This window comes from Streptosporangium sp. 'caverna' (assembly GCF_003203775.1).
Lineage (GTDB): Bacteria > Actinomycetota > Actinomycetes > Streptosporangiales > Streptosporangiaceae > Streptosporangium > Streptosporangium subroseum.
The window spans coordinates 1,029,438-1,260,123 of record NZ_CP029711.1; the positions used below are offsets into that span (position 1 = coordinate 1,029,438).

Consider the following 230,686-nt stretch of genomic DNA (forward strand, 5'->3'; position numbering starts at 1 on the left):
ACGGGCCAGCCGGTAGATCGCCTCTCTGAGGTCTCGCGCCGCGATGAGCGCGGTCGGATCCACGGGGGGCGGCGCGTCGAGCAGACCGGCCGAGACCGTCCATCGGGCCAGATCGTCCGGCGACTCCAGCAGTTCCCACCGCTCGTGTCGCCGGTGCCCGACGGTCCCCGCGAGGTCGAGGCCCGGGTTGCCGCTGATGAAGGTGAAGTCCACGGTTCCCATCGTAACCGCCTTGACAGGTTATAGGCCGCATTGCCAAGGTGGGTAACCGCATTGAGGGGTTATTTACCTGGGGAGAGTCCGTGCCCGTTCACGCAGACCAGGCGCCGGGGATGTCGCGCCGGAGGCCACGCTTCGGGCCGAAGTATCGCTGGGTCATCCTCGGCGTCGGCGTGGCCGCGCAGGCGAGCTTCTCCGCGATGTTCTCCGGCATCCCGGTCACGGCGATCACGATGCGGGCCGACTACGGCCTGTCGACCGGCGAGCTGGGCCTGGTCCTGGGCTGCACCGCGCTGGGCGTCGCGGCGTCCGACATCGTGTGGGGACTGCTGACCGACCGGTTCGGTGACAGGCGGATCCTGCTGACCGGCCTGATCTCCACCGGCGCGCTGCTCGTGCTCATGGGTCTCGCCGTCGTCCCCACCGGTGACGGGCCGCCCCCGACGCCCCTGCTCGCGGTGGGGCTGCTGCTCGCCGGTGTCCTCGGAGGCAGCGTCAACGGGTCGTCCGGGCGCGCGGTCATGACCTGGTTCCGGGAGGGGCAGCGGGGCCTCGCGATGAGCATCCGCCAGACCGCGATCCCGGCGGGCGGCGCCGTGGGGGTCGCCCTGATGCCGTGGCTCGCCGCGAGCCACGGTTTCCGCGCGGTCTACACCGTGCTGGCCGCGTTCTGCCTGGTCACGGCGGTGGCGACCTGGCGGTGGCTCCACGAGCCCAACGACGCGACCCCAGCCGGAGGGGGAACGGCCGGCGGAGAAGCGGTGAGTGTGGGCGCGGCGGGCGAGCCGGTGCGGGAGCGTTCGCCGCTCCGTCGCTGGGAGGTCTGGCGCCTCGCGCTGGCGAGCGCCCTGCTGTCCGTCCCCCAGATGGCCATCCTCACCTTCGCCGTGATCTTCCTGCACGACGCGCAGCACGCCGGAGCCTTCGCCGGCTCCCTGGTCGTCCTGGTGGCGCAGCTCGGCGGCGCGGCGGCGCGTGTCTGGAGCGGCCGGTACACCGACAGACACGGCAACCGCCGAGGCTATTTCCGGGCGACCGGCGCGCTCTCGGGCGTCGCCATCGCCTGCGCGGCCGTTCTCACCCTCGCGGGCGCACCCGTCCTCCTCGTCGCCTCCGCCCTCGCCGTCGGGGGAGTGCTCGCCAACGCCTGGCACGGCGTCGCCTACACCGAGATCGCCACCATGGCGGGTGCCGGCCGGGCGGGTGCCGCACTCGGCCTGGAGGGCACGACGCTCTTCACCGTGGGCTTCGTCGTCCCCCTGGTCATTCCCGTCCTGCTCGACCGGTCCTCGTGGACCGTGGTGTGGGCCGTCGCCGCGGCGGCCCCCCTGCTCGGCGTCCCCCTGGCCCCGGGCCGCGCACCCCGGAGCCGGTGACCGACAGCCTTCTCGGTCCGCGGATTCCCCGCTTGTCCTGTGGCCGCGAACCGCTCGTCAGGCCGGGGGCCGACGCCTTCTCGGCAGGGCTGATCGGACTTCCGGTGCAGGGTCAGGGACGGCTCGGACGGTGGATCGTAACGCGGCAGGCGTCACTCCAGCAGGCGGTCCCGAGGGAGGGCGCATTTTTTACTGGAGACTACTTGCGTTCTCTGCGCCTGATTATCTATAACTGAAGCGACAGGTTTTCTAGAGGGCAGGCTTGAGGATACCTGCCCGGTTCAATGGAGGTGGTACCGATGCTGCTGACGTCGATCGATCCGTTCGTCCAGGAGTTCGACCGTCAGTTCGACCGGCTCGCTCGGCAGGCCCTCGGACGGGGAGGGGGAGACGACGGCGCGCGGGGGGCTATGGCGCTGGACGGTGTCCGCCGCAAGGACGACGTTCTCCTCAAGTTCGACCTTCCCGGGATCGACCCGGACTCCATCGAGGTGACCGTCGACCGCGGCGTGCTCTCGGTGAGCGGCAGCCGCGAGGAGGAGTACGGCGACGATGACCGCCTGTTCGTGCGCGAGCGCCCGATGGGCACCTTCACCCGCCGCGTCTACCTCTCCGAGCATCTCGACAGCGACAGGGTCGACGCCGCCTACTCCAACGGCGTCCTGGCCGTGCGCATCCCGGTGATCGAGAGGGCCAAGCCTCGCAAGGTCGAGATCCAGAAGACCGAGAACACGTTCGCCCAGAAGTCGATCAAGGGCTGAGCGGCCGGGATTCGAACGTCGAACCGCGACAGGGTGGGTGCCGGAGTCCGGCACCCACCCTGTCGCGGTTCAGACGTCAAGAAAGGAGCGGTGATGGTCCGGCTGCCGTTCGACGACGAGCACGCTCCGCTGTACTCGGTTGGCCAGGTGGCCGAGATGCTCCACGTCCAGCAGGCTTTCCTTCGCCGTCTCGACGAACACGACGTGGTGCGGCCGGCACGCTCGACCGGCGGTCAGCGCCGCTACACCCGCCATGAGATCGACGACCTCCAGGACGCCATCGAGCTCGTCGGCGAGGGTATTAGCCTCGTCGCCGTCCGCCGGATCTTCGAGCTGCGGCACCAGGTCGCCGAGCTGAAGGCGGAGCTGGCCGGGGAACGTGCCGTCCGCGAGAAGCGGCGATCCTCTGATGAACGCAGAACGCGGGCTTCCGGGGATGTCCCTCCGCACGCGAGATCCCGGGGTCGTTGACCTGTTCGCCGCGCTCTCCATCCAGCGGACACGCCGGGCCGCGCGCTCCTGGCACCTGTGCGGGCCTCCGTCCGCCGAAGAGGTCGTTCTTCCGTCAGCCCTTGATGGCGCCGATGATCACTCCCTTGGTGAGGTGCCGCTGGATGAACGGGTAGACGAACAGCACCGGGAGCAGCGCGACGACGACGATGGCCATCTGGATCGCGAGGCTGGGGGGCAGGGACTGGCCGGCGATCGTGGTGTCTCCCGACTGGCCGACGATCAGGGACTGCCCCTGCAGCACGTACTGCCGGAGCACGACCTGCAGGGGCCACTTGGCGTTGTCGTTCAGATAGAGGACGGCGTTGAAGAACGAGTTCCAGTAGCCGACCGCGTAGAACAGGCCGATGACCGCGGTGACGCCCTTGGACATCGGCAGCACGAGTTTCGTCAGGATGCGGAACTCGCTCGCGCCGTCGATGCGCGCGCTGTCGGTCACCTCGGCGGGGATGTTCATGAAGAACGCCCGCATCACCACGAGGTTGAACGCGGCGACCGCGCCGGGCAGGATCAGCGCCCAGTACGTGTCGATGAGCCCCAGCGAGCTGATCAGCAGATAGCTCGGGATCATCCCTGGGCCGAACAGGAACGTCAGCAGGACGAGGAAGAGCAGCGGCCGGTGCATCAGGGAGCCCGGCCGGGACAGGCCGTAGGCGGCCAGCACCGTGACGGTCAGGCTGATCGCCGTGCCGACGAGGGTCACGCCGAGGCTGACCATGACCGACCTGCTCACCACGCCGCCGGAGAAGAGCTCCTCGTAGGCGGCGAGGGAGAGATGGCCGGGCACCGTGACCAGGCCCCCGGCCTCGGTGACCGCCTCCTGCGTGGAGAAGCTGGTCAGCACGACGAGATAGATCGGGAACAGGACGCACACCGTGATGAGCGTGAGGATGAGGCCCTTGAGGAGTCCGCCGGCGCGGCTCGGCCGTTCGGCCCAGGGCGGGAGAGTCGTCATGATCGTTTATAGATCCCGTCCTCGCCGAATCGATGGGCGACCTTGTTGGCCACCAGAATCAGGATCAGCCCCACCAGGCCCTTGACCAGGCCCGCCGCCGCGCCGTAGCTCCACTCGCCGGTCAGCAGCGTGCGCCAGTACACGAAGGTGTCCAGCACCTCGGCGGCGTCCCTGCCGACCGCGTCGCGCTGCAGGAAGAACTGCTCGAAGCCGACGTTCAGCGCCTCTCCGAGACGGAGGATGAGCAGCAGGACGATGATCGGGCGCAGCCCCGGCAGGGTGATGTGCCACAGTCGCCGCCAGCGGCTCGCGCCGTCGACGGCGGCGGCCTCGTAGAGGTTCTGGTTGATGGCCGCCAGCGCGGCCAGGAAGATGATCGTTCCCCAGCCGGCGTCCTTCCAGACCGTCTCCGCCGTCACGAGCGCGATGAACGTGTCCGGGTTCGTCATGAGGTCGAAGCCGCTGTATCCCTGGTTCCGCAGCGTCTGCGAGAGAACGCCGGCGCCGCCGAACATCTGCTGGAACAGCGTCACGACCAGCACCCACGAGAAGAAGTGCGGCATGTAGACGATGCCCTGGACGAACAGGCGCAGGCGGGGCCGCACCACGCTGTCGAGGAGCACGGCCAGCATGATCGGAACGGGGAAGTAGAAGATCAGCTGGAAGGTCGTGATCGACAGCGTGTTGAGGGTCGCGTCCCAGAAGCTCTCGTCGAGCAGCAGCCACTGGAAGTTGGACAGGCCGACCCACGGGCTGTCCTTCATGCCGACGTAGGGCGAGTAGTCCTGGAAGGCGATGACATTGCCGAGCAGGGGAACGTAGTGGAAGACGACCAGCAGGGCGATCGCGGGAAACGTCATCAGCAGCAGTTGCCAGTCACGTTTCAACCGGGAACGCAGTGGTGGGCGCGTCCGGCTTGTCCTGGCGGCCTTCTTACCGACATCCTTGGAGGTGCCGGCGCCGGCGGGTGAGGTCAGGTCACCCGCCGGCCCGGTCCTTAAGCGGTCGCTAAGCACGGCCGTTGTCCCGCAGGACCTTCATGTAGAAGTCGCGGGCCTCGTCGCCGCCGTCCCGCCGCCACTCCGTGACGATCTGCTTGGTGTCGCTCACCGGCCGGCGGCCGCGCATGATGTCGGTGAACTTGTCCTCGGTGGGAATCTGCAGGCCGGACATCTTGGACGGCCGCTGGACCCGGATCCCGTCGAACGGGATCTTCTCGATGTATTTGAAGCTGGCGTTCTGCCACTCCACGTTGAGCTTGACCGCCTCGGGGAAGGGCCAGTCCACGTACAGCGGGCGCCCGCCGAGGAAGCCGTAGGTGTAGGCGACCTCCTTGCGGCCGAGGTCGTTGACCTCCGGGATGCCGTTCGCTCCCCGGGCGAAGTGCTTGCCCTCCACGCCGAAGTTGGCGAGCTCGTACTCCTTGGTGCCGTACGGCGCCGCCGTCCAGTTGAGGATGGAGAGGATCTCCTCCACCTTCTCCTTCGGGAGCCCCTTCTTGACGAAGGTGAAGATGCCCGCCGCGGTGTTGTGATACATGATCGGCGTGCCGCCGTCGTGGGCGAACAGCGGGAAGATGCCCAGCGCGAAGTCGGGGTTCTTGCCGGTGTGCTGCTGGAGCAGCTCCTTCCAGCCGCCGAGCCCGTCGCGGTAGACGAGGATCTGCCCGGACCCGATCAGGTCTTTCTCGTTGGCGCCCTTGCTGCCGACGACGTTCGGGTGGACCAGCTCCTCCTTGTAGATCTTCTGCATGAACTCCAGCATCAGCTCGAACTCGGGCGTCTCGTACTTGTAGACGAGCTTGCCGCCCTCGTAGCGCCACTCCTGAGGGATGCCGAAGGTCGGCCACATCATCTCGTGGATGCTGCCGAACGCCCAGCGCTTCGCCTTGGGGTCGGTGATCTCCTTGCCGAGCCGGTAGAGCTCGTCGGCGGTCTTGGGAGTCGCGTTCCAGCCGTTCTTCTCGAACAGGTCCTTGCGGTAGAGCAGCCCGTAGGGGTACGGCTCCGTGGGGAACGGCACCGCCATCAGCTTGTTGTTCCAGACCGACCACTGCCACGCGGCGGTCGGCAGGTTGGCCAGCAGGGGGTACGGCTTGACCTTGTCACCCTGCAGGTAGGGGGTGAGGTCCTCGAAGGCCTGATCGACGGCGGTGTTGAAGTCCGCCATCTTCTCGATCTCCCAGCTCGGGATGACCATGATCTCCGGGACGTCCCCCGCGGCGAGCCGGGCGATCGCCTTGTCGCCGTAGACGGTGCCGTCGGTGATCTGGAACTCCACGGTCGCGCCGATGTCGGCGTTGACGGCCTGGAAGTAGGAGTTGTCCGCGAGGCCGGGCGGCGGCGGGCCCCACAGCGGCGTCATGGCCTTGTAGGTGCCGCCCTTGCCCGCCTTCTGGGTGAGGGCGGCGGCGGGGGCGGCGGGGTAGGTGGTGAAACCGCCGCTGACGTCGGGCACTCCGGGAAGGTTGGAGACGGTGCCGGGGAGGTCGGGTTTGACGCCGGCGAAGGCGGTGTAGGCGGGGGTCAGGGACGTCAGCGTGTCCGCCGCCGCCGCGGTGGCGCCTCCACCGCCAGGTCGGGGGCCGCTCGGCGCGGAGCACGCGCCGAGCAGGCCGCCGCCGGCGACCATCGCCGCGCTGAGTCCTACCAGACCGAGGAATCCACGTCTGCTCGTCGTCACGCCTCGGGGGAGATCCTTCACGGGGCGCTCCCTTCGTTGGTTCGACACCTGTCAGGGGGTGTCGGCGGGGGGTGGCTGTTGGTAGAATTAGTTCGTCTTTCGACCAAACAAATTAGTCGAGGGTGACCTCCGCCACAAGGGACCGTCGATCGCGGACCGCCAGGGTGGTGGTCACAGATTGGTGAACGATGGGGCATGATGGGGCCAGCCTGGCCGAGCGGGAGCGGGACTGACCTTGATCACATCTACGACTGACCCGCAGCCGGCCGACTTCGCCGACGTCCGGGCCACCAACCTCGCCGTCGTGCTGAGATTCGTCCGCGAGCACGCGCCGTGCTCGCGAGCCGACATCGCGGCCTCCACCGGTCTCAACAAGGCGACCGTGTCGAGCCTGGTCGCCGACCTGATCGACCGCCGCCTGGTCAGGGAGACCGGGCTGACCGAGAATCGCGTCGGCCGCCCGGCCACGATGCTGGTGCTCGACGGCTCGCCGTACGCCGCGATCGGCATCGAGATCAACGTCGACTACGTCACCGCCGTCGCGGTGGACCTGTCGGGGGAGAGGCTGCTGTCGTGGCGGCGTTCCTTCGCCGGTGCGACCGTCACGGCCGGTCAGGCCATCGCGGGAGTCGCGGCGATCGTCCGCCGGGTGGTGAACCGGATGGCCAAGGAGGAGCGTCAGGTCCTCGGCCTGACCGTGGGCGTGCCGGGACTGGTCGGCACGGACGGCACCGTGCGCATCGCGCCCAACCTCGGCTGGCACGACGTCGATCTGAGCGGCGACCTCGCGAAGGCCCTGCGCGACCCGGGGTTCTCCGTTCAGGTCGACAACGACGCCAACCTCGCGGCCCTGGCCGAGCATCGTTTCGGCGCGCAGGCGGGGGCGGCCAACCTGGTCTACCTCACCGGCGAGATCGGGGTCGGCGCCGGGGTGATCCTCGACGGACGGCTCCGCCGCGGCGGTCAGGGATACGCCGGGGAGATCGGCCACATCCAGCTCGACCCGCTCGGCGCCGAGTGCCGCTGCGGGCGCCTGGGCTGCCTGGAGGCCGTCGCCGGGATCGGGGCGGTGCTGGAGCACGCCGCGCTCTCCCCGGCGGAGGTCGAGGTCGAGCTCGACGAGGTGGTACGGCTGGCCCGCGCGGGCGACTCCCGCACGCTCAACGTGCTGGGCACCGTGGGCCGCAACCTCGGCAAGGGGGTGGCCGTGATGGCCAACCTGCTCAACCCCGACGTGGTCATCCTGGGCGGCTACTACGTGCCGCTGGCGCCGTGGCTGCTGCCCGAGGTGGAGGCCGAGATGCGGGGGCGCACGATCGCGCCGGACGTCGGGGGCTGCCGGGTCGTGGCCTCCACCCTGGGATATGGCGCGGCGGCGCTGGGCGGTGCGGCCAGGGTCCTCGACTCGGTGGATTCGGGTCGGTTGCCCCGCATCTCTTGACCTGAGCCTCACAGGAGTGCACCCTTCAGGGAAGCTTCGTTCGAAACACGCGTGTAACGAACGGAGCTTTCCTGGACCGATTATCGAAGCGCTTCGACAGAGGCGCGTTTTCACGGGCGCTAGTCGAAGCGCTTCGACGCTCTCAAAGGGATGGTCCCCCCAGATGAACGAACCGTTCCGCGACCCGGAGCTCCCCCTCGCCCGGCGGATCGCAGACCTTCAGGCCAGGCTGACGCTGGAGGAGAAGGTCGGGCTGCTGCACCAGTACCACGCACCGGTCGAGCGGCTCGGCCTGGGCCGCTTCCGCACCGGCACCGAGGCGCTGCACGGACTGGCCTGGATGGGACCCGCGACGGTGTTCCCGCAGGCGGTCGGGCTGGCGAGCACCTGGGACCCGGAGCTGGTCAGGCGGGTCGGCGAGGCGACGAGCGACGAGGTCGTGGCCTTCCACCACAAGGACCCGGACGCGGCCGGGCTCAACGTCTGGGCGCCGGTGGTCAACCCGCTCCGAGACCCCCGCTGGGGCCGCAACGAGGAGGGCTACTCCGAGGACCCGTGGCTGACCGGTGTCATGGCCACGGCGTATGCCTCCGGCCTTCGTGGGAGCGATCCCACGGTGCTGAAGACCGCCCCCACGCTCAAGCACTTCCTCGGCTACAACAACGAGACCGACCGCTGCGTCACCTCCAGCAACCTGCCGCCGCGCGTGCTGCACGAGTACGAGCTGCCCGCCTACCGGCCCGCTCTGGCCCAGGGGGCGGCGGTCGCCGTGATGCCCTCCTACAACCTGGTCAACGGCCGCCCGGCCCACCTCAGCCCGCTGATCAACGAGGTGCTGCGGGACTGGGCGCCCGACGACGTCCTGGTGGTCAGCGACGCCTACGCGCCCGGCAACTTCACCGGCCTGCAGGCCTACTACGACGACGTCCCCGAGGCCTACGCCCACGCGATCAAGGCGGGGCTCGACAGTTTCACCCAGGACGACGACCGGACCGAGGCCACCCTCGGGCACATCCGCCGGGCGCTGGAGCGGGACCTGCTCACCGAGTCGGACCTCGACGTGGCGGTACGGCACGCGCTGTCCATCCGCTTCCGGCTGGGCGAGTTCGACCCCGCCACGCCGTACGACGACATCACCGAGGCGGTCGTCAACTGCCCCGAGCACCAGGCGCTGGCCCGCGAGGCGGCCCGGCGCTCGATCGTGCTGCTGCGCAACGACGGCATCCTCCCGCTGACCTCGGTCAGGACGATCGCGGTCATCGGCCAGCTCGGCGACACGCTGATGGAGGACTGGTACTCGGGCACGCTCCCGTACGCCGTCACCGCCCGCGCCGGGCTCTCCGAGCGGTGCGAGACCCTGTTCTGCGAGGCCGTGGACCGGATCACGCTGTCGGCCGAGGGCGGCTCCGTCATCGTCGACCTCGACGGCGGGCCGCTCGGGATCGGCACGGAGCCGGACACGTTCGACCTCTTCGACTGGGGCGGCGGATCATACGCGCTGCGGGCCACGGCGACCGGACGCTACCTGTCGGTGGACGACGGCGGCGTGCTGGTCAACGACCAGCCGGGCCCCAGCGGCTGGGAGGTGCGCCAGACCTTCCGGATGGAGGACCGGCCGCGTGGCGCGCTGGCGCTCCGGCACATTTCCACCGGCCGCTACGTCGCGCTGGAGGGCGAGGTGTTCCGCCTGGTCGACGACGCCGACGCGGCCGTCTGGCTGACCATGGAGCGGATCGTCAACGGCGCCGAGGCCGCCGCCGCCCTCGCCGCGACGGTGGACGTCGCCGTGGTGGTCGTCGGCGACCACCCGCTGGTCAACGGCAGGGAGACCGAGGACCGCCTCGACCTGGCACTGCCCGCCGCGCAGCAGGCCGTGGTCAGGGCCGTACGCGCGGCCAACCCCAGGACCGTCATGGTGATCAGCAGCGGTTACCCGGTCACCTGGGCCGACGAGGACCTGCCCGCGGTGCTGTGGTCCTCGCACGGGGGCCAGGAGTACGGTCACGCGCTGGCCGAGGTGCTGTTCGGCGACGCCGACCCCGAGGGGCGGCTCACCCAGACCTGGTACCGCTCGGCGCGCGAGCTGCCCGACCTGCTCGACTACGACATCATCGCCGCCGACGCGACCTACCAGTACTTCAGGGGCACCCCGCTCTACCCCTTCGGCCACGGACTCAGCTACACCACCTTCGACTACGGCGACCTGACCGTGTCGGTGCTGGACGGAGAGGTCACCGCCTCGGCCACCGTCACCAACACCGGCTCCCGCGCCGGGGTGGAGGTCGTCCAGATCTACACCCACCAGCAGCGCTCCCGGGTCAAGCAGGCCCTGCGACGCCTGCGCGGCTTCGTCAAGGTGCGGCTCGCCCCCGGGGAGAGCACCAGGGTCGGCTGGACCTTCGACGTCTGCGACCTGGCCTTCTGGGACGTCACCAGGAACCGGTTCGTCGTCGAGGACGCACCCCACAAGATCATGATTGGCAGCTCGGCCCGCGACTTCCGCCTGAGCGCCCGCTTCCACGTCGAGGGCGAGGACATCCCGCCCCGCGCCGTCCTCGACGGCCCCATCCCCGCGGTGGACCACGACGAGTACGACTCGGTGGCGTTCGTGGACGCGGCCAGGGTCTCCGGCGACGCCGTACGGTCCACGGCCGAGGGGGCGTGGATCCTGTTCCGCTCGGTGGACCTCGGGGCCGGAGCCGCCTCCTGCGCGGTCCGGGCGACCAGCACCGAAGGCGGTGTGATCACCCTGCGGCTGGACGACCCCCTCTACGGGCCGGTCATCGGCGACATCCCCGTCCCCCGCGCGGGCCGCTACGACCTCGCCGAGTTACGCACCGGCCTTGCGGACGCCCGTGGAGTGCACGATCTTTATGTGGTGCTCGAGAATACGGGAATCACCGTGGCCACCCTCACCTTCGGGAAGGCCGTATGAGCGGTCGGGGGGTGACGATCAGCGAGGTCGCCCGGCACGCCGGGGTCGCGGTGAGCACGGTGTCGTACGTGCTCAGCGGAAAGCGGGCGATCTCGACCGACACCCGCCGGCGGGTGCTGGACAGCGTGAGGGCGCTCGGCTACCACCCCAACGCCGGGGCCAGGGCGCTGGCCAGCAAGCGGGCCAACGTCATCGCGCTGGTCCTGCCGCTGCGGGCGGGGATGCACGTTCCGGTGCTGATGCAGTTCGCCACGTCGGTGGTCACCGCCGCGCGGCAGTACGACCACGATGTGCTGCTGCTGACCGCCGACGAGGGGTCCGACGGGCTCCGCAGGGCGGCGGCGAGCTCGCTGGTGGACGGCCTGGTGCTGATGGACGTGGAGCTCCACGACAGCAGGGTGCCGCTGCTCAAGGAGCTCGCCGAGCCCAGCGTGCTGATCGGCTTCCCCGCGGACTCGGCCGGACTGACCTGCGTCGACCTGGACTTCGCGCGGGCGGGCGCGCTCTGCGTGGAGCACCTGGCCGAACGCGGGCACCGGGAGATCGCGCTGCTCGGCGCCCCTTCGGTGGTCTACGAGCGCGGCACCGGCTTCGCCCGCCGGACGAGGGAGGGGTTCGCCGAGGCGGTGGCTCGGCACGGCCTGACCGGAGTCGCGCTGCCGTGCGAGGAGAACTTCGACCAGGTGTCCGCGGAGATCGGGGAGCTGCTCGACACGAGACCCGGCCTGTCGGGGCTGGTCGTGCACAACGAGGCCGCGGTCAACCACGTGCTCGGGGCACTGCGCCAGTACGGCAGGCGGGTGCCCGGCGACATCGCGGTGGTGGCGATCTGCCCCGACGACATCGCGGAACGGTCCAGCCCGGCCCTGACCTCGGTGCTGATCCCCGCCGAGGAGGTCGGCCGCCAGGCGGTGCGGCTGCTCATGGAGAAACTCGAAGGCCACACCGTGCCGGAGGACACCCTGCTCCAGCCCAGGCTGACCGTGCGGAACAGCACCTGACCGAGGGCGAGGATCACGGGCCCCGTTCTTTCGGAACGGGATAACCGGGATGGCCCGAGGGTTAGGTCTCCGAGCGGCCCGAGGGGAAGGTCTCCGAGGACCCGGTCGCTTCAGCGTCGAGGGGGCACCTGGGGTTCGGTCCTCCGGGGCCGAGAGGACGTCACATGACGACGGGCGCGTTCCCGAAGGGGAACGCGCCCGTCTATGGCTTTCAGGAGTGACCGTCAGCTGTCATTCAGCGTCGGCTACCAGTCTCCGCCGCCGAAGTCGCCTCCGCCGAAGTCGCCGCCTCCGCCGAAGTCACCCCAGCCGCCACCGCCACCGAAGTCGCCGCCACCGCCGAAGTCACCTCCGCTCTCCGCGCCGCCTCCGTAGCCGCCGCCGTATCCGAAGCCGCCACCCATCATGCTGCCGATCATCGTGCCGACGAGCATGCCGGTCATGACGTCGCCGAAGCCGCCGTAGTAGCCCTGGGCGTAGGGCTGGTAACCCGGGCCCGCGTCGTAGTAGGGGCGGCGCTGGCCGTTGACCATGACCTCGCGGGTCTGCGGCTCGTAGCCGCGGTCGATGGCCTCGGCGTCGGCCGCGCAGGCGGGCACGTCGCGCAGCGCGCCGCCGGGCGGTGCCCAGCGCACGTCACGGACCGAGGGACCGTGCTGCGGGTTGAAGAAGCAGGGGGACCGCCGCTCGGGGACCGGCTGGTGGTTGACGCGGGCCTTCACGCAGGCGAGGGCGTAGCGGCCCTCCTCCAGCGCGGTGGTCACGCCGCGGAGGTCGTCGGCGCGCTTGACCGCCACGAGCTCCACCTTGGCCCGCTCGTAGGAGTCGAGCGCACGCTGCCAGTCCTGCTGGTGGTCGGCGCCGTCGCCGAGCAGCTTGACGTCGGTGTCAAGATCGGTGATCTCCTCACCGAACTTGGTGACGTCCTCGTCCACGGTCTGCTTGACCGCGGCCAGCTCGGCGGCCTCGCGGACCTCGCGGTCCTTCTTCTTCTTGCGGGAGTAGAAGAAGATGCCGGCGCCGCCGGCCAGGGCGAGCACGAGGATGCCGATCAGCACGCCCCCGCCGGAACCGCTGGAGGACGAGCTGGAGCCGGGGCTGGTGCTGTCCGCGTCATCCGCCAGCTTGACGAAGTTGATCACGTTGTCCGTCGGGCTGGTGGCCGTCTTGGCGCGGCCGAGGAGCTCGTCGACGTCGACGCCCTTGATGTTGGAGACACCGAACGGGGTCGTGCCGCTCATCAGCAGGATGGTGGACTTGCCGCCGACGTCCTTGCGGACCGCGGTCAGCAGCGTCCTCGCCTGCGACTGGCTGGTGATCGAGCCTTGAGGAAGCAGCCCGACGTAGACCGAGTCGGTCTGCTCGACGGCGCTGCGCATGGCGTCGACGGCGTTGGCCGGCAGGCCCGCCGCGGGGTCGGCGAAGAAGCGATCTCCGTCTTTCAGACCCGAGGAGATCGCACCGGGATCGGGCGCCGCGGCGCTGGCCGCGGGCGCGATCATGAAGATGGCGAGGAGCCCGATGAACAAGGCGATGATCGCAGCACCGAATCGACCCGGCGCGGTTTTTGTGATGGTCACGGCAGAAAGCCTCCTTCGTCCTGAATAGACGAATGAGTGGACGTCAGAGTTCCCTACGACTTGACCGTATCCCCTCCCGAGCCGCCTGTGGTGTCGAGATCGTCGTCAGTCTTATGTACTGCTGGTATATCCATTCTAGACGTAGCGTCAACATCGATTCTTCACGTTGGTCGGAACATCTGCTGATCTTCCGGTCAACGTGGAGGAATCTTGTCGAGAAGGACCATGGAACGGCTTGCCGCCGTCTCGCCCCTGGTCGCTTCGGCGCTGGTCGCGGCATACATGTCGCCCATGTCGGCGTCACGGCGCCCACCCCGCCCAAGCCGCCCGCCCATCCCGCCCAAGCCACCCGCCAAGCCCAAGTCCGCCCGCGGCGCGCCTCGGCCGCCGCGACCGCGTCCCAAGGAGACAGCGACCGAGGCATCGGTCGATCCAGGCGTGACAAGAGGCCGGGGCACTGCCCGGAGGCCACCTCGCCGAAGCCGCCTGTCCCCAGATCTCCTCACCGGACTCCGCGTCCGGCACGTCTCACGGTCGCATCGGAGCACTCAGGCCGCGGTCAGGCGCCCTTGATGTCGCAGATGGTCGCGCCGGCGGTGACGATCTGGCCCGTGGCGGCCGCCAGGCCGGTGACGGTGCCGGCCTTGTGGGCGGTGAGGGGCTGTTCCATCTTCATCGCCTCCAGCACCACGATGACGTCGCCGGCGGCGACGGTGTCGCCCTCGGAGGCCACGACCTTGACGATGGTGCCCTGCATCGGGCTGATCAGGCTGTCGCCGTCGACGGCCTTCTTCCCGGCCGCGCCGCCGCCGCGCCTGGGGGGCCGGGCGCCGGTCTTGGCCGGGCCGGCGGTGGCGAATCCGGCCGGCAGCACGACCTCCAGCCGCTTGCCGCCCACCTCGACCGTCACCCGCTCGCGATCGCCGTGCTCCTCCGCGGAGCCGATCTCCCCGTCATAGGGCGGGATGGTGTTGTCGAACTCGGTCTCGATCCACCGGGTGTGCACGGAGAACGGCTCGCTCGCGAACGCGGGATCGACCACCACCGCCCGGTGGAAGGGCAGCACGGTGGGCATGCCGTCGATCTCGTACTCGGCCAGCGCGCGGGCGGCGCGCTGCAGGGCCTCGCGCCGGGTGGCGCCGGTGACGATCAGCTTGGCGACCAGCGAGTCGAAGGAGCCCGGCACGGTCATACCGGCCTCGTAGCCGGCGTCCAGGCGCACCCCCGGCCCGGACGGGGTGCGCATGGCGGTGATGGTGCCCGGGGCCGGCAGGAAGCCGCGCCCGGCGTCCTCGGCGTTGATCCGGAACTCGATCGAGTGGCCGCGCGGCACGGGGTCGCCGTACCCGAGCTCCTCGCCGTCGGCGATCCGGAACATCTCCCGCACCAGGTCGACGCCCGCCACCTCCTCGGTCACCGGGTGCTCGACCTGCAGGCGGGTGTTGACCTCCAGGAAGGAGATCGTGCCGTCCTGGCCCACGAGGAACTCGCACGTGCCCGCGCCGACGTAACCGGCCTCGCGCAGGATCGCCTTAGAGCTCGTGGAGAGCAGGTCGAGCTGCTCGGCGGAGAGGAACGGCGCCGGGGCCTCCTCGACCAGCTTCTGGTGGCGACGCTGGAGCGAGCAGTCACGGGTGCTGACGACGACCACGTTGCCGTGGCCGTCGGCCAGGCACTGGGTCTCCACGTGCCGGGGACGGTCCAGGTAGCGCTCGACGAAGCACTCGCCCCTGCCGAACGCGGTGACGGCCTCGCGGACCGCGCTGTCGTAGAGGTCGGGGATCTCCTCCAGCGTGCGGGCCACCTTCAGACCGCGCCCGCCGCCGCCGTACGCCGCCTTGATCGCGATCGGCAGCCCGTTCTCCTTGGCGAAGGCGACGATCTCCTCGGCCCCGGAGACCGGATCCTTGGTGCCCGCCACCAGCGGGGCGCCGACCTTCTGCGCGATGTGCCTGGCCTGCACCTTGTCGCCGAGCGCGGTGATCGCGGCGGGCGGCGGACCGATCCAGGTCAGGCCCGCGTCGATCACGGCCTGGGCGAAGCCGGCGTTCTCGGCCAGGAAGCCGTAGCCGGGGTGGACGGCGTCGGCCCCGGTGTCGGCGGCGATCCGCAGCAGCTTGCCGATGTCGAGATAGGTCTCGGCCGGAGTCTGGCCGCCGAGCGCGTGGGCCTCGTCGGCGACCCTGACGTGGAGCGCGTCCAGGTCCTGGTCGGCGTAGACCGCGACGCTGGCCAGCCCGGCGTCCTTGCACGCACGCGCGATCCGTACGGCGATCTCGCCACGATTGGCGATCATGACCTTCTGCACCGACGTCGTTCCCTTCAAGTACGTGCGAACAGGGGCCGGCGGGCCTCCAACGGAGTGTAAGCGTCCCGGCGGCGGCCGGACCCCGCTGGGTCCCGCCCGCTGAGACTCGCATCACCGTTCATGAGCGCGAGCATGTGCACGAGCCGCCGGGGGCGCGTGATGTCTCGGGGAGGTCGCGGTAATTACTTCTCGCATCGCGAAAATTCAAGATAAAGAGGCGTGTTAACTCGTCCGCGTCCACGGGAAAGTCCATAGCCGCTCGGTATAACGTCGAAATCATTGTGATCCACTCCTCTATCGTGATTTCGTTTGGTGACCCCTCGACACCGATCCCGAAGGAGACGGGCATGAGCCAGAACTTGCTCGGCGGCAATCCCGCGGAAATGCAGCAGATGGCCACCCAGTTCACCCAGCAGGCGGACCAGGTGAGGGCCACAATGGCCGCTCTCGACCGGGAGGCCGCAAAGGTCGGCACCGCCTGGACCGGCCCCGGGGCCCAGCGTTTCAGCGAGGCCTGGCAGAACTACCGCGCGGCTTTCCAGCGTATGTCCGAGGAGCTCGCCGAGGCTTCCCGGGTCATCAACACCTACCGAGGAAACATCGAGTCCGCCACGCGTTAGGCGCACGACCCGGTTCGTCCGAATAAAACGCCCCGGTCCCCGCGGACCGGGGCGTTTCGCCGTCCGGTGGAGGCCGGGGCGGGTATCCGCCGACCGGTGAGGACCTGGCGTCCGCCGGTCCGCAGGGACCGGAGACCGGCTCGGAGACCGGAGCCGCGCCCGTCAGGTGATGGCGGTCTGGATGGGGACCACCGAGCCCAGGGTGACCAGCAGGCCGCGGCCGGGTGGGCCGCCGACCGCGCCGCGCGGCAGGCGGACGGTGAACAGGTCGCCGTCGGCGGGGCTCTGGACCGACAGCAGCAGGCCCGTGCGCGCCTTGCGGGCCTCGGCGACGAAACCGCGGTAGGCGGTGGCGAGGTCGCCGGTGGTGCCGCCGACGATGAGGCCGTGCTCGCCGTCCCTGCCCGTGCGCAGCACCTGCTCCAGGGCCATGCCGAGAGGCGAGTCGGCGACGATCAGCTCGGCGTCGTCGACGATCACGACGTAGCGCTCCTGCCCGGCGACGGCCTCGTTCAGGTCGCCGCCCGCGTCGAGTACGGCCAGTACGCCCGGCACGTCCACCAGCGTGCACAGCGGGCTGCGCCGGGGGGTGACGAGCACCGTCGGGGTGCCGCGGGAGAGCAGGGACTGGGTGGCGGTCAGCAGGGCCGAGGAACGGCCGGATCTGGGCGGACCCGCGATGACCGCGCCGGGGCCGTGGGCGAGCAGGTCGACGCCGAGCGGGGCCAGCGAGTCGCCTCCGGCGCCGAGCAGCGCCCACAGCGGGGACGGCGGCTGGAAGGAGGGCGCCAGATCCAGCGTCTGGGCCACGGTGATGCGCATGGGCAGCGCGTCCACCCGCATCGGGGGCTCCGCGGTGATCTCCTTCGCCGCCCGGGCCAGCGCCTGGAGCGCGGCGACCTGGGCCGGTCCCGAGGGATCGTCGCAGAGCAGGGCGATCTGGTTCTCGGTGACGCCGTGCTCGCCGATGGACAGCGCGCGGCCGGGGGCCATCGTGGCGGGCAGGTCCTTGACGGGGAACCCGGCGAGGCCGTAGTCGGCGGGGTCGGCCAGCCGCAGGATCAGCCGGTCGTCGAAGACCGTGGAGATCTGCCCGATCAGCGCGGACCTGTCGCCGGTCACCACCGCCCGCAGCCCGACCGCCGGACCCTCCCTGAGCAGTTGCATGAGCGACTCGATCAGCCGCCCGTAGTCGTAGCCCTCGAACGCGGCGACGAACCCCTCCCACCGGTCGAGCATCAGCACCAGCCACGGCAGCCGCGGCCCTCCCCGGATGGCGCGCAGCTCCGCCAGCGACGCGTATCCGGCCTCGGCGAGGAGCTGCTGCCGACGCCCGATCTCGGCGCGGAGCCGCGCCAGCAGCCGCTCCACCCGGTCGAGCTGGTCGCGGGTCACCACCGCCCCGCAGTGCGGCATCGCCATCAGCGGCAGCAGGGCCCCCGAACCGCAGTCGATCGCGTGCACGTGCACGTCGTCGGGGGAGGCTCCGGCGGCGATCGCCCCCGCCAGCGTGCGCAGCGCGGTGGACCGCCCGCTCCGCGAGGCGCCCGCGAGGAGCAGGTGCCCCCCGTGGGCCAGGTCCAGCGCCAGCGCCCGCCGGTCCTGCGCCCACGGCAGGTCGGTGACCCCGAAGGCGAGCGGCGGCACCTCCTCGATCCCCGCGCGGTACGGCAGCGCGTCGCCGGACAGGCCCGGGAACGCGGGGGTGACGACGAGGTCGGCGAGCGGCGGAAGCCAGGGGCTCGGCTGCTCGGGGATCCCGGCGATGCGGGCGGCGTCGACCAGGGCGTCGGTGAGCACGGACAGGTCGGTGACGGGGGAGCCGTCGAGGGCCGTGTCGGGCGCGGCCAGCGGGCGCCCCAGAGCCCGCCAGCCGACCTCGGTCACGCGGACCCGGACCTCGCTGGAGGCGCCGGGGCTCCGCCCGCCGATCCTGGCGGTCTGCACGGCCGTCGCCCCGCCCGCGCCGGACTTCACGTAGCACCGGCCGGGGGTGGACTTGGAGATGTGCGCGGCGTCGGGGCGGTCGATGACGTCGGCGGACTCGGAGGACTCGGTGACCCGCAGCGCGATCCGCAGCGAGGTGTTGGCCTGGATGTCGGCGGTCACCACGCCGCCGGGTCGCTGGGTGGCGAGGATGAGGTGGATGCCGAGCGAGCGGCCGCGTCTGGCGATGTCGACCAGCCCGGTCATGAAGTCGGGCAGCTCGCTGACCATGGCCGCGAACTCGTCGATGACCAGCACCAGCCGGGGCAGCGCGGGCGGCGGCTCCGAACGCCCGCGCAGGGGCCGGGACGAGGCTCCGCCGCCGGCGACGAGCAGGTCGCGGGAGGCGCGGGCCGTCTGGGCGTCGCGGAGCTCGTGGTAGTCCTCGATGTCCTTCGCCCCGTGGGCCAGCAGCAGGCGCTCCCGGCGGCGGATCTCCGCGGCCAGGGAGGCCAGGGCTCGCTGCGTCAGGTGGCCGTCGAGGTCGCTGACCATGCCGACCGTGTGCGGGAGCCGTACGCACTCCTTGAACGCGGCCCCGCCCTTGTAGTCGATCAGCACGAACGTCATCTCGTCCGGCCGGTTGGTCACCGCCAGCGAGCAGATCAGGGTCTGCAGCAGCTCGGACTTGCCCGCGCCGGTGGTGCCCGCGATGAGCGCGTGCGGTCCGTCCCGGCTCAGGTCGACCGAGAACGTCCCCTCGGGGCCGACGCCCACCACGGCCTCGGTGCCGCGGCCCCAGCGTTCGGCGAGGGCCGTTCCCGAGACCGAGGGCAGCTCCAGCAGGTCGAGCAGCCGCGCGGACCCGGGCAGGGCCAGGCTCGAGTCGTCCCTGCTGACGTCGCGGATCGGGGCCAGGGAGCGGGCGAGCCGGTCGCACCAGGAGGCCGACACCTGGTCGGCCAGGATCTCGCCGAGGTCGTCCAGGCCGCCGCCGCGCAGCCGGACCGTGCCGTCCGAGGTCACCGCGGCCACGGTGGCGCACTCCTCGGGCAGCAGCCGCTGGTCGCCGTCGACGGCCAGGGTGTAGACGCCCGCCCGGGGACCCTGGCGGAGCACCTGCGGCATGCCGGGCAGCGCGCGCAGGACCTGGGCGCCGTCCAGGACGACCAGCACGTCGTACGGACGCTCGTCGTAGACGGGGGCGGCCAGCGGCTGCTCCGCGCCGCCGAGGTCGCCCCAGCCGGTCGGGATCCGGCCGAGCTTCATCGCCGAGCCGTCGTCCTCGTCGAGACGCTCCTCGATCAGCGTGGCCAGCTCGCTCACCCGGCGGGCCGCGGCCTCGGGGTCGGCGCCGACCAGGGCCAGGCAGTCCTCGCCACCGCGCGGGGCGCAGTGCGGGAGCCAGCGGACCCAGTTCCAGCGCTCCTCGCCGTCGCCGTGCGCGGAGAGCACGACGATCGCCAGGTCACGCGGGCTGTGCAGGGCGGCGGCCTGGCCGACCAGCCAGCGGGCCAGCCCGGCCGTCGTCTCCCGGGGCCCGGTCAGGCCGGCGACGCCCAGGCGGCGCATGGCCAGCGCCACGGGCACCGCGTGGCAGGTGGGAGGGTCGGGCATCGGGGTCTCGATCGGGGCGGTGCGTTCGGGGGCGAACTCCAGGTCGGCGGGGAGGTCGGCGAGGCCGACCCGCAGCCGCAGCGCGTCGGGGTCGTGGTCGCGCCGTTCCCACAGCCGCCGCCGGGGGCCGGTCGCGGTGAGCAGCACCTCGGCGGGATCGGGCGCCGCCGTACGGCGGGCGGCCTCGTCGTCGGCGCGGGCACGGTCCACGGTGGCCTCGAAGGCCTTCATCCGCTCCCTGTACTGCTTGATCTGCTGGCGGTACTGCTTGCGGCCGTGCCGCTTGTCGCTCCACCACTGGCCGAGCATGATCAATGGGGTCATCAGCGCGAACAGCAGGAAGTACCAGGTGTTGAGAGCCCAGGCCATGATCAGTCCCAGCCCGGCGGGCAGGAGCGCGGTCAGCAGTTGCAGCCGCATGGTCTCGGCGCGTTTGGGCTCGGCCGGGACCTCGAAGCGCCGCCCGCCGCCCGGCGGCCGGAACCTGGGCGGCCGGTTGTAGGCGAGACCGCCGTCGGGCTGGGCGTCCAGGTGCGCGTCGGGAGGCTCGACGGCCTTGAGGGTCAGCACGGTCGCGCCGCAGGTCAGCAGGGCGTGCTCGGGCCACGGCTCCGCGTTTTCCAGGGGGTCGCGGTCCAGGCGCGGCGCATGGTGGGCGGCTCCCGGGGCGGGCTCCACGGTGATGGCGTCGGGGGTGAGCCGCACCACGGCCGCCTCGCCGGGCAGCAGGGGGTCGGGAACGGACACCGCGCAGGCGGGGTCGGAGCCGATGGTGTGGACGCCGAGGCTGAGGCGGTGCACGGAACCGGCGGCGGGACCGCCGACGACCCGGATCTCCACGATGCCGCCGGGCTCCTCGGCGAGGGTGATCCCGGCGAGGGCGCGGTCGAGGGTGACGAGGTCGCCGTCACGGAGCAGGCCGAGCGCGGGGGCGGTGGGTGCCAGGGGGCGGCCGTCCAGCCAGAGGGTGGGGGGTTCGGCGCCGGGGGAGTCGCGGCTCAGCCCGTAGGGGGCCTTGCTGCGTGTCAGGCGGACCACGTTGGTCGCCCGCTCGCCCGTCTGCCCGGCGAGTGACTCCGCGAGCCGCGCCACCGTGGTCGTTTCGTCGCCCTCGACCACGACATCGCGGTCGGTGTGCTCGCTGAGCACGGTGAGCATGATCCGCATCGCCGCTCCTCGGGTCAGGCCCCCGATCCAAGGTACATAGTGTGGGCGGCTCTGGAGAGGCTGTTTGCGGCAATGCCGTAGGTCACCGTCTGGTATGTGGAAAACGTCCCTGCCTGTGGACAACTGTCGGGCGGCGTTGGGCAGTTATGCCGTTCTAGATGGGCATTTGCTGATTTTGGCGCTTCTGACCAGCGAGGGCTTCGCCGTACGAGGCTGTGGAAAACTCTCCCGGAGCTGTGGAGTTCCGCCGGGCCCGGCTCCTGGCCTGGAGCTCGTCGGTCTTCTCCTCCAGCAGCCCGGCGTACGCGCTGACCTCGGAGGTCACCTCTGCCAGCCCGGTCGCCGCGCGGTGCAGGCTCCCGAGGACCCTTCCCGTCGCGGGCGCGGCGGCGATGCGCTCGGCCCCCCTTGTGATCCATCCACGGAGCAGGCGTTCGGCCATCGCCGTGAGGAGCCCGATACGTCCCGTGCCCGGCGCCCGGCGCCTGAACGACTTGGCCATAACTCAAGGATGGCACGTCTGAACGCGTTCGAGGCGATGAGAGGCACATGGGAAGCGCATGAGAAGCACATGGGAAGCGTATGGGAAGTGCACACCCCGCAGGGGAGAGGCGAAGGGCTTGTAAATGATGCGCGTAAATGGTGTTACAGCTGTTACGAGAGTTAATAACAGTCCTTATCACCTAGATAAGTATCCTGTCATCTAGCCAAAACGCCATGTTCTTCTGAGCTGCCGTTGACAGACGTGTTCCTATCAAACGAGCATGGGTACTGGCTTTTGTCCGACAGCCCGTCGGCATGGTGCGCATAATGGCGTAAATTCGACCAGTAGTCCCCATATTTATGATCACTCTGGGAGTCCCCCTACCCATGAGGACCAGTGAGAAGCCAACGGGCCGTGTCCCGGTGAACGCCGACAGGCAAATGTCGGCGGGCACCCTTTCAGGGCCTGCGTCGCGAAAACTTCCCGTGCCCCCACGCGAGCGCAAACCCGCTCTCGCGGCTCTCGCCATCCTGCTCATTCTGGGCGGCGCCCTCGCCACCACCCTGCTGGTCCTGCGCAGCGGAGACCGTGTCTCCGCGATCGGAATCGTCCGGCAGATCGGTGCGGGCCAGCCCTTCACCGCGGCGGTGATGAAAGAGGTCCAGATCGCCGACACCGGCATCGGCTACGTGGCATGGGCCGACCGCGCCCGCGTCGCCGAGAATTTCGCACGCGTCACCATCATCCCGGGCACCCTGCTGACCCGGGAGATGGTGGTCTCCGCCAGCAGGGAGCTGGGCCCGGGGAAGGCGCAGGTGGGTCTGTCACTCAAACCCGGCCAGTCGCCGGGGACCCTGGAGAGGGGCGATCGGGTCCAGATCGTCTACGTGCCCAGCCGGGGTGGCAACTCGACCGCGCAGAGCAGGGTGCTGGCCGAGAGCGCTCTGGTCGATCAGGTCGGGACGCCGGGCAGCAGCGGATCGACCGGCCGGGTCACGGTGATCGTGGACACCTCGATCTCGCCGACCGTCGTCGCCTACGCCTCCAGCGGCGAGATCGCGCTGGCCGAGCTGCCGGGAGCGCGCTGACGTGGCGCTCATCGTGCTGGCCGCCGACAAGGGCGCGCCGGGCGTGACCACGGCGGCCACGGCGCTCGGCGCGGTCTGGCCGCGCCCGGTGCTGCTCGCCGAGTGCGACCCGGCGGGAGGAGACCTCGCCTACCGCCTCCCCGCCGCCGACGGCGGCGTGCTCAATCCCAGCAGGGGCCTGCTCACCCTGGGCGCCACGGCCCGCCGGGGCCTGCACCCCGACCAGATCTACGAGCACACCCAGAAGATCATCGGTGGCCTGGACATCCTGGCGGGGCTGACCCACGGCGAGCAGGCGGCCGGGCTGACCTGGCTCTGGAGCCCGCTCGGCAGGGCACTGGCCGCGCTGCCCCATGCGGACGTGCTGGCCGACTGCGGCCGCCTCGGCGGGCACCCGCAGACGGCCGAGCTGACGGCCGAGGCCGAGCTGGTGGTGCTGTTCACCAGGGCGAGCCTGGACCACGTCGCGCATCTGCGGGAACGCCTCCAGGTGATGCCGCGCGACCCCCAGATCGGAGTCGTGGTGATCGCCGACCCCCGGCAGTACCGCACGACGATCGACGAGGTCCGCCGGATCGTCACCGCCACCGGCAGGAACGTCGCCTTCGTGAGCGGGCTCGCCCACGACCCCAAGGGAGCGGAGCTGCTGCGCGGCCAGTGGGGCGGACGACTGGACCGCTCTCTGCTGATCCGTACCGCCCGCGAGCTGGCCGGCCGTCTCACGGCACAGGTCCGCGCCCCGGAGCCGGCCCAGTGAGCCCGCGCGGTGGGACTCGCCGTACGGACTCGCGCCCCGGAGCCGGCCCGATGGGCTTCCGTGCCGCGGTTCGCCTCGTGAGCCCGCGCCTCGGAGCCCGTCCCATGAGCCCGCGCGTCGGGCCGTCGAGCGGAGCGAGGCCGTGACCATCGACCACACGCTGGTGAAGCGTTTCCGGCAGGAGGTCGGCGACCGGCTGGCCCACCAGCGCCGCCTGGACCAGGCCAACGGTCTGGTCCCGATGACCGGCGAGGACGAGCGCCAGTTCGCCCGCGCGCTGATCGCGCAGGTGCTCGAGGAGTTCGCGCGCGGTGAGATCGGCATCGGCAGGACCCCTCCCACGGCGGAGGAGGAGGAGGCGCTCGCCGCCGGGATCCACGCCGCGCTGTTCGGCGTCGGACGCCTGCAGCCGCTGCTGGACGACCCCGAGGTCGAGAACATCGACATCAACGGCTGCGACCGGGTCTTCGTCGGCTACGCCGACGGCCAGGAGATCATGCGCGAGCCGGTGGCCGAGTCCGACGAGGAGCTGGTCGAGCTGATCCAGATCCTCGCCGCCTACAGCGGTCTGTCCAGCAGGCCGTTCGACACCGCCAACCCCCAGCTTGACCTGCGCCTCCCCGACGGCTCCCGGCTCTCGGCGGTCATGGACGTGACGGTCCGCCCGTCCATCTCCATCCGCCGTTCCCGGCTGGGCAAGGTGTTTCTCAGCGACCTCGTGGGAAACGGCACCCTCACCCCGGAGCTGGGCCGCTTCCTCTCGGCCGCCGTGGCGGCCAGGAAGAACATCATGATCTCCGGCTCGACCAACGCCGGGAAGACGACCCTGCTGCGCGCCCTGGCCAACGAGATCTCGCCGACCGAACGACTGATCACCGTGGAGCGCGCCCTGGAGCTCGGCCTCGACCAGTTCTCCGAGCTCCATCCCAACGTGGTGGCCTTCGAGCAGCGGCTCCCCAACTCCGAGGGCCAGGGCGAGATCAGCATGGCGGAGCTGGTCCGCCGCTCCCTGCGCATGAACCCGTCCCGGGTGATCGTCGGCGAGGTCCTCGGAGACGAGATCGTCACCATGCTCAACGCGATGACCCAGGGCAACGACGGCTCGCTGTCGACCATCCACGCCAACTCCTCGATGGAGGTCTTCAACCGCATCGCCACCTACGCGCTCCAGGCCAACGAACGCCTGCCGATCGAGGCCACCCACATGCTCATCGCGGGTGCGATCGACTTCGTGGTCTTCCTGGAGAAGCGCAACGAGTACGCGGAGGGCGGCACGCTGCGCCGATTCGTGTCGAGCGTGCGCGAGGTGGCCGGCGTGGACGGCAGGGTGCTCTCCTCGGAGGTGTTCGCCCTGTCACGTGACGGACAGCTCGTTCCGCACGCCCCCCTGTCCTGCCTGGAGGAGCTCGCCCGCCACGGCTACGACCCGGGAGGCTGGGCATGATCCCCATCCCGCCGGGACTGTTCGACCCGCTGGTGCTGCTCTCCGGGATCGCGGTGGGCGCCGGGCTGTTCCTGCTCATCATCGCCCTGTACGGCATGCGTCCCCGGCAGGCCACCCCCAACAAGAAGGCCGGCAGGCGCGAGTTCGTCCGGGCGCTGTCCACCCGCTCCGCCGTGGGCGCCATCGCCGGGGTGGCCGTGCTCGTGGTGACCGGATGGCCGGTCATGGCGGTGGGAGCCGTGCTCCTGGCGATCGGATGGCGGGGCCTCTCCGGCGGCGCGGCCTCCGAACGCACCGCGATGCGGCAGCTGGAGGGACTGGCCGCCTGGACCGAGTCGCTCCGCGACACCATCGCCGGAGCCGCCGGTCTGGAACAGGCGATCCCGTCCTCGATCCGGGCCGCGGCCCCCACGCTCCGCCCGCACCTGCTGGCGCTGGTCGACCGCCTGCGCACCCGGATGGCGCTGCCCGACGCGCTCCGGCTGTTCGCCGACGAGCTCGACGACCCCTCGGCGGACCTGGTCGTGGCCGCCCTGATCCTCAACTCCAAACTGCGCGGCCCCGGCCTGCGCGACGTGCTCGGGGCGCTGGCCGTATCGGCCCGCGAGGAGCTCGACATGCGCCGCCGGGTCGAGGCGGAGCGTCGCTCCACCCGGCGCAGCGCGCAGATCGTGGTCGGTACGGCCGTCGCCTTCGCCGCCCTGCTGGTCGTGTTCAACCCCTCCTACGTCGAGGAGTACGACAACACCCTCGGACAGGCCGTGCTCGTGGTGGTCGCCGCGTTCTTCGGCGCCGGGTTCGCCTGGATGCGCCGCCTGGCCCGCTTCGACAAGCCCGCCCGCCTGCTGGGCCTGCCCTCCGGAGGTGAGGTGCGCGATGACTGAGGAACTGCTCGCCGGATCGGTGCTCGGACTGGGCCTCTTCCTGCTGATACGGGCGCTGTTCCCGGCCCGGCCCGGGCTGGTGACGCGGCTGCTGGCGCTGGACGCGGCCAGGGAGGGGACAAACGCCTCCATCACGCGGCTCATCCTGCCCGACGAGGAGGTCAGCGCGTTCCGGCGGAATCTGGGCGTACGGCTGGCCCGCTTCTACGCGGCCAGGGGCTGGGAGGTCCGTTCGGCCAGGGCGGATCTGGCGCTGCTCGGCAAGTCGTTCGAGGGCTTCCTGGCGACGAAGGTGCTGCTGGCCGTGTCCGGGCTGCTGGCCTTCCCGCTGCTGATCGGCTGGCTGGTGCTGATGGAGTGGGGCGTCTCGCTCACCATCCCGCTGTGGGCCGCGCTCATCGTCGCCGGACTCTTCTTCGTCCTGCCCGACCTGCAGATCAAACGGGACGCCGCCCGGATGCGCCGCGACTTCCGGCACGTCGTCGGATCCTTCCTGGACCTGGTGGCGATGAACCTCGCGGGCGGGCGCGGCGTGCCCGAGGCGCTGATGATGGCGGTCTCCGTGGGCAGTCCCGGGCCCGACGACGAGGGGGCCAACTGGGCGATGTCCCGGATCCGCGAGGCGCTCGGCAACGCCAGGATCGTCGGCATCACCCCCTGGCAGGCGCTCGGCCAGCTCGGCGACGAGATCAACGTCGACGAGCTGCGCGACCTGTCCGCCGCACTCGGGCTGGTCGCCGACGACGGCGCCAAGGTCCGTTCGTCCCTGACCGCCCGCGCCGCGACCATGCGGCGGCGCGAGCTCGCCGAGGTGGAGGGGAAGGCGGGCGAGCGATCCCAGTCGATGCTCGTCGCCCAGCTCCTGCTCTGCGCGGGCTTCGTGATCTTTCTGAGTTTCCCGGCCGCTATGAAGATGTTGGGGTCCTGACCATGCTGAGCCATCCATGGATCGTCTATACGGTCGCCTTCCTGAACGTACGGATCGAGAAGGCCCGCAACGCCCCCACCCGGGGAGCCTCCGCCGTCGAGTGGGTCATCATCACGGCCATCATCGCCGGCGTGGCGCTCGGTCTCGCCACCCTCATCAAGACCCTGGTCGAGGGGAAACAGGGCGAGATCGAGAACCAGTTCGGCAACGGCGGCGGCGGTGGTGGTGGTGACGGCGGCGGTGAAGTCGGCGACCAGGGGTAACGACCGGGAGCGCGGCGCGACCGTCGTCGAGCTGGCGATCATCATGCCGATCGTGCTGGCCGTCATCCTGCTCATCGTGCAGTCGGCCCTGTGGTTCCACGGCCGGCAGGTGGCCGACGCCGCGGCCAGGGAAGGGGCACGGCTCGCCCGGATCGACTCGGAGAGCTGGGAGACCGACGCGAAGGAGCGGGCCGACGAGATCCTCCAGGCGATCGGTCCGAAGCTTCTCGACGGCGCCACGGTCGAGACGTGGCAGGAGGGTGACCGGCGAGGCGTCGAGATCACCGCCACGGCGGTTCAGGTCGTCCCGCTGCTGCCCTCCACGACGTTCACCATCACCTCCCGCTTCGGCGGTCCCATCGAGTGCTTCCGTCCCGACGAGGACGACGGCGGTGAGGAATGCCCGTGATCCTCCGAGCTCTCTCCCGTCGCGCCCTTGTTCACGGACGTGATCACGACTCCGAAGGGACACGTGATCACGGATGTGATCGGGCGCGCGACCGGGATCACGACTACGGGCACGGACGCGGCCGGAGGCGCGATCACGGACATGAACGGGATCGTGACCGCAGACACGGGCGGGGGCGCGGACAGGGGCGTGGACGCCTGCGGCGTGACGGCGAACGCGGGTCGCTGAGCGCGGAGACGGTGCTGCTCGCCCCGGTCTTCCTGCTGTTCCTGCTCTTCCTGGTCGGTGCGGGAAGGATGGTGGAGGCTCAGGGCGAGGTCAACGGAGCGGCCAGGGACGCCGCCAGGGCCGCCTCCGTGGAACGCACGCGGTCCGACGCCGAGACCGCAGCCGATGAGGCCGCCAAGGAAGCGCTGTCGGGCGAGTGCGAGCCGGAGGTCAGCCTGGACGGTTCGGTATGGGAGGAGGGCGGCCGGGTCAGGGCTCAGGTGACCTGCTCGCTGGACCTGGCATTCCTCGGCTTCGGCGCGGCCAAGGAGATGACGGGCGACTCGGTGGTCCCGCTCGAGGTGTACCGGAGGATCGAGAATTGAATCTCCCCGAAGGCAGAACGCTGCCGCGTGCTTCCGGTGGACCCGCATGTCCGAAGGGGCGTGTCGACCCGGGGGAGACGCCGTCGCGGGCCTTCGGCGGATCCACAGGGTTGGGAGAGCGGGCCGAAACGGGGAAAGCGCTGCCGCGTGTTTCCGGCACGCCCGAGCGGGTGGGCGCCGGGGGGAGTCGCCGCGGTGACCGGGGGTCCATGTCGATCTTCACGGTGGTCTTCTCGGTGGTGGTCTTCCTGCTGGCGGGGCTTCTGGTGGACGGCGGAGCGGCCATCAACGCCCGGCTGCGCGCCGCCGACGTCGCCGAGCAGGCCGCCAGGGCCGCCGCCGACCAGATCGACGTCGAGTATCTCCGTGACACCGGCCAGGCCCGGCTGCTGGAGGACGGCGCGGTCTGCGACAAGGCCGAAGAGATCGTCTCCGCCCACGACGGCGACGACGTCCAGCCTCCCGAGTGCACGGTCAACCAAGGGGGGGCCCAGGTCACGGTGACCGTCTCCGTCAGCTGGAAGGCGTTCTTCCTGGCCGCCTTCGGCTTCCCCGGCGCGGAGATGGAGGCCACGGCCACCGCCGGTCCGGATACCGGGGAAGACCAATTGCCGTGAACCGCTGGCTCACCGGATGACCGGCCACGAATCTGGACAGGGAGGGAGAGAGATGCCCACGCGACAGCCCATGCGTATCAAGCCCAAGCGCACCCTGGGCGACCTGATGGCCGGACTCGGCGCGCTGGTCGTCCTGGCCGCACTCATCGCCGGAGTCCCCTACGCGCTGCTCCGGCTGGCCGGGCCGCCGCTCCCGCCCGAGTTGCTCAACCTCGACCTGCTGACCAGCCAGGTGGGCACGAGCACGATCACCGCGATCCTCGTGCTGCTGGTCTGGCTCGCGTGGGCGCAGCTGGTCGTCTGCGTGATCGTCGAGATCTACGCCGGGCTGCGCCGGGTCGGCATGCCGGCCAGGGTGCCGCTCTCCGGGGGCACCCAGCTGCTCGCCAACCGATTGGTCTCGGCCGCCCTGCTGCTGTTCACCGTGTCGGCGGTGGTCGTCCCGATCGCGAAGCTGACCGGCCCGCCCGCCCGCCCCGCCACCGTCTCGGCCGCCCTGTACGCGATGTCCGCGCCGGTCGGCGAGGAGCGGGCGCCGCTGGTGTCGGTGGAGAAGGCCAAGAAGGTCTACGTGGTGCAGCCGCCGCACGGACGTCACCACGAGAGCCTGTGGGAGATCGCGGAGAAGTGCCTCGGCGACGGGCGGCGCTATCCGGAGATCTACCAGCTCAACCAGCACAAGGAGCAGCCCGACGGCAGCCGTCTCCACATGGCCGACCTGATCAGGCCCGGCTGGGTGCTGGACATGCCGGACGACGCCAGGAACATCCACGTCGTCCCGGCGTCCCAGCCTCGTGACGACACCCTCAAGGACCACCGCACGAAACCCGCCGAACTGGACGGCCGCACCCAGACCTTCACCCCCGGCCGCTCGGCCTTTCCTGCGGAGTCCCCGCCCGAGGTCTCCGTCTCCCCGGACACCTCCGTCATCCCCGAGGGCGGATCCGGAGGCAAGGAGAGCGCTCCCGCCGAGCGCCGGGACCCGGGAAAGCCGGGAGAGGCGGCCGACCCCGGACCCACCGGACAGAACGCCGGGCAGAACACAGGACAGGGCATCGAGCTGGGGATGCTCGACTACCTGGCGGGCGCCTCGCTGGCGGCGGCGGGGCTGCTGGCGGCGCTCGGCCGCAGGCGCAGGGAGCAGCTCTGGCATCGGGCCTTCGGGCACCGCATCACCCGGCCGAGGGACGACGCCGCCCAGGCCGAGGTCGCGCTCCGGCTCGGCGCCGACGCCCCGGGCAGCCGGATGCTGGACATCGGGCTCCGGCTTCTCGGCAGGTCCCTCGCGGCCGAGAACCGGATTCCGCCCACGATCTACGCCGCCCACCTGTCCTCGCAGACCCTCGACCTGTGGATTCACCCGCCCGACCCCGAGGCCCCCGCGCCCTGGACCGCCCACGACGGCGGCCAGGTGTGGCGGCTCCCGGCGCACGAGGGCCGGATGCTCGACGAGCAGGCGCTCGCCGACGCGCCCGCGCCGTATCCGGGCCTGGTCTCGCTGGGCTCCAACGGTGAGGGCAGGGTGCTCGTCGATCTGGAGGCCGCCCACGGGCTGATCAGCATCAAGGGCCCCCAGTCCACCGCCGCCCTCGCCGCGCTCGCGGTGGAGCTGGCCACCAACCGCTGGTCGGACCGGATGCTCGTCACGCTCGTCGGCTTCGGTGAGGAGCTGACCGTGATCGCCCCCGAAAGGATCAGATGCGTGGGAAGCCTGGCCGAGATCCTGCCCGAGTTGGAGGCCAAGGCCGGTGATCGCGGCTCCGGCGGCGAGGTGCTGACCGGCCGGATTCACGGACGCGCCACCGACCCGGCCTGGCCGCCGCACTACCTGCTGTCCGCGATCGCCCCGAACGCCGAGGAGGGCCACCGCCTGGCGATGCTCGGCAGGAAGGGCACCCGCACGGCCGCCGGATACGTGATCGCGGGCGACGTTCCGCACGCCACCTGGAACTGGAAGATCGGCGAGGACGACCGGGCCGCGGTGGACGTGCTCGGGTTCGAGGTGGACGCGCAACTGCTGCCCCGCCGCCAGTACCAGGCACTGATCGACCTGTTCACGACGGCCGGGCGATTCGAGGGGGAGCCCCTGCTCGACGAGCCGGAACCGGTCACCCAGACGCCCTCGGTCGAGGTCCGGATCCTGGGCTCGATCGAGATCACCGGCCCGCCGCCCCTGGAGGAGGGCCGGGCGGTGCTCGCCATCGAGACGGTCGTCTACCTGGCGACCCATCCCGGCGGCGTCCACCCCGTCGTGCTCGGCGGCATCCTCTGGCCGCGGGGGGTGCAGTCCGTGGTCAGGGACGCCACGATCGCCAGGGTCGTCGCCTGGCTGGGCACCGACAGCGAGGGGCGGCCCAACCTCTACGCCGACGAGTCCGGGCGGCTCCGGCTGGGCCCCGAGGTGAGGACCGACTGGATGCTCTTCCGCGACCTCGTCCGCAGGTCGCACAGCGACCCCACCGGCCGCGCCCGGCTCCTGGACGAGGCCCTGAGCCTGGTACGGGGCCCGCTGCTGAACGGCCGCCCGCGCGGTCGCTACACCTGGCTGGCCGCCGACGACCTGGAGTACAACGTGATCGCGGGCGTCGCGGACGCCGCACATCGACTCTGCGAGGTACGGCTGGCCCACGGCGAGGCCGATGAGGCCGTGGCGGCGGTGCGGGCGGGGCTGCTGCTGGCCGCCGACGACGAGGGCCTCTGGCGGGACCTGCTGCGGGCCACCCATCTGACCTCCGATCCCGGCAGGCTGGCAGCGGTGGCCGACGCCCTGCACCGGCGGGCCGCCTCCCATCCGTACGGCGGCGGGATGGCTCCCGAGACCGAGGCCCTCATCGACGAGCTCCTGCCCTCGTGGCGGATGCGCTCGGCGCCGACGGCATGACCGGGCGAACGGGCCGGGGGTCCGAGACGGAGACCGACGACCGGACGGGGATCTCGCACGACGCCGTGCCGGATCGCCGGTTGGGCGACGCGTATGAGGTCGTGACGGGTCGCCGGACGAGCGACGTGTATGAGGTCGTGACGGGTCATCGGGCGAGGGGTGTGCGTGTGGCCATGCCGATTCGTGCATATCGGTGGTTCCGTACGGAGCGCGCTTTTAGCGTGATCGGTGTGCGTGCTGTGACCGCGCTGACCCTGGTCATGCTGACGGGCTGCTCCCCGTCGGCCGCTCAGCCGTTCACCCCGATCGATCTCCCGGCCGACGCCGGTGCCCAGGCGTCTCCCCAGCCGTCCTCGCAACAGGCCGTACCCACGCCGAGGGTGGAGACGGTCCAGGTCGCGCCCGGGGTGCGGATGGTGGTCGAATGGCCCGCCGCCCCCGACCAGGACGCCACCGAAATGATCAACGCCTTCCGCGACCTTCAGGGAGGGATGTTCAAGGCCGTCGTCACCGGCGGCCGGGACGTCGCCTATCTCGCGATCGTCGAGGACAAGGCGGTCAAGGACGTGAACTCGTGGGTGCAGGCGTTTCTGGACCAGCGGCGATCGGTGCGCGGGACCGTCCGGCTGTACGCGCTGGACGTCGGCCCGGTCAACGGCTCCGGGGCGGAGCTGAAGGTGTGCATGGATGAGTCCGGGATGCGCCTGCTGTACTCCGTGACGGGCAAGGCGGTCCCCAGTCAGCCGGTGTGGACTCGGAAGCCCTTCTTCCAGTCCGCGGGAATGCGGCGGGGCGACGACGGGGTGTGGCGGATCGCGCTGCTCCGGAATGCCGAACTTCCCAATGAACGCGCGAAGGGATGTCTTCGATGATCGGAAACGTGCTCGTTGCGGGGATGCTGCTGCTCGCCCCGATCCCCCCGGGAGGGACATCGGGCACCGGCTACCAGAAGGGCAGGGAAGCCGGGGTCATCCTGCGGGACTCCCAGATCATCGTCAGCGGAGACGGAGCCGGCGGCACGAGCGACGGCTACCGGGTCAAACGACCGTGCTGGTACGAGCCCGGTCTGAATGCCGACGACATGCTGAAGACACAGCGGGAGTCGAAGCCCTCCTGGATTCCCGCGACGGAGTGGGAGCGGCATCTGGAGTCCCTCAAGCAGTTCGAGGCCGAGGCCGGCAAGGAGGGACGCTGGTGGAAGCAGGCCTACAACGAGGCCGATCCTGACGCGGCCGCCTGCCTGATGGCGATGGAACCCTACGTGTTCGTGCCACCCGGAACGACCCCGCCCGGCGGGATCACCCTCGCGGAACTCGTCGACATCGCCCGGGCGGCGCTGACCGTGCCCAAGCCGAATGTCCGGCTCAACCCCGATGCCAAGAGCTACGTCAACCTGGGCACCTGGGTCTGGCTGGACAACGGCGGCGAGAACACCAGGTCCGTGACCGCGACGCTCCCGGGGGTCATGAGCGCGACCGTGGTCGCCACCCAGAGGAACATCACGATCGACCCGGGGACGAAGGACGATAAGCGTGCCGAGGTCAAGGAGGAATGCGGCCCGACCGGCACGCCGTACTTCAAGGGGGCGACGGAGGATGACCTCAAATGCGGCGTCGTTTATCTCCGCGCCTCGGTCGACCTACCCCGCGAGGTCTACGAGCTCACGGTGACATCCGCTTGGGACGTCGCGGTTCAGGACGACGTGGTGCCCTTCGCCTACGACCCCATCGAGGCGAGCGCCACCCGCGACGTTCCCGTGGGCGAGGTGCAGAGCACCGTCAGGAAGGGAACGCCGTAGGCGTCACCACCGTCCTTGCCCGTGCTCCGATCAGTGGGTGACGTCTCCCGCCTGCGGGTGAGGACACCCGGCCGGGGGACGTGGATCAGCGTGGGAGGTTCGCGTCGGTGCGAACGCGCGAATCGGGCCCGGCGGGGTGGGTGTCCCGCCGGGCCCGATTCTCAGGCGTTCGGTTGAGCCGGGGGCTCAGCCGGTGATGAGGTCCGAGCCCGGGTGGGGCTCAGCCGGTGATGAGGTCGAACTGCTCCCAGGGGCCGATGGCGTCGCGGTTGGCGATCAGCGGCTGGGCGCCGCCGCCGTCGGCGCATACGAGCTTGCTGTTGATCTGGGCCCTGAGGCTGACGGTGCCGCCCGAGTTGCTGATGAGCTGGAAGGTCTCCCAGGAACCCGCGGCGGCGGCGTTGGCGATCAGCGGCTGGGCGCCGGCTCCGGCGGCGCTCACGTACTGGTTGTTGATCTTCGCTCGCAGTGCGATGTTGCCGTTGCCCAGGTCGACGCGCTCGAACTGCTCGCCCGTCCCGATGGTGGTCTTGCTGGCGATCAGCGGTGAGCCGGCGGCCGCGCTGACGTAGAGGTTGTTGGCCTTGGAGCGCAGGCTGACGGTCGAGGTGGTGGACGGCTGCGTGAGGATCCGCAGGGCGTCGACCATGCCGACCGCGGTGGACTTGTTGACGATCCTGATCGTGTGCTGGCCGCTGGACAGGCCCGTCTTGCTGTAGACGACCTGCTGGGCCTGCCGGGCACCGGAGATGTTGAGGTTCACATTGGTCTGGAGGACGTTGTCGATGTAGACGTCCACGTTGCCCATGTCACCGTTGCGCTCCGAGAGATACTCGACGCCGGTCCCGGTGAAGGTGTACTGGGCGACCGCGCCCACGGTGTTGCTGTGGTGGGTGTCGTCGTTGTAGTCGCCGTAGCCCCTGCTGCTGGTGGCGTGCCAGTTGGCGTCGTAGGTGAGCTCGGTGTCGTTCACCAGGGCGTTCGACGTCGTCTGTCCGGTGCCCAGGGCGGAGCTGGTGTTGCTCAGCGTCTTGGCGCCCTGGTTGGCGGTGCCGGTCAGCCGCGCCGAGCTGTATCCGCTCAGCGGCTTGGCGGTCCGCTCCAGGACGTACACGGCGTTCGCCGCGGTGGCGAAGGAGACCTCGGCGCTCGTGCTGGTGGCGAGGATGGCGTTGTCGGAGGTGCGGCGCACCCGGACCTGCTGGGTGCCCCAGGGGTTGACCACCGTGGCCTGCTTGCCGTACAGGCTCTTGAGCCCGACGTACTTGATCTCGCCGGCCTCGCGCTCGGAGCTGACCTGGAAGCCGTCCTTGGCCAGGAGGGTGAACTTCCCGACGAAGGAGGAGTCGGTCGGCACCGCGGGGAACACCCGGATCTTGTCGTTGTAGCTCTGCATGAGCGACTCGTTCATGGCCGACAGGTGCACGCCGAGATACTCGAAGACGCCGTTGGTGTTGCTGGTCATGCCGTTGGTGTAGTTCTGGTACTTCTGCAGCATGGTCTTCATGCCCTGGTAGGCCTGGTCGCCCAGACCGAGGCGGGCCGCCTGGACCGCGTCGTTGGACCAGACGTTGCCGTAGGGGAACGGCCGCTGGTTCCAGGTGTTCACCGCGGTCTGGTAGTCGGGGTAGCCGATGCCGGTGACGTTGTACGGCCAGATCAGCTCGGAGGCGACGTTCTCGTTGTTCCTGGTCTGCGAGATCGGCGGCTGGTGCGGCTGGTAGGCACCGTTGACCACGGTGTAGGCGGTGATGTTGTTCAGGATGTTCTGCCAGTCGGCGCGCAGGCCGGCGTCGAGGCCGAGCTGCGTGCTGACCTGGATCGTCAGCGGGAAGATGCTGCGCACCGCGGCCAGGTCGGTGATCGCGTTGCGGACGTTCCAGTACGTCTCGTGGGAGTTGGAGTTGGCCATGTAGTACTTGCCGGTCGGCCCGTCGAAGGACAGCAGGCCCTTGTAGAGCTTCACGGTCTCCCGCATGTACGGGTACGCCACGTCACGCAGGTAGGTCGCGTCGTTGGTGTAGCGGTACTGGAGATACATGTTGTGGGCGGCCTGGTAGCCCGTCGTCAGGATGTTCTTGGTGTAGTCGCTGCCGACCGTGCCGCGCGCGTTGCCGTCCCAGCCCATGGTCTCCGGTACCCAGAGGGCGTCCACCCCGTACCGCGTCTGCGTGTACGACTTCAGCGCGTTGTAGTTGCGACTGTAGAGCTTGTTGAAGGTGCCCATCAGTTCGGTGTGGTTGGAGGCCAGGAAGGAGTTGTAGACGTCTCGCTGGTTCCAGTACCAGTAGGCGTTGCTCCACTTGGAGTTGTCCTGCGTGGCGCGGAACACCCCGTTGATGAAGTGGACCGGGTAGTTGCCGTAGCCGCCCGCGGCGATCATGTAGGTGCTGAGGTAGTAGACGTTCTCCATGTAGTCCGCGTCGCCGGAGGCGTTGGAGTACTGGACGAACGACTTGGCCCAGAAGGCGTGCCACCAGTTGCGGTAGTTGTTGAGCGTGTTGGTGTAGCCGGTGCTCTTGACCGAGGTGAGCTGGTTGCGGGCCTGCGTGACCGAGTCACGGTTGGGGGCGTTGATCCGGCTGGCGGCGGTGAACCAGATCGTGTAGCTGGAGGTGGGCGTGATGTTCAGCCGCACGTTCCTGCCGTTCACGACCTGGGTGGTGAAGTTCGCGCCCTCGACGGTGGCGGCCATGGTGTAGCCGAAGCCGTTCGCGTCGGTCTGGCCCCTGCTGAACCCGGCCACGTTGGCGTCGGAGAAGGTGGAGATCGTCCGCCAGGTGTTCAGGTCGGGCACGTCCGCGATGTTCTGGACGGTGGCCGGGTCCCACATGCTGAGGTCGAACGCCACGTTGGAGACGCCGGTGCGGCCGTCCTCGACGTGGATGCCCATGACCTCGGAGTTCGGCGACCCCATCACGGTCACGGTCCGGTTGGTGTCGTACTTGGTGGTGAGGGTCCCGTCGTACAGCGACAGCCGCTGCTGGAATTTCGAGTATCCGGTGTCCATGCTCGGGCTGGTGCTGAGGTTGGCCAGGCCGGCCGCGTAGGTCGACTGCTCCGAGAGGTCCACCCCCGACACCTGCATCGTCAGGCCGTTCTGGTTCCACGCCATGGCCCCGGTGCGGCCGTTGCCCACGGTCAGCCCGTAGAGGGGGTTGGTGTTGGGCCGGTTGTAGACGACGTCGTGCTTGGACATGTATGCCGGATAGTCCACGTTGAGCGCCCCGGCCGCCTGGTCGAAGGCCGCGTCGGTCGTCGAGGCCAGGGTCGGCGTCGCCTCGCCGGCGGCCACCAGACCGACGGCGAGAATTAACGGAGGCAGGGAACGTAACAGCCTCTTCAACATGGTTTTCCTCTCCTGCGGCCGGTCACCCCTCGCCGCGCCGCGGCCGTGGCCGCACGGAGCGGACGTCCTGGTCATCGCTCGGTCGCGCCGACGAGGGGTTCATACATTGGGGGGTGGTCGTGCGGTGCTTGGACTGCTGAGCGGGAAACAGCGATGGGGGTTGCGAAGAGGTCCGCGAGACCACACCTGGCCGGCAATCGGCGACCGGCGTCAGGCACGCTTTCGCGGACCTCTCCGCGCGGCGCAGACCCGATGCGGAAGCGGCGGCAGCCCCTGGATCGAGACGCCGCACAGTTCCGTTTTCAGACTGTCAGGCGCAGTTAACATTGGATGTCTTCAAACGTCAATAGTCCACAACGAGTCAGTGAATCACCAAAATCCCCCATAATGTCCCAAGAACAGGCGGTAAACAGGGCGTTCTTGCTGTCTACCTGCGGGTGCCGCCCCCTCGACCGGCCTCAACACCTCCGATGTATCGACTTTGCGGGAGTGAGGATGCTCGCGCCGGAGGTGCGGAGGGGCGCTCTGCCCTGCTGGGCGGTTATCAGGAGCCGCTCGGGCGATCGGCGGTGAGGCCCGCCGCGACGATGACACTCTCGCGGGAGAGCGGCGCCCGCGAGCCGGTCGGGGCGGGGATCCGCGTCTCGACCACTCGGAACGCCGGCGGTGCGACACGGCGTCCGCCGGGGTTCGATGAGATCATTCGGAACGCCGGCGGTGCGACACGGCGTCCGCCAGGGTTCGATGAGATCATTCGGAACTCCAGAGGTGCAGTGCGGCGTAGGCCCGCCAGGGCCGCCACCGTTCGATGTGGCTGTCGGGGATGCCCAGGCAGGCCATGGCCCGCCGCAGCCCGAGATCTCCGCAGGGCCACGCGTCCGGATCCCGCAGCGCCCGCAGCGTGATGTAACCGGCCGTCCACGGCCCGATCCCGGGGACCTCCAGCAGCCCGGCCGTGACCTCTCCCGGCTCCTGAGCCCCGTCCAGATCGATCTCCTCACCCGCCACCTTCGCGGCCAGGGCCTTCAACGTGGTCACCCGCCGACCGGTCAGCCCCAGCCCGCCGAGATCGGCGTCCAGGAGCTCCGGGGCGGTGGGAAACAGGTGGCTCAGCCCCTCCACGCCGGTGGGGCGACCGGCCCGGCCGGTGATGCGGCCGAGGAGGGTGCGGGCGCCGGCGACCGAGATCTGCTGGCCGACCACGGCGCGCACGGCCACCTCGAAGCCATCCCAGGCGCCCGGGACCCGCAGGCCGGGCCGGGCGGCGACGAGCGGGGCCAGGGAGGTCTCCCCCAGGGCGCCGGTGATGGACTCCGGATCGGCGTCAAGGTCGAGCAGGCGCCGGCAGCGGGCGACGATGCGGGCCAGATGGCGGGTGTCGTCGAGGCTCACGTCCAGCCTGACGTGACCGGGCGCCGGGGTGAGGGTGATCGTGCCACCCGGGACGGCGCGGCTGTAGGAGCTCTCGCCGACGTGCTCCAGCCCGGGAACGGCCCGTCCCCCCAGGAACCGCATCAGGGGCTCGGCGTCGTACGGCTCGCGCCGGTGCAGCCGGAGCGTCAGCGACCTGTCGGCGACGCTCCGGCCCGACGCGATCCGCAGCTCGCCGGGGGTGAAACCGTAGGTCTCCTTCATGGTCGCGTTGAACTGCCGCACGCTCCCGAACCCCGACGCGAACGCCACGTCGGTGATCGACAGCCCGGTCTCGGTCAGCAGCTGCTTGGCCAGCAGCAGGCGCTTGGTCCTGGCCACGGCCAGCGGTCCCACGCCGAGCTCGCCGGTGAACAGCCGGTGCAGGTGCCGTTCGGTGATGTGCAGCCGCCCGGCCAGCCGCGCGATCCCGCCGTCGTCGGCCACGCCCTCCTCGATCAGCCGGAGCGCCCGGCCGACCAGGTCACCCCGGTGGTCCCAGCCGGGATCGCCGGGGCTGAGCTCGGGACGGCACCGCTTGCAGGGCCGGAATCCGGCCGCCTCCGCGGAGGCGGCGTGGCGGTAGAACCGAACGTTGCGGGACGAGGGTGTGCGCGCCGGGCAGATCGGCCGGCAGTAGATGTGGGTGGAGGTGACCGCCGTGTAGAACCGCCCGTCGAACCGGGCATCCCTCGCGGCCACCGCGCGGTAACAGGAGTTGAAGTCGAGCTCTTTCACGGACACGTCGACGACGCTATCCGCAGCCCAGGTCCCATGACCGGCGGAAATCGGACCTGGCCCTCGGGCGGGGAGGGCGTCGGCTCCAGGCCGTCACCTCGGGGAGAGGTCGCCGTCGAGCCTCGCGGGAATCGGACCCGGTCACCGCGGGGAGAAGGCGTCGGCTCCGAGCCGTCGTCTCGGGAGGACACGGAGTCCGAGCCGTCACTTGGAGGAGACGCCGACTCCGATCTCGAACTCGCGGTAGACGCGGGCCCAGAAACCGTCGCGGAGCCAGACCCGGGCCTCGGGATACGGCCGCAGGGAGTGGCCGAGCTCCTTCTCCGCCTCGATGAGGAGCTCGGTGTCGATGACCGTGGGAAGGATCGGGCCGGGGAGCAGGTCGCGGATGTTGTCGCGGCCACGGGTGAGGATCCACTTCTGGGCCACGTGCTCGCCGACCTCCTCGACGCGCGGGCGGCTCGGGCCGAGCTTGGTGACCTGGCCCGCGGGGGCCTTGGGCTTGGCGGTGGCGGGGGTGCGACCGGCGAAGACCTGGGCGGGCGAGGGCGCGATCGGGGTGCTCGGGACCGGCACGGGCGCGGGGGCGCGGCTGAAGAAGGAGCGGAGGAAGTCGGCGCTGATGATCTCGACGGTGTCGGACTCCCAGACGAGGCGCTCGGCCTGGTTGGTGCCGTAGGGCGGCTCGACGCCCCACAGGTGGATCCGCACGCCGTACGCCTGGGCGGCCTCGACGGCCGGGACCATGTCCTCGTCGCCGGCGAGCAGGATCGTGTCGCTCACCGCGTGGTGCCTGGCCAGGGCCTCCAGATCGCTCCTGATCTGAGCGTCCACGCCCTTCTGCTGGCCCCGGGCGTTGAGGTTGCCCAGGCGCACCTTGACCCAGGGAAGCTGGGCGATGACCCGCTGGTCCACGGTCGGCACCCGGTCGCGGGCGGCGTCGTACCAATAAATTCTCAGCAGTTCACCGTGAATACGTGCTTCTGCATGCTTCTGCAAGGCCTGAATCAGCTCGTCGGCCGCAACCCGATACTCCTTGCGCTCCTTGGCGCCCAGAAGCACTTCACCTGCTGCGGCATACAGATACCCGACATCTACCAAGACGGCGTACTTCGCAGCAATGGGATGGGACGTGAGGTCCAGGATGGTCATGTCGTCCTCCAGGCCTCGGAACTAGCTGATCGGCTGACTATATGCGCCCATTTCTTAGATGGTCCCAACTCTCGCGTAAGTTGACACCCCGTTCTGGGATCTATCTCGGCAGGCCGCTTGATCTCCATGCGCCTTGTCCAGTCGGAAGAGGCTTTCGCATCTGGTGTGCTGGATTGCGCCAGGATTCCGTTTTCTGTACGGCTTTCGCCATCGGGGTCGCCCGTGATGCGAGCGCGATCACCAGCGCGGCGATCTCCTCTTCGCTCGCATCCCCTCGGATGATCTTCAAATGTCTCATAGTGGGATGTTCCCATGCTTCTTCGGCGGCAGAGTCGCGCGCTTGTTGCGTAGTGCACGCAATGCCTTCACGATCTGGAGCCGGGTTTCGGAAGGACGGATCACCGCGTCTACATACCCGCGTTCGGCGGCAAGATACGGGTTGGCGAGAGTGTCCTCGTACTCGGCGACGAACCGGGCCCGCTGGGCGTCCGGATCGTCGGCGGAGGCGAGTTCGCGCCGGTAGAGGATGTTGACCGCGCCCTGCGCGCCCATCACCGCGATCTGCGCGGTGGGCCAGGCGAGGTTGATGTCCGCGCCCAGGTGCTTGGAGCCCATGACGTCGTAGGCGCCGCCGTACGCCTTGCGGGTGATCACCGTGACCAGCGGCACCGTCGCCTCCGCATAGGCGTAGAGCAGCTTGGCCCCGCGGCGGATGATCCCGTTCCATTCCTGGTCGGTGCCGGGAAGGAATCCAGGAACATCGACAAATGTCAGAACCGGAATGTTAAAGGCATCACATGTTCGGACGAATCTCGCGGCTTTCTCCGATGCCGAGATGTCCAGCGTGCCCGCGAAACTCATCGGCTGGTTGGCGACGATCCCCACGGAACGCCCTTCGACCCGGCCGAAGCCCACGAGGATGTTAGGCGCGAATTGCGCGTGCACCTCCAGGAATTCGCCGTCGTCCAGGACGTGCTCGATGACCGTGTGCATCTCGTAGGGCTGGTTCGCGGAATCGGGGATCAGCGTGTCGAGTTCGAGGTCGTCATCGGTGGTTTCCAGGACCGGATAGGCGTCGAAGACCGGAGCCCCGTCCATGTTGTTGGACGGCAGGTAGGACAGCAGCGCCCTGGCGAACTCCAGGCAGTCGGCCTCGTCGGAGGCCTCGTAGTGGGCGACGCCCGACCGGGAGCTGTGCGTGTGCGCGCCGCCGAGCTCCTCGAACGTCACCTCCTCGCCGGTGACCGTCTTGATGACGTCCGGGCCGGTGATGAACATGTGCGACTTCTCCGACACCATCAGGACGAAGTCGGTGAGCGCGGGAGAGTAGACCGCGCCGCCCGCGCACGGGCCCATGATCAGCGAGATCTGCGGGATCACTCCCGAGGCGTGAACGTTCCGCTTGAAGATCTCGGCGTACAGGCCCAGGGAGACGACGCCCTCCTGGATGCGAGCCCCGCCGGAGTCGTTGATGCCGACCACCGGGCAACCGGTCTTCAGCGCGTGGTCCATGACCTTGACGATCTTCTCCCCGAAGACCTCGCCGAGTGACCCGCCGAACACGGTGAAATCCTGGGCGAACACCGCCACCGGGCGGTCGTCCACCGTGCCGTACCCGGTCACCACGCCGTCGCCGTACGGCCGCTCGTGCTCCATGCCGAAACTTGTCGAGCGATGCCTGGCCAGCTCGTCGAACTCCACGAAGCTGCCGTCGTCCAGAAACGCGAGGACCCGCTCCCTGGCGGTCATCTTGCCCCGGGCGTGCTGCTTCTCGACGGCACGGGACGGGCCGGCGTGGGCGGCCTCGTCCAGGCGGCGCTCCAGGTCGGCGAGCTTTCCTGCCGTCGTGCGAATATCAGGTTCGGCGTCTGCAGGCTCAGCGCTTATCGGGTCGTTCATCCAAGCAGGGTAACCGTCTGCTGACATGGAGAACTATCAGGGGAGGCCGTTCGTTTCGCCGGGGGGACATCTCATCAGTAACGGGCGATTCTGGAGAGTAGAGGCCATGGCGGACATCGTCGAAGCCGTACGCACGCAGGGACTGTTCAAGAGATTCGGGCAGCAGACGGCCGTCGGAGGTGTCGATCTCATCGTGCCGCAGGGCAGTTTCGCCGGGCTGGTCGGCCCGAACGGCGCGGGCAAGACCACCACGCTCAGCATGGTCACCGGCCTCCTCCGTCCCGACGGCGGCCTCATCCACATCGACGGCGTCGACGTCTGGCGCGACCAGGTCGTGATCAAGAGTCGCATCGGCGTGCTCCCCGAGGGCCTGCGCCTCTTCGAGCGGCTGTCGGGCAGGGAACTGCTGTCCTACAACGGCCAGCTCCGGGGCATCCCCAGGGCAGAGGTGGAGCAGCGGGCCGAGGGGCTGCTGAAGATCATGGATCTGACGGAGTCGGCCGACAAGCTCGTCATCGACTACTCCACCGGCATGCGCAAGAAGATCGGCCTGGCCGCCGCGCTGCTGCACAACCCCAAGGTGCTCTTCCTGGACGAGCCGTTCGAAGGGGTCGACCCGGTCAGCGCCAACACACTGGTCGAGGTGCTCCAGCGCTACACCGCCTCCGGATCGACCGTCGTCTTCTCCAGCCACGTCATGGAGCTCGTCGAGCGTCTGTGCGACTGGGTCTCGGTGATGAACCGGGGTCAGATCGTCGCCCAGGGCCCGCTGGAGACGGTCCGGGCGGGCCGAAGCCTCAACGAGGCCTTCCTCGGCCTGGTCGGGGTGCGCGACGGCGGCGGCGGAGAGGAGGGCCTGTCATGGCTGGGCGCGACCTCGAAGTGAACGCGGCGGGGCAGGACGGAGACGAGCGTGACGAGAGCGCGGCGGGACGGGGCGGAATGAGCGCGGGGTCATCGGCCGGCGGGAGTACGGCGGAGCCGGAGGACGGAGGTGCCGCGAGGCCGGCCGGCGGGGGTACGGCGGAGCCGGGCGGCGGAGGCGCGACAGGACCGGTCGGCGGGAGTACGGCGGGGCCGGGCGGCGGTGGGAGCGCGACCGTACGGGTGGGCCCCTCGGTGTTCGTCCGGCTCAAGCTCCGCCTCATCGCCGGGAACCTGCGGGGCAGCACCTCCCGCGTGCTCGGGTTCGTCTTCACCCTCGTCGCCGCGATCGCCGTGGCGGCCCTGGGATTCTTCCTGATGGCGTCGCTCCGCCTGGCGCCGGAGGACATCGCCCTCGACGTCGGGATCGTGCTGTTCACCGTTTTCCTGGTGGGCTGGACGGTCACCCCGTTGCTGGCGTTCGGCCTGGACGACACGCTCGACCCGTCGAGGCTGTCGCTGTTCCCGCTGCGGACCGGCCAGCTCGCGGTGGGCATGTTCGCCACGTCGATCACCGGTGTCTGGCCGATCGCCACGCTGATCATCATGATCGGGGCCATCGCCGGCCTGGCCACCGGCATCGGCGGCGTGCTGCTGGGCGTCGTCGCGGTGCTGCTGCTGTTCGCGCTCTGCATCGTCACCTCCCGGCTGGTCACCACGGCACTGTCCGGAATCCTGCGCACCCGCAGGGGCAGGGACGTGCTCGCCGTCTCGGTGGTCTTCTTCGTCCTGGCGGCCCAGCTTCCCAACCTGCTGCTCAACGGCGGCGCGTCGGGTGACCCGGTGGCACTGCTGCACGGCGGTGCCTCGTTGCTGCGCTGGACCCCGCCGGGCATGGCAGCGCACGCCATCGCCGACGGCGGTGTCACGGCGGTCGTCGAACTGGCCGTCCTGGCCGTCCTGGTCGCCGTGATCGGCCGGCTCTGGATCATGGCGCTCCGCAGGGCCCTGGTCTCGGCGGACGCCTCCACCGAGGGCGCCTCGGTCAGGAACTCCAAGGGACTGCTGGCCCGGGTGCTTCCCGACGGCCCGCTCGCCGCGGTCGTCACCAAGGAGCTCAAGTACGCCCGCCGCGACCCCCGTGGCCGGGTCGGCTGGTTCGCCGCCATCGCGGTCACCGGTGTCATGGCCTTCTCTCTGACCCGCGACCAGAACGGAACCGGAAGCATCGCCCTGGCGATCGCCCCGGCGTGCATCGGCGGGGTGCTGATCGGCCTGCAGTCGGTCAACTCGTTCGGCATCGACGGCCGCTCGCTGTGGATGAACTCCGTGGTCTACGGCACCGAGCGGGACTGGCGGACCGACCTCGCCGGGCGGCACCTGGCCGTCGCGACGATCGCGGCCCCGCTGCTCGCCCTGATCGCCGTGGTCGCCGCCCTCCTGGCCGGCGACCTCCTGTGGGCCGTTCCCGGTGCCCTCTCGGCCTGGGGCATCCTCGGCGTCGGGCTCGGTACGGGCGCACTGACCAGCGTGTTCCTGCCGTACACCGTGCCCGAGCGGCTCAACGCCTTCACCGGCGCGGCGCCGGGGCAGGGCGGCATCGCCTTCCTGGCGTCGTTCGGCGCGTTGTTCGGCGGCGCTCTGGTGGCGTTGCCGATCGCGCTGCCCGTACTGCTCGGTCTTCCCTGGGTCAGCGTGCTGGCGGTGCCGTACGGTCTGCTGATCTCCTGGGGCGGTCGCCGGATCGCCGGAAACGCGGCGTTCAGGCGGTATCCCCAGATCCTGGGGGCCATCGCGCACTCGGGCTGAATGGTCTAGTCCAATGGGTGAGACCGGTCTCCGCCGGAGAAAACGGACTAGGTACGCTGACGGGCATGGCCGCCACCGTGTCCCGCCAGGAGCGTTCCTCCGCTGTCACCGAGATGCCCGACGAGTTGCGCGCCGATGTGCGGCTGCTCGGAGGGCTGCTGGGGCAGGTCATCGCCGAGTACGGCGGTGATGACCTCCTCGCCGATGTAGAACGTCTGCGCAAGGCCGTTATCGGAGCCCGTCGCAGGGAGGTGTCGGTCGACGAGATCACCGCGATGGTGGCCGAGTGGCCGATCGACAGGGCGGTGCAGATCGCCCGGGCCTTCACCTGCTACTTCCACCTGGCGAACCTCGCCGAGGAGCACTTCCGGATCCGCACGCTCCGGGTCCGGGACACCGGCGAGGAACCGCTGCCGGAGTCCATCGCGCAGGCCGTACAGGAGCTCGGCGGCGAGAAGGTCGCCGAGCTGGTCGAGGGGCTGCGCCTGCACCCCGTGCTGACCGCGCACCCCACCGAGGCCCGCAGGCGCGCGGTGGTCACCGCGATCCAGCGGATCAGCGGCCAGCTCACCACCTACAACAGCTCCGACCGGGGCGCGGCCGAGCGGGCCGAGACCCGCCGGCGGCTGGTGGAGGAGATCGACCTGCTCTGGCGGACCTCCCAGCTCAGGTCCACCAAGCTCGACCCGCTGGACGAGGTCCGCACCGCGATGGCGGCCTTCGACGAGACGCTCTTCCGCGTGGTGCCGCTGGTCTACCGCTCGCTGGACGCCGCGCTCGGCGGAGGCGACGGCACCCGCAAGCCCAGGGCCCGTGCCTTCATCCGCTACGGCAGCTGGATCGGCGGCGACCGCGACGGCAACCCCAACGTCACCGCCAAGGTGACCAGGGACGCCGTGCTCATCCAGGCCGAGCACGTGCTGATCGCCCTGGAGAACGCCGCGCTCAGGATCGGCCGGTCCCTCACCCTGACCGCCGGCTACACCCCGGCCTCGCGGGAGCTGAGGACCGCGCTGGCCGGCGCCGTGAACGACCACCCGGACCTGGTCTCGGAGATGGCCACCCGCTCCCCGCAGGAGCCGCACCGGCAGTGGCTGATGTTCGTCGCCGCCCGCATCGGGGCCACCCGGCAGCGAGGCCTCGACATGGCCTACCGCTCACCCGAGCAGCTCCTGAACGACCTGCGGATCGCCCAGACGTCCCTGGTCGAGGCCGGCGCGAACCGGCAGGCGTACGGCGAGCTGCAGCACCTGATCTGGCAGGTGGAGACGTTCGGCTTCCACCTGGCGGAGCTGGAGGTCCGCCAGCACTCGCAGGTCCACGCCGACGTGCTGGCCGAGCTGGAGGCCGGACGGACCTCCGAGCGGACCGAGGAGGTCCTGGCCACGATCCGGACGATCGCCTGGATCCAGGAGCGGTTCGGCGTGACCGCCTGCTCCCGCTACGTGGTCTCCTTCACCCGTTCCGCCGACGACATCGCCGCGGTCTACGCGCTGGCCGAGCACGCGCTCGGCGGCCGGGCGCCGCAGCTGGACGTGGTGCCGCTGTTCGAGTCGGGCGCCGACCTCGCGGCGGCCCCCGACGTGCTGTCGGGCATGCTGAAGATCCCGGGCATCCAGGCCAGGCTGGCCGCCGACCGGCGCCTGGAGGTCATGCTCGGCTACTCCGACTCCGCCAAGGAGCTCGGCCCGGCCGCCGCGACCCTGAAGCTGTACGAGGCCCAGGAGGCGCTGACCGCGTGGTCGGACGAGCACGGCGTGCCGCTGACGCTGTTCCACGGCCGGGGCGGCGCCCTGGGCCGGGGCGGCGGCCCGGCCAACCGGGCCGTGCTCGCCCAGGCTCCGGGTTCGGTGGGCGGCAGGTTCAAGGTCACCGAGCAGGGTGAGGTCATCTTCGCCCGCTACGGCCACGACGCCATCGCCCGCCGCCACATGGAGCAGGTCACCTCTGCGGTGCTGCTCACCTCCACCCCGTCCATCGGCACCCGCACGGCCGAGGCCGCGGGGCGCTTCCGCGGCGTGGCCGAGCAGGTCGCCTCCGCCTCGGAGAAGGCCTACCGGCTGCTGACCGAGGCCCCCGGCTTCCCCGAGTGGTTCTCCCTGGTCAGCCCGCTGGAGGAGATCGGATCACTCCGCCTCGGCTCCCGCCCCGCCCGGCGCGGCCTCGGGGCGCCCCGGTCCCTCGACGACCTGAGGGCCATCCCGTGGGTGTTCGCCTGGGCCCAGACCCGGGTCAACCTTCCCGGCTGGTACGGCCTGGGCAGCGGCCTGGACGCCGTGATCTCCGAGTCCGGCCTGGACGAGCTGCGCGCCGCCTACCGCGAGTGGCCGCTGTTCGCCTCGCTGCTGGACAACGTGGAGATGTCGCTGGCCAAGACCGACCGGGACATCGCCGCCCGCTACCTCGCGCTCGGCGCCAGGGACGACTTCGTCGAGCAGGTCCTGACGGAGTACGACCTGACCCGCCGCCTGGTCCTGGAGGTCACCGGCCACAGCCGCCTGCTGGAGGACCGCAGGGTCCTGTCCCGCGCGGTCCAGCTCCGCGACCCCTACGTGGACGCGCTCTCCCACCTCCAGCTCCGCGCGCTGTCCACCCTCCGCGCCGACGACAACCTGTCGGAGGAGGAGCGTGAGCGCCTGTCCACGCTGCTGCTCCTGTCGGTCAACGGCGTCGCCGCCGGCCTGCAGAACACCGGCTGATCTCGGCCGGCTGACGGATGCCGTCCGGTGACCCGCGACCGCGAAACCCGGTGCTCCACGGGCCGGCGGTGGCGGGGTCGCCGGGTGGCCGCAAGAGCACGGGGGTGATCGGATGACGACGGAGGGCCGGGTGACCGGAGAATCCCGGATGATCCGCCTCGCCGTTCCCGGCGACAGGCCCGTCGTCGAGAGGATCGTCGAGGCGGCCTACCGGCCGTGGGCGGAGCTGATCGGCGTCCGGCCCAAGCCGATGGACGACGACTACGCCGCGCGGATCGCGGCCGGTCACGTCCACCTGCTGGAGGAGGAGGGCGTCGCCGGGCTCATCGTGCTGGTCCCCGAGGACGGCGTGCTGCTGGTGGACAACGTCGCCGTGGCCCCCGACCGCCACGGTCAGGGGCTGGGCAGGGCGCTCATGGCTTTCGCCGAGGCCCAGGCCCGTGCGGCGGGCCTGGGGGCGCTGCGGCTGTACACCAACGCTCTGATGGAGCCGAACATCGCGCTGTACGGACGCCTCGGCTACGAGATCACCGAACGCCGCCGGTCCGGGCCGCGTGACGTGGTCTTCATGAAGAAGCGGCTCGACGGCTGAGTTTTCATGACGAAGCGGCTCGACGGCTGAAACCACGCTCCCGGCGCTCTCCGGAGCCGGGCGGACGGCTCAGGTGGTGATCCGCTCCGGGGACGAGTAGATGTTGAAGCGCTCGTCCCGCAGGAAGCCGACCAGCGTCATCCCGAAATCCCTGGCCAGATCCACGGCCAGGGAGGAGGGCGCGGAGACCGCGCAGACGATCGGCAGGCCCGCGGTGAGGGCCTTCTGCATGATCTCGTAGCTGCTCCGCCCGCTCACCATCAGGATGTGCCCGCCCAGCGGCAGCCTCTCGCCCATCAGGGCCCAGCCGACCAGCTTGTCCACCGCGTTGTGCCGTCCCACGTCCTCGCGGAGCGCCAGGAGCTCGCCGTCCGGGGTGAACAGCCCCGCCGCGTGCAGGCCCCCCGTCTTGCCGAACACCCCCTGGCCCTCCCTGAGCCGCCGCGGCAGGCCGTACAGGATCTCGGGGGAGACGCGCAGGCCCTCCTGGGGCGGCAGCGGGGAGCAGCGGTCGTGCAGGGCCTCGAGGCTGGCCGTGCCGCAGACCCCGCAGGCGCTCGACGTCATGAAGTGCCTGTCGAGGGCGGGCAGGTCGGGCAGCTCCCCGTGCAGCCGCACCGTCACGATGTTGTAGCGCGCCTCGGGCGTGACGTCCTCGTCGGTGCAGTAGCCGATCCTGGCGATGCCGCCGGGCGTGACCATGCCCTCGCCGTACAGGAAACCGGCCGCCAGCTCGAAGTCGTGACCGGGGGTCCGCATGGTGATCGCGACCGTCTGCCGGGCCTCGCCCGCCTGGATGCGGATCTCCAGCGGCTCCTCGGTCGCCAGGTCGTCACGGCGTTCCCTGACCGCTCCTGGGGTCACCTCCGTGACCCGGGTCCGGGTGGTGGCCCCCGGCCTCGGAGGACCGGCCCGCTCGACGGGCCCGGCCCGCTCGACCAGTTTGAGCAGCTCGTCCATCTCGTCCATCTCGAACGGTTCGGCGAGCTCGTTCTGCGTGACGGGCACGTCCAGCTCGTCCAGCTCGAACGGTCCGGCGGGTCCGGCCCGCTTGACGGACCCGGTCCGCTCGGCCGGCTCGGCGGGCTTCCAGCCGGCCCGGTCACGTGGGTCAAGGCGTTCGCTCATGGTGTCCATCTTCCCGATCGGCCGATCACCCGGATAGGTCTTGGTTTCCTTCCCAACCTCTCAGCGGTCCGAAAAGTCCGGCTCTGTCTGTGATCTCCAACTACGGTCACAGTATTCCCTGGTCATTGCCTTAATTCGGTAACAGGGGGTCGTTAAGGGAGGCAAGATGGCTAAGTGCTCGACTCGCCCTTTACTGATCTTGATCGCCCGCCGCTGTCGCAGGCCGCTCTCACCCGTGCCCTGGTCCACCCGGGAAGCCTCTGGTCGGGCATCACCGTCGTCGGCCGGACCGGCTCGACGAACGCGGACCTCGCGCAGGCCGTCCGCGACGGCGCCCGGCAGGGAGCCGTCGTCATCGCGGAGGCCCAGTTCGCCGGTCGCGGCAGGCTCGGCCGGGTCTGGAGCGCCCCGCCGCGCTCGGGCCTGACCTTCTCCGTGCTCCTGCGCCCGGACCCGCCCCCGCTCAAGCAGGGCTGGCTGCCGCTGCTCGTCGGCCTGGCCGTCGCGTCGGCCGTGCGCAACGTCGCCGAGGTGGACGTCCGGCTGAAGTGGCCGAACGACCTGCTCATCGGGGAGCGCAAGCTCGCGGGGGTGCTCGCCGAGCGGGTGGACAGCGCGGTGATCGTGGGCGTCGGGCTCAACGTGAGCCTCCGCACCGAGGAGCTGCCGGTGGAGACCGCCACCTCGCTGGTCATCGAGAACGCCGCCTGCGTCGACCGCGACCCGCTCATCCGGGCCGTGCTGCGGGAGATCGAGACCCACTACCGCGACTGGTCGGAGGCGCACGGCGACGCCGACGCGTGCGGCCTGAGGGCCGCCTACCTCGCGATCAGCGCGACGATCGGCCGTGAGGTCCGGGTGGAGCTGCCGGGGGAGCGGGTGCTCACCGGGCTGGCCACGGGCATCGACCACTCCGGTCGCCTGCTGGTCGAGTCCAAGGGGGAAGAGCACACGCTGAGCGCGGGTGACGTCGTGCACGTCCGCCCTCACACCCCTTGACGTCCTCCCCGGTTTTGAAAACCGGGGATTCCAGCACCCGGCCTTCCGGCCGGGTCTGTCGGTTCGCGGTTCATCGGCCCGGGCAACCCCAAAGCCTCCCCGCGCAGACACGGCAACGCCCTGCCGCGTTCAAACACGCACATCCCGCTTGGCTATCGCGGAACGCCCCAACCCTACCGAGCCCGACCCACAACCAAGAGAAAACACAAGAAGCGCTTCCTCTCCGCCCTGAAGGACGGGCATCCAGGAAAGAATTCGGCGAAACGGTTACCCACGAGATGGAGGCAGTCGTGACGTGGGGCGCGCAGGCATGCCACGCTTTGCCCCATGAGTCTCCCTGATCGCCACATGACAGAGGGGGAGCGACGAATCCGGTCGTTCCACCCTCACTGGAAACGCCTCATCGTGCCCGTCCTCGCGCTGGTTCTCATCATCATCGCGTCCAGTGCCGTAATCTTCTTCATGCCCGCCTTCGAATATGACTTCTACGCGAACATCGCGGTGTTCGTGATCGCCGTGGGACTGCTGACCGTGTGGTCGTTCGTTCCGTACCTGCGGTGGAAGAACACCTCGTACGTGCTCACCTCGCACCGGTTCACGATCAGCACGGGCGTGCTGAACAAGTCCATCGACGACATCCCGATGACCAAGGTCAACACGGTCAGCGCCGACCAGAGTCTGATGGAGCGGATGCTCGGCTGCGGCACGCTCACCGTCGAGTCGGCGGCCGAGCAGGGCCAGATCATCCTGCGGGACATCCCCCAGATCCAGGACGTACGGGCCGAGCTCTTCCGCGCTCTCGACGACGCGACGGACGGCGAGCCCTCGGAGCGAGGCGGGCGATAATCGATGCGGCCTGACCTCCAGGGCCGGGGGAGAAGGAGAAGATGGGCCCAGAGGCATTGACGGGACGTCCGACGGCGGAGCAGATCGAACGCCTCTTCGTCGGCTCTCCACCCCTCTACACCCGGCTCCAGGTGGCCCAGCTCGCCGAGGTCTCGCAGGATCTCGCCGAGCGGATCTGGCGTGCCCTCGGGTTCGCCACCCTGCCCGATGACGCCGTGGCCTTCACCGACGCCGACGTGGCCGCGCTCAAGCGGGTCCGGGCGATGATGGACGGCGGGTTGCTGAACGACCAGACGATCATCCGGATGACGAGGGCGCTCGGTCAGACGACGGCCAGGCTCGCGCAGTGGCAGGCCGAAATCATGATCGGCGCCATGCTCGATCCCGGCCGGCCGCCCAACGACGCGGACCTGACGGCGATCATGGAGACCTCGCGGCGGCTGCTCCCCGACTTCGAGCAGCTGCTGGTCCATGTATGGCGGGCACAGCTGGCCGCCGCCGGGATCCGCCTGCTGGCCAACACCGACATCACCCAGGAGATCGTGCCCACCAGGCTCACCCTCGCGGTGGGCTTCGCCGACCTGGTCTCCTTCACCAGGGTCTCCCGCGAGCTGGATGAGCGGGGCCTGGCCGAGCTGGTCGAGGGGTTCGAGTCCCGGGCCTCGGACGTAGTCGCCAAGCACGGGGGACGGCTGGTCAAGACGCTCGGCGACGAGGTGTTGTTCACCGCCTCCGACCCGCGGGCGGCCGCGATGATCGCGCTGGGCCTCGTCGCCGCGAGCAGGAGGGAAGGCCCGGAGGTGCGGATCGGACTGGCCTACGGTCCGGTGCTGCCGATCATGGGCGACGTCTTCGGGACCACGGTCAACCTGGCGGCCCGGCTGACGGCCATCGCCCGCCCGGGCACGATCATCGTCGACGGCGAGCTGGCCGACGGTCTCGTGGACGTGCCGGACGTCGAGGTGGGCCGCCTGCGCAGGCGGCCGGCCCGCGGCATCGGATTCGTGCAGCCCTACGTGCTCCGCGCCGCCGGCAAGCCTTGAGGCGGGCTGTGCGTTGAGGCAGGGTTGTGCATTGAGACAGTGCGCGCCCCGGAGGGACAAACCCCCACAATCTAATGAGCGACATCTGTGGAAGCAGGGCATTCCGAAGATGGGGCATGATCTGAAACTGTTCGACCGGTAACCGAGCTCAAACGTTAGATGAGGTGCAGGACATGCCGTACACCGTGCAAGGCGTGATCGCACGTGGCAAGGGTGAGCCCGTCTCCCTGGAGACGATTCACGTGCCGGATCCCGGTCCCGGCGAGGCGGTGGTGAACGTTCAGGCCTGCGGCGTCTGCCACACGGACCTGCACTACCGCGAGGGCGGGATCAACGACGACTTCCCCTTCCTGCTCGGTCACGAGGCCGCAGGCGTGGTCGAGGCCGTCGGTGAGGGCGTCACGGAGGTGGCCCCGGGCGACTACGTGATCCTGAACTGGCGGGCGGTCTGCGGCGACTGCCGCGCCTGCCGGCGCGGGCGTCCGTGGTACTGCTTCAACACCCACAACGCCACCCAGAAGATGACCCTGGAGGACGGAACGCCGCTCTCCCCGGCCCTCGGCATCGGCGCCTTCGCCGAGAAGACCCTGGTCGCGGCCGGTCAGTGCACCAAGGTGGACCCGGCGGCCCCCGCGACGGTGGCGGGCCTGCTCGGCTGCGGCGTGATGGCGGGCATCGGCGCGGCCATCAACACCGGCGGCGTGACCCGGGGCGACAGCGTGGCCGTCATCGGCTGCGGCGGCGTCGGTGACGCGGCCATCCACGGCTCCTGGCTGGCGGGCGCCTCGAAGATCATCGCGGTGGACGTGGACGACCGGAAGCTCGCCTGGGCCAAGGAGTTCGGCGCCACCCACACGATCAACTCCCGCACCTCCGACGCGGTGGAAGCGATCAAGGAGCTCACCGGCGGCAACGGCGCGGACGTGGTGATCGAGGCGGTCGGCCGCCCGGAGACCTACAAGCAGGCCTTCTACGCCCGCGACCTGGCCGGAACCGTGGTCCTGGTCGGGGTGCCCACCCCGGAGATGACGCTGGAGCTGCCGCTGCTGGACGTCTTCGGCCGCGGTGGCTCGCTGAAGTCCTCCTGGTACGGCGACTGCCTGCCCAGCCGTGACTTCCCCATGCTCATCGACCTCTACCTCCAGGGGCGGCTGGACCTGGACCGCTTCGTCTCCGAGACGATCGGCCTGGGCGACATCGAGGCGGCCTTCACCAAGATGCACGCCGGCGAGGTCCTCCGTTCGGTGGTGGTCCTGTGATCGACAAGGTCGTCACCTCGGGAACGTTCTCGCTGGACGGCGGGACCTGGGACGTCGAGAACAACGTCTGGCTCGTCGGCTCCGCGCGCGAGGTCATCGTCATCGACGCGGCGCACGACGTCGAGGCCATCGCCGACCGGGTCGGTGACCGTGTGGTCAAGGCGATCGTCTGCACCCACGCGCACAACGACCACATCAACGCGGCGGCCGAGCTCGCCGAGCGGGTGGACGCGCCGATCCTGCTCCACCCGGCCGACCAGGTCCTGTGGGACATGGTCTACCCCGACCGGCCGTACACCCCGCTGAAGGACGGCCAGGTGCTCTCGGTGGGCGGGGTCGAGCTGACCGTGCTGCACACGCCCGGCCACGCTCCGGGCGCCGTCTGCCTGTACTCCCACGGGATCGGAGCGGTCTTCGGCGGCGACACCCTGTTCAAGGGTGGTCCCGGCGCGACCGGCAGGTCCTTCTCCTCCTTCGAGACGATCATCGACTCGATCCGGGAGCGGTTGCTGACCCTGCCGGGGGAGACGGCCGTGCACACGGGACACGGGGACTCCACCCTGATCGCCGAGGAGGCCAAGCACCTGGAGGAATGGCTGGCCAGAGGGCACTGATATCCGGCGGGGAAGCGCGGAGGGTGTGAGCGCGTCGAGGTTGTGTGGCACAGCACACATAGGCAAGCCTTACCAAATGCGTTACATTAGGCGTGCCTAACCTACATACGCTTCCCCTGAAGGGCCGCTTCCCCGCCATGTATGCATGCGTCTGCCGCGCGGTGACCGAAAACGAGGTTCATGACTGCATCGCCGCAGGTGCGAAGAGCGCACGGCAGATCCGGGACGCCACGGGCGCCGGTGGGGACTGCGCTTCTTGTGTGCGGAAGATCTGTGCGATCCTGAAGCGGTCTGAAGATTTGGTGCCGACCGCATAGCACGAGGAGCCCGCCATGCAGGGCGACAAAAAGATCATCGAATTGCTCAATGAGCAGCTTACGGCTGAGCTGACAGCGATCAACCAGTATTTCCTGCACGCCAAGATGCAGGAGAACTGGGGATATACCAGGCTTGCGAAGTACACCCGCGAAGAGTCCATCGACGAGATGCGCCACGCGGAGAAGCTCACTGATCGCATCCTTTTCCTCGAAGGCCTGCCTAACTATCAGAAGCTGGGCATCCTGCACATTGGCCAGACGGTCAAGGAGCAGCTCCGCGCGGACCTGGATGTCGAGCTCGAGGTTGTCACGCGCCTGCGGCCCGCGATCATCCTGATGCGCGAGAAGGGCGACCACACCTCGGCTCGCCTCTTTGAGGAGATCCTCGAAGACGAGGAGCGCCACATCGACTATCTGGAGACCGAGTTGGGGCTCATCGGCAGTCTGGGGGAGCAGCTCTACCTGGCTCGCTACGCCGAGCCGCCGTCGGCTTCGTGAGCCAATTGCCAGATCGCTCCAGTTTTGCCCCGAACGCGCCCTCCGGATCCCCATCTGGTAGGGCGTGTTCTGCTTTGTCAGCGAAATATTTGGCGAGCCTGTGCTTTCCAGGGACTTCCGAGGCGGGAGCGGTACTGCGCGGCCCTCAACCCTTGCGGGATGACTATCCGGGATTTATCAGTGTTTGCCCAGGTCAATGGATAGGTCAACGACGAGTCAAACCGCGCGCTGTACCCGGGAAACGATCCTCTAAGGTCCTACGATCGCAACATGACCTGTGTACTACTCGCCGAGGATGACACCTCGATCTCCGAGCCACTGGCGCGTGCTCTGCGCCGCGAGGGCTACCAAGTTGAGGTCAGCCCCGACGGCCCGCAAGCCCTAGAGCGGGCTCTGTCGGGTGGCATCGACCTGATAGTTCTTGACCTTGGCCTGCCCGAGATGGACGGCCTGGAAGTGGCCAGACGAATTCGCGCCGAAGGGCACGGCACGCCCGTGCTCATTCTCACTGCCCGTGTTGACGAGGTGGACACCGTTGTGGGCCTCGACGCCGGAGCAGATGACTATGTCACCAAACCGTTCCGCCTCGCGGAGCTCCTGGCAAGGGTCCGGGCTCTCCTGCGGCGCGGCACGTCCGAGACGCCCGTTGTACAGGGCGTGCGCATCGACGCCGACTCCCGTCGCGCGTGGATGGGAGAGAAGGAACTACACCTGACGACCAAGGAGTTCGACCTGCTCCGCGTCCTGGTCCGCGACGCCGGCAAGGTGGTCACCCGCGAGCAGATCATGCGCGAGGTGTGGGACACCAATTGGTGGGGCTCCACCAAGACACTGGACATGCATATCTCATGGCTACGCCGCAAGCTGGGTGACGATGCCGCCAAGCCCCGCTACATCACGACGGTTCGAGGAGTCGGCTTCCGGTTCGAACGCGAGTAGGGATGCGCCGCCGCCTGCTTGCTTCCACCCTCCTCGTCGCGGTCATCGGGGTGTTGCTGCTTGGCATCCCACTTGGCGTGGCCGTCAACCGGCTGATTGAGGAGGAGGCGACCCAGGAACTTTCCTCCCAGGCCAAAAGCCTTCTGGGGGAGGTGGAGTATGCCCGTATTCAGGACCAGCCCGTCGATCCCGAACAGCTGAGACGCAAATATTCCGATCGATACATCCAGATTTACGCGAAGGGGACGCCGCCTCAGGTGACGACGGTGGGCACCGAGCCCGTCGAAAGTCAGAAGATGACCGAGGACGCCCAGTCGGAGAACGGCGTGTACGTCGCGGTCAGCCGCGACAAGACGGAGGTGGAGCATGAGGTGCGGGCATGGCTTCTGCTCATCCTCGGGCTTGCCGCGGCTGCTCTCGCGGTCGCGGTGGGGCTCGCCATCGTGCAGTCACGCCGTCTGACGCTTCCGCTCAGTGACCTGGCGATGATCGCTGAGCGGCTTGGTTCAGGTGACGCCAGGCCGAGCAAGCACCGTTACGGCATCCAGGAGCTGGACCGGGTGGCCGAGGTGCTCGACCGCAGCGCGACCCGCATCTCCGACCTGCTGGCCAGGGAGCGCGAGTTCGCGACCGACGCCTCGCACCAGCTCCGCACTCCGCTGACCGGCCTCACCATGCGGTTGGAGGAGATCGTGGCGGCCGCGGACGAGCCGGGAATCGTCAAGGAGGAAGGCGAGGCCGCCATCGTGCAGGCCGAGCGGCTCACCGCGGTGATCGACGAACTGCTGGCCGCGGCCAGACGGCAGCGGCACTCGCAGGCCGAGGTGATCGAGCTTGACGCGCTGCTGGACCAGCAGCTCATCGAGTGGGGCCCGGCATTCCGCCGGGCCGGACGGAAACTGAAGCTGTCCGGCACCCGTGAGCTCCAGGCGCTGGGCACCAGCGGCGGCATCAGTCAGGTGATCTCGACCCTCCTGGAGAACTCGCTGGAACACGGTGACGGCACGGTGACGGTGACCACCAGCGACAAGGACAAGTCCGTCGTGATCGAAGTGGCGGACCAGGGCAGCGGCATCACCGACGACCTGGCCCCCCGGGTCTTCGAACGAAACGTGAGCGGGGGCGGCGGGACCGGTCTGGGCCTGCCCCTCGCACGGGCACTGGCCGCCGCCGACGGCGGCCGGCTGGAGCTCGTACGGCACCGCCCGGCGGCGTTCGCGTTCTTCCTGCGCCAGGTCGGCGACACCGGCAGGACCAGGGTGGTCAGCGGGCCCGCCTGACTCCCGCCCCACGTGGTCGTCTCACCCCGAAGGCCGGCGGGTCCGCCCGATCCCATTCCGTGTGGTCAGCGGACCTGCCCGGCCTCGCTTCGCGTGGTCATCTGATCCGAAGGCCGGCGGAGCCGTCCGATTCGGGTCAGGAGACCCGCCTGGCCTCGTGGGGAAGCTCCTTCGGCGGCTCCTCGGTGGCGGCGAGGAAGACCCACTTCTTGTAGGACCAGAACCTGAACAGCGTCGCGAGGGCGGTGCCGACCAGCAGGGCGATGTTGTAGCTCAGGGGGTCGTGGAGGCCCAGGGTGTAGGTGACAAAACCGATCACCAGGAGCGAGATCAGCAGACCCACGCCGTTGAGCAGGAAGAACAGGAAGTATTCGCGGGCGAGCCCGCTCTGCTCCCGATCCCGGAATGTCCAGTAGCGGTTGCCGAGGTAGGCGAGGGTGGCGGCGATGACCGTGGCCAGGACCTTCGAGGTCAGCGGACCCCAGCCGAAGCCGAACCGGAACAGGTTGGTGCCACCGGTGTCGATCACGAAGGCGATCGCCCCGATGGTCCCGAACTTCGCCAGTTCACGTGTCAGGCCGGCGAGCCGACCGTAGGCCTGTCGAAGGAACTCCACGTCTCCTGCACGGTCCTTTCCAGGTCGGCCGCCGATCCGCCCGGCGGGAGGACCTGAATCACTTTCCAGCCAGGCTACCGGTGCTCCGGGTCGATCTGTACGGGGTTGACCGGCTGTTGTGCATAACGGTCACTAAGAACATTTAGATGAATGTCACACAGTGACGGATAAATCCTGGTCTAGGACGTTACGCTGAGCCAACAGACCGCAGGGAGTCTCCGAGCGAGGCTCACCTCCTGCGATCGGTCCAGACGGATCGCCGCATGTGACGGCCACGAACCACGGGACCAACCCTTGCGCCGCCGACTGTTCGTTTTGATCTTTGTTCTGTCAGTGATGGCCGGTTGCGGTGTGCAAACCGATGGTCAGGTCACGATCCCCGAGACCGAGCCGTCATCGAAGACCTCCGCCCGTGTGGAGCTCGCCGAGGCGATGGACGCCTTCGGGGTGCTGAAGCAGCTTGACGACGCCTGGCAGAAGCGGGACTGCGCGGCGGTCGAGAGGCTGACCACCTGGGCGGAAAGTACGCTGGGCGGTCGTGCCTGCAAGGCAACCCGGAACGGCCGCCCAGCTCCCGCACGGAAGAGGTACACCGAGGCGGAGTTCTTCCTGCCCAACGCCGCCGACGAGGACCGATGGTTCGTCGCCCTGGCCCGCAAGCCCGATCCGGCCTACTTCCTGTTCGTCAACGAGGGTGACAACTGGAGGATCGGCGCGGGTCCCATTCTCGTGACAGGCAAATCACGCGAGCCGATCGAGGGCGCCGTGCCCACCGACGATCCCAGCACCGGGGTCAAGGCCCGCCTGGCCCCGCAGCGCTACCTGGCCTACCTGACCGACCCCGCAGGGGTGAGCGGGGTGACCTTCCCCAAGGGGGACGCCATCCGTGGGCTGTTCGACGAGCTGGTCCAGAGGGCGGAGAATGTGCGGCCCGACCGCCTCACCACGGATGTCCGCCTGCTCGACGGTCCGCAGCGGGCGCTGAAGCTGCCCGACGGGGGCGCCCTGGTCATCCACGCCCTGGAGATCGAATACCGGCAGAAGGCCGGGCCGGGCCGTTCCTCGCTGGCTCGCCCGCTCTACGGCAAGGGCGACCTGCGCGGGTTCACCGGCAAGGCCAAGCCCGCCGGGCTGACCGGCACCGAGGTCGTGCTCGTCGCCACCGAGATCACCGGTGGCACCAAGATGTCCACGATCGCCCTGCGCCGAGGGCTCGCCACCCTCACGGCCGACTGACCTCGCCGCCTGCGATCACGCCCCGTCTTCCGCGGGCGCTGTCAGGCCGGTCGCCCGGATCTCACCCCCGCCCGTTCCCGTCTTCCGCGGGCTCTGTCACGACCGGTCGCCCCGATTTCGCCCCCGCCGGGCGGGCCTGTGGCCGCCGTACGTCCTCGCCCGGCCTGACGTCGTACGGGGGCCGGTAAACTTGACCGTCGTGAGCAGCCCTTCTTTGGCCAGTCCCGTTGGACCCGTCGTCGGCATGATCGGAGCGGGCCAGCTGGCTCGGATGACCCAGCAGGCGGCGATCGCCCTGGGAATCGAGCTGCGGGTCCTGGCGAACTCGCCGGACGAGAGCGCCGCGCGAGTGATCGCCGATGTCCGGCTGGGCGACTACCAGGTCCTTGCGGACCTGCGCGACTTCGCCAAGGGATGTGACGTGCTCACCTTCGACCACGAACACGTGCCCACCGAGCACATCCGGGCGCTGGCCGAGGACGGCTTCGCCGTACGTCCCGGTGCCGACGCGCTCGTGCACGCCCAGGACAAGGCCGTCATGCGCGAGCGGCTGACCGCGATCGGCGTTCCGTGCCCGGCCTGGCGGCGGGTCGAGACGGCCTCCGACATCGAGGAGTTCGCCGGGGCGAACGGCTGGCCGGTCGTGCTCAAGGCGATACGCGGCGGTTATGACGGGCGTGGCGTCTGGGTCTGCGAGTCCGCCGAGGACGCGAGCGAGGTCCTGGCCAGCGGGGTGCCGCTGATGGCCGAGGCGTTCGTGCCCTTTGAGCGGGAGCTGGCCGTGCTGGTCGCCCGGTCGCCGCACGGGCAGGGCGTCAGCTACCCCGTCGTGGAGACCGTCCAGCGCGACGGCATCTGCGTCGAGGTGCTCGCCCCCGCGCCCGGGCTCGACCCCGAGCAGGCCGCGGTGGCCCAGCGGATCGCCCTGAAGATCGCCAAGGAGCTGGACGTGACCGGGCTGCTGGCCGTGGAGATGTTCGCCACCGCCTCCGGCCTGCTGGTCAACGAGCTGGCCATGCGCCCGCACAACAGCGGCCACTGGACGATCGACGGAGCCCGCACCTCCCAGTTCGAGCAGCACCTGCGTGCCGTGCTCGACCTTCCGCTCGGCTCGCCCTCGCTGTCCGCCCCCGTCGTGGTGATGGCCAACCTCCTGGGCGGGGACGACCCCGACGTCTTCTCCCGCTACGAGCACGTGATGGCCCACGATCCGGGGATCAAGATCCACTTCTACGGCAAGGAAGTGCGTCCGGGCCGCAAGATCGGCCACGTCACGGCCTTCGGCACCGACCTGGACGAGGTCCGGGCGCGGGCCCAGCACGCCGCCGTCTATCTTTCCGAGGGAAGATACACGTAAGCGAGCGACGGGCCGGAACGCCCCAGGACCGGGCGGATCGGCCGGAACCCCGTCAAGGTCGAGAGGGCCGGACAGGCGCGTCGTCGAGGCCCGGCGGGCATGTCGTCACGGTCGGGCGGGCCGGCTGACACACCATCATGGCGAACGCGGTTCGAGAGCCGCGGAGCGAGGAGATCGTATGAACACCGTCGGCATCGTCATGGGCAGTGACTCCGACTGGCCCGTGATGAAGCTCGCCGCCGAGGCGCTGGCCGAGTTCGGGGTGGAGTTCGAGGCCGACGTGGTCTCCGCGCACCGGATGCCCGAGGAGATGATCGCGTACGGCGCGCAGGCCGCCGGGCGCGGCCTGAAGGTGATCATCGCGGGCGCCGGGGGAGCCGCCCACCTGCCCGGCATGCTCGCCGCGGTGACCCCGCTGCCGGTGATCGGTGTCCCGGTCCCGCTGAAATACCTCGACGGCATGGACTCGCTGCTCTCCATCGTCCAGATGCCCGCGGGGGTCCCGGTCGCCACCGTCGCCATCGGCGGCGCGCGTAACGCGGGCCTGCTGGCCGTACGGATCCTCGCCACCGCGGACAAGGAACTGCGGGTGAAGATGGAGGAGTTCCAGGTCGCGCTCAAGGAGCAGGCCCATGCCAAGGGCGCCAGGCTCCGCGCCGAGGCCGCCGAGCTCAGGGCCTGAGATCTCTCCGCGCCCCGGCCCCCTGACCGAGGTCAGGGGACGGCAGGCGCTCGGCTACGTGGTTCTCCCCGATCTGGCGCAGGTCGGCTTCGATGGGAAATGTAACGGGTAGGTAAGGCTCAATAGGGAAGGAGGGCGATCTTCACGATTTTTGGAGGTTTGTCATGAGAAATGCGATACGCGCTGTCCTTGGACTCATGCTGGCCGTACTGGCCGTGCTGGGGAGTCTGGGGCCCAACGATGATCCCCGACCCGCCGAGGTCGAAGTGAGCTCCGGATCGTCCCGCTGACGCCCGGCGTGCAGGCACGCACATGCATGAAGATCGCCGCGATGGCGGCAGCGGTAACACGAGAGCACGCCACCGAAGCCGATCATTGAATCCGCTCAGAGCGGTGAGGCACTGATGATCAATTACTCGGGCCAGGCGGAGTTCTCGATGATCTCGACGAAGTTCGGGCGGACGAAGCCCGGGACGAACCGTTCCAGGACGTCCGCATTCACGTTGCCGAAGGTCGTCTCGGGCCGGTAGGCGTTGCCCTCGGTGAAGGCGCCCAGAATGCGGCGCTTGAAGTCGGGGCGGGGGTGGGCCGCGACGATCTCCGCACGGGCCTCTGCCGGGATCTCGTCCAGGGCGATGCCCAGGACGTCGGCCTCGACTCCGGTGGTGACCAGGGCGATCTCCGGAGCCATGTGGTACGGAACCTCCGGCGTGGTGTGCAGAGCGATCGCCTCCCACACGATGCGGGCGCTGTCCTCCGGCACGCCGTGCTCCGTCAGGAAACGCCGCGCCTCGTCCGCGCTGTCGATCTCGAAGCGCTGGCCGGTGGTCCGGTAGGTCTCGGTCAGGCCGAGGTCGTGGAACATCGCGCCGACGTACAGAAGCTCGGGATCGTAGGAGAGCCCCCGCCGTACACCGGCCAGCGAGCCGAACAGGAACACCCGCCGGGAGTGGTCGAACAGGAGCGGCGAGGCCGCTTTCCTGACCAGGTCGGTGGCGGCCTTCGCCAGGGCGCTGTCGGGAATTTCGATATCCGCAATACGATCGGGCATTTTCCGACTCCTCCGTGTGAGCTTGCGAGATGCCTCGCGAACGTGCAGCAACTCTTCGATGCTCTCGAAGTGCCGGTATGGCGGGCCATGTCTATCTGGACCAATACCCCATAGATTCGGTCATTAGGATAAAAACATGAGCATCGTGATGCTTGCCTATGACCGCGTGCGGCTCCTCGACGTCACCGGCCCCCTGGAGGTGTTCGCCACCTCCGGAATCCCCGTGATCCTGTGCTCGCCGGACGGGCGCGACGTCGTGACCTCGAGCGGGCTGAGAATCGGGGTGAACGCCGCGGTATCCGAGATCACCGGTGCCCACACCGTGATCGTCCCCGGCAGTGACGATCTGCCTGGCGGGGCCTTTCCTCCGGGGTCGCTCGACGGGGTGGCCACCCTGGCCCGCGACGCGCGCAGGATCGCCTCCGTGTGCACCGGCGCGTTCGCGCTCGCCGAGGTGGGGCTGCTCGACGGTCTGCGCGCGACCACCCACTGGCGGCACACGACCACGTTCGCCAGGCGCTACCCGCGCGTCGAGGTCGAGCCGGACGCGATCTACGTCCGTGACGGCCGGATGCTCACCTCCGCCGGCGTCAGCGCCGGAATCGACCTGGCCCTCGCGATGGTCGAGGAGGACGGCGGAGCCGACCTGGCACGGGAGGTGGCCAGGGACATGGTCGTCTTCCTGCAGCGCCCCGGCGGCCAGTCCCAGTTCTCGGTGGCGGCCCGTACGCCGAGAGCTCGCCACGACGGGCTGCGCCGGCTCCTCGACGCGGTGGTCGCCGACCCGGCGGCCGACCATTCCCTCCCCGCTCTGGCGGTCCGCGGCGGCTTCAGCGTCCGCCACCTGACCCGTCTCTTCCGCGAGCAGATCGGCGGCACTCCGGCCGCCTACGTGGAGTCGGTACGGCTTGAGGCCGCCCGAGCCCTCCTGGAGGCCGGGGAGACGGTGACCGCCGCGGCGGATCGTACCGGACTGGGCAGCGAGGAGTCACTGCGCCGTATCTTCCACCGCCACCTGGGAGTGGCGCCGTCCTCCTACCGCGCTCGCTTCCGCAGCGCCAAGCGGTAGGGGGACCTCTTTCACGGGGAGGACGTCCCGCAGCTCCAGGCGGTGGGGTCCTCCTTCGCGGGCGAGACGTCCCGCGGCCGGGAGCCCGGGGCGCCGCCTGCTGCTCGGCGCCGAACCGCCGAGGGGGATGTCACATTGCGTGATAACGGAGTGGATCACCCTGTCTCTGATTTCCGGCTAATCTTTCCCCTCTGGGAGGAGCGCATCCACCTCCTGGGCGAACAGGTTCTTCCGAGAGCGCGTCACGCCTGACATGGCCTGCATACTTCGGTGTACACATGGAGGCGCGTGCGCCGCCGCCTGCAAAGGGACACAAATGGCCGTTCGAGTTCCTCCCTCGGCTGCACCGGCCGACGACCGCCGGCCCTCGCCGTACGAGCGGCTGAAACAGGCGATTCTCGCGGGTGAGCTGGCCCCGGGCCAGCAGCTCGTCGAGACCCCCCTGGCGCAGTGGTGCCAGGTGAGCCGCACCCCCGTCCGGGAGGCGCTCACGCGGCTGGAGCAGGACGGGCTCGTGCTGCGCACCGACCGCGGGCTGGTGGTCCGCGAGCGGAGCCCTGAGGAGATCCTCGACCTCTACGAGACGAGGATCGTGCTCGAGGCCGCGGCCGCACGGGCGGCGGCGGCCCGCCGTTCCCCGATCGACGTCATCACCATGCGACGCGTCGCCGACCGTCTGGAGCGCCTCGACACCGGAGACGGGACGGAGATGGCGGCGGCCAATCGTGATCTTCATCGGGCTCTGTGGCGGGCCACGCACAACGAGTCGCTGATCGACCTGCTCACGCGGATCGACCTCCACCTCGCGCGCCACCCGGCGACGACCCTGTCGCAGCCGGGACGGTGGCACGAGGCGAACGGCGAGCATCGGGCGATCATCGATGCCATCGACGCGCAGGACCTCGACCTCGCCGAGAAGCTTGCCACGAAGCATTTCACCAAGGCTCGCGACCTGCGGCTCGCCCTGTGGGCCGCCGACTCGCAGACCTGACCTCGCCGGAGCGGGCCAGGACTTACATGATCTTGGGTGCGGCCCGCATGCTGCGGCATCGGGCTCGCCTGTCCCGGGCCGAACGCGATCCGGCAGCCGGCAGCGCGTTCAGTACGGCAGCCGCTTCCCCGACGGAGTTCGCAGGTCCAGGGAGACCTTGACAGGGCGCCTCGGGCGCTTGCGGATCTGGATCTGAGGCATCTTGCGGGACTCCTGTTGCGCGCTCGTACGGGCCGGACTTGCCGATTCCTGTCGTGGGGGGCCGTTTCGCCGCGGCGGATCATTCATGGGCGCTGGGTTCCGGGGGGTCTGGGAGGTGGGGGAGGACCGCAGAGGGCTCGTCCTCCGCTCCCTGGGGCGTCGCGGCGGTCCACCTCGGTTGCCGCGAGACGTCAAGGGGCGCGTGTACGGGCAGCTCGAACCAGATGACCTTTCCCGCGGGCGTACGGACGCTGCCCCAGCGCTGGGACAGCAGGTCGAGCAGGTGCATCCCGCGTCCTCCTTCGTCGTCCCGGGAGGCGTCGCGCATGTGGGGCAGGGCGGGGTTCGCGTCCTGGACCTCACAGCGCACGATCCCGTCCCGGAGACGGAGGGCGAGCCGGATCGGTCCCCAGGCGTGGCGCAGCGTGTTGGTGACCAGTTCGCTGACGAGCAGTTCGACGATCTCGCCCTGCTCGTCGGCTGCCCAGAAGGCCAGCTGGTTACGGACCAGATGCCGCGCCCGGGGCACAGAGGAGGAAACGGGAGAGAGCGACCATGAGATCTTCCGGATTCCGGGCTCCTCGACGGGGCCGGTGAAGTCCCTGAGGCTGCGGACAGCGATTTCACCGAGGTGACGTACGGTGGTTTCGAACTGGTGGCAGGCATGCGCGTAGCCGCCCCTGAGCGTGAGTGCGGCAGACCGAGGTGGCCTGGCGCTCCCCCGCCGGGCGGTGGGAACGATGAACGGATGTCCGTAAGATCGATGGTTCGGCATGTCCTGCCTCCGGCCGCTCGGTTACCCGTCGCGGTGATTTCCCGGTCGAGTTCACCGGCCCGATTCGACGGGTGACGGATCTCTCAACTGCTTCACCTTCCACGATCTCGCTCCGGACGCTCGCCGTCTTCGCGGGCAGCACCCATTGCGAACCCATGCCAGTGCAACTCCCGGCATTCCTGCTAGCTGCAATGCACGGCCGACTTCTCGCTGCGATCCTGGGAGTGTGGCCCTACGATGTCTCATCGTCGATGACAACGATCACTTTCTCGAGGTAGCCCGCGGACTGCTCGAACGAGAGGGGATCGCGGTCGTCGGCGTCGCGTCGACGAAGGCCGACGCCCTCCGGCTGGCCGAAGAGTGCCGGCCGGACGTCACGCTCATCGACATCGGCCTCGGAGAGGAATGCGGCTTCGATCTCGCCCGGCGGCTCGCGAGAGTGGGATACACGGAGCGGTCGAGCGTGATCCTGATCTCGGCCTACGCGGAGAGGGACTTCGCGGACATGATCGCGGCCAGTCCCGCCGTCGCATTCCTGCCCAAGCCTGATATCTCGGGAAAGGCGATCCGCGAGATCCTCGGGGTCGCGGGCACGGAGAGCGTGTCGGTCGGTGAGATTTCGCCGGACCCCGGCCGGGTCGTCTCCGAGGATGGGCCCAGATCCCCACTGTGAGGACTCGTGCGTGGGGTCGCCGGCCCTGCATTCGGCACGTGACCCCGATCGACCTGGGGTGATCACCCGCAGCGTCGGATCAGATATGGCTTCTGACCTGCAACGATGTGGTACGTGCGGAAAACGGGACTAGCGCGCTTCGAGGAAGGCGAGGACCGCGAGGACGCGTCGATGATCGTCTTCGGTCTCCGGTAGCCGCATCCTGGAGAGGATGCTGCGCACGTGTTTCTCGACGGTGCCCTCGGTGATCCAGAGCTGGTGGGCGATACCGGCGTTCGAGCGCCCCTCCGCCATCAGGCCGAGGACCTCGCGCTCACGCTCCGTGAGAAGTTCCAGCGGGTCGTCCCTGCGGCGGGCCGAGATGAGCTCCTGCACGAGGGCGGGGTCGACGACCGAACCGCCCTGGACGATTCGCCGGACCGTCTCGAGGAAGTCGGTCACGTCGGTTACCCGGCTCTTGAGCAGGTAACCGATCCTTTGCCCGGTGGCGAGCAACTCCATCGCCTGGTCGACCTCGATGTGAGCCGACAGCAGGAGAATTCCGATCTCGGGAAACTCCTGACGGATCAGGTAGGCCGCGTCGACGCCCTCCGTCGTGTGGGCCGGGGGCATCCGGATGTCGACGATGACAAGCTCGGGCTCGCGATCCCGTACGAGGGAGAGCAGCTCCGACGCGTCTCCGGCCTGGCCGACGATTTCGAACCCCAGCCGCTCGAACAGGCTCGCGAGTCCCTCGCGAAGCAGGACGTCGTCGTCCGCCAGCGCTATCCGTGTCCGGCTACCTTCCACCGCTCTCCCTCACCACAGATGTAGTATTGGGTGTTTTAACCATTATCGTCCGATTCTCCCCAGGCGATAGTTGACGGGGCCGACCATGAGGGAACGCACACCGGACGGACAGCCGAAGATGGGCGCGGGAGTGAGACTGACACGCCGTACGGCCATCGCGAGCGGCCTGCTCACGCTGCTGACCGGCCTGGTCTTCGCCGCGCTGCTGTGGGCGATCTCCGGCCTGCAGCAGGCGGTGGACGAGAGGAGATATACCCGGACGGCGCTCGTTGAGGCAGGCCAGCTGGAGAATCTCGTCAGCGACCTCGACACGGGGCAGCGCGGCTTTGTCATCACCCGGCAGGAGAGCTTCCTCCAGCCGTGGGAAGCCGCCCGGGCGGCCTTTTCCGGCCAGGCACGGGAGTTCGCGCGCTTCTCCTCCGATTCCGGGGACGGACGCCTGGCCCAGCAGATCATCCAGGCCGGTGAGTCCTTCATCCGCGACTACTCGATCCCGCTGGTCGAGGCGGCACGGCGAGGCGATCCCTACGCGTGGAGTCTGGAGGCGACGCAGGAGGGGGAGCGGCGTATCGACGCGCTGAGAGCCCAGTTCGACCGCTACGAGAAGGCCACGCGCTCCGTTCTCGGGACGCGCGAGGACGTCGCCAAAACCCGCGCTCAGCAGGTGATCGCCGGAACGTTGATCGGGCTCGCGGGTTCGATCCTCCTCATCGTCGCCTTCGCGGGATACCTGACGCGGGCGATCGTCCAGCCGGTTCGCAGGGCGGCCGTCGTCGCGGGCCGGCTCGCCGGCGGGGATCTCACCGCACGCATGCCCGAGACGGGTGTGGGCGAGATCGGCGAGCTTGAGGTCGCGTTCAACACCATGGGAAGCGCGCTGGAGGAGAGCCGCGACGAGCTCCGTCGAATCGTGCAGGAACAGGCCGCGCTGCGGCGCGTCGCGACGCTCGTCGCGTGCGAGGTGTCGCCGCCCGAGATCTTCAACGCGGTCGCCACCGAGATGGGCCAGATCCTGAAAACGGAATATGTCTCGGTGATCCGCTACGAGGCCGACGGCATGGGGAACGTGATCGGCAATTGGGCCGATCACGGCAGCCCTGAATGCGGACCGCCCGTCGGCTCGCGCTGGCCGCTCGATGAGGAGAGCGTCGCGGGGCTGGTGCTGCAGACCGGGAAGCCGGGGCGGATCACCTACGACACCAACGGCAAGATCGCCACATGGATGCGTGAGCGGGGGGTCAGCTCCGCGGTCGGCTGTCCCATCGTGGTCGAGGGGCGGATGTGGGGCGCTCTGGTCGCTTTCTCGACCGGGTCCGGGCCACAGCCCGAAGGTAGGGAGGAGCGCATGGCGGAGTTCACGGAACTCGTCGCGACGGCGATAGCCAACGCCGAGAGCCGGGCTCAGCTCACCGCCTCCCGTGCCCGCGTGGTCGAGGCCGCCGACGAGACCCGCCGCCGCATCGAGCGCGACCTGCACGACGGAACCCAGCAGCGTCTCGTCACGCTCGGGCTCGAACTACGCGCGGCGGAGGCCACCGCGCCACCCGAACTGGAGAAACTCAGGCAACAGCTCTCCCATACGGCCCAGGGCCTGGCGGGGGCCGTCGAGGACCTGCAGGAGATCTCGCGGGGAATCCATCCTGCGGTCCTGTCCAGGGGCGGCATCGGGCCCGCCCTCAAGACGCTCGCGCGCCGCTCCGCCGTCCCGGTCGAGCTCACCGTGAACACCGACCGGCGCCTGGCGGAACGTGTCGAGGTGGCTGCCTACTACGTCGTGTCCGAGGCGTTGACGAACGCGGCCAAGCACGCACAGGCATCCGTGGTGTACGTCGACCTCGCGATGGAGAACGGGATCGTCCGGATCTCGATTCGCGACGACGGGGTCGGGGGAGCGGATCCCGGCCACGGTTCGGGCCTCATCGGGCTCAGGGACCGCGTCGAGGCCCTCGGCGGCAGCATCGAGATCGTGAGCCCCGCGGAAGACGGTACGACGCTGTCCGTTCAGATCCCCGCCGAGAACGACTGACCGCAGCCCGCCCAAGCCAGGCCTCCATGCGTTTCCGCAGGCTGAGCGGAAACCCGATCACCTGCTACCGAGGGCACGATGGTGTTCACCCGGCGTGCCAAGCTCTGGCCTCGAGGGCGTTCAGAGTCGCCTCCGGCGATTGGCGGCGGGCTCAGAAAGTCTCAACGCAAAGGCATATCTCCATGTACATTTGATTCAGAGGTATGCATATATGGGAGGTGGCTTGTGAGCCGGACGATGATTGATCTGGATGACGACCTGCTGGCTGAAGCGGCCAAAGCACTGGGGACAGGCACGAAGAAGGAGACGGTCAACACCGCTCTGCGTGAAGTACTGGAGAACCGGCGACGAGCGCTGGCGCTCGCCCGGCTGCGTGGCGCTGCCGCCGAGGGCGCTTTCGATCTGGACGTTTTCGAGGAGAAGAGGAACTACCGAAGGTGAACGCCTCGCAGTTCCTGATAGACACCAGCGCGTTGGCTCGGCTCATGCACGGTGGGGCCGAGACCTACGGCTGGGACCAGGCTGTTACGGCAGGGCTGGTCGCGGTATGCCCCATCACCGAACTCGAGTATTTCTACAGTGCGCGGTCGCAGTCCGACCGTGCGCGGGGGATCGAGGATATGCGTCAGCTGTTCGGATGGGTTCCTGTCGATGATCGTGCGTATGACCGGGCATGGCAGGTCCAGGACCTGCTTACGGCGAAGGGGCAGCATCGTAGTGCGGGGCCGGTGGATCTGGTGGTGGCCGCGACCGCGGAGCTGCGAGGGCTCACATTGCTGCATCGTGATCATGACTTCGACCGCATCGCCGCGGTCACCGGTCAGGCACTCCAGTGGTACGGCCCCGAAGCAGGAAAGTAGTGCGAAGCGGCATGGGCGGCCGGGGGCGCGGCGGATACTGTGTAAGTGGACTACGCCGCCGAAGGACACATCACCGATCGCCCCCGGGACGTGGCGGAGATCTGCACCCGTTTCGAAGAACTCCGAGCGGAGATCCTGCCTCCGCGAGCGAGTATCGACCTCACGACGAAGGTGATGGCGACATGGACGCAGACCTGAGCAAGGCCGTCTGGCACAAGGCATCTCTCAGCAGCGGCAACGGCGGCGAGTGCGTCGAGGTGGCCGTGGTGGACGCCCTCGACACCGGGCACAAGGCGGACCTCGGATCCCTCTACGTGTTACGCGACTCCAAGAATCCCGACGGCCCGAAGCTGTTCTTCACCCGGTCGGAGTGGGACGCCTTCGTCGGCGGCGTGAAACTCGGCGAGTTCGACAACTGACGAAGACGGGGTGCCGGGGGTGGGGGAAGAGCTCCGGGCGGAGTGGGGGCCTCAGCGACTCGCTACGGGCGTCCGAGGGCGCGATAGTGCCAGCCGGCGGCGCGCCAGGTTTCGGAGTCGAGGGCGTTGCGGCCGTCAACGATCTTGCGGGTGGCGACGACGGCCCCGAGCTGCTCGGGGTCGAGGTCGATGAACTCCTGCCATTCGGTCAGCAGCAGCACGACGTGAGCGCCCTGGGCCGCCTCCAGGGCGGAGGCGCCGTAGGAGAGCTCGGGGTGGGCCCGGCGGGCGTTCTCCTGGGCGACGGGATCGTAGACCGTGACCTGGCCACCCTGCTGACTGATCTTGACGGCGACGTCGAGGGCGGGGGAGTCGCGGATGTCGTCGGAGTTGGGCTTGAACGCGGCGCCGAGCACGGTGACGGTGCACCCCTGGAAGGAGCCGCCGGCCAGCTCGCGGGCCAGGTCGACCATGCGGGCCCGGCGGCGCATGTTGATCGCGTCGACCTCGCGCAGGAAGGTCAGCGCCTGGTCGGCGCCGAGCTCTCCGGCGCGGGCCATGAAGGCGCGGATGTCCTTGGGCAGGCAGCCGCCGCCGAAGCCCAGGCCGGGGTTGAGGAACTTGCCGCCGATGCGGTCGTCGAACGAGAGCGCCAGGGACAGCTGCTTGACGTCGGCGTGGGCGGCCTCGCAGACCTCTGCCATCGCGTTGATGAAAGAGATCTTGGTGGCGAGGAACGCGTTGGCGGCGACCTTGACCAGCTCGGCGGTCGGGTAGTCCGTGATCACCATCGGGGTGCCCGCCTCGAGCATCGAGGCGTAGACCTCACGCATGATCTTCTCGGCCCTGTCGGAGGCCACGCCCAGCACGATCCGGTCGGGGTGCAGGGTGTCCTTCACGGCGAAGCCCTCGCGGAGGAACTCGGGGTTCCATGCCAGCTCGGCGCCCGAACCGATGGGTGCCAGCCTGGCCAGCTTGTCGGCCAGGTGCTGAGCGGTGCCGACCGGGACCGTGGACTTGCCGACGATCAGGCACTCGCGGTTCAGATACGGGGCCAGCGACTCGATCGCGGACTCCAGGTAGGAGACGTCCGCGGCGTACTCGCCCGGTTTCTGCGGGGTGCCCAGGCACAGGAAGTGCACGTCACCGAACGCGGCCGCCTCCTCGTAGGAGGTGGTGAAGCGCAGTCGCCCGTTGGCGAGGTTGCGCCTGAGGATCTCTTCCAGACCCGGTTCGTATATGGGCAGATCCCCGGCCTGGAGTCGACTGATCTTCTCCGCGTCCACGTCGAGGCTGAGGACTTCGAAGCCCAGCTCGGCCATGCATGCGGACGTCGTCGCACCGAGGTATCCGGTTCCCACCATCGTCAGGCGGTAGGCCACTGGTGCTCCCTTCGGTTCTGCCCAATTCTTTGCCGACAGAGTACCGGCATCTGACACTTGCCCTGCGCCACCTGCGCAAACAGGAGCAACACATATCACATTGGGTGGAGCGATCCATACATGGTTGGACGTCCTAATATTTGCCCATGAGCTTCCCCCTCTATGCGCTGCCCGAAGAGCACCAGATGCTCAGGGAGACCGTCCGTGACCTCGCCGACGCGAAGATCGCTCCTCGTGCCGCCGAGGCGGATGAGACAGGAGAGTTCTCCTGGGACGTCTACAAGGCACTCGTCGCGGCCGACCTGCACGCCGTACACGTCCCCGAGGAGTACGGCGGTGCCGGGGCCGACGCCCTCGCAACCGTCATCGTCATCGAGGAGGTGGCACGGGCATGTGCCTCGTCCTCGCTGATCCCCGCGGTCAACAAGCTCGGAACGGTCCCGCTGCTGCTGTCGGCCTCCGAGGAGGTCAAGCAACGCTACCTCGCCCCGGTCGCGCGAGGCGAGGCGATGTTCTCCTACGCGTTGTCCGAGGCGGAGGCGGGCAGTGACGCCGCCGCCATGAAGACCCGTGCCGTGGCCGACGGCGACCACTACGTGCTCAACGGCGCCAAGATGTGGATCACCAATGCCGGGGTGTCGGAGTACTACACGGTGATGGCCGTGACCGAGCCGGGCGTCGGCGCCAGAGGCATCTCCGCGTTTGTCGTGGAGAAGGGCGACGAGGGTGTCAGCTTCGGTGCCAAGGAGAGGAAGCTCGGCATCAAGGGCTCCCCGACCCGCCAGGTCATCCTGGAGAACGTACGGATCCCGGCCTCCCGGATGATCGGCGAACCCGGCACCGGCTTCAAGACCGCCCTGGCCACCCTGGACCACACCCGCATCACCATCGCCGCCCAGGCGCTCGGCATCGCCCAGGGCGCGCTGGACTACGCGGTGGGCTACATCAAGGAACGCAAGCAGTTCGGCAAGGCCATCGCGGAGTTCCAGGGCGTCCAGTTCATGATCGCCGACATGGCGATGAAGCTGGAGGCGGCCCGCCAGCTCACCTACGCCGCCGCCGCCAAGTCGGAGCTGGCCATGCACGGTGAGCCGCAGAAGGACCTCACGTTCTTCTCCAGCGCCGCCAAGTGCGCCGCCTCCGACGCCGCCATGGAGATCACCACCGACGCCGTCCAGCTCCTCGGCGGATACGGCTACACCAGCGACTACCCGGTCGAGCGCATGATGCGCGACGCCAAGATCACCCAGATCTACGAGGGCACCAACCAGATCCAGCGCATGGTCATGGCCCGCCAGCTCCTGAAGTAGGGCTTGAGCTGGGAGAGCTTTGATTTTCGAGGGAGAACCGCCCGGCTGCGAAAGCCGGGCGGTGATCCTTAAAAACGACTCTGTTCCGTCGCTGTTCCGTCAGAGACGGAACAGGTTTTATCGTCCGGGGTCATCGCCTCACATCCGGCATCATTCTTCATGAGCGAGACGGGGAACGGCGGCGTCCGGGAGTCGCGCGCTTTCGCCCAGGGCAGTTCGAACAACCATCCGGCTCGCATCTTCACCAGCGCCCGGTACAGCAACCGGCACAGCCACACCACGACCGCGCTCAGGATCACCGGTTCGACGACGGCGAGCACCAGCCGTAGCCTGCCGTCCATGTCGACGGAGAGCAGCGGGACCAGGGCCCGGTGCAGCAGCGCGAGCAGCGGCATGTGCATGACGTAGATGGGAAGGGTGCCGCGGCCGAGTGCCGCGAGGCGGTTCCCCAGCCAGACCCAACGGCTGACCAGGACCGCGGCCGTCACTCCGAGCACCGCCGCGAGGACGCAGGCCAGCGGCCATACGCCCGGCCAGGTGTCCGCGCCGGTGACCGCCATCGCCGCCAGAATCCCGATGTAGGACACGCCGAGCACCGCCAGGCGTGGCCGGTTTGCGACGGCGGCGAGCCGTTCCACGATCGGCCGGAAGTACATCCCGGCCAGGAAGAACACCAGGTTCTTGTACACGCCGCCTCGGTCGCCCGGCATTTCCAGCAGCCCTGCTGAGGCCGCCGCCGACAGGATGAAGGCCGCCCCGACTACCAGGCCCGCCGGAAGACGGCGCACGACCTTGGCGATGGCGAAATACAGGGCGAGCGCGTACAGGTACCACAGGTTGGACGGGGTGATCGTCAGCTGGGCCAGCAGGCCGAGGGGGCCGTCGGCGCGGGCGGTGTCGAAGTCCGGGACGAGCGCCAGCAGCACGGTGTGGATCAACAGCCACAGCACGTAGAGGTAGAGGAACCCGGCCACCTTCGAGCGGCCGAGAACCCGCCAGGGCCGGTTTACCGCACCGATGGCGAACATGCCGGAGATGGTGAAGAAGAGCGGCATGCGCAGCGGGAGCAACTGCTCGGTCACCGTGCCCCAAGCGCCGGGGACCGGGATCGGCAGGTGCCAGTCGATCTGCAGGTAGTGCTTCATGATGACGTGCCAGAGCACGACGAGCAGGATGCATGCGCCCTTGGCGACGTCGGGCCACGTCATCCGCTCCAGGGCTTCGCCGTCTGCGGGCCCTCGCGAGTTCGGGTCCGGCTCGATGGGTGGGCGGACAGCGAACACAGAAATACCTCCGGGGGGTTTAGATGTGCGGAGACAGCGCGCCCGGGCCACTGCGTGTGGTGGAGGAGTCTGTGCCGTCGAGGCCATGTATCGGTGGCCGTTCGGCGCCATCTCGATCGGCTTGTAGATCACCTCGTCGTCCTCGACGAGCGGCACCGTGATGGGAGCCGATGATCTTCCGCCCACTCAGGGGCGGAAATTTCCCTTACCTCGCGTGAACTAGGGAAAGGAGCCCTATCGCGGGGTGTTCCGTACTGTTACTGCGGGGTGTCCAGTACCGTTCACCGGTCCGGCGAGTCGTGATGACCGGGGTCGATGCGCCGCCTGGAGAGGGCGGAGGTTCGTGAAAACCGTCTGGTGCCGCATTCCTCAGTGAGGGTCGCGAACGCGCGGTCGAGAACCCGAAGCTGCCAGAGCGGCCTTTCCAGCCCTCGGCGCCCCGGGTCGGTGGGAACCTGTACTTCCGATGAGGAACGTTGCACCAGTGAGCCCGGTCCGCCGCCGGACCGGCGCGAGGGTGGAGATCCGGTTCTTCACTCGTGGGTGGAGAACCTGGCCTCAGGCGTCCCGTACGTCAGCCCGCCTCGCCGTAGAGGACGTCTGCTCGGCAATCGCCGGGGGACGAGACGGCGTTCCTGACCGCTTGCATCGCACGGCTCGTCGTCCTTCGGCGACACAGCGAGCCGGCGACACAGCGGGCCGGCGATGCGGCGGGCGGGCACCACGGCGGGTCGGCGCACGGCGGGCGCGTTCGGCCGGCTGCCCTCGGTGCGGGTGATGCTCATCGGCGCCTGTTCCGGTAGTGGTCGTTGATCAGAGCGGCGATGCCGGCGAGCGCGATCAGGCCGAAGGCGTTGGAGACGAGGATGCTGCCGATGGTGACCGAGGTGACCACGTTGACGACGGAGCTGATCACCACCACCAGCCACAGAACGGGACGCGCCTTGCCGCCGGGGATTTTGACGGCCTGCGGCGCCTGAGTGGTTTCCCGGGTGTAGATGCCGGCCATGGTGTGCTCCTTGTTCGATGCGATCGACAGGTCGTTTGCGATGCATCGAAATTTACGGATGATCACCACTGGCAGCGATCCCGTCAACGGGACAAACGGGGTACAGCCTGCTATACCCTCGGTCAGCGATCTACGACGATCTGGGCCGGGACCGGCAGGGTGGAGCCGGTCGCAATGTCTTTTCGCGAGGTCGGCAGCGCGACCGTGCGGCTCTGGTCCTCGGGAGGCCCGACGGGGAAAATGATCAACTCGGTCGCTCCGGCGTCGGCGAAGCGGCCTGTCGTTTCTTCGACCGCCGCCTCGTCGCCGGCGACTTGGGCCCCGCACCGTGCGCTCAGGCGCTCGTCGACGCTTCCGCTGAGGTGAAACCCGGTCCGGACGAAGTCTCCGGGCCGGGTTCACCTGTGCCGGATGGATCCCAGAAGAGGCATGCCGGGGTCGGTGCGGGCCTCGCCGCTTCAGTAGGGCAGTTGCTGCAGGGTCCAGCCGTTGCCGTCCGGGTCCTTGAAGGCCGCGTAGGAGACCGTCGGCTTCCCGGGCGCGCTCATGTCCTCGACCTCTCCGATCTCCACCCCCCGCTTGACGAGCTCCGCCCGCGCGGCGCGGATGTCCGAGACGACCAGGTGCAGGCCCTGGACCGAGCCCGGCGCCGTGTCGACGATCCCGACGCCGATGCAGATGGAGCAGGCCGACCCGGGGGGCGTCAGCTGCACGACGCGGAACGTCTCGCCGAATCTCTGGTCAAGGTCGGCGTTGAAGCCGAGCTGTTCGGTGTAGAAGGCCTTCGCGCGGTCCACGTCCGAGACGGGAATCGGCACCAGCTCAAGCTTCATGTCCATGGCAGAGGTCCCTTCGTGCGATCGATGCGTTCCCTTTCTACTGACGCGCGGGCCTGAGGGGGCCCGGATCGACGCGGCCGACCTGATTTTTCAGGAGATTTCCTGATCATCGAATCTGCCACGAGAAGTACGGAGTGAGCACTCACTCCTTATTGACGGAGTGAGTGCTCACTCCGTACCCTGGAAGCATGACAAACACCCCCACCCGGCGGCGAGCGCCGGGAATGAGCCCCGAACAGCGCAGAGCGATGATCGTCGCGGCGGCCCTGCCGCTGGTCGCCGAGTACGGCGCCGCGATCACCACGAGTCAGATCGCACGGGCCGCGGGCATCGGCGAGGCCACCATCTTCCGGGCCTTCACCGACAAGGAGGAGGTGCTCGCCGCGTGCCTGGCCGAGGCGCTGAGCCCCGCCCACGTGCTGAACGAACTGGCCTCCATCTCCCTCGACGAGCCGCTCGCGGTGCGACTGGCCGAGGCGGCCGAGGCCATGCGAGCCCACCTGGAGCGCATGGGCACCGTGATCGGAACACTGCACGCCTTCGGCCACCGTCGCCAGACCACCGATGAGCGGCCGGTGTCGAGCGGCCGGGGGGCCTTGATGAACGAGCTGCGCGACGGCGTGGCCGAACTGATCGAACCCGACCAGGCCACCCTGCGCCTGGATCCGGAAAAGCTCTCCTCGATCTTCCTGAGCATGCTCTTCACCCAGCGTCGCCGACTCGCAGACGATGAAGCCCCGGAGCTGACCCCGCAGGAAATCGTCGACGTCCTCCTGCACGGCGCCCTCAACGAACCCGGGACTCCGCGATGACCATCACCCTGAACCGGGCCGAGCGCGGCCCGGCCGGTCAGCCGCCGGAGGCCAGGGCCTCGGTCGAGTAACCGGCGATCTCCTTGTACCGCTGGGAGATCCGCGCCAGCTCCTCGGTCTTGATCACATCCTCGATCGACGTGAACGGCCGGTCGCCGGTCCGCTGCCACACCTCGTGAATGATGAGGTCGGGCGGCGTGCTCCGGTTGGCCAGCACGACCCGGGTCGTCGCCGGAAGCCGTTCCGCCTCATACGCGTGAAGCGCCGTCACCGCGTCCGGCGAGTCCGTCAGATGGCGGCGGAGCGCCCGCGCGTCGAGGATCGCCTGACCCGCTCCGTTGGAGCCGCGCGGCACCATCGGGTGGGCGGCGTCGCCCAGCAGCGTCACCCGGCCGAAGGTCCACCGGTCCAGCGGGTCCTGGTCGACCATCGGATACTCGAAAACGGTCTCCGCGGCGCGCATCATCGCGGGTACGTCCAGCCAGTCGAAGTGCCAGTCCTCGAACGCCCCGATGAAGTCCTCCAGGCGGCCCCGCCGGGTCCAGTCGCGCCGCTCGTCGGCGGGCGTCCTGATCTCGGCCACCCAGTTGAGGAGCTGGGTGCCGTCGGCGAAGTTCCTGATGGGGTAGGCGACGAGCTTGCCCTGGTCGATCCAGCCGGCCCGCACCATGCTCGCGCCGGACAGGAAGGGCCGGCCCCGGGTCACACCCCGCCACATGTTGATGCCGGAGTAGCGGGGCTCGCCCTCGCCCGGATGGAGCTGCCTGCGGATCGCGGAATGGATCCCGTCGCAGGCGATCACCATCCGGGCGCGGACGGCAGGCAGTTCGAGCTCGTCGCCGCTGGAGCGGAAGTAGGCGGTCGCGGCGTTCTCGTCCTGCTCGACGCGGACGCACCGGTGGTCCAGCAGCACCGCATCCTCCCCGAGCCGTTCCCGCACCGCCCCCAGCAGGACGTCGTGCAGGTCCCCCCGATGGATGGAGTACTGCGGATACTCGTAGCCGGCCTGCCGGCCCGAAGGCTCGCGGTAGATGAGCTGGCCGAACCGGTTGAAGAACACCGACTCCTCGGTGAGGACGCCGGCCCCGCCCAGCTCGTCGGCGAGGCCGAGCCGGTGGAGGACCCGCGTGGCGTGCGGCAGCAGGTTGATGCCCACCCCGGCCGCACCGATCTCGGGTACGGCCTCGTAGACGCGGCAGCCGATTCCCGCGTCGTGCAGTTCGAGCGCGAGCACCAGACCGGCGATGCCGGCGCCGACGATCAGGACCTCATCCTCGATCGAAGGGTGTGGAAAGGAACGTCGCGGCATGAAGACTCCTCGGCTCCTGCGCGGGCCTCGCCGCCGGACGGCTGGACGGGCCGATCCCGGCCGGACGGCGCTCGGCCGAGCACCGTGCACCTCGCGCCATGCGGACATACCCGCGATGTTTTTTCTGCTCCACGGAACACATGTCGGCCTCACCTCCACCGTACGCCCCTGGACCGGCCGACTCGGCGGCGCGCATCCCGCTGTGGATCAGAGCCAGCTCGGCAGGGCCGGCGGCCCTGCCGCGACGCTTTCGAGCCGGCCGGGCACGGGCCGTCCGAGCAGGTAGGCGGTGAGGTCCGCCAGCCTCCCGGAGACCGCCACGGGGGCGTCGCCGGACGCGCCGATCTCCCTCCGCACCTCCACGTCGGTCGCGTCAAGAACCACGCGGGGCGGGTCCGGGCGCCCGGAGAACGCGGGGGCGGCGTCGTCGATCAGCGCGACGAGAAGGGGCGCGGGGAAGTCGGCGAAACCGGTGCCCGCGAGGAAATCGACCGCGTGCACCCACACCTCCCGGACCCGCATCCAGGGCACCTGGGAGGCGGGGACGGTACGGCCGCGGGCGGTCCGCACCTGAGCGTCCCAGACGTCCTCGGGCATCTCCGCGAGCGCCCGGTCGAGCCGGGCGTTCGCGGCGGCCAGCTTCTCGCGCAGCTCGCCGGCGGACAGCCCGGCCCCCTTCTCGATGTCGTCCGCGCGCTGCTCGGGCGAGGCGTACATCGGCGTCGGCACCCCGGTGCGGGCCCAGGTCAGCAGGTTGACCAGGGCGTCCGCATTGCTCGCCACATGCGCGGCGACGTGGGTGCGCCGCCAGCCCGGCAGCGCGGAGGCCGCGTTCAGGTCCTCGTCGCCGATCCCCGCCATGGTCCGCTCGAAGAGCTCGGTGCCCTCGCGGACCCATGCGACCAGGGGGGCCACGGCCGTCATCGCACCTCCTGCCGGCAGGTGTTGCGGCACTCCCCGATCCCGGCGATCCGAGTGGTGAGCACCGAGCCGTCGGCCAGGTAGCGCGCGGGTTTGCGGGCGTGCCCGACCCCGCCGGGGGTCCCGGTGGCGATCACGTCGCCGGGCACCAGGGTGACGATCTGCGAGATGTAGGAGACCAGCTCGGCCGGGCCGAAGACGAGGTCGCCGACGTCGGCTCGCTGCACCGTCTCGCCGTCGAGCTCACAGGACAGCTCGGCGCTTCCGGCCGAGGCCCCGCCGCCGGTGCCGCCGGTGTCGTCGGTGACCAGCCAGGGCCCGATCGGGGTGGTCGCCTCGAAGGTCTTGCCCTGCAGCCACTGCAGGGTGCGGTACTGCCAGTCGCGGGCGGTCACGTCGTTGAGCACCGTGTAGCCGCCGATCGCGGCCCTCGCCTCGTCGGGGCTCGCGTTCCTGACCGGTGCCCCGATCACCACGGCCAGCTCGGCCTCCCAGTCCATCTCCTGCGAGGCCGCCGGAAGCACGATGTCGTCGTACGCGCCGATCAGCGCCCGGCTGAACTTCGCGAAGAGCGTCGGATGCTCGGGGAGCGTGCGGCCCATCTCCAGGATGTGACCGCGGTAGTTGAGCCCGACGCAGAAGATCTTCTCCGGCGCGAGCACGAGCGGGGCGTAGTCCAGCGTGCCGAGCGGATGCGAGGGACCGTCGGCCTCACGCGCCGAGGTACGCCAGTCGGGCCGCCGGAGCACCTCGACCAGGTCGGCCGCGCCGAGCTCGATCGCGGTGTCGTCGTCGAGACGCACCGCGCGCGTCGTGTCGCCGACGCGGATGGTGGCGAGCCTCATCGGGCCTCCCGCCCTTCGACTGCCTGCCGGGCCAGCCTGGTGAGGCCGAGCGCGTCATACACCGGCTCGTCGCTGAACCGGAAGAGGTCCGCCTGCGTGGAGGCCTCGATGGAGTGCTCGCACCAGGACGGCACGGCGAACAGGTCGCCCTTTTTCACGGTGAACCGCTCCTCGCCCAGGGTGACGGTCGCCTCGCCGTCGAACACCTGCCAGACGGCCGAGCCGACGATCCGCCGCGGCGCGGTACGGACGCCCGCCCGCAGCCGGTGGAACTCTGTGCGCATGGTCACCAGGGCGTCCCCGCCGGTGGTCGGGTTGCTGTAGCGCACCCCGGCGTGGCCGGGTTCGAGCGTCGTCGGGTGTCCCTCGTCGGCCAGTTCGAGCTGCGCGGTCAGCGCCGCGTCGGTGTGCGCCCAGCGGTACGCCATCAGGGGCGAGCTGGGCTGGTCCGCCGCGCCGATCGGACGGAGCCCGGGATGGCCCCAGAGCCGTTCGTTGCGGGATCGGTCCGGGGTCGCCGTGGTGCCCAGCTTGTCGGGCCCGAACTCGAAGAACCCGGCGTCGAGCTGCTGGACGAGGGGGATGTCCAGTCCGTCGATCCAGGCCATCGGCTGGTCGGAGGTGTTCTGGTGCTCGTGGAACGCCCAGCTCGGGGTGAGCAGCAGGTCGCCCCTGCGCATCGCCACCGGATCTCCCTCGACGTTGGTCCAGACCCCCTCGCCGTCGATGACGAACCGGAACGCGGTCTGGGTGTGATGATGCGAGGGAGCGGTTTCGCGCGGGCCGAGATACTGGATGGCGGCCCAGAGGGTGGGGGTCGCGTAGGGCTGGCCGGGGAGCCCCGGGTTGGCCAGGGCGATGGCCCGGCGCTCGCCTCCCCGTCCCACCGGCACAAGATCACCTGAACGCTGCGCAAGCGGGTACAGCTCCGACCAGCGCCACACGTACGGGACGGCGGCGGGTCGGGGACTGAGCGGCATCAGGTCGCTGCGCGTGGTCCACAGGGGGATGAGGTTGGCGGCGGAGAAGTCGCGGTAGAGCTCGTCCAGTGCCGTCTGATCTTGTTCAAGGGTCGTCACAGTGTCTCCCGTCAGGTCAACCGGCCCGGACGCGGCCCGTGTCGGCGTTTTGACCGTATACATACCGATCTCAGGGCGGAACTTTAGATCGCTAGAATTCCAAGATGCAGAATCGGCCGATGTATCCGCTCAAAGCGGTGGAGAACGCGCTGGTGACGATCAAGTTCCTGCAGGAGCGCGGCGAGGTCAGGGTGGCCGACGTCGCCGATCACCTGGCGGTGGCCAGGTCCACCGCACATCGGGTGCTGGCGATGCTGGTCTTCCATGACTTCGCGATCCAGGACGCGCGCAGGATCTACCGGCCGGGACCGGCGCTGCGGTCGATCCGGGAGACGGAGGTGAGCCGGCCCGATCTGGTCACGGCGGCCCATCCGCATCTGCGGGAGCTCGGCCGGCTGATCGCGGAGACCGTCCATCTGATGGTGCTGCAGGGCAACGGCGTCCGGTTCGTGGACGGTGTGGAGGGGCCGCAGGCGTTGCATGTGGGCAGCCGGATCGGGATGCTGCTGCCCGCGCACGCCACCTCCGGAGGCAAGGCGCTTCTGGCCGAGTTGCCGGAGGAGGAACTGCGCGCCCTGTATCCCCGCGGTGTGTCGACCGAGGCCTCGGCCATCGGTGATCTCGCCGCGCTCCGTCGTGAGCTGGACGGTGTCCGGCGTCGCGGATACGCCGTCAACAGCGAGGAGAGCGAGCGGGGCGTGCGCGCGGTGGGAGTCTGCGTGCGTGACGGCGCGGGCCGGGCGGTGGCCGCCGCGGCGATCGCCGTACCGAGCGTGCGCTGGCCGAAGCGCCGCCTGACCGAACTGGCCGTCCCGCTCATCGCCTCCGCCGCGCGGATCAGCGCGGCCCTGGCGGGTTGAGCCCACTCGGCCGAACACCCGCATGCCGCCGGTGACCGGCGGCATGCGGGTGCGAGGTCGACGAGGCCCACGCCGGACGCGACGGGGGCCTCTCTTCGGGTCTTCGGGCGGGCTTCACCGTCCCCTACAGCGACGAAGCCCGCGGACCCACGGGGCGGTTCTCGCGGTGGAAGGAACCGCGCGCCCCGTCGTCGACCCTGGTCGTCAGCTGGCGCGCAGCGGCGCGAGCGCGTTGCTCCACGCCACGACCTGGTCCAGGGTGGTGTGCAGCAGCTGGGCGTGGAAGTCAGCGGGCTTGAAGACGCTGTAGTTCTCGAAGTCGGTGGCCAGCGAGAACATCACCTGGGCGCGCACGTCGGCCATCATCAGCTCGCCCGCGATGAGGCGCAGGTGCTCCACGGCGCGAGCGCCGCCGACCGAGCCGTAGCTGACGAATCCGACGGCCTTGTTGTTCCACTCGGCGAACAGGAAGTCGATGGCGTTCTTCAGCGCACCGGACGTGGAGTGGTTGTACTCGGGCGTCACCATCACGAAGCCGTCGAAGGACCCGATCTTGGCGGCCCATGCCTGGGTGTGCGGCTGGGTGTACTGGCCCATCGACGGCGGCACCGCCTCGTCGAGGTGCGGAAGCTTGTAGTCGAGGAGGTCGACAAGCTCGAACTCCGCGTCGGTGCGCTGCGAAGCGATCTCGTAGGCCCACTTGGCCACGGCCTCGCCGTTACGTCCGGGACGCGTGCTACCGAGAATGATGCCGATCTTGGTCATTGCTGGTCTATCTCCTCTTACGGGATTACCGAGTCAGGCTGAGAAGCTTGCTTGCCGTAGCAATTAATCAGACTGACATTTGCTTTGTCAAACAAGTATCATGGTCCCATGACTTCTCCGACGCCAACACAGCGACCCCTCGCCAGGGATGAAGAAGCGGTCGTGAGGGCGCTGAGCCGGGTGATAACGGTCATACCTCGCGTGATGGACGCCGACCTGATGCGTGAGCAGCGTCTCCCGCTCAGCGAGTACATGGCTCTGATGTGGCTCTCGGAGGCCCCTCATCGTCGGATGCGGATGAGCGAGCTCGCGGCGGCGTGCGACCTGTCGCTGAGCGGGATGACGCGTGTCGTCACCCGGTTGGAGGCCCAGGGCCTCGTCAAGCGGGTCAAGTGCGCAGAGGACGCCCGCGGACTGAACGCGGTGCTCACCGACGCCGGTCTGGCCCGCCTCGAGCAGGCCTGGCCCACGCACCTGGATAGCGTGCGGCGCCACATCATCGACCATCTCGACGGGCTGGACCTCGTTCGGCTCGCCCGCGCGCTGGAGCGCTTCGGGACCGCTGTCGAAGACCCGCGAGAGCCGGGCACCGCGGGCGACGCCTCGGAGTAGCCGGGTCGGTGCCGGTGCGGCAGTGGGTATGGGCCGTGTCGTTCGGTGTCGTCCATGAACGGACGTCGGCCGCTTCGGGATGCTTCAGGCCTGGACGGGCGCTCCGGTCCGTGCGGGTTCGGCCTGCGGGCAGCGGAGGCCTCCCGCGTGAGAGATCACGGTGAAGGAGTCTTCCAGATCGGTGAGCTTGATGAGCCTCAGGACAACGGGCGGCGCATCGGCCAGCAGCAACGGTGTGCCCAGGTCGCGGGCATGGCGTCTGAGGACGATCAGGGCACTCAGGCCGCTGGCGTCGATGAAGGTGATCCCGGCTAGGTCGATGATGACCGCATCGGCGTGAATGTTGAGAATGTGGTGGACGTAGTCGCACAGGTCCGGTCTGGTGGCGAGATCGAGCTCACCCGCGACTGTGATCACTACGGAACCGTTCGCATACTCACTCGCGAGCTGTAGTGCTTTCATCGCCCACTTCCCCTGCAGGCATCACAGAGATCCGTGCCCGGCTGGGGCGCTCGAAGGCTTGATTTCAGCTCGCGGCGTCCCCTGCCACATCGCATCGACGCCGCGCGGTCCGAACGGCTTGAGGTCGCGATGCTCGCGCTACTTCCCGGTGGTGCAATTTGTCGCTTTCCGTAATGCTGTGACTTCGAAGCGAAGTGTAAGTGCCAAGCCGGATATCTGCTAGTCATTCATGGAAATGCGGCTGACACCGGATTCGATGCCTCCTTCCCCGGCTGCCCCGGAGCGGGGAGGAAACGCTCGTGACCTGCGGAGATGAAGCCGCATCGGCGGCCGGTGAAGCGGTCATGGCTCCCGTGGAGACCGGCTCGCCGACCCCTGAAGCCCGCTTGAGCTCGGGGAGCCCGTGGAGGCGGCCGGGACCGTGGAGAGGGGTCGGAAAGGCGATGGCCGCTTGAGTCCATGGAGCCCGCATGAGCCCGTAGAGGCGGCCGGGTCCTTGGAAGGGCGGGGCGGCTCAGGCGACGGCGTTGAGGGCCTCGCTCAGGCTGCCGCACGTCTCGAAGTGCCGGTCGAGATTGGTGATCGTCAGCAGATGGGTGATCATGCCGGGGCCGACCACCAGGATGAGACGCCCGCCCGCCTCCCTGACCCGGGTGAGCGTGCCCACCAGAATGCCCAGGCCCACCGAGTCGCAGAACGGCACCCCGGTCAGGTCCACCACCAGGGATGGGTGACCGGAATTTTCGAGGGCGCGGTCGATTCCCGCACGGAGTCGTGGAGCGACCGACATGTCCAGCTCACCCGTCGCCTGCACGACGGTGCTGGGACCATCACGCCACGTCTGAACATCGAACGTTGAAATCACGATCACCACCTCCGTGCGGGCTTACCTGCCCTGACGGAAGCCTGTTATGCGCCTGGCTCACTTTTTGCAGAACGCGAGGTAGAGAACGCCGCGACCTCGGTGGGGCGCTCCCGTCGATCTCTCCAGGGCACTCGCGATTTCCGCCGGACCTGATCAGGGCGCCCCAGAGCATTGGAGTCTCCGCCGGACCTGTCAGGGCACGGTCAACCGCCTCCGAGCATGCCGCGGCACGGATCGCGGCAGACCGTACGGCCCTGGTCGCGCGCTCTCGGCCGACTAACCCCGGCTGCCGCCGCGGGCGATTGGTTCGCGCTCTCCCATGTTCGTCACCTTGCTCGCCGGAGGCGCCTTGACGGTCACCCGGCTTCCCCACCCGGTGTAACGGGTCTCAACGCTGACCTGCCTGTCCTCCGCCACCGCCGCACTGACGTGGGTGCTCCCCGGATAAACGGTGACCAGTCGCTGAGGGAGCCCGTTGGCGCCCAGGGTGAGCCTGAAGCGCAGCACCGCGGCCCTGTCGTTCGTGGACACCCCGGCCACGCCGGCGCTCCGCATCCAGGGGGAGATCTTCTCCAGCGCGCCGAAGCTGATCGTGCCCGAGTAGGTGCGCCCCGTTCGCTTCCCCTTCGTGATCAGGGTCTTCAGGGTCGCCGGCTCGGCCACGTTCACCAGCTGGCCGTACCAGCCGCTGAAGCCGGCGTTCATGCCGTGCGGGTGCTTGACCCAGGTCTTGCCCTTCGGCGGCGTCCAGGGGCCGCCGGAGTAGTAGCTGGTGGTGCCGATCCTGATCGTCCGCTCCGGCTTGTCCGGACTCCATTGGAAGACGCCGGGTATCCCGGACATCTCATCGGTGGTGAACTTCGCGCTGACGTCGGAGGCGACGATCCCGGCCCTGCCGAACTGGAAGGAGCCGGTGCGCTTGAGGAGGGTCGAGTTCCCGGTGAACTCGACCAGGGTGGCGACGTCGGTGAACTTCACCCCCTTGCCCGCGACGAACTGGCTCTTCAACGTCTTGACCGGATCCGCGGTGGCCGCCTGGACAGGTGTGGCGGCCACGGACATGGTGACCATGGCCGCGGCGATGCCCGCGATCACTCGCTTCACGGCGACTTCCTCTCAGTCCGGTACGGGAAATGGAATCCTGCCGAACCTTGATCACAAACGCGTCTCAGAACGTGTCGGACCTGCGGAGCGGACACGCCGGTTCCGTCGCGGACGGCCAGTCGCCTGAGCTCATGCCGCGACCTCCCCGCCGGGCGGCAACGAGGAGTGCGATGGCGCTGGCCGCGTAGGCGATGGGCGCCAGCGCCCAGAGCCCTCCGTACGGGAGCGTGCCGAAGTAGTGGTCCGGCTGGCTGCCGGCGAGCATGTCCGCGGTGGCGTCCGCCGGCGGAAGGGTTATCGGCAGCGCTCCCAGCACGGGCACCAGATGGAGCAGGGCCAGGACGCCGCAGACTCCGCTGATGGCGCCGATCAGCGTACGAGATCTTGCCACGGCAAAGATGCTTATCAGAAGCGGCAAGACGCCGATGACGAAGACGTCCAGGCCTATGAGATCCCGCGCCGAGATCCCGACGAAGGAGCCGGCGATCACCGCCAAAGGCAAGCGAGGCGAGGCCCATCCGCCCTCCATCGTGGCGAGCAACGCCCACGGCACCAGCGAAGCGCCCACCGCCACCACGAACCACGCCCACGAACGACGGCCCGCCGGCACGTTCTTCCGCGTCAGCACCGGAAGAGCGTATAAGACACTTTCTGAAGTTGCCCCGGTATGGCTACGCCTGCCAGGCAAGGAGATGACCACAACGCTGGGTAGTTCGCGCGGATCAGGAAGGCTGCCTGGTCACTTCTTGCAGATGTTCTGGGTGGCGGTCTTGGCCGTGGGAGAGGCCGTGGGAGAGGCGCTCGGAGTGGGGACGGCGGTCTCTTTCACGGTGACCTTCTTGGCCGTCGGATGTTTCTGGCCGACGACCACTTCGATCCGGTCGCCGAGGGTCTCCATCAGGCGCAGGTCCGCCCCGGGGAGTGCGGCGGCCACGGTCCGTGCCGAGTCCTCGCGGCCGGGGCCGTACCGGACGACCGTCTCCTTGAAATCCTTCACCGGGGTGTTGCCGGGGGTCTCGGGGACGAGGAATCCGACCCTCTGCAGGTCGGCTCTCGTCTGTGCGCCCAGGCCGGTGATCATGGTGCCGTTGAGAACCCGGACGGCGATCCGCGCGGGCGGCACGGTCAGCGGGGTGGTCGAGGGGGAGGCCGCCGGGGTCGGAGTCGGGGTGGGCGTCGGCGCGGCGGGCTTGGTGAGCGTCTCGTCGGCGGTGATCCGGCGGAACAGCTCCTTGGCCCCCGCCTTGTCCCAGAGCACGGCGGACTCGCCGGTCGGCGTCTTGTAGTCGACGTCGGCGAGCGGGACGGTGGCGAAGGCCACGTCGTCGGTGGAGACGTTCTTGAGCTGGTCGGCGAGGCCGAGCAGGTCCTTGCGGAGCATGTCGTCCACCTGGAGCGTGCCGAGGGTGGTGTTGACGAAGGAGGCGAGCTTGACCGGGTTGGCCAGCGTGCCGCCGCTCAGAGCCTGGTTCAGCAGGGCTGAGATGACCTGCTGCTGGCGGTCGATGCGGTCCAGGTCGGAGCGCGCGGTGGCCCGGGTGCGGGCGTAGGCGAGGGCCCTGACGCCGTTGAGGGAGTAGGTGCCGGGCTGGAGCATGAGCGCGGTCTTGGGGTCGTTGATCGCTACCGGAGTGCAGACCGAGACGCCGCCGAGCGAGTCGACCACTCCGATGAAGCCGAGCACGTTGACCTCGACGTAGTGGTGGACGGTCAGCCCGGTGGCGTCCTGCACGGCCTGCACGGTGAGCTTCGGGCCGCCGAGCTGGTAGGCGGCGTTGAGCTTGTGCAGGCCCTGGCCGGGAATCGTCGTCCAGGTGTCGCGGGGGAGGCTGACCACGGTGACCTTGGTGTGGTCCTCCGACAGGTGGAGCACCATCATGGTGTCGGTCCGCTGGCCGACCTCGCGGCCCAGCTTGAGCTCGTTCTGCTGGCGGCGGGTGAGGTCGTCACGCTTGTCCACACCGACGACCAGGATGTTCATGGCGCCGGTGGACTGCGACCCCGCCACGCCCGCGTCGACCGACTTGATCGTGGTCGTCACGTAGTTGGTCAACGCCCATGACACTCCGGAACCACCCAGAACCGCGCACGAGAGCGCACCGGCGAGGAACAGCCCACGTCGCCGGGAACGCGCTCCCCTGACGGATCTGCGCTCACGCCTCGGGCTCACCCGGACGGCACCGTAGGCGTCGCCGCCCACCTGCACACCCGAGTCCTCCTCTTCCGGGTCGCGCATGCGTGGCCCCCTAGGCTCCAGCGGTCGATGAGGTACCCGTTCGTACAGTAGCGTGAGCGACGCCATGAAGCAGTTCCCCGACTCGCCCGCGCCGGCGTCGTCTCCCGAGACATCTCCCGAGGCACGTGTCTGGCCCCCCATTTCCATCGTCATCCCGGTGCTGAACGAGGAGCGCCATCTACGGGAGGCGGTGCGACAGGTCCTGTCGCAGCGTTACTCAGGCCCGATCGAGGTCGTGCTCGCGATCGGACCCTCCCGGGATCGCACCCAGGAGGTCGCCGACGCGATCGCCGCCGAGGATCCCCGCGTGGTCGTGGTCCCCAACCCGACCGGACGCACTCCCAACGCCCTCAACGCCGCCATCGGTGCGTCCCGCAACGGGATCATCGCCAGGGTGGACGGCCACGCCATGCTTCCCGAGGACTATCTCCAGATCGCGGTGGAGACCCTCGCGGAGACCGGCGCCGACAACGTCGGCGGTGTCATGGCCGCCGAGGGCGTCACGCCGTTCGAGCAGGCCGTGGCCCGCGCCATGACCTCCAAGATCGGTGTCGGCGGTGCCCGGTTCCACACCGGAGGCACCGCGGGTCCGGCGGACACGGTCTATCTCGGCGTGTTCCGCCGCGAGGCGCTGGAGCGGGTCGGCGGCTACGACGAGCACTTCCAGCGAGCCCAGGACTGGGAGATGAACCACCGCATCCGCGAGACGGGAGGCCTGGTCTGGTTCCAGCCCCGGATGCGTGTCTCCTACCGGCCGAGGCCCAGCGTCAAGGCCCTCGCCAAGCAGTATTTCCACTACGGCCGCTGGCGGAGGGTCGTCGCCCGCACCCACGAGGGCACGATCAACCTGCGCTATCTCGCGCCCCCCGTGGCCGTGCTGGCCATGCTCGCCGGTCTGCTCGTCTCCCCGTTCTTCTGGCCCGGCCTGCTGATCCCCGGCGGCTACGTGGCGGCGATCCTGGCCGGCTCCGCGGTGACCGGCAGCGGCCTGCCCACCGCCGCGCTCCTGCGGCTGCCGCTGGTGTACGCCACCATGCACCTGTCGTGGGGCTGGGGCTTCCTGACGAGCCCGAAGAAGCTCGGCAAGCCCTCCAAGGCGGCCGGCTGACGCGCGGTCGGGGGCCGTGGGGAATGCGGGGTTCACCGGATTCAGCGGCCTCGGGCCGAGGCGCGGTTGTAGGTGTCGTTCACGGCGTTGTTGAAGCGGGTCATGGCGTCCGGGTGGTCCGGGCCGAGCAGGTAGGTCTTCAGCTTGCGCCGGGTGCTCGCCAGGACGTCCTCGGCTCCGTGCTCCAGAGCCTGAAGTACGGCGGGCAGCTCGGCCAGGTCCTCGCCCAGAAGGTAACCGGCCTCCGAGCTCGGATACCGCTCGCGGAAGAGCCGTTCCGGCATTCCCGACACGTTGGTCACCATGTACGGCTTGCCGCTGGCGATGAAGTCCGCCACCACGCTGGAGATGTCGGTGATCATCAGATCGGCCTGGTTGAAGCAGTCGTAAAGGGGCGGCTCCTGCCCGGTGACGACCTGGTGCCTGATCGGCTGCGACCAGGCGGCGTCGGCGGAGTGCCCCATGGGCCGAGCCGTTCCGGCGGAGTTCCTGGCCATCGCCAGGGCGGTGCCCGCGGGGTGCCGGGCCATTGACCGGGACAGCTCCCGTTTTTCCAGCAGCGCGTGGATCTTCTGGTGTGCGCGGCGCGCGGCCAGGTTGCGATAGCCGGTCAGCGGGTGCGGCTTGTAGATCACCCGGAGCTCGGGGGAGTGGGCGAGCAGCATGCGGACGATCCCCGGGCCCATGGTGATGATCGAGGTGTGGAACAGGTCGTCGGTCCATCCCTCCCAGGTGGGCGCGTAGAGGACGGTGCGGTAGGGCAGGTCGGGTCCGCCGGTGCGGACGCCGCTGAGCTGGGGCCGTCCCACCTCGTACACGTTCTCGTCGCGCACACCCACCTGGGCGCGGATGTACCGGTCCCGGCCCGCCTGCCCCGCCACCCAGACCTCGTCGTAGACCTTGGTGAACGGGTTGAACGACGCCTCCTTGTCGCTGTCGCCGTGACCGACGAAGACGCCGCACAATCCCCGGATGCGGAGCATGTGGATGTTCTTGCCGACATTCGCCGGATACAGGCACACCCGCGCGGTGTCGAGCGCCGCGAAGCCCATCAGATCGGCCGCGGACGGGATGCAGACCACCGGCAGCGAGGTCTCCCCCAGCATCCGGAGCATGTCCCGCTCCCGCAGCACCACCAGCGCCCGCCGGTCGATCCGCTCCAGCGGGCGCAGCCACATGGTGGCCTGGTAGGCCGAGTCGTTCGGCCCGGAGAAGTAGAGGACCACCTCGGGCCGGTACTTCGAGAGGTGTTCGTCGACCGCCCGCAGCACGCCGGGCGTGTCCCTGAGCGGCCGGACCCTGCGCAGGTGGGGCAGGAGGGCGAGAGCGCCCATGAGTTCCAGGCCCAGCGCGATCGCCGCTCCGGCCGCGCCCTGGTAGCCGGTGCCGAGCGTCGCGCCCAGGGCGGCCCCGCCGACCGGCAGCACGTCGAGGTAGAGGAACCGCAGACCCTGGTAGTTGACGAGGATGTCCCTGGGCGGAGCCGGTATCTTCACCGCGTCGATGTTGCGGGTCAGCGCCGGCAGCCGGCTGAGGGTGCGGTTGTAGGAGATCGCCAGCCAGGTCTGCACGGCCCGCACGCCGTGCATGAGGAACAGCCCGACGGTCAGGGCCATGAACCAGGGTGAGTCGGTGCCCTCCGTCCGGGCGACGAGGAGGATCGCGGTCATCTCGCGGATCACGAACCGCAGCGTGACACCCAGGTGCGCCTGGCTCAGCAGGTCGACCAGCTGCCGGGCTCCGCGCCTGGCGGCGATCTCCGCCGCGTAGGACATCACGCAGAACACCAGGAACAGCCAGGGCTGGGGCCACAGGGCGGCAGCGACGAGCAGCGGGTAGGAGCCGAGCACGGCGGCGCCGACCAACCGGGTGCGAAGGTCACGCGTCATCTTCCGACGGTATCCCGTGTGCCGGTGTTTGCCCTGGTAGGCGCGCTGTGTCGGGTTGAACCGAGGTAGATGTTGATCAGTTGAAGTGTTGGGTTACGTCGGGGTGGACGTTGGATCGGCTGAAGTGTCGGGATACGTCGGATGGCCGCCGGCGAATCGACGTGTCAGCCCGCGTCAGGTGCCGACCGGTCGACACGGCAGGTCGTGTCGGGCGTCGACCGGTTGACGCGTCGGGTCGCGTCGGGTGCTGATCGGCCGGGGCGCCGGGCCGAGGCGAATGTCGATCGGCCGGGACGTCAGGTCGCGTCGAGGCGAACGTCGATCACCTGTCCGGTCAGGTCGGAGATGAGCACGTCCAGTGAGGTCTGGGCGACGGCGCGCGGTGAGAGAAGGGTGTGCGCCGGTTCTTCCCCGAAGGCGCGGGATCGCATCGGGGTGCTGGTCCGTTCCGGGTTGACGCAGTTGACCCGCACGCCGTACTCGGCCCACTCGTCGGCGAGGGCCTGGGTCAGGTTGACCACGGCGGCCTTCGTCGAGGAGTAGAGGCTGTAGTCGGCCCGGCCCCGCGTGTAGGAGGAGGAGGTGTAGAGCAGCAGGTGGCCCCGCGTCTCGCGGAGGTGGGGGATGGCGGCCCTGGCGATGTTGACGGGGCCGAGGTAGTTCACGCCCACGGTCTCGGCGATCGTGACGTCGTCGACCTTGCCGAGCTTGCCCATGTGCAGCACGCCCGCGGTGTTGACCACGTAGTCGATCCGCCCGGTCTCCTTGGCCGTGCCGTCGAGCGCGTCCTTCACCGCCTGGGCGTCCTCGACGCGCACCCCGTTCAGCGACCGGGAGAACGAGAACACCTGGGCGCCGTGGCGCTCGGCCAGGTCCACCACGTCGGCGCCGATGCCGTAGCTGCCGCCGAAGACCACCATGGTCCTGCCCTCCATAGCCCGGCGGAGGGCGAGGGGGGAGTGCGCGGGGGCGCTGCCCGCGGCGAGCTGGAAGAGCTTGTCGGCGATGAACACGTCCACCGGGTGGGTGACCTTCATGTTGTGCTCGCTGCCCGGCACGATGTAGATCGGTACGTCGGGCAGGTAGCGCAGCACCACGCCGCAGTCGTCGGTGGGAGGCCGCTTGTCGAAGTCGGGGTCGGCGAAGGCCCGCTCGTAGGCCTCACGGATCACCGAGAGCCGGAAGCACTGCGGGGTCTGGCCCCGGCGAAGCCTGGACCGCTCGGGGATGTCCCTGACGATCTCTCCGCGTGGTCCGGGGGCGGCCACCACGACCGTGTCGGAGCTCGGGATCGCCACGTCGACGGCCGAGTAGACCTTCAGGGCCTCCACGCACTCGGTGATGATCCGGGGCTCCAGCAGCGGGCGTACGGCGTCGTGCAGAAGCACGTCGCACTCCTGAGCACCCAGTGCCTTCAGCGCCCGCCAGGTGGTGTCGGGGCGGCTCGCGCCGCCTTCCAGGATCTTGCTGACCTTCCCGAAGCCGTTGCGGGCGACGATCCGCTCCACCTCCTCGGTGAAGCCGGGCGTCATCAGCACGATGATCTCGTCGATCTCCGGGGCGCCGTTGAACAGGGCGAGCGTGTGCTCGATGATCGCCTTCCCGGCGATCTTGATGAGCTGTTTGGGGGTGTTCAGGCCGACACGCTGGCCGACGCCGCCGGCCAGGACGACACCGACGGTCCGACGACGTGGTTCAAGAGCGGCCAATGTCAGCTTCCTTTGACGGTCTGGATACGGCGAGCGTAATGGTTCGGTACCCGATCGCCGGGCGCGCTCCCGTGCTATCCAGTCAAGATCTCGCTACGCTGAGTGCGCACTCCCCGATTCGTACGGTGATCCCGTCGGATACGAAGGAGCCCAGTTTGCACGATTCCCACGTCCTCCCGTCGTCCGAGACCTCCCAAACGACGGCCGTCGTGTTCGCCACCACCGGGGCGGCCGGTCTGCGCTGCGCCGACGGCACACTGCTCGACAGGCTGACGGACCAGCTCGCCACGCTCCCCGTCCAGGACGTGCACGTGATCACCCGGTCCGGCGACGTCACCCACGTGCCCGGCGGCACCCACATGATCGGGGCTGAGGAGCCGGCCGAGGGGTCACGGGGAATCGCCGACGACCTGCGCAGGATCGCCAAGGTGGCCACCGCGTCCACCGGCCCCGTGGCCCTGATCGCGGGCGACCTGGTGGCCCACACCGAGGCGCTGGCCACGCTCCTGGAACATCCCGCACGTGACACCGGCGCGCTGGTGACCGCCGACGGCGAGGGCGCCGGGTCGCTGTGCCCGCCGGTCAGGATCGAGGGCGGCCGGGTGGTGGCCGCGAGCACCTCCTTCCACGACGTCGAAGAGCCCAACGGCACCTTCAGGGGCGCGCTCCATGTCGGCGTGGCCGATCTCGGGCATCTCGCCGAGACCGCGGCGGTGCTGGCCGACCTGGCCGAGGCCGGCACGTTCGGCTCGATGGGCGACACCGAGGTCGGCGACCTGCTCCTGGTCGGGCTGGTCCGCTCGGGAGTCCCCGTGCGTGCGGCCGGGCTCGGGCGGCTGCACTGCGAGCGGATGGCCGAGCAGGCGGGTGCCGACTCGGCCGTACGGCGGCTGGGCGAGGTGGACGAGATCGCCGCCCGGTTGGATGCCGCGGTCAAGGGCAACGACGGCTTCTTCACCACATACTTCGTGAGCTCCTGGTCCAAACACCTGGTCAGGCTGGCCGCCCAGTCGCGGCTGACGCCCAACGCCGTCACCGGGATCTCCGTGGGCCTGGCCGTGCTCGCCGCGGTCTGGTTCTCGGTGGGCACGCGCCCGACCCAGGTCGCCGGGGCGATCCTGCTCTACCTGTCGTTCGTGCTCGACTGCGTGGACGGACAGCTCGCCCGCTACACCCGCGCGTTCTCCCCGCTCGGCGCGTGGCTCGACGCCACCTTCGACCGGGTCAAGGAGTACGCCGCCTACGTGGGACTCGCCCTCGGCTACGCGGCGGGGCTGGACGGCTACGGCGCCGGCGGCCCGGACGGCATCTGGATGCTGGCGGTGTCCGCGATGATCCTGCAGGCGCTCCGCCACATGATCGACTTCTCCTACGCGGGGGCCCGCGCCGACGCGAACCGGGTGGGGGCCGCCTGGGCCAGGACCTCCAGCTCGCTGTCCGCCGCGGCGGACACGGCCAGGCGGCTGCTGCCGATGCAACCGTCGCCGGGGCGGCGGCCCGTGGACGCCGGATACGCGGGAAACACGACCGGGATGCGCAAGGCCGGGCTGAGCGTGGGCGGCATGGTCGTGGGGCTCTCGCGATGGCTGGAGCAGATCTCCTTCACCCGCTGGCTCAAGAAGATCATCGTGCTGCCCATCGGGGAGCGGATGGCCCTGATCGCGGTGACCGCCGCGTTCTTCAACGCGCGGGTGACCTTCATCGCGCTGCTGAGCTGGGGCGGAGTCGCCGCACTCTACACACTCGCCGGCAGGGTGGGCAGGTCGCTCAGCGAATGATCGGAAACGGTGGGTCTCACAGTCCGCGGACCGGCGGGTTCCGCGGTGATCGGAAACGGCGGGCCCCGCGGCGAGCGGGGTGGAGGGCGGAGCGCGGCGAGCATTTCGCGAAGCGAGCGAGGAGACACATGCGATCATGACTTCCGTGCATATGACGCCGGTGCCGCGCGGCACCGTGGTTGCCTATCGGGACGACGGGGTGCTGTCCCGGGCGATGGGCACGCTGGTGGCGGGGCAGCTCGCGCCGCTGCCGCCCGCGCTCGTCGGGATCTTCGTGACCGGGGTGCTGCTGCTGGTCGGCGTGGCCGGCACCGACGGCCTGGCGGTGTTCGCCCCCGCCGTGGCGCTGCTGCTCGCCGGTCCCGGCAGCTCCCACCCGCACGACGGCCGGCTCGACTGGCTGGTCCCGCCGATCCTGCGCCTCACCGAGTACGGGTTCGTGGCCTCGGTGGGCTTCGCGCACGACGTGCCGCCGGGATTGATCTTCCTGTTACTCGGCGCGATGGCCTTCCACCACTACGACATCGTCTACCGGGTGAGGCAGCGCGTTTATCCGCCGCCCTGGCTGTCCACATTCGGTTTCGGCTGGGACGGCCGGATGCTGCTGGTCGCGCTGGGCGGCCTCGCCGGGCAGGTCACATTGATGTTCGCCCTGCTCTCGCTCTATCTGTGGTGCCTCTTCGCCTGGGAGAGCGTCACCTGCTGGCTGGCCGCTCCGCGCTTCGGGGTGGACGCGGCGGATCTGGGAGCACACGATTAAGAACATCCGGCAAACCCCCGATTACACGATCAGGGCCTAAAGGCAACTAACCTTTGGGGCCAGGAGTGCCCGTTGGGGGCTCACTTGGATGAGGAGTGCACGTTGCTGGGAATGGTGCTGGCCGCCGGGGCCGGACGACGCCTGCGGCCGTACACCGACACGCTGCCCAAGGCACTCGTGCCGGTCGACGGCGACACCACGATCATGGACATCTCACTGCGGAACCTCGCAGCGGCGGATCTTCGCGACGTCGTGGTCATCGTCGGCTACCAGGCGCAGGCCGTACACGAGCGTAAGGCCGAGTTGGAGCGGCGACACGGCGTGAAGCTCACCCTTGTGCACAACGACAAGGCCGAGGAGTGGAACAACGCCTACTCCCTCTGGTGCGCGCGTGACTACTTCGACCAGGGCGTGCTCCTGGTCAACGGCGACACCGTGCACCCCGTCTCGGTGGAGGAGACGCTGCTCTCCGCCCCGGTGACGAGCGACATCCTGCTCGCGGTGGACGACGTCAAGAAGCTCGCCGAGGAGGAGATGAAGGTAACCCTCGACGGGGATCGCCACCTCAAGCTGATCACCAAGCTGATGGACCCGGCCGACGCGGCCGGCGAGTACATCGGCGCCACGCTGATCCGCTCCGGCGTCGGCGAGCGCCTCGCCGACGCCCTCCAGGCCACTTTCGAGCGCGACCCGCAGCTCTACTACGAGGACGGCTACCAGGAGCTGGTCGCCCGCGGCGAGAAGATCGCCGTTGCCCCGATCGGCGATGTCCCGTGGGTCGAGGTCGACAACCACGACGACCTCGCGAAGGCGCGGGAGATCGCGTGCCGATACTAGCCAGGATGCTGCCGGCCCCCCTGACCGTCGAGGTAAGGCGGGGCGCGATCGCCCAGCTCGGCTCGCTGCTCGCCGACAGCCGGGTGGCGACCTCCGGGCGCGTGGCGGTGGCCGTGGGCACGGGCCAGGGAGACCGGATCGCCTCGGTGATCGCTCCCTCGCTCGGCGAGGCCAAGGTCTTCCGGGTGCCCGACGGTTCGGTGGACGCGGCGGTCTCGCTGGGTGCCGACCTGCGTAAGGGCGCCTACGAGGCGGTCGTCGGCATCGGCGGCGGCAAGACCATCGACGCGACCAAATACGCCGCGTCGCTCGCCGGGATCCCGATGGTGGCGGTGGCCACCAACCTGTCGCACGACGGGATCTGCTCGCCGGTGGCGTCGCTGACGCACGAGAGCGGCAAGGGCACTTTCGGTGTGCCCATGCCGCTGGCCATCATGGTGGATCTCGATTTCGTCCACGACGCGCCGCCGTCACTGGTCCGTTCCGGGGTCGGCGACGTGGTGAGCAACCTGTCGGCGATCGAGGACTGGCAGCTCGGCAACACCGAGCGCGGAGAGCCGATCGACGGCCTGGCCTGCGCGATGGCCCGCACCGCGGCGGAGGCCTTGATCGGGAGACTCGACTCGATCGAGTCCGACGCCTTTCTCACCGTGCTGGCCGAGGCGCTCATCCTTTCGGGGATGTCGATGGTGATCGCCGGGTCGTCCCGTCCTTCGAGTGGCGGAGACCATGAGATCCTGCATGCCGTGGATCAGCTTTTTCCCGGCACCTCCAATCACGGCGAGCTCGCCGGGATCGGAGCGGCCTTCTGTTTTTTCCTCCGCGAGGACTCTCGGAGGCTCGCCCAGGTCGTTGACTGCTTACGCGGACACGAGCTACCGGTCACCCCCCACGACGTGGGGCTGACCACTGACCAGTTCACCGAGGCGGTTATGCTCGCGCCCTCCACCCGTCCCGGCAGGTACACCATCCTTGAGCACCTGCGCCTGTCCGAGCCGGAGATTCGCGATCGGGTAGGGGATTATGTCCGGGCCATCGGTCGCTGAGCTCCGTGCGGTGGCCCAGCCGCACTCCACCATGGATCGCAACAGCGGCGAACACTGGGCCGGCGCGCTCTACATGCGCAAGCTGTCGATCTACGTCACCTGGGTTCTCGCCAAGACGCCGATCACGCCCAACCAGACCACCTGGCTGATGATCCTGTGCGGGCTGCTGGCCGGCGTGGTCCTCGCGCTGCCCGGTCTCTGGGCCGCGGTCGGCGCGGCGGTGTTGATCCAGATCTACCTGCTGCTCGACTGCTCCGACGGCGAGCTGGCGCGCTGGACCAACCGGACCTCCATCACCGGTGTCTACCTCGACCGGGTCGGACACTACTTCGCCGAGGCCGCCCTGCTCATCGGGCTGGGCTTCCGGGCGTCGGAGATCCTGCCCGACTGGTACACCGTGATCGGCGTCGCCGCCGCGCTCGGCGCGATCCTGATCAAGGCGGAGACCGACCTGGTCGACGTGGCCCGCGCCCGGGCGGGGCTGGTCGCCGCGACCGAGACGTCGGCCGAGCAGTTCCAGTCGCGCGGTCTGGGCCTGGCCCGCAAGGCCGCCGCGGCGCTGAAGTTCCACCGGGTCGTCCAGGCGGTGGAGCTGTCCGTCCTCGTCGTGATCGCCGCGCTCTGGGACGCCTTCAGCGGGGGCATGGCCGCGACGCGGGTGCTCGTGGTGGCCTGCCTGGTGATCGCCGCGCTGCAGATGATCCTGCACCTGATCAGCATCCTGATGTCCAGGCGGCTTTCATGAGGAACCGGATCGCGTGCCGGAACGTCGTAAGTGCTAACACCTTGCTGTTTGGTGGGTGTTTGTTGGCGATTCCGATACGCTTGTCCTCCGGTATAGCAGTAGGTGCTAGCTCCATCAGAACTGTCCGCCCCAGCAGACTCGGTGATCATGAAAGTATGCTCCGCACGTGCTCTCGACGCGTCAGGTCGATGACCCGTTGAAGATCTCGTGCGTCATCCTCACCATGGGTAACCGAGTCCCGGAGCTGGATCGGGCCGTCGAGTCCGCGCTGAACCAGGTCGACGGCGACGTCGAGGTGGTCATCGTCGGCAACGGCGCGGACGTCCCGGAGCTGTCGGTCAGCGTGCCCTCGGGCTCGTCGGCCTCGATCAAGACCGTGCGGCTGGACCACAACGCGGGCATCCCCGCCGGCCGTAACCGTGGCGTCGAGGAGTGCTCGGGCGACGTGGTGCTCTTCCTCGACGACGACGGCTGGTACGGCGAGACGAACCTGGTCTCCCACCTGCGTGAGCGCTTCTCCACCGAGCACGATCTCGCGGTCGTCTCGTTCCGGGTGAGGGACCCCGACGGCGGCATCGGCCAGCGCCGTCACGTCCCTCGCCTGCGTGCGGGCGACCCCGAGCGGTCCTCCCCGGTCACCACCTTCCTGGGCGGCGCCTGCGCCATCCGCCGTTCGGCCTTCCTCCAGGTCGGCGGGCTCCCCGAGCGTTTCTTCTACGCTCACGAGGAGACCGACCTGGCCTGGAGGCTGCTCGGCGAGGGCTACCGCATCGAATACGACGCCCAGACGGTCATGTACCACCCGCAGGTTCCCCCGACCCGCCACACCGACTTCTACCGCCTCAACGCGCGTAACCGCGTCTGGCTGGCCCGCCGTAATCTCCCCTGGCCCCTGGCCGGGCTCTACCTCCTCAACTGGGTCGCCCTCACCCTGCTTCGCGAGCGCTCGGGTCCCGCCCTGCGCGCCTGGTTCAAGGGTTTCACCGAAGGCCTGCGCGAGCCCGCGGGAGAGCGTCGTCCGATGGGCTGGAACACCGCCTGGCGCATGCTCCGCCTCGGCCGCCCGCCGATCGTCTGATCCCGTACGGACCGTACGGTCTGGCCGGTCGGAAGTGATCTCGTACGGTCCCGCAGGACCGGAGACGGGAACCCGAGTGGCCGGTTGGTTTCTGCCTCGGGGTTGTCGCTAGAGTTCGGTTTTCTGGCCCTTTGGGAGCGATGGCACCCGGGGCCGGAGTCCGAACGGCTGTTCATCGGCGTCGCCCGGCGCCCCGAAAGGTTCCGACGTGGACGTCTACACCCTCGGCGAGGCCTTCGGCGTCGTCACCAGCGGCCGGGTCCGTCACGAGCACGAGGCCAGGCTGGACGTGGCCGGGGCCGAGTTCACCGTCGCGGTCGGGCTGGCCCGGCTGGGGCACGAGGTGGGGTGGCTGGGCAAGGTCGGCGGTGACGACCTCGGCGCGCGGATCCTCACGGTGCTGCGCGGCGAGGGCGTGGACATCTCGGACGCGCGGGTGGACGAGGGGTCGCCCACCGGGATCCTCCTGAAGGAGTCGAGGCTGGGCCAGACGGCCAGGGTCACCTACTACCGCACCGGGGCCCGGCTCGCGCAGGGGAACGTTCCCGTGGACCGGATCGCGGCCTCCCGCATCTTGCACGTCAGCGGGATCACCGCCGCCCTGAACGCGCGCGACGCCATGCACGCCGCGGTCCGGGCCGCGCGGACCGCCAGGGTCCTCGTCTCGGTGGCGGTCGACTACCGGGACCAGCTCTGGCCCGATCTCCGGGAGGCCGAGGAGATCCTCAGCGTGCTGGCCTGCTCGGCCGACGTGTTGTTCGTCCGGCAGAGCGAGCTGGACCTGGTCAAGCCGGCGCTCAACGGCGACCGGGAGGTCATCGTGATGCGCGGCGCCCGAGGGGCGAGCGTCCGGGTGGACGGTGTCCGCCACGACGCCGCCAGCCCGTCCACACCCGTGGTCGACCCCAACGGCTCCGGGGACGCCTTCGTCGCGGGCTATCTCAGCGCGCTGCTGGAGCACCTGCACCCGGCCGACAGGCTGCGCAGGGGCGGCCTGCTGGCGGCCTTCGCGGCCTCCGGTCCCAGCGACTGGCAGGGTCTGCCCATGAGGGCCGAACTACCGCTGCTGGAGCTCGAAGCCTAGGGCTCCCTGAGAGTCAGCTGCCGCTGGAGCTCGAAGCACAGGGGCTCTCCGAGAGTCGAGCTGCCGCCGCTGGAGCTCGAAGCCCAGGGCTGTGAGGGCCGAGGCGCCACCGTTGGACCTTGAGGTCCAAGGCTCCCGGCTAGGGCTCCTTCGCCTCGCCGAGGGTCATGGAGAGATGGGAGACCGTGCTGGTCATCAGGGCGCGCTTGGGCAGGCCGAGCTCGCTCAGCTCCTTGGCGACGGAGTGGTTGCCCAGGCGGATCAGCGCGCCTCCGGGGCGCATGCGAACCCCGCGAGAGGATATCGACCAGGGAATGCGGCGGGTGACGCCGTCCTGATGGCTGTAGGCGTCGAGGACGGACGCCATGCCGTTGCCGGGCACCGGGGTGCCGGGTTTGATCAGCAGGTCCAGCACCAGCCGGCCGTCCTTGCGGACGATGCACCGTTTGTAGGGCGACGACAGGCGCAGGTTGATGTCGGCGAGCTCCTTGGGCAGGCCCCAGATCGTACGGCCCGCCTCCATGGTGAAGCCCTGGTCGACCGGGAGCCAGTGGATGAACGCTCCGGCGCCGAGCCTGTGCAGCTCCCACAGGCTCGCGCGCAGGCCCTTGCGGGGCGCCGGATCAGCACCGGGCGGCCGGATCAGGAAGGCGACGCCGAACTCGTGGTAGGTGCCCAGGTCGCCGTCGGTGTAGTCGGCGAACACCAGCGTGCACAGGGCCTTGCCGGGCAGCACCTCGGCGGTGTCCAGCCTCGAATAGGCGATCACGGCCCGTGCCGCGTCGGCCCGGACCAGGTAGGAGGCACTGCAGACCGCGGCGTCCCTGATGCGCACCGGCATGTCGATCTCGCGCCCCTGGATCAGATGGCGTGCCATGTCTCCAGTACACCAATCTCCGGTCTCCACGTCACTGGTGCGGAAGCAATCCTTCCCGGACCGAACGGACGGGAGGGGTCAGACCACCAGGGCACGGCGATGGGCGCGCGCGGGGGCGGCGCTCGCCGTCGCCCACTCCTCCAGTCGCCCGACGAACGCGCCCGAGTGGTCAGGCCAGTTGTAGTGGGACAGGGCTTCCGCGTAACCGCGGGCCCCCATCGCCGAGGCCTCTTCCGGGTCGTCCCGCAGCGCCAGTACGGCCTGCAGCGTCGCGTCCACGTCCCCGAAGGGTACGACGGTCCCGCAGCGGGCCCGGTCGATCATCGAGGCGGCCGTGGGGAGAGGCGTGGTGATCACGGGGATCCCCCGGGCCATGTATTCGATGACCTTGGTCGGCATCGACTGCCGGTAGTTGGGCACATCGTGCAGAAGAGACAGTCCGGCGATCGCCTTCTCGGCCATCCGCAGCGCGTGCTTGTTGGGCACGTAGCCGTACCAGTCGAGCAGGCCCTCCCGCTGCGCGTCCCTCAGCAGCGGCCGGATCTCCGCGTCGGCGGCGCCGATCAGGTCCAGCCTGATCCCGTGCGGGGCCAGGCGCCTGGCCAGCTCGATCAGCTCGATCGCGCCCCTGGCCTGGGAGAGGTGGCCCACGTAGACCACCCGGTTCCGGCCGGACGGCGAAGGCAGCCGAGGGGGCACGTAGGTGGTGTTGAGCACGACCGGATGGGTCTGGGCGAACCGCTCCTGGTAGGCCTCCTCGGCCAGGATCAGGTGCAGGCGGCGCTCCGCGCGGGCCTCGATCCGGCGGACCAGCGACGGCAGGATCCGGCGGAGGTACTCGGGGAGGTACGGCTTGGCCTCCAGCGCGGCGGCCGTGTCCTCGTGCACGTCCCACACCGTGGCGGGACGGCGCCTGGGGAGCCGGAACAGCAGCTCGATGTCATGGACGATCAGCAGGTCGGCACCCTCCACCCCGCGCTTGAGAGCCTTGCGGGCGGCCTTCAGCGCGCGCCGACGGCGACGGCCGACGGCACGGGGAACGTCGATCGGCCGGATCCGGGGATCGGGCGTGACGTTGCAGTCGGTGAAGGGCGCTACATAGGTGATCTCGTGTCCCGCCTCGAGGAGCGACCGGATCTGCCGATGCATGATCCGGGCGTCTTCGGGGTGATGGACAATTGTGCCGACACATACCCGCATACACCGATGCTGCGCGTCTCTTCCGTCATCACCGGATGTGTTGCGTTAATTACCGGGTAACTGAGGCTGAACTCTCCCTGGCGGCGGGCTCGTCCGGCGGCTTGGGGACGGCCTCCGCCGACGCCGACGGCCGGCGGTAGAGCCAGACCAGGCGGGGTTCGAGCAGCCACTTGAAGAGCGTGCGGGTCTCCGGCAGGCACAGGACGATGACCAGGGCCAGCGCGCTCGACGCGATCGCCATCACGCCCAGCGGGCCGTGCAGCCAGGGGAAGCTCAGCCAGTGCTGGTCCTTGGCGATGAGCACGATGACGCCGTGGAGCAGGTAGGCGTAGAGCGTGCGGGTGCCGAGGTCGGAGAACCAGGTCTCCCTCCGGGGAATCACCGCGAGCACGGCGAACGTCATGATCATCCCCGCGACCAGCATGGCGCCGCGTACGCCGAGACCCATCCACCAGGACATGTCCATGCCCTTGAAGCTGTAGCGGTAGTAAACCGGGGCGAGCTTGACGTGAGGCGCGATGAAGATCGCCACCCCCGCCGCCCCGACGAGGACGACCCCGCCCAGGATCCTGACCCAGATCGGCTTGAGCAGGTCGAAGTGTTCCGGCCTGAGAAGCAGGCCGAGCACGTAGAACGGGAGCAGGCCGAAGAAGCGGTCGATGCTGAAGTCGCCGCCGATCTCCGAGAAGCCCGCCATCATGTAGATGATCACCGCGATCAGCAGCGGCTGCCGCATCCGGGTCCAGATGGGCGTGGAGATCCGCCAGAGGACCAGGGCCAGCAGATACCAGTTCAGCCAGGCCGGGTCGATGATCGTCAGGGTCCACTTCTGACCCAGTCCGTAGCGGAGCAGCGCGTAGCCGATCTCGACGACCGCGTACGGGATCAGCAGGGTGTCGACCAGCTTGTTGATCTTGGCGTTGGAGTTCCAGAAGTTACGGCCGAGATAGCCGCTGACCAGCACGAACGCCGGCATGTGGAACATGTAGATGAATATGTATGCCGACTTCGCCGAGTGCGCGCTCAGGGTGGGCACCAGCGAGTGCCCGGTCGCGACCAGGGCGATCAGCACGAACTTCACGTTGTCGAGATACGGGTCGCGCTTCTTCTTGACCGGGGGAGCGGGGGGCTCCTCCGCCTGCTCCCGCTCCCGCTCGGCCCGCCACTCCCGCATCGCCTCGCGCTCGGGATCGGAGGACCGGTTCCAGAACGAGGGCTCGGCGTTCTGCCGGCCGCTGCTCTCCCAGTAGGAGAAGGGCCGGTCCGCCGGGGCCGGCGGCGCCTCCAGAGGAGGCAGCAGGGCCTCCCGGGGCTGCGGGAGGGGCGACCGCCGGGACGGCGGCGCCTCGGGGGAGACGCGAGGCGAAGGGGGCGCGCCCTCCGGGGCGCCTTCCTCGCGCCACGGGGACTCCCGCCGGTTCGGCCCGGTCGACTCGGGAGCCCACGCGGTTTCGTGGGTGCCCTGGGAGTCTCGCGACTCCGGGGGCTCCCGCCACGCCAGGGGCTCCAGGGGCGCGGAGGCGCGGAGCGGATCCGGGGAGCCGTAGGGGCGGCCCCGCTGGGGCTCGTGCGCCTGGTCCTGCCGTGGTCCGCGGGAGGCGTCCGGCGCGTCCGGCGGCTCCTGGTACGCGGGATAGCCCCACGCGGTGACCTCGCCGGGATCCTCTTCATCCGGCGCGTGCCCGCGCTCCTGCCGTCCGGAGGCGTACGGCAGAGCCGGCGGCTCCGGCCAGGAGGGCTGGGACGCCGGAGGCTGCCACGAGTGCTCGGGCATCGGCTGCGGGGCGGGGGTCCGGCCCTGCCCGCCGGTCGGCCTACCGGTGTCGGCGTCGGGGGCGCCGTCGTCCTGAGGGGCCGGTGTCGGGAAAGAAGGGCGGATGTCACTCACGGGGGAAACGCTCAGCCATCTGTCGGAGACCGGGAAGGAGTCGGCACGCTAGCGCGAAGGCGGCGGGGGATGGGGGCGAGTATGGGCTCGCCTCGCCGACCTGACCACCCTAAACCGATGATGAGCTCTCTGTCGCACGAGTACGCCGAGTTTCAAGGGGTTCTCGGTGAATCGTGACTGTCGGGAATCTGTCGAAGTCATGGCGCGGGTCGTCGAACTGCGAGGGCGCCGGGATCGGACGGCGAGGTTCGCCACCTGATCCCGGCGCCCTCGCCGCTCGATCGGCCGTCGTCGCCAGGGCCTACTGGCAGGGGTCGGTCTTGTTGTCGACGACCTGGTCCTTGAGAGAGTCCGGAATCTTGGTGGGGACCCGGACGCCCGGCCAGTCGGCGCCGATGACCAGCTGGAGGATCGGGCCGGTGGTGGGCGGCTTGGCGACCGGCGTGGGCGGCACGTAGGCCTCCGTGCTGATCGGCTTCACCTTGCCGGCGACCGGGGTGCGCTTCTCACCGGAGAGCCTGGCGGCCAGGGTGTCTCCGTAGGCGGCGCCCTCGGTGTCCTTCTTGGCGTACCGGAGCGTGGTGGTGGGCACGTTGCCGGCCACCGGGCGAGCGTTGCCGACGTTGGTCACCACGAAACCCTGGGCGGTCAGCTTGTCGGCCACCTCCTTGGCCCTGCCCGGCGTGTCGGTGCCGTTGAAGACCTGGACCCGGACCTGCTCGTTCTTGACGGTCGGCTTGGCGGGCCCGGCGGGGGCGGCGGTGGGGAGCACCTCGGTGTCGCTGCGGATCGCCTCGAACAGCTCGTTCGCGGCGGGCTGCCTCCAGACGACCCGGTTCTTGTCGTCGGGGTCCGCGCCCCACGGGACGGTGATGAACTTGACGCCGCTCGCGGTCAGGGCCTTGGCGCTCTGCGCGATCCGGACCAGGGTCTGGGTGTCGTCGGCCAGAGCCTTGTCCATCCGGACCGACTTCGAGGCGGCTCCGATGAAGGAGAAGAGCTTGCCGGGGTCGGTGAGCAGCGCGCTGCTGGTCGCCTTGTCCACCACCTTGCTGAGGAAGACCTGCTGGCGCTTGATCCGCTGGATGTCGCTGCCGTCGCCGTAGTCGCGCAGCCGTACGTATCCGAGGGCCTCTTCACCCTTGAGGTTGTGCCAGCCGGCGGAGAGCGTGAGCTTGGCCTTCTTGCTGTTCACCGGCTCCTTCAGGCAGATCCGGACGCCGTCGAGGGCGTCCACGATGTTCTTGAAGCCGGTGAAGTCGACCTCGACGAAGTGGTCGATGGGGATCTGGGTGAGGGACTCGAGCGTGTCGATCGTGCAGGTGATGCCGCCCTCGTTGTAGGCGGCGTTGATCATCTCGTGCCTCGCGGCGACCGGGACGCCGGTCTCGCCCTTGCACGCGGGCATGTCCACCACGGAGTCGCGGGGGAAGCTGATGAGCGTCGCCTTGTCGCGGTTCGGCGAGATGTGCATGAGGATGATCGTGTCGGTCCGCTTGCCCGCATTGATCATCTTCTGGCCGTACTGCAGGTTGTCGCCCTCGCGGGTGTCGGAGCCGACCAGCAGCACGTTGATCGCCCCGGTCTCGTTCACCGGGCGGTTCGCGCTGAGCTTGCCGCTGAGGTCGATCGTGTTGAAGCCGGAGAGGGTGTTCCGGTAGAGCGTGTAGCCGCCGAGGGTGCCGAGCACCATGACGCCGGTCACCGCGATGCTGACCCAGCCGCCCACTCCCAGCCCGCTCTTGCGGCCCCGCGGTGGCCCGCCGTTCGGAGGGAGATTCTCCGGAGGCGGTCCTCCGTCATCGCCCGCACGCCGGGAAGCCCGGCGGCCCGGTTCGGCCCCGCGGTCCTTTGCTCCGGCATGCCGGTGGTCGCTCATGCGATCCCCTCGCTTCGCGGCAACGTCCGGCGCTGTTCCAGGTCCTTCATCGCGCCCAAAGAGTAGGTCACGAGACGCGCGCCGACAGCTGCCATGACATGAATTTGCTCAAGACCGTCCCCTGACCGCCGCCATGCTGAACTGGCGGCCAGCATACTCAAATACGGACATTTCTTGGAATATTACGGAAATTAGGTTTACCTGCAACCAAGGCCGCAGCCAGGCACGCGGCCGGCACGGCGGGCAGGACGTATCGGTAGTCGAACTCCGCGACCGCGGGAGGCATCACCAGCAGCACCACCGCCGTCGTCCACGGCAGCACCCACGCCGTGGACTCCGGGCGGAACCGCCGGACGGCCGCGGCGATCGGCGGGATGAGCAGGATCACCAGCACCGCCGTTCCGGGTAGCCGAACGATGTCCTGATAGGTACGCATCCAGCCCGCGTAGGGTTCGACGATCCGGGTGGTGATCGGACCCCGCTCGTAGCGCCGGGCGGACTCGGCGCCTTCCGTGGCCGGGTAGCGGCCCGGCGGGGCCGGTGGTCTGTCCGGGAACTCGTAGTAGTCGTAGACCTCCTGGTCCGGATAGACCGGGCGGCCCCAGGTGAACGACCGGACCAGTTCCGAGGCGACCGAGCCCAGATAGTCCAGCGGCTGGCTCTGGATGGCCAGCGACGCGAACTGCCCGGCCATGGTGTCGGTCGTCCCGGTGAAGGTGATGCCGGGCAGCTTGACCAGCGGCGAGTCCTGGCTCCAGACGTACTCCTGCGCGGGAGGCCGCACGCGCGGGGGCCGGGGGTCGCAGAGCACGGCCAGGTCCGGCGGCGGCTTCATCACCGAGCAGTCGGCGAAGGTCATCGTCTTGGAGTAGAGGAAGACGCCGTTGGCGCCCACGATGCCGATCCGCTGGTAGGTCGCGTAGAACCAGGCCCCGTATCCCAGGATCGGCAGCGTCGCCGCGACCAGCATCACCCCGGCGGGCATCAGCACCCTGGCCGTGAACACCCGGCCCCGCTCCCGGTAGAGCATCCAGGCCGCGAAGAGCGCGATCATCGGCAGCCCGACGGTCCTGGTCAGGGTCGCCGCCGCGAGCAGCAGCCCGATCCCGCACGTCGTACGCCACCCGAGGGTCTGCCGCACGCCCAGGCAGACCGCCGACATGACCAGAACGGCGAACAGGGTGTCGGAGACCAGCAGATGCTCCAGCTCGATCTGGTAGGCGTCCAGCAAGGGGGGAACGGACGCTCCCACCGCGGCCCAGCCGGGGGCGCCCAGCCGCCGGGCGGTGAGGTAGACGAGCACGCCGACCATCAGCCCCAGCAGGTGCTGGACCAGCGTGACGAGGGCGAAACTGTGAAACGGTTCGAGGAGCCGCAGGAACATCGAGTATCCGGCCGGGCGGACCAGGTCGGGGCGGGGCCTCAGCGCGGTGACGATGTAGGTGTAGGAGTCGGGAAACCAGAGCGCGGGCCGGTATCCGAGCATGGTGATCACCCGCAGGGCGGCTCCGAGGCCCAGAACACCCAGGAAAAAACGGTGCCGCCGCACCCACCCCACCAATCTCCGCCCCCTTCGAATGCTGCGCGTACGCTACCGGGTTTCGCCACGCCGCCGCGCAGCCGCGTGCGTGTGCCACCGTCGCCCCGGCCTGCCACTACGCTCGGGGCACGCCATGAGGACCGGTCGGCTGGATCACACGCGCAGACCTTCGGCGGGCACGGTGCTCGCCGTGGTCTCGGTCGTGCCCGCACTCGGGCTGGCGGGCTGGCTGCTGGCGGGGCTGCCGCTGCTGCTGCTCGGCTGGTTCCGGCCGATCGCCGTGATCCCGCTGGGCCTGCTGGTCGCCGCGCTCCTTTGCCGGTACGGCCTGCGCCGCCTGCCGAGGACCGTCGAGGCGACCGCCCGGCAGACGGCGGCGGTGATCGCCGTGGCCCTGGCCTCGGGCATCTTCAACGGCCTGTTCCACAGCGAGCAACTGATCATCCGCCGCGACCCCTCCACGTACGCCCAGTACGCCCTCTGGCTGGCCGGCCACGGCTCGCTGCCGATCCCCTTCCAGGAGGCGGCCTTCGGCGGCGGCGATCTGGCGTTGCACTTCGACAGCATGGGCCTGTACGACTTCGGCGGCGCGATCGTGCCGCAGTTCATGCCGGGGTCACCCATGATCGACGCGGTGGGCGTCTGGCTGGGCGGCGTCCCGGGGCTCGTGCTGGTGCCACCGCTGCTGGGGGCGCTGGCCGTGCTCGTCTTCGCGGGGGTCGTCGCCCGCCTGGTCGGCGCGCGCTGGGCCCCTCTGGCCGCGCTGGTCTTCGCGGTCAGCCTCCCGATCCTCTACACCTCGCGGACCACCTTCAGCGAGATCCCGTCCCTGATCCTGCTCTTCGGCGGCCTGGCCCTGCTGCTCGACGCCGAGGCCAGGCTCCGTTCCGGCGTCACGGTCCTCGGCTCCCCGCCGATCCGTCCCCCGGGAGCGGAACCGATCGGTCTTTCCGGAGTGGAACCGATCGGTCTTTCCGGAGTGGAACCGACCGGTTCCTCCGGAGCTGAACCGACCGGCCTCTCGGGAACGGAACCGATCGGTTCCCCGGGAGCGGAGTCGACCGGCCACTCCGGAGTCGAACTGATCGATCCCTCCGGCGCGGAACCGGCCGGCCTCTCGGGAGAGGAGCCGGGCGGGATCCGTCCGGCACGGTCCGATGCCGTGGTCGGCGCGGTGCTGGCGGGTCTGGTGTTCGGGCTGGCCGTCCTGGTCAGGATCGACGGGCTGCGCGACGTGCTTCCCGTGTTCGTCTACGCCGGGCTGCTGATCGCCCTGCGCCGGATCGGCGCCCGAGACGAGGGGCGTCTCGGCGCTCCGCTGCTCTGCGGGCTGGCCGCGGGGACCGCTCTGGGGTTCGCGGCCGCCTACCTGCTCTCCAGGCCGTACCTGGACTATCTGTCGGGCTCCCTCAAGCCGCTGCTGGCGATCTGCGGCGCGGTCCTGCTCCTCACCCTGGTCGCCGCGGTCCTCGCGCCGCGAATCGCCGTGGTCCTCCGGCGGGTCGCCGGGATCCGGCGGCTGCCCGAGATCGCCGGCGGCCTGGTCGTGCTGGTCATGGTGGCCTTCGCGGTCCGGCCGTGGCTGCAGACCGTCACCCGGCAGCCCACCACGCCGGAGGACCGGCTGAACTACGAGTTCATCGAGAAGACCCAGCAGGTGAACGGGCTGCCGATGAACGGCGCCCGGCTGTACTACGAGGAGTCCCTCTCCTGGGTGATCTGGTACGTCGGGATCCCCGTGGTGATCCTGGCCACGCTGGCGGCGGCCGTGCTCACGCGCAGGCTGGTCAGGGGGGGCGAGTTCGGCTGGCTGCTGCCGCTGGCCATCATCGGCTGGACCACCTTCACCACGCTCTACCGCCCGGCGATCACCCCCGACCAGCCGTGGGCCTCCCGGCGCCTGGTCCCGATCGTCATCCCCGGCCTGATCCTGCTCGCCGTCTGGGGCCTGCGCTGGGCGCGGGACAAGGCGCGCAGATCGGGATACGGCCTGACCCCCCAGAAGGGCATCGTCGCCTTCGGCGCGGCGCTGCTTCTGATCCCCACGGCGCTCACCTCCGGCGGGACGGCGTTCACCCCGATCGAGCGCGGCGAGCGCGCGGCGGTCGAGGGGATGTGCGCGGCCCTTCCGGCCCGGGCCTCGGTGCTGATCGTGGAGCGGGTCACGGGTGACCGGCTCACCCAGGTCGTCCGGGGCACCTGCGGCGTTCCCACCGCCCGGTCCTCCATCCCCCTAAAGTCCGACGTCTCCCTCAAGCCCACCGTCGACCGCCTGATCGAGCGCATCCGCACCACCGGCCGCGTCCCGGTCCTGCTCGCCGCCAAGGCCGACCAGCTCTCCGCCTACGGCAGACCCGTCCAGATCATGGCTCTCAGCACCCGCCAGGACGAGCGCTCCCTCGTCGACCCGCCCAACGGCACCTGGTCCCTGGGCGTCAACGTCTGGATGGTCGTCCTGTAGAGGATGGCCATGCGCGCCGTGGGTTATGCGACGAGCGGGGATCCCATGTGGGTGCCCCGTGCGGACGAGAACTTCGGCGGGTTCGGCGAACTCGTGGACATCGGTGCTACTCGGCAACGGATTGACCGAAGGTCGGAAAGATCGACATAGTCGGGTCCATGCGCTTAAACCCCGAGATTTCCGAAGTAGAAGATCTGTCCTCTGGGGACTCGGGACTGCGGCCCCGGAGCCGGACATGGGCTGGGGTTCGTCGCGCGCTGCCGCCCGGCGTGATGGTCGTCGCGGTGGCACTCGGAGCGGCCGGGGCCGCGACGGCCGATGCCGAAGGTCGCCATGGCAGTCGGGGCCTCATTCAGGTGTCCCCGCCTCCGGCCGGTCCCTGGCCCCAAGACGGAGTGTTCGACATCTTTCTGTGCATGGACGGCAACACTCTGAACAGCTGCCGCAAGCGGGCGATCACACCGAAGCAGAAACGAACCATTGAGGCGAGGCTGCGGGCGATGCCCAAGGTGGCGGAGGTGAGGTTCGAATCCCGAAAGGAGGCGTATGCGAACTTCCGAAAGCAGAACGCCGACAACAAGATCCTACTCTCGGCCATCCAGGTTGAAGACATGCCGGAGTCGTTCAAGGGCAGGCTTTACCGGCGGGCCGACATCGTGCCGATCCGCTCCACCTTCGAGAAGATGGCCGGTGTTTCCAATGTCTTCACCTTGGGCGGTTCCTTCTGGAAGGGCAAAGCCGACGTCGAGATCGCGCTGTGCGGGCCGGCGGAGGCGTCCGGCACCTGTGATGGGCACGATGGCGCCGCTCCGTGGGACAAGGAGAGAATCGAGGCCAGGTTGGGAACGGTGGAGGGGGTCGAAAAGGTTTACTTCGAGGATTCCGAGCATGCCGCGAAGGTGTTCTCGTTCTGGTGGATGCGCAAGGCATCTGACCCTCAGGGGTTCTCCGAGTCCTACTACGTCAAGCTCGCCGATCCGGGTGATGCCCAGGTGCTGATCGACACGGTCAAAGTGATGTCGGGCGTCAGCTCTGCCAGGACTGTGGGCGAAGGTTGGTAGGTGCGGGACCTGCTCGGGGAGGTGAAGTGCGTTCGGCCTCCGGCTGGGCAGAGTATCCTCGCCCGACGTGAGCATGCCCGAGACGCCCGAGAGTGGATCAGCTGTGGACGCAACACCGTACGTGACCATCGTCCTGCCGTGTTACAACGAGCAGGACCACGTCATCGCCGAGGTCGAGCGCATCTGCGAGGCCATGGACCACAGCGGATACACCTACGAGCTCGTGGCGGTCGACGACTTCTCCACCGACCAGACCCTGGCCAAGCTGCAGGAGGCCGAGCCGCGGTTCCCGAACATGCGGGTCCGGGCGTTCCACCGCAACGGCGGGTCCGGAACGGTGCGCAGGATCGGCACGCAGGAGGCGCGCGGCGAGATCGTCGTGTGGACCGACGCCGACATGACGTATCCGAACGAGCGCATCCCCGAACTCATCCAGATCCTGGAGAAGGACCCGGCGATCGACCAGGTCGTGGGCGCGCGGACCACCGAGGAGGGCTCGCACAAGCTCCTCCGGGTGCCGGCGAAGTGGTTCATCCGCAAGGTGGCCGAGCGGCTGGCCGGGCAGAAGATCCCCGACCTCAACAGCGGGCTGCGGGCGTTCCGCAAGTCGGTCGCCAAGCCGTACCTGCGGCTGCTGCCGCCCGGTTTCTCCTGCGTCACGACGATCACGCTGTCGTTCCTGTCGAACCAGCACGACGTCTACTACCTGCCGATCGGCTACAGCAAGCGGGCGGGCACGTCGAAGTTCAGCTTCATCTCCGACGCCTACCGTTACATCCTGCAGGTGCTGCGGATGGTCATGTACTTCAACCCGCTCAAGGTCCTCATGCCGCCCGCGCTCTGGCTGGTCGGCATCGGCCTGGTCAAGGGTGTCGTCGACATCTTCCGCTACGGGTTCTACCTGACCAGCAACACCATCGTGATCTTCCTGTCCGGCCTGCTCATCGGCTCGCTGGCGCTGCTGGCCGACCTCATCGTGCGGTCCAGGAGCGAGTAGATGCGGATCGTGGTCGTCGGGCCGACCTACCCCTACAAGGGTGGCGGCGCCGCGCACACCACCGAGCTGGCGCACCGTCTGCGGGCCGCCGGGCACGACGTGGTGATCGAGTCGTGGCGGGCGCAGTACCCCTCCTTTCTCTATCCAGGGCAGCAGACCGTCGACACCCCCGACGGCGAGCCGTTCCCGCATGTCCGGCGCGACCTCGACTGGCGTCGCCCGGACGGCTGGGTCCGCTGCGGCCGGCGGCTCAGGAACGCCGATCTGGTGATCTTCGCGGTGCTCAGCCCGGTGCAGGTCCCGCCCTACCTGGGCATCCTGTACGGCCTGCGCCGCCGGACCAAGGTCGTGGCGCTCTGCCACAACGTCCTGCCGCACGAGTCCAAGCCGTACGACGCGCCGCTGATGAAGGCGCTGCTGCGCCGGGCGGATGTGGTGCTCGTCCACTCCGAGCGGCAGGCCGTGCTGGCCCGCGAGCTGACGCCCGCTCCCGTGCGGATCGCGGAGATGGCGCCGCACCTCCCGCCCCGTTCCGCAGAACGCGGGCCGGGGGAACCTGAGTCCGGGGAACGTCGTTCCGAGGAACGCGAGCCGTTGGGGCCTGGGCCTGGGGAACGTCGTGCCGGGGAGCTCGAGCCCAAGGAGGATGGCTTCGGGGGGCGCGGCCCCGTGCACGACCGGCTGCTGTTCTTCGGCCTCGTCCGGCCGTACAAGGGGCTGGACCTGCTGATCCGCGCGCTGCCCGAGGGCGTGGCGCTGCGGGTGGCGGGGGAGTTCTGGGGTGGCCTGGACGAGACGAAGGCGCTGATCGCCGAGCTCGGCCTGACCGATCGGGTGGAGCTGCGACCAGGCTACGTGGCCGCGGCGGACGTGCCGGGGCTGTTCGCGGACGTGGACGCGCTGGTCCTGCCCTACAGGAGCGGGACGGCCAGCCAGCAGGTGTGGTTCGGCCACGAGCACGGGGTGCCGGTGATCGCCACCCGGGTCGGCACGCTCGGCGACCACGTCACCGACGGGGTGGACGGGCTGCTGGTCGAGCCCGGCTCGGTGGAGGCGCTGCGCGCGGCGCTGGACGGGTTCTACCGTCCCGGCGAGCCCGAGCGGCTCCGCGCCGGGGTCAAGGCCGTCGACCCCGAGCCCTACTGGGCCTCCTACATCGAGGCGCTGGTCTCACCCTGATGCCCGGCTGCGGTCGGCCGGGCATCTGCTCCGGGAGACCGGGCGCCTCCTCCGTTGAGGCGGGAATCCGCGAAGGGGCCGGACAGGGTGTCCGCCCGGCTGAGCTGGGCGTCTGCCGGGATGCTGGGCGTTATCCGGCGGCGGGGTCCCGGGTCACCGGTATTCTTGGGCGTCGCAGCGTGTCAGACGCGTTAGGGCGCGTCAGAGGGCAGTGAGCGACATCGTGGTGCATCGACACGCGGTAAGTGACGTCGTGGCGGCGCGGGAAGCAGTGGGCGACCGAGGAGCGGTGGGCGACCGATGAGCACCGAACGGGTGGCGCAGCTTGAATACTCCGAGTTCCAGGCGGCGATGCTCGACGAGGAGAAACGCCGCCGCAAGGCCGCGAAGATCGTGGCGGTGCTCGGTCACTTCCTCGGCCGGGACAAGGACGTCCTCGCCGGGCTGACGGTCGCCGACATCGGGTGCTCGGCGGGGTTCATCGCCGACGAGCTCGCCGCGGCGGGCGCGAGCCGGACGTTCGGCGTCGACATCGACGTGCCGGGCCTGCGCAAGGCGGCCCAGCGGTTCGGTGAGCGGGTCGAGTTCGTGTGTGCCGACGGCACCGCCCTGCCCTTCCCCGACGGGTCCATCGATGTCCTGGTCTTCAACCACATCTACGAGCACGTGGTCGACCCGGACGCGATCATGGCCGAGATGCGCCGGGTGCTCACCGACGACGGCCTCCTCTACCTGGGACTGGGCAACCGGCTCGGGGTGATGGAGCCGCACTACAAGCTGCCGTTCCTGTCCTACCTGCCGCCCGCGCTGGCCGACCGCTACGTCCGGCTGTCCGGCAGGGCCGACAGCTACTATGAGCGCTACCGGACGCGTCGCGGCCTGCGCAGGATGGCGCGCGGCCTGCGTGTGTGGGACTACACCTTCCCGGTGCTCGCCACCCCGGCGGCGTTCGCCGGGTCCGAGCTGTTTCCCGGGGTGATCGGCCGTGTGGCCGGGGGCGTGCTCTCCCGGATGCCGCGGCCGGTCCTGCGCGCGCTGCTGCCGGTGGTGCCGACCTACCTGTGGGTGGCGACCAAGAGCGACCGCCGCCCCGCCGGAGTGTCCCTGCCGCAGCCGCCCGACCCGGTTCGCCCACTGTGAGCTCACGGTGAAACGTCTGGTCCGCGTCGCCCTGGCCTCCCGACCCGGTTCGCTCCCTGTGAGCTCACGGTGAAGCGCCTGGTCCGCGTCGCCTTCCTGCTTCTCGCGCTCGGGTTCGGCGCGTGGGCGGTGGCGAGCAAGTGGGACGAGATCCAGACCGGGTTCGCCCGGCTGTCGTGGCAGTCGCTCGTGCTGTCGCTGGTCGCGGTGATCGCGGCCCTGTGCGGCGGGATGATGACGTGGCGGGCGCTGCTGGCCGACCTCGGCTCGCCGCTGCCGTTCCGCGCGGGAGCGAAGGTCTTTTTTGTCGGTCAGCTGGGCAAATACATCCCCGGCTCGCTCTGGCCGGTGATCGCCCAGATGGAGATGGGGCGCGAGCTGGGCGTTCCCAGGTCACGCAGCGCCGCCGCCTTCTTCCTGACGCTGCCGGTGCAGCTCGCCAGCGGCCTGCTGATCTCGGCGGTGACGCTGCTGACCGCCCTGCCGGGCTCCGTCGCGCCGTACGCCTGGGTGTTCCTGCTGATCCCGGTGCTCGCGGTGGTGTTCGAGCCGCGGGTGATCAACGCGGTCGTCGGGTTCGGGCTGCGGAAGCTGAAGCGCGAGCCGCTGGAGCGCCCGCTCACCCGCAGGGGCATGCTCACCGCGCTGGGCTGGGCGCTGCTCGGCTGGACCGCGTACGGCCTGCACCTGGCGGCGATCATCCATGAGCTCGGGCTCTCGGGCGTGTCGATGGTCCTGTTCTCCGTCGGCGCGTTCGCGCTGTCCTGGTGCCTGGGAATCATGACGTTCGTGGTCCCCGCGGGAGCGGGGGTGCGCGAGGTGGCCATGGTGGCCGTCCTGGCGCCGGTTCTGGACCAGGGATCGGCGATCGCGGCGGCGCTCTGCTCCAGAATTGTGATCGTCCTCGGCGATCTCATCTGCGCCGGGATCGCAGGTCTGGCGGCACGACGTTCCGTTGACTCCCAGAGTGATTCCGTTCAGGGAAAAGCCGTGTGATTTCCCCCACGTTTTCAGAGACTCTGGCAATAGAGTTAATGGAAGAAGGGGACGGCTGTCCCGAGTGGATTTTGAGGGGAGCGATCCTTCTTGACGCCTCGAGTGCTCGTCGACGCGGCTGCGGTTCCGGCCGATCGCGGTGCGCTGATCAGGTACGTCGATGGACTTGTCGCCGCCCTGGACAGGGCGGGCGCCGATCTCGCGGTCGTCTGCCAGCGTGCCGACGCCGAGCGGTACGCCGGGCTCGCACCTTCTGCCCGGATCGTGCCCGGACCTCATGGGATCACCAACCGGGCCGCCCGGCTGGCCTGGGAGCAGACCGGCCTCCCGCTCCTCGCCCGGCAGGCCGGCGCACAGGTGATCCACGCCCCTTACTACTCGATCCCGCTCGGCTCGGGCCTGCCGACCGTGGCGACCGTGCACGACCTCACCTGGTTCACCGAGTCCACGCAGCACAACGCGGTCAAGGCGTCTTTCTTCCGCTCGGCGACCCGCACGGCCGTGCGGCACGCGTCGAGGGTGATCGTGCCCTCCAAGGCGACCCGCGACGAGTTGATCCGGGTGCTCGCCGCCGATCCCACGCGGATCGACGTCGCCTACCACGGGGTGGACCCGGTGCTGTTCCACCGGCCGTCCGAGCGCGAGATCAAGCGCGCCTCCGACCGGCTCGGCCTGCACGGCACCCCCTACGTGGCCTTCCTCGGCCCCCTGGAGCCCCGTAAGAACGTGCCAAACCTGATCCGCGGCTTCGTGCGCGCCGTTCAGGACCTTTCCGATCCGCCCGCCCTGGTGCTGGCCGGGAGCATCCGTGACGCCGACGTGGACGCCGCGGTGAGCGAGGTCCCGTCGACCGTGCGAGTGCTCCGTCCGGGCTTTCTCGCCTTTACCGACCTGTCGGGTTTTCTCGGCGGCGCGCTCGTGGCGGCCTTCCCCTCACGGGGCGAGGGCTTCGGGCTCCCGGTCCTGGAGGCCATGGCCTGCGGCGCGCCGGTGCTCACCACGCACCGCACCTCGCTGCCGGAGGTGGGCGGCGACGCGGTCGCCTACACCGAGCCCGACGACGTGAGCATCGCCGACGCGTTGCGGGCGCTGCTGTCCTCGTCGGAGCGCAGGCAGGCCCTGTCCACGGCGGGAATGACCCGGGCCAGGGAATTCACTTGGGAGGCGTCGGCGGAGGCCCATCTGCTCTCCTACCAACGCGCTGCCGAGTAGTGAGCTAGCCTCGCGGAATGATGGAGACCCCTTTGCCGGAGCTCGAGGCGATTCTCCTCGTCGGAGGACAGGGGACGCGCCTGCGTCCGTTGACGCTTGGCACGCCCAAACCGCTGCTGCCGACGGCGGGGGTGCCCTTTCTCGCCCACCAGCTCGCGCGGGCCAGGGCGTCCGGCGTGCGGCGCATCGTGTTCGCCACCTCCTACCGGGCGGAGATGTTCTGCGAGGCCTTCGGAGACGGCGCGGCGTTCGGGCTCTCCCTGGAATACATGACCGAGGAGACCCCGCTCGGCACCGGCGGCGCCATCCGCAACGCCGCCGAGGCGCTGAGCTCGGACCCGGACGCGCCGGTGCTGGTGCTCAACGGCGACATCCTGTCCGGCCACGACATTCGTGAGCAGGTCGGCATGCACGTCGCCCGGGGGGCCGCCGTCACCCTGCACCTGACCGAGGTGGAAGACCCCTCGCGGTTCGGCTGCGTGCCGACCGACGACGACGGCCGGGTGACCGCCTTCCTCGAGAAGACCCCGAACCCGGTCACCAACCGGATCAACGCCGGATGCTACGTCTTCACCCGTTCGGTGATCGACTCGATTCCGGCGGACGAGGTCGTCTCGGTCGAGCGGGAGACGTTCCCCAACCTGATCGAGAGCGGTGCCCTGGTGCTCGGTTACGCCGACGCGTCCTACTGGCTCGACGTGGGCACGCCCGCAGCTTTCGTCCAGGGCTCCCGTGACCTCGTCCTCGGCCGTCTCGCCTCGCCGGCCCTGCCCGGTCCCACCGGAGACTTCCTCGCCCTGCCCGGCGCCATGATCTCGCCCGAGGCCAAGGTCGGCGGAGGTTCGGTGATCGGGGCCCGCGCGACGGTGGAGTCCGGCGCGCAGGTCTCCGGCAGCGTGCTCGGCGACGACTGCGTGATCCAGTCGGGCGCGGTCGTGGTCGACTCGGTGGTCGGCATCGGCGCCCGCGTCGACTCTGGAGCGGTCCTGCGCGAGGTGGTGGTCGGTGACCGCGCGGTCGTCGGCCCGGGCAACGAGCTGCTGGCCGGTAGCCGCATCTGGCCCGGCATCGTGCTTCCCGAGTGCGCGATCCGCTTCTCCAGCGACGCCTGATCCCGTACGAAGATCATGAGAGAGCGTGAGTGGCGCTCCACGATGCCGCTCGACCTTGAGCTGACGCTGGGGCCGCACCGGCACGGGAACGGCGATCCCACCTGGAGAAGGACGCCCGACGGGAGCGTCTGGCGGACCTCGCGCACGCCCGACGGTCCCGGCACGCTGCGGGTGTCCGCCCGGGGCGGGCAGGTCGCCGCCACCGCCTGGGGGCCGGGAGCGGGGTGGCTGCTGGAGACGCTCCCCGCGCTGCTCGGCGTGGAGGACGATCTCTCGGGGTTCGTTCCCGAGCACGACGTCGTCAAGAACGCGGCCAGGCGCTACGTGGGGCTCAGGATCGGGAGGACGTCACGGGTGCTGGAGGCTCTTGTGCCCGCGGTGCTCGAACAGAAGGTCGTGAGCCTTGAGGCGTGGCGGGCGTGGCGATGGCTGCTCGGCCGGTACGGCGAGCCCGCGCCGGGGCCGGCGCCCGAGGGGATGCGGGTCTTCCCCGAGCCCGAGGTGTGGCGGGCCATCCCCTCGTGGGACTGGCATCGGGCGGGGGCCGAGGCCGTACGGGCGCGCACGATCGTGAACGCGGCGCGGCACGCCGTGAAGCTGGAAGCGGCCGGGGGCAGCGCCGACGCGGATCGGCTGCTGCGGGCGCTGCCCGGGATAGGGGTGTGGACGTCGGCGGAGGTGCGGCAGAGGTCGCACGGTGACGCGGACGCGGTCTCGGTGGGCGACTTCCATCTGCCGTCGCTGGTGGGCTGGTCGCTGAGCGGCCGGCGGGCCGACGACGCGGAGATGTTGCGGCTGCTGGCTCCCTACCGGGGGCACCGGCACCGGGTCAGCAGGTTGCTGGGGCTGGGCGGTGTGCGGCCACCCGCTCGGGGGCCGCGGATGCCCGCGCGAGACTACCGGTCGTTCTGAGGCCGTTCTCTTCCGAGGCCCCAGAGGGGGCGGCGGGCTGCCAGTCGCGCCCGTCGCGGGTGTCGGCTCCGATCAGTGGGGCAAGGACGGCGACGGCGGCGAGGGCGAGGAGAAACCAGATCATTTTCGGCTCCTGAGGCGGGTTCCGGTGCGATGCCTCTAATGTATGTATACGCAAGCATTTACGTCTATCGAGACTTGCTTGTGTGCACCGTTTAGCAGAACTGCATCGTCACGGGCTCTATTCCGGCTCTGTCCCCTATAACCCCCCGACCCGCCGCTCGATCGGTGGGCGCTCCGTCGTACTGTGCGGGAATGAGCGTGAACCCCACCGATAACGCGATGCGCCGGGCCCTGGCCAGGGCCCGCGACGGCAAAGCTCTCGACGTGACCGAAGCCACCGTCCTGCTCCACGCCAGGGACGAACACCTTGAGACCCTGCTCGGGCATGCCGGCCGAGTCAGGGACGCGGGACTGGAGGCCGTGGGGCGACAGGGAATCATCACCTACAGCCGCAAGGTCTTCATCCCGCTGACCCGGCTCTGCCGGGACCGCTGCGGTTACTGCACGTTCGCCACCGCCCCGCACAAACTGGAGAGCATGTTCCTCAGCCCCGACGAGGTGCTGGAGATCGCCAGGCAGGGCGCGGCCATGGGGTGCAAGGAGGCGCTGTTCACCCTGGGCGACCGGCCCGAGGACCGCTGGCACCAGGCCCGCGAGTGGCTGGACGCGCACGGCTACGACGACACGCTGTCCTACGTCCGCGCGATGGCCATTCGGGTGCTGGAGGAGACCGGGCTGCTGCCCCACCTGAACCCGGGCGTCATGACCTGGAAGGACCTGCAGCGTCTCAAGCCGGTCGCGCCGTCCATGGGCATGATGCTGGAGACGACCTCGCGACGGCTGTTCGAGGAGAAGGGACAGGCGCACCACGGCTCACCGGACAAGGACCCCGCGGTACGGCTGCGCGTGCTGGAGGACGCGGGGCGGACGAACGTGCCGTTCACCAGCGGGATCCTCATCGGCATCGGCGAGACGATCGAGGACCGCGCCGAGTCGGTGTTCGCGCTGCGCAAGGTGGCGCGCGAGTACGGCGGGATCCAGGAGATCATCGTCCAGAACTTCCGCGCCAAGCCGGACACCGCGATGCGCGGCATGCCGGACGCCGACCTGCAGGAGCTGGCCGCCACGATCGCGGTGACCCGGCTGGTGCTGGGGCCCAAGGTCCGGGTGCAGGCGCCGCCGAACCTGGTCGACTCCGAGTACGAGCTGATGATCAGGGCGGGCATCGACGACTGGGGCGGCGTCTCCCCGCTGACGCCCGACCACGTCAACCCCGAGCGCCCGTGGCCCCAGATCGAGGACCTCGCCGCCCGCACGGCCGCCACCGGGTTTACCCTGCGCGAGCGGCTGACCATCTACCCCGAGTACGTGCTGGCCGGGGAGCCCTGGCTCGACCCCCGTCTCAACGCCCACGTGGCCGCCCTCGCCGACCCCGAGACCGGCCTCGCCCGCGAGGACGCGGTCCTCGTCGGCCGCCCCTGGCAGGAGCCGGACGGAGGTTTCGTCTCCCTGGGACGGACCGACCTGCACACGGCCGTCGACACCGAGGGCCGGACCAATGACCGCCGCGACGACTTCGACAACGTCTACGGCGACTGGGAGGCGCTCAAGGAGCGTCTCCCCGCCGCCTCCTCGGTGGTCAGGGGCGACGTGCGGCAGGCGCTGCGGCAGGCCGAGAGCGATCCCACCCGGCTCACCGACGCGCAGGCGCTCGTCCTGCTCGACGTCGCGGGCGATCCCGACGGCATCGGGGCGGACGACGCGGCGCTGGAGGAGCTGTGCCGGATCGCCGACGGTCTCCGTAAGGAGGCGGTCGGCGACGACGTCACCTACGTGGTGAACCGGAACATCAACTTCACCAACGTCTGCTACACCGGCTGCCGCTTCTGCGCCTTCGCGCAGCGCCGTACCGACGCGGACGCCTACACCCTGTCGCTGGAGCAGGTCGCGGACCGGGCCTGGGAGGGATGGGAGGCCGGGGCGACCGAGGTGTGCATGCAGGGCGGCATCCATCCGGACATGCCGGGCAGCGCCTACTTCGACATCGCCAGGGCGGTCAAGGCCCGGGTGCCGGAGATGCACGTTCACGCCTTCTCGCCCATGGAGGTCATCAACGGCGCGAGCCGTACCAACCTGTCCATCGAGGACTGGCTGACCGCGGCCAGGGAGGCGGGTGTCGACTCGCTCCCCGGCACCGCGGCCGAGATCCTCGACGACGACGTCCGCTGGGTGCTCACCAAGGGCAAGCTGCCGACCAAGGAGTGGGTCGAGGTCATCTCCACCGCCCACAGGGTCGGCATCCCGACGACGTCCACGATGATGTACGGCCACGTGGACAACCACGCGCACTGGGTCCAGCACATCCGGCTGATCCGCCGCATCCAGGAGGAGACCGGCGGGTTCTCCGAGTTCGTGCTGCTGCCGTTCGTTCACCACAGCTCGCCCATCTACCTGGCGGGGATCGCCCGGCCCGGGCCGACCGCGCGGGAGAACAGGGCCGTGCACGCGCTGGCCCGGATCCTCCTGCACGGCGTGATCAAGAACATCCAGTGCTCCTGGGTGAAGCTCCAGGACGGACTGTGCCGAGAGGTGCTGCAGGGCGGGGTCAACGACCTCGGCGGCACGCTGATGGAGGAGACGATCAGCCGGATGGCGGGATCGGAGAACGGCTCCTTCAAGACGATCACCGACCTGGCGGCCATGGTGGCCCCGACAGGACGGAGGATCCGGCAGCGGACCACCTCCTACGGCGTGCCGGACGCGGACCGGGTGGCCGCCGCGGCGGCGAGCGACGGCGTCTGCCGTAGCGTGCGCACCCTCCTGCCGCTTGAGCGGTTGTAGCGGGATTCGTTCACGGTGAACTTCAGGCCCGTTGGAGTTCAATGAAAATCTAATGGGGGTCCGGTTGCGCGGCATGGGAGTGGTCCCAGGCTTCTCCCAGGCTTTATGGCCGGACCCACCGCCCTCGATCCCACCGGGAAAGGGTCGGCAGCCGTCGGGAGATAAAGCCTTCCGCATGGCGATGATCTACCAGGGCATTGTGGTCCGTTCCCGGTGGCAAGCCCTTGAGGTGCGGGCTTTCGGCGGAATGGCGCGGTCGAATGCGGTCGGACTCTCTCCTCTGATTCCCATTGGTTATCGGGGCGTCATCCGGTGTGCCCAAGGCTTTGAGCCTTTCTGGGCGGTCAATGAAGTTCCCTCCAATACCGTGGGATTCAGGTTCTGCGCCGCGTCGGTGTCGTCTCCGTCGTTTCCGTTCTCTTCATTGTTTTCGACACCGATTCGGCGTCCCGTCAGCCCGGGTATCGCCCAGGCGTGAACTGGTTTGACATGGAGTGATCCATCATGATCAAAGTCAGGAACGCTCTCGCAGCTGGAACGATGGTGGCGTCCGCTCTCATCGCACCCGTGACGATGCCGGCCCAGTTCGCCAGCGCCGACACCGTGGCCCGGACCACCTCCACGACCTCGACCTTCACCGCCCTCCAGAAGCCCTGCCGCAAGCACAAGAACCCCGACAGGTGCCGCCTCCGCCGCGGCGCCGGCCACGGTCTCGGCGGTGGCGGCGGCACGGGAACGGGCACGGGAACGGGCACCGGCAGGGCCGGCGGCATCGGCATCACCGACGACACCAGTCCCGCCAGCGGCGGGTCGGGCGGCAGCGGCGCCGGCGTCAACAACTGAGCGGCGGTATCAACGACCGACCCGTGGGCGGCGGCTCTCCGAGTCGCCGCCCACGCCGCGTCACCGCGCGTCCGTGAATTCCGCCGGACCGTTCGCCGTTTGACGGCCGGCGACGTGTGCGCCGGATCGGCCACCGTCGAATGCGGCGAACGCAGCCGAATACAGCGAACACGGCGAACGGCCCGGCGACCACAAGCCCGATGTCCTCAACAAGACGAGGAAAAGCATTCTCCGGTCGTTTGAGTAGTCAATGCCATACTCTTAGTCACGAAATCCTGCTTCCCCCTAGGTAGGAGCGTGTCGATGGACGGCTCGGACGGCCGGATCGTGGTTCTCGTGGTGATCGCGGTGATCCTTTTCGCTGTCGGGCGGCGCTTCCAGCGGACGATGGACACGTGGGCGGGATGGGGAAAGGCCGTCAAGGCGGCGGCGGACGCGGCGGAGAAGATCCCGGGGGCGAGATCGGCGGCGTGGGCGGCGGTCCGGAGCATGATCGTGGTCGGCCTGGGGGCGCTGATCCTGTTCGCGGTGGTCGCGAACGCGATCCGGTTCGGATGAGACCCCGGCCACGGGACGGCTCTCAGCGGACGACGAAGAAGTCGGCCGCCTGTCTCGGCGCGCGGTCCCGGGGCGGGGCGGCCGGATGGCCGATCGCCACGGCTCCCATCGGGTCCCAGTCGAGGGGCAGGTCGAGGACCTCCCTGACCACGTCGCGGCAGAACATGGTGGACGACACCCAGGCGGAGCCCAGGCCCTCCATCGCGAGCTGAACCAGGAAGTTCTGCACCCCGGCGCCCATCGCGACCACGAACATCTCCCGCTCGCTCGTGTTGCGCCGGTCGTCGCGGTAGGTGTGCGAGCCGTCCATGACCAGGCAGGGCACCGCGAGGTACGGCGCCGCGCGCAGTACGTCGCCACGCCTGATCCGCTTGGCGATCGACTCCTCGGAGAAGCCGTCGCCGCGCAGGTCGGTGATCCACGCCTCGCGCATGGCGTCGAGCAGCTTCTCGCGGACCCCCGCCGACTCCAGCAGGACGAACCGCCACGGGGTCGTGTGGTGCGGGGCGGGCGCGGCGATCGCGGCGTCCACCGCCCGGCGGACCCCGGCGCCGTCCACGGGCCGGTCGGAGAACTCGCGGATGGTCCTGCGGGCGAAGAGCACGTCGCGGGAGCCGTACCGGAACATGTCGTCCTCGGACGGGCGGACCAGTTCGCGGACGCCCGGCCCGTGCTCCTCGGTGGTGTACTCCGCCATGCCCCTGATCACGGCCACCGGGGTCTGCGCGAGCTTGCCCTTGACCAGGTCCCCGGCCGCGGCGAACTCGTCGGCGACGGCGGTCAGGGTGACCTCCAGCGCGTTGCCGTGGTCGTCGGACAGGCCCCGGTAGTCGAGTGCGGGGGTCACCCCCGCGATGCCGACGGCCATGTCGGTCTGGCCGTTGCGCCAGGTGCGGCCGAACGTGTCGGAGATGATCACGCCGACCGACACGCCGAGCCGTTCCCGGATGCCGGTGCGGATGGCCGCGGCGGAGGCGTCCGGGTCGACGGGCAGCAGCACGACGGTGCCGGGCTCGGTGTTGGAGGCGTCAACCCCGGCCGCGGCCATGACAAATCCGTGCGTGGTCTGCGCGATCACCGTCTCACCCCGGCGGGCGACCACCCGCGTGGTCTCGCCGGCGATCGCCTCGTTGCGGCTGACGCCCCGGAGGGTCCGGCCCTCGGCCTTGCTGGAGATCTTGGAGGTGACCACGAGGATGTCGCCGTCGCGCAGACCCGGCATCGCCGCGGCGATCAGCTCGCCGACGTCGTCGCCCTCCCGGACCTCGGGAATCCCGGGAATCGGGAAGATCTCCACCCTGATGTCGGAGGGGCCTTCCTTCCCGCGTCTGATCCTGCTCACCGGGCGTCCTCACCCTGCGGCGCGGTGCCTCGCCGGGCGGCGATCTCCGTGGCCAGGTCGAGGGCGGCCTGGGCGATGGCCCCGGCGGACTCGACGTCGTGCATGATCAGGGGGCGGGCCTCGACGAGGACACCGTCGAGGGCGGTCCCGGCGTCCTCCTCGGCGACCAGCCAGCCGTCCATCAGCGGCGAGCCGTACAGCTCCAGGACCGCCTGGGCGGTGGTGTCCACGCCGATCGCGGTGAGGCAGGCGTCGGCCATGCCCCGGACGGGAGCGCCGCCGATGATGGGGGAGACCCCGACGACGGTTTTGGCCTCGAGAGCCTCGCGAATGCCCTTGATCTGCAGGATCGTGCCGATGCTGACGACGGGGTTGGACGGGGGCAGGATCACCACGTCGGCGTCGGCGATGGCCTGGAGCACCCCGGGGGCGGGCTTGGCCTCGTCCGCGCCGACCAGGATGATCTGCTCGGCCGGGACCGAGGCGCGCAGCCGTACCCACCACTCCTGGAAGTGGACGGCCCGGCGGCCCTGCTCGTCGGAGATGACCACGTGGGTCTCGGTCCGGTCGTCGCTCATCGGGATCAGCCGCACGCCCGGCTCCCAGCGTGCGCACAGCGCCTCGGTGACCGCCGAGAGCGGGTATCCGGCGTCGATCATCTGGGTGCGCACGATGTGGGTGGCGAAGTCGCGGTCGCCCAGGCCGAACCACTGCGGCTCGACGCCGTAGGCGGCCAGCTCCTCCTTGACGACGTACGACTCCTTCTGCCGTCCCCAGCCCTGCTCCTCGTTGATGCCGCCACCCAGGGTGTACATCACGGTGTCCAGGTCGGGGCAGACCCGCAGACCGTAGAGGCTGATGTCGTCACCGGTGTTGCCGATGACGGTGATCTCTGAACTGGGAGTTACGGCGAGGAGGCCACGGAGGAAACGGGCTCCTCCGATTCCGCCCGCGAGGGCCACAATGCGCATGTCGTCCAGTCTTCCATTTGGTGGGCCTGGCCGTTCTAGGGGGCGTCCAGGGGAGTGTGGGACAGTCTTTTCATGATCGTTATGATCATCGTCCGCGCTGGCGAGGCCGCCTGGCCCAATGTCCGAAATATGGGGCAATAGGGTTCAATGTAGTACTTATGAGATTGGTGGGCTTCTTGAGACCACCGACACCAAAGTCGGCCATGTGCAAAACTGGCCCGGGTTTACCTAAAGACCCTATGGGGGTAGTTGTGATCAATGTCGAGGCAGGCCGGCTTCGAGAAGCGGCTGCATGGCTCATGGTCGCCGTCGCGTCTATGGGCGTTCTCGTCGGCATCGAACGGCTGCTGTTCGGCGGGTTGCCTTTCGCCCTTCGTGCGGTGGGATACGTGGGTGATCTCACTTCGCCGGTGGTCACGGCGCTGCTTGTCGGCGCGGTGCTGCTGGCCAGTCACCTGGGCCCGGTGATCACGCGGTTCAACCTCATGGTCTACGCGGCCGTGGGCACCCTTGGGCTCTCCGCGCTGTTCGGCCTGGTCGGACTGTTCGGCGGAGTTTTCAGCGGTGCGACGGACCTCATGCAGAAGATCGAGTTTCTTCTCCCCAGTCTTCCCGCACTCGGGTTGACCGTGGTCGCTCTGCTCTACCTGCTGCCGAAGGCGACTTCGGCCCGCGCCCCGGCAGGCGGCAACCGCTCCGAGGCGGCCTTCGGCCGTCCCCAGGAGCAGTACGCCTACGCCCAGGGGCAGGCTCCCGCGCATGGATACGCGCCTCCCGGACAGGCCCCCTCCCAGGGACAGCCACCCGCTCAGGGGTACGCGCCCTCCGCGGGACAGCCCTCCCAGGGCCAGGCTCCCGCTCAGGGGCACGCCCCTCCCGTGATGGGTCAGGCGCCCTCTCACGCACCCGCCCCGCAGGGCGGGCACGGGCATGTTCAGGGACAGCCACCCCAGCAGGGCTTCCAGCCGCAGGATCAGGCACCGCAAGGTGGGCACGCCTATGCGCAGGAGGCTCCGCCCGCTCCGGCTCCGGCACCCCACGTTCCGTACAGCCCGCCGGCGCTCCCGCCCGGGCCCAGCGCCGCCAACGCCTCCGAGACGTACGGTCAGCCCGCGGAGGGATACGGCCAGCCGCAGGGAGGCGCCTACACCCCGCCGGCGAACGACGGATACTCCCAGGCCGCCTACGCGCAGCCGTCTCCGGAGAGCCAGCAGTACGGCACCCAGCCGGGCGCCTACGCTCAGCCTCCCTCGGAGGGCCAGCAGTACGGCGCCCAGACCGGCGGCTACGCGCAGCCTCCTGCGGAGGGTCAGCAGTACGGGGCTCAGCCCGGCGCCTACGCGCAGCCTCCCTCGGAGGGCCAGCAGTACGGCACCCAGCCGGGTACCTACGCGCAGCCGGCTTCGGAGGGGCAGCCGTACGGCGCTCAGCCCGGCGCCTACGCGCAGCCTCCTGCGGAGAGTCAGCAGTACGGCGCCCAGCCGGGCGCCCACGCTCAGCCTCCCTCGGAGGGCCAGCAGTACGGCGCCCAGACCGGCGCCTACGTGCAGGCTCCGCAGCAGCCCGCCCCGCAGGCTCCGCCCGCTCTCCCGACCCCGCCGGCCGAGGTCTACACCCCGAGCCCGTACGTCGCGGCGGACGTCCAGCCGCCGGCCCCGCCCAAGCCCTACGAGCCGCCCGCGGCCTACGACCCGCTGAACTACTCCGCTCCCCTGGAGCAGTCGTCGGCCCCGGCCTACACGGACTCGCAGCTTCCGAGCTACGGACAGCACTCCGAGACCCAGCCGGGCTACACCCAGCAGCCCGATTCCCAGCGTCAGGGTTACGGGCAGCAGGAGCCTCAGGTTCCGGGTTACGGGCAGCAGGACTCGCAGAACTACGCCCAGCAGCCGAACGCCCAGCCTTCGGGTTACGGGCAGCAGCCCGAGACGCAGCAGATCCCCGGCTACGGACAGCAGCAGGACTCGCAGAGCTACACCCAGCAGCCCGACTCCCAGCGTCCGGGTTACGGGCAGCAGGAGCCTCAGGTTCCGGGCTACGGACAGCAGGACTCGCAGAACTACGCCCAGCAGCCGGATCCCCAGCTCTCGGGCTACGGGCAGCAGCCCGAGGCGCAGGCACCGCCGTCGTACGCACCGGCGGAGAGCCGCCCCAACCTGTCCTTCGAGAGCCAGTCGCAGTCGTCCTTCCCGCAGCCGCCGGAGAACTACGGCCAGCCGTTCCCCGGATACTCCGGCACGGAGTTCGGCCGGCCGGCCGAACAGAACCCGCAGTATCCGGCGCCGGCCCCCGATCCGGTGGACCTCCGCTCCCAGCAGATCGCCCAGGCATACCAGCAGGCGGAGAGCTACCAGCAGCAGGCGCAGGGCACCGAACCGCAGTTGCGGGTCCCGGATTACCCCGAACACACGGCCTACCCGGAACAGGCCGCCCCCCCGAGCAGCGGGAGCTACGACGACCCGTTCGGTCACCCGCAGACCCCGCAGACCTCCCAAACCCCACCGGCCGCGCAGCCATACCAGCCGCAGACCAGCCACCAGTGGGACTCCTCGGCCGAGGCGACACTCCGTTTCGACCCGAATGCCTACCAGGCGGACCCGCTCGGCGCGCCCGGCCCCGCATCCAGATCTTGGGACTCCCAGCCCATAGACCCCACGGCGATCTACAAGCCAGAGCGATCGGCCCAGGTCACGGAAGAGGAAACCCCCGATAGAGAGAGGGTGGGCCCCGGTCAGGATCAGAACATGTCCTGGTACGGTTCCGACCGCCGAGAGCACTGAAGGGCCAGGCGATCGTCACGATCGCATGGGGCGATCACCGTCGTGGCGAGCACACGACCCAGCACCGGGGAGAGCAGGTCTTTCCCCGGATACCGGCATGCCGCTTGACGCCACACGGGGCGCGCGCGTGTAATTACACACGTGTTGTTACGCCTTTCCTCTGGGTGGGTAAGAGGGAGGCGTTCATATGGGGGGCTCCATTTGCGGGCGTGCGGCAGGGAGGTGTGCAGTGACCGACCTGGTCATCGCACAGGACAGCATCGCTGAAGAGCAGCTTGGCTGGCAGGAACGCGCCTTGTGTGCGCAGACCGACCCCGAGGCGTTCTTCCCGGAGAAGGGAGGCTCCACTCGGGAGGCCAAGAAGGTATGCCGCTCCTGTGAAGTGCGTGCCGAGTGCCTTGAGTACGCACTTGAGCATGATGAGCGGTTTGGCATATGGGGTGGGCTCTCCGAGCGGGAACGCCGCCGGATCAAGCGTGAGGCAGTCTGACAGGCAGTGCGTGGCGTCCGTTGAGGACGCTTGACGAATATCTCCAGGGGTCACGTGGCCGGCCGGTCGCGTGACCCCTTTTTTGGATACGACTGTGTATATGACCAGGCATAAGACGTAGAGGGACATAGGGTGCCGTATCGTTGTCGCCGATCAGCACCCCCCTCTGAACCGCGGGACGTATGTCCATCACCGACCCCCCACGCACCCACCACACCGTCACCGCGATCGTCGTGTCCCACGACGGCGCCCGCTGGCTGGGGGAGACCCTTGAGGCACTGCTCAAGCAGACCCGGCCCGTGGACCGGGTCGTCGGGGTGGACAACGGCAGCAGGGACGGCAGCGCCGCACTGCTGACCGGTTCCCTCGGCCCGAACGCCGTGCTCACCCTCCCCCGCTCGACCGGCTTCGGCCAGGCCGTCGCCGAGGTGCTCGACCGCCTGGGACCCGGCGGGGGGCAGGAGTGGATCTGGCTGCTGCACGACGACTGCGCGCCGGACGCCCGAGCCCTGCAGACCCTGCTCTGGGCCGCGGACCAGGATCCCAAGGCCGGAGTGCTCGGCCCGAAACTCCGCGACTGGATGGACCGGCGGCTCCTGCTGGAGGTCGGCGTCACCGTCGACCGTACGGGCCGCAGGGACACCGGGCTGGAGGCCCGCGAGTTCGACCAGGGACAGTACGACGACGGCATCAAGGACGTGCTCTCGGTCTCCAGCGCGGGGATGCTGATCCGCAGGGACGTCTGGGACGAGGTGGGCGGGCTCGACCCCGCCCTGCCGCTGTTCCGTGACGACCTCGACCTGTGCTGGCGGGTCAGGGCCGCCGGGCACCGCGTGCAGAACGTCCCCTCGGCGGTCGCCTGGCACGCCGAGGCCGCCACCCGCCGCCGGCGTCGCATCACCGCCAGCGGTGACCACCCCCGCCGCCTGGACCGTCGTAACGCCATCTTCGTGGTCATGGCGAACCTGCCGTTCCGGCCCCTGCTGTGGGCGCTGATCCGCAACCTGTTCGGCTCGATCTTCCGTACGGTGCTGTTCCTGGTGGCCAAGCAGCCCGCCAACGCGATGGACGAGTTCGCCGCGTTCGGCTCGGTGTTCGGTCATCCCACCCGGATCATCAGAGCCAGGCGCGCCCGGGCCAAGGGGCGCAAGCAGAGCTACGCGGCGATCAGCCGGCTGCTGACCCCGCCGGGCGCGGGCTACCGGCGGCTCGCGGACCGGGCCCAGAGCTACCTCGCCGGGGCCGGTTTCGTGGAGTCGGCGGGCAGGCACCATCTCGTGGCCCCCACGCAGCTGGAGGAGGAGGGAGAGGAGCTGCTCGCCGATGCCGGGGTGCTGCAGCGAACCTTCAGCAATCCGGGCGTCCTGCTCTTCCTGGCACTGGCCCTGGTCACACTGGTCGCGGAGCGTGCCCTGCTCGGCGGCGCCAGGATGGGAGGCGGCGCGCTCGTCCCGGTGGTCGGCGGGGCCTCCGACCTGTGGAACCTCTATACCGAGGGATACCACCAGACGGGTCTGGGCAGCGACGGGTGGGCTCCGCCGTACGTCGCGGTGCTGGCCGCGCTGTCCACGGTGCTGCTCGGCAAGACCTGGCTCGCGGTCTCCCTGCTCCTGCTCGGCTGCGTGCCGCTGGCCGGGTTCTCCGCCTACGCGGCGACCCGGTCGTTGATCTCCGGACGGTGGACCCGCGTCTGGCTGGCCTCCTCCTACGCGCTCCTGCCCGTGGCCACCGGCACGATCTCCGCCGGACGGCTCGGCACCGCCGTGGTCTTCGTGCTGCTGCCCGTCTACGCGGCGCTGGCCACCACCGTGCTCGCGGGAGAGCGCCGCCGCGCCCGCCGCGCCGCCTGGGGCCTCGGTCTCCTCCTGGCCGTCGGTACGGCCTTCGCCCCGCTGGTCTACCCCCTCACCGCGATCCTCGGCGCGCTGGCCGCATTGGCCTTCCCGCGCAGGGGCGTCGTCGTCTCGGTGGTCATCGCGTTCGGGGTCCCGCTGCTACTGCTGTTCCCCTGGCTGGCCCAGATGGCCAGGAACCCGGGGCAGCTCCTGCTGGAGGCCGGGCTGCACCAGCCCGGCCTGGTCGACCCCCGGCTGCCCGCCGAGTCGCTGCTGCTGCTCAGCCCCGGCGGTCCCGGAATGCCACCGCTGTGGGTGACGGGAGGCCTCATCGCCGCCTGCCTGGGCGCGCTGCTGATGCGCCGCAACCGGATGATCATCGCGGTCGGCTGGGGCGTCGCGCTCTTCGGCGTTCTGGTGGCGATCCTGGTCAGCAGGACCCCGGTCACCTCCCTGAACGGCGATGCCCAGGCGCCCGCCTGGCCGGGAGTGCCGCTGGCCTTCGCCGCCACGGGCATGCTCATCGTGGCCGCCCTCACCGCCCACCGGATCGTCGAGTTCCACGCGGCGGGCGGGACGCGCAGGATCGCCGCACTGGCCGTCGTGCTCGTCGCGTTCTCCACACCGCTGCTCGCGGCGGGCATGTGGATCACCAAGGGCGTGGAGGGGCCGATCAGCGGAACCGTGCGCGAGGTGGTCCCCGCGCTGGCGGCGGTCAACTCCGCCGGCGGTGAGCGGACCCTGATCCTCCGCGCCAAGCAGGGCGCGCTGACCTTCACCGTGCTGCGTGGCCGGACCCCGGTGGTCGGCGAGGCCGACATCCCCGTGCCCGACGGCCCCCGCGAGCAGGTCCGCATCGCCGTGGCCGGGCTGGTGTCGGGCAGGGGCGGCGACGACGCCCGCGTGCTGACGACCCACGGCGTGCAGTACGTCGTGATGACCGCGCCGGTGGATCCGGAGATCAGCCACTCGCTGGACTCCCAGCCCGCCCTGGCCAGGATGAGCCTGTCCCGCACGGTCGGCGTGTGGCGGCTGGTCCAGCCCGCCACCCTTCCCCCTGCCCCGCCCGACGACCCCTGGCACAGTCGCTGGCTCTGGGCACAGGCCCTGATGGTGCTGGTCGTCTCGGTCCTGGCGGCGCCCGGCTCACGGACCGAGACCGACGAGCAGGTCCCGCAGGACAGGTCCGAGCCCGTGAGAGAGCTGGCAGCCCGGTGAAATCCCTGATCGAGAACAGGTTCGGCCTCCTGGTCCTCGTCCTGGTGGCCCTGCTCGCCCTGTACGGCGTGGCCTTCGCGACCCAGCCGAAGGCCGTCGCCACGCCCGTGCCCAAGGCTCAGAAGGTGCCCGTCGCCTCCGTGACGGCCGTCTGCCCCGATCCCGGCGAGACCGACGTCGGCGTGGTCACCCCGCCGGGCGGCCAGGGTCCGGGAGCCACGACGCTCGACGCGAAGGGCAAGACCCTCGCCACCCTGGACACCCCCGGCAACCTCTGGCACGAGAAGATCCCCGCGAAGTCTCCGCCCCTCGTCGTGACGGCCACCGGGAGCATGGCCGCGGGCCTGGAGGCGGCGCAGACCCGCGAGGAGACGGGGGGCGCGCAGCGGGGGCTGGCCGGAGTGCGCTGCGCCGAGCCGGTGGCGAGCACCTGGCTGATCGGGCCGGGACCGTCCGCGGCCGACGTCACGCTCCACCTCACCAACGCCGACCTCGCCCCGGCCATCGTGGAGATCATGGTCTACTCCGGCGAGGGCCCGGTGGTCGGCGACTCCGGCGGCGCGTTCACGATCAAGCCGGGCGAGAGCCGTACGATCGACGTCAGGGACCTGGCGTCCTCACCCCTGGTGATGGCCGTCGAGGTGCGCACCAGCTCCGGCAGGGTCACCGCCGCGGCCCGGGCGGTCATGAACAACGGGCGGGGCGTCGACTGGCTGCCGGTGTCCGCCGCTCCCGCGACCCGCGTCGTGGTGCCGGGCATCCCGGGCGGCGGCGGCAAGCGCGAGCTGCTCGTCGCCTCCATATCCGAGGCCGACACCCTGGTCGAGGTCAAGGCGCTCACTCCCGACGGCACCTACGCCCTCAAGGGCCGCGAGCTGGTCGAGGTGCCCGCGGGCTCCGTCGCCACCCTCGACCTGTCCAGCGGGATCGGCGGTCAGCCCTCCGCGCTCGTGCTCACCTCGGACACGCCGATCGTGGCCGGGGTGATCGTCACCGGAACCGGCGCGAGGAGCGAGGTGGCCTTCACCGCCGGGGCGACCCCGATCGACCTGGGCAGCGTGGTCGCCGACAACCGCACGGGCGGCAAGAAGAGCTCCCGGCTCCTGCTGACCGCGCCGGGGGCGGCGGGGAAGGTGAGCGTGCAGGTGGTGCCGCGCAAGGGCGAGGCGCCCCCGCCGTCCGAGGTGAACATCGCGGCGTCACGGACCAGGGAGATCAAGCTGCCCAAGATGGGCGACGCCTTCTCGGTGGTCGTGCTGCCGCTGCCGGGGTCGGGGCCGGTGTACGGCGGGCGGGTGATGGACGAGCCGGTCAAGGGCGGCCTCGTGCTGACCGCACAGCCGCTGGCCCCCGCCCGCCTGTGGGCGCTGGTTCCCCCGATCACCGAGTCGGTGGCGACGGTGCTGCCCTGAAGCCTTGAGGCGCTGAACCTCGGGGTGCCGGAGCTCAGGGGGCCCGGAGCGCCGGGGCCGGAGATCAGTCGTCGTCTTCGAAGCCGGGGTCGATCGACTCCGGGGACAGCCCCAGGAGCCCGGCGATCTGCTCGACCACCGCGTCGTGGACCATCGCGCCGAGGTGGTCGCGGTCACGGGCGCGGCCCTCCAGGGGGCGCCGGTAAATGATCACGACGGCCGGGCGGCTCCCCGCGGCGGGCTCGGACCGGCCGAACGGGATCGGCTCGCCGCTGAGAAGCTCGGGGCCGTCGCCCAGGTCGCTGATCGGCGGCACCTCCTCGACCGCGAACTCCACCGACGCCAGCTGCTTGGCCCAGCGGGGTTTGAGCCGATCCACGGCGTCCAGGACGAGGTCGTCGAAGCGTTCGCTGCGGGCCTTGGCGATCGGCACGTGGGAGGGCGCGAGCGGACCGCGCAGGCCGCGGCCGTGTCGGTCGCGTCTGCGGGGAGGGCGGGGACTACCGGGTGCCGAACTCACGGCCCAAGCTTAGACGTGCCTGGAGCGGGCGCGGGAAGAAGTCGCGGCGGGGAAAGTTCAATCAGGGGGCGTAAGCCGTACAGGCGGGTGGAAGCCGGGACACGTGTCCGAATTGTGGCGACACGCTCGTTAAGAGCGCTCAGATAGTGGCGCCTCGGACGCTTACCGGATACGGTCCCACCGTGAGCCCCGTCCGCCGCTGTTCCCGCACCGCGTGCAGTCAGCCTGCCGTTTTCACGCTCACGTACGTCTACGCCGATTCGACCGCTGTTCTCGGGCCCTTGGCGACGTACGCCGAGCCGCACTGTTACGACCTGTGTGCCGAGCACGCCGAGCGGCTGACCGCGCCCCGCGGCTGGGAGGTGGTCCGCCTGCCCACAGACGGAGCACCGCCGAGCACGGACGATCTCGAGGCCCTCGCCAACGCGGTCCGCGAGGCCGCCAGGCCCGCTCCGACCGACGGCACCGAACCGGTCGGCCAGGGGGTCGAGGTCGGGCGGCGAGGCCATCTGCGAGTGCTCCGTTCGGCTCAGCCCCAGCGCGACCGTTGACCCTACTAGTCTGGGATCAGCAGACACGACGTAAAGGGCGGAGCTGGAGTGGGCGACCTCGCCAAGATCTTCAAGGCGTATGACGTTCGAGGCGTCGTGCCGGACGAGTTCGACGAGGAGACGGCGGAGGCGGTCGGTGCGGCCTTCGTGGAGGTGACCGGCGCGCGGACCGCCGTCGTGGCCCACGACATGCGCGCCTCGTCGGGACCTCTGGCCGAGGCCTTCACCCGCGGGGCGACCTCGCGGGGAGCCGACGTCGTCAACACGGGTCTGGGCTCCACCGACCTGCTCTACTACGCGAGCGGCAGTCTCGCCCTGCCCGGTGTGATGTTCACCGCCAGCCACAATCCGGCCCGCTACAACGGCATGAAGATGTGCAGGGCGGGCGCCGTGCCGATCGGGAGCGACACCGGGCTCACCCAGATCCGCGACCGGGCCGCCGAGATCCTGAAGGCGGGCGACGTCGACGGCAACGGCCCCGTCGGGACCGTGTCCACGCGGGACCTGCTGCGAGGTTATGCCGACCACCTGCGCGCGCTGGTGGACCTGTCGGGCATCCGGCGCCTGCGGGTCGTGGTCGACGCGGGCAACGGGATGGGCGGTCACACCGTCCCGGTGGTGTTCGAGGGGCTGCCCGTCGAGCTGACCGCCCTCTACTTCGAGCTGGACGGCGACTTCCCCAACCACGAGGCCAACCCGATCGAGCCGGAGAACCTGCGCGACCTGCAGAAGGCCGTGCTCGACGTCGGCGCCGACATCGGCCTGGCCTTCGACGGCGACGCCGACCGCTGCTGGGTGATCGACGAGCGCGGCGAGTCGGTCTCCCCGTCCACGATCACCGCGCTGGTCGCGGCGCGCGAGCTCGCCAAGCATCCGGGCGCCACGATCATCCACAACCTGATCACCTCGCGGGGCGTTCCGGAGATCGTCGCCGAGCACGGCGGCAGGCCGGTCCGCACCCGGGTGGGCCATTCGTTCATCAAGGCCGAGATGGCCAGGACCGATGCGGTCTTCGGCGGCGAGCACTCCGCGCACTACTACTTCAAGGACTTCTGGTTCGCCGACTCCGGCATGCTGGCCGCGATGCACGTGCTGGCCGCACTGGGCGAGCAGGACCGGTCACTGTCGGAGATCCTCGCCGACTACACTCGTTACGCGGCCTCCGGGGAAATCAACAGCACGGTCGCCGACCAGGTGGGAGCGACCGAGCGGGTCCGTGAGACGTTCGCCGCCCGAGACGATGTCACCCTCGACGAGCTGGACGGTCTGACCGTCTCCGGCCCCGGATGGTGGTTCAACCTTCGTCCGTCCAATACAGAGCCGTTGCTCAGGCTGAACGCCGAGGCGGCCGACGAGATTCAGATGGCAGCGATCAGGGACGAAGTCCTCGCTGTCGTGAGGAGCTGAACGAGTGAAGATCGACGACTGGCTGCTGGAGATCCTGGCCTGCCCCAACTGCAAATCCCCCTTGCGCGCCGAACTCGAGACGGACGAGCTGTTCTGCACCTCCGCCGACTGCGGCCTGGTCTATCCGGTCCGGGACGACATCCCGGTGCTGCTGGTGGACGAGGCGCGAAAGTCGTGAACTGGGAGCCGGATCGGCTCGACGATCAGAAGCAGCTGACCGAGGGCGACCCGGCGGGCATGTTACGGGCGGTGGCCACCTCGGCGGCACAGGTCCGCACCTCCCGCCGCGCCGCACGCGAGGCGGATCTGTCGGCGCTGGCCAGGGATGGCCGGCCCCGTGCCATCGTGGTCGTGGGGATGGGCGGGTCGGGCCTCGCCGGTGACATCCTCAACGTGGTGTGCGGCCCCGGGGCCCCTCTGCAGATCGTGACCGTGCGGTCCTACCGGCTGCCCGGCTGGGTCGGCGCGACCGACCTGGTGATCGCGGTTTCATATTCGGGCAGGACCGAGGAGACGCTGGCGGCGGCGACCGAGGCCGTCCGCCGAGGATGCCGCCTGCTCGCCCTGGGCGCGCCCGACTCGCCGCTGCATGCGATCGCCCGCCAGGCGGGCGCGCCGTTCATACCCGTCGAGGGCGGCGGGCAGCCCCGCGCCGCCGTGTGGGCGCTGACGACCCCGCTGGTCGTCGCCGCCGCCGAGCTCGGCCTGATCGAGGCCGGCGAGGAGGTGTTCGAGGGCGTGGCCAAGCGTCTGGAGGACATCGCCCATCGCTGCCGCCCGGCGAGCGAGTCATTCATCAACCCGGGCAAGTCGCTGGCCATGGAGATCGCCGAGACGGTGCCGATGATCTGGGGGTCCTCGCCGCTGGCCGCCATCGCGGCCTACCGGTGGTCCTGCCAGCTCAACGAGAACGGCAAATATCCCGCGGTCTGGGGTGAGATCCCCGAGGTCAACCACAACCAGATGGCCGTCTTCGACGGTCCGCTGGCCGGGCGGGACATCTTCGCCGACGAGAGCGGGCGGTCGCTACGGCTGTTCGTGCTGCGTGACGTGGAGGAGCATCCGCGGGTCGCGAAGCGCCGCGAGACGTCCGTACGGCTGGCGCAGGATCGGGACGTTCCGGTCACCCAGATCCTCGCCGAGGGGACCCATCCGCTGGAGCGGCTCGCGACATTGATCGAATTGGGTGACTACGCGAGTACATACCTCGCTCTGGGGTACGGGATCGACCCGAACCCCGTGTCGGCGATCACAGAACTCAAGGCGAGAATTTCCCAATAGGATCCTGTCTCGACCTTTTCGGGACAACGTAAGTGGAGGTTCCCGTGAGTGCGGGCGGCGGTACTAGGGCGATCATCGCGGCACTGGCTGCGAACCTTGCGATCGCGGCGGCCAAGTTTGTGGCGTTCCTCTTCACGGGTTCGTCGTCCATGATCGCCGAGTCGGTGCACTCGGTGGCAGACTCGGGTAACCAGGCGCTGCTGCTCCTCGGAGGCAAGCGCGCGCAGCGGGCGCGTACCTCCGAACATCCCTTCGGGTACGGCCGGGAGCGATACTTCTACGCCTTCGTGGTGGCGGTCGTGCTGTTCACGATCGGCTCGGTGTTCTCGCTCTACGAAGGCTGGCACAAGATCAATGGCCCGCATGAGGAGCTTACGTCTCCGGTGTGGGCCTTCAGCGTGCTGATTTTTGCGATCATCGCGGAGGGCTTCTCGTTTCGGACCGCGATCAAGGAGTCCAACGCGGTCCGGGGCAACCAGTCCTGGGTGCAGTTCATCCGCCGCTCCAAGTCGCCCGAACTGCCGGTCATCGTGCTGGAGGACCTGGGCGCGCTGGTCGGCCTGGTTCTCGCGCTGTTCGGTGTGACGATGGCGGTGATCACCAAGAATGTTGTCTGGGACGGCATCGGCACCCTCGCCATCGGCATCCTGCTCGGGGTCATCGCGATCGTTCTGGCGGTCGAGACCAAGTCGCTGCTGATCGGCGAGGGCGCGGGCCCGGAGATCGAGAAGCAGATCCTCGGCGCGCTGGAGAGCACGCCCGAGGTCTCCCGGGTCATTCACATGCGCACGCTCCACCTGGGTCCCGAGGAGATCCTGGTCGCCGCCAAGATCGCGGTGGACCACGACGACACGGCCACCGAGGTGGCCCGCGGGATCAACGAGGCCGAGCGGCGCATTCGCGAAGCCGTCCCGATAGCCCGCGTCATCTACCTTGAGCCCGACCTCGACAGAGCCAAGATCAACGGCACCGTCTGACCCCGGCGCCTCACCCCGCCGGGGCGAGGACGCCCGGCTATCTCGAACGCGGAGGGGCTCCGACACCATGGTGTCGGAGCCCCTCCGCGTTCGTCCGGGTCCGCCCCGTGCGGCGTCTGAATCCCCATGCCCGGCCGGGCCTGGACGGCTCGAGTACGCGGCGGGTGCGAGGCGGCTCAGTCGCGCGGGATGACCAGGCCAGACTCGTAGGCGTGGATGACGGCCTGGGTCCGGTCGCGCAGGCCGAGTTTGGCCAGCAGCCGGGCCACGTGGGTCTTGACGGTGTGTTCGGTGACCACGAGACCGGCCGCTATCTCGGCGTTGGAGAGGCCCCGGGCGATCAGCCGCAGGACCTCGGTCTCACGCGGCGTCAGCGGGCTGCCGGCCGGAGGCGGCCGCCGCTGCCGGGAGAACTCGGCGATCAGCCGCCTGGTGATCCTCGGGGCGAGCAGCGCGTCGCCGCGGGCCACCGTCCTGACGGCCTCGGCCAGGTCGTTCGCCGGGACGTCCTTGAGCAGGAACCCGCTCGCCCCCGCGGTGAGCGCGTCGTACACGTAGTCGTCCAGATCGAACGTGGTGATCATGATGACCCTGGTGGTCTCGGTCTCCAGGATCCGGCGGGCCGCCTCGATCCCGTCCATCACCGGCATCCGGATGTCGAGGAGCGCGACGTCGGGACGGGTCTCCCGCGCCAGCCGTACGGCCTGCGCCCCGTCGGGGGCGGTACCCACGACGGTGAGGTCGGGCTGGGCCCGGAGCACCGCCGCGAACCCTCGCAGCACGACCGGCTGATCGTCGGCGATCAGCACGCTGGTCCGGTCGTCCGCCGGTGCCGTGCCGGGAAGACCGGCGTGATCGCCCGGGGACGTCGGGCCCGAGGGGGACCGGTGGCGGTCGGGGGAGGTCATTCCAGGGGGAGTCCCGCCTGGATGAGGAAGCCTCCGGCGGGACCGGGACCGGCTCTGAACCAGCCGCCCAGGGCCAGGGCGCGCTCGCGCATGCCGACCAGGCCGTGCCCGTCCGAGGTGCTTCCGGCCGGGCCGGGGCCGTCGTCGGCGATGCGCAGCACCAGCATCGCCGGGCGGTAGGTGAGCTCGATCGAGACGCGGGCGCCCGGAGCGTGGACGCGGGCGTTGGTCAGCGCCTCCTGGACGATCCGGTAGGCCGAGACGTCCACGGCCCGGGGCACGGGTATCCGCTCGCCGACCAGGTCCAGGTCCACCTGGCCGTCGTGCCGGTCGAGGAGCTCGGGGAGCCGGGACAGCCCCGGTTGCGGTGCGGTCTCCGGGGTCGCGGGGATGTCGGCGCGGAGCACCCCGAGCAGGCGGCGCATCTCGGTGAGCGTGGTGCGGGCAGAGGCGGCGATCTCCGAGAATTCCTGCTTCGTCCGGTCATCGAGGTTTTCGAGCGTGTAGGGCGCGGTCTCCGCCTGGACGGCGATCATCGAGACCGAGTGGGCCACGATGTCGTGCATCTCCCGCGCGATCCTGGCCCGTTCGGTCATCGCGGCCCACTCTCTGAGCGTTTCCAGGCTGTCGGTGCGGATCTCCTCGATCTCCGTGTGGCTCAGGTGCAGGTTGGCGAGCAGGGTCATGGCGCCGATCAGGGCCGCTCCGAGGAGAACGAAGGGATCCGTGAAGCCGGCGCCGGTGAGCCAGCTTGCCGCCAGGAACAGGACGACGGCCGATCCGCCGAGGTGCCACGTGGCGCGGCGGCCCAGCTGCCTGACGAGCGTGTAGAAGGTCAGCAGCCCGGACGCGAGCAGGGCGCCGGATACGGCGCCGGGCGCGACGCCGCTGAGGAGCAGGCCCAGGCCGCCGGCCAGGGTGAGCGCGACCACCGACCGTGGCGCGATCCTGCGGGCCATGTGCGGCACCGTCGCCAGGACGCCCATGACGGCCTGAACCGCCGAGGTGTCCTCGAAGGAGAGCCCGGTGAACAGGAAGACACAGAGGACGCCACCCGCCACGATGTCCAGAAACAGGAGCGAGGCGGGGACGGGTGGCTTCAGCTCCTCTACGGAGCGTTCTTCGGGAGACAGCGGAACGGCTGCGTTCATGCAATGAATTGTCGTGATCCGCAGGGTCCGCGTCGTCACTCCTAGGAGCGACGTTGGAGGAGGCGCAGCGCCTTCTCCTTCTCGAAGTCCAGGGCCCGTCGCGGGGCCTGGACGCGGCCGATCCGCAGTCCCAGCTCCCGTACGGCCTGCGCCACCGTGGGCTCGCTCAGCATCCGCAGCGCGAATGCCAGCTCGGCGGGGGAGATGTCGAACCTCTTCTCCAGCTCCAGGCTCTGGGCCACGGCCGCGAGCTCCTCGGGGCCGAACCGGCGGTGCGCGCCCTGGTTCCTGACCGGGGGGAGCAGGCCGAGCGCCTCGCGGTAGCGGAGCATCCGGGGGGACATGCCCAGCCGTTTCGCGGCCTCGGTGATGCGCATCGTCGAGCCCTTTCCAGGAAACCTTACATTCTTGTGTCAGGTTACCCCTCCAAAAGATGCGCGGAGCGGTATCACCCGCCTAAACTTGCACCGTCGACGTTTCCGGTGGAGCGGCGAGCCCGGCCCGAGATCGAAGCGAGATCGCGAGAACAACGCGATCGGCGAGGGTGCGAGGCGAGCGCGACCATCAATCAGAGGGGTAATACATGGACTTCAAGGTCGCCGACCTTTCCCTTGCGGCCTTCGGGCGCAAGGAGATCCAGCTCGCCGAGCACGAGATGCCGGGCCTGATGAGCATCCGTGCGGAGTACGCCGAGGCCCAGCCGCTGGCCGGTGCGAAGATCATGGGCTCGCTGCACATGACCATTCAGACCGCCGTGCTCATCGAGACCCTGGTCGCGCTCGGCGCCGAGGTCCGCTGGGTCAGCTGCAACATCTTCTCCACCCAGGACCACGCGGCCGCCGCGGCCGTCGTCGGCCCGAACGGCACTCCCGAGGACCCGCAGGGCGTCCCGGTCTTCGCCTGGAAGGGCGAGACCCTGGAGGAGTACTGGTGGTGCACCGAGCAGGCCCTCTCGTGGCCCGGCGGCGGCGGCCCCAACATGATCCTCGACGACGGTGGCGACGCCACCATGCTCGTCCACAAGGGCACCGAGTACGAGAAGGCCGGCGCCGTTCCCAGCGCGGTCGAGGACGACCCGGAGGAGTGGAAGATCGTTCTCGATCTGCTCAGCCGTACGGTCTCCAGTGAGAACCGGTGGACCCAGGTCGCCTCGGGCATCAAGGGCGTCACCGAGGAGACCACCACCGGTGTCCACCGTCTCTACGAGATGTTCAAGACCGGCTCGCTGCTCTTCCCGGCGATCAACGTCAACGACTCGGTGACCAAGTCGAAGTTCGACAACAAGTACGGCTGCCGCCACTCGGTCATCGACGGTCTCAACCGCGCCACCGACGTGCTGATCGGCGGCAAGGTCGCCCTCGTGGCCGGCTACGGCGACGTCGGCAAGGGCTGCGCCGAGGCGCTCAAGGGTCAGGGCGCCCGCGTCATCGTCACCGAGATCGACCCGATCTGCGCGCTCCAGGCGGCCATGGACGGCTTCCAGGTCACCACGCTGGACGAGGTCGTCGATATCGTCGACATCTTCGTCACCACGACCGGCAACTTCAACATCATCACGGCCGACCACATGGGCCGGATGAAGCACAACGCCATCGTGTCCAACATCGGTCACTTCGACAACGAGATCGACATGGCCGGACTGGCCAAGATCCCGGGCATCGAGAAGACCGAGATCAAGCCGCAGGTCCACACCTGGCGCTTCCCCGACGGCCGTCAGATCCTCGTGCTCGCCGAGGGCCGCCTGATGAACCTGGGCTGCGCCACCGGCCACCCCTCGTTCGTCATGTCCAACTCCTTCACCAACCAGGTGATCGCCCAGATCGAGCTGTTCACCAAGACCGACGCCTACCCCGTCGGCGTCTACGTGCTGCCCAAGCACCTGGACGAGAAGGTCGCCCGCCTCCACCTGGACGCCCTGGGCGTGAAGCTCACCACGCTCACCAAGACCCAGGCCGAGTACATCGGCGTGGACGTCGAGGGCCCCTACAAGTCGGACCACTACCGCTACTGATCGACTGTTCCACAAGGCCCCCGCAGCTCTGCGGGGGCCTTCGGGCGATATAGGGAGAAACGTGGACAGCGCGCTGGTTGCGGCGGGGGAGCGGCGGATCGGATGGGCGGCGCGGGCGATGCCGGTGCTCACCGCCGTCGGGGAGCGGTTCGCGGCCGAGCGGCCCCTCGAAGGTCTGCGGATCGCCGCGTGCCTGCACGTGACCGCCGAGACCGCCGTGCTCATGGGCGCGCTGAAGGCGGGCGGAGCCGAGATCGCGCTGGCCGCGTCGAACCCCCTGTCCACCCAGGACGACGTCGCCGAGGCGCTCCGCGACTACGGGGTCACCGTGCACGCGCAGGCCGGGGTGACCATGGAGACCTACTACCGCCACATCCACCAGGCGCTCGACATCCTCCCGGACATCGTCCTCGACGACGGCTGCGACCTGGTCAACATCCTGCACACCGAGCGCACCGAGCTGCTGGAGACGGTCTCCGGAGGCTGCGAGGAGACCACGACCGGGATCATCCGGCTCCGGCAGATGGCCGCCGAGCAGGCGCTGAGGTTCCCCGTGGTGGCGGTCAACGACACCCGGACCAAGCGGATGTTCGACAACCGGTACGGCACCGGCCAGTCCACCCTCGACGGCATCATGCGCGCCACCAACACCCTGCTCGCGGGCAAGACCGTGGTGGTCGCCGGGTTCGGCTACTGCGGGCGGGGCGTGGCCGAGCGGGCCAGGGGCCTGGGCGCCCGGGTGGTGGTCACCGAGATCGACCCGGTCAAGGCGCTGGACGCCTCCCTGCAGGGTTACGACGTGCGATCGATGGCGAGCGCCGCCCGCGCCGGAGACGTGTTCGTCACGGTCACCGGCAACCGCGACGTGATCAGGGGCGAGCACCTGGCGGTGATGAAGGACGGCGCGATCCTGGCCAACGCCGGCCACTTCGACGTCGAGATCGACGTCCGGGCCCTGGACGACCTGGCGCAGGCCGTGCACCGGGGCGTACGCCCCAACACCGACGAGTACGTCCTCGCCGACGGTCGCAGGCTCCTGCTGCTCGCCGAGGGCCGCCTGGTGAACCTGACGGCCGCCGAGGGGCATCCGGCCGCCGTCATGGACATGTCCTTCTCCGCCCAGGCGCTCGCCATCGCGTGGCTGGCCCGCGAGCGCGAGCGGCTGGCGCCGGGCGTCTACGACGTGCCGGAGGAGATCGACGTGGAGGTGGCACGGCTGAAGCTGGCCGCGGCCGGGATCGAGGTGGACGAGCTGACCTCGGACCAGCGGGACTATCTCCACTCGTGGCGGATCGGCTCGTAGCCCGCTCATGGCCTCGCGGTCCGCAGGCCGTTCGAGGTCGTTCAGCGGGCGGTTCCGTGACCGGGAGCCCTCGGGGCCCTTCATCGGTGTTCCGCGGGCCGTTCCGTCAGCTGTTCGGCGACCGGGAGCCCTCGGAGGCCTTCAGCCCCGCAGCGTCGCTCACAGTGAGGCCCCCATCTCCAGCATCCTGCGGATCTCGGCGCTCTGGGTGGCGGTGACGTCGTTGGCGAGCTCCTCGATCTTCGGATGTGAGCCGCCGATCAGGACCTGCTCGGACATCGTGACCGCGCCCTGGTGATGGGCGGTCATCAGCTGGAGGAAGAGCCGGTCGAAATCCTTGCCGGAGGCGGCCGTGAGAGCCTCGATCTGCTCGGGGGTGGCCATTCCCGGCATGCCCGCGTGGCCGGCGTGGTGGTCCGGCACCTTCTGGCCCTCCTGCTGCAACCAGGAGGTCATGTACTGGATCTCCGGCCCCTGGGCGTCCTTGATGCGCGAGGCCAGACCCTTCAACGCGGTGGAGTCGGCCCGGGTCGGGGCGAGGGACGCCATGTCGATGGCCTGCCGATGATGAGTGATCATGTTCTGGACGTACGTCACGTCCACCGCGTTGGGGGTGGGCGCGGGCACGGCCACGGCGGCCTCGCTCGGGCTGAGCGTCTTGGCGGGCTCGCCCGGCCGGCCGGGCGCGATGATCGGTGCCGTGGACAGCGCGGTGGCCGGTTTCTCAGCGGAGCTGCACGCGCTGAGAGACAAGGTGACGGCGACCATGGCGATAAGCGCGACGCGCACCCGACCTCCTTCTTGAAACTGCTGCGACGGAAGACCGTAACCTTTTTTGGGCCGATGAGTAAAGACGGCATGTCGGAAGCAACTACTGACACAGTGATGGCTTGCGTCACCGGTAGGACAGGATGAACTATTTAGGCATTTATGCGCACCTTATAGCGCATGTGTCGAGGAGGTTCACGAGTGTTCACCCCCCTCAGGAAGGGCCTGACCGGCCGATTCCTGGTCGCGAGCGGAGTCATCGTCGCGATGGCTCTGTCAACCGGCCCCGCACAGGCAGCGGACATCCCTGCGCCTGGCCAGATCGTCATGAGCTCGAACATCCAGCACGTCCTCAATGTGCCCAAGCCGGCAGAACTGACGAACATCCACACCGACATGGCGTTCCAGGGCAACTACGCCTTCGTCGGCAACTACAACGGCTTCTCGATCTACGACATCAAGAAGCCGGAGAAGACCTCGCTCGTCAGCTCGGTGATCTGCCCGGGCTCCCAGATGGACGTGATCGTCTCCGGGAACCTGCTCTTCGGCGCGGTCGACTCCTCCCGTAACGACGACTCCTGCAGCAGTGTCGGGCAGGCGGCGTCGGTCAAGGAGTCGTGGGAGGGCGTCCGGATCTTCGACATCAGCGACAAGAAGAACCCGAAGTACATCAAGTCGGTCGAGACCAACTGCGGCGCGCACACCATCACCATGGTTCCCGGCAAGGGCAGGGACCGTCGCAACGTCTACCTGTACGCCTCCTCCTACAGCCCCTCGGCGAGCTTCCCCGACTGCCAGCCGCCGCACGACAAGATCTCGGTCATCAAGGTGCCGCTGCAGAATCCGGCGGAGGCGGCGGTCGTCAACACCCCCGTCCTCTTCCCGGACGGCGGCAACCCCGGTGACCCGTCGACCGTGGTCTACCCCTTCCGCACCTCCGCGACGACCGGTTGCCACGACATCACCGCCTACCCGGAGAAGAACATCGCGGCCGGAGCCTGCATGGGCGAGGGCGTGCTCTTCGACATCTCCGACCCGGTCAACCCGAAGGTCACCGCGACGGTCCGCGACGACGAGAACTTCGCGTTCTGGCACTCGGCGACGTTCAACAACGAAGGCACCAAGGTCATCTTCACCGACGAGCTCGGTGGCGGCGGCGCGGCCACCTGCAACGAGGCGATCGGCCCGAACCGCGGCGCCAACGGCTACTACGACATCAAGCGCGGCCAGATGGTGTTCAAGGGCTACTTCAAGATCCCGCGTCACCAGGCCGACACGGAGAACTGTGTCGCGCACAACGGCTCGCTGATCCCGGTCAAGGGCAAGGACATCATGGTCCAGGCCTGGTACCAGGGCGGCCTGTCGGTCGTGGACTTCACCGACTCCTCCAAGGCCAAGGAGATCGCGTTCTTCGAGCGCGGCCCCGACAGCACCGCCTCCCCGCTGAGCGGTGGCTTCTGGTCGGCCTACTACTACAACGGTTACATCTACGCCAGCGACTTCAACCTCGGCCTCGACGTCATCAAGATCAACGATCGACGTACGGACGACGCCAAGAAGGTCAAGTACGACGGCCTCAACACGCAGACCCAGGCCTCCTACCGTGAGGGTGGTCGCGACGACCACGACGGTCACGGCGACGACGACCACAACGGTCACGGCGACGACGACCACGGTGACCACGGCGGTCACGGTGGCGGCCACGGCGGCCACTAGCAGTCCTTTGGGGCGGCGGGGACCTTGGTCCCCGCCGCCCCAAAAACCGTAAACTGTAAACTTTTCTGACACCTTAGTAAAGGTGTCAAAATATGCACTTCTTATGGCATGGCGGGTCTAGTGCACCTGACTGTCAGGACGGACAATCTGCATATTTGAATATGCAGACTGTCCCCCAGGAGGTGCCCGAGTGTTCGCTTCCCGAAGGATCGGCCGGACGTTGGTCGTGGTGGCAGCCGCCGTCGCGACGCTGATGTCCACGACGTCCGCCCAGGCCGTCGACATCCCGCCGCCCGGTGAGATCGTCACCAGTCCGAACGTCTCGCACGTGACGAACGTTCCCAAGCCCGCCGGGCTGGAGACCACGATCAACACCGACATCGCCTTCCAGGGTGACTATGCCTACGTGGGCAACTACGGTGGTTTCTCGATCTACGACATCAGGGACCCGAAGCGGACCAAGGTCGTCAGCAGCGTCGTCTGCCCCGGCTCCCAGATGGACGTGGCCGTCTACGAAGACCTTCTGTTCACCGCGGTCGACAACTCCCGAAGTGACGACTCCTGCAACAGCGTCGCCCAGCCCGCGACGGTCAAGGAGTCATGGGAAGGCGTCCGGATCTTCGACGTCAGTGACAAGAAGAATCCGAAGTACATCAAGTCGGTCGAGACCAACTGCGGCTCGCACACCCTGACCATGGTCCCGGGCAAGGGCAAGGACCGGCGCAACGTCTACCTCTACGTCTCCTCCTACAACCCGAACGTCACGTTCCCCGACTGCCTGCCGCCGCACGACAAGATCTCGGTCATCAAGGTGCCGCTGCGCGAGCCGACGGAGGCGGCGGTCGTCAGCGCCCCGGTCGTCTTCCCCGACGGGGGCAACGAGACCCAGCCGGGCCTGCTGCTGCCGACCAGCGGCTGCCACGACATCACCGTCTACGCGGAGAAGGACATCGCGGCCGGAGCCTGCATGGGTGACGGCGTGCTCTTCGACATCTCCGACCGGGAGAACCCCGTGATCACCGCGCGGGTCACGGACCCGAACTTCGCGTTCTGGCACTCGGCGACGTTCAACAACGAGGGCACCAAGGTCATCTTCACCGACGAGCTCGGTGGCGGCGGCGCGGCCACCTGCAACGAGGCCACCGGTCCGAACCGCGGCGCCGACGCCATCTACGACCTCAGGCGCGGCCGGTTCGTGTTCAAGAGCTACTTCAAGATCCCCCGCTACCAGGCCGACACGGAGAACTGCGTCGCGCACAACGGCTCGCTGGTCCCGGTCAAGGGCAGGGACATCCTGGTCCAGGCGTGGTACCAGGGCGGCGTCTCGGTCGTGGACTTCACCGACTCCGCACACCCGAAGGAGATCGGCTTCTTCGAGCGCGGACCGGAGCCCAACGGCGGCGGGGGCGGCATCTGGTCGGCTTACTACTACAACGGTTACGTCTACGGCAGCGACTTCCACAACGGATTCGACGTCATCAAGATCAATGACAGGCGTACGGATCCGGCCAGGAGCGTCCGCCTGGACCGGCTGAACGTGCAGACCCAGGCCTCCTACGGAGGGCACGGCCACTGATCACCGGCGAAGGGGTGGCGGGTCGTCCCGCCACCCCTTTTTCATGTCCGTACGGCGTGTGCTCTATCCGAGGAGTCCGTGTCCGTACGCCGTGCGCTCCATCTGAGGAGTCCGTGTCCGTGCGGTGCGCCTGTCTCGGGTATCCGTGACGTGCGGTGTGGCGCTGTCTCGGGCATCCGTGTCCGTACGGCGTGCGCCTTGTCTCAGGCCGGAGGGACGAAGCCGCCGGAGGTGGGGCCGGGCGCCGGCTCGGACGGCCGCGGCGCGGGTGGCGGGGCCGCGGGACCGGGCATCGGGCGGGCGGCGGCGGGGGGCGATGGGTGAGAAGGCGGTCGCTGCGGCGCGGGTGGCTGGAACTGCGGCCGCTGGGAGTTCGAATAGGGCTGGAGCGCATGGGGCTGAGACGACGGGTACGGCTGGGGCGCGTAGGGCTGGGACGACGGGTAGGTCTGGGGCGCGTAGGGCTGGGACGGGTAACCCTGGGGCGCGTAGGGCGGCTGCTGCGCCGGCCACTGCGGGGAGGGCCGACGCGCACCGGCCTGCTGCGCCAGCCGTACCTCATCCCGGCGGCGGCGCTCGGCCAGGACGGCGGTCAGGTAGGCGAAGGGCGGCACGCCCGGCGGTGGGGGCGGAGACACGAAGGCCGACATCTCGGTGGCGATGCGCACGCCCATCTCGTGCTGGACGGCGGGAGCCAGGTCGTGCCAGCGCATGAGATATTGCCTCGCGGTGTCCGCGATCCCCTCGGGCAGCCGCGACAGCTCCAGCGTCGCCGCCCACGTGGCGAGCTGCGGCGGCATGTCCAGTATCGGACCGTAGTTCCGGGGCGCGCGCTCGGAGATCACCATGGTGCCCGCGAAGATGTCGCCGAGCCGCTTGCCCTTCTCCGAGATCAGCGAGCTGATCAGGGCGGGGGCGCCGCCGAGCGTCCAGAACTCCAGGATTCCCGCCAGCCCGCGGAACAGGGCCTGCCGGAACCGCTCAGGGCTGCCGTCGTCGCTGACGACCCGGAGTCCGAGGGCGAGTTTGCCCAGGCTGCGGCCGCGCGAGAGCGTTTCGAAGGCCACCGGATAGCCGACGATCACGAGCACGGTGAGCACGAGATAGATCACCGCTGTCAGGGCCGGATCGGAGGTGAAGGACACGACGCCGACCAGGTAGGACGCGCCGAACAGCGTCACGAGCTGGACCACAATGTCGATCAGCAGCGCCGCGGTCCTGCTGGCCAGCTGAGCGACCCGGACTTCGACGATTACGGCTTCGCCGGTTACGACATCGGACACACTTAGCACCTTACCCATTCGGGACAGATTCCCGTCCTGGCCGCCCGCCTCGCCCACCTGTGCGGAACCGCCTGTGCCGCCGTCTATCCGTGCGGAGCCGCCCGTGCCGCCGTCCCGTGTGGAGCTGCTCGCGTTGCCTGTCCGTACGGGCTTTCGGCTCGATGGCCGGAGCCGCCCGCGCCGCCCATCCGTGCGGTCTCCCGTCGAGGCCCGCAGCGGATGACGTCGCCCACCCGTCGTGGGCCCCTGTCGCGATGCAGTGGATACGCTTTCCGCGTGGACATCGACGCTTTTGTCAGCGCGCACCGCCCGGTCTGGGACCGCCTTGAGGACTTGATCCGGCGGCGCAGGTCGCTGGACGGCGCCGAGGTCGACGAGTTGGTGGACCTCTATCAGCGGGTCGCCACGCACCTGTCCCAGGTGCGCTCCGCGTCCGCCGATCCGATCCTGGTGGGCCGCCTGTCGGCGCTGGTCGCCCGTGCCCGTTCGGCGGTGACGGGAGCGCACACCCCGGCCTGGCGGGAGTTCATCCGCTTCTTCACGGTCTCCTTCCCGGTGGTCGCCTACCGGGCCCGCTGGTGGTGGCTCGGTACCACCGCCGCGTTCATCCTGGTCTCCACCGTCGTCGCCGTCTGGGTGGCGAGAGATCCCGGCGTTCAGGCGTCGATCGCCACCCCGGCGGAGATCGACCAGCTCGTCAACCATGACTTCGCCGACTACTACTCGGAGCATCCGGCGGCCTCGTTCGCCGGTCAGGTCTGGACCAACAACGCCTGGATCGCGATGCAGATGATCATCATGGCCATCCTGCTCGGCCTGCCGATCCCATACATCCTCTGGCAGAACGCGCTCAACGTCGCCGCCTCCGCCGGGCTGATGGCCTCGCACGGCAAGCTCGACGTCTTCTTCGGCCTGATCACGCCGCACGGCCTGCTGGAGCTGACCGCGGTGTTCCTCGCCGGGGCCGTCGGCATGCGCCTCGGCTGGACGGTCGTCGACCCCGGTACGCGCAAGCGCGGCGAGGCCCTCGCCGAGCAGGGCAGGGCCGTGATGAGCGTGGCCCTCGGCCTGGTCGTGGTGCTGTTCGTCTCCGGCCTGATCGAGGGGCTGGTCACCCCTTCGGGCCTGCCCACCTGGGCCCGCATCGGCATCGGAGTGATCGCCGAGGTCGGCTTCCTCGCCTACGTGATCTTCTTCGGCCGCCGGGCCGTGGCCGCCCAGGAGACCGGGGACCTGGAGCGGGCTCCCGACCTCGCCCCGACCGCCGGTTAGGGCGCGTCCCGGCTCCGGGATCCGCCGGATACGGGGCGAGGGCGTGTTCGCGGTCGATCCCCATGCGGCCGGAGCGTGTCGCCGAAGAACCGGAGCGCGTTCCCAGAAGAAAACGGGTTCCCGGCGGAAAGGGGTGCCTCCGGCCGGAGCCGAGCCGTGCCTCCGGCCGAGGCCGTGCCCCCGGCCGGAGTCGTCCCCCGGCCGAGGGCATCGGGGTCAGAGGCGGCCCGCGGCCTTCAGGGCCAGGTAGGCGTCGGCCAGGGCGGGGGCGATCCGCTCGGGAGAGGCGTCCACGACCTCCACGCCCTGGCGGCGCAGCCGGGTGGTGATCCTGCGCCGGTCGGCGTTCTGGTGCTCGGCCGCCGCGGCGTTGTAGACCAGCTCGGAGGTGCCGCGCCCGGCCGCCATCGCGGCCACCTGCGGGTCGGAGACGGCGGCCAGGAGCACCAGGTGCCGTGAGGACAGCTGGGGAAGCACCGGCAGCAGCCCCTCCTCCAGCGACGCCGAGTTGAGATCGGTCAGCACGACGACCAGGCAGCGCCGCCTGGCACGGGTCATGACGGCCGCGACCATGCCGGCCGGGTCCGCCTCGATCAGCTCGGCCTCGATCGGGGCCATGCTGTTGACCAGCGACGACAGCAGTTCCGTACGGCCGGCGCCGGGGAGCCAGGCGCGCACCGTACGGTCGTAGGCCAGGAAGTCGACCCGGTCGCCGGCGCGGGAGGCCAGCGCGGCCAGCAGCAGCGCCGCGTCCATCGACCAGTCCAGGCGGGGCCAGCCGGGCACGATCGCCGCTCCGCCGTACGGGCCGGAGCGCCGGGGCGTCTCGCCGGCGAGGGGGATCGGGGCCGTGCCCACCCGGCCGGCCGAGGTGCGGCCGGTGTCCAGGACGATCAGCACCCGCCGGTCGCGCTCGGGCCGCCAGGTGCGGACCACGACGTCGTTGCGGCGCGCGGTGGCCCGCCAGTCGATCGAGCGGACGTCGTCGCCGACCACGTACTCGCGCAGCGAGTCGAACTCGGTGCCCTGTCCCCGGACCATCGAGGGATGCTGTCCTTCGAGCTCTCTGAGCCGGGACAGTTTGGCGGGCAGGTGCTTGCGGCTGAGGAAGGGCGGCAGCACCCGGACCGACCACGGCACGCTGTGCGAGCCCTGGCGGGCCGCGATGCCCATCGGACCCAGCGTGCGCACCGTGACCGTGACCGCCTCGCGGTCGCCCCTGCGGGTGGGGGACAGCGTCGTGACGAGGCGGCGGCGCTCTCCCGGGGGCACGTCCAGCGGCAGATGCCGTGGCGTGGCCCCGGCGGAGGGCGGCCAGGAGTCCCTGAGCACGCCCCGGGCCCGGCGGGATCCGGGATTCTCCACGATCAGCTCGACCGTGGCCGACTCGCCGAGCCGTACCAGCCGGTCGCCCGAGCGGGTGAACCGCAGCGGTCGCACGCTCCCCGCCAGCAGCAGGTCGACCGTGACCAGCGCCACGATCAGCAGCGCCACCCCGGCCACGGCCAGTCCCGGCCGGGGGGCGAACAGCACGACCAGGGTGCCCAGCAGGGCCAGCAGCGCGGCCCGTCCTGTCAGCGCCATGGGTCAGCGGGGGACGGGGACGGAGGCGAGGATGGCGTCGATGAGGCCGTCGGCGGTCGCGCCCTCCAGCTCGGCCTCGGGGCGGAGCTGGATCCGGTGCCTCATGGAGGGCCTGGCCAGTGCCTTGACGTCGTCGGGGGTCACGTAGGAGCGGCCGGACAGCCAGGCCCAGGCGCGGGCCCCGGCCAGCAGCGCGGTGGCGCCACGGGGCGAGACGCCGAGCTGGAGCGAGGGCGAGTGGCGGGTGGCCCTGGCGATGTCCACGATGTAGCCGAGCACCTCGGGGCCGACGTGCACCTGGCTGACCGCCGCACGGCCCGCCGCGAGGTCGTCGATGGTCGCCACGGCCTTGATGTGGGACAGGTCGCGCGGGTCGAATCCCAGCGCGTGCCGTTCGAGCACCGTGATCTCCTGGTCGCGGGGCGGCAGCGGCACCGTCAGCTTGAGCAGGAACCGGTCGAGCTGAGCCTCGGGAAGCTGGTAGGTGCCCTCGTACTCGATCGGGTTCTGGGTGGCGGCCACGATGAACGGGTCGGGCAGGCCGTGCGGCGTGCCGTCCACGCTGACCTGACGCTCCTCCATCGCCTCCAGCAGCGCGGCCTGCGTCTTGGGAGGGGTGCGGTTGATCTCGTCGGCGAGCAGCAGGTTGGTGAAGACCGGCCCCTTGCGGAACTCGAACTCCGACGTCTTCGCGTCGTAGATCAGTGAGCCGGTGATGTCACCCGGCATCAGGTCGGGCGTGAACTGCACCCGCTTGAAGTCCAGCGAGAGAGCGGCGGCCAGGGTCCTGACGAGCAGGGTCTTGGCGACGCCGGGCACGCCTTCGAGCAGCACGTGGCCCCGGCAGAGCAGTGCGATCACCATCCCGGTGATCACGGCGTCCTGACCGACGACCGCCTTGGAGACCTCGGCGCGCAGAGCTCCCAGCGCCTCCCGCGCACCGTTCGCGCCGGTCGCGCCGGCCTCGGCTCTGCCGGCGGAGGTCGTCCCCGCGAGCTCGCCGTTCTCCGGTGGTGTGGTCATGAGGTCTCCTTCCCCTGCCCCGGGACCGGAGTGGTTCCGAGGGATCCGCGGATGCTGTGAATTCCGGGGAGTCCGGGGGGCCCGGCTCGCTCGCTCACGACTCTCCAACCTGTCTTTCCAACATGTCCAGAAATGCGGCCAGGGCGACCAGCCCGGCCTCGTCGGCCGGCGGCGGGCCGTACAGGGCCGTGCCCACACGAGCGGCCGCCTGGCCGGTCCTCTCGGCGATCGCGTTGACCGTCGCGTCCGGCCCGGCCGCCGAGGGCAGCCCGAGCCGGGGGGTGATCCGGTCGGCGAAACCTCCGCGAAGGGCGGCGGCGGCCCGGTCACGGGCTCGCCTCGCACGGTAGAGCCTGGCACGGCCCTCGACCGTCTCGGCCGCCCTGACCACGACCGGCAGCCGTTCGGCCACCACCGGGCCGAGCCTGCGGCCTCTCCAGAGCGCCAGCAGGAACACCGCGACGCCTACCTGCACCACGGCCCATTTGACCCCGTTGGGGATCAGGTCGTAGAGACTCGCCTCGCCCGCGGCCTGCGGGACGGACTCGGGGGCCATCAGCCAGATCAGCGTCGGGCGGGCTCCGGCCAGGTTCATCGCCAGCGCGGCGTTGCCGTCCTCGGCGAGCCGCAGGTTGGTCATGAACTCGCCGTCGCCCACGACCGTGACCGTCCGCTCGCCGTCTCGCACGCTGACCAGGGTGGACCCCCCGTCGGCGGGGTAGCAGCCGATCGCCCCTGGGGGCCCGGTGAGGGCCACGCCGCCCATGTAGGCGCTGCCCGCCCTGGTCGCGGCCGGGAGCGCGCACTCGGGTTCGCGGGAACGCGACCGCGCCGACTCTTTGACGGTCACGCCCGGTGCGAGCACGTCCAGATGATTCGCCTCGCCGACCAGGAGCCGGTCGGCGGGCAGCGTGGTGAGCTGCCGGGCCTCGTCCTCGGTGAGGAAGGAGGTGTCGCCGAGCAGCAGCGTGGCGGCCGTGGGACCGCCGGTGGCCACGGGGACGGCCGTACGCGCCTCGGCGACGGAGGTGACCCGCACGACGCGCACGTCCCGCGCTCGCAGCAGCTGGGCCAGGCCCCTGGACCCCGACAGCGAGGTGCCGTCGGGGTCCAGGGGCTTGCCGCCCTGCTGCGAGCCGCTGAACAGCACGGTGACGACGGCGCCGGCGATCACGAGGAGGGCGATCAGCAGGATGCCCCGGCCGCCGCGCCAGAGGCGTCGCGCGGTCGGCGAGACGGAGGTCGACCCCGACTGCGGGGGTGCGGCGAGGCTCAAGACGGGACCGCCTTCGTGGCCGGGCCGAGCGTCGGCCGGGCCGTACGCAGGCGGTCGTCGAGGTCGCGCAGTATCGCGTAGGCCTCGGCGGTGCCCGGCACCTCGCCGTAGGTCACGTCGTCGAACACCCGGGCCGCGGCGGTGAGCTCGGCGGCGAGGCCGGGCAGGGCGCGCCCCGCCTCGGCGGCGAGCTCACCGGCGGTACGGCCGGGCGTGGAGTCGACGATGACGCGGTCTTCCAGGTCGCGGGCGACGGCACGGAGCCGCTCGCGGATCGCCTCGGCCCACCGGCCCTCCGCGGCCAGCCGTTCGGCGGCCTCGCGGTGCTCGGAGGCGGTGCGGCGGTGCTCCCCGAAGATCCCCGTCTGGCGTGCGGTACCTCCTCGGGTGGCCCTGAGCGCGATCATGACCACCGCGACGATCATCGCGATCACGAGCGCGATGAGGATGGCCCGCGCCACCACGCTGCCGGCCACGCCCACGGACGCCTGGTCCAGCAGGTCGTCCAGAAACTGGTTCACGGTACGGGTGACCCGGTCGACCAGCGACTCCTTGGCGTACTCGGACTTGAGCAGCTCCTGGATCGCCGCGCGCCGGGCCTCGCCGCGACCGATGTCGACGGGGTCGAGGAGGGAGATCAGGAGGGAGACCACGGCGATCCCTGACCGGGGTGCCCCGGCTGGACGGGGCCGCCGGGCGTGACGGACGGGTCCCACAGGTCGTCGGCCGTCGCGTGGACCCAGCCCTGGCGCTGCTGCTCGATCGCCGCCGTCTGAAGCACCAGGTCGAACGCCTCGGCGCGCATCCGCCGGTCGGCGTAGAGCAGGCCGTTGACCGCGGCCTGGAACGGGTAGGTGATCATCGCGCCCACGGTGCCGCCGATGGCGAGCAGGACCGCCGTGATGACCTGCGAGCCGGTGGAACCCTGGCCGAAGATGCCGATGAAGCTGGCGGTCAGGGTGAAGGGCAGGGAGATCACCAGGGAGACCAGCCCCGTGATGATCACTGTGAGTATCAGGATGCCGAAGGTCCGCCAGGAACCGCCGGTGACCAGGCGCCAGGACCTGCGCAGGGAGTCGATGACGCCGCGCCGCTCCAGCACCGCGACGGACGCCGAGAGGGCCAGGCGGGTGGTGACGAAGGCGGCGTAGGCGAAGAAGCCCACCATCGCCAGCACACCGACGACCGCCACCGCGAGAACGTCCGCCCCGGACAGGCTCAGCGCGACGAACAGCGCGACGAGCAGGCCCAGCGGCACCAGGAAGAGCAGGGCGCTGATGGCCACCAGCCCGAACAGCGTGGGCACCCGGCTCCGGGTCAGCCGCCAGGCCTCACCGACCGTGATCTTGCCGCCGAAGACCGCGCGGCCCAGTATCCGGGTCAGCACGCCGCTCAGCAGGGTCACCGCGACGAACTGCACGGCGTAGGAGATCAGGCTGCCGCCGTAGTCGGCGAAGCCCACCTCGGGGACGGTCCCGGCCTGCGACGGGTCCCTCAGGGGCGAGGCGGCCGAGCCCAGCACGATGGCCTGGCCGATCGCCACGGGGATCGCACCCAGCACGGCGGCGATCGCGGACAGGCCCAGGACGGCCTTCGGGTTGGAGCGGATCAGCTTGATCGCGCCGTCGAGGATGTCGCCCACGCCGAGCGGGCGCAGCGGGATGATCCCCGGTCGCATCGCGGGGGGCTGCCAGCGTCCGCCGTACTGCTGGCCGTACTGCTGCTGGCCATATTGCTGGCCGTACTGCTGGCCGGGCTGCTCGTACGGCGGGCCCTGCTGGTTGTACGGCTGCTGCGGGGGCGGGCCCTGCTGTCCGGGCTGTCCGGGCTGCCCGGGCTGCCCGGAAGGCGGCCCGGCGGGCGGTGGCGCGCCGGGGCTCTCACCCGGCGCGGTCCACGGCGATCCCGGGGCGTCGCCGTACGGCGGAGGTTGGTTGGGCGCCCAGCCGGAAGGCGTACCGGGAGTCGAGCCGTGACCATCTGACATATCCCAATCCTGGCATGTGGACACACCGATCGTGGTGATCGGGAGATCACGTAGAGATTTCACCCCCCTGGAGATCGACGGGAGATGCCAGAGGGATGGCCGAGAGACCACCGTTTACCGCAGACTGGGGATGTGACCACCTTCGCTTGGCGTCCGCAGTCGCTGAGACCGGAGATGGCTGTACGGGGGCACCACAACACGCTTTACGTTGCATGCACCTAAAATTCGTCATTTGGATGTCCGGTCGTCGGACGGTGTCATCCAGTAGTCGGACAAGGGTAATCTTCGACGACCGAGCGGTTTATCCCAAAAACTCCCAAACTGCGTAAACCGAATGAGGGGCCATGAAAGGACGCGTGCTGGTCGTCGACGACGACGCCGCTCTCGCCGAGATGCTCGGTATCGTGCTGCGCGGAGAGGGTTTCGAGCCTTCCTTCGTCTCCGACGGGGACAAGGCGCTTGACGCCTTCCGTGATACCCGGCCGGATTTGGTCCTGCTTGACCTGATGCTGCCCGGCGCGGACGGCATCGACGTGTGCCGTCGCATCCGGGCCGAGTCCGGTGTGCCCATCGTCATGCTGACCGCCAAGAGCGACACGATCGACGTGGTGCTCGGACTGGAGTCCGGGGCCGACGACTACATCGTCAAACCGTTCAAGCCCAAGGAGCTCGTCGCCCGGGTCCGCGCGCGGTTGCGCCGCACCGACGAGCCCACGCCGGAGATCCTGCAGATCGGCGACATCACCATCGACGTCGCCGGGCACTCGGTCAAGCGGGAGGAGGAGACCATCAACCTCACCCCGCTCGAGTTCGACCTGCTGGTCGCCCTCGCCCGCAAACCGCGTCAGGTCTTCACCCGTGAGGTCCTGCTGGAGCAGGTATGGGGCTACCGCCACGCGGCCGACACCCGCCTGGTCAACGTGCACGTCCAGCGGCTCCGCGCCAAGATCGAGAAGGATCCCGAGCATCCCGAGATCGTCGTGACGGTCCGCGGAGTGGGCTACAAGGCCGGTCCGGCCTAGGCCGGCGCGACCCGTCTCGGACCCGGGATGTCCTCTCCGCCGAAGAAACGCCGACGTCGCACCCTGCGCCAAGTGGCGCGGGGTGTGCGTCGGCGGACGCGCCGTGCCGCAGGAAGCGTGCGCAGGGTCTGGCGGCGCTCCCTGCAACTCCGGGTGGTCACCAGCACGATGGTCATCTCCATCGCGGTGGTCGCCGTGCTCGGCGTCTTCCTCATGCAGCAGATCATCTCGACCACGCTGGAGGCCAAGGAACAGGCGGCGAAGAGCGAGGCGCAGTCCGACAGGAACGCGGTGCTCGGATACCTGAGCCGGCCCGACGCCGACCCTGCCAACCAGCCCGCCGACTCCGGTGAGGCGCTCCAGCAGGGCGGCGGAACCCCCCTCAGCCAGGCGCTCGACGCGCTCGCGCAGCGGGCCGGATCCCGATACTCGGTGATCATCCGTAACGAGAACCGGCCGGGTGAGTCCATCGGCACCACGAACATCGACGAGGCCAGCATCCCGCCGAAGCAGCGCGACGAGATGTTCAAGAAAGCGGTCGGCGAGGACAGCATCTGGTACACCAGGCTCTTCTACAAGGGGCAGGAACCGGTGCAGGGCATGATCATCGGCACTCGCCTCGACACCAGCGGGACCGGCCTCGACGGCGCCTACGAGATCTACCACCTCGTTCCGCTGGACAAGGAGGAGCAGACCCTCTCCTCCGTTCAGCAGAAACTCATCGCCGTCGGCGCGAGCCTGGTGCTGCTGCTGGCCGCGATCGCCTCGCTGGTCACGCGTCAGGTGGTCACACCGGTACGGCTGGCACGGCAGGCCGCCGAGCGGCTGGCCGCCGGACGCCTGGACGAGCGGCTGAAGGTCCGCGGCGAGGACGACCTGGCACGCCTGGCCACCTCCTTCAACGAGATGGCCGCCAACCTGGCATTGAAGATCCACCAGCTTGAGGAGCTCTCCCAGGTCCAGCGGCAGTTCGTCTCGGACGTGTCACACGAGCTGCGCACCCCCCTGACGACCGTGCGCATGGCGGCCGACCTGCTCTACGACGCCCGCGAGGACTTCGACCCGATGGCCTCGCGGTCCGCCGAGCTGATGCAGAACCAGCTGAACCGCTTCGAGTCTATGCTCGCCGACCTGCTGGAGATCAGCCGCTACGACGCGGGCGCGGCCGACCTGGACGTCGACTCCGTGGACGTCAGAGACGTGGTGCTCCGCGCGGTCGCCGACTCCGAGGCGCTGGCCGAGCGTCACTCCACCCGCTTCGACCTGCGTCTGCCGGGCGAGCCCTGCATGGCGGAGATGGACAGCCGCAGGGTCGAGCGCATCCTTCGCAACCTGCTGTTCAACGCGATAGAGCACGGAGAGGGCCGAGAGGTCATCGTCTCGGTCGGCGCGGACAGGGACGCGGTGGCGGTGGCCGTACGGGATCACGGGGTGGGGCTGAAGCCGGGCGAGGAGAACATGGTCTTCGACCGGTTCTGGCGGGCCGATCCGTCCCGCGCGCGGACCATCGGCGGCACCGGGCTGGGGCTGGCGATCTCCCGCGAGGACGCGATCCTGCACGGCGGCTGGCTGCAGGCATGGGGAGTGCAGGGGGAGGGGTCGCAGTTCCGCCTCTCGCTGCCCCGGGTGTCCGGAACCGCGCTGAGAGGCTCACCGCTGCCGCTGGTCCCGCCGGAGGTGGAGATGCGGCGGACATGGCGGGGGCACATGACGCCGATGCTGTTGCCGGCGCTGGCCGACGGGGGACGCGATGTGGACTAGGCCTGGGCACCGAGTGGGAGCGGTGAGCCTGATCATCGTGCTGACCTGGGCGGGAACGGCCTGCTCCGTCATTCCCACGGGAAACAAGCCCATCACCGTCGCGGACGCGCGCAAGGGCAACCCGCTGGGTGATCCGTACGCGCGGGTCATCGCCATGCCGCCGAAGGGCGACTGGTCGCCGGAGAAGGTCGTCACCGGATTCCGGGCCGCGATGGCGAGCCCGGACGATCCCGAGCGTGAGGTCGCGCGCCAGTATCTCACCGACGACTTCGCCAAGCAGTGGAACCCGAAGGGCGATGTGCTGGTCTACGAGCACGGTGAGTACGAGAAGTTCTCGTCCGTGTCCGTGGGGGAGGACAAGGCCAGGGTCACCCTTAAAGGCGACATTACGGCGTATATCGGCCAAGATGGCCGGTATAAACCCAGTGGCGGGCCGCTGAACATGCCCTTCAGCCTTGTCAAGGGGCCGAACGGATGGAGGATCAGCGGAGGGCCCGAAGGGCTGGTGCTGTCGGAGTCCGACGTCGATCACGGCTATCGCCCCGTGGACCTGTACTTCCTGGACTCCGAGTGGAAGGGCCTGGTGATCGACCAGGTCCGGGTGCCGATCGACCCCACCGCGAACTCCGCCAAGACGGCGGTCGAGCGGTTGCTCCAGGGGCCGAGCAGCCTGCTCAAGGGCGCGGTGAAGACGGCCTTCGAGCCGGACACCAAGCTCATCGACGTCACCACCGAGGACAACCGCGTCATCATCAACCTGAACAAGCATGTGGCCTCCGACCTCATCGGTCCGATGGCCGCCCAGCTCGCCGGGACGCTCTCCACGCTCACCAAGGGGGGCTGGGGCTTCAGGGTGGAGGTGAACGGCGAGTCCTACTACTCCGACTCCTCGCTCCAGATCGAGGCACAGGAGCAGTCGGCCTTCGACCACTGGATGACCCCCCGTGACATCGCCCCGTTCTACCTGTCCGACGGGGGCCTGAGACTGCTGACCAGTGAGAAGGTCGGGCAGCCGGTGCCGGGCAGGGCGGGTGAGAAGGATGAGACCCGTACCCATCCGGCGATCAGCGACGAGAAACCCGCGCGGGTGGCGGCGCTCTCGAAGGACGGCAAGAGCATCTCGGTGGCGTCGATCTCCGCGGGAGGCGAGTGGCAGGAATGGGCCACGGGGGAGTCCCTCACGCCGCCCTCCTGGGACCGCTACGACACCCTGTGGACGGTGAACCGGCCCAATGACCACACCTCGGTGGTGATCCGGCACGACCGCTACAACAGGCAGCAGTATCGGGTGGCGGCCCCCGAGCTGGACACGGTCAACGTCAAGTTGCTCAAGATCGCACGGGACGGCGTGCACGTCGCGGTGGTCGTCAACGACGGGGCGGAAGAGCGGGTGTTGATCGGCACGGTCATCGGCCAGGGGAGCGCGACGCGTATCGACAACCTCCAGCCCGTGGTGCAGGGCAAGGCGATCAGGGATATCGCCTGGAACGACGGCAAGAGCCTCTACGTGCTCACCGAGAAGTCCGAGCTGCTGGAGGCCTCGGTCGCCGCGGAGGCCAAGCCGCTGCCCCCCGACCCCCGGATCGACAGCATCACCGCGCTGGACGGCTCGCTGCTGGCCGGCGCGGAGGACAACGGCAAACTGCAGATCCTCTACCGGACCTCCGCCAAGTGGGAGGAGCTGGTCAAGGACGAGGCCGGAAAGCCGGACTTCGTCGAGAACGGTCCAACCTCCCCGGTCTATCCCCTGGGCTGAGGGGGTTTCTCCGGAACGCGGGCCGGCCGTTCGCCCGGGCCGGGACCTTCTCGGAGTTCCCAGGGAATTTCCGTAGAATTCCCGCGGCCCCGGTGGGCCGGCTCCCCGGACCGGGCCGTCCCTTCCGGGGCGTCGGTGGGCCGAGCGCCCCTCTCCGGGCCGCGGAGCCGGGTTTTCTGGCCGGGTTTTCTGTCGGTGGGGCCTGACATCGTGAATGCGTGCCGACCGCTCTGCTCGACCTGCTCCTGCCGCCTCGTTGCGCCGGATGCGACGCACCTGGCGCCCTCGTCTGCTCCCGCTGTGCGGCGGAGCTGCACGGGGAGCCCGCGCACCGCATGCCCGTGCCCTCCCCGCCCGGCCTCCCCGAGTGCTGGTCGGCGGCCGAATACACGGGCGCCGCACGCCGGGCGATCATCGCCTACAAGGAGCGCGGCCGTACGGCCCTCGCCCATCCGCTGGCCGGGGCCCTGGCCCTGACGATCGCCACCGCGGTGGGCGAGCGCCCGGTCACGCTCGTGCCGGTGCCGAGCGCCCGCTCGGCCCTGCGCCGCCGCGGTCACGATCCGGTGACCCGGCTCGCGGACCTGGCGGCCGGATATCTTCGCGCGGCCGGTTGGCCGGTGTCCGTGGAGAAGATCCTCACCCAGCGCCGCCGCATCGCCGACCAGGCGGGGCTGAGCTCGCTCCAGCGGGCCGCGAACCTGTCCTGGGCGTTCACGGTGGCGCCCGGCCGCAACGTGTCTCTGTCGGATCACAGGGGCGTCTTGGGGCCGATCGTGCTGGTCGACGACATCGTCACCACCGGTGCGACGCTCGTCGAGGCCGCCAGAGCGCTACGGGAGACGGGCGTGCCGGTTCCGCTCGCCGCGACCGTCGCTGCGACACGCCGGAGAGATCAAAATAAGCGATCGTGACGGAGGGTGATCGACAAGTAGGTAAACGGCCTCACCGTCAGGACACAAGTCCCTGTCTCGATCATGGTCTTGCGGCTGTTCAACGGATGCGAGCAGCTCTCGGATATGGGGTGTGGGCTTCCAAAGTATCTACCTCCACCCTTCGAAGACCTCGCTGAGAATTACGCAAAGTGATCCTTTGGCCGCTCTCCAGGCTGACATTCGGCCTGGATACGGATAGCGTCTGAGCCATGGCACCCGCTCGGGTCCGTGGTTGCGCCGGACCGACTCCCGTAAGGGGGCCGGCCTGGCTAGCCGATGCCAGCCGCAGGCCAAACGGTCCACGTAAGACGACTTTTTGTCGCTCGATCACGGTGCGGCTTAGAGGTAAGTCCTGCCTTCCCGGGGAGCCAGATGTTCCTCGCCAGAAGAGAAGGGCATGTAGTGGCAAAGAGCTGCGAAACCCTCAGCAGGCGGATGTGGGGACGAAGACCAGGTCGGCCGAGCGGGTGTCGTAGTACCACCGTCGAGATTCGAAGGGGGGCTGTGCATGGAGATCATCGTCAAGGGTCGGCACACCGGAGTGAGTGACCGATTCCGAGACCACGTGAACACCAAGCTGGCCAGGATCGAGCGTTTGGACCATAAGCTCATTCGCGTTGACGTGGAGGTATCCAAAGAAAGCAATCCGCGCATCGTCGACCAGCGTGAACGGGTCGAACTCACCATCCACTCACGAGGGCCCGCCGTGCGGGCCGAGGCCTCGGCGGACGATCGTTTCGCCGCTCTTGACATAGCGCTCGGAAAGCTGGAAGGCAGACTTCGCCGTCTCGCCGACCGGCGGAAGATCCACCATGGCAACCACTGCCCCCCGTCGGTCGCCGAACTGACGGCCACCGCGCTGGCGGAGTCCTTCGAGGCCTCCGCCCCCCTGCCTCGCACCGCGCCTCAGGCGGATCAGGAGGTCGATCACGACCTTCCGGAAGACAAGACGATCATCCCGATCCAGATGGACGGCGACGGGCCGTTGATGATCAGGGAAAAATTCCATGAAGCCGACCCGATAACCATCGACCAGGCGCTCCTCGAAATGGAGCTTGTCGGGCACGACTTCTACTTGTTCCGTGACAAGGAGAGCGGGCAGCCCAGTGTCGTATATCTACGACAAGGCTACAGCTATGGCGTATTGCGACTCGTCGAACCTTGACGGAAGCGTTCGAAGATCCTCTCCGACCAACCCGCGGACCATGAAACCCGTGTAATCATGGCGGTCCAACGGCTCTGGCCCCCCGAGGAGGAGGCGTGACGGAACCCGACGATGCAACCAGCCCCACCGGACGCGGTGACCCCATCCGCGTGTTGATCGTTGACGATCATGCGCTGATCCGCCGCAGCCTGGAAATGGCGCTGGCAGCGGAGGCGGACATCGAGGTGGTCGGTGAGGCGAGCGACGGTCAGGAGGCGGTCGAGCTCGCCGATCGCCTCACCCCCGATGTCATGCTCATGGACGTCCGGATGCCCCGCAGGAGCGGTATCGAGGCCACACGCGCGATCAAGGCCTCGGTGCCGAGCACGCGGATCATCATGCTGACGGTGAGCGACGAGGAGGAGGACCTCTTCGAGGCGATCAAGGCGGGTGCCACCGGTTACCTGCTGAAGAACGTTCAGCTCGACGAGGTCCCCCAGGCCGTGCGCGGCGTTCACGAAGGGCAGTCGCTGATCAACCCGGCGATGGCCGCCAAGCTCATCACCGAGTTCGCGAACATGAGCCGCAAGGAGGCCGAGCGGCCTCCGCAGCTTCCCGTCCCCCGCTTGACAGAGCGGGAGATGGAAGTGCTCCGCCTGGTTGCCAAGGGAATGAACAACCGAGAGATCGCCAAGCAGTTGTTCATCTCCGAGAACACCGTGAAGAACCACGTCCGCAACATCCTGGACAAGCTTCAGCTCCACTCCCGGATGGAAGCGGTCGTCTACGCGGTCCGCGAGCGGATGCTCGAGATCACCTGACAGGCCCGGTGCGGTGACCCTTTTCCGGTCACCGCACCCGGGGCCTGAGGATCAGCGGGCCAGAGCCTGCTGCAGCGACACCGACAGCTGAGGATCCACCCGGTCCACGCGGACGCTGTCACAGCCGACCCAGGCGGCGGCCTCCCAGAGGGCGTCGGCCAGTGACTCGGCGCCCTTGCGCTGGTTGACGCCGGCCTCGAGGCTGACCTGGCGGCCGACGAGGGTGGAGCCCTCGCGGGCCGGATCGACCCTGCCGATCAGCCGGCCCCCGGCCAGGACCGGCATGGTGAAGTAACCGTGGACACGCTTCTCCTTGGGGACGTACGCCTCAAGACGGTGGTTGAACCCGAACACGCGGGCGGTGCGGGCGCGGTCCCAGACCAGGGAGTCGAACGGGGAGAGCAGGGTCGTGCGGTGACGGCCCCGGGGCTCGGTCTCCAGCGCGACGGGGTCGGCCCAGGCAGTGGCTCCGGCGGCTCCGGCGGCTCCGGCGGCTCCGGCGGCTCCGGCGGCCCCGCGGTCGGGCCATCCGGAGACCTGGACAGGGACGAGCCCGCCGGTGCCCTCGAGCAGGCACTGGTCGAGCAGGAGCGCCTGGGGAGCCTTCAGCCGGAGGAAGTCGACGAGGTCGGCGCGGGTGGCCACGCCGAGGGCGCGCCCGGCGATCCGGATCAGGCGGATGACGCACTCGGCGTCGGAGAGCTCTTCGGCCAGGAGATGCTCGGGGACCGCGCGCTCGGCCAGGTCGTAGACGCGGCGCCAGCCGACGCGGCGGGTGCAGACGACGTCACCGGTGTCCAGCAGCCACTCGATGGCGATCTTCGCGTCGGACCAGTCCCACCAGGGACCGCCCTTCTTGGCGCCGCCGAGGTCGGCGGTGGTGATGGGGCCGCTCTCGCGGACCTGCTCCAGGATCTTGTCGACGCTGTCGGGCAGCTCGTGCCAGCGGTATTTCCTGTCGCGGAAATGCCTGCGCCTGAAGGCGTACAGGGGCCAGTCGTCGATCGGCAGGATGCAGGCGGCGTGACACCAGTATTCGAAGGCGGCGGCCGGGTCGTCCCAATATGCCCGCTCGATCTTCTCCCTGCCGACGGCGCCGAGGCGGGCGTACGCGACGAGCTCGTGGGAGCGAGCCAGGACGGAGATCGTGTCGAGCTGGACGGCGCCCAGGCGGCGCAGGGTCGCGGGCGCACCGCCGCGGCGGGCCTCGGCGCCCAGAAACCCCTGGGCGCGCAGGACGATGCGGCGGGCCTCGTCGGCGGAGAGGGTGAGCGTCATGACCGCCTCGGGAGGAAACAGAACATCTGCATGACGCCGAGGCTAACGCGCCACACCGACAAAAACGCTATGCAGGTGTGTGGGTGCCGGGTCTCTGCTGCCCAGATGAGGTAAATATCACGATTCGTCACTCTTCCTGGCTATTGGTCGAGTATGCCTCCATGGCTCTTGCTGTACGGCGTTCGGGGGGCGTCGAGAACGACATCATGGAAGACCCGGAAGGTCAGAAGGAGGATCCCGCCCAGGGCGCAGACGATCGCGCCCATCCAGAACAGGAACCAGTTGGGGCCCAGGCAGAGGGCGACCCCTCCGATGGCGAAGCCCATCAGGATCACGGTCACCGCCAGCCAGGACGAGGCCCTGCCCCCGTGTCCGGCCTGCTGTGTGTCGTCGTAAGTGTCGTCGGCCACGACGGCGTCTCCTCTTCGGCACAGCGACACGCCCGCGTGTCGATTTCATCGCGGGCGTGATAAAGGAGTCATACCCCCTGAATCTGCCCGTACTCTCTCAAAGAAGAGGGCAAGGAACTCTATGGACGGCAAGAGCGTCTTTCAGGGTGGCTGTGTCTGGTGGCGGAACCGCCTACGATGGCAGCGGAGAACCATGTCTCGTCCTCAACCGGGCCCGTCCGGCCGTGGAAGACCTGCGAGGAGCTTTACCTAAAGTGCCAGCCTTTCTCGATAAGATTCTTCGCGCAGGCGAAGGCAAGCTTCTGCGTAAGCTCAAGCGGATCGCCGACCAGGTCAACTCCATTGAAGACGACTTCACGAGCCTGACCGACGCCGAGCTCCGCGCGCTCACCGCCGAATACAAGCAGCGTTACGCCGACGGCGAGTCCCTCGACGACCTGCTTCCCGAGGCCTTCGCCACCGTTCGCGAGGCCTCCCGGCGCGTGCTGAGCAAGCGCCCCTACGACGTGCAGATCATGGGTGGGGCCAACCTGCACATGGGCAACATCGCCGAGATGCGCACCGGTGAGGGCAAGACCCTCACGTGTACGTTGCCCACCTACCTCAACGCCCTCGCCGGCAAGGGCGTCCATGTCATCACGACAAACGACTACCTCGCCAAGCGTGACGGCGACGACATGGGCCGGATCCACCGCTTCCTCGGTCTCGAGGTCGGCGTGATCCTGGCGAACATGCCGCCCGACGAGCGCCGCAAGCAGTACAACGCGGACATCACCTACGGCACGAACAACGAGTTCGGCTTCGACTACCTGCGCGACAACATGGCCTGGTCGCTGGAGGAGTGCGTCCAGCGCGGCCACCACTTCGCCGTCGTCGACGAGGTCGACTCGATCCTCATCGACGAGGCCAGGACGCCGCTGATCATCTCCGGTCCCGGAGAGCAGTCCGGCAAGTGGTACGCCGAGTTCGCCAAGATCGTCCCCCGTCTCCGCAAGGGCACCGAGGGCAAGGACGGCGAGGAGAACACCGGCGACTACGTCGTCGACGAGAAGAAGCGCACCGTCGGCATCTTCGAGTCGGGCGTGGAGAAGGTCGAGGACTGGCTCGGCATCGACAACCTCTACAAGCCCGAGCACACCCACCTGGTCGGCTATCTCAACAACGCGTTGAAGGCCAAGGAGCTCTACAAGAAGGACAAGGACTACATCGTCGTCGACGGTGAGGTCCTGATCGTCGACGAGTTCACCGGTCGAGTCCTGCACGGGCGCCGTTACAACGAGGGCATGCACCAGGCCATCGAGGCGAAGGAAGCCGTCAAGATCAAGGACGAGAACCAGACTCTCGCCACGATCACGCTCCAGAACTACTTCCGTCTCTACGAGACGCTCTCCGGCATGACCGGTACGGCGGCCACCGAGGCCAACGAGTTCCACCAGACCTACAAGCTGGGCGTCGTCCCGATCCCGACCAACATGCCGATGATCCGCAAGGACCAGGCCGATGTGGTCTACAAGAGCGAGGACGCCAAGTTCCAGGCGGTCGCCGAGGACATCAAGGAGCGCTACGACCGGGGCCAGCCGGTCCTGATCGGCACCACGAGCGTGGCGAAGTCCGAGCGCCTGTCCAAGGAGCTCAAGCGCAGGGGCATCCAGCACGAGGTCCTCAACGCCAAGAACCACGCGCGTGAGGCGGCGATCATCGCCGAGGCGGGCCGTAAGCACGCGGTCACCGTGGCCACCAACATGGCCGGTCGAGGCACCGACATCATGCTCGGCGGCAACCCCGACTTCCGTGCCGACCTGGAGCTGCGCAGTCGCGGCCTCGATCCGGCCGAGACTCCGGAGGAGTACGACAAGGCCTGGGGCGAGGCGCTCGAGAAGGCCCGTACGGCGGTGCAGGCCGAGCACGACGAGGTCACCGAGCTCGGCGGCCTCTACGTCCTGGGCACCGAGCGGCACGAGTCGCGGCGCATCGACAACCAGCTCCGCGGCCGGTCCGGACGCCAGGGTGACCCGGGCGAGTCGCGTTTCTACCTCTCGCTCGAAGACGACCTCATGCGCCTGTTCAACTCGGCCAGGGTCGAGATGATCATGACGCGCCTGAACATCCCGGATGACGTCCCGATCGAGTCGGGCATCGTCTCCAAGGCCATCGCCTCCGCCCAGCACCAGGTCGAGCAGCAGAACTTCGAGATCCGCAAGAACGTTCTGAAGTACGACGAGGTCATGAACCGCCAGCGCAAGGTGATCTACGCCGAGCGTCACCAGGTGCTGGAGGGCGCGGACCTGCACGAGCAGATCCGCGGCTTCATCAACGACGTGATCGACGAATACGTCGCGGGTGCCACGGCCGAGGGCTTCGCCGAGGAGTGGGATCTCGACAAGCTGTGGAAGGCGCTCGGCCTGCTCTACCCGATCACCCTCACCGTCGGCGGGCTCATCGAGGAGGCCGGCGGTCGCGAGGACCTCACCGCCGAGATGCTCGGCGAGCGGGTGAAGGCCGACGCGATGGCCGCCTACGACCATCGCGAGGAGGAGCTCGGCGCCGAGGCCATGCGCGAGCTGGAGCGCAGGGTCATCCTGTCGGTCCTGGACCGCAAGTGGCGCGAGCACCTCTACGAGATGGACTATCTCCAGGAGGGCATCGGCCTGCGCGCGATGGCGCAGCGCGACCCGCTGATCGAATATCAGCGCGAGGGCTTCGAGATGTTCGCCCAGATGCTCGAGGGCATCAAGGAGGAGTCGGTCGGTTACCTGTTCAACCTCGAGGTCGAGGTACAGAGCAACCCGATCGTCGAGGAGCACGACCACGCCCACGATCACGCCGATGAGGACGCGTCGATCGCGGAGACCCGTTCGATCATCGCCCGCGGTCTGCGCGGCCCGGATCGTCCCGCCGAGCTGCAGTACACCGCACCTGGTGAGAGCGGCGAGGTGGAGCACACCCGGGTGAGCACCAAGGCCGAGCGCGACGCGTACGGCAACGTCGAGCGCAACGCCCCGTGCCCCTGCGGCTCGGGTAAGAAGTACAAGCGCTGCCACGGCGACCCCAAGCACGTCGAGGTCTGATCGCTGACCGGAGGGCCCGCACAATGTGCGGGCCCTCCGGCTTTTCACGATGGTCCCCATCCGGCGGCCGATCCGGTCTTCGCCCGGCATGGCGTCCGCCTGGCGCGCTCCGGCACGGCGTCCGCCCGGTACGGTCCGGCATCGGGGCCGGTGCGATTCGATCCGGTGCGAGGTCGGGCGCGGATCCGGCCCGATGTGTGGTCCGGCGCGGTCCGGCACTGTGCGCGGTCAGGGCCGGCGCGGCGTGCGGTCGGGCGTCGTCTCGAAGTCGGTGCACAGCCACTGCACGCCCCGGCGCTCCAGCCTCAGCGCCAGCACCCTCGACCGGTCGTCGCCGTGCACCAGGACGCACATCTCCACCACTCCGTCCTCGGGCTGCGACACGTGGAGCCTGCCTGCCCGCAGCGGGTGCACGGAGTTGATGATCTTCCCGCTCCGTACCAGCTCGGCGTGGGCTCGGTTGGTCATGTGGCAGGAGACGCTCGAAGGCGGGCGCCTGCCGGACAGGATCTCGGCGACGGCCTGCGCGAGGGCCCGTAGCCGCCGCTCGTCGGGGACCGCGCCCGGCGGTCCCCAGATCAACGGGCGCTGGACCTGGGGCTCGCTCGGCTCAGGCTCGAAGGCGAGGGCGAGCGCCCCCTGGATGTACGGCGGGGCGGCGGGGACGTCCCTGGCCGGACGGTCGTCGTCGTAGGGCGGCTCGGCCGAGGGGAACGGCGCGATCCGGGGGAGCGGTAACGGCCGTGGAAGGGGCGACATGGCAACTCCGATGGTGGTCGGCGAAATCTGACACCTCTAGGAGTTTCCGGCTCCCTGTCCAGATACGTCGCCCGCCAACTTCCTCGAATTTCCGGCCGCTTCGCCCGGTTGGGAAGAGAAAGTGACCTCGGGTTGGAGCGGTTCGCATCCGTGGGGGAACGGATTCCGGCCTAAGTCGTGGTCTCCGGCGGACAGCCGAAATATCGCTCCGGAGCCGGGCGGCCCGCTGCCGGGAGCATGTTCGGGAATCGGGCGGCCCGATGACCTGATCGTCTTCAGGGGCCAGGCGAGGCGTGCTCGGGGGTCAGGTAGCCCGATGCCCGAATTGTGCTCAGGAGCCGGACGGCCCGGTGTCCGGGCCGTTTCCCCTCCCGTTTCCTAATCCTTCGGATCCCCTCTGCGGACCGGTGGGCGGTCCGCCGGCGCCGGCCGTGCCGGACGAGGCGTCGGTCTCCCCGGGCTCGCGACCGGGGGTGGCGAGGTTCAGCTTCCTGATCAAAATCGTGAAGACCAGGTAGTAGACGACGAAGTAGACCAGTCCGAAGCCGATGATCAGGCCGAGTCTGTGGGTGTTGGATTTGCCCGCGTTGAGCAGCATGTCGATGGCACCCCCGGAGAAGGTGAACCCGAGCCGGGCTCCCAGCTCTGCCATCAGGGCCATCGACAGCCCGGTGAGCAGGGCGTGCACCGCCAGCAGCGCGGGTGCCACGAAGATGAAGGCGAACTCGATCGGCTCGGTGATGCCGGTGACGAAGGAGGTGAGACCGGCCGAGAGCATGAGGCCGCCGACGGTCGTGCGCCTGTGGGGCGGGGCGGCCCGCCAGATCGCGAGGGCGGCCCCGACCAGGCCGAACATCATCACGGGGAAGAAGCCGGTCATGAAGATGCCGGCGCCGTCCTGACCCGCGAAGTAGCAGTTCAGGTCACCCGTGGCGTCTCTGGTGGCACCGTCGACACCGGCCCTGCACGCGGGGAGGGTGAACCAGACGATCGTGTTCAGGAAGTGGTGCAGGCCGATCGGGATGAGCAGGCGGTTGGCCACGCCGTAGACGCCCGCGCCGACGGTGCCGTGGAGGGACAGCCAGTCGCCCATCGTGACCAGCCAGTCTCCGATCGGCCGCCAGACCAGGCCGAAGACCACGCCGAGGAGCAGCGCGACGACGGCGGTGATGATCGGGACGAACCTGCGGCCGCCGAAGAAGGCGAGCCAGGAGGGAAGCCTGATCCGGTGGTACCGCCCCCAGAGCAGGGCGGTGACGATGCCGATGACGATGCCACCCAGGACCCCCGTGGGGTTCTGCGTGCCGAGGTCGAGGTAGGGGGTGGGTTGCCCGCCGGGACCCACGACGGTCAGCGCGACCTTCTTGTAGACCGCGGAACCGGCCGGGGCGGCGAAGAACAGGGTCCTGGCGACCCGGTCGAAGACGAGGTAGCCGACCAGCGCGGCGAGCGCGGTGGAGCCGTCGGACCTGCGGGCGAACCCGATCGCGACGCCGATCGCGAACAGCAGCGGCAGGTTGTCGAACAGGGCGCCGCCCGCGGCGGCGAAGACGCTCGCCACCTGGTCGAGGAAGGCGTTGTCGGTCCGGCCGAGCAGATCCTCCTGGCCGACTCTGAGCAGGAGCCCGGCGGCGGGCAGCACCGCGATCGGCATCGTCAGGGAGCGCCCGACCCGCTGGAGAACCCCGAAGACCGACGACCACGCGGACGGCCCGCGCCCTACCGCTGCCGTGCTCATCCCGGGGCCCCCGCTTGTCGTCAGGCGCGGGGGATGGATGGGTGTCTATCACCCGGCGTGACGGATGCACAAGCACAGGGGAACGGCGGCGAGGCGGCCTCCTGCCGCGCGAGCCGTTCAGGCCGGCGTGACGGGCGGAGCGGTGGCCGGCGTGGCAGGCGGAGGGGCGTGCGGTGTGACAGGTGGTGCGGCGGGCGGAGCGGTGGCCGGCGTGGCGGGCGGAGGGGAGTCCGGTGCGGCGGGCGGAGGGGTGGCCGACGTGCCGGACTCGACGTCGGGCTCGGGTTCCCGGCCGGGGGTCATGATGTTCAGCTTCCTGATCAGGAAGCTGAATCCGGCGTAGTAGATCACCGAGTAGATCAGGCCCATCACGATGATGATCGGAACGCCCTGGGCGTTGGGGGCGGTGCCGTACAGGACGAGGTCGATCAGTCCCGAGGAGAAGCTGAAGGCGAGTTTGGCGCCCAGGGCGGAGGCGATCGCGAGGGAGATGCCGGTCAGGACGATGTGGACCACGAACAGCATCGGGGCCACGAAGATGAAGGCGAACTCGATCGGCTCGGTGATCCCGGTGAGGAACGCGGTGAGCGCGGCGGAGATCATGATCGAGCCGACCGCGGTACGGCGGTGCGGCGGTGCGGCCCGCCAGATGGCGATGGCCGCGGCGGGCAGGCCGAACATGAGGACCGGGTACAGCCCGGCCTCGAAACCCCCGTAGCCCATGGCGCCGTGGTTGAAGCAGACCAGGTCGCCGGCGAGCTGCTTGCCGTCGACCACGCACTCGGGCACCTGGGTCCAGATCACGTTGTTGACGATGTGATGCAGGCCCAGCGGGAGCAGCGCGCGGTTGACCATGCCGTAGATCCCGGCGCCGACGACGCTGTTCTCGGCGAGCCAGGTGCCGAAGGCGCGGAGCCATCCACCGATGATCGGCCAGATGAAGCCGAAGACCACGCCGAGGACCAGCCCGGTGAAGGCGGTGAGGATCGGCACGAGGCGGCGGCCGCTGAAGAAGGCCAGCCAGGTCGGCAGTTTGGTGCGGTAGAACCGCTGCCAGAGCATCGCGGAGACGAGGCCCATGACGATGCCGCCGAGCACCCGCGTCGGATTCTGCGCCCCGAGGTTGAGCACCACGTCGGGGACGCCGGGGTGAGCCGCGTTGAACACCTCCGTGGTGATCGACTTCTTCAGCTTGTCGTCGAACAGGTTGAAGAACATGGTCATGCTGACGGCGTGGAAGACCAGGTAACCGGCGAGCGCGGCGAGCGCGGTGGAGCCGTCGGCCTTGCGGGCGAACCCGATCGCCACCCCGATCGCGAACAGGATGGGGAGGTTGTCGAAGAGCGTTCCCCCCGCGGTGCCGAGGACGTGGGCCACGTTGTCGAGCAGGGCGTTGTCGGTCCGGCCCACGAGGTCGTCCTGGCCGAGCCGGAGTAGCAGGCCCGCGGCGGGCAGGACCGCGATCGGCAGCATGAGGGAGCGTCCCAGGCGCTGGAGCACGCTCATCACGGCGAATCCAGGCGGGGACGCGGCGGGAAGACCCGCGTCCGCTGAGGGGGGACTCATCGGACTTTCCTCCAGTGGGTGGGGGAGGGAGGAGGTCAGGTGCCTTCGAAGGTGGGAGAAGGATAGGCCAGGAGCCCTCGGGGGAGCGAGGCCAGGTGCCTTCTGAGGACGAGAAGGTCCGATCGGGGGCGGGGGCCCATGCCTTCGAGGGCGGAAGGCCCGGTTGGGGCGGGGGCCGAGGCACTGGAGGAGCGGAAAGGTCCGGTTGAGGGGCGAGGGAGCCGATGCCTTCGAGGGCGGGAGAGAAGGGAGCCGATGCCTTCGAGGGGTGGGAAGGTCCGGCCGGGGGTTCGATGCTTTCGGCGGCGGTGGGGGAGGGATCAGGTGCGGCGGGTCGGTATCTCCAGGATCGTACGGAGCTGATAGCGGTCGGCGCGGTAGGTGGAGACCCCGAGTTCCGCGCAGACGCCTCCGGCGAAGGAACGCCGCTGGAGCAGCAGCACCGCTCCGCCACGCGACAGCTTCAGCAGGTCGGCGTCGCCGGGATCGGCGATGCCGCCGTCGATGGTGAGCTCACCCGCGTCGAGCACCAGGCCGTAGCGGGTCTCGAGCAGGGCGTAGAGGGAACGGCCCGTCAGGTCGTGGGTGTCGAGGTCGGGCGCGAGGGAGACGGGGATGTGGGCCCGCTCGATGCACATGGGCTCGTCGGCCGCGGTCCGCAGCCGTTCGATGAAGTGCACCTCGTCTCCGGGCTGGATGCCGAGCTCCCTGGCGAGGTGCGCGCTGGCCCTGACCACCCGGCGGTCCAGGTCGCGGGAGCCGGGCTCCATGCCCCGGGCACGCATCTCGTCGCTGAAGGAGGTCAGCCGCAGGGCCATCTCTATCTTGGGGCGGGCCACGAAGGTGCCCTTGCCCGCGACACGCTGCAGCCTGCCCTCGGAGACCAGGTGGTCGACCGCCTGCCGTACCGTCATACGGGACAGGCCGAAGCGCTGGCAGAGTTCGCGCTCAGACGGGATCGCGGTGCCGATCGTCAGCTCGTTGCTCTCGATGAGGTCGAGCAGGATCTCCCGAAGCTGGAAGTACTTCGGCACCGGACTGTCCGGATCGATCTGGGCCACGGGATCCTCTCCTCTCGATCTGAGATGTACTGATGAGTTATGGTTCGTACTGGTCTAGTCCGGACTAGACCACAGGCCGGAAAAGAGTGTCAATGTACGGACCGGCGACGGATGGATAACGGCCCGGTCTCGTCCGTTCGAACCAAAGGATGAGCCCAGATGACGACCAAGATGCGCAGCGAGATCGCCGAGCAGCCTGCTGCGTTGCGAGCCACGCTGGACGCCCTTCTTCCCAGGGTCGGGGAGGTGGAGCGGCTCGCGGGGCAGACTCGTCAGCTGTTGTTCATCGCCCGTGGCACCTCTGACAACGCCGCAGTCTACGGCCGCTACCTGGCTGAGGCCCACACGGGCCGCCTGTCCACCCTCGCCGCCCCCTCCATCGCCACGACGTACAAGCGCAGGCTGGACCTCGACGGCGTGCTGGCCGTCGCGCTCTCCCAGTCGGGCAGGACCGAGGAGATCGTCGAGACCCTCGCCTGGGCCAAGGACTGCGGGGCCAGGACCGTGGCCATCACCAACGGCGGCGAGCAGAGCCCTCTGGCGCAGGTCGCGGACCTCGCCCTGTGCACGCTCGCGGGGGAGGAGAAGGCCGTTCCGGCCACCAAGACCTACACCACCCAGCTCGCCGCGCTGGCCGTGCTCGGCCTCGGCCTGGGCGCGGACGTCAACGCCGACGACCTGCAGCGCGTGCCGGACGCCGTCGAGAAGCTGATCACGGACCCGGGCGACCTGGAGGCGATCGTCGAGGGGCTGGCGGACAAGCCGGGCGTCGTGGTCTCCGGCCGCGGCCTGGCCTTCTCCACCGCGCTCGAAGTCGCGCTCAAGCTCAAGGAGGCGTGCTACCTGCACGCCATGGGCCTGTCCTACGCAGACCTCCTGCACGGCCCGATCGCCGTGGTCGACGCCGACACCCCGGCCATCCTGGTCGCGGCCGGCGAGGGCCCGACCCTGGCCGGCACCGTGGCGCTCGCCGAGCGGGTCACCGGTGCGGGCGCCTCAGCCTTCACCGTCGGCGGCGGCCCCGCTCTCTCCAGGGTCTCCACCGCCGCGCTGAACGGCCCCGACCTCCCCGAATGGGTCGCCCCGCTGGGGCTCATCGTCCCCGGGCAGCTGCTGACCGAGGCCCTCGCCCGCAGGCTGGGCATCGACCCCGACGCGCCCCGAGGTCTCAACAAGGTGACTCAGACCGACTGATCGTCCGGAGTCGTTTAGCCTGGTCGTGGCTCTGCGAACATGACCGATTACGACTGGAGGCCGACATGGCGGCTGATGCTGACGCGATCATCGCTGGACTCGGTGGTGCGAGCAACATCATCGAGATCGAACCGTGCATCACCCGGCTCCGCACCGAGGTGCGCGACGCCTCCAAGGTCGATCAGGCGGCGCTCAAGGCAGCCGGTGCGCACGGGGTGATGGCCGCGGGCAACGTCGTCCAGGTGGTGGTCGGCCCCGAGGCGGACACGATCGCCAGCGACATCGAGGACATCATCGGCTGAGCCGGCCACGGCCGTCCCCGTCCACCCGGATGGGGACGGCCGTGGGACGAAGACGGCCAGGGGGCGAGGACATGCCAAGGGGGTGCGATGACCACAGTTCTGGCCCCGGTGGCGGGGGCGGCCATGGGGCTCAGGTCGGTGCCCGACCCGGTGTTCTCGGAAGGTCTGGTCGGGCCCGGAATGGCGATCGAACCGGACAGGGAGCCGGGCCGGGTGATCTCTCCCATCGCGGGCACGATCGTCAAGCTGCATCCGCACGCGTTTGTCGTCGTCGGCGATGACGGCAGGGGAGTCCTCGTCCACCTGGGTATCGACACGGTGCAGCTCAGGGGCGAGGGCTTCGAGTTGCTGGCGGCCGAGGGGGACCGGGTGAGCGCGGGCCAGCCCGTGGTGGCCTGGGATCCCGCGGGGATCGAGGCGGGCGGACGCTCCCCGGTCTGCCCGGTCGTGGCGCTGGACGCGGTCGCCGGAGCGGTGGTCGGGGTCGCCGAGGGCGCGGTGAAGGCGGGGGACGAGCTTTTCGAGTGGGCATGATTTTCGGGCGGGCATTTCCAGCGGGTGTTTCGAGTTGGAAGGGGCGCGGGACGCGACCGGGCCCGGAAGACAGCCCGCCGGACCGGCGGGATTTTCGGGGCGAGTACGGTGTGTGACGCCGAGGCGAGCACCGGATCCGACGGTGAGGCCCGGTGAGGGCGCCGGGGCACGGCGGGACGGACGGGACGTGACGTGAGCGGCGAGGACCTGGAATCGGGCGCGACCATGAAGGCGGCGCTTTTCGATCTCGACGGGACGCTGATCAACAGTGAGCGGCGGAGCCTGGCCATGTGGGCGATGCTGCTCGACAACCACGGGGTCGCCCACGACGATGTCGTGCTGCGCGGGTTCATGGGGCGGCGCGGGCGGGACGTTCTGGCCGAGAGGGCCCACCTCTTTCCCGGTAAGCAGATCTCCGACCTGATCACCGAGGTCTTCTCCTTCCAGGATCATCCCGGCCTGCCCGACATCGTGCCGGTGCCGGGCGCCGCCGACCTGGTCCGCAGGGTCGCGGCGTACGGCTCGCCGATAGCGGTCGTCACCTCCGCCTCCCGGGACTGGGCGGAGGAACGCCTCGCCCAGGTCGGGATCCGCGACCTGATCAGGACGGTGGTGTCCGCCGAGGACGTGACCGTGGGAAAGCCGGACCCGGAGGGGTTCCTGCTGGCCGCGGCCCGTTTTCTGCTCGATCCGGCGCACTGTGTGGTTTTTGAAGATTCGATCGCCGGGATCACGGCGGCCAAGGCGGCCGGTATGGCGTGCGTAGGTGTGGCAACCACCCACGCGGGCACCGAGCTGACTGAGGCCGATCTCGTGGTCGCGGACCTGACGGGGGTCGAGTGGCCCCCGTTGACCAGCAAATGAGCCCGGCGGTCTAGACCGCCGGGTCGATTTCTCGCAGGAGGAACACGTGGCCGAGCGCCAAGTAATCGTCAAGGCCGAAGTCGGTCTGCACGCCCGCCCCGCGGCGACGTTCGTACAGACCGCGGCCAAGGCGTCGCTGGACGTCACCATCGCGAAGGGCAGCGGCCAGCCGGTGAACGGCAAGAGCATTCTCGCGGTCCTGGCACTCGACGTCCGGCAGGGCGACAGCGTGGTGATCAGGGCCGAGGGCGAGGGGGCCGACGAACTTCTGGACCAGCTCGCCGGCATCGCATCCGCTCCGTGAACACGCTTACGGGGGTAGGTGTGAGCCCGGGGATCGGTTTCGGCCCCGCCTATGTCCTCGCCGTCCCGGAGAACCTCGTTCCCGCGCCGGACGCCCGCCACGGCGGGGACGCCGGGGCGGAGCGGGACAGGGCGACGCGGGCGCTGGAGCAGGTCGCCGCCGACCTGGAAGCACGGGGGATCCGGGCGGGCGGCGAGGCCAGGGAGATCCTGAACGCCCAGGCCATGATGGCGCGCGATCCCGGCCTGGCCGTCGAGGTGGCCGTACTGATCGACGACGCGGGCGCCACCGCCGCCCGCGCGGTCTACGAGGCGTTCGGCAGGTATCGGGAGCTGCTCGCCGGGGCCGGGGGATATCTCGGCGAGCGCGTCGCCGACCTGGACGACGTCAGGGACCGGGCCGTCGCGGTGCTCGAAGGCCTGCGGATGCCGGGCGTGCCCGACCACGCCGATCACGCCGACCACACAGCGCGGCCGTACGTTCTCATCGCCCGCGACCTGGCGCCCGCCGACACCGCGATGCTGTCCAGAGACGTGGTGGCGGCCTTTGTCATCGAGCAGGGCGGGCCGACCAGCCACACCGCGATCCTCGCCCGTGCGATGGGGGTGCCGGCCGTCGTCGCCTGCCCGGGGGCCACCTCGATCGAGCCGGGCACGCCGGTGCTGGTGGACGGGTCCTCCGGCCTCGTACGGCCCGCACCCTCGGATGCCGAAGTGGCCGAGGTGACAAACGCCGCCGCGGCGAGGAAGGCCGTCCTGGCGGCCGCCAGTGGCCCGGGAGCGACCTCCGACGGGCACGCGGTGCCGCTGCTGGCCAACATCGGCGGGCCGGGTGACGTGGCCTCCGCGCTCGAACACGGGGCGGAGGGGATCGGGCTCTACCGGACCGAGTTCCTCTTCCTCGACCGGGCCACGGCGCCTTCCGGACAGGAGCAGGAGAGCGCCTACCTGGAGGTGCTGAACGCCTTCCCCGGCGGCCGGGTGATCGTGCGGACCCTCGACGCGGGAGCGGACAAGCCGCTCGCCTTCCTGCCGTCGAGGGGGGAGGAGCCGAACCCTGCACTGGGCGAACGCGGATTGCGACTTTTCAAATTAAATCCGGAAATCATGAACGAGCAGCTCGGCGCCCTGGCCAGGGCCGCGGCGCAGTCGTCGGCCAGGCTCCAGGTGATGGCGCCGATGGTGGCCACCGCAGAGGAGGCCGCCTGGTTCGTGGCCGCGTGCGGTGACGCGGGGCTGCCGTCGGCGGGCGTGATGATCGAGATCCCGTCGGCCGCCCTGCGCGCCTCCGACCTGGCCGCCGAGGCGGACTTCTTCTCCATCGGCACCAACGACCTGGCTCAGTACACCTTCGCCGCCGACCGCCAGCTGGGAGCGCTGACCATGCTGCAGGACGCCTGGCAGCCGGCCCTGCTCGACCTGATCGCGCTGGCCGCGGCGGGGGCGGGCGGGCGCGGCAAGCCCTGCGGGGTGTGCGGCGAGGCCGCGGGCGACCCGGTCCTCGCCTGCGTGCTGGTCGGGCTCGGTGTCACCTCGCTGTCGATGGCCCCTCCCGCGCTGCCCGCCGTACGGGCCGCGCTGTCGCGTCACGACCGCGAGCAGTGCGTGCTCGCCGCCCAGGCCGCACGGGCCGCGACCTCCCCGCAGGAGGCACGCACCGCGGCGCGTTCGCACCTGCCCGGCCTGGCGGGTCTGGCTCTCTGAGACCGGCGCCCCGGTCGCCGTCATGGTGAGGGTCGGACCTGGCGGGTCCGGTTCTGGGCGGTCGTGGCATCGGTCACGGCCATGATGAGGGTCGGACCTGCCAGGTTCGGTTCTGCGCGGTCGTGGTTTTGGTCGCTGTCATGGTGAGGGTCAGGCCTGGCGGGTTCGGTTCTGCGTGGTCGTGGTTTTGGTCACCGTCACGGTGAGGATCGGACCCGTCCGGCCTGGCGGGGCCGGTTCTCCGCGGTCGTGGCGATGGTCACCGTCACGGTGAGGATCGGATCCGTCGGACCCGATGGGTCCGGCCCACCGGGTCCGAGTTCCCGTCGTTCCCGGTCACTGTCGCGAGAAGATCGCAGCATCGGGTCCGTCGCGCGGATAGCGTTAGGGCCATGGCTCGGTGCATGCGTACGACTGGTCTCGCAGTGATCGTGGTGGCAGCATCGGTGGCGGCCGGTTGCGCCGGGCCGGGGGTGGCGGCCCCCGCCCCCCTCTCGCCCGCCGGAGGCCAGGCCGGCGCCCCCGCTAGCGCCGCCCCGGACGCGCCCGCGGCGGACGCGGCGCCCGCGACCTCCAAGCCCTCCGGGGTCAAGGGGGCCGTGGAGGGGGCGCTCGCGGGGCTGAGCATGGAGGAGAAGGTCGGGCAGCTCTTCATGCCCGTGCTGTACGGCCCGGCGTCCGACACGGTGTCGGGGGAGAACCAGGCGCGGTACGGCGTGGGCACGCCGGCCAAGATGATCGCGAAATACCGGCCGGGCGGGGTGATCCTGTTCCCCTGGGCGGACAACGTCAAAAACGTCAAGCAGATCGTCGCTCTGACCAACGGGCTGCAGAAGGCGTCGCCGGAGATTCCGCTCCTGATCGGCGCCGACCAGGAGAACGGTCAGGTCTCCCGGCTCGCGCCACTGGTCACCAAGCTTCCCGGAGCCTCGACCATCGGTTCCACCGGCGACATCTCGCTGGCCCGGAAGGCCGCCAAGGTGACGGGCACCGAGCTGCTCGCCCTCGGCATCAACCTCGACTTCGCCCCGGTCGCCGACGTGAACATCAACCCGCGCAACCCGGTGATCGGGCCCCGGGCGTACGGCTCGGACCCGCAGAAGGTCGCCTCGATGGTCGCCGCCGCGGTCAGCGGCTTCCACGACGCCGGGATCACCGCCACGGCCAAGCACTTCCCCGGCCACGGCGACACCAACGTGGACAGCCACACCGGCCTGCCGGTGATCCAGCACTCCCGGTCCCAGTGGAACAAGCTGGACGCGCCGCCGTTCGCCGCGGCCATCGACAAGGGCGTAGACGCGATCATGAGCGCGCACGTCGTCATGCCCAAGCTCGACCCGTCGGGTGACCCGGCCACGCTCTCCAAGCCGATCCTGACCGGGCTGCTCCGCGACAAGCTCGGATTCGACGGGGTCGTCTCGACCGACGCGCTGGACATGGCGGGTGTGCGCAAGAAGTACAGCGACGGGGAGATCGCCGTGCGGGCCATCCAGGCCGGGGTGGACCTGCTGCTGATGCCGCCGGACTATCCCGAGGCGTACCAGGCGGTGCTGGCCGCGGTGAAGTCAGGGAAGATCTCCGACGAGCGGCTCGACCAGTCCGTCCGGCGGCTGCTGAAGCTGAAGGCCGACCGAGGTCTGCTGGAGAAGACCCCGGTCGCCGACCCGGCCGAGGCCACGCGGGTGCTGCGCTCGGCCGAGCACCAAAAGGTCGCCCAGCTCATCACCGCGCGAGCCCGCTGAGTTCGGTACGGCCGCCGTCCGAGCATTGCCCGGCTCATCACCGCGTGAGGATGCTGAGTTCCATACGGTTGCCGCCCGTACGAGCCGGGACGATTGCCCGGCTCGCCACCGCGCGAGCACCCTGAGTTCGGTACGGCCGCCGCCCGGGCAGGCGGCGGCCGTACGGACTGGGACGATCGCCCAGCTCATCCCCGTAGAGGCTCGTTGAGTCCGTGCCCCTTTTCGGCTGTTCGTCGGCTACGCCTAACCTGGAACGGGTTTCGGCGGGAGACAGACGGTTCGGGGCCTGGAAGCGGGTTCGGGCGAGGAGACGAGATGCTCAAGGGTGTGCTCATCGACTGGGGTGGCGTGCTCACCACCGGTCTGTCCGATGCGATCGCGGAGTGGGTCGTGGCCGAACGGCTCGACGCCGACCACTACCGGGCCGTGATGCGGGATCTCATCATGCAGGCCTACGAGGGTTCCGCGAACGGCGAGAACGCGATCCACGCGCTGGAGCGGGGAGAGATCTCCGGGTTCGACTTCGAGCGGAGCCTGGCCGCCCGGCTGGTCACGACGGACGGGGTGCCGCCGGTCGCCGAGGGGCTGCTGACCAGGATGTTCGCCGGGTTCCAGCGGGTCGAGCCGATGTACGCCATGCTCCGCGAGGCCCGCGCCGCCGGGCTGCGGACCTGCCTGCTCTCCAACTCCTGGGCGAACGAGTATCCCCGGCAGGACTGGGAGGACTTCTTCGACGAGGTCGTCATCTCCGGGGAGATCGGCATGCGGAAGCCGGAGCCGAGAATCTTCGAGCACGCGCTCGGCAAGATCGGCCTGGCCGGGCAGGAGTGCGTGTTCATCGACGACATCGAGGCCAACATCACGGCCGCCCGCGAGCTCGGCATCGTCGGCCTGCACCACAGGGACCCCGAGCTGACCATCGCCGAGCTGGAGAAGCTCTTCGGCGTCTCCCTGCGCTGACGACCGCCCGTGAAGATCTCCTCCCGCTGAGGGTCGCCCCCGTGCCGAGGGTCACTTCCGGGGGCACCGGCATCCCACGGCGCGGTGAGCTCCAGAAGCCGGTCGAGGGCCGCTCCTGGGTCGAGGGCTGCCCACTCTGGCGGTCGTACTCGGACCGGCTCGCGGGGCTTCGTGCCTCCAAGCTCGCGACCAGGTCTCCGGGACTGGCACACTCGATGCGTGATCGGCGCCGAACCGGCGCCGATGTGGAAGAGATAGATCGAGGCATGGATGCGCGTCTACCTGCCGTGTACGCTCCCGGCGCTGGCCCGTGTGGTCACCGTGGGGGAGCTCGGCCCGGCCCCGCTGACCGGCTACGCGGTGACCCCCGCCCTGACCGAGTGGTACGCCTCGGGTGACACCGAGGAGCTGGAGTACGTCGCCCTGACCGAGGCGGCCAGAGCGTCCCTGCGGATGCTCGCCGCCGACCGCGCGGACGGGCTGGACGTGGCCGCGCGCCGGGTGGTCATCGCCGTCGACGTGCCGGAGGGCGATGTGAGCATGGGCGCCGACCTGGAAGAGCGCGCCCGGGTACGGCTCGCGGCGGCCATCCCGCTGGCGGAGATCGCCGCGGCTCACGTGGACGATCTGTCGGCGGTGGAGGACGTCGAGGCGGCCATCGCCGCGCTGCCGGCGGCCGACGGCGGTGACGACGACGCCCGCTTCGTCGTGGACGGCGCCGAGGCGAACGATCTCCTGTGGTACGCCACCCAGGAGATTCCCGAACTGGTCGCCTGAGAGATCCCCCGGAGGACCCACCCGCTCTCCCTGGCCCCCGCCCCTCGCCTGAGTGCCCATATCCCCTTTGCGGCGATTCTCTGCGTTTGGCTACCCTTGGAGGCAATATGAGACACATTATTTGGGACTGGAACGGCACACTTTTTCACGACATCGACGCCGTTGTCGGCGCGACGAACGCGGTGTTCGAGCCCTACGGGCTGGGCTCCTATGACGCGGACGGCTTCCGCGCGGTCTACACACGCCCGATCTGGAAGGCCTACGAGCGCATGCTCGGCCGCTCCCTCTTCGAGGGTGAGTGGGAGAAGCTCGACCTCGGTTTCCACGAGAACTACCACCGGCTGATGCTGGAGTGCGGTCTCGCGGCGGACGCGCTCTCCACGCTGCAGAGCTGGGAGAGAGCGGGCGGCAGGCAGTCGCTGCTGTCCATGTGGATGCACGACCGGCTGGTGGTCAAGATCGCCGAGCTCGGCATCGACCGGCACTTCACCCGGATCGACGGGCTGCGCGCCGTGCTCGACGGACAGCCCGCCCCCTCAGGCGGGCACAAGGCCGAGTCGATGGTGGCCCACATCGCGGCGCTCGGCGTGGACCCGGCCGACATCCTCGTGATCGGCGACAGCGTGGACGACGCGCTCGCCGCCCAGCACGTCGGGGCGCGGGCCGTGCTCTACACCGGTGGCATGACCAGCCGGGTCGACCTGGAGGCGTTCGGCGTCCCGGTCGTCGACACCCTCGCGAACGCGATCGACCACGCCTGAGAGCGCCGTCCGGAGGCCGGCCGAAGGGCGACCGGAGAGCCGGCGGATCGGTCGGAGGGCGACAGGAAGGTCAGCGGGTCGGAAGGGCTGGAAAGTCGGCAGGTCGGCTGAAGGGTCACCGGAGAACCGGCGGATCGGTCGGAAGGAGACCGGGAGGTCGGCGGGCCGGTTGAAGGGCCACCGGAGAGCAGGCTCGACCGGCGGCCCTTTCACGATCAGGATTCGAGCTGAGCCTCACCTCCCTCGGGAGGCTCGGGCTCCGGGCGTCCGATCAACAGTGTGAGGACCTTGAGCGCTCGTTCGCCGTGGATCTCCGAGAACGTCGCCACGCAGGCGATGACCGCGGTCAGGACCACCAGCACGGCGGTGACGCCGAGGGCGATCGCGATGATCGGTGTTGTGAGCGTCTGGGTGGCCAGCACTGCCGAGCTGACACCAGCCGCCACGCCCGTGGTGGGCATCCCCCACCTCAGGCTCACAGAACCATGATCGTGCTCCTCCGATCTGGCGCTCCTCTGTGCGTCCCTTGACGCGCATCACCCCGGGATCGCCGGTCTTACCTCCTGTATAACCCGCCGAGGGCGTGCCTGCGAGGCCCCAACCGCGTCGGAAGCCCGGAGGGGGCGGCCAAACCGTCCCGGCCTTCGGGATATCCGGGACCCGCCGGGGCAGGATGCCGGACAGGTCCCCTGGCGGCTCCCGTCCTTCCACGCCGCCCTGGGCTGTGCGTATCGGCGTGAGCCTGTTCCGCTCTGACGGATACCTGGTTCTGTACCGATCCCGCATACAACAACAACCAAGACAATTTGAGCCCTAACCTGGGCATCCGCACCCATTCCGGGAGGCCACAATTAGCCGCCTCGTTCTCTGGAACATCGATCTCACCCTGGTCGACGTGTCCATCGTCGCCCGTGAGGCGTACGCGGAGGCCTTTCACAAGGTGACCGGACGGCCCCTGGTGAAACTGAGCCAGCACAACGGCCGCCCGGACTCCGAGATCGTCTACGAGATGCTCGCCATCAACGGGATCGTCGCCGACGACGACCACCTCCCGAGGTTCCTGGACGCGCTGGCCGAGGCCTTCGCCGCCCGGCGCAGGCGATTGTCCAAGGACGGGCGCATGATGGCCGGGGCCCGGGACGCGTTGAAGGCCGTGGCGAGACTCGACGGCGTGGTCCAGTCGGTGCTCACCGGCACGATCAGGAGCAACGCCGTACACAAGCTGACGGCCTTCGGCCTGGACAAGCACGTGGACTTCGAGATCGGTGGCTACGGCGAGGAGGTCTACCCCAAGGCCACCCTTCTCCAGGTCGCGCAGGGCCGGGCCCGGCAGAAGTACGGCGGGATCTTCGACGGCGGCAACACCGTGATGATCGGTGACTCGGCCAGAGACGTCCAGGCCGCCAGGATCGCCGGGGCCGCGATGATCGGAGTCGCCTCCGGGCGCTCCCTCCCGGCCGAGCTTCACGAGGCCGGTGCCGACGTGGTCCTGCCCGACCTGTCCAACGCGTCGGAGGTCGTCGCCGCAGTGGCCGGGCTCACCTCCCCGGCGCGCAAGGCCGGCTGATGATCAGAGGCCTCCGGTAGCCGGCCCTTCTCAACGTCACCGAGGCGCGAGAAAAGGGCTATTTATGTGTCATAGTGCGCACTAGGGCTTATATGTGACTTTGTACGCAGAAAAGGACATTTAACCCATCTAGCTTGAGGATGCGCGTTGAGAACAGCGCGCACCACTCAAGGGGGAAATGACATGAAGATCACACGAAGCCTGGCGACGGCGGCCGCGACTCTGGCGATCGCCGGTGGCATCATCGCCTCCACCGGCGGAGCCGCCTCGGCCGCCACCGCGACCACCGCGAGCACCGCGGCCGTCTCGGCCGCCACGGTCAGCGCGAGCCAGACCGTGGCCGTGAGCACATCCAACCGCGGCGAGCGCTACCGCTTCGACGGGCACCGCTTCTACCGGTGGTTCGACGGTGGCTGGAGGGCCGTGTCCTTCGATTACGCCCGCTCCCACCACTACGACCGCAACCACCGCGACCGCGACTACGACCGCGACCACGACCGCCGCGACCACGACCGCCGCGACCACGACCGCCGTGACCACAACCGCGGCGACAGGCACTGAGAATTGTCGCGACAGGCATCAAGGATCAAGGGCGGGCCCGGTGTTACCACCGGGCCCGCCCTCACGTTGTCCGGCAGCGGATGCGGTGCTACCGCCCACCCTCACGTTGTCCGGCAGTGAGTGCGGTGTTACCACCGGGCTCGCCCTCACGTTCTCCGGCAGTGAGTGCGGCGATCGCTCGAACGGGCCTTGGAGCAAGACCCGGCTCCGATGTTCCTGATTCGCGGACTCCTGCCAGAGTCCTCGTCGGCAAGGACCTGCGAAGCCCTCCGCATCGACATACAGATCCTCTTCCGCGACCTCGGCATCACCGTCGACGTCGTTGCGGTGTGGACGACCTTCTGCCGATCCGGATTCTCAAGTTTCTAGGCGAGACGTGCGTAGACGATGACGTTGTTCGTGTAGTGGCCGCGCTGTTGGTCGAACGCACCACCGCAGGTCACCAGGCGAAGGCCCGCATGGTCGAGCGGTCCGTACACGCGCTGGGAGGGAAAGCTGCTCTTGGCCACCGACTCGACCGACTCGACCACGAACGTGGCGACCGAGCCGTCCGCGCGGCCGACGGAGATGGTGTCCCCGCCGCGCATCCGTCCGAGATCGTAGAAGACGCCCCTGCGCCCCCCGCCGTCGACGTGCCCGAGGATCACCGCCGCTCCACGCTCTCCGGGAGTCACCCCGCGCGAGTACCAGCCTGCCTGTTCGGGCCGCTCGACCGGAGGAACCTGCACCGTGCCGTCCGTGTTGAGGCCGAGCCGGCCGAGGGGCACGTGGACACCGATCTTCGATATGTCCAGGTGAAGCGGCTCGGACCGTACGAGAGCGGGGCCGGTCGAGGAGACATGGGACCGAGCGGTGTCAGTCGGATCGGACCGTGCCGAAGAGGAGCGAGCCGAAGGAGAACGGGTCGAAGAGGAACGTGCCGAAGGGGAACGGGTCGCCGGGGGAGAGTTCGTCCGCGCGGCCTCCGCCATGCCTTGCGCGGCAGCGGGCGGCGGAGCCGGTGGGCCTTCCCGGGGCAGGAGCCCACAGCCCACGAACACCGCGCCGGTCAGAGCGGCGGCGGCCGCCACGCCCAGAGCGTGGCGGCCGCCGAGTCGTACTCCGGACATGTCAGGCTCGGGTGCCCGCACGGCGGCGCAGCACCAGAGCGCCCATCCCGGCCCCCGTGGCGAGAAGGGCTCCGCCCAACGGAACCAGAGGGCTCCCGCCGGGACCTCCACCGGTCTCCGGAGCGCCCCTGGGGATGTCCTGGGCCGGTGCCGGGCCGGCCTCGGCGGGAACCGGAGCCGGAGCCGGGCGGCTGGACTGGGCGGGGGCCGGCACCGGACTGGGCTTGGCGGTGGCCGACACCTGTCGGGGCGCGGCGGCGGGCTTCGTGTCGTCGGCCATGGCCGGTCCGGCCATGGTGAGCACGGCGACGCCGAGCGCCGTCACGGTCAGGGCGGTACGGATGAACCGCATGCATTCTCCTCAGTGGCGGCATCGCGGAGACGGTCCGGCGATGCGCGCCGGGCACAGAAGTCGTCGGTTGGGAACGGCCTCGACGCTCCCAGGGCAATGTCCGCTGGTCATGACCGGAATGTCATGAGCGTGTAATGAATATCCGGATCGTAGGGAAGTGGTCTGGCCACAGCGGATACTCGAACGGTGGCCAGAGTGATGCTGATCGAGGACGATCCGTCCGTACGGGAAGGATTGCGCCTGTCGCTCAGCAGGCACGGGCACGAGGTCGACGTCGCGCGGACGGGTGAGGACGGGCTGAGGCAGCTGCTCGCCGCTCCCGCGGACATCGTCGTGCTCGACCTGATGCTTCCCGGAATCGACGGGTTCGAGGTGTGCCGCCGGATCCGGGCCGGCGGACCCACACCCATCGTCATGCTCACCGCCCGCGGCGACGATCTCGACGTCGTCAGCGGTCTTGAGGCGGGGGCGGACGACTACGTGATCAAGCCGGTACGGCCACGCGTGCTGGAGGCGCGGATCCGCGCGGTGCTGCGGCGCGGAGGCCCGGCGACCGAGGCCGGGACCGAGACCGAGATGGGGCCCGCGAGCGGGCAGGAGATCCACGGCGACCTGACGATCGATCGCGGCGCCCTCACCGTGTCCAAGGGCGACGTCCCGATCACCCTGCCGCCGATGGAGCTGCGGCTGCTGCTGGAGCTGTCGGCGGCCTACCGCCAGGTGTTCAGCCGCCAGCAGCTCCTGGAGTCGGTCTGGGAGCTCGACTTCCTGGGTGACTCCCGGCTGGTGGACGCGTGCGTGCAACGGTTGCGGACGAAGATCGAGGATGTCCCGTCCAAGCCCCGGTACATACAGACCGTGCGCGGGTTCGGATACCGGTTCGGACCTCTGTGAACCGTTCGCGGTGCGAGACGACGTGATGCACGGTGATCGAATGATCCCGGGCGATGCCGGCGGAGGGCGGCCCGGAACCTACGGAGGGTGGTCCACGACCGGCGGTGAGTCGCCCGGAACCGGAGGCGGGCGGTCCAGAAGACGGAGGCTGCGACTTCCGATCTGGGTGCGCGGATTGAGGGCCCGGTTGGTGATCGTCTGCGTGCTCCTCGCCGGACTCAGCGCCCTGACCGCCGCCGGGTTGATCTACCGTCAGGCGCGCGACCTCATGCTGACGCGTACGGAGGGGTCGGTCGTCAACGAGTTCCGGCTCCGTGTCGCGACCCTCACCGAGAACATGCAGCACCCTCCGGACCGTGCGGCGCTGCAGCAGCTGGCCAACGGTGTCGCGCCCTCGTTCCTGGAGGCGACCGGCGCCGCCGCCTACCGCGACTCGGGGCTGATCGCCTCGGGGGACGACACCGGCCCGATCACCTCCGCGCTGCGCCGTACCGTCGTCGAGCGGAACCGCCTGTTCTACCAGCGCGTCATCAGGTCCGGAGCCCCGTACCTCGTGGTCGGCACGCCGGTGATGCTGGGCAAGCAGGCGGCTCCGTCGGGTGTGGAGGTCTATCTGGTGACCCCGCTCAGCAAGGAGGAGGGAGACGAGGCCGCGCTGGTGACGGCGGCCCAGAACGGGGCGATCCCCGTCGTGCTGCTGGCCGTGGTGCTCGCCCTCGTGGCGGCGAGGGGCGTGCTGCGCCCGGTGCGCGACCTCGACCGGGCCGCCCGCAGGCTCGGCACGGGTGAGCTGGACACGCGCCTGAAGGTGAGCGGCGGTGACGAACTGGCCAGGCTGGTGAAGACCTTCAACGCCACGGCCGCCGCCCTGGAGACCAACGTGTCCGAGCTGCGCGGCATGGAGGTCAAGGCCCGCCGATTCGTCGCCGACGTGTCCCATGAGCTGCGCACTCCCCTGGCGTCCATCCTGGTGATGGCCGACATGTTCGAGGAGGAGGCCGGTCGCCTCGAAAGCGATCTGGGAAAGGCGGCCCGTCTGATGAACCTCGAGGTGGGCAGGCTGGTGAGGCTCGTCGAGGACCTCATGGAGATCTCACGGTTCGACGCCGGAGCGGCGACGCTCATCCTGGACGAGGTCGACGCGGCGGACGCGGTCCGCGCCTGCCTGCGCACCCGGGGCTGGACCGGCCGTGTCGACCTGGATCTTCCCCCGGGCATCCGAATCCTCCTGGACCCGCGCCGCTTCGACGTGATCGTGGCCAACCTCGTGGGCAACGCGCTCGACCACGGCGCGCCCCCGGTCACCGTACGGCTGCGCGCGGACGGTCCGGACGGAGCGGGTGACGTCGTCATCGAGGTCCAGGACGCGGGCAAAGGGGTGGACCCGCGGATCCTTCCGCACGTCTTCGACCGGTTCTCCAAGGCGGACGCGGCACGGGTGAGGTCGGAGGGGAGCGGCCTCGGCCTGGCCATCGCCCTTGAGAACGCGCGTCTGCACGGTGGCTCGATCGAGGTGGCCAATCGGGTGGGCGGAGGAGCCGTGTTCACGCTCTTCCTGCCGCGTCGCGCGGAGGCCGGCGGATCGTCGCGAGACGTGGTGGCCGGTGGGTCGTTACGAGGTATGGAGGCAGGTGAGCCGCCTCGGGACGTGGCGGACGGTGGACCGTCTCGGGACTCGGTGGCCGGTGGGTCGTTACGAGGTATGGAGGCAGGTGAGCCGCCTCGGGACGTGGCGGCCGGTAGATCGTCTCGGGGCTTGGAGGCCGGTGGGTCGTCGCGAGGTATGGACGCGGGTGAACCGTCTCCGGACACGGCGGCCAACGGGCCGTCTCGGGGCGCGGAGGCCGGTGGGCCGGCTCGGGGCTTGGAGACAGGTGGACCCTCGCGGGAGGTGGAGGACAGATGACGATCGCTCGCGCGTGCCGAGCGCCGGTGGTCCTCGCGCTGATGCTCGCGTCGCTGGCGGCCGGTTGCGGGATCACCCCGACCGGCGTCAGGGACGGAGGCGCCCCCGCTGTCGGGTTCCGCCCCAGCACCCGGCTCTACTTCGTGTCGGGCGCCCGGTTGCAGGCCGTGATCCGCCCCATTCCGTGGCCCCCGCTGAAGGAGACGCTCAATCTGTTGATGGACGGACCCAGCGCCGCCGAGCGCGGGCGAGGGCTCCGCAGCGAGCTCCGGCCCGGCGCGGAGACGCCGATCAAGGTCACCTCGGGCCAGGCGAAGGTCCGCATCTCGCTGCCCCGGCCAGAGCCGGCGGAGATTTCGGGGCCCGCACCCGTGCCTGCACCGGGGCCGGCCCGGCCGGTCCCGATGCAGGCATCGCCCGTACCTCGTTCGACACTGTGGATGGGCCAGCTCACCTGTACGGCCGCGAGCGCCCTGGCCGCGCGGACGAACATCGACCCCGACGCCGTCACCGTCACCATCCAGCAGGCGGGCGTCGCCCGGACCGAGTCCTTCCGGTGTTCGGAGTTCCCGCGCGGTTCGGAGTGACGCCCGCCCCCATGCGGGGGCTGTCCGCTCCGGTCAGGGCCGGTGAAGCCGGAGGGATGCTCGTCTCCGCGCCACCTCTGTCCGGTCAGGGCGGTGAAGCCGGAGGGATGCTCGCTTTCGTGCGGGGCTGTCCGCTCCGGTCAAAGGTGGTGAGGTCGGAGGGAAGCTCGCTCCCGCGCCGGGGTCTCCGCTCCGGTCAAGGGTTGGCGAGGGCGGTGAGGAACCGGCTCGCTACGGGCGCGGCCGCCTTGGCGCCCGCGCCGCCGCCCTCCACGATGACCGAGAACGCCAGGTCGCCCCGGTAGCCGATGAACCAGGAGTGCGACGGCGGCTGCTTGCCCGAGCCGAATTCGGCGGTTCCGGTCTTGCCCGCCGTACCGGAGGGGAAGGCGACCTCGCTCGCGGTGCCCTCCACCACCACCGCGGGCATCAGCGTGCGCAGCGCCCGCACCACCGCGGGCTCCAGTTTCCTCGGCTGGGCCGGCGGCAGCAGGGCCGCGTCCACCAGCCGGGGCGGGCGCCAGGAGCCGTCGGCGATCGCCGCGGCGACGGTGGCCATGTTCAACGGGCTCGTCAGGACGCGCCCCTGCCCGATCGAGGCCGACGCGAGGTCGGTGTCGTCCTCGGTGTCGGGAAACTGCGCCCGTACGGCGGGCACGCCGGGGTCCACCGGACCCCCGAACCCGAAGTCGGCGGCCACGGAGGCCAGCCGCCTGCCGCCGAGCCGGTCCACGCTCAGCTTCCCGAACGTGGTGTTGCACGAGTGCGCGAACGCCTCCCGCAACGGGATGGTGCCGTAGTCCTCGAACCCGGCGTTGTGGAAGGCGAAGCCGCCGATGTTCTGCTCGGCCGGGCAGGGCACGCTCTCGCCGGCGGTCATGCCGTCGGCGACCAGGGCCGACGCCGTGACCACCTTGAAGGTGGAGCCCGGAGGGTAGTGGCCCAGCAGGGCCCGGTTGAACCCGCCGGGTTTGTTGACCACGGCCAGGATCTCGCCGGTCGAGGGCCGGAGCGCGACCAGGGAGGCGGGCTTGTCCACCGCGTCCAGGGCCGCCGCCGCGGCGCGGTGGACCCGCAGGTCGATGGTGGTCCGCAGTTCCCTGCCCGCCTTCGCGCCGCCGGTGGCGAGCGTCGCGACCCGCTCGGTCCCCTGGAGAAGGTCCACCCGTGCCGAGGAGGTGCCGGTGAGGCGGGAGCCGTACCTCTCCTTGAGCCCTTCGACGAGCTGCTGCACCGAGCCCGGCGCGTCCGCGGTGTCGATCCGGGTCCCGTCGGCGGCCAGGATCGGCGCCTGCTCGGCCTTGACCAGCACGGTTTTGATCCTCAGGCCCGGCTTGAGCCGGGGGTGGACGGCCGCGGGGCTCCATTTCACCCGCCAGGCCCGATCGTGCTCGACCAGTGTCAGCGAGCCGTCGTAGGCCCAGTTCACCGGCCCGTCCAGCGTCGCGTGGAAGGCGACCTTTGAATCCGTGCTCCCGGTCACCTCGAAGCCGGCCCCTGACAGTTTCAGGTCGGTCCGGAAGCGCGTGTACCAACGGTCGAAGTCGCCCGGTGGCTCGACCGTGAGCGCCCGCATCGCCGGGTAGTCCTGCCGGGTCCAGGCGGCCAGGAAGTCGCGGGCCGTCTCCTCGGCCGATCCCGGGGTGTGCAGCGCCCACATACCCGCGCCGACCGCCGCGACCGGCACCAGCACCGCCACCACTGCCAGGTGTCTGCGTTTCATGAGTCGTCCCCCTTGTCGTCTCGCGGTCGAGAAGACCAGAAGGGTGGCATTTATGTCCAATATTGATATCTAAAAGAGGTTGATATCCGAATTGATATAGTCGCTGCTCATGGACCTGGTACGGCATCTGCGCTACTTCACCGTCGTCGCCGAGGAGCTTCATTTCGGCAACGCGGCGATCCGGCTCGGCATGGCCCAGCCACCGCTCAGCCAGCGCATCCGGCGATTGGAGGAGGAGCTCGGCGTACGGCTGTTCGACCGCTCCAGCCGTCACGTCCGGCTCACCGAGGCCGGGAGGCTGCTGCTGACCGAGGCCCGCGAGATCGTCGTGAGGGTGGACCGGCTGCGTGACCTGGCCGGGCGCGGGGAGAGCGCGGTGCTGCGGGTGGGGATCCCGCCCGACCTGGGATCCTCGGTGATCGCGGCGCTGATCGCCGGGTTCCGAGAACGCATGCCCGAGGTACGGCCGGCGCCGGCCGAGATGTGGAGCGCGGACCAGGTCGTCGCGCTCACCGGCGGCGCCCTGGACGTGGGCGTGGTACGCCACCCGGTGGCCGCCCCCGGGTTGAGCTTCGGCCCGGTGCTCGTCCAGCGCCCCGGCGTGGTGCTGGCCGAGGCCGACCCGCTCGCGGCGCTGTCGTCGGTGCATCTCGCCGACCTGGCCGGGCGGCAGCTCGTGCTCTTCCCCCGGGAGCCGGGGCTGCACGAGGAGACACTCGCCGAGTGCCGCCGCCACGGGTTCGTCCCGGACGAGGTGCACGAGGCGCAGACCCTCGGACTGGTCCTGGCCGGTACGGCCGTCGCCTTCGGGCCCCGGGTCGACCTGCCGGGACTGTCCTGGCGGCCGCTGCTGGGAAGCCCGCTCGCCTGGCGGGTGTCGACCGCCTGGCGGGGAGAGGCCGGGGACGCTGCCGTAACCTTCGGGGCGGTGGCCGTACGAGTGCTGAGGGAGAACGCGGGGATGACCGACGACGAGGCGGTTCCGCCGCGGAGGGTGCGGGCCAGACCGGCCTCCGGATTCCTCGCATGACCGCCATCGAGGGTCTGTTCCGCACGGCCGGGGTGACCGGGTCCCTGCACGTGGTGGACATCGACACCGGTGCCGAGGTCGCCCACGACGCCGACGAGTCCGTGGTCGTCGCCTCGGTGTTCAAGGTGGCGCTGCTGGTGGAGCTCTTCCGGCAGGCGGACCGGGGAGTGCTGGATCCGGCCGAGCGGGTCACGGTTATGGCGGACCGCCACACTGCCGGGCCCACCGGAGTGTCGGTCATGGCCGACGACGTGACGATGTCGCTGCGCGACCTGGCCTACCTGATGATCGCGGTGAGTGACAACACCGCCGCCGACGCCGTGATCGACAGGGTCGGCCTGCCCGCGGTCAACACCATGCTGGCCGCCTTCGGGCTGGACCGCACGTGGATCGAGCACGACTGCCGGGAGCTGTTCTCCAGCATGGTCGAGGACGCCGGGCAGGAGGAGATGTCCACCGACCCCGCCCTGATCTCCCGGCTCCGGGCGCTCGACCCGGCGCGCACGAACCGGAGCACCCCGCGCGACATGACCCGGCTGCTCGGCATGATCTGGCGCGACGAGGCGGCCTCCCCGGGGTCGTGCGCCTCGATGCGCAGGCTGCTCGGCCTCCAGGTCTGGCCGCACCGGCTCGCCGCCGGATTCCCCTACGACGACGTCGCGGTCAGCGGCAAGACCGGCACGCTGCCCACGATCCGCAACGAGATCGGCGTGGTGGAGTACCCCGACGGCGGGCGTTACGCCGTCGCCGTCTTCACCCGCTCGTACGGCACCGCCCAGAACCAGCCCCGCGCCGACGCGGTGATCGGCACCGCCGCGCGGGCCGCCGTGGAACGGTTACGCGGCTGATCCGTACGGCGTGTCCCCCCGATGACCGACACGCCGCGCGGACCCGCTGTGGAGCGGCCACGTGACTGATCCACAGCGTGTGCTTCCGCGGTGATCGGAGCGTCGGGTGGACCCGCTGCGGAGCGGCCACATGCCTGATCCATATCGTGTGCTCACGCGGTGGTCGGCACGCCGCGCGGACTCGCCGTGGAGCGGGTGTGCGGGTGTGCCCCAGGCGGTCGGCGGCGGTTACGTGGCCGGGCCACATCGTGTGCCCCGAGGGTATGTGAACCCCCGGGGATGACATTCCGCCCGCTCGCCGAGAGGATGGGGCCATGGTTGAGGAAGGTGCGCTGCTCTGGGAACCCACCCCGGAGGTCGTGAGGGACGCCAAGGTCACCCGTTACATGGAGTGGCTCGGCCGTCCCGGTGACTACGAGTCCCTGTGGCGGTGGTCGGTGGATGCCCCGGCCGAGTTCTGGACGTCGGTCTGGGACTACTTCGAGGTCGTGGGCGAGCGGGGTGACGGGCCCGTCATCTCCGGCACGATGCCCGGCGTCGAGTGGTTCGCGGGGTCGACGCTGAACTACGCGGCCAACGCGCTGCGCAGGGCCGCCGCCGAGCCCGACCGGCCGGCCGTGGTGTTCCGCGACGAGGCGGGCGGGCGGCGGACGCTCACCCTGGGAGAGCTGGCCGAGGAGGTCGCGCGGGTGCGCACCGGCCTGGCCGCGCTGGGCGTCGGCCGGGGGGACCGGGTCGCGGCGTACGCGCCGAACATCCCCGAGACGCTGGTGGCCTTCCTCGCCACCGCCTCCCTGGGCGCCATCTGGTCCTCGTGCTCCCCGGACTTCGGCGCGCCGAGCGTGATCGACCGCTTCACGCAGATCGAGCCGAAGGTGCTCATCGCGGTGGACGGCTACGACTACAACGGCAGGCGGTTCGACCGCTCCCAGGTCGTTTCCGACATCGCGGCCAAGCTGCCGACCCTGGTCGCGCGAGTACGGATATCCGCGACGGGCGCGGAAGAGACCTCGCAGGCGAAGAGGACCCCGGGCGCGAACGAGACCTCGGGCGGGAACGAGACCTCGGGCGGGGCGCCTGGCGCGGAGAGGCCGGGCACGAACGAGACGTCAGGTACGGAGGCGCCGGGCACAAGCGAGACGCCGGGCGAAGGCGATCCGGCCGCCGGAGACGGCAGCCGTACCCTGAGCTGGGCGGACCTCCGCGCCTCCGCCGGACCGCTGTCCTTCGAGCCGGTGCCGTTCGACCACCCGCTCTGGATCGTCTACTCCTCCGGCACCACCGGGCTGCCCAAGCCGATCGTGCACGGTCACGGCGGCATCGTGCTGGAGCACCTCAAGGCGCTCTCCTTCCACCAGGACCTGGGCGAGGACGACACCTTCTTCTGGTACACCACCACCGGCTGGATGATGTGGAACTACCTCATCGGCGGCCTGCTCGTCGGCTCGACGGTGCTGCTCTACGACGGGTCGGCCACCTACCCGGAGACCGGCGCGCTGTGGCGGCTGTCCGCCGAGGAGGGGGTCACCTACTTCGGCACCGGCGCGCCGTACGTGATCGCGTCCATGAAGGCGGACCTGGCGCCCGAGGGGCTGGAGAGGCTGCGGGGCCTCGGCTCCACCGGTTCGCCGTTGCCGCCCGAGGGGTTCGCCTGGGTGCACGAGGCGCTGCCGGACGTGCAACTCGGCTCGTTCTCCGGTGGCACCGACGTGTGCACCGGCTTCGTCGGCGCGGTCCCGCTGCTCCCGGTCCGCGCGGGCGTGATCCCCTGCTCCTGCCTGGGGGCGAAGGTGGAGTCCTTCGACCCGTCGGGTGCGCCGGTGATCGGTGAGGTCGGCGAGCTGGTGGTGACCCAGCCGATGCCGTCGATGCCGGTGATGTTCTGGAACGACCCCGACGGATCGCGCTACCGGGAGAGCTACTTCGCCGACTACCCCGGCGTCTGGCGGCACGGCGACTGGATCAAGATCCTCCCCGACGGAGGATGCGTGATCTACGGTCGATCCGACTCCACCCTGAACCGGGGCGGCGTCCGGATGGGCACCAGCGAGTTCTACCGCGTGGTCGAGCGCTTCGAGGAGATCGCCGACAGCCTGGTGATCGACACCGGTCAGCTCGGGCAGGAGGGCCGCCTGCTGCTCTACGTCGCCATGATCGAGGGCTCGACCCTGAGCGATGACCTGATCGCGCGCCTGCGCGGGGACCTCAGGGAGGCGCTCTCTCCCCGCCACGTGCCGAACGAGATCATCGAGGTCCCCGGCATCCCCCGGACCCTCAGCGGCAAGAAGCTGGAGGTCCCCATCCGCAAGATCCTCCTCGGCGTCCCCCCGGAGAAGGCCGCCAACCTCGACGCCATGGCCAACCCCGAGGTCCTGCGGCACTTCATCCCGGTCGTCTGACCTGGCCCAGTGGTTCGACCGCGCATTGCCGCGCCACAGTGAGGACCGAGAGACCCGCGCTGCGCGGGTCTCTCTTCTCGCTCATGCCGATTCAATCGGCGATGCTCGCCGACACGGAGTGAAATGGTTCGCCGTCCCCGTGGTCAGTGCCGTCGAGCCGCGCTGCTTCGGATGAGGCAGAACGGGTGCCCAGCCGGGTCGAGCATGACCACTAGATGAGGATCGTCCGGGTCCTGGTGCTGCGCCAGGCTGGCTCCCAGCAGCAACAACTGCTGGGCGACGGCGTCGGGATCCTCGACGACATACTCGAAGTGCGAGTGCAGCGGCACCTCGGGCGAGGGCCACGTCGGAGGTTTGTAGTCCGGCGCGGCCCGAAAGTTGAGCAACCGGCCCGCAGCGTCCACATTTGCCCCATCAGAGGTCTGACGGGTGACCTTTCCGCCGAGCAGGGTGGCGTAGAACTGCGCCATGACGTTCGGTTCCGGGCAGTCGATCGTCAGTGCCATCCACTCGACCAGCCCTCGCCGTTGCGCTTGACCCTCAGTCATGGCGGCCATCCTGACATAGCCGGAGATTGCGGACGTGATGGCACAGGAGGTGGGCTCTCCGTTCATGAACGGAGAGCCGCTTTCTCACTGATCAAGCTAGGTGCGCACGCTGGTGGCAACCGCTGCTCTCTAGGTGGTTTCTAATAGGAGACGTTCACTGTCGCGGTGGCTTTGCAGCTTCGGTTACCTGGGGTGTTATCGCGGTAGACGTCATAGCGCAGCGTGTCCGCGATCGGTGGCCTGTGGGTGAAGGTGAACGTGCCGTCCGCGTTTGTTGTGACGTTCGGCAGCACCGTGGTGGTGCCGTCCCACTGGCGGAAGGCGACGGTGAGCGGCTGAACGCCGGGTGCGGAGCCGTCATGCTCGGTGAGTTGGCCGGTGAAGGTGGTGATCCGGAGTCGCCGTGCTTGCTCCGGCCCGGTCACGACGATCTTGCACGATGGGAGTCTGGCGCCATGCAGTCGCCACAGGTGGAAACTGCTGTCGATCGTTTTCTCGACGACGGCGAACAGATCTGATCCGGAGAAGGCGAGGCCATGAGCCCATATGAGGGACTGGTCGAATAGTTGAGCCTTCGCCCCCGTGTCCACATCAAACAGCACCAGCGGCTCGTCATTCACGTTGTTTGTGTCTCGAAAGGCGGCCATCTGTGTACCGTCCGGGCTGACAGTGATGTTCCCGTAGCCGAGAACGCCCTCTTCTTTGCCGTAGGAGCGGGCCTTGGTGAGAGTGGTCAAGTCCCAGGAGTTGAGGTCGTTGGCCGATCCGGGGGTATATGCCGTCAAGCCGTCCGGGGCGAGAGCAACCTCGCCCCAGCCGTCCCACAAAGCGTAGTCATAGGAATCGATGGCGCCGCGCAGCGTGAGGGCGCCGTCCTGGAGGTCGTACACCTGCAGGTCCCAGAAGTCTGCCACCACCAGTGTGTTCGCTGCGGCGACGATCTGCGGCGGCTCGACGAGGCTGTCGGTCGGGATGGGGACAGGTTGCGGTACGGCGGTGGACAGGTCGAGGCCGAGGGCGCCGGCGGAACTGGCCGCGGGGCAACCGTGGGAGACCCACAGCCAGTTCCCGGACAGCGCGAGCCGGTCCGGACACGGGTACGCGGTCAGGTCGATCCGCCGGGTGATGGCGAGGTCGGCGGTGTTGATTTCGGTCACTTCGTGCGACCCTCTGACGGCTGCGTACAGGCGGGTGCCGTCCGGTGTGGTGACCAGGTCCCGGACTTCCGACAGGCCGGTGATGGCACCGGTAAGGGTGCCTTCGGTGTCTGCGACGACAATCCGGTCATCCGTGGCAACGAAGATTTTGCCGCCGCCGATGGCGATATCGCCTATGCCTGTGACGTCACCCAGGGAGGTGAGGGAGTCGGCGGCTGTGGCGACGGTCGCCTGGGTAACGATCAGGCCGGTCACCAGGGCAAGACCGCCGCATAACGCTGTGAGGCGCCGTGTGATTTGGATGAGCTTTCGTCTTCCTGATGTGCTGCTGGTCATTGGCCGCGATTGCGACATGAAGCCTCCTAGATTGTCACTGATGGGAACATTTGTTCGATATTGGTCTGATGCATTTACATGATCCAATAGGTGTCGGGCGCCGGATGATCACGAGAAAGGTCAGCCCGAGCCGTCACCTCCGGCGAGCTGCTCGCGCTCGGAGGCCGCCGCATCCCGAAGACTCCCGGGTGCCGACCGTCCACCCCCACCCGATGCCGCCCACGCCCCGGACGTCACTCCACAAGCGTCGGCTGCTATTCGTCCGGCGCGAGCTACAGGTCTTCGAAGACGGAGGTCAGATCCCCTGGGGGAGGCGGAACAGGCGGCCGGGGTCTCGGGCGGCCTTGATCTGGGAGAGGCGGGCGGCGTTCGCGCCGTAGTAGGCCGTGCGCCAGCCGCTGAGTCCGGAGTCGATGTAGTTCACGTAGGCGTGGTCGCCGAAGTGGGGGCGCATCGCGGTGTGCGCCTTCTTGGCCCAGGTCGCGGCTCCGGCGCGGTGGGCGTAGTACTGGACGCTGTAGAGGGCGGCCCGGTGCGGGAAGGCCGTGGCCTCGGGGCGGACCCGGCCGACGGCGCCGCCCAGGGCGTCCAGGAGCACGGTGTGGTTGCCGGGGCGGGCGACCTCGGCGACCAGGGCCTTGGCGCCGGCCTCGGAGAGCGGGCGGTAGGCCATGTGCGACTTGGCGCGGGAGTCGTCTCTGGACAGCTTGCCGCCGCGGGCCTGTCCGGGCAGGGATCCGGGCTGGTGGCACTGGGCGACCGAGAGCGTGGAGCAGCCGGCCATGACCATCATCGCGTGGCTGTAGGAGGTCTGCCGCACGGAGGAGGAAGAGGTCGCGCCGATCGCGTCCGCCAGCCGGTCGAGCAGCCGCTCGCAGGCGGCCCTGCCACCGAGGTAGAGCCCGACGATCTCCACGTCCAGCCCGTTCTCACGGCTCAGGTGCATGCCGGACCACATCGCGTCCGGAGTCGTGGGCGACCACGCCTGCCAGGCACGCAGGGCCTTGGCGGCCTTCGCCCACGGCCAGTGCAGGAAGAAGGTCGTGACCTCCCGCGTGGGGTGGGTCCGGAAGCCGAAGGAGACCGCCACACCGAGGTTGCCCCCGCCGCCGCCGCGCGAGGCCCAGTACAGGTCGGGGTTGTGGTCGGCGTCGCAGGTCAGCAGCCGGCCGTCGGCCGTGACCATCTGGACCGACTCCATCACGTCGCAGGTCAGACCGTACTTCCTGGACACCACGCCGATCCCGCCGCCCAGCGCCAGCCCGCTCATTCCCACCGTGGCACAGGTCCCGGCGGGGATGCTGACCCCGCTCGCGGCCAGCCTGTCGTAGACGTCGACGAGCTTGGCGCCGGCCCCGACGGTCGCCCGGCCCGAGGCGTGGCTCACCTTGCTCATCCGGGAGACGTCGACGACCAGGCCGGTCCCGGTGGACCAGCCCGCGTAGGAGTGCCCGCCGGAGCGTACGGCCAGCGGCACGTTCATCCGGCGGGCGAAGTTCACGCACTCGGCCACGTCGGAGGGATTGGCGCAGTAGGCCACACCCGCGGGGCGCACTCCGTCGAAGGCGGGGTTGAACAGCCGGCGGGCGCTGTCGTAGGCGGCGTCGCCCGGACGGATGAGCTTGCCGTCCAGCCCTCGTCCCAGCGCGTTCCAGTCCGGTGCGCCGGGGGCGGTCGTGGCGCCCAGGCTCAGGGCGGCCATGCCGCCGATCCGAAGGAACGTGCGTCGGTCCGGAACGGTCCGCATATTTTTCTCCCGGGGGTCAGGTGTCGCTGCCCGTTGAGACGATCGGCAGACTGCTTTGGTTGGTCACAGTCGCGTCACTTCGGAGAGCGAGCGTCCTGACCGCTTTCGGGGCGTGAGCGTTCCGATGGCGAACGCCAAGAATCCGGCTGACGGTCCGCGGCGTCTCCGGGGCGGAAATCACCCGTTCTTGGAGACGGCCCGAGACTCACCAACCGGCCGGTTCAACTGATCATGGTCGAGTCACCCCGTGGCGACTCGCAGGGCCAGGGCGGGGCACATCTCGACGGTTCTGCGGGCCATCCGGCGAAACTGGTTGGGGATGGCGTCACGGCTGAGCACCGGGTAGCCGTGCTCGTCGAGGTGGATGAGGTCGGGGGCGAGCTTGGCGCACAGGCCGTGTCCCTGGCACCGGGTCCAGTCCACGGTCAGCCGTACCTCGGGGTCGTTCTCCTGCGGGGGCAGGGGGAGCACGCCCTTGACGGGACGGCCGCACGTGCCGTTGAGGATGTGCTCCTCGATGTCGTCGGGGAAGGCGCCCAGCGCCGACAGCACGAACCTGGACGTTCCGTCGGGGTGGAAGCAGGCGCCCCTTCCCTTGACCCCGGCGGCCCTCTGGCGCAGCTCGTCCAGGGCCGCGGCCGACCCGTTCACGATCTCGGACATCGACCGCGCGATGTCCGGGAGCCCGAGCCGGCACGGCCCGCACTGCCCCGACGACTGCTCGGCCAGGTATTTCGCGACCCTGGTCGTCTCACCCAGCGGGCAGGTCTCCGTGCCGAGCGGCACGATGATGCCGGCCCCGAGCTGCCCGCCCGCGTCGGTGATGCCCTGCCGGGAGACGGTCGCCACGACGGCGGCGTCCGGGTGGAGCCACCCGCCGTGATACCCGCCGAGCAGCACGCCCTCGCCGAGCGAGGCCTGGCACGCGTCCAGCACGGCGTACAGCGGCGTGCCGGTCGCGACCTCCACCACGGCCGGGGCCTTGGCGGACCCTCCCACGGTGAGCAGGACCGTCCCGGGCTCGCGGGCCGTGCCGACGTCGGCGTAGCGCTCGGCGCCCAGGGTGGCGAGTACGGCGAGCTGGGCGAAGGTCTCGGCGTTGGACAGCAGGGTGGGAAGCCCGTTCACCCCGCTCTCGACGGCCCTGACCTTGCGGCCTGGGGGCTCGCCCACCAGTCCGTTCACCGACCGGACCAGCGCGCCGCCCTCGCCGGAGATGAACCGTTCGACGATGCCGACCACGCGGACCCGGTCGCCGACGCCCCGCTCCTCGACCGCGGCGGCGACCGAGGACTCGCCCATCCCGCCCTTGACGGTCGCGATCACGACCTGCTTGGCGTTGATGGCGCCCGCCGCGAGCAACGCGCCCTCGATCACCAGGTGGGGCGTCCGGGTGAGCAGCATCGTGTCCTTGCTGCTCGCCGGTTCGCCCTCGGCGGCGTTGACGAGGACGACCTTCTCCGCACGCTTGTCCATCACGGCGCGGAGCTTGCGGGCGAAGGGGAACGCCGCGCCGCCCCGGCCCCGGAGGTCCACCTCGTCGGCCAGCGCCGCGAGTTCCTCCGCGCTCATGCTCGCCGCCGTGCCGTGCATGGCACGGTGTGCGGCGAGATCCATCCTGCGGCAGTCCTCGAGCCCGGCGGTCAGCCGAGCCGGTCCCAGTTGACGCACGGGGGGGACTCGATAGGGAATCATCCAACGCCTCCGATCCGGTGAAGCTCGGGCGGATCCTCGCGCACCTGGCGGGGGATACGGCCGACGATGCTGAGGGGTGGTGCGACATCCGCGGCGACGGGCAGTTCCACCGGCGTCTCGATGTGTACGACGACGTTCCTGGGCTGGAGGGCGGAGATCATCCTGATCAGCAGGGCGGCGCCCACGGCGGTCAGGCAGACCACGTAGCTCCAGGTCACCCACTCGGCGGGCTGACGGCCCGCGGTGAGCCCGTGCAGGATGGACATCGGCCACGCCAGGTAGGCGGAGCCGTGCAGGAGCCTCCAGAGCCACGGCCTGCGGTTCGTCGCGAAGCTCGCCCTGGCGATCCCGGTCGCGAAGACCAGGAGCATCAGGTCGGAGGCGATCGCGCCGAAGCCGACGTAGAGGCCCGGACCGGCGGTCGCCATCGGGACCACGGCGGCGGCGGGGGAGACCCTGCCTTCCACGATCTTCATGAGCACGTGGGTGGCCAGGAAGCCCACGCCCACCATCGCGGCGGCCCGGTGGGCGAACTGGGTACGGATCCTCCCCAGGGCGGGAAGGACGACACGATCCGCGGAGAGCAGCCCGAGCGCCACGGTGATGGTCAGCGCGACGAGGGCCACCACGCCCGCGAAGAACGAGAGAACTCCACGGACGGCCGCGGCCATGTCCATGCCCACCGACGTGCGGGCCAGCATGAGCAGGGCGACCACGGAAAGCGTGGTCACGACGCCGAAGGCGATCCGAGCGGGCCTCTGATCGAGGCTGGTTCCGTCCTCTGACCGGGTATGACGTGGAGTCCGTCGGTTACCCACTAACGCCTCCTTTCTGGAGATTGGGGAATTACTGCGAATCGGCTCGATGACGTGTGCGGGGTGAGAGCGAGGTGCTCTCGGGTCCTGCGGGAATGCCGCGCCCCCGTCTCCGCTGGGACTTGGGTGAAGGACGCGGAGACGGGGGAGCGGCGGTCTGGGGGTGGATCAGCAGCGACGTCCCCGGTTGATGCAGTCCACGGCGGTCCGCATCAGCTGGTTCGACATCACGTTCGCGAAGTCGCCGTGGTCGGTGACGGGGTTGTGGAGCTGCTCGGGGAAGGCGTCCACGGCGAAGGACGCCGTGCGCGGGGTGGCGTAGGTCAGGGTCATCTGGAGCTGCGGGATCGCCTTGGTGCCGGAGGGGCAGGCGCCGCGCGCGTCGGGGAAGAGCACGTGGGTGCGGTGGTTGGCGCTGTCGGTGTTCTGGCCGTCCCAGCAGCTGGGGAACTCCAGGATCCGCAGGAGCTGGCTGCCGCGGGGGCAGAGCGTGTATTTGGTGGTCACCCGGTTGGTGAACCCGGTGCAGCTCCACTGGGCGCGGCCGTTCGCGCCGCCGTTCGTGGCGGCCTTGGCGTCACCGGTGATGATCCGGATGAACCTGGGCATCGCGGTGACCTTGGACACCGGGTTGCCCCGGAACTGCAGGCTCACCTGGCGGGGGGTCAGGACGGTGCCGACGTTGCCGTCCGCGTCGTCGACGTTGGCGTCGGTCGTACGGTCGCGCAGGACCGGCCAGAAGTAGGTCGAACGGTCTCCGGCCGCACAGGTGGTGCCCGCCGCCGCCAGGGACTGGTCGGTGGAGAACCCGTCGGTGGAGAGGTTGCCGACGTAGTCGTGCAGGTGGTGGGCTCCGTTGCTCACGCCCGGGGCCACGATGAAGTTGTCGGGGTTGTTGTGGCGGTTCTCGTTCCTGCCGCACCGGGAGGTGAAGGTGCCCGAGGAGCCGGAGCGCTGGGTCCGGACCGTCTGGACGTTCCGCTGGACCTGCCTGATGTCGACGAAGTCCTCGGCGAACGGCCCGAGATCGGCGCACTCCGCCTCTTCGCCCTCGTCATGCCCGGGGGTCGCGGAGGGCGTGGGAGTGGCGGTGGGGGTCGCGGAGGGAGGCGCCTGGGTGGGCGTACGGCTGGGCTGGGTGGGCCGGCGGCGGGAGAGCGACTCGTTGGCGGGCTCATCCTCGGATGCCTGCGTGGGGGTGGCCTCGGGGGACTCGGGGGTCTCGGGGGAGGGCGTCTCCGCGGGATCCGCGGGGGAGGCCTGGTTGACCGCTCCTCCGGCGGGGGGGAGATCCTGTGCGGCGGGGTCCTGCGCCGCGGGGTCCTGGTTCTGCTGGTCCTGACCTTGCTGGTCTTGACCCTGCTGGTCCTGGTTCTGGTCCTGGCCTTGCTGGTTCTGCTGGTTCTGCTGGTTCTGGTCCTGACCCTGTTGGTCCTGGTTCTGCTGCCGTTGAGCCTGGGTCTGACTCTGTTCGGCGGGATCACAGTGGTCACCGAAGGCGGGAACCGTACTCACCGTGAACGTGATGGCGGTGAGTGTGCTGGCCGCCAGTGCCAGTGCGGACATGGTGACGAACGCGCGTTTCAAGAGATTTCTCTCCTCACAGGTGTGTCGAGAGCAGCCGTGGCGGGCGGCGGCGACGGCGCCGGAGGTTCGGGCAGGATCGAGTAGTCGACCAGGCCCGTGCTCTCCAGCAAGGCCATGTGCTTCATGACCACGTTCACCGCCCGCTGGGCGAAGGATCGGATCAGGTCGTTACGGGTGCCGGCGCGTACGCCGGCGACCACCCCGAAGACCTTTCCGTGGGCCTGCCGCAGCAGTTGAGCGAAAGTGCGGTCGTATTCGGTGCCGGACAGGCCTGAGAGCTGTGCCATCCAGCCCTGCTGGTCGGCGTTGGGCTGGCTGGGCAGCACCACGTTCAGCCGGGCCGCGATGTCGCGGACTTCCTCGTCGAGCTTGAGGTGGTCGGTCATCAGATGCATGCCGACCTCCTTGACCAGCTTGTTTCCCGATCTCTGCTGGGCCTGCTGGCCGGTGGGTATCTCCCAGAGGCCGGCTTGGCGAACCTTGGCGAGGAAGTCGCGGTCGGCTGGACTCAGCGGCCCCTGAGGGGTCTGGGTCCAGCCCTGGAGGGTGGCGGAGGTGGAGGAGCCGCCGGGCGGGGTCAGCACCACGACCGCCACGGCGGCGATCGCGATGAAGATTCCGAACAGCAGGAACTCTCCGGTTCCGAGGCGGCGGCGCAGTTTTCTGAACATGGTCCGGCCCGGTCGCCTAGTAGCCGTCCGTGGCCTGAGACGTCCCAGCGCGCGGCCTACCGTCCGGCGCGCCGGTGAACCACGTGCCGCAGACCCTCTGGCCTGCGCCTTCCTCCGCGTCCTGAATGGTGATGGGAATCGCGTAAGCCTCTCCTACGGTGGAACCCCCGCCGCGTCCGGCGAGAAGGGGGAGGGCGAGGACAGTTCCGACCGGCCACGGGATGTGCCGCTCTGCCATGGTCTTTCCTTCCCCGAGGACCCGCTGGTGCGGGCGCACTTGGTGGGAGATACGCGGCGCTCCCAGGGGAGGTTCATAGGAAGTGATGAGATAGTTAGAAATGACTGGAGTTGCCAGAGTTGCAGACGTGACTGATAACGAAGGTGTAAAGATGTGCCCGTGCGTCGTCAACTCGACAGTCGGTTCGAGAGCACGGACACCGATGTCGTCCTGGTAGAAGGTCTGTACCGGGAGTTCGGTGTCCCCCTGCTCCGACATGTACGTAAGGCCACAGGCAATGATCTGCAATGGGCCGAGGACGTCGTCCAGGAGACGCTCGTCCGCGCCTGGCGCAACGCAGGGAGGTTGCACAGAGAGCCAGGGCTTCTATGGGCCTGGCTGCTCACCGTCGCCCGCCGTATCGTCATCGACGGTCGTCGCAGGCGAGGGGCTAGACCACAGGAGGTCGAGCCCCCCGACGCGAACGCCGTTCCCGTTCCCGACGGATCAGATCGAGCGATCGAGGCGATGATCGTCGCCGATGCGTTACGCGAACTATCTCCAGAACACCGTGAAGTCATCGAGCACACTTACCTACGGGACCGTACGATTAACGAAGCGGCGGAAATCCTTGGGATCCCGCCGGGCACGGTCAAGTCCCGGCTCTACTACGGGATCCGGGCTCTCCGAAAGGTCCTGAAGGAGAGAGGTGTCGCGAGCTGATGGTCCCCTCCCCGCACTTTGACGTGGCTGCATATGCCCTCGGGGTACTCGATCAAGAGGACCACGAGGTGTTCGAGCGCCACCTCATGGCGTGCGAGGAGTGCCAGATCGAGCTCCGGGAACTGAGTGAGGTTCCCGGATTCCTCGATGTGGTACGGCGGGACCGCTCCAAAAATCTGGACGACGACCGGACGCCACATTGACGTTTTGCCACTTTTCGGGTGGTATCAGGAGCGGTGCCGTGGCTCGGTCAATGGGGATCGAGCCAGGTTGCCGCTGGAGGTGTCGTGCCGCGGGCCATGCCCGGTGGGCGGAGTATCGGTGCCGGCGAGACCGAACTCGCCCGGTGGTGCCGCGACCTTTCCGACCCCACCCTGTGGGATGCTTGTCTCACCGCCTCCCCCCAGCAGGAACTCGCCGTCTCCGACCACGAGATCGCCGGTTCTCCGCCGGTAGTGGCGAGGGGCCGCGGGTCACATGCCGACTCGCGGCGATCAGCCGGACATCCGCTCACGCATGGCGAGACAGCCGCCGCGCGACGGGTCTGCCGCGCCCGGACAGCCGGGCGGTGGAGGGCTGAGTGGCTGAATCGGGCCGAGTACGGGTAATTCGTTCCATAGAGGCGCCGTACCTCGGAGGGTTTTCACCCCTTATGACCTTCCTCATCATGGGAACCATGGGATTAGCCATGTTTCCTCACCAAAATGTGCAACAACCCCTCACAAAGGAGTGAGAGCGACATGCCGCTCGACGAGGCGAAGGACGAGCTGCTGAGGAGTGCCGCCGAGATGTGCGCGCACACACCGGGCAGCGACCACGTGAGTGATGAGGAGGCACTCGCCTTTCTCAGGCTCTATTACCGGCATGTCGCCCCAGAGGACCTGCTGAGCCGTAACCCGGTTGATGTGTACGGTCCGGCGATGGCTCAGCGGCAGCTCGCCGAGAAGCGCCCCCAGGGACGTGCGCTGGTGCGGGCCTACACGCCGACTCTGGAGGAGCACGGCTGGGATCCGGGCGGCTCGGTCGTCGAGGTGGTCACCGACGACATGCCCTTCCTGGTCGACTCGGTGACGATGGAGTTCAACCGCCACGAGATCGGCACCCAGCTCGTCGTCCACCCGCAGATGCGCGTCCGCCGCGACATGACGGGCAAGCTGCTGGGCCGCGGCGAGGAGGACATCACCGGGCAGATGCTCGCCGAGTCCTGGATGCACTTCGAGATCGACCGGCAGAACGACCCGGCCGTGCTCAAGCAGCTCGAGACCGACCTGCAACGGGTCCTGGAGGACGTGCGCAACGCCGTCGAGGACTTCGTCAAGATGCGCGCCCTCGCCCTGCAGACCGCGGAGGACGTGTCGGTCAACCCGCCGCCGCTGGACCCCGCGGGGGTGGAGGACAGCCTGGAGCTGATGCGCTGGCTGGCCGACGGGCACTTCACCTTCCTCGGTTACCGCGAATACCGCCTGGAGGAGGGTGAGGAGGGCGACAGGCTGCATCCGATGTTCGGCACGGGTCTGGGTATCCTCCGCCACGACAAGGTGGGCTCCGACAGCTTCGCCGCGCTCCCTCCCGAGCTGCGTGCCAAGGCCCGTGAGAAGCAGCAGATGCTGATCATCACCAAGGCCAACACCCGCGCCACCGTGCATCGCCCGGCCTATCTGGACTACGTGGGCGTGAAGCTCTTCGACGCCTCGGGCGAGGTCGTCGGCGAGCGGCGTTTCCTCGGCCTCTTCACCCACGTGGCCTACAGCGAGTCGATCTCCCGCGTCCCGGTGCTCCGCCGCAAGCTGGCCGAGGTCCTCGAACTCGCCGGGCTGACCGCCGACAGCCACGACGGCAAGGACCTCATCGAGATCCTGGAGACCTTCCCCCGCGACGAGCTCTTCCAGACCTCGGTGGAACAGCTGCTGCCGATCGCGCTCGGCGTGCTCCTGCTGCGCGAGCGCAAACAGGTGAAGGTCTTCCTCCGCCCGGACGACTACGGTCGTTACATCTCGTGCCTGATCTACCTTCCGCGTGACCGTTACACCACCAAGATCCGCCTCAAGATGCAGGAGATCCTGCTCAAGGCGGTCGGCGGATCCTCCTTCGACTACAGCGCGATGATCGGCGAGTCGGCCCTCGCCCGGCTGCACGTGGTCGTGCGCGGCGAGCGGGGCAAGCCGCTGAACGCCGACGCGGTGAACGTGGAGGAGCTGGAGGCGAAGCTGGCCGCGGCCACCCGCTCCTGGGAGGACGACCTGGCCACGGCCATCACCGAGCTGAGCTCCGAGGAGGAGGCGCCCAAGCTCGTCCGCCGGTACGCCTCGGCGTTCCCCGAGGGCTACAAGGCCGACTTCCCGGCCCGGCTGGCGGTCGCCGACCTGCGTCGCCTGGAGGCGCTGGCCGGTTCCTCCGACGAGATCGGGATGAACCTCTACGAGCCGTACGACTCGCCGGAGGGTGAGCGCCGGTTCAAGCTCTACCGGATCGGCGGGGCGATCTCACTGTCCCGCGTGCTGCCGCTGCTCCAGCGGATGGGCGTCGAGGTGGTCGACGAGCGGCCCTACGAGATCGACCGTGACGGCCGCCCGGAGACCAAGGACGCCTGGATCTACGACTTCGGCCTGCGCTACACCCCCTCTTCGGAGGTGGACAGGGACGAGTTCAAGCGGCTCTTCCAGGACGCCTTCGGCGCCCTGTGGTACGGCCAGGTCGAGAGCGACGGGTTCAACGGGCTCGTCCTGGCGGCGGGACTGACCTGGGAACAGGCCGAGATCCTGCGCGTCTACGCCAAATACCTGCGCCAGGCCGGGACCACGTTCAGCCAGGCCTACATCGAGCGGGTGCTGCTGGGCAACGTACGGCTCGCGCGGCTGCTGGTGCGACTGTTCGAGGTCAGGCTCGACCCCCGGCGCTCGCAGGAGGTCCGCTCGGAGCTGTGCGACGCGCTGCAGGAGGAGATCCTGGGGGCCCTGGACGAGGTGGCCTCGCTGGACGAGGACCGGATCCTGCGGGCCTACCTGGAGATGATCAACGCCACGCTGCGGACGAACTACTACCAGACGACCGCGGACGGTCGGCGTAAGCCGTACATCAGCCTGAAGTTCGACTCGCCGTCGATCAGCGTGCTGCCGCTGCCCCGGCCGAAGTTCGAGGTGTTCGTCTACTCCCCGCGGGTCGAGGGCGTGCACCTGCGCTTCGGGAAGGTCGCCCGAGGCGGCCTGCGCTGGTCGGACCGGATGGAGGACTTCCGCACCGAGGTCCTCGGGTTGGTGAAGGCGCAGATGGTGAAGAACACCGTCATCGTCCCCACCGGCTCCAAGGGTGGCTTCGTCGTGAAAAATCCGCCTAAGTCGGGCACGCGGGAAGACACGCTGGTCGAGGGCATCGCCTGCTACCGGATGTTCATCTCCGGCCTGCTGGACATCACCGACAACCTCGTTGACGGCGAGGTGGTCCCGCCCGCCGACGTGGTCAGGCACGACGAGGACGACACCTACCTGGTGGTCGCCGCCGACAAGGGCACCGCGACGTTCTCCGACATCGCCAACGGCGTGGCCAAGGAGTACGGCTTCTGGCTGGGCGACGCCTTCGCCTCGGGCGGCTCGATCGGCTACGACCACAAGGCCATGGGCATCACGGCCCGGGGCGCCTGGGAGTCGGTCAAATACCACTTCCGCACGATCGGCGTGGACGTGCAGACCACCGACTTCACCGTGGCAGGCGTCGGGGACATGTCCGGCGACGTGTTCGGCAACGGCATGCTGCTCTCCCAGCACATCCGGCTGGTCGCCGCCTTCGACCACCGGCACATCTTCGTCGACCCCGACCCGGACGCCGCGCGCAGCTACGCCGAGCGCGCCCGGCTGTTCGCCCTGCCGCGGAGTTCGTGGGCGGACTACGACGCCTCGCTCATCTCCAAGGGCGGCGGCGTCTGGCCGCGCACGGCGAAGGCGATCCCCATCTCCCCGCAGATGCGCGCCGCGCTCGGCATCGCCGACGGGGTGAAGTCGCTGGCCCCCAGCGACCTGATCAGCGCCATCCTGCGAGCTCCGGTGGACCTGCTCTGGAACGGCGGCATCGGCACCTACGTCAAGGCGTCGAGCGAGTCGAACGCCGCGGCCGGTGACAAGGCGAACGACGGCCTGCGGGTCGACGCCTCCGAACTGCGCTGCAAGGTGATCGGCGAGGGCGGCAACCTGGGCTTCACCCAGCTCGCCCGGATCGAGTTCGCGCTGAACGGCGGGCTCGTCAACCCCGACTTCATCGACAACTCCGCCGGGGTGGACACCTCCGACCACGAGGTCAACATCAAGATCCTGCTGGATCGGGCGGTCCGCGACGGCGAGCTCACCGACAAGCAGCGCAACCAGCTCTTCCTCGACATGACCGACGAGGTGGCGGATCTCGTCCTGCGGGACAACTACGACCAGAACGTGGTACTGGCCGCGGCCCGCGCGCAGGCGCCGGAGATGCTGCACATCCACTCCCGCCAGCTGCGCAAGCTGGAGCGGGCCGGGCTGGTCAACCGGGAGCTGGAGTTCCTGCCCTCGGACAAGACGCTCGCCGAACGGCGTCAGTCCGGGCTCGGGCTGACCCCGCCGGAGTTCTCGGTGCTGCTGGCGTACACCAAGCTGGTGACCGACGCGGAGATCCTCGCCTCCGACCTGCCCGACGACCCCTATCTGGCGTCGTGGCTGGTGTCCTACTTCCCGTCGGCGCTGCGCAAGCGCCTCCGCACCTACATGGACGCCCACCCGCTCCGCCGGGAGATCATCACGACCGGCGTGGTGAACGACCTGGTGAACTCCAGCGGGACCACCTTCATGTTCCGCATCGGCGAGGAGAGCGGCGCGTCGGCCCCGGACATCGTCCGCGCCTACCTGGTCACGCGCGAGGTCTTCGACCTGCCGAGCTTCTGGCGGCGGATCGAGGAGCTGGACAACAAGGTGGACACCTCCACCCAGATCGCCATGGAGCTGGAGGCCCGCAAGCTGGCCGAGCGCGGCAGCCGCTGGCTGCTGGGCAACCGGCGCTCGCCCCTGGACCTGGCCTCCACGGTGAGCTTCTTCGCCAAGGGCATGAACGGGCTGGTGCCGCACCTGCCCAAGCTGCTGACCGGGTCCGACCTGACCGCGTTCGAGGACCGGCGAGACGGCTTCATCGCGCGGGGCGTCCCCGAGGACCTGGCCGAGCGGGTGGCCGCGATGGTTCCCGCGTACTCCACGTTCGACCTGGTGGAGGTGGCCTCGCGCACCGGCCGTCCGGTGAACGAGGTGGCCGAGGTCTACTTCGATCTGGCCGACCGGCTCCAGCTCTCCAGGCTGCGCGAGCGGGTCGTCGCGCTGCCCAGGGACAACCGCTGGAACTCCATGGCGCGGGCGGCCCTCCGGGACGATCTCTACTCCTCGCACGCCTCGCTCACCCACGACGTCCTGGTGCACAGCACGCCGGGACTGACCCCCGAGGAACGCCTGGCGCGCTGGACCGAGGCCAACTCGGCGGCGGTGGCCAGGGCCAAGCAGACCCTGTCGGAGATCTGGGAGAGCGACAACTTCGACCTGGCGACGCTGTCGGTGGCGCTGCGTGCGATCCGCACGCTGGTGGCCACCACCAACCTCCCGCACCGAGACGCCTGACCTTCGCGGGCTGGGCCCTCCCCACCGGACCGGTGGGGAGGGCCCAGCCCGGTGGCAGGTCAGGACCGGCAAGGGAAACGAGGAAGACTCAACCAGGCCGGGATTCAGCCCCGGCCGGGGTGCGGCCGAGGGGAGATCCCGCCTGGCCGGGATTCGGCGTGGCCGGGAGTTCGGGCAGAGGAGAGGATCCGGCCTGGCCGGGGCCGGCCCGATCTTCGAGCTCAGCTCACGGTCACCTTGGTGATGCCGCCGAGATAACCGATGACCTTGGCCGGCCCGCCGCTGTTCTTGGCCGGGACCGTGCTCACGTACAGCTGCGTCTCCACGGTGCGCAGCTCCTCGCGGACGAAACTGTCCGAGGTCAGCTTCGCGACGTCCGGCGGGATCCTGAAGTCCGACGCGCACGGTTCGACCTTGACCGTCTGGGTCGTCGTCCTGATCAGCGAGTAGAGGACCAGCGCGCCGCCGTCGGCGGTGCGCAGCGCGTGCACCGGATAGTCGCTCGCGGCGAAGATCGAGTCGTAGCCCAGGCACGCGTTCTTCTCGGCCGGGCGCTTCTCCGCGATCTCGTCGGCGTAGCCGGTGGTGTGCGGGCCCTCCTCGATCAACCCGGCGGCGAAGCCCTGAGCGCCCTCCTCGGCGGAGGTGGCGTGAAGTGGAGCCATGAGCCGGGGGCTGATCTCCACGGTCGTGTCCTCCTCGCCCAGCGCGGTCGCGTAGCCGTCCGCGTCCTTGACGATCGCCGGGGCCCGCGTCCCCACGTCGAGCAGCGAGGTGGAGCTGAGCCGCCAGTCGTCCCTGCCCTGCCTGATCACCGTCAGTACGGCGGAGCGCGCCTTGCCGGCCGAGTCCTCACGTCTGACGATCGCGGCGAACCAGGGGGCGCTCCCCTGCACCCTCGGGACCAGCAGGTCGGGTGCTCCCCAGGTGTAGTGGGGGAGCGCGTCGGCGGAGGAGCTGAAGGCGGCCGCGGTGAGGGCCTCCTGCCCGTCGCGGGTCTGTTCCAGGATGTTCTTGCGGTCGGCGTCCAGATGGGGCGTCGCCGCTCCCAGCACCCCGTCGGCGCTGATGATCCCCGCCAGCACCCTTCCGGCCTCGGTCAGCGTGACCTGGGGCACGGGAGCGGGAGGAGGGGAGGGGGTGGGGGCGACGACGGCCACGGATCTGCTGGCCGTGGGAGTCGGTTTGGGAGAGGCGTCGTCGCCCCCGCACGCCGATGTGCCGATCAACACGGCCAGGGCGAGCGAGAGCAGACCTCGTCGCCCATGTCCCTGCACGTCCGCCTCCCGATGGTCCCCGCGCGCCCATGCTAGCCATGGCGGAGGTGCTTGCCGTACACAATGGGGCTTGGTGGTCGCGTACCCTTTACAGACGTGGCACTCATCGACCCGGCAGAAGAGATAAACGAGCTTAGAGGCACGCTGAACAGTATTCAGGACGTGCTCGACCTCGACGCGATGCGCAAGCAGATCGAGGAGCTGGAGGACCAGGCAGCCGCACCCGACCTGTGGAACGACCAGGACCGGGCGCAGAAGGTCACCAGCAAGCTCTCCTTCCTGCAGGGCGAGGTCAACAGGGTCGAGTCTCTGGGACGGCGCCTGGAGGACGCGACCGTCCTCTACGAGCTGGCCGCCGCCGAAGACGACGAGGAGACCCGCGAGGAGGCCGACCGCGAGCTGGCGTCCCTGAAGAGCGACGTCGGCGCCCTGGAGGTCCGCACCCTGCTCTCGGGCGAATACGACGCCCGCGAGGCGGTCGTCACGATTCAGTCTCAGGCGGGCGGCGTGGACGCCGCCGACTGGGCCCAGATGCTCCAGCGGATGTATCTGCGGTGGGCCGAGCGCAGGGGTTACCCGACGGACGTCTACGAGACCTCCTACGCGGAGGAGGCCGGGATCAAGTCGACGACCTTCACCGTCAAGGCGCCCTACGCGTACGGCACGCTCCGCGGCGAGCACGGCACCCACCGCCTGGTCCGGATCAGCCCGTTCGACAACCAGGGCCGCCGCCAGACCTCCTTCGCGGGCGTGGACGTGGTGCCGGTCGTCGAGACGACCGATCACATCGACATCAACGAGGACGACCTGCGCGTCGACGTCTACCGGTCGTCGGGGCCCGGCGGCCAGGGCGTCAACACCACCGACTCGGCGGTCCGCCTGACCCACCTGCCCACCGGCATCGTGGTCTCCTGCCAGAACGAGCGCTCCCAGCTGCAGAACAAGGCGACCGCGATGGCGGTCCTGCAGTCCAAGCTGCTGGAGCGCAAGCGCCAGGAGGAGACCGCCGCACTGAACGAGATCCGGGGTGAGTCCACCACCTCGTGGGGCACCCAGATCCGCAACTACGTGCTTCACCCCTACCAGATCGTGAAGGACCTGCGGACGGGCGCCGAGGCGGGTAACCCGAGTGCGGTGCTGGACGGCGACCTCGACGGTTTCATCGAGGCCGAGATCCGGTGGACCCGTCGCCAGGAGTCGGGCGCCGACGACGCGTAGGCGGGCGCGAGAAGGCAGGCTGACGCCGCCTTGAGCGGCCGTGAGGCCCCCTCACAGGTGTTTGCGTACATCGTGAGGGGCGTCTCCGTGTCACGCGCTCGTAAGGTGCTTCAGGGCGAGGGTGAGAAAGAAGAGCGCGATCAACGCCAGCGAGATGAGCGCCGGCGTCATCCCTCCCAGGCCGTTCTGGTGCAGCCGCTCGCGGTTGGCGCGACAGCGGGGACAGCGGCCTTCGGCGACGGGGTGAGCGCACCCCGCGCAGACCAGGTCTTCACAGCTCATGAGGTCCTCCCTCTTCGAGGTCAGAACTACTTTATGCGGTCGTTACCGGGCGCCGAATCGTTTTGTTTCCGTTATGGACGTTCCATGCCAGTCTTCCCCCTAGACTGGGCTCCGGCCAACCGGAACGTCGATCCAGAGTAAAGACCGGCGCCCTCCGGCCGGCGCGAGGCGGAAGTGGACCTCTGCCACTCCCGAGACCGTCCTACCCCCTAGACTGGCATGCCGTGATGCGCCTGTGATCCATTTTGATAATGTCACCAAGGTCTACGTGAACCAGAACCGGCCCGCGTTGGACCACGTCAGCGTCGATGTCGACAAGGGCGAGTTCGTATTCCTCGTCGGCCCCTCGGGGTCCGGGAAGTCGACCTTCCTCCGTCTGGTCCTGAAGGAGGAGCGCCCCAATTCCGGCGCGATCCACGTGGCCGGCAAGGATCTTGCCCGACTGTCCAACTTCAAGATTCCGCACCTGCGCCGTCGGATCGGGTGTGTGTTCCAGGACTTCCGACTGCTCCCGAACAAAAACGTGTACGAAAATGTCGCGTTTGCTCTGGAGGTCATCGGCAAGCCCAGGAGATTCATCCGTAAGGTGGTCCCCGAGGTCGTCGAGCTCGTCGGCCTCGAAGGCAAAGCCCACCGGATGCCCGACGAGCTGTCCGGTGGTGAGCAACAGCGGGTCGCGATGGCCCGGGCGTTCGTCAACCGGCCGATGATCCTGCTGGCCGACGAACCGACCGGAAACATCGACCCCGCGACGAGCATCGGCATCATGAAGGTGCTCGACCGGATCAACCGGACCGGCACCACCGTCGTCATGGCCACTCACGACGCAGCCATCGTCGACTCCATGCGCAAGCGCGTAGTGGAACTGGAGGACGGCAAGATCGTCCGAGACCAGTCGCGTGGCGTGTACGGCCAGGCGTACTGACACCAGGACCGGCAAAAGCGACAGGAAGAGCATGCGGGCAAACTTCATCTTCTCCGAGGTCTGGATTGGCCTCCGCCGTAACCTCACGATGACGATCGCCGTCGTCGTGACCGTGGCGATCGGCATGGCGTTGCTGGGCGTTGGCCTGATGATCAGCTCTCAGATCTCCAGCATGAGGGACTTCTGGACGGACAAGGTCGAGGTCTCGGTCTTCCTGTGCAAGAAGAACGACGCCTTCCCGCAGTGCAAGACCAGCGGTGGCGTCAACGAGCAGGAGCAGGCGGATCTCAAGGCGGAGATCGAGGCCATGCCGCAGGTCGAGGCGGTCACCTTCGAGAACGCCGCCGAGGCCTACAAGAACTTCCGGACCCAGAACGCCAACAACACCGTGCTGCTCTCGGCGATCCAGGTCGATGACATGCCCGAGTCGTTCCGGGTGAAGCTCAAGGACCCCGACACATACGGGGCGGTGATCGAGGCGCTCAACGGCCGTCCAGGGGTCTCGAACGTGATCAATCAGAAGGAGCTCCTGGAGAAATTCTTCGGATTGCTGGAGAAACTCCGCTGGGCGGCCCTGATCATCGCGATCATCCTGGTGTTCGCCGCGACGCTCCAGATCGGTAACACGGTCCGGCTCTCGGCCTACAACCGAAGACGTGAGACGGGCATCATGCGACTGGTCGGTGCCTCCAATCTCTACATCCAGCTCCCGTTCGTGATGGAGGGCGTGATCTCCGGCCTGATCGGCGGTGTGGTGGCCGCGATGCTGCTGATCGTCAGCAAGGTGTTCCTCTTCGACGCCGTGCAGGTCGCCCTCAACAACAACAGCGAGCTCGCGTGGGAGACGGTCGCATCGGTGATCAGCCTCACGATGGTCGTCGGCGTGATCATCTGTGTGCTCGCATCCTTCTTCACGCTCCGCCGTTACCTACGTGTCTGACGCGCCGGTGACCGTGCCCACGGCGCCCGTGGCGTCCGCCGCGCGCTCGCGCCGGGTTCGTGTTCCGCGCTCGGCGCTGATCTCGTTTCCGCTTCCGGGCGCGGCTCACAGCCCCGGTCCCCGGTAGGCTCCAGGCATGCCACGTGAGATCGGGCGGAAGGTCATCGCCCAGAACAAGCGTGCCTGGCACGATTACCACATCGAGGACACCTACGAGGCTGGTCTCGTGCTGCAGGGCACCGAGGTCAAGTCGCTGCGTCTTGGCCGGGCCTCCCTCCTCGACGGCTACGCCGTCATCAAGGACGGAGAGGCCTGGCTGATCAACGTCCACATCCCCGCCTACACGATGGGGACGTGGACCAACCACGCCGCGCGCCGCACCCGCAAGCTGCTGCTTCACCGTAAGGAGATCGCCAAGCTGGTCTCCAAGACCAAGGAGGGCGGCCTTACGCTGGTGCCGCTCGCCCTCTACTTCAAGGACGGCAAGGCCAAGATCGAGATCGGTCTCGCCAAGGGTAAGAAAGACTGGGACAAGCGGCAGACGCTGGCTGAGAACCAGGCCAAGCGTGAGATGGCACGCGAGTTCAGGCACAGGAACAGGTAATTGTGACGGGGAAGGCTCGGCGTACCGCCGCCGCGGCGCTCGCGCTGGTGGCGATGGCTCCCATGCTGTCGGGGTGTTTGGAGGAGCCTTCGGCCCACGAGGCGGTGCGCGACTTCCTGGTCGGCTGGCAGACGGGTGACTACACCGCGGCCGCCCAGCGCACCGACGGGGACGAGAAGGCGGTCCGCAAGGCTCTGGAGGACGCCAAGCTCCAGCTTGACGCCGCCTCGTTCCGCTTCAACCTCACGGGGATCCGGGGCACCGGCGAGCAGGTCGAAGCCGACTTCAGGGCCGAGGTCGACCTGGGGGAGAACAACCCCCTCTGGGAGTACGACGGCAAGCTCCCGCTCCACCTGGTGGACGGCAGCTGGAAGGTGCGCTGGTCGCCCAGCGTGCTCCACCCCCAGCTGCACGAGGGGCAGCGCTTCGCGGTGGACGTCACCCCCCAGGAGCGCCAGCCGATCCTGGACCGCAAGGGCGACTCGCTCCAGGAGGAGGCAACCCTGTACGTGGTGAGCGTGATCCCGGCCACGTTGAAGAACGCGGAGGAGGTCTGCGAGCGGCTCTCCAAGATCACTGGATTTCCGCAGGACCGCCTGCTGAGCCGGATCCGCTCCGCCCGGCCCGACATTCCGGTGCCGCTCGTCACCTTCGGCCGCGCCCCGTTCGCCAAGCTCGGTGATCAGATCAGGGCCATCCCCGACGTCACCATCGCCCCGCAGCGGCAGTCGCTCAACCCCGACTCGCCCACCCAGATCGTCGGCAGCGTCACCGCGGTCACCCCGGAGCTCGTGCAGCAGCTCGGCGGCCCGCAGCGGGCCGGAGAGACGGTGGGCCGGAACGGGCTGCAGAAGGTCTACCAGGAGCACCTGACCGGCTCGACCGAGACCCGCGTGATAACCGTGGACCTCAAGACGATGGCGGTGACCGAGCTCAAGAAGTGGAAGCCCGACCGCTCCACCTCGCCGGTCCACACCACGCTCGACCGTACGGATCAGGAGACCGCCGACGCCGCGCTGCTCGGCGGAGGAGTCCCCGGCATGCTGGTCGCGGTCCAGGCCTCGACCGGTGAGGTGCTGGCCGTCGCCAGCACCAAGGAGTACAACCAGGAGAGGGACGCGCTCGCCGGGAAGTTTCCCGCCGGGAGCACCTTTTCGATCATGTCCGTCGAGGGTCTGATCAAGGCCCAGATGAACCCCAAGCAGAAGCTCGCGTGCCCCAGCGAGCGGAGTGTCGGCGGCGCCCGGTTCCGCCAGGCGGGACCGCCCGCCGGAGAGACGCCGAGCCTTCAGGCCAACTTCGCCACCGGATGCGTGACCGCGCTCGCCTCGCTCGCCCGAAAGATCGGAAGCGCCGATCTGACGACCAGTGCCGCGCAGTTCGGCATCGGGGCGCCGTGGACCCTGCCGCTGAAGACCTTCAGCGGTTCGGTGAACTCGATGAAGCCGCTCGCCACGGACGCGGCCACGGCCAAGGCCATCGCGGGCCAGAACGTCCTGGTCAGCCCGCTGTCCATGGCGCTGGTCGCGGGAGCGGTCGCCTCGGGCACCTGGCGGCCGCCCGTCCTGGTCACCGACCCCAAGACGCTCGACCCGTCGGTCAAGGCCGCTCCTTCCAAGGAGCCGGATCCGATCAAGATCGACGAGAAGACGGTCGAGACCCTCCGCACCTTCATGCGCTCCGGAGTGGTCGCGGGCTCCGCCCGTGCCGCCGCGGCCCCGGGCGATCCGGTTCACGGCATCGCCGCCGTCGCGACCCGGGATCGAAAGCCGCTGGCCTGGTTCGTGGGCTGGCAGGGAGACGTGGCGGTGGCGGTGCTGACGGCGAGTGAGGACCCCACGGCGGGGGCCGCCGTCGCGGGCCGGTTCTTCCGGGGACCGCACGACAAGCTGTGACTCTCCGAAATATTCTTTTCACCCTGAGCAACCATTGAGCACCTTGTTTGCGTCTTTCTTAGTGACTGGGCACCGCTTGGGGGGTTGCGGACTCAGTCGCTGTGATGAGGTCAGGGCTTCGATCTCGGGGGAGGCCCTGCCGTCCGGGCCGGCTCGACCCTGCCGGTCACACCCCGGGGACGCGGGTGGGTTTGCCGCGTCCCCGGGGTTCGGCACCCGGTTCCTCGCGCTCGGGTCTCCTGCCGGCTCTCGCCTGCCGGCTGCCGTCCCACGAATCCCTGTCGTCTCTTGTGATCTCGTGTCGTCGGAGGCTCATTCCGCCTCGTACGGCGCGCCCTCGGGAATTCAGTTGGCGTTACCACCGTTGTAACGGGTATCTTCGGATAGCTCGGCCCCTCGGGGTCGGGTTGAAAATTCAACAGGGGGGTGACTGGTTTCGACTTTGGCTTTGCAAGTCAGGTGAAGCGGGTCGAGGACTGCGGACATAACCTCGTTAACACTGTGACCGCGACCAACAAGTGCCAATAAGACGCACTCCGAAGTCAGCCAGGGCAACCTGGCACTCGCCGCCTAAGCAGCGAGTGACTTCTGCCAGCCCGGGAGCGCCTCCGGCCCGGATCTGGCATCGCTAGGAGGCTCAACCGATCGACCCGGCCACGGGGAAGATCGGGAAATCAAACAGTGGCTGAGCCTGTCGGCGTCTTGCCTGTGTGATCGCCGGGGCTGAGAAAAGCACAACAGGCTCCACCCGGAGAAGCCCTGTCTTGAAGTTGAAGGACGCGGGTTCGATTCCCGCCACCTCCACCCCCGTTCCATATTCGAAACGTATGGAACAGATCGCCCGAGGGCGGTCGGTAGGCGACATCGCCCACCGACCGCCCTCGGTTTTTTACTGCCGCCTCTGAGCACGCCGCGCCGATCTCGGAGATGCGTAGGCCCGGGGTCGGCGCCCGATGCCGGCGTGCTTGGAACGACGGCTATACGCCGACGAGGTCGTCGGGTTCTCTACTTGTCGTGACGGCGGCCGCTGAGGTCCTGCGCCGGGCGACGCGTCCCGACGCGCGGTAGCCGGCGGCCATGGCGGCGATGACGAGAAGAGTCTCGGCGGTGCCCCACGTCCAGGTGGACGCGCTGACCTGCTTGGCGGGGATCTTCGGCAGCTCCGCCGACGCCGAGGTGGCGTGTGCGGCGGCTTCGGCCTGGAAGGCCTGGTTGCGGGCCGAGCCGTGCAGGAAGGGAGCGACGAACAGCACCGTCATGCCGAGCAGCAGCTCGACCGCGAGCAGGGCGGGAAACTGCCGGAGGAGGATGGTCCGCAGGCGCCGCTGGTCACCGCCGGCACGCAGGGCCTCAATGCGGGGATGCAGCCAGAACTGGTTGAAGACGCCGAGCAGCAGCATGGTGCCGAAAATGAGGATCTTCACGCCCAGCACCCGGCCGTACATCGTGGTGAACAGCTGCGAGGGGCCGTCAACATGCCCCCAGTACAGGAACAGACCGGACAGCACGATCGCTGCCACGCAACTCATCGCCAGCACGGAGAAGCGGCGGATGGCCCCCGACCAGAACGCGCCCCGCACGGTCTCCGGAACTCCGCCGGGCAAGGCGAGCAGTAGCAGTCCGGCCAGCCCCCCGATCCAGGTCGCGCCGCCGAACAGGTGCGCCATCCATATCAAGGTCTCGAAACCGGTCCGGCCCCAGTCGTCGGGTGCCTCGGACGGGAACTTGGTCGTACCCAGCGCCACCGCGCCCGCGACCAGGCCAATGCCGAGCAGCCACGACCTCGCCCGGCCGCCGACTACCGCCCGGAACGCGAGCGGGGCGACCAGCACGGCGCCCACCAGTGCGAGGGTGACCTCCAGGCCGGACAGGAGCCCGGTGCCGCTGCCGTCATACAGCGAGTTCCAGGCTGCTGCGTAGTCGTATCCGCCGGACTCCGATGCCCCGTGCGCGAGATCGGTCAGCACCGCCGGTACCGCCAGCACTCCGAGTACGACGGCGGCTCGCGCCAGCCGCGCGGTGACGGGGGTGAGCGTATCGGAGCCGATCCGCCGGGCCACGGGTCCCGCGGCGAAAAGAGCCAGTGCGATCAGGCCGACGAAGCCCATGAGCGTGATCCATGTCGCCCAGGCCACCGCGGAGTCCGAGAAGGGGCCGAGTGGCGTTGGGGGTGGCGGAACCGCCGCGAGAGTTGGGAAAGACACAGTTCACCTCGGGTATGGCATCACCAGAAGATAGGGGCAACTTAGGTTAGGCATGGCTAACTTTTGCGTCAACGTGACGATTTTCACCGCCGCTCGGTGATCCGAGGGCGGCTCGTTTACGTAGAACCCACCTGATTACGTAGAGTCAGCCCGATTGCGTAGGTTCGGCCTGATTGCGTAGAGCTCGGATCGCCGAACCGGCCACCAGGAAGCGCCCGGCCGTCACCGTCGGCGCGATCACCGGCAACTCCTCGGACCGTCACAAGGTGGCTCACCGCTGCTTTTCCACTGGTCGTAGCCATAAGGGTTCAGGGTCGAGCTGTCGGCCTGGGTGCCGTCAGGGTCCGTATCATTTATGTTACGCGCCCTGAGGGAGGTGAGTTCGATGTCTGGTCTGTTCTGGGAGGACCTGCGGCGAGGTCTGGAAGACCCTCGGTTTCTCCGTGAGTACGTCGCCGAGTCGGTCAGGATTATGGCGACCGATGCGATCATCAACGCGCTCGATGAGGCTCGGGTGTCGGCCGGCCTGTCGAAGGCGGAGCTGGCGCGGGCGATTGGTGCCGAGCCGGCGACTGTTCGGAGGTTGTTCTCCTCCGGCAATGCCAACCCGACCTTGGGCACGCTCTCCGCCATGGCGGCGGCATTGGGGCTGCGCATCTCGGTTGAACCACTGTCCGTGGCAGATCGGGAGGCGGTTACCGAACCTCTTCTCTCGGGAAGCACGACGGAGGAGGGGGCGTACAGAATCGCCGAACTGCGCAATAACCGACGGCGGAAGTCTGTCTCTCCGTAGTGAGACCTTTGGACGAACGAGCGTGGGTTGCCGGACAGGTATTCCTTGCCGAGGTCTCACGCCGGGCAGGCCGGTACCGGATCCTCGTGATCCGGCACCGGGCCTCGCCGGATTCCGTCAAGACACGTCGACCCAGTCGAGGGTCCGGTTGACCGCCTTCTTCCAGCCGGCGTAACCGGTGGTGCGCTGCTCGTCGGACCACTCCGGCTGCCAGCGCCGGCCTTCCTGCCAGTTCTGCTTGAGTTCCTCGATCGACTTCCAGAAACCGACGGCCAGCCCCGCCGCGTAGGCGGCGCCCAGCGCCGTCGTCTCGGCCACGACCGGCTTGGAGACGGGTACGCCGAGGACGTCGGCCTGGATCTGCATGCACAGCTCGTTGGCGGTGACGCCGCCGTCGACCCGCAGGACGTCAAGGGTGACTCCCGAGTCCTGCCGCATCGCCTCGACCACGTCACGGCTCTGGTAGCAGATCGCCTCCAGCGTGGCCCGCGCGACGTGCGCGTTGTTGTTGAAGCGCGACAGGCCGACGATGGCGCCTCGGGCGTCGGACCGCCAGTACGGTGCGAACAGTCCGGAGAAGGCGGGCACGAAGTAGACGCCGCCGTTGTCCTCGACCTGCCGCGCGAGCGACTCGCTCTGCTCCGCTCCCGAGATGATGCCGAGCTGGTCGCGCAGCCACTGAACGGCCGAGCCGGTCACCGCGATGGAGCCTTCGAGCGCGTACACCGGCGCGTCCTCGCCGAAGCGGTAGCAGACGGTGGTGAGCAGGCCGTGGTTCGACCGCACCAGCTCGGTGCCGGTGTTGAGCAACAGGAAGTTGCCGGTGCCGTAGGTGTTCTTGGCCTCGCCCACCCCGAAGCAGACCTGCCCGACGGTGGCCGCCTGCTGGTCGCCGAGGTCGCCGGAGAGGGCCACCTCACCCTTGAGCGGGCCGTTTCTGCGGGTCATGCCGTACAGGCCGGGGTGGGAGGAGGGCTGGATGCTCGGCAGCATCTGCCGGGGGATGTCGAAGAACGACAGCAGCTCGTCGTCCCACTCCAGGGTCTCCAGATTCATGAGCATGGTACGGCTGGCGTTGGTGGGATCGGTGACGTGCACGCCGCCGTCCGTGCCGCCGGTGAGGTTCCACAGAAGCCACGAGTCGGTGTTCCCGAAGATCGCCTCCCCGGCCTCGGCCGCCTGGCGCACCCCGTCGACGTTCTCCAGGATCCACTGGATCTTGCCGCCGGAGAAGTACGTCGCGGGAGGGAGACCGGCCTTGTGGCGGATGACGTCGCCCCTGCCGTCACGGTCGAGCGCCGAGGCGATGCGGTCGGTGCGCGTGTCCTGCCAGACGATGGCGTTGTAGTACGGGCGGCCGGTGACCCGGTTCCAGACCACGGTGGTCTCGCGCTGGTTGGTGATGCCGAGCGCGGCGAGGTCGGACGCGGCCAGGCCGGCGCCGTTCAGCCCCGTCTCGACCACCGCCCGCGTGCGTTCCCAGATCTCCGTCGGATTGTGTTCGACCCAGCCGGCCCGCGGCAGGATCTGCTTGTGTTCGAGCTGGTGGATGGCTATCTCGTTGCCGCCGTGATCAAAGACCATGAAGCGGGTGCTCGTCGTTCCCTGATCGATTGCTCCGACAAAGTCAGGCATGGATGGTGCCTCCTCTTGAGGGTCGGCTTGGGGGAGAGGCTCTGTCCGGCTGATTTCAGGTGGGCTTGTAATCGGTGGGAGGAGCCACCCGCCCCGCCTCGGGTTCTTCCTCCTCCGGCAGGAAGCGACCCACCAGGGCCTGGTAGAGGCCCGCGCCGATCAATGCCCCGATCACCGGTGCCACGATCGGTACCCAGAAGTAGAGCCGGCCATACTGATCTCGCCAGGCGTTCTCGTAGCCGGTGAGGAACGAGGCGAGCCGGGGCCCGAAGTCACGGGCCGGGTTGATGGCGTAGCCCGCGTTGGTTCCCCAGGCCATGCCGATGCCCACGACGATGAGGCCGACGATGAAGGGGGCGAGGTTCGCCAGGGGGGCCGAGTTGCGGGTGTCGGAGACGGCGAGGATGAGCATGAGCAGGATCGCGGTGCCGATCACCTGGTCGCGGAACGCGCCCCAGGTGCCGATGGGCAGGGTTCCGTTGCCGGGCAGCGTGGAGAAGACGAGTTGTGTCTTGGTGGTCAGCCCGGGGTCGACCTTCTCGAGCACTTCGCCGTAATTGAAGCGGACGATGATCGCGGCCACGAACGCCCCGGCGGTCTGCGCCAGGGCGTAGGGAAGGACCTTGTACCAGGGGAAGCCTTTGAACGCGGCGAGGGCGATCGTGACGGCGGGGTTGAGATGGGCGCCGCTGATGCGCGCCGCGACGTAGACGCCCATCGTGACGCCGATGCCCCATGCCCAGGCGATGCTGTCGTGGTCGCCGATGCCGCCCCCCACGACCTGGGCCACGACTCCCGCCCCGAACAGGATCAGGATCATGGTTCCCGCGAACTCGGCCGCCATCTCGCCGAGCAGCCCGTGGGCCTTCAGGCGTCCGACGACTCCGCGGGCTTCCAAAGATTCCGCCATGTCTTCTCCTCACGGTGCAGTGCCGCGTCAAAGCCCGCGCCCGATCCCCGGGCTGGCCCGGGGTGCCGACGGACAGACCGTCGAGGGAAGCCGTCAATAAGGGACGAACCTCTCGGCTGCCCGGGACGTTAAGCGCGAAATAGGACGCGGTCAACGGCTGAGTGACTTTTATGTCAAATATTGGTCAGAAATATTGGTCATTAGTAACATTTCCTGACCGTGGAGGGGTCGGTCGCCTTTGATGGCGGGCAGGCGGGGGGTCTCACCGTGCGTGTCGGCATCGTCGGGTAAAGACCGCTTCAGGAGAAGGTCGATCGTCGCGGTTGACGCCTCCATGCGTGGCGGGGCCAGGGCGTCGTCCATGCGGATCGGAGGCCGGGAACGGACCCCGGCCGCGAGGGGATGCGCTCCGCCTCTGAGCGGTGGCCGGCCGGTCGTCGGAAGCGGTGCGGGCCTGATTACTTCGCTATTTCGGTAATGGGTGATCCGACCCCTGTCGGGGTACGAAGCTTTGCTTCGGCTGGAGATCGACCTGCAGGTCAAAGGGGGATGAGAAGCGTATCGCCGGTGCGCTTGGAGGATGATATGGGCCGTCTTAAGGTGGTCACGGTCGGTACGATAGTCGTAACGGCGGGTGCTGTTCTGTCCGGGTGCGGGTCGCAGGATGATGCGCAGGACAAAAGCCCCAAGGTTAATGCCGCGGCAAAGGCGTCGGCGGCCGCGGTCACACGGGCGAACCTCATCAAGACCAAAACGGCGGCGGCCGCCAAGGTCAAGGCCAACGAGCTCGGCCAGGTCCCCGTTCTCATGTACCACCGGATCGTCGACAAGCCGGGGAACCAGGACGACCGCACTCCCGAGCAGTTCCGCACGGAGCTCGAACGGCTGGCGGCGGAGGACTACGTCCCGGTCACGGCGGCCGAATACGTCACCGGGCGCATGGACATTCCGGCGGGAAAGCACCCCGTCGTCCTCACCTTCGATGACTCCTCTCCCTCACAGTTCGCGCTGGACGGGACGGGCGCACCCAAGGCGAACACCGCCGTCGCGATCCTCCAGGACGTCGCCCAGCGCCATCCGGGGTTCCGCCCGGTGGCCACGTTCTACGTGACCCGCGACATGTTCGGGATGACGAAGCCCGAGGAGCGGGAGCAGGTGCTGCTCTGGCTCGTCGGCAAGGGGTACGACATCGGCAACCACACGCACGACCACCTGAGCCTGCGCGGGAAGCCGGAGAAGGAGGTCGACGCCGAGGTGGCGAAGGGCCACCAGCTCATCACCAGCCTGATCAACGCGGTCCCGGTCACGATCGCCCTGCCGTACGGCAACCAGCCCAACACCAAGGAATGGGCGCTCAAGGGCAGCTCCGGGGGCGTCTCCTACGACTACGGCGGTGTGTTCCTCGCCGGATACACCCCGGCCATGTCGCCGTTCAACAAGGAGTTCGACCCGCTCGGCATCCCGAGGATCCGCTCGATGGACAAGAAGGGCGACTGCGCTCGCTTCTGCTCGGTGGCCTGGCTCGACTGGCTGAAGGCCAACGCCGACGACCGCTACACCTCCGACGGCGATGTGAAGACGGTCGCCTACCCCAAGTTCAAGGCGCCCTTCATGACCATGCGCTTCACCGACCGCGCCCTTCCCTACTGATCGACTGATCGCCTCTCGTACGGCCCCTGGAAGAGACCTTCCAGGGGCCGTACGAATTCCAGGGGCCACACGAGAAGACGGTCAGCTGCTGGGGAGCTCGCCGAGGATGACCGTGACGGTCGCGGTGGAGCCGTTGGGGCGCAGGAGCTGCACCTTGGCCCGGTCGCCGGGGTTGAGGGTGGCGAGCACCTCCGACAGGGCCTGAGTGCCCGTGAGGCGGACGTTGTTGATCGATATGATCACGTCGCCGACCCTGATCCCGGCCTTCTCCGCGCCGCTTCCCCTGCTCACCCGCACGACGCCGACGCCCACGGTCCGGCCGTCGATGCCGATCACGGTCTGCACGGTGACGCCGAGTGCGGCCCGGTGGGTGTTGGTGACCTTGCCGTCCTTGACGATCTGCGTGGCGATGTCGGTGGCGGTGTTGGACGGGATCGCGAAACCGATGCCCGGCGCCGCGCCGCCGCCGAGTTCGGGGTTGAGGGCGGCCAGGGTCGGGATGCCGATGACCTCGCCGGAGAGGTTGACCAGGGCGCCGCCGCTGTTACCCGGGTTGATCGCGGCGGAGGTCTGGATGGCGCCGGTGATCGTCGCACCGGGCGAGCCTTCATCTTCGGGGTCGTCGTCCTGGGGTTCGCTGACCGTACGGCCCAGCGCGGAGACGATGCCGTTGGTGACGCTGCCGGACAGTCCCAGAGGGTTGCCCATGGCCAGCACGATCTGGCCGACGCGTAGCTTGCTGGAGTCGCCGAACACGGCCGGGGTGAGCCCCTCGGGATCGTCCACCTTGATCACGGCCAGATCGCCGAGACCGAAGGACTCCACCAGCTTGGCCGTCCGGGGAGTGCCGCCGGTGGCGAGCGTGACCTTGAACTGGTTCGCCCTGCCGACCACGTGGGCGTTGGTGATGATGTGGCCCGCCCTGTCGTAGACGATGCCCGAACCGAGGCCGTTCGCCGTGGTGATCTGCACGATGGACGGCAGGACCTTGGTGATGACCCGTTCGTAGGCTGTCTCCAGGGCGACCGCCCCGGGTACGGCCTCGGCGGAACGGCTGGGCGAGGTGCTGGGCGAACCGCTGGGCGAGGTGCTGGGCGAGGCAGTGGGTGTGACGGCGGGTGTTTCAGTGGGTGGGCCGAAGAATATGTCGGCCGGTGGCGAATTCGCCCCCTGGCCGCAGCCGGCGAGCATCATGGCGGCTGCGGCGAGTAATGCGACACGTGACGTTGATTCCCCCATATGGGGGTATATTCCCAGCTCAGGACGGAAGATACGTCTCGCGTAGGCTGCTCCGGCTGAGTTTGCCGGTGGGTGTGCGCGGTAGCTGCTCCCGGTATTCGATCACGCGGGGATGCTTGAGGCGGGCCAGCCGGGGCACGCAGTGGGCCAGCAGGTCGGCGGTGAGGCCGGGTCCGGGGTCGGCGCCCGGTGCGGGCTGGACCAGGGCGACGACCCGGTGTCCCCACTCCGGGTCGGGGACGCCGATCACGGCCACGTCCGCCACCGAGGGGTGTTCGAGGAGGGCCGCCTCGATCTCGGCGGGATAGATGTTCACGCCGCCGGAAATGATCAGGTCGGTGCGCCGATCGCAGAGGAACAGGTATCCGGCCTCGTCCAGGTAGCCGATGTCACCCGGGGTGTAGAGGCGGCCGAGCATCGCGGAGGCGGTCTTGATCGGATCCTGGTGGTACTCGAACCGGTTGATGCCGCCGATGTAGACCAGACCGGGCTCGCCGGGCGGGAGTTCGGCGCCGTCGTCGTCGACGATCGTGAACGCGAGGCCGTCGACCGCCCGGCCGACCGTGCCGGGCCGCTCCAGCCACTCGGCCGAGGAGACCATGGTCGCCACGGCGGCCTCGGTCGAGCCGTAATACTCCCAGAGCACGGGACCGAGCCAGTCGATCATGGCCTGCTTGGTGGCCGGCGGGCAGGGGGCGGCGCCGTGATACAGGTGCGTCAATGACGATAAATCGTGCTTTTCCCTGATGGCGGGAGGCAGGGCCAGCAGCCGGTGGAACATGGTCGGCACCATGAACGCGTTGGTGACCCGGTGCCGCTCGACCAGTGCCAGCGTCTCCTCCGCGTCGAACCGCTCGGTCACCACGAGCGTGTGGCCGAACTGCAGCGCCATCATCGCCTGGCCGTACGGGGCGGAGTGGTAGAGCTGGGAGAGGAGCAGGTGCACGCCGTCGAAGGGCAGCGCGAAGTGACGCCAGCTCTTGCGCATCAGGATCGGGTAGAGGTCCTCGGGACTGACCTCGATCAACCGGCGCCGCACGCCCTTGGGCTTGCCGGTGGTGCCCGAGGTGTAGAGCATCATCGACCCGGCCCTGCGCTCCGCGGGCGGGGTGACGGGCTGCCCGTGGGCGAGCTCGTCGACCTCCAGGAACCCCTCGGGCACCGCCTGCGCGTACCGCTGCGAGCCGACCACCACCCGCGCGGCGCAGTCGGTGATGATGTAGCCGATCTCCTCGGCGGTGTAGTGCCAGTTCGCCGGGACGTGGTAGGCGCCGATCTGGTAGGTCGCGAGCATCATCGTGATCGCGTCGGCTCCGTTGGGCAGGACCGTCACCACGGCGTCGCCGGGGCGGGTGCCGCGGGTGACGAGGCCGTGGGAGACCTGATTGACCCGGTCGTGGAGCTCGCCGTAGGTCACGGTGGCACCCGCGATGACGGCGATGCGTCCGGGATCGGCCGTTGCGATCTCATAGAAGCCCCTCATAGGCGTGACCATACAGAACGACATTCTGTATGTGGAAGGGGGGACGCCATTGCCTGGGCTGGTGCACAGCTCGTAGCCGAAGCGTGATACGAGGGGGTTCACCGTTTGGGCACGGTGACATAACCTGACGCTCATGGCGGATGCTGGCGGCAACGCCTCCGGGCGCTCATACGAGAGATACATCCCGTCCTACGACGCGCCCACGGCGCCCATACCGGCCATTCCGGCCGAAGACGGCTCGATCGTCAGCCCGCGAGTGCCCCGCCGGTTCCCCATCGGGGACGGTGAAGAGGTCGTTCTGGTTCCCCGGCCCAAGCCCATTGGATCGTTCCCCTCGGCCGCCGCCGTATCCCCGTCGTGGTCCCCGCCGGGCGCGGAGACGTCGGGGACGCACCCGCGGGACGGCGCCGCGAGGGCAGGCGTGACCGGTGGACCTCGCAGACGCGGCGCTCTCGGCAGGCTGCTGATGAGGATCGGTGACACGCCGATCCGGACGGTCTACAGCGTGGGCGCGGCCGGTCTCGCCGTCGGCGCGGTCACTCTGATCTTCGTCCTGTTCTCCGGTGACGAGCCCGTCAAGCAGGTGGTGGCCCCCCGGGTGGAGGAACCCACCGCGGCAGCCAGGCCGACAGTGCTTCCGATCAAGCTGCCCGGCCTGCCCAGGGCGACCACGCTGAGGACGTTGCCGGGCACGCTCAGCCCGGTGGTGGGCGCGGTGACCGACGCCAAGGCCGCGATCACCTACTCGAAGCTGGGCGGTCCCTGGTCGATCAAGGCCGCCCCTCCGTTCTCCGTCGGCCAGCGGGTGGGCGCGGCGCGGCTGCCGCGCACGACGATCGCCTCCGGCCTGCTCCCCGGCGCCACGCCGGTCGCGGCCCTGAAAACCGACGCCGACTACCGCAAGGCGGCGCTGACGGCGGTGAGGTGGACGATCCGCAACCACCACCCCGCGGGCAGCAAGGTCGCCTGGACCGCCTCGCAGAAGCTGGCCACCGGCAAGGGATGGGTGCTCGGCTACCGGGTGACCTATGCGATAAGGGGCAGGAAGCACATCTCCCAGGCGGCGCTCGCGCTGCTCGACATCGGCCGCCGCAAGCCCGCCATGCTCTTCGTGACCGTGCCCGACACGCACAGGAAGCTCTGGGCCGACATCGCGCCCCTGATGGCGGGCGCCCGCGCCCTGTGACCTCCGAAGCCGTGACGGTGCGCGTCCGCGCACCGCGACGGGAAGCCGGTGAGGGCGAATGCCTGCGCGTTGCGGTGGGGAATGGTGTGATGGTGGGCATTCGCGCGTTGTGATGGAAAGCGTCGGGATCGTGAATTTCCGTGCATTACGGCGGGAAATGTTGGGATGGTGAATGTCTCCCGCGTTGTGATGGAAGCATCTTCTAGAATATGATTCTGCCACTGAATCGTGTCTGGAGGCTGTTATGGCGATCGGGTTGAGCGAAGAGCACGAGGCGCTCCGGGAGTCGGTGACCGGCTGGGCGGAACGAAACATTCCGTCCGGGGTCGTGCGTGCCGCCATCGCGGCCGAGAACGAGGAGCGTCCCGTTTTCTGGTCGGGGCTGGCCGACCAGGGCCTGCTCGGCCTGCACATCCCGGAAGAGTACGGCGGCAGCGGGTACGGCCTGCTGGAGACCGCCGTCGCCGTCGAGGCTCTCGGCGAGCGGGTGGCCCCCGGCCCCTACGTCCCCACCGTGTTCGCCGGCGCCGCGATCCTCGCCTCGGACGGCAAGGCCCACGCCGAACTGCTTCCCGGCCTCGCCGACGGCACGCTGACCGGCGCGGTCGCGCTGGCCGGTTCGATCACGGGCACCCGGGGTGAGGACGGCGCCCTGACCATCGGCGGCGTCGCCGAGCTGGTCCTGGGCGGTGCCCTCGCCGACGTCCTGGTGCTCCCGGTGGGCACCGACCGCGGCGAGGAGTGGGTCGTGGTGGACGCCTCGGCGGCGACCGTGACGCCGGTCAAGTCGCTGGACATCACCCGCGGTGTGGCCAAGGTCGAGCTGGAGGCGGTGGCCGTACCGGCCGGACGGGTCCTGGACGGACTGGAGGGCCCCGGCGTCCTCAACCTGGCCGCGATCCTGTTCGGGGCGGAGGCCGCGGGCGTCGCGTCGTGGTGCGTGAACGCCGCGTCCGAGTACGCCAAGGTGCGCGTGCAGTTCGGCAGGCCGATCGGGCAGTTCCAGGGGGTCAAGCACAAGGCCGCCCGGATGCTCGTCGCGCTGGAGCAGGCCCGCGCGACCGTGTGGGACGCGACCCGCGCCGCGGAGGGGCGGGGCGGATCCGAGGCGAAGGAGATCACGGCCGACGAGCTGGCCTACGCCGCCGCGATCGCGGGCGTGGTCGCCCCCGACGCGGCCGTGCTGTGCGCCAAGGACGCCGTCCAGATCTTCGGCGGCATCGGCTACACCTACGAGCACGACGTCCACCTCTACTACCGCCGCGCCCTGAGCCTGCGCGCGCTGCTCGGCTCCTCCGGCGAGTGGGCCGAGTCGGTGGCCGAACTGGCGCTGAACGGCGTGAGCCGGGCAATGGAGGTCGATCTCCCGGACGACGCCGCCGCGCTGCGCGAGGGGATCCGGACGGAGATCGCCGAGATCGCCAAGCTGGAGGGCAAGGACCAGAAGCGGGCGCTGGCAGGAGCCGGTTACGTCATGCCGCACCTGGCCAGGCCGTGGGGGCGCGACGCCAAGCCGCTGGAGCAGGTGCTCATCATCCAGGAGCTCAAGGCCGCCCAGGTCAAGCTGCCTCAGATGATCATTGGCGCCTGGGTGGTGCCGTCCATCGTCGCGTACGGCACGCCCGAGCAGCAGGAACGTTTCCTGCCGGCCACGCTGAGCGGTGAGATGATCTGGTGCCAGCTCTTCTCCGAGCCCGGCGCCGGTTCCGACCTCGCCGCGCTGCAGATGAAGGCGGAGAAGGTCGAGGGCGGCTGGAAGCTCAACGGCCAGAAGGTCTGGACCTCGGTGGCGCACTTCGCGGAGTGGGGCATCTGCATCGCCCGCAACTCCTCGGAGGGTTCCAAGCACGAGGGCATCACCTACTTCCTGGTCGACATGAAGGGCCAGGGCGTCACGGTCAGGCCGCTCACCGAGATGACCGGCGAGAACCTGTTCAACGAGGTCTTCCTCGACGACGTGTTCGTCCCGGACGATCTGGTCGTCGGCGAGGTGGGCCAGGGCTGGAAGGTCGCCAGGAACACCCTGTCCAACGAGCGGGTCTCGCTCTCCTCGGGCTCGGGCGGCACCGGTTCGTCGGTCTCCGACCTGGTCGGCCTGGCCGGACGGCTCGGCCGGGAGCTCACTCCGGCGGAGCGTCAGGAGCTGGCCCGGGTGGTCTGCGAGGGTCATTCGATCAGCGCGCTCGGCCTCCGGGTGACGCTGAAGCAGCTGACCGGGGTGGAGCCGGGCGCCGACGCCTCGGTCCGCAAGCTCCTGTCCACCTCGCACGCCCAGCACGTCGCGGAGTGCGCGGTCGAGCTGCTCGGCACCTCCGCCCTCATCGCCGCCGACATGAAGCTCGGCGACGCCGGTTACTGGAACCGCGCCGTGCTCTCCACCCGCGCCATGACGATCTACGGGGGCACCACGGAGGTCCAGCTCAACATCATCGGCGAGCGCATCCTGGGCCTGCCCCGCGACCCCGAGCCGGGCAAGTAGCCGGGTCGGCGCGGAGCGCTTCGACGGAGGTCCGGCTCGACGTCGCCGGCGAGCGCGGCCTCGGCCCGCCCACAACCGGGTCCCGGTTGTGGGCGGGCCGAGGCCGCGCTCTTTTTGAAACAAGTTCTTGTTGTTTTTTCTTACAGACAAAAGGTTCTGGACTAGAACGCGTTGCAGTTTGCTGGGCGTGAGTCGTACCGTGGGCGCATGCGGACACGTGTCACGGACATGCTTGGAATCGACCTTCCGATCTTCGCGTTCAGTCACTGCAGGGACGTCGTCGCCGCGGTCAGCCGCGCCGGCGGGATGGGCGTGCTCGGCGCGCTCGGCTTCAGCCCGGACGAGCTCGAGACGGAACTGAAGTGGATCGATGACCACGTCGACGGCAGACCGTACGGCGTCGACGTGGTCATGCCCGCCTCCTACGTGGGAGGCGACCTGAGCGTCGACTCTCCCGAGGATCTGGTGGGACGGCTGCAGGGGATGATCCCCGACGGTCACCGGAAGTTCGTCGACGACCTGCTGGCCGCGCACGGCGTCGCGGAACTGGCCGGCGTGGACGCGGGCAAGGTCCTGCTCGGCTGGACCGACGCCACCGCCCGGCCGCAGGTCGAGGTGGCGCTCAGGCACCCGATCGCGCTGCTCGCCAACGCCCTCGGCCCGCCCCCCGCCGACGTGGTCGAGCTGGCGCACGCCAAGGGCGTGAAGGTGGCGGCGCTGGCCTCCACTCCCCGGCACGCGATCAAGCAGGTCGAGGTCGGCGTGGACATCGTCGTCGCCCAGGGCACCGAGGCGGGCGGGCACACCGGTGAGATCTCCACGATGGTGCTCCTCCCGCAGGTCGTGGACGCGGTGGACGTG

The 230,686-nt window shown here is 69.3% G+C and carries 195 protein-coding genes and 1 other RNA gene (2 of these 196 only partly in view); 120 read left to right on the forward strand and 76 right to left on the reverse strand.

Annotated elements, in window-relative coordinates:
• On the reverse strand, positions 1-222 hold the 5' end (the start) of the coding sequence (locus DKM19_RS04770) for an ABATE domain-containing protein (protein WP_239514080.1). The gene continues 327 nt to the left of window position 1, outside the view; only the first 222 of its 549 coding nucleotides appear in the window; the start codon lies at positions 220-222; its stop codon lies beyond the left edge, outside the window.
• Between the two features lie 80 nt (positions 223-302).
• Here DKM19_RS04770 and DKM19_RS04775 point away from each other — a divergent pair, with 80 nt between their 5' ends.
• The 3 genes from DKM19_RS04775 to DKM19_RS04785 all read left to right on the forward strand — a co-directional run bounded on the left by DKM19_RS04775 (position 303) and on the right by DKM19_RS04785 (position 2,827).
• Complete coding sequence (locus tag DKM19_RS04775; RefSeq protein ID WP_204358656.1) at positions 303-1,595, forward strand: MFS transporter; 1,293 nt, start codon at positions 303-305, stop codon at positions 1,593-1,595.
• A 299-nt stretch (positions 1,596-1,894) separates the two neighbouring features.
• Complete coding sequence (locus DKM19_RS04780) at positions 1,895-2,356, forward strand: Hsp20/alpha crystallin family protein (RefSeq protein ID WP_110705480.1); 462 nt, start codon at positions 1,895-1,897, stop codon at positions 2,354-2,356.
• Positions 2,357-2,512: 156 nt separating this feature from the next.
• Entirely contained in the window at positions 2,513-2,827 is a 315-nt protein-coding gene (locus tag DKM19_RS04785; RefSeq protein WP_239514580.1) for a MerR family transcriptional regulator, read from the forward strand.
• A 94-nt stretch (positions 2,828-2,921) separates the two neighbouring features.
• Here the strand turns inward: DKM19_RS04785 and DKM19_RS04790 are convergent, their stop codons facing one another.
• From DKM19_RS04790 to DKM19_RS04800, 3 genes are read right to left on the reverse strand one after another with little or no spacing between them, the layout of a single operon-like run.
• Entirely contained in the window at positions 2,922-3,821 is a 900-nt protein-coding gene (locus tag DKM19_RS04790) for a carbohydrate ABC transporter permease (RefSeq protein WP_110694657.1), read from the reverse strand.
• Positions 3,818-4,837 (reverse strand): sugar ABC transporter permease, encoded by a 1,020-nt coding sequence (locus tag DKM19_RS04795; RefSeq protein WP_110694658.1) that lies wholly within the window; start codon positions 4,835-4,837, stop codon positions 3,818-3,820. Before DKM19_RS04795 ends, DKM19_RS04790 begins: the two co-directional genes overlap by 4 nt.
• On the reverse strand, positions 4,830-6,503 hold the full coding sequence (locus tag DKM19_RS04800; protein ID WP_305000296.1) for an extracellular solute-binding protein: 1,674 nt from the start codon (positions 6,501-6,503) through the stop codon (positions 4,830-4,832). Before DKM19_RS04800 ends, DKM19_RS04795 begins: the two co-directional genes overlap by 8 nt.
• 235 nt (positions 6,504-6,738) lie before the next feature.
• Between DKM19_RS04800 and DKM19_RS04805 the strand changes: the two genes are divergently transcribed.
• The 3 genes from DKM19_RS04805 (at position 6,739) to DKM19_RS04815 (ending at position 11,880) form a co-directional block, all read left to right on the forward strand.
• The gene (locus DKM19_RS04805) at positions 6,739-7,944 is read left to right on the forward strand and encodes an ROK family transcriptional regulator (RefSeq protein ID WP_110694660.1); all 1,206 of its coding nucleotides are present in this window, start codon (positions 6,739-6,741) and stop codon (positions 7,942-7,944) included.
• A 163-nt stretch (positions 7,945-8,107) separates the two neighbouring features.
• Positions 8,108-10,879 (forward strand): glycoside hydrolase family 3 protein, encoded by a 2,772-nt coding sequence (locus DKM19_RS04810; protein ID WP_110694661.1) that lies wholly within the window; start codon positions 8,108-8,110, stop codon positions 10,877-10,879.
• Complete coding sequence (locus tag DKM19_RS04815) at positions 10,876-11,880, forward strand: LacI family DNA-binding transcriptional regulator (RefSeq protein WP_110694662.1); 1,005 nt, start codon at positions 10,876-10,878, stop codon at positions 11,878-11,880. Before DKM19_RS04810 ends, DKM19_RS04815 begins: the two co-directional genes overlap by 4 nt.
• Positions 11,881-12,125: 245 nt before the next feature.
• On the opposite strand, the gene DKM19_RS04820 is transcribed toward DKM19_RS04815, so the two are convergent.
• On the reverse strand, positions 12,126-13,460 hold the full coding sequence (locus DKM19_RS04820; RefSeq protein ID WP_110694663.1) for a hypothetical protein: 1,335 nt from the start codon (positions 13,458-13,460) through the stop codon (positions 12,126-12,128).
• A gap of 559 nt (positions 13,461-14,019) precedes the next feature.
• Entirely contained in the window at positions 14,020-15,768 is a 1,749-nt protein-coding gene (locus DKM19_RS04830) for a biotin carboxylase N-terminal domain-containing protein (RefSeq protein ID WP_110694664.1), read from the reverse strand.
• Positions 15,769-16,115: 347 nt separating this feature from the next.
• On the opposite strand from DKM19_RS04830, the gene DKM19_RS04835 reads away from it, so the two are divergent.
• A complete protein-coding gene (locus DKM19_RS04835) occupies positions 16,116-16,388 on the forward strand; it encodes a WXG100 family type VII secretion target (protein WP_089209855.1) in 273 nt (90 codons plus the stop codon).
• Positions 16,389-16,550: 162 nt separating this feature from the next.
• Here the strand turns inward: DKM19_RS04835 and DKM19_RS04840 are convergent, their stop codons facing one another.
• Positions 16,551-21,098 carry an FtsK/SpoIIIE domain-containing protein gene (locus tag DKM19_RS04840; protein ID WP_110694665.1) on the reverse strand — a complete coding sequence of 1,516 codons (4,548 nt, stop codon included), beginning with the start codon at positions 21,096-21,098 and terminating at the stop codon, positions 16,551-16,553.
• A 154-nt stretch (positions 21,099-21,252) separates the two neighbouring features.
• Positions 21,253-21,600: a hypothetical protein gene (locus DKM19_RS04845; protein WP_110694666.1), complete on the reverse strand. Its 348-nt coding sequence runs from the start codon at positions 21,598-21,600 to the stop codon at positions 21,253-21,255.
• Positions 21,601-22,067: 467 nt separating this feature from the next.
• On the opposite strand from DKM19_RS04845, the gene DKM19_RS04850 reads away from it, so the two are divergent.
• The 13 genes from DKM19_RS04850 (at position 22,068) to DKM19_RS04905 (ending at position 33,244) form a co-directional block, all read left to right on the forward strand.
• Positions 22,068-22,670 (forward strand): hypothetical protein, encoded by a 603-nt coding sequence (locus DKM19_RS04850; protein WP_239514081.1) that lies wholly within the window; start codon positions 22,068-22,070, stop codon positions 22,668-22,670.
• A 1-nt stretch (position 22,671) separates the two neighbouring features.
• Entirely contained in the window at positions 22,672-23,427 is a 756-nt protein-coding gene (locus tag DKM19_RS04855) for a hypothetical protein (RefSeq protein WP_110694668.1), read from the forward strand.
• Between the two features lie 142 nt (positions 23,428-23,569).
• Positions 23,570-24,871, forward strand: coding sequence for a CpaF family protein (locus DKM19_RS04860; protein WP_239514082.1), 1,302 nt, complete (start codon positions 23,570-23,572; stop codon positions 24,869-24,871).
• Positions 24,868-25,755 carry a type II secretion system F family protein gene (locus DKM19_RS04865; protein WP_110694669.1) on the forward strand — a complete coding sequence of 296 codons (888 nt, stop codon included), beginning with the start codon at positions 24,868-24,870 and terminating at the stop codon, positions 25,753-25,755. The genes DKM19_RS04860 and DKM19_RS04865 overlap by 4 nt, the downstream gene beginning before the upstream one ends.
• Positions 25,748-26,683, forward strand: coding sequence for a type II secretion system F family protein (locus DKM19_RS04870; RefSeq protein WP_089209849.1), 936 nt, complete (start codon positions 25,748-25,750; stop codon positions 26,681-26,683). Before DKM19_RS04865 ends, DKM19_RS04870 begins: the two co-directional genes overlap by 8 nt.
• A gap of 2 nt (positions 26,684-26,685) precedes the next feature.
• Positions 26,686-26,946 (forward strand): hypothetical protein, encoded by a 261-nt coding sequence (locus tag DKM19_RS04875; RefSeq protein ID WP_110694670.1) that lies wholly within the window; start codon positions 26,686-26,688, stop codon positions 26,944-26,946.
• The gene (locus tag DKM19_RS04880) at positions 26,912-27,355 is read left to right on the forward strand and encodes a TadE family protein (RefSeq protein ID WP_239514083.1); all 444 of its coding nucleotides are present in this window, start codon (positions 26,912-26,914) and stop codon (positions 27,353-27,355) included. The genes DKM19_RS04875 and DKM19_RS04880 overlap by 35 nt, the downstream gene beginning before the upstream one ends.
• A gap of 63 nt (positions 27,356-27,418) precedes the next feature.
• Positions 27,419-27,583 (forward strand): hypothetical protein, encoded by a 165-nt coding sequence (locus DKM19_RS49290; RefSeq protein ID WP_162641301.1) that lies wholly within the window; start codon positions 27,419-27,421, stop codon positions 27,581-27,583.
• 11 nt (positions 27,584-27,594) lie between these two features.
• The gene (locus DKM19_RS49295) at positions 27,595-27,948 is read left to right on the forward strand and encodes a TadE/TadG family type IV pilus assembly protein (protein ID WP_162641302.1); all 354 of its coding nucleotides are present in this window, start codon (positions 27,595-27,597) and stop codon (positions 27,946-27,948) included.
• Between the two features lie 209 nt (positions 27,949-28,157).
• Positions 28,158-28,565, forward strand: a complete 408-nt coding sequence (locus DKM19_RS04890) for a pilus assembly protein TadG-related protein (protein WP_110694672.1) — start codon at positions 28,158-28,160, stop codon at positions 28,563-28,565.
• Positions 28,566-28,617: 52 nt separating this feature from the next.
• Entirely contained in the window at positions 28,618-31,446 is a 2,829-nt protein-coding gene (locus DKM19_RS04895) for a BTAD domain-containing putative transcriptional regulator (protein WP_110694673.1), read from the forward strand.
• 230 nt (positions 31,447-31,676) lie between these two features.
• Positions 31,677-32,318 (forward strand): hypothetical protein, encoded by a 642-nt coding sequence (locus tag DKM19_RS04900; protein WP_162641303.1) that lies wholly within the window; start codon positions 31,677-31,679, stop codon positions 32,316-32,318.
• Positions 32,315-33,244: a hypothetical protein gene (locus DKM19_RS04905; protein ID WP_239514084.1), complete on the forward strand. Its 930-nt coding sequence runs from the start codon at positions 32,315-32,317 to the stop codon at positions 33,242-33,244. Before DKM19_RS04900 ends, DKM19_RS04905 begins: the two co-directional genes overlap by 4 nt.
• Before the next feature lie 220 nt (positions 33,245-33,464).
• Here DKM19_RS04905 and DKM19_RS04910 read toward each other — a convergent pair whose 3' ends face one another.
• The 5 genes from DKM19_RS04910 to DKM19_RS04935 form a co-directional block, all read right to left on the reverse strand.
• On the reverse strand, positions 33,465-36,539 hold the full coding sequence (locus tag DKM19_RS04910) for a hypothetical protein (RefSeq protein WP_204358657.1): 3,075 nt from the start codon (positions 36,537-36,539) through the stop codon (positions 33,465-33,467).
• Between the two features lie 804 nt (positions 36,540-37,343).
• Positions 37,344-38,747, reverse strand: coding sequence for an AlkA N-terminal domain-containing protein (locus DKM19_RS04920; RefSeq protein ID WP_110694677.1), 1,404 nt, complete (start codon positions 38,745-38,747; stop codon positions 37,344-37,346).
• Between the two features lie 198 nt (positions 38,748-38,945).
• Entirely contained in the window at positions 38,946-39,893 is a 948-nt protein-coding gene (locus tag DKM19_RS04925; RefSeq protein WP_089209840.1) for an NYN domain-containing protein, read from the reverse strand.
• Positions 39,894-39,993: 100 nt separating this feature from the next.
• On the reverse strand, positions 39,994-40,191 hold the full coding sequence (locus DKM19_RS52895; RefSeq protein ID WP_089209839.1) for an acyl-CoA carboxylase subunit epsilon: 198 nt from the start codon (positions 40,189-40,191) through the stop codon (positions 39,994-39,996).
• Entirely contained in the window at positions 40,188-41,792 is a 1,605-nt protein-coding gene (locus tag DKM19_RS04935; RefSeq protein WP_110694678.1) for an acyl-CoA carboxylase subunit beta, read from the reverse strand. The genes DKM19_RS52895 and DKM19_RS04935 overlap by 4 nt, the downstream gene beginning before the upstream one ends.
• Positions 41,793-41,898: 106 nt before the next feature.
• Here DKM19_RS04935 and DKM19_RS04940 point away from each other — a divergent pair, with 106 nt between their 5' ends.
• From DKM19_RS04940 to DKM19_RS04955, 4 genes are all read left to right on the forward strand, one after another.
• Positions 41,899-42,678, forward strand: a complete 780-nt coding sequence (locus DKM19_RS04940) for an ABC transporter ATP-binding protein (protein WP_110694679.1) — start codon at positions 41,899-41,901, stop codon at positions 42,676-42,678.
• Positions 42,654-44,465, forward strand: a complete 1,812-nt coding sequence (locus DKM19_RS04945; RefSeq protein ID WP_239514085.1) for a hypothetical protein — start codon at positions 42,654-42,656, stop codon at positions 44,463-44,465. The genes DKM19_RS04940 and DKM19_RS04945 overlap by 25 nt, the downstream gene beginning before the upstream one ends.
• Positions 44,466-44,530: 65 nt before the next feature.
• On the forward strand, positions 44,531-47,164 hold the full coding sequence (locus DKM19_RS04950) for a phosphoenolpyruvate carboxylase (RefSeq protein ID WP_110694681.1): 2,634 nt from the start codon (positions 44,531-44,533) through the stop codon (positions 47,162-47,164).
• A 130-nt stretch (positions 47,165-47,294) separates the two neighbouring features.
• Entirely contained in the window at positions 47,295-47,756 is a 462-nt protein-coding gene (locus DKM19_RS04955; RefSeq protein WP_204358659.1) for a GNAT family N-acetyltransferase, read from the forward strand.
• A gap of 69 nt (positions 47,757-47,825) precedes the next feature.
• Here the strand turns inward: DKM19_RS04955 and fdhD are convergent, their stop codons facing one another.
• A complete protein-coding gene (gene fdhD, locus DKM19_RS04960; protein WP_239514086.1) occupies positions 47,826-48,884 on the reverse strand; it encodes a formate dehydrogenase accessory sulfurtransferase FdhD in 1,059 nt (352 codons plus the stop codon).
• A 174-nt stretch (positions 48,885-49,058) separates the two neighbouring features.
• Between fdhD and DKM19_RS04965 the strand changes: the two genes are divergently transcribed.
• The 9 genes from DKM19_RS04965 to DKM19_RS05005 all read left to right on the forward strand — a co-directional run bounded on the left by DKM19_RS04965 (position 49,059) and on the right by DKM19_RS05005 (position 56,679).
• The gene (locus DKM19_RS04965; protein ID WP_110694682.1) at positions 49,059-49,883 is read left to right on the forward strand and encodes a biotin--[acetyl-CoA-carboxylase] ligase; all 825 of its coding nucleotides are present in this window, start codon (positions 49,059-49,061) and stop codon (positions 49,881-49,883) included.
• A gap of 405 nt (positions 49,884-50,288) precedes the next feature.
• Positions 50,289-50,729: a PH domain-containing protein gene (locus DKM19_RS04970; RefSeq protein ID WP_239514087.1), complete on the forward strand. Its 441-nt coding sequence runs from the start codon at positions 50,289-50,291 to the stop codon at positions 50,727-50,729.
• A gap of 41 nt (positions 50,730-50,770) precedes the next feature.
• Positions 50,771-51,772 carry an adenylate/guanylate cyclase domain-containing protein gene (locus DKM19_RS04975; RefSeq protein ID WP_110694684.1) on the forward strand — a complete coding sequence of 334 codons (1,002 nt, stop codon included), beginning with the start codon at positions 50,771-50,773 and terminating at the stop codon, positions 51,770-51,772.
• Positions 51,773-51,945: 173 nt separating this feature from the next.
• A complete protein-coding gene (locus DKM19_RS04980) occupies positions 51,946-53,031 on the forward strand; it encodes an S-(hydroxymethyl)mycothiol dehydrogenase (RefSeq protein ID WP_110694685.1) in 1,086 nt (361 codons plus the stop codon).
• Entirely contained in the window at positions 53,028-53,645 is a 618-nt protein-coding gene (locus DKM19_RS04985) for an MBL fold metallo-hydrolase (protein ID WP_110694686.1), read from the forward strand. The genes DKM19_RS04980 and DKM19_RS04985 overlap by 4 nt, the downstream gene beginning before the upstream one ends.
• A 137-nt stretch (positions 53,646-53,782) precedes the next feature.
• The gene (locus tag DKM19_RS04990; RefSeq protein ID WP_089209873.1) at positions 53,783-53,962 is read left to right on the forward strand and encodes a bacterioferritin-associated ferredoxin; all 180 of its coding nucleotides are present in this window, start codon (positions 53,783-53,785) and stop codon (positions 53,960-53,962) included.
• A gap of 15 nt (positions 53,963-53,977) precedes the next feature.
• Positions 53,978-54,460, forward strand: coding sequence for a bacterioferritin (bfr, locus tag DKM19_RS04995; RefSeq protein WP_089209829.1), 483 nt, complete (start codon positions 53,978-53,980; stop codon positions 54,458-54,460).
• A 270-nt stretch (positions 54,461-54,730) separates the two neighbouring features.
• Positions 54,731-55,399 (forward strand): response regulator transcription factor, encoded by a 669-nt coding sequence (locus DKM19_RS05000; RefSeq protein WP_043620820.1) that lies wholly within the window; start codon positions 54,731-54,733, stop codon positions 55,397-55,399.
• Between the two features lie 2 nt (positions 55,400-55,401).
• Positions 55,402-56,679 carry an ATP-binding protein gene (locus tag DKM19_RS05005; protein ID WP_110694687.1) on the forward strand — a complete coding sequence of 426 codons (1,278 nt, stop codon included), beginning with the start codon at positions 55,402-55,404 and terminating at the stop codon, positions 56,677-56,679.
• 136 nt (positions 56,680-56,815) lie between these two features.
• On the opposite strand, the gene DKM19_RS05010 is transcribed toward DKM19_RS05005, so the two are convergent.
• Positions 56,816-57,295, reverse strand: a complete 480-nt coding sequence (locus DKM19_RS05010) for a GtrA family protein (RefSeq protein WP_110694688.1) — start codon at positions 57,293-57,295, stop codon at positions 56,816-56,818.
• A 351-nt stretch (positions 57,296-57,646) separates the two neighbouring features.
• On the opposite strand from DKM19_RS05010, the gene DKM19_RS05015 reads away from it, so the two are divergent.
• The 3 genes from DKM19_RS05015 (at position 57,647) to purE (ending at position 60,570) form a co-directional block, all read left to right on the forward strand.
• Positions 57,647-58,531: a hypothetical protein gene (locus DKM19_RS05015; protein WP_110694689.1), complete on the forward strand. Its 885-nt coding sequence runs from the start codon at positions 57,647-57,649 to the stop codon at positions 58,529-58,531.
• Between the two features lie 244 nt (positions 58,532-58,775).
• A complete protein-coding gene (locus DKM19_RS05020; protein WP_239514583.1) occupies positions 58,776-59,888 on the forward strand; it encodes a 5-(carboxyamino)imidazole ribonucleotide synthase in 1,113 nt (370 codons plus the stop codon).
• 178 nt (positions 59,889-60,066) lie between these two features.
• Positions 60,067-60,570, forward strand: coding sequence for a 5-(carboxyamino)imidazole ribonucleotide mutase (gene purE, locus DKM19_RS05025; RefSeq protein WP_110694691.1), 504 nt, complete (start codon positions 60,067-60,069; stop codon positions 60,568-60,570).
• Positions 60,571-60,982: 412 nt separating this feature from the next.
• On the opposite strand, the gene DKM19_RS05030 is transcribed toward purE, so the two are convergent.
• On the reverse strand, positions 60,983-61,621 hold the full coding sequence (locus DKM19_RS05030) for an HD domain-containing protein (RefSeq protein WP_110694692.1): 639 nt from the start codon (positions 61,619-61,621) through the stop codon (positions 60,983-60,985).
• 136 nt (positions 61,622-61,757) lie between these two features.
• Here DKM19_RS05030 and DKM19_RS05035 point away from each other — a divergent pair, with 136 nt between their 5' ends.
• Positions 61,758-62,690 (forward strand): GlxA family transcriptional regulator, encoded by a 933-nt coding sequence (locus tag DKM19_RS05035; RefSeq protein WP_110694693.1) that lies wholly within the window; start codon positions 61,758-61,760, stop codon positions 62,688-62,690.
• A gap of 316 nt (positions 62,691-63,006) precedes the next feature.
• Positions 63,007-63,681, forward strand: coding sequence for a GntR family transcriptional regulator (locus tag DKM19_RS05040; protein ID WP_162641305.1), 675 nt, complete (start codon positions 63,007-63,009; stop codon positions 63,679-63,681).
• 280 nt (positions 63,682-63,961) lie between these two features.
• Here DKM19_RS05040 and DKM19_RS05045 read toward each other — a convergent pair whose 3' ends face one another.
• A complete protein-coding gene (locus tag DKM19_RS05045) occupies positions 63,962-64,657 on the reverse strand; it encodes an ATP-binding protein (RefSeq protein ID WP_110694695.1) in 696 nt (231 codons plus the stop codon).
• A 145-nt stretch (positions 64,658-64,802) separates the two neighbouring features.
• On the opposite strand from DKM19_RS05045, the gene DKM19_RS05050 reads away from it, so the two are divergent.
• Positions 64,803-65,330: a response regulator gene (locus tag DKM19_RS05050; protein ID WP_239514088.1), complete on the forward strand. Its 528-nt coding sequence runs from the start codon at positions 64,803-64,805 to the stop codon at positions 65,328-65,330.
• Positions 65,331-65,459: 129 nt separating this feature from the next.
• On the opposite strand, the gene DKM19_RS05055 is transcribed toward DKM19_RS05050, so the two are convergent.
• A complete protein-coding gene (locus DKM19_RS05055; protein WP_110694697.1) occupies positions 65,460-66,119 on the reverse strand; it encodes a response regulator transcription factor in 660 nt (219 codons plus the stop codon).
• A gap of 85 nt (positions 66,120-66,204) precedes the next feature.
• Between DKM19_RS05055 and DKM19_RS05060 the strand changes: the two genes are divergently transcribed.
• From DKM19_RS05060 to DKM19_RS05075, 4 genes are all read left to right on the forward strand, one after another.
• Positions 66,205-68,145 (forward strand): CHASE3 domain-containing protein, encoded by a 1,941-nt coding sequence (locus DKM19_RS05060; RefSeq protein ID WP_110694698.1) that lies wholly within the window; start codon positions 66,205-66,207, stop codon positions 68,143-68,145.
• Between the two features lie 237 nt (positions 68,146-68,382).
• Positions 68,383-68,586 carry a type II toxin-antitoxin system VapB family antitoxin gene (locus tag DKM19_RS05065; protein ID WP_239514089.1) on the forward strand — a complete coding sequence of 68 codons (204 nt, stop codon included), beginning with the start codon at positions 68,383-68,385 and terminating at the stop codon, positions 68,584-68,586.
• Positions 68,583-69,005, forward strand: coding sequence for a PIN domain nuclease (locus tag DKM19_RS05070; RefSeq protein WP_110694700.1), 423 nt, complete (start codon positions 68,583-68,585; stop codon positions 69,003-69,005). Before DKM19_RS05065 ends, DKM19_RS05070 begins: the two co-directional genes overlap by 4 nt.
• A 182-nt stretch (positions 69,006-69,187) precedes the next feature.
• Entirely contained in the window at positions 69,188-69,424 is a 237-nt protein-coding gene (locus DKM19_RS05075) for a DUF397 domain-containing protein (RefSeq protein WP_089209816.1), read from the forward strand.
• A gap of 62 nt (positions 69,425-69,486) precedes the next feature.
• Here the strand turns inward: DKM19_RS05075 and DKM19_RS05080 are convergent, their stop codons facing one another.
• Positions 69,487-70,788 carry a UDP-glucose/GDP-mannose dehydrogenase family protein gene (locus DKM19_RS05080; RefSeq protein ID WP_239514584.1) on the reverse strand — a complete coding sequence of 434 codons (1,302 nt, stop codon included), beginning with the start codon at positions 70,786-70,788 and terminating at the stop codon, positions 69,487-69,489.
• Between the two features lie 164 nt (positions 70,789-70,952).
• Here DKM19_RS05080 and DKM19_RS05085 point away from each other — a divergent pair, with 164 nt between their 5' ends.
• Entirely contained in the window at positions 70,953-72,116 is a 1,164-nt protein-coding gene (locus tag DKM19_RS05085; RefSeq protein ID WP_089209814.1) for an acyl-CoA dehydrogenase family protein, read from the forward strand.
• A gap of 68 nt (positions 72,117-72,184) precedes the next feature.
• Here the strand turns inward: DKM19_RS05085 and DKM19_RS05090 are convergent, their stop codons facing one another.
• The 3 genes from DKM19_RS05090 to DKM19_RS05100 form a co-directional block, all read right to left on the reverse strand.
• Complete coding sequence (locus DKM19_RS05090; protein WP_204358660.1) at positions 72,185-73,399, reverse strand: acyltransferase family protein; 1,215 nt, start codon at positions 73,397-73,399, stop codon at positions 72,185-72,187.
• Between the two features lie 781 nt (positions 73,400-74,180).
• The gene (locus DKM19_RS05095; RefSeq protein WP_204358661.1) at positions 74,181-74,408 is read right to left on the reverse strand and encodes a hypothetical protein; all 228 of its coding nucleotides are present in this window, start codon (positions 74,406-74,408) and stop codon (positions 74,181-74,183) included.
• 458 nt (positions 74,409-74,866) lie between these two features.
• On the reverse strand, positions 74,867-75,247 hold the full coding sequence (locus DKM19_RS05100) for a glyoxalase superfamily protein (protein WP_110694702.1): 381 nt from the start codon (positions 75,245-75,247) through the stop codon (positions 74,867-74,869).
• A 224-nt stretch (positions 75,248-75,471) separates the two neighbouring features.
• On the opposite strand from DKM19_RS05100, the gene DKM19_RS05105 reads away from it, so the two are divergent.
• Positions 75,472-76,059 (forward strand): TetR/AcrR family transcriptional regulator, encoded by a 588-nt coding sequence (locus DKM19_RS05105; protein WP_204358662.1) that lies wholly within the window; start codon positions 75,472-75,474, stop codon positions 76,057-76,059.
• A 37-nt stretch (positions 76,060-76,096) separates the two neighbouring features.
• Here DKM19_RS05105 and DKM19_RS05110 read toward each other — a convergent pair whose 3' ends face one another.
• The 4 genes from DKM19_RS05110 to DKM19_RS05125 all read right to left on the reverse strand — a co-directional run bounded on the left by DKM19_RS05110 (position 76,097) and on the right by DKM19_RS05125 (position 80,213).
• Positions 76,097-77,368 carry a flavin-dependent oxidoreductase gene (locus DKM19_RS05110; RefSeq protein WP_110694704.1) on the reverse strand — a complete coding sequence of 424 codons (1,272 nt, stop codon included), beginning with the start codon at positions 77,366-77,368 and terminating at the stop codon, positions 76,097-76,099.
• A 207-nt stretch (positions 77,369-77,575) separates the two neighbouring features.
• Positions 77,576-78,292: a maleylpyruvate isomerase family mycothiol-dependent enzyme gene (locus tag DKM19_RS05115; protein ID WP_110694705.1), complete on the reverse strand. Its 717-nt coding sequence runs from the start codon at positions 78,290-78,292 to the stop codon at positions 77,576-77,578.
• Positions 78,289-79,134, reverse strand: a complete 846-nt coding sequence (locus DKM19_RS05120) for a fumarylacetoacetate hydrolase family protein (RefSeq protein WP_110694706.1) — start codon at positions 79,132-79,134, stop codon at positions 78,289-78,291. The genes DKM19_RS05115 and DKM19_RS05120 overlap by 4 nt, the downstream gene beginning before the upstream one ends.
• Entirely contained in the window at positions 79,131-80,213 is a 1,083-nt protein-coding gene (locus DKM19_RS05125; protein ID WP_239514090.1) for a cupin domain-containing protein, read from the reverse strand. The genes DKM19_RS05120 and DKM19_RS05125 overlap by 4 nt, the downstream gene beginning before the upstream one ends.
• Positions 80,214-80,332: 119 nt before the next feature.
• Here DKM19_RS05125 and DKM19_RS05130 point away from each other — a divergent pair, with 119 nt between their 5' ends.
• Complete coding sequence (locus DKM19_RS05130; protein WP_110694708.1) at positions 80,333-81,073, forward strand: IclR family transcriptional regulator; 741 nt, start codon at positions 80,333-80,335, stop codon at positions 81,071-81,073.
• A gap of 204 nt (positions 81,074-81,277) precedes the next feature.
• Here the strand turns inward: DKM19_RS05130 and DKM19_RS05135 are convergent, their stop codons facing one another.
• Positions 81,278-81,838 (reverse strand): NADPH-dependent FMN reductase, encoded by a 561-nt coding sequence (locus DKM19_RS05135; protein WP_110694709.1) that lies wholly within the window; start codon positions 81,836-81,838, stop codon positions 81,278-81,280.
• Between the two features lie 162 nt (positions 81,839-82,000).
• Between DKM19_RS05135 and DKM19_RS05140 the strand changes: the two genes are divergently transcribed.
• Complete coding sequence (locus DKM19_RS05140) at positions 82,001-82,450, forward strand: MarR family winged helix-turn-helix transcriptional regulator (protein ID WP_204358663.1); 450 nt, start codon at positions 82,001-82,003, stop codon at positions 82,448-82,450.
• Positions 82,451-82,534: 84 nt separating this feature from the next.
• On the opposite strand, the gene DKM19_RS05145 is transcribed toward DKM19_RS05140, so the two are convergent.
• From DKM19_RS05145 to DKM19_RS05165, 5 genes are all read right to left on the reverse strand, one after another.
• A complete protein-coding gene (locus DKM19_RS05145) occupies positions 82,535-82,912 on the reverse strand; it encodes an STAS domain-containing protein (protein WP_110694711.1) in 378 nt (125 codons plus the stop codon).
• A gap of 514 nt (positions 82,913-83,426) precedes the next feature.
• A complete protein-coding gene (locus DKM19_RS05150) occupies positions 83,427-83,777 on the reverse strand; it encodes an STAS domain-containing protein (RefSeq protein ID WP_110705487.1) in 351 nt (116 codons plus the stop codon).
• Between the two features lie 276 nt (positions 83,778-84,053).
• Positions 84,054-84,881 carry a hypothetical protein gene (locus DKM19_RS05155; RefSeq protein WP_110694712.1) on the reverse strand — a complete coding sequence of 276 codons (828 nt, stop codon included), beginning with the start codon at positions 84,879-84,881 and terminating at the stop codon, positions 84,054-84,056.
• A 64-nt stretch (positions 84,882-84,945) separates the two neighbouring features.
• Positions 84,946-85,509: a hypothetical protein gene (locus tag DKM19_RS05160; RefSeq protein WP_110694713.1), complete on the reverse strand. Its 564-nt coding sequence runs from the start codon at positions 85,507-85,509 to the stop codon at positions 84,946-84,948.
• A 111-nt stretch (positions 85,510-85,620) separates the two neighbouring features.
• A complete protein-coding gene (locus tag DKM19_RS05165) occupies positions 85,621-87,117 on the reverse strand; it encodes an LCP family protein (protein ID WP_110694714.1) in 1,497 nt (498 codons plus the stop codon).
• A gap of 64 nt (positions 87,118-87,181) precedes the next feature.
• On the opposite strand from DKM19_RS05165, the gene DKM19_RS05170 reads away from it, so the two are divergent.
• Complete coding sequence (locus DKM19_RS05170) at positions 87,182-88,225, forward strand: glycosyltransferase family 2 protein (RefSeq protein WP_239514585.1); 1,044 nt, start codon at positions 87,182-87,184, stop codon at positions 88,223-88,225.
• Between the two features lie 41 nt (positions 88,226-88,266).
• Here DKM19_RS05170 and DKM19_RS05175 read toward each other — a convergent pair whose 3' ends face one another.
• Together DKM19_RS05175 and DKM19_RS05180 are read right to left on the reverse strand one after the other, a co-directional pair.
• Positions 88,267-90,114 carry a hypothetical protein gene (locus tag DKM19_RS05175; RefSeq protein ID WP_110694715.1) on the reverse strand — a complete coding sequence of 616 codons (1,848 nt, stop codon included), beginning with the start codon at positions 90,112-90,114 and terminating at the stop codon, positions 88,267-88,269.
• Between the two features lie 296 nt (positions 90,115-90,410).
• Positions 90,411-91,823, reverse strand: coding sequence for a bifunctional cytidylyltransferase/SDR family oxidoreductase (locus tag DKM19_RS05180; protein ID WP_110694716.1), 1,413 nt, complete (start codon positions 91,821-91,823; stop codon positions 90,411-90,413).
• Positions 91,824-91,978: 155 nt separating this feature from the next.
• Between DKM19_RS05180 and DKM19_RS05185 the strand changes: the two genes are divergently transcribed.
• From DKM19_RS05185 to DKM19_RS05215, 7 genes are all read left to right on the forward strand, one after another.
• Positions 91,979-93,601 (forward strand): CDP-alcohol phosphatidyltransferase family protein, encoded by a 1,623-nt coding sequence (locus DKM19_RS05185; protein WP_110694717.1) that lies wholly within the window; start codon positions 91,979-91,981, stop codon positions 93,599-93,601.
• Between the two features lie 136 nt (positions 93,602-93,737).
• Positions 93,738-94,361, forward strand: a complete 624-nt coding sequence (locus DKM19_RS05190) for a DUF5941 domain-containing protein (RefSeq protein ID WP_110694718.1) — start codon at positions 93,738-93,740, stop codon at positions 94,359-94,361.
• 102 nt (positions 94,362-94,463) lie between these two features.
• Positions 94,464-95,198 carry a sugar phosphate nucleotidyltransferase gene (locus tag DKM19_RS05195; protein ID WP_110694719.1) on the forward strand — a complete coding sequence of 245 codons (735 nt, stop codon included), beginning with the start codon at positions 94,464-94,466 and terminating at the stop codon, positions 95,196-95,198.
• 5 nt (positions 95,199-95,203) lie between these two features.
• The gene (locus tag DKM19_RS05200) at positions 95,204-96,244 is read left to right on the forward strand and encodes an iron-containing alcohol dehydrogenase family protein (protein ID WP_204359029.1); all 1,041 of its coding nucleotides are present in this window, start codon (positions 95,204-95,206) and stop codon (positions 96,242-96,244) included.
• Complete coding sequence (locus DKM19_RS05205; RefSeq protein WP_110694721.1) at positions 96,222-96,989, forward strand: CDP-alcohol phosphatidyltransferase family protein; 768 nt, start codon at positions 96,222-96,224, stop codon at positions 96,987-96,989. Before DKM19_RS05200 ends, DKM19_RS05205 begins: the two co-directional genes overlap by 23 nt.
• A 196-nt stretch (positions 96,990-97,185) precedes the next feature.
• On the forward strand, positions 97,186-98,067 hold the full coding sequence (locus DKM19_RS05210; RefSeq protein WP_110705489.1) for a glycosyltransferase family 2 protein: 882 nt from the start codon (positions 97,186-97,188) through the stop codon (positions 98,065-98,067).
• Between the two features lie 208 nt (positions 98,068-98,275).
• The gene (locus DKM19_RS05215) at positions 98,276-99,151 is read left to right on the forward strand and encodes a sugar kinase (RefSeq protein ID WP_110694722.1); all 876 of its coding nucleotides are present in this window, start codon (positions 98,276-98,278) and stop codon (positions 99,149-99,151) included.
• A gap of 139 nt (positions 99,152-99,290) precedes the next feature.
• On the opposite strand, the gene DKM19_RS05220 is transcribed toward DKM19_RS05215, so the two are convergent.
• From DKM19_RS05220 to DKM19_RS05240, 5 genes are all read right to left on the reverse strand, one after another.
• Positions 99,291-100,028, reverse strand: coding sequence for an acetoacetate decarboxylase family protein (locus DKM19_RS05220; protein WP_110694723.1), 738 nt, complete (start codon positions 100,026-100,028; stop codon positions 99,291-99,293).
• Positions 100,029-100,106: 78 nt separating this feature from the next.
• Positions 100,107-101,177 (reverse strand): glycosyltransferase family 4 protein, encoded by a 1,071-nt coding sequence (locus DKM19_RS05225; RefSeq protein ID WP_369988050.1) that lies wholly within the window; start codon positions 101,175-101,177, stop codon positions 100,107-100,109.
• Positions 101,178-101,277: 100 nt separating this feature from the next.
• Complete coding sequence (locus tag DKM19_RS05230) at positions 101,278-103,116, reverse strand: acyltransferase family protein (RefSeq protein WP_110694725.1); 1,839 nt, start codon at positions 103,114-103,116, stop codon at positions 101,278-101,280.
• A gap of 301 nt (positions 103,117-103,417) precedes the next feature.
• Positions 103,418-104,995: an LCP family protein gene (locus DKM19_RS05235; RefSeq protein WP_110694726.1), complete on the reverse strand. Its 1,578-nt coding sequence runs from the start codon at positions 104,993-104,995 to the stop codon at positions 103,418-103,420.
• Between the two features lie 157 nt (positions 104,996-105,152).
• A complete protein-coding gene (locus DKM19_RS05240) occupies positions 105,153-106,544 on the reverse strand; it encodes a hypothetical protein (protein WP_239514091.1) in 1,392 nt (463 codons plus the stop codon).
• Between the two features lie 124 nt (positions 106,545-106,668).
• Between DKM19_RS05240 and DKM19_RS50495 the strand changes: the two genes are divergently transcribed.
• The 12 genes from DKM19_RS50495 to DKM19_RS05305 all read left to right on the forward strand — a co-directional run bounded on the left by DKM19_RS50495 (position 106,669) and on the right by DKM19_RS05305 (position 121,910).
• Positions 106,669-108,996 carry a hypothetical protein gene (locus DKM19_RS50495; RefSeq protein ID WP_204358664.1) on the forward strand — a complete coding sequence of 776 codons (2,328 nt, stop codon included), beginning with the start codon at positions 106,669-106,671 and terminating at the stop codon, positions 108,994-108,996.
• Positions 108,997-109,391: 395 nt separating this feature from the next.
• Positions 109,392-110,057 (forward strand): permease-like cell division protein FtsX, encoded by a 666-nt coding sequence (locus DKM19_RS05255; protein ID WP_162641307.1) that lies wholly within the window; start codon positions 109,392-109,394, stop codon positions 110,055-110,057.
• 73 nt (positions 110,058-110,130) lie between these two features.
• Positions 110,131-111,054, forward strand: a complete 924-nt coding sequence (locus DKM19_RS05260; protein ID WP_089212811.1) for a glycosyltransferase family 2 protein — start codon at positions 110,131-110,133, stop codon at positions 111,052-111,054.
• Positions 111,055-112,233, forward strand: a complete 1,179-nt coding sequence (locus DKM19_RS05265) for a glycosyltransferase family 4 protein (RefSeq protein ID WP_110694729.1) — start codon at positions 111,055-111,057, stop codon at positions 112,231-112,233.
• 300 nt (positions 112,234-112,533) lie between these two features.
• Entirely contained in the window at positions 112,534-113,373 is an 840-nt protein-coding gene (locus DKM19_RS05270) for a class I SAM-dependent methyltransferase (protein WP_110694730.1), read from the forward strand.
• Between the two features lie 69 nt (positions 113,374-113,442).
• The gene (locus DKM19_RS05275) at positions 113,443-114,369 is read left to right on the forward strand and encodes a lysylphosphatidylglycerol synthase transmembrane domain-containing protein (protein WP_110694731.1); all 927 of its coding nucleotides are present in this window, start codon (positions 113,443-113,445) and stop codon (positions 114,367-114,369) included.
• A 90-nt stretch (positions 114,370-114,459) separates the two neighbouring features.
• Positions 114,460-115,581, forward strand: coding sequence for a glycosyltransferase family 1 protein (locus tag DKM19_RS05280; protein WP_110694732.1), 1,122 nt, complete (start codon positions 114,460-114,462; stop codon positions 115,579-115,581).
• A gap of 17 nt (positions 115,582-115,598) precedes the next feature.
• A complete protein-coding gene (locus DKM19_RS05285) occupies positions 115,599-116,693 on the forward strand; it encodes a sugar phosphate nucleotidyltransferase (RefSeq protein ID WP_110694733.1) in 1,095 nt (364 codons plus the stop codon).
• A 15-nt stretch (positions 116,694-116,708) separates the two neighbouring features.
• Positions 116,709-117,605 carry a DNA-3-methyladenine glycosylase gene (locus DKM19_RS05290; protein WP_110694734.1) on the forward strand — a complete coding sequence of 299 codons (897 nt, stop codon included), beginning with the start codon at positions 116,709-116,711 and terminating at the stop codon, positions 117,603-117,605.
• Between the two features lie 315 nt (positions 117,606-117,920).
• A complete protein-coding gene (locus tag DKM19_RS05295) occupies positions 117,921-120,509 on the forward strand; it encodes a bifunctional FO biosynthesis protein CofGH (RefSeq protein ID WP_110694735.1) in 2,589 nt (862 codons plus the stop codon).
• 504 nt (positions 120,510-121,013) lie between these two features.
• Positions 121,014-121,352: a hypothetical protein gene (locus DKM19_RS05300; RefSeq protein ID WP_162641308.1), complete on the forward strand. Its 339-nt coding sequence runs from the start codon at positions 121,014-121,016 to the stop codon at positions 121,350-121,352.
• 303 nt (positions 121,353-121,655) lie between these two features.
• On the forward strand, positions 121,656-121,910 hold the full coding sequence (locus DKM19_RS05305; protein WP_110694737.1) for a hypothetical protein: 255 nt from the start codon (positions 121,656-121,658) through the stop codon (positions 121,908-121,910).
• A 22-nt stretch (positions 121,911-121,932) separates the two neighbouring features.
• On the opposite strand, the gene DKM19_RS05310 is transcribed toward DKM19_RS05305, so the two are convergent.
• Positions 121,933-123,252 carry a coenzyme F420-0:L-glutamate ligase gene (locus tag DKM19_RS05310; protein WP_239514093.1) on the reverse strand — a complete coding sequence of 440 codons (1,320 nt, stop codon included), beginning with the start codon at positions 123,250-123,252 and terminating at the stop codon, positions 121,933-121,935.
• The gene (cofD, locus tag DKM19_RS05315) at positions 123,249-124,223 is read right to left on the reverse strand and encodes a 2-phospho-L-lactate transferase (protein WP_110694738.1); all 975 of its coding nucleotides are present in this window, start codon (positions 124,221-124,223) and stop codon (positions 123,249-123,251) included. Before cofD ends, DKM19_RS05310 begins: the two co-directional genes overlap by 4 nt.
• A gap of 317 nt (positions 124,224-124,540) precedes the next feature.
• Between cofD and DKM19_RS05320 the strand changes: the two genes are divergently transcribed.
• The 4 genes from DKM19_RS05320 to DKM19_RS05335 all read left to right on the forward strand — a co-directional run bounded on the left by DKM19_RS05320 (position 124,541) and on the right by DKM19_RS05335 (position 131,958).
• On the forward strand, positions 124,541-127,003 hold the full coding sequence (locus tag DKM19_RS05320) for a hypothetical protein (RefSeq protein ID WP_162641309.1): 2,463 nt from the start codon (positions 124,541-124,543) through the stop codon (positions 127,001-127,003).
• A gap of 229 nt (positions 127,004-127,232) precedes the next feature.
• Positions 127,233-127,493, forward strand: a complete 261-nt coding sequence (locus DKM19_RS05325) for a WhiB family transcriptional regulator (protein ID WP_179282507.1) — start codon at positions 127,233-127,235, stop codon at positions 127,491-127,493.
• 182 nt (positions 127,494-127,675) lie between these two features.
• Entirely contained in the window at positions 127,676-130,546 is a 2,871-nt protein-coding gene (locus DKM19_RS05330) for a glycosyltransferase family 2 protein (protein ID WP_110694740.1), read from the forward strand.
• Positions 130,543-131,958, forward strand: coding sequence for a DUF5719 family protein (locus tag DKM19_RS05335; RefSeq protein WP_110694741.1), 1,416 nt, complete (start codon positions 130,543-130,545; stop codon positions 131,956-131,958). The genes DKM19_RS05330 and DKM19_RS05335 overlap by 4 nt, the downstream gene beginning before the upstream one ends.
• 64 nt (positions 131,959-132,022) lie before the next feature.
• On the opposite strand, the gene DKM19_RS05340 is transcribed toward DKM19_RS05335, so the two are convergent.
• Complete coding sequence (locus DKM19_RS05340; protein WP_110694742.1) at positions 132,023-132,478, reverse strand: metallopeptidase family protein; 456 nt, start codon at positions 132,476-132,478, stop codon at positions 132,023-132,025.
• A gap of 182 nt (positions 132,479-132,660) precedes the next feature.
• Between DKM19_RS05340 and DKM19_RS05345 the strand changes: the two genes are divergently transcribed.
• From DKM19_RS05345 to DKM19_RS05365, 5 genes are read left to right on the forward strand one after another with little or no spacing between them, the layout of a single operon-like run.
• Entirely contained in the window at positions 132,661-133,029 is a 369-nt protein-coding gene (locus DKM19_RS05345) for a DUF3499 domain-containing protein (RefSeq protein ID WP_089212826.1), read from the forward strand.
• 48 nt (positions 133,030-133,077) lie between these two features.
• A complete protein-coding gene (locus DKM19_RS05350; RefSeq protein ID WP_110694743.1) occupies positions 133,078-134,436 on the forward strand; it encodes a phosphomannomutase/phosphoglucomutase in 1,359 nt (452 codons plus the stop codon).
• A 4-nt stretch (positions 134,437-134,440) separates the two neighbouring features.
• On the forward strand, positions 134,441-134,614 hold the full coding sequence (locus tag DKM19_RS05355; protein WP_110694744.1) for a Trm112 family protein: 174 nt from the start codon (positions 134,441-134,443) through the stop codon (positions 134,612-134,614).
• Positions 134,611-135,717: a bifunctional phosphoglucose/phosphomannose isomerase gene (locus DKM19_RS05360; protein ID WP_110694745.1), complete on the forward strand. Its 1,107-nt coding sequence runs from the start codon at positions 134,611-134,613 to the stop codon at positions 135,715-135,717. Before DKM19_RS05355 ends, DKM19_RS05360 begins: the two co-directional genes overlap by 4 nt.
• A gap of 44 nt (positions 135,718-135,761) precedes the next feature.
• Positions 135,762-136,694: a cation diffusion facilitator family transporter gene (locus tag DKM19_RS05365; RefSeq protein WP_110694746.1), complete on the forward strand. Its 933-nt coding sequence runs from the start codon at positions 135,762-135,764 to the stop codon at positions 136,692-136,694.
• A gap of 176 nt (positions 136,695-136,870) precedes the next feature.
• On the opposite strand, the gene DKM19_RS05370 is transcribed toward DKM19_RS05365, so the two are convergent.
• The 3 genes from DKM19_RS05370 to DKM19_RS05380 are packed head-to-tail and all read right to left on the reverse strand — an operon-like array spanning position 136,871 to position 139,130.
• Positions 136,871-137,602, reverse strand: coding sequence for a response regulator transcription factor (locus tag DKM19_RS05370; protein ID WP_110694747.1), 732 nt, complete (start codon positions 137,600-137,602; stop codon positions 136,871-136,873).
• Positions 137,599-138,753: a sensor histidine kinase gene (locus DKM19_RS05375; protein WP_110694748.1), complete on the reverse strand. Its 1,155-nt coding sequence runs from the start codon at positions 138,751-138,753 to the stop codon at positions 137,599-137,601. Before DKM19_RS05375 ends, DKM19_RS05370 begins: the two co-directional genes overlap by 4 nt.
• 41 nt (positions 138,754-138,794) lie before the next feature.
• Positions 138,795-139,130, reverse strand: coding sequence for a MerR family transcriptional regulator (locus DKM19_RS05380; protein ID WP_110694749.1), 336 nt, complete (start codon positions 139,128-139,130; stop codon positions 138,795-138,797).
• Positions 139,131-139,336: 206 nt separating this feature from the next.
• On the opposite strand from DKM19_RS05380, the gene ahcY reads away from it, so the two are divergent.
• Both ahcY and DKM19_RS05390 read left to right on the forward strand, forming a co-directional pair.
• Entirely contained in the window at positions 139,337-140,764 is a 1,428-nt protein-coding gene (ahcY, locus tag DKM19_RS05385) for an adenosylhomocysteinase (RefSeq protein ID WP_110694750.1), read from the forward strand.
• A gap of 61 nt (positions 140,765-140,825) precedes the next feature.
• Positions 140,826-142,067 (forward strand): adenosylhomocysteinase, encoded by a 1,242-nt coding sequence (locus tag DKM19_RS05390; protein WP_204358665.1) that lies wholly within the window; start codon positions 140,826-140,828, stop codon positions 142,065-142,067.
• 159 nt (positions 142,068-142,226) lie between these two features.
• On the opposite strand, the gene DKM19_RS05395 is transcribed toward DKM19_RS05390, so the two are convergent.
• Positions 142,227-142,856: a DUF305 domain-containing protein gene (locus tag DKM19_RS05395; protein WP_110694752.1), complete on the reverse strand. Its 630-nt coding sequence runs from the start codon at positions 142,854-142,856 to the stop codon at positions 142,227-142,229.
• A 159-nt stretch (positions 142,857-143,015) separates the two neighbouring features.
• Here DKM19_RS05395 and DKM19_RS05400 point away from each other — a divergent pair, with 159 nt between their 5' ends.
• Together DKM19_RS05400 and DKM19_RS05405 are read left to right on the forward strand one after the other, a co-directional pair.
• On the forward strand, positions 143,016-144,551 hold the full coding sequence (locus tag DKM19_RS05400) for an LVIVD repeat-containing protein (RefSeq protein WP_110694753.1): 1,536 nt from the start codon (positions 143,016-143,018) through the stop codon (positions 144,549-144,551).
• 253 nt (positions 144,552-144,804) lie between these two features.
• On the forward strand, positions 144,805-146,127 hold the full coding sequence (locus DKM19_RS05405) for an LVIVD repeat-containing protein (protein ID WP_110705491.1): 1,323 nt from the start codon (positions 144,805-144,807) through the stop codon (positions 146,125-146,127).
• Positions 146,128-146,330: 203 nt separating this feature from the next.
• Here DKM19_RS05405 and DKM19_RS52710 read toward each other — a convergent pair whose 3' ends face one another.
• Complete coding sequence (locus DKM19_RS52710; RefSeq protein ID WP_305000298.1) at positions 146,331-147,410, reverse strand: RDD family protein; 1,080 nt, start codon at positions 147,408-147,410, stop codon at positions 146,331-146,333.
• Between the two features lie 276 nt (positions 147,411-147,686).
• Between DKM19_RS52710 and DKM19_RS05415 the strand changes: the two genes are divergently transcribed.
• Positions 147,687-148,682: a stage II sporulation protein M gene (locus DKM19_RS05415; protein ID WP_110694755.1), complete on the forward strand. Its 996-nt coding sequence runs from the start codon at positions 147,687-147,689 to the stop codon at positions 148,680-148,682.
• Between the two features lie 216 nt (positions 148,683-148,898).
• On the opposite strand, the gene DKM19_RS05420 is transcribed toward DKM19_RS05415, so the two are convergent.
• The 5 genes from DKM19_RS05420 to DKM19_RS05440 all read right to left on the reverse strand — a co-directional run bounded on the left by DKM19_RS05420 (position 148,899) and on the right by DKM19_RS05440 (position 154,552).
• Positions 148,899-150,266, reverse strand: a complete 1,368-nt coding sequence (locus DKM19_RS05420) for a DUF58 domain-containing protein (protein ID WP_110694756.1) — start codon at positions 150,264-150,266, stop codon at positions 148,899-148,901.
• A gap of 3 nt (positions 150,267-150,269) precedes the next feature.
• Positions 150,270-151,289 (reverse strand): MoxR family ATPase, encoded by a 1,020-nt coding sequence (locus tag DKM19_RS05425; RefSeq protein ID WP_239514095.1) that lies wholly within the window; start codon positions 151,287-151,289, stop codon positions 150,270-150,272.
• Between the two features lie 94 nt (positions 151,290-151,383).
• Positions 151,384-152,565 (reverse strand): DUF4350 domain-containing protein, encoded by a 1,182-nt coding sequence (locus tag DKM19_RS05430; protein WP_204358666.1) that lies wholly within the window; start codon positions 152,563-152,565, stop codon positions 151,384-151,386.
• The gene (locus tag DKM19_RS05435; RefSeq protein ID WP_239514096.1) at positions 152,562-153,218 is read right to left on the reverse strand and encodes a DUF4129 domain-containing protein; all 657 of its coding nucleotides are present in this window, start codon (positions 153,216-153,218) and stop codon (positions 152,562-152,564) included. Before DKM19_RS05435 ends, DKM19_RS05430 begins: the two co-directional genes overlap by 4 nt.
• Positions 153,203-154,552 carry a hypothetical protein gene (locus DKM19_RS05440; RefSeq protein ID WP_110694757.1) on the reverse strand — a complete coding sequence of 450 codons (1,350 nt, stop codon included), beginning with the start codon at positions 154,550-154,552 and terminating at the stop codon, positions 153,203-153,205. The genes DKM19_RS05435 and DKM19_RS05440 overlap by 16 nt, the downstream gene beginning before the upstream one ends.
• A 344-nt stretch (positions 154,553-154,896) precedes the next feature.
• Here DKM19_RS05440 and mtrA point away from each other — a divergent pair, with 344 nt between their 5' ends.
• From mtrA to DKM19_RS05470, 6 genes are all read left to right on the forward strand, one after another.
• Positions 154,897-155,574, forward strand: a complete 678-nt coding sequence (mtrA, locus tag DKM19_RS05445) for an MtrAB system response regulator MtrA (protein ID WP_030907316.1) — start codon at positions 154,897-154,899, stop codon at positions 155,572-155,574.
• Positions 155,575-155,601: 27 nt separating this feature from the next.
• On the forward strand, positions 155,602-157,335 hold the full coding sequence (mtrB, locus tag DKM19_RS05450; RefSeq protein WP_110694758.1) for an MtrAB system histidine kinase MtrB: 1,734 nt from the start codon (positions 155,602-155,604) through the stop codon (positions 157,333-157,335).
• Between the two features lie 22 nt (positions 157,336-157,357).
• Entirely contained in the window at positions 157,358-159,091 is a 1,734-nt protein-coding gene (locus DKM19_RS05455) for an LpqB family beta-propeller domain-containing protein (RefSeq protein WP_162641311.1), read from the forward strand.
• 218 nt (positions 159,092-159,309) lie between these two features.
• Positions 159,310-160,005 carry a ComF family protein gene (locus DKM19_RS05460; RefSeq protein ID WP_110694760.1) on the forward strand — a complete coding sequence of 232 codons (696 nt, stop codon included), beginning with the start codon at positions 159,310-159,312 and terminating at the stop codon, positions 160,003-160,005.
• A 529-nt stretch (positions 160,006-160,534) separates the two neighbouring features.
• Positions 160,535-161,191: a ribosome hibernation-promoting factor, HPF/YfiA family gene (gene hpf / locus DKM19_RS05465; protein WP_110694761.1), complete on the forward strand. Its 657-nt coding sequence runs from the start codon at positions 160,535-160,537 to the stop codon at positions 161,189-161,191.
• A 95-nt stretch (positions 161,192-161,286) separates the two neighbouring features.
• Entirely contained in the window at positions 161,287-161,991 is a 705-nt protein-coding gene (locus tag DKM19_RS05470; protein ID WP_110694762.1) for a response regulator transcription factor, read from the forward strand.
• Between the two features lie 51 nt (positions 161,992-162,042).
• Here DKM19_RS05470 and DKM19_RS05475 read toward each other — a convergent pair whose 3' ends face one another.
• The gene (locus tag DKM19_RS05475) at positions 162,043-163,269 is read right to left on the reverse strand and encodes a winged helix-turn-helix domain-containing protein (RefSeq protein ID WP_110694763.1); all 1,227 of its coding nucleotides are present in this window, start codon (positions 163,267-163,269) and stop codon (positions 162,043-162,045) included.
• 140 nt (positions 163,270-163,409) lie between these two features.
• The gene (locus DKM19_RS05480) at positions 163,410-163,679 is read right to left on the reverse strand and encodes an HGxxPAAW family protein (protein ID WP_110694764.1); all 270 of its coding nucleotides are present in this window, start codon (positions 163,677-163,679) and stop codon (positions 163,410-163,412) included.
• 254 nt (positions 163,680-163,933) lie between these two features.
• Here DKM19_RS05480 and secA point away from each other — a divergent pair, with 254 nt between their 5' ends.
• Complete coding sequence (gene secA, locus DKM19_RS05485) at positions 163,934-166,747, forward strand: preprotein translocase subunit SecA (RefSeq protein ID WP_110694765.1); 2,814 nt, start codon at positions 163,934-163,936, stop codon at positions 166,745-166,747.
• A gap of 228 nt (positions 166,748-166,975) precedes the next feature.
• Here secA and DKM19_RS05490 read toward each other — a convergent pair whose 3' ends face one another.
• The 4 genes from DKM19_RS05490 to DKM19_RS05505 all read right to left on the reverse strand — a co-directional run bounded on the left by DKM19_RS05490 (position 166,976) and on the right by DKM19_RS05505 (position 171,871).
• Complete coding sequence (locus DKM19_RS05490) at positions 166,976-167,506, reverse strand: Rv3235 family protein (RefSeq protein WP_110694766.1); 531 nt, start codon at positions 167,504-167,506, stop codon at positions 166,976-166,978.
• A gap of 331 nt (positions 167,507-167,837) precedes the next feature.
• The gene (locus DKM19_RS05495) at positions 167,838-169,244 is read right to left on the reverse strand and encodes a PTS transporter subunit EIIC (protein ID WP_110694767.1); all 1,407 of its coding nucleotides are present in this window, start codon (positions 169,242-169,244) and stop codon (positions 167,838-167,840) included.
• A 117-nt stretch (positions 169,245-169,361) separates the two neighbouring features.
• Positions 169,362-170,810, reverse strand: coding sequence for a PTS transporter subunit EIIC (locus DKM19_RS05500; protein WP_239514097.1), 1,449 nt, complete (start codon positions 170,808-170,810; stop codon positions 169,362-169,364).
• Between the two features lie 320 nt (positions 170,811-171,130).
• The gene (locus tag DKM19_RS05505; protein WP_089212393.1) at positions 171,131-171,871 is read right to left on the reverse strand and encodes a GntR family transcriptional regulator; all 741 of its coding nucleotides are present in this window, start codon (positions 171,869-171,871) and stop codon (positions 171,131-171,133) included.
• A gap of 159 nt (positions 171,872-172,030) precedes the next feature.
• Here DKM19_RS05505 and DKM19_RS05510 point away from each other — a divergent pair, with 159 nt between their 5' ends.
• The 10 genes from DKM19_RS05510 to DKM19_RS05555 all read left to right on the forward strand — a co-directional run bounded on the left by DKM19_RS05510 (position 172,031) and on the right by DKM19_RS05555 (position 181,012).
• Positions 172,031-173,065, forward strand: coding sequence for an SIS domain-containing protein (locus DKM19_RS05510; RefSeq protein ID WP_110694768.1), 1,035 nt, complete (start codon positions 172,031-172,033; stop codon positions 173,063-173,065).
• Positions 173,066-173,130: 65 nt separating this feature from the next.
• Positions 173,131-173,367, forward strand: coding sequence for a glucose PTS transporter subunit EIIB (locus DKM19_RS05515; RefSeq protein WP_110694769.1), 237 nt, complete (start codon positions 173,131-173,133; stop codon positions 173,365-173,367).
• A gap of 87 nt (positions 173,368-173,454) precedes the next feature.
• Positions 173,455-173,901, forward strand: a complete 447-nt coding sequence (locus tag DKM19_RS05520; protein WP_110694770.1) for a PTS glucose transporter subunit IIA — start codon at positions 173,455-173,457, stop codon at positions 173,899-173,901.
• Positions 173,902-174,093: 192 nt separating this feature from the next.
• Entirely contained in the window at positions 174,094-174,765 is a 672-nt protein-coding gene (locus DKM19_RS05525; RefSeq protein ID WP_239514098.1) for an HAD family phosphatase, read from the forward strand.
• Between the two features lie 46 nt (positions 174,766-174,811).
• Positions 174,812-175,069 (forward strand): HPr family phosphocarrier protein, encoded by a 258-nt coding sequence (locus DKM19_RS05530; RefSeq protein ID WP_089212389.1) that lies wholly within the window; start codon positions 174,812-174,814, stop codon positions 175,067-175,069.
• Entirely contained in the window at positions 175,066-176,772 is a 1,707-nt protein-coding gene (ptsP, locus tag DKM19_RS05535; protein ID WP_110694771.1) for a phosphoenolpyruvate--protein phosphotransferase, read from the forward strand. The genes DKM19_RS05530 and ptsP overlap by 4 nt, the downstream gene beginning before the upstream one ends.
• 404 nt (positions 176,773-177,176) lie before the next feature.
• Positions 177,177-178,514, forward strand: coding sequence for a beta-N-acetylhexosaminidase (gene nagZ, locus DKM19_RS05540; protein WP_239514100.1), 1,338 nt, complete (start codon positions 177,177-177,179; stop codon positions 178,512-178,514).
• A 315-nt stretch (positions 178,515-178,829) separates the two neighbouring features.
• Entirely contained in the window at positions 178,830-179,474 is a 645-nt protein-coding gene (locus DKM19_RS05545; protein ID WP_110694772.1) for an HAD family phosphatase, read from the forward strand.
• A gap of 270 nt (positions 179,475-179,744) precedes the next feature.
• Complete coding sequence (locus DKM19_RS05550; RefSeq protein ID WP_110694773.1) at positions 179,745-180,251, forward strand: hypothetical protein; 507 nt, start codon at positions 179,745-179,747, stop codon at positions 180,249-180,251.
• A gap of 107 nt (positions 180,252-180,358) precedes the next feature.
• Positions 180,359-181,012 carry an HAD family hydrolase gene (locus tag DKM19_RS05555; RefSeq protein ID WP_110694774.1) on the forward strand — a complete coding sequence of 218 codons (654 nt, stop codon included), beginning with the start codon at positions 180,359-180,361 and terminating at the stop codon, positions 181,010-181,012.
• Positions 181,013-181,227: 215 nt separating this feature from the next.
• Here the strand turns inward: DKM19_RS05555 and DKM19_RS05560 are convergent, their stop codons facing one another.
• Positions 181,228-181,473 (reverse strand): hypothetical protein, encoded by a 246-nt coding sequence (locus tag DKM19_RS05560; protein WP_110694775.1) that lies wholly within the window; start codon positions 181,471-181,473, stop codon positions 181,228-181,230.
• A 389-nt stretch (positions 181,474-181,862) separates the two neighbouring features.
• On the opposite strand from DKM19_RS05560, the gene DKM19_RS05565 reads away from it, so the two are divergent.
• Both DKM19_RS05565 and DKM19_RS49300 read left to right on the forward strand, forming a co-directional pair.
• Positions 181,863-182,579 (forward strand): HAD family hydrolase, encoded by a 717-nt coding sequence (locus DKM19_RS05565; protein ID WP_110694776.1) that lies wholly within the window; start codon positions 181,863-181,865, stop codon positions 182,577-182,579.
• A gap of 183 nt (positions 182,580-182,762) precedes the next feature.
• Complete coding sequence (locus tag DKM19_RS49300; RefSeq protein ID WP_162641141.1) at positions 182,763-183,140, forward strand: hypothetical protein; 378 nt, start codon at positions 182,763-182,765, stop codon at positions 183,138-183,140.
• Between the two features lie 365 nt (positions 183,141-183,505).
• Here the strand turns inward: DKM19_RS49300 and DKM19_RS52900 are convergent, their stop codons facing one another.
• Both DKM19_RS52900 and DKM19_RS05580 read right to left on the reverse strand, forming a co-directional pair.
• Positions 183,506-184,249 carry a class F sortase gene (locus DKM19_RS52900; protein ID WP_369988088.1) on the reverse strand — a complete coding sequence of 248 codons (744 nt, stop codon included), beginning with the start codon at positions 184,247-184,249 and terminating at the stop codon, positions 183,506-183,508.
• A gap of 1 nt (position 184,250) precedes the next feature.
• A complete protein-coding gene (locus DKM19_RS05580; RefSeq protein WP_110694777.1) occupies positions 184,251-184,601 on the reverse strand; it encodes a Tat pathway signal sequence domain protein in 351 nt (116 codons plus the stop codon).
• A 186-nt stretch (positions 184,602-184,787) separates the two neighbouring features.
• Between DKM19_RS05580 and DKM19_RS05585 the strand changes: the two genes are divergently transcribed.
• The 3 genes from DKM19_RS05585 (at position 184,788) to DKM19_RS05595 (ending at position 187,988) form a co-directional block, all read left to right on the forward strand.
• Positions 184,788-185,495 carry a response regulator transcription factor gene (locus tag DKM19_RS05585; protein WP_110694778.1) on the forward strand — a complete coding sequence of 236 codons (708 nt, stop codon included), beginning with the start codon at positions 184,788-184,790 and terminating at the stop codon, positions 185,493-185,495.
• Between the two features lie 175 nt (positions 185,496-185,670).
• On the forward strand, positions 185,671-187,401 hold the full coding sequence (locus DKM19_RS05590) for a HAMP domain-containing sensor histidine kinase (RefSeq protein ID WP_239514103.1): 1,731 nt from the start codon (positions 185,671-185,673) through the stop codon (positions 187,399-187,401).
• Complete coding sequence (locus DKM19_RS05595; protein WP_110694779.1) at positions 187,398-187,988, forward strand: hypothetical protein; 591 nt, start codon at positions 187,398-187,400, stop codon at positions 187,986-187,988. Before DKM19_RS05590 ends, DKM19_RS05595 begins: the two co-directional genes overlap by 4 nt.
• A 196-nt stretch (positions 187,989-188,184) precedes the next feature.
• Here the strand turns inward: DKM19_RS05595 and DKM19_RS05600 are convergent, their stop codons facing one another.
• Positions 188,185-189,711: a penicillin-binding transpeptidase domain-containing protein gene (locus DKM19_RS05600; protein WP_110694780.1), complete on the reverse strand. Its 1,527-nt coding sequence runs from the start codon at positions 189,709-189,711 to the stop codon at positions 188,185-188,187.
• A gap of 109 nt (positions 189,712-189,820) precedes the next feature.
• On the opposite strand from DKM19_RS05600, the gene DKM19_RS05605 reads away from it, so the two are divergent.
• The 3 genes from DKM19_RS05605 (at position 189,821) to DKM19_RS05615 (ending at position 193,988) form a co-directional block, all read left to right on the forward strand.
• Complete coding sequence (locus DKM19_RS05605; RefSeq protein ID WP_110694781.1) at positions 189,821-190,741, forward strand: LysR substrate-binding domain-containing protein; 921 nt, start codon at positions 189,821-189,823, stop codon at positions 190,739-190,741.
• Positions 190,738-191,589 (forward strand): serine hydrolase, encoded by an 852-nt coding sequence (locus DKM19_RS05610; protein ID WP_110694782.1) that lies wholly within the window; start codon positions 190,738-190,740, stop codon positions 191,587-191,589. The genes DKM19_RS05605 and DKM19_RS05610 overlap by 4 nt, the downstream gene beginning before the upstream one ends.
• A 314-nt stretch (positions 191,590-191,903) precedes the next feature.
• Positions 191,904-193,988, forward strand: a complete 2,085-nt coding sequence (locus DKM19_RS05615) for an acetoacetate--CoA ligase (RefSeq protein ID WP_110694783.1) — start codon at positions 191,904-191,906, stop codon at positions 193,986-193,988.
• Positions 193,989-194,131: 143 nt separating this feature from the next.
• Here the strand turns inward: DKM19_RS05615 and DKM19_RS05620 are convergent, their stop codons facing one another.
• The 7 genes from DKM19_RS05620 to DKM19_RS05650 all read right to left on the reverse strand — a co-directional run bounded on the left by DKM19_RS05620 (position 194,132) and on the right by DKM19_RS05650 (position 202,544).
• Positions 194,132-194,536, reverse strand: coding sequence for a VOC family protein (locus tag DKM19_RS05620; protein ID WP_162641312.1), 405 nt, complete (start codon positions 194,534-194,536; stop codon positions 194,132-194,134).
• A gap of 140 nt (positions 194,537-194,676) precedes the next feature.
• The gene (locus DKM19_RS05625) at positions 194,677-196,047 is read right to left on the reverse strand and encodes a WD40 repeat domain-containing protein (protein WP_162641313.1); all 1,371 of its coding nucleotides are present in this window, start codon (positions 196,045-196,047) and stop codon (positions 194,677-194,679) included.
• 277 nt (positions 196,048-196,324) lie between these two features.
• Entirely contained in the window at positions 196,325-197,776 is a 1,452-nt protein-coding gene (locus tag DKM19_RS05630) for an FAD-binding oxidoreductase (RefSeq protein ID WP_110694786.1), read from the reverse strand.
• Between the two features lie 240 nt (positions 197,777-198,016).
• Complete coding sequence (locus DKM19_RS05635; RefSeq protein ID WP_369988097.1) at positions 198,017-199,447, reverse strand: NADH-ubiquinone oxidoreductase-F iron-sulfur binding region domain-containing protein; 1,431 nt, start codon at positions 199,445-199,447, stop codon at positions 198,017-198,019.
• A gap of 20 nt (positions 199,448-199,467) precedes the next feature.
• Entirely contained in the window at positions 199,468-200,202 is a 735-nt protein-coding gene (locus DKM19_RS05640) for a hypothetical protein (protein ID WP_110694788.1), read from the reverse strand.
• Between the two features lie 252 nt (positions 200,203-200,454).
• Complete coding sequence (locus DKM19_RS51520) at positions 200,455-201,873, reverse strand: DUF1996 domain-containing protein (protein WP_239514104.1); 1,419 nt, start codon at positions 201,871-201,873, stop codon at positions 200,455-200,457.
• Positions 201,870-202,544: a DUF4142 domain-containing protein gene (locus tag DKM19_RS05650; protein ID WP_110694789.1), complete on the reverse strand. Its 675-nt coding sequence runs from the start codon at positions 202,542-202,544 to the stop codon at positions 201,870-201,872. The genes DKM19_RS51520 and DKM19_RS05650 overlap by 4 nt, the downstream gene beginning before the upstream one ends.
• A gap of 397 nt (positions 202,545-202,941) precedes the next feature.
• Between DKM19_RS05650 and DKM19_RS05660 the strand changes: the two genes are divergently transcribed.
• From DKM19_RS05660 to DKM19_RS05670, 3 genes are all read left to right on the forward strand, one after another.
• Complete coding sequence (locus tag DKM19_RS05660; RefSeq protein WP_089212765.1) at positions 202,942-203,484, forward strand: sigma-70 family RNA polymerase sigma factor; 543 nt, start codon at positions 202,942-202,944, stop codon at positions 203,482-203,484.
• Positions 203,484-203,687 carry a zf-HC2 domain-containing protein gene (locus DKM19_RS05665; RefSeq protein ID WP_110694791.1) on the forward strand — a complete coding sequence of 68 codons (204 nt, stop codon included), beginning with the start codon at positions 203,484-203,486 and terminating at the stop codon, positions 203,685-203,687. Before DKM19_RS05660 ends, DKM19_RS05665 begins: the two co-directional genes overlap by 1 nt.
• A gap of 537 nt (positions 203,688-204,224) precedes the next feature.
• Positions 204,225-209,105, forward strand: a complete 4,881-nt coding sequence (locus DKM19_RS05670) for an NAD-glutamate dehydrogenase (protein ID WP_110694792.1) — start codon at positions 204,225-204,227, stop codon at positions 209,103-209,105.
• 221 nt (positions 209,106-209,326) lie between these two features.
• Here the strand turns inward: DKM19_RS05670 and DKM19_RS05675 are convergent, their stop codons facing one another.
• Positions 209,327-210,382, reverse strand: a complete 1,056-nt coding sequence (locus tag DKM19_RS05675; RefSeq protein WP_162641315.1) for a hypothetical protein — start codon at positions 210,380-210,382, stop codon at positions 209,327-209,329.
• Positions 210,383-210,478: 96 nt separating this feature from the next.
• Here DKM19_RS05675 and prfB point away from each other — a divergent pair, with 96 nt between their 5' ends.
• Entirely contained in the window at positions 210,479-211,600 is a 1,122-nt protein-coding gene (gene prfB / locus DKM19_RS05680) for a peptide chain release factor 2 (RefSeq protein WP_089212753.1), read from the forward strand.
• 90 nt (positions 211,601-211,690) lie between these two features.
• On the opposite strand, the gene DKM19_RS05685 is transcribed toward prfB, so the two are convergent.
• Positions 211,691-211,882: a hypothetical protein gene (locus tag DKM19_RS05685; RefSeq protein WP_089212752.1), complete on the reverse strand. Its 192-nt coding sequence runs from the start codon at positions 211,880-211,882 to the stop codon at positions 211,691-211,693.
• A 235-nt stretch (positions 211,883-212,117) separates the two neighbouring features.
• Between DKM19_RS05685 and ftsE the strand changes: the two genes are divergently transcribed.
• The 5 genes from ftsE (at position 212,118) to ssrA (ending at position 217,053) form a co-directional block, all read left to right on the forward strand.
• Entirely contained in the window at positions 212,118-212,807 is a 690-nt protein-coding gene (ftsE, locus tag DKM19_RS05690; RefSeq protein WP_089212751.1) for a cell division ATP-binding protein FtsE, read from the forward strand.
• A gap of 31 nt (positions 212,808-212,838) precedes the next feature.
• Entirely contained in the window at positions 212,839-213,747 is a 909-nt protein-coding gene (ftsX, locus tag DKM19_RS05695) for a permease-like cell division protein FtsX (RefSeq protein WP_110694794.1), read from the forward strand.
• A 136-nt stretch (positions 213,748-213,883) separates the two neighbouring features.
• Positions 213,884-214,351: an SsrA-binding protein SmpB gene (gene smpB, locus DKM19_RS05700; protein ID WP_089212749.1), complete on the forward strand. Its 468-nt coding sequence runs from the start codon at positions 213,884-213,886 to the stop codon at positions 214,349-214,351.
• 2 nt (positions 214,352-214,353) lie between these two features.
• On the forward strand, positions 214,354-216,246 hold the full coding sequence (locus DKM19_RS05705; protein ID WP_110694795.1) for a penicillin-binding transpeptidase domain-containing protein: 1,893 nt from the start codon (positions 214,354-214,356) through the stop codon (positions 216,244-216,246).
• A gap of 422 nt (positions 216,247-216,668) precedes the next feature.
• Positions 216,669-217,053: a transfer-messenger RNA gene (gene ssrA, locus DKM19_RS05710) on the forward strand.
• Positions 217,054-217,223: 170 nt separating this feature from the next.
• Here the strand turns inward: ssrA and DKM19_RS05715 are convergent.
• Entirely contained in the window at positions 217,224-218,381 is a 1,158-nt protein-coding gene (locus DKM19_RS05715) for a copper resistance D family protein (RefSeq protein WP_204358667.1), read from the reverse strand.
• Between the two features lie 454 nt (positions 218,382-218,835).
• Here DKM19_RS05715 and DKM19_RS05720 point away from each other — a divergent pair, with 454 nt between their 5' ends.
• Positions 218,836-219,243 carry a helix-turn-helix transcriptional regulator gene (locus tag DKM19_RS05720; protein ID WP_110694797.1) on the forward strand — a complete coding sequence of 136 codons (408 nt, stop codon included), beginning with the start codon at positions 218,836-218,838 and terminating at the stop codon, positions 219,241-219,243.
• Between the two features lie 117 nt (positions 219,244-219,360).
• Here the strand turns inward: DKM19_RS05720 and glpK are convergent, their stop codons facing one another.
• Positions 219,361-220,878: a glycerol kinase GlpK gene (gene glpK, locus DKM19_RS05725; protein WP_110694798.1), complete on the reverse strand. Its 1,518-nt coding sequence runs from the start codon at positions 220,876-220,878 to the stop codon at positions 219,361-219,363.
• A 55-nt stretch (positions 220,879-220,933) separates the two neighbouring features.
• Positions 220,934-221,788 carry an MIP/aquaporin family protein gene (locus tag DKM19_RS05730; protein WP_110694799.1) on the reverse strand — a complete coding sequence of 285 codons (855 nt, stop codon included), beginning with the start codon at positions 221,786-221,788 and terminating at the stop codon, positions 220,934-220,936.
• Between the two features lie 585 nt (positions 221,789-222,373).
• Between DKM19_RS05730 and DKM19_RS05740 the strand changes: the two genes are divergently transcribed.
• On the forward strand, positions 222,374-223,438 hold the full coding sequence (locus DKM19_RS05740; RefSeq protein ID WP_239514105.1) for a polysaccharide deacetylase family protein: 1,065 nt from the start codon (positions 222,374-222,376) through the stop codon (positions 223,436-223,438).
• Positions 223,439-223,519: 81 nt separating this feature from the next.
• Here the strand turns inward: DKM19_RS05740 and DKM19_RS05745 are convergent, their stop codons facing one another.
• Together DKM19_RS05745 and DKM19_RS05750 are read right to left on the reverse strand one after the other, a co-directional pair.
• Positions 223,520-224,677 (reverse strand): S1C family serine protease, encoded by a 1,158-nt coding sequence (locus tag DKM19_RS05745; RefSeq protein WP_110694802.1) that lies wholly within the window; start codon positions 224,675-224,677, stop codon positions 223,520-223,522.
• 19 nt (positions 224,678-224,696) lie between these two features.
• Complete coding sequence (locus DKM19_RS05750) at positions 224,697-226,160, reverse strand: AMP-binding protein (RefSeq protein ID WP_110694803.1); 1,464 nt, start codon at positions 226,158-226,160, stop codon at positions 224,697-224,699.
• Positions 226,161-226,293: 133 nt separating this feature from the next.
• Between DKM19_RS05750 and DKM19_RS05755 the strand changes: the two genes are divergently transcribed.
• The 3 genes from DKM19_RS05755 to DKM19_RS05765 all read left to right on the forward strand — a co-directional run.
• Positions 226,294-227,346, forward strand: coding sequence for a hypothetical protein (locus DKM19_RS05755; RefSeq protein WP_110694804.1), 1,053 nt, complete (start codon positions 226,294-226,296; stop codon positions 227,344-227,346).
• 244 nt (positions 227,347-227,590) lie between these two features.
• Positions 227,591-229,825, forward strand: a complete 2,235-nt coding sequence (locus DKM19_RS05760; RefSeq protein ID WP_110694805.1) for an acyl-CoA dehydrogenase — start codon at positions 227,591-227,593, stop codon at positions 229,823-229,825.
• Positions 229,826-230,032: 207 nt separating this feature from the next.
• Positions 230,033-230,686, forward strand: the 5' portion of a protein-coding gene (locus tag DKM19_RS05765; RefSeq protein ID WP_110694806.1) for a nitronate monooxygenase family protein. The gene runs 459 nt beyond the window's last position; the window shows 654 of its 1,113 coding nt (coding positions 1-654); it begins with the start codon at positions 230,033-230,035; its stop codon lies beyond the right edge, outside the window.

What these genes read in the sequence shown, in the direction of transcription:
- DKM19_RS05115 (WP_110694705.1), bottom strand. Translation starts at nt 78,292, where the DNA reads ATGACGGCCGTGGCCCCCCTGGTCGCATGGGTCCGCGAGGGCACCGAG.
- DKM19_RS05685 (WP_089212752.1), bottom strand. Translation starts at nt 211,882, where the DNA reads ATGAGCTGTGAAGACCTGGTCTGCGCGGGGTGCGCTCACCCCGTCGCC.
- DKM19_RS05600 (WP_110694780.1), bottom strand. Translation starts at nt 189,711, where the DNA reads ATGAAACGCAGACACCTGGCAGTGGTGGCGGTGCTGGTGCCGGTCGCG.
- DKM19_RS04815 (WP_110694662.1), top strand. Translation starts at nt 10,876, where the DNA reads ATGAGCGGTCGGGGGGTGACGATCAGCGAGGTCGCCCGGCACGCCGGG.
- DKM19_RS05200 (WP_204359029.1), top strand. Translation starts at nt 95,204, where the DNA reads ATGCTGCCGGCCCCCCTGACCGTCGAGGTAAGGCGGGGCGCGATCGCC.
- ahcY (WP_110694750.1), top strand. Translation starts at nt 139,337, where the DNA reads ATGGACTTCAAGGTCGCCGACCTTTCCCTTGCGGCCTTCGGGCGCAAG.
- DKM19_RS05745 (WP_110694802.1), bottom strand. Translation starts at nt 224,677, where the DNA reads ATGGGGGAATCAACGTCACGTGTCGCATTACTCGCCGCAGCCGCCATG.
- DKM19_RS05030 (WP_110694692.1), bottom strand. Translation starts at nt 61,621, where the DNA reads ATGCCCGATCGTATTGCGGATATCGAAATTCCCGACAGCGCCCTGGCG.
- DKM19_RS05035 (WP_110694693.1), top strand. Translation starts at nt 61,758, where the DNA reads ATGAGCATCGTGATGCTTGCCTATGACCGCGTGCGGCTCCTCGACGTC.
- DKM19_RS49300 (WP_162641141.1), top strand. Translation starts at nt 182,763, where the DNA reads ATGAAGATCACACGAAGCCTGGCGACGGCGGCCGCGACTCTGGCGATC.
- DKM19_RS05405 (WP_110705491.1), top strand. Translation starts at nt 144,805, where the DNA reads ATGTCCACGACGTCCGCCCAGGCCGTCGACATCCCGCCGCCCGGTGAG.
- DKM19_RS05555 (WP_110694774.1), top strand. Translation starts at nt 180,359, where the DNA reads ATGAGACACATTATTTGGGACTGGAACGGCACACTTTTTCACGACATC.
- DKM19_RS05285 (WP_110694733.1), top strand. Translation starts at nt 115,599, where the DNA reads ATGATGGAGACCCCTTTGCCGGAGCTCGAGGCGATTCTCCTCGTCGGA.
- DKM19_RS05225 (WP_369988050.1), bottom strand. Translation starts at nt 101,177, where the DNA reads ATGCATCGGCAGATCCGGTCGCTCCTCGAGGCGGGACACGAGATCACC.
- DKM19_RS05560 (WP_110694775.1), bottom strand. Translation starts at nt 181,473, where the DNA reads ATGCCCACCACGGGCGTGGCGGCTGGTGTCAGCTCGGCAGTGCTGGCC.
- DKM19_RS05085 (WP_089209814.1), top strand. Translation starts at nt 70,953, where the DNA reads ATGAGCTTCCCCCTCTATGCGCTGCCCGAAGAGCACCAGATGCTCAGG.
- bfr (WP_089209829.1), top strand. Translation starts at nt 53,978, where the DNA reads ATGCAGGGCGACAAAAAGATCATCGAATTGCTCAATGAGCAGCTTACG.
- cofD (WP_110694738.1), bottom strand. Translation starts at nt 124,223, where the DNA reads ATGCGCATTGTGGCCCTCGCGGGCGGAATCGGAGGAGCCCGTTTCCTC.
- DKM19_RS05105 (WP_204358662.1), top strand. Translation starts at nt 75,472, where the DNA reads ATGAGCCCCGAACAGCGCAGAGCGATGATCGTCGCGGCGGCCCTGCCG.
- DKM19_RS04810 (WP_110694661.1), top strand. Translation starts at nt 8,108, where the DNA reads ATGAACGAACCGTTCCGCGACCCGGAGCTCCCCCTCGCCCGGCGGATC.
- DKM19_RS05490 (WP_110694766.1), bottom strand. Translation starts at nt 167,506, where the DNA reads ATGTCGCCCCTTCCACGGCCGTTACCGCTCCCCCGGATCGCGCCGTTC.
- DKM19_RS05595 (WP_110694779.1), top strand. Translation starts at nt 187,398, where the DNA reads ATGACGATCGCTCGCGCGTGCCGAGCGCCGGTGGTCCTCGCGCTGATG.
- DKM19_RS05615 (WP_110694783.1), top strand. Translation starts at nt 191,904, where the DNA reads ATGGTTGAGGAAGGTGCGCTGCTCTGGGAACCCACCCCGGAGGTCGTG.
- DKM19_RS05375 (WP_110694748.1), bottom strand. Translation starts at nt 138,753, where the DNA reads ATGAACGCAGCCGTTCCGCTGTCTCCCGAAGAACGCTCCGTAGAGGAG.
- DKM19_RS05545 (WP_110694772.1), top strand. Translation starts at nt 178,830, where the DNA reads ATGCTCAAGGGTGTGCTCATCGACTGGGGTGGCGTGCTCACCACCGGT.
- DKM19_RS04840 (WP_110694665.1), bottom strand. Translation starts at nt 21,098, where the DNA reads ATGCGGATCATGCTCACCGTGCTCAGCGAGCACACCGACCGCGATGTC.
- DKM19_RS04935 (WP_110694678.1), bottom strand. Translation starts at nt 41,792, where the DNA reads ATGAACGACCCGATAAGCGCTGAGCCTGCAGACGCCGAACCTGATATT.
- DKM19_RS05425 (WP_239514095.1), bottom strand. Translation starts at nt 151,289, where the DNA reads ATGACCACACCACCGGAGAACGGCGAGCTCGCGGGGACGACCTCCGCC.
- DKM19_RS05170 (WP_239514585.1), top strand. Translation starts at nt 87,182, where the DNA reads ATGAAGCAGTTCCCCGACTCGCCCGCGCCGGCGTCGTCTCCCGAGACA.
- DKM19_RS05045 (WP_110694695.1), bottom strand. Translation starts at nt 64,657, where the DNA reads ATGCCGAACCATCGATCTTACGGACATCCGTTCATCGTTCCCACCGCC.
- DKM19_RS05145 (WP_110694711.1), bottom strand. Translation starts at nt 82,912, where the DNA reads ATGAAAGCACTACAGCTCGCGAGTGAGTATGCGAACGGTTCCGTAGTG.
- DKM19_RS04975 (WP_110694684.1), top strand. Translation starts at nt 50,771, where the DNA reads ATGGGCCCAGAGGCATTGACGGGACGTCCGACGGCGGAGCAGATCGAA.
- DKM19_RS04870 (WP_089209849.1), top strand. Translation starts at nt 25,748, where the DNA reads ATGACTGAGGAACTGCTCGCCGGATCGGTGCTCGGACTGGGCCTCTTC.
- DKM19_RS04925 (WP_089209840.1), bottom strand. Translation starts at nt 39,893, where the DNA reads ATGACCATCCTGGACCTCACGTCCCATCCCATTGCTGCGAAGTACGCC.
- hpf (WP_110694761.1), top strand. Translation starts at nt 160,535, where the DNA reads ATGGAGATCATCGTCAAGGGTCGGCACACCGGAGTGAGTGACCGATTC.
- DKM19_RS05020 (WP_239514583.1), top strand. Translation starts at nt 58,776, where the DNA reads ATGATCGGAGCGGGCCAGCTGGCTCGGATGACCCAGCAGGCGGCGATC.
- DKM19_RS05720 (WP_110694797.1), top strand. Translation starts at nt 218,836, where the DNA reads ATGTCTGGTCTGTTCTGGGAGGACCTGCGGCGAGGTCTGGAAGACCCT.
- DKM19_RS05100 (WP_110694702.1), bottom strand. Translation starts at nt 75,247, where the DNA reads ATGGACATGAAGCTTGAGCTGGTGCCGATTCCCGTCTCGGACGTGGAC.
- DKM19_RS05760 (WP_110694805.1), top strand. Translation starts at nt 227,591, where the DNA reads ATGGCGATCGGGTTGAGCGAAGAGCACGAGGCGCTCCGGGAGTCGGTG.
- DKM19_RS04890 (WP_110694672.1), top strand. Translation starts at nt 28,158, where the DNA reads ATGTCGATCTTCACGGTGGTCTTCTCGGTGGTGGTCTTCCTGCTGGCG.
- DKM19_RS04905 (WP_239514084.1), top strand. Translation starts at nt 32,315, where the DNA reads ATGATCGGAAACGTGCTCGTTGCGGGGATGCTGCTGCTCGCCCCGATC.
- DKM19_RS05330 (WP_110694740.1), top strand. Translation starts at nt 127,676, where the DNA reads ATGTCCATCACCGACCCCCCACGCACCCACCACACCGTCACCGCGATC.
- DKM19_RS05620 (WP_162641312.1), bottom strand. Translation starts at nt 194,536, where the DNA reads ATGACTGAGGGTCAAGCGCAACGGCGAGGGCTGGTCGAGTGGATGGCA.
- DKM19_RS05510 (WP_110694768.1), top strand. Translation starts at nt 172,031, where the DNA reads ATGACGACCAAGATGCGCAGCGAGATCGCCGAGCAGCCTGCTGCGTTG.
- DKM19_RS05610 (WP_110694782.1), top strand. Translation starts at nt 190,738, where the DNA reads ATGACCGCCATCGAGGGTCTGTTCCGCACGGCCGGGGTGACCGGGTCC.
- DKM19_RS05740 (WP_239514105.1), top strand. Translation starts at nt 222,374, where the DNA reads ATGGGCCGTCTTAAGGTGGTCACGGTCGGTACGATAGTCGTAACGGCG.
- DKM19_RS05235 (WP_110694726.1), bottom strand. Translation starts at nt 104,995, where the DNA reads ATGAGCGACCACCGGCATGCCGGAGCAAAGGACCGCGGGGCCGAACCG.
- DKM19_RS05580 (WP_110694777.1), bottom strand. Translation starts at nt 184,601, where the DNA reads ATGCGGTTCATCCGTACCGCCCTGACCGTGACGGCGCTCGGCGTCGCC.
- DKM19_RS05665 (WP_110694791.1), top strand. Translation starts at nt 203,484, where the DNA reads ATGGTCCCCTCCCCGCACTTTGACGTGGCTGCATATGCCCTCGGGGTA.
- DKM19_RS05440 (WP_110694757.1), bottom strand. Translation starts at nt 154,552, where the DNA reads ATGTCAGATGGTCACGGCTCGACTCCCGGTACGCCTTCCGGCTGGGCG.
- DKM19_RS05305 (WP_110694737.1), top strand. Translation starts at nt 121,656, where the DNA reads ATGGACGGCTCGGACGGCCGGATCGTGGTTCTCGTGGTGATCGCGGTG.
- DKM19_RS05625 (WP_162641313.1), bottom strand. Translation starts at nt 196,047, where the DNA reads ATGTCGCAATCGCGGCCAATGACCAGCAGCACATCAGGAAGACGAAAG.
- DKM19_RS04990 (WP_089209873.1), top strand. Translation starts at nt 53,783, where the DNA reads ATGTATGCATGCGTCTGCCGCGCGGTGACCGAAAACGAGGTTCATGAC.
- DKM19_RS05040 (WP_162641305.1), top strand. Translation starts at nt 63,007, where the DNA reads ATGGCCGTTCGAGTTCCTCCCTCGGCTGCACCGGCCGACGACCGCCGG.
- DKM19_RS05320 (WP_162641309.1), top strand. Translation starts at nt 124,541, where the DNA reads ATGGGCGTTCTCGTCGGCATCGAACGGCTGCTGTTCGGCGGGTTGCCT.
- DKM19_RS52900 (WP_369988088.1), bottom strand. Translation starts at nt 184,249, where the DNA reads ATGTCCGGAGTACGACTCGGCGGCCGCCACGCTCTGGGCGTGGCGGCC.
- DKM19_RS05670 (WP_110694792.1), top strand. Translation starts at nt 204,225, where the DNA reads ATGCCGCTCGACGAGGCGAAGGACGAGCTGCTGAGGAGTGCCGCCGAG.
- DKM19_RS05130 (WP_110694708.1), top strand. Translation starts at nt 80,333, where the DNA reads ATGTATCCGCTCAAAGCGGTGGAGAACGCGCTGGTGACGATCAAGTTC.
- DKM19_RS05495 (WP_110694767.1), bottom strand. Translation starts at nt 169,244, where the DNA reads ATGAGCACGGCAGCGGTAGGGCGCGGGCCGTCCGCGTGGTCGTCGGTC.
- DKM19_RS05475 (WP_110694763.1), bottom strand. Translation starts at nt 163,269, where the DNA reads ATGACGCTCACCCTCTCCGCCGACGAGGCCCGCCGCATCGTCCTGCGC.
- DKM19_RS52895 (WP_089209839.1), bottom strand. Translation starts at nt 40,191, where the DNA reads ATGAGACATTTGAAGATCATCCGAGGGGATGCGAGCGAAGAGGAGATC.
- DKM19_RS05730 (WP_110694799.1), bottom strand. Translation starts at nt 221,788, where the DNA reads ATGGCGGAATCTTTGGAAGCCCGCGGAGTCGTCGGACGCCTGAAGGCC.
- DKM19_RS04780 (WP_110705480.1), top strand. Translation starts at nt 1,895, where the DNA reads ATGCTGCTGACGTCGATCGATCCGTTCGTCCAGGAGTTCGACCGTCAG.
- DKM19_RS05220 (WP_110694723.1), bottom strand. Translation starts at nt 100,028, where the DNA reads ATGGCACGCCATCTGATCCAGGGGCGCGAGATCGACATGCCGGTGCGC.
- DKM19_RS05300 (WP_162641308.1), top strand. Translation starts at nt 121,014, where the DNA reads ATGATCAAAGTCAGGAACGCTCTCGCAGCTGGAACGATGGTGGCGTCC.
- DKM19_RS04835 (WP_089209855.1), top strand. Translation starts at nt 16,116, where the DNA reads ATGAGCCAGAACTTGCTCGGCGGCAATCCCGCGGAAATGCAGCAGATG.
- DKM19_RS05630 (WP_110694786.1), bottom strand. Translation starts at nt 197,776, where the DNA reads ATGCGGACCGTTCCGGACCGACGCACGTTCCTTCGGATCGGCGGCATG.
- DKM19_RS05520 (WP_110694770.1), top strand. Translation starts at nt 173,455, where the DNA reads ATGACCACAGTTCTGGCCCCGGTGGCGGGGGCGGCCATGGGGCTCAGG.
- DKM19_RS05080 (WP_239514584.1), bottom strand. Translation starts at nt 70,788, where the DNA reads ATGGTGGGAACCGGATACCTCGGTGCGACGACGTCCGCATGCATGGCC.
- DKM19_RS05500 (WP_239514097.1), bottom strand. Translation starts at nt 170,810, where the DNA reads ATGAGTCCCCCCTCAGCGGACGCGGGTCTTCCCGCCGCGTCCCCGCCT.
- DKM19_RS05370 (WP_110694747.1), bottom strand. Translation starts at nt 137,602, where the DNA reads ATGACCTCCCCCGACCGCCACCGGTCCCCCTCGGGCCCGACGTCCCCG.
- smpB (WP_089212749.1), top strand. Translation starts at nt 213,884, where the DNA reads ATGCCACGTGAGATCGGGCGGAAGGTCATCGCCCAGAACAAGCGTGCC.
- DKM19_RS05110 (WP_110694704.1), bottom strand. Translation starts at nt 77,368, where the DNA reads ATGCCGCGACGTTCCTTTCCACACCCTTCGATCGAGGATGAGGTCCTG.
- DKM19_RS04940 (WP_110694679.1), top strand. Translation starts at nt 41,899, where the DNA reads ATGGCGGACATCGTCGAAGCCGTACGCACGCAGGGACTGTTCAAGAGA.
- nagZ (WP_239514100.1), top strand. Translation starts at nt 177,177, where the DNA reads ATGCGTACGACTGGTCTCGCAGTGATCGTGGTGGCAGCATCGGTGGCG.
- DKM19_RS05095 (WP_204358661.1), bottom strand. Translation starts at nt 74,408, where the DNA reads ATGGCCGGCATCTACACCCGGGAAACCACTCAGGCGCCGCAGGCCGTC.
- DKM19_RS05190 (WP_110694718.1), top strand. Translation starts at nt 93,738, where the DNA reads ATGACTTCCGTGCATATGACGCCGGTGCCGCGCGGCACCGTGGTTGCC.
- DKM19_RS05295 (WP_110694735.1), top strand. Translation starts at nt 117,921, where the DNA reads ATGAGCGTGAACCCCACCGATAACGCGATGCGCCGGGCCCTGGCCAGG.
- DKM19_RS05135 (WP_110694709.1), bottom strand. Translation starts at nt 81,838, where the DNA reads ATGACCAAGATCGGCATCATTCTCGGTAGCACGCGTCCCGGACGTAAC.
- DKM19_RS50495 (WP_204358664.1), top strand. Translation starts at nt 106,669, where the DNA reads ATGAGGACCGGTCGGCTGGATCACACGCGCAGACCTTCGGCGGGCACG.
- DKM19_RS05400 (WP_110694753.1), top strand. Translation starts at nt 143,016, where the DNA reads ATGTGTCGAGGAGGTTCACGAGTGTTCACCCCCCTCAGGAAGGGCCTG.
- DKM19_RS05060 (WP_110694698.1), top strand. Translation starts at nt 66,205, where the DNA reads ATGAGGGAACGCACACCGGACGGACAGCCGAAGATGGGCGCGGGAGTG.
- DKM19_RS04875 (WP_110694670.1), top strand. Translation starts at nt 26,686, where the DNA reads ATGCTGAGCCATCCATGGATCGTCTATACGGTCGCCTTCCTGAACGTA.
- DKM19_RS04950 (WP_110694681.1), top strand. Translation starts at nt 44,531, where the DNA reads ATGGCCGCCACCGTGTCCCGCCAGGAGCGTTCCTCCGCTGTCACCGAG.
- DKM19_RS05175 (WP_110694715.1), bottom strand. Translation starts at nt 90,114, where the DNA reads ATGACGCGTGACCTTCGCACCCGGTTGGTCGGCGCCGCCGTGCTCGGC.
- DKM19_RS04865 (WP_110694669.1), top strand. Translation starts at nt 24,868, where the DNA reads ATGATCCCCATCCCGCCGGGACTGTTCGACCCGCTGGTGCTGCTCTCC.
- DKM19_RS05650 (WP_110694789.1), bottom strand. Translation starts at nt 202,544, where the DNA reads ATGTTCAGAAAACTGCGCCGCCGCCTCGGAACCGGAGAGTTCCTGCTG.
- DKM19_RS05380 (WP_110694749.1), bottom strand. Translation starts at nt 139,130, where the DNA reads ATGCGCATCACCGAGGCCGCGAAACGGCTGGGCATGTCCCCCCGGATG.
- DKM19_RS04895 (WP_110694673.1), top strand. Translation starts at nt 28,618, where the DNA reads ATGCCCACGCGACAGCCCATGCGTATCAAGCCCAAGCGCACCCTGGGC.
- DKM19_RS05420 (WP_110694756.1), bottom strand. Translation starts at nt 150,266, where the DNA reads ATGGCGCTGACAGGACGGGCCGCGCTGCTGGCCCTGCTGGGCACCCTG.
- DKM19_RS05515 (WP_110694769.1), top strand. Translation starts at nt 173,131, where the DNA reads ATGGCGGCTGATGCTGACGCGATCATCGCTGGACTCGGTGGTGCGAGC.
- DKM19_RS05755 (WP_110694804.1), top strand. Translation starts at nt 226,294, where the DNA reads ATGGCGGATGCTGGCGGCAACGCCTCCGGGCGCTCATACGAGAGATAC.
- DKM19_RS05750 (WP_110694803.1), bottom strand. Translation starts at nt 226,160, where the DNA reads ATGAGGGGCTTCTATGAGATCGCAACGGCCGATCCCGGACGCATCGCC.
- glpK (WP_110694798.1), bottom strand. Translation starts at nt 220,878, where the DNA reads ATGCCTGACTTTGTCGGAGCAATCGATCAGGGAACGACGAGCACCCGC.
- DKM19_RS05120 (WP_110694706.1), bottom strand. Translation starts at nt 79,134, where the DNA reads ATGAGGCTCGCCACCATCCGCGTCGGCGACACGACGCGCGCGGTGCGT.
- DKM19_RS05260 (WP_089212811.1), top strand. Translation starts at nt 110,131, where the DNA reads ATGCCCGAGACGCCCGAGAGTGGATCAGCTGTGGACGCAACACCGTAC.
- DKM19_RS05065 (WP_239514089.1), top strand. Translation starts at nt 68,383, where the DNA reads ATGATTGATCTGGATGACGACCTGCTGGCTGAAGCGGCCAAAGCACTG.
- purE (WP_110694691.1), top strand. Translation starts at nt 60,067, where the DNA reads ATGAACACCGTCGGCATCGTCATGGGCAGTGACTCCGACTGGCCCGTG.
- DKM19_RS05550 (WP_110694773.1), top strand. Translation starts at nt 179,745, where the DNA reads ATGCGCGTCTACCTGCCGTGTACGCTCCCGGCGCTGGCCCGTGTGGTC.
- DKM19_RS05205 (WP_110694721.1), top strand. Translation starts at nt 96,222, where the DNA reads ATGTCCGGGCCATCGGTCGCTGAGCTCCGTGCGGTGGCCCAGCCGCAC.
- DKM19_RS05075 (WP_089209816.1), top strand. Translation starts at nt 69,188, where the DNA reads ATGGACGCAGACCTGAGCAAGGCCGTCTGGCACAAGGCATCTCTCAGC.
- DKM19_RS05605 (WP_110694781.1), top strand. Translation starts at nt 189,821, where the DNA reads ATGGACCTGGTACGGCATCTGCGCTACTTCACCGTCGTCGCCGAGGAG.
- DKM19_RS04980 (WP_110694685.1), top strand. Translation starts at nt 51,946, where the DNA reads ATGCCGTACACCGTGCAAGGCGTGATCGCACGTGGCAAGGGTGAGCCC.
- DKM19_RS04785 (WP_239514580.1), top strand. Translation starts at nt 2,513, where the DNA reads ATGCTCCACGTCCAGCAGGCTTTCCTTCGCCGTCTCGACGAACACGAC.
- DKM19_RS05165 (WP_110694714.1), bottom strand. Translation starts at nt 87,117, where the DNA reads ATGCGCGACCCGGAAGAGGAGGACTCGGGTGTGCAGGTGGGCGGCGAC.
- DKM19_RS04845 (WP_110694666.1), bottom strand. Translation starts at nt 21,600, where the DNA reads ATGGCCAAGTCGTTCAGGCGCCGGGCGCCGGGCACGGGACGTATCGGG.
- DKM19_RS05000 (WP_043620820.1), top strand. Translation starts at nt 54,731, where the DNA reads ATGACCTGTGTACTACTCGCCGAGGATGACACCTCGATCTCCGAGCCA.
- fdhD (WP_239514086.1), bottom strand. Translation starts at nt 48,884, where the DNA reads ATGAGCGAACGCCTTGACCCACGTGACCGGGCCGGCTGGAAGCCCGCC.
- mtrA (WP_030907316.1), top strand. Translation starts at nt 154,897, where the DNA reads ATGAAAGGACGCGTGCTGGTCGTCGACGACGACGCCGCTCTCGCCGAG.
- mtrB (WP_110694758.1), top strand. Translation starts at nt 155,602, where the DNA reads ATGTCCTCTCCGCCGAAGAAACGCCGACGTCGCACCCTGCGCCAAGTG.
- DKM19_RS04790 (WP_110694657.1), bottom strand. Translation starts at nt 3,821, where the DNA reads ATGACGACTCTCCCGCCCTGGGCCGAACGGCCGAGCCGCGCCGGCGGA.
- DKM19_RS05290 (WP_110694734.1), top strand. Translation starts at nt 116,709, where the DNA reads ATGAGAGAGCGTGAGTGGCGCTCCACGATGCCGCTCGACCTTGAGCTG.
- DKM19_RS04945 (WP_239514085.1), top strand. Translation starts at nt 42,654, where the DNA reads ATGGCTGGGCGCGACCTCGAAGTGAACGCGGCGGGGCAGGACGGAGAC.
- DKM19_RS05265 (WP_110694729.1), top strand. Translation starts at nt 111,055, where the DNA reads ATGCGGATCGTGGTCGTCGGGCCGACCTACCCCTACAAGGGTGGCGGC.
- DKM19_RS05005 (WP_110694687.1), top strand. Translation starts at nt 55,402, where the DNA reads ATGCGCCGCCGCCTGCTTGCTTCCACCCTCCTCGTCGCGGTCATCGGG.
- DKM19_RS05270 (WP_110694730.1), top strand. Translation starts at nt 112,534, where the DNA reads ATGAGCACCGAACGGGTGGCGCAGCTTGAATACTCCGAGTTCCAGGCG.
- ftsX (WP_110694794.1), top strand. Translation starts at nt 212,839, where the DNA reads ATGCGGGCAAACTTCATCTTCTCCGAGGTCTGGATTGGCCTCCGCCGT.